We start from the raw sequence: 230,686 nt of genomic DNA, 5'->3' as shown, positions 1-230,686 counted from the left end.
CTCGATGGCATCGCGGGTCTCGCCCTTGGTGGCGGGGGTGATCTGGTCGCGCGCCTCCCAGGCGGCTTCGATGGCGGTTTCGAGTGCGGCATTGGACATGGGTGACTTCTCCTGCGGCGAAAGCGGTTCGGGGCGGCTATAGCGGGCGCGCCCTTTGCTGGCAATCATGGCGCGGTCTTGCTAGGTCAATCTAGGACCAGTGCATGAGGACATGACATGACAGAAGACAGCCGCCCCGGCCCATTCCGCCACGCCGAGCAAGATCTTGAATCCGCCCGTCATGCCCCCGACACCGCGCAGGCGAATTCCCCCGCCTACAGGCTGGCCTTTGCCGACCCCGATTTCCTTTTGCGCGATGAATTGCGCCCCGTGCGGCTGCAACTGGAACTGCTCAAACCCCAGCTCGAGCTTGACGCGCGCGGCATCCGCTCGACCGTGGTGCTGTTTGGCGGCGCGCGCATCCCCAGCCCCGAGGCGCAAGGCGATGGCCCCGCTCATCCCATGGCCCAATATTACGACGAAGCGCGCCGCTTTGCGCGGCTTATCACCGAACGCTCGGTCGAGAGTAACTGTACCGAGAATGTCATCGTCACCGGCGGCGGCCCCGGCGTGATGGAGGCAGGCAATCGCGGCGCGGCCGAGGCGGGCGGCTGTTCCATCGGCCTCAACATCGTGTTGCCCCATGAACAGGTGCCCAACGCCTATGTCACGCCGGAACTCTGCTTCAACTTCCACTATTTCGGCATCCGCAAGATGCATTTCCTGCTGCGCGCCAAGGCCATCGCGGTGTTTCCTGGCGGGTTCGGCACACTCGACGAATTGTTCGAAAGCATCACCCTGATCCAGACGGGGCGGATGGAGCAGGTTCCCGTGATCCTCTTTGGCGAAAGCTTTTGGCGCACCGTGATCAATTGGGACGCACTGCGCGAGGCAGGCACCATCGCCGCCGCCGATCTGGAGCTGTTCCGCTTCGTCGAAACCGCAGATGAGGCGCTGGATGTTATCGATAGCTGGCCACTCTCAGGCCGCCGTGGCGAGATCCCGGGCCGCTAAAGATCGCCCAAAAGCGCCGCACATTGGCGCGGCAGATCGGCCAGCGTCATCGGCGGGCGCGGCGGCGGCGGCACGTAGTTTGGGTCGGGCGGCGGCGGGTTCAGGATCAGTTCGGCCCGCGCGCGCGCTTCATCACAGCCATCGCCGGGGGGCATCTCATCTTGCGCCTCGCAGTGCGGCGAACCAGCGGGGCAATGCAGCCGCACGTGGAAATGGTAGTGATGCCCCACGGCGGGGCGGATTTTCCGCAACCAATCCCTGTCGCCCGTGGCATTGTCGCACATCCAGACCTTGGCCCCGGTAAAGACGAAAATCCGCGCCACACGCGGGTCGGTCGCGGCCAGCCGCATCACCTCCATATGCGTGGGCGTCCAGTTTTCGCCCACCCGCGCCCCGCCCGCCGACCGGGTCGAGATCGACGACAGGTTTTCGCGCTCAGCCGCCGAAAGGTCGAACCGTGTGGGCGGCAACATCCAGATATCGGCATCAAGCCCCGATTGGTGGCTCACATGCCCCGACAGCATCGGCCCGCCGCGCGGCTGGGTCAGATCGCCGACATAAAGCCCCCGCCACGAAGTCTGTTCGGCCACCCGGGCCGAGAAATCCTGCACGAAATCAACCAATTCGGGATGGCCCCAGTTGCGGTTGCGCGACAGCCGCATCGCGGCCCATGTGGGCCCCGTTTCGGGCAGGCGCGCACCGCCTGCCAGACAGCCCCGCGCATAGCCGCCGACGACAGCACTTGGTCCCGCGTCGGGGCCCTGCGCGGCACCAAACAAAAGCCGTGCTTCCTGCCCCGACAGCGTGGCGTCGAGCGGCGGCAAGCTTGGGCTTTCTTGTTCCGTGGGGCTGCAAGACATCACCGCCAAAACGCTCAAGACGGCCAAACCGGCCCGCATGGGCAAACGCGGTCTCACCCCCGCACCTCACCCTCGGCGCGGACCCAGATGATCAAGATCAGGCCCAGCACGAACAACCCGATCAAGGGGATCATCCCCAGCCGCGCACTTTCCGTAAGATAGGTCGTCACCCCGATCAGCGCCGGCCCCAAAAACGCTGTCGCCTTGCCCGACAGCGCGTATAGCCCAAAGGCTTCGGTCGGGCGGCCCGCCGTGGCATGGCGGCACATCATCGAGCGCGAGGCCGATTGCAGCACGCCGCCCGCGCCACCGATCAGCGCGCCACAAATATAAAAAGTGATATCCGGCACGGCCGATCCTTCGACCAGCGCGATACCCCAAAGGCTTTCGCGGGTCATTCCAACGACCACGCCACAGACCGCGATCAGCACAAGGATGCTACCGATGATCACGGGCTTTGGACCCAGCCTTGCGTCAAGCTTGCCACCGATCCATGTCGCCACAGCCGCCGTGATGGCCCCCACGATCCCGAAAACCCCCACCTGCGTCACAGACCAGTTCAGCACCAACACCGCATAGGTGCCGCCGAACCCGTAAAGTGCGTTCAACGCATCGCGGTAGAACATCGACGAGCCGAGATAGGCAAAAAGGCTTGTCCGCTTTGGCAGGGATTTCACCGTGCCCCATAGCTCTGACAATGCCGCGCCGAACCGCCCATGGGTGGCCGGACGCGGCACTTCGCGCATCCAGAAGAAAAACGGGATCATGAAGACGAGATACCAGATCGCCGTAAATGGCCCGACAAACCGCGTGCCTTCTCGCATCTCGGGATCAAGGCCCAGCGCGGGTGAAAGCCCGACAAAGGTCTTGCCGCTTTCGCCCTCGGCGAAAAAGATCAGCATGATGAACAGGGCCAGCACACCGCCCAAATAGCCCCAAGCGAATCCATTGCCCGAAAGCTTGCCGATGGCGCTGTCATCGCCCAGCTCGGGCAACATGGAGTTGGTGAAAATCGTCGTAAACTCCGCCCCGATCAACCCGATCCCAAAGGCCACCAGCGCCATCACCAGATAAGAGCCATCCGGCAAAAGCACCCAGATCCCCAGCGCACCTAGCACGTAGAAGGCCGAGAACAGTACAATCCACGGCATCCGCCGCCCGGTGTTATCGGCAAATGCCCCAAGGATCGGCGCACAGAGCGCGATGATCACGCCCGCTACCGTCTGGCCCAGTGACCATAGGCTTTGCGCCCGCGCATCGGCCACCTGTTCGGCCAAGCCCTGCGCCATGAAACTCTCGGTCGCGACAGCCGCGAAATAAGGGCCAAAGATAAAGGTCAGGCACAGCGTGAAATAAGGCTGGCTTGCCCAGTCAAAAGCCCACCAGCCCCAGATACGGCGGCGGGCGCTCTGGTGCGACAGGGCGGATGGCTCGGATACGGCAATGCTCATGCGCGCAGCTTCCGCTATCAACTTATGATTTGTCTATGGGCTTGATGGGCCATTTTGCATCGGTGGCCATGGGCGCGTGTGATCGGCCTCGACCCAGCCTGCCACCCAATCGGGCAAAGCGGGCGATTGACCCGCATGGCCCATGGCGCGCGCCACATCTGCGACAGGCGCAAGCCGCCCGCCTTGCGTGATCCCAGTGCGCAACAGCGCATGGTTGCAGCATGTCGCACCGCGCCACATGCCCTGCTCGATGTAAAAGAACCGCCCGTCCCAGCCCAACAGCCGCGTCTGCAATGAAAAGCGCTGCAACCCTGTGATCCGCGCCCGGTAGCGTACTGAGGCACCCGCCACCACCAGCCCCCAGCCTTCACGCCGCAGCACATCCCACAGGCCGATCCTGACCGAAAGCGCGAACCGTCCCAGATCGTAAAGCGTCAAGATGCGCCCATTGTTCATCTCGAAAAACCCGTCGAGATCATTGGGCAAGCACCGCATCGCCATTGTGTGATCGTCAAACAATCCCAAACGCGGCTTGGCACGTTCGGTCATCATCACTGAGGCAAGGCGCAGATAAGGATACATCCCCCCGCCAAACCCCAGCGCGCGCCAGCCGTCAACCCCGCCCTCGCGTCAGCACACCGTCCCTTGCTTCTTCGTTTCGAAAATATCCCGGGGGAGGCGCGCCCAAAGGGCGCGGCGGGGCAGAGCCCCCTTAACTCAAGGTTCGTCGCCTCTGGCGACGGGGGCATATGCTTGCGCCACGCGCCGCACCCGACTATTTGGCAAAGACGCATCAGCCAAGGATACCGCGCCCATGACCTCGCTTTTCCAGATCCTCATGCTTTTGATCAACGTCGCCTTCATGATCATCCTCGTGCATATCATCATGAGCTGGCTGATCAATTTCGGGGTGCTGAACCTGCGTCAGCCGGTCGTGGCGCAGATCTGGTATGGCATAAACCGCTTGGTCGAGCCGGTCTATGCCCCGATCCGCCGCCGCCTGCCTGCGATGGGCGGGCTCGATCTGGCACCGCTGATCGTGATCTTGGGGCTTTACGTGCTCGAGATCGTCTTGCGCAACAACGTGTCGCTGTTCTTGTGAAAACTGGCTGAGCGGGGCGGACTCGACTCCTCATACCCCTTGGCTTAGCTTGGAACAAAACACGAACATTTTGGACCATCCGCGCCATGATCACCCCCACACACCCGACCCGCGCCGCCCATCGGCGGATCTTGTCGCTGTGGTTTCCCCGGCTGGCAGCCGAAGATGTGCTGCGCGCTGCGCCGGGCTTGAGCGAGGCGCCGCTTGCCGTGGTGGGCGAGCTTGGCAATCTGCGCCAAATCACATCGCTGAGCCTTGCGGCCAGCGCGCGCGGCCTGTCGCGCGGCCAAGCGCTGGCCGAGGCCTTGACGCTTTGCCCCGATCTGGTCACCCGCCCCGCCGATCCTGATCGCGCGGCACAACTCTTGGCGGCGCTGCGTCGCTGGGCGGGCCGCTTTAGCCCGTGGGTGGCCGAGGAAGGGGATGATGCGCTGCTGATCGACCTGACCGGCTGCGCGCATCTTTTCGGCGGCGAGGCGGCGCTGTTTGCGCAAATCCATGACGATTGCGCCGATCTTGGCTTCAGCCTTTGCGCGGCCATCGCCGATACCCCCGGTGCGGCTTGGGCCTTGGCGCGCTATGCGGGCGGCGGCGGCACAGCGCCCCCGCAGCGGTGACGCCATCGATCAAGAGGCGCGCGCCACCCGCTCACGCGCGCAAAAGCGCCACTGGGTCAAGGGCGGCGCCGCGCCCCAGCGACACAGCGCGCCCCAAGGGGGTGTTGCGCGCATCTCGCCCCCCGGCGGCTTGCGGCAATCGCTGGCCAGCTTGCCCATCGCGGCGCTGCGCGTGCCCCCCGCCACCGCCGAGGGGTTGGCCCGGCTGGGGTTGCGCCGCATCGGCGATCTTTGGGGCATGCCGCGCGCGGGGCTGGCCCGGCGCTTTGGCCAAGATCTGGTGCGCCGTCTGGATCAAGCGCTGGGGGTCGAGCCGGAACCGATTTCCCCGGCCGGTGCGCCACTGCATTTCGCCGCAAGGCTCAGCCTGCCCGAACCCATCGGGCTTGAGGCCGATATCCTTGCCGGTCTCGACCGGCTTTTGCCGGTTCTGTGCGACAAGCTCCGCGCCCGTGGGCGCGGCGCGCGGAGGCTCCGGCTCGAGATGATCCGCGCCGAAGGCGGCGCTGAGCGTATCGAGATCGGGCTGGCCCGCCCCACCGACCGGCCCGACAGCCTGCGCGCGCTTTTCGCGCTGAAGCTGGGCGGGGTTGCGGCGGGCTTTGGCTTTGATGTGTTGCGGCTGGTGGCAACGGTCAGCGAACCCTTGCACAGCACCGAACACAAGGGTGGCTGGGCCGTCGCCGCCGAGGCGCAGCTTAAGGCACAGAGCGCCCGCGCGCCCGGCCAAGCCCTCGATGATCTGATCGCGCGTATCGGTGCGCGCGTCGGGCTGGACCGCATCACCCGCGAACACCCCGCCGACAGCCATATCCCCGAGAAGACCACGACGACACAGGCCGCGGCCTATAGCCATCCGGCGACAGATTGGCCCGCCACAGATCGGCCCCGCCCCCTGACGCTGTTTCGCCCCGAACCCGTCACCGCCGCCGACACGCCCGAACCGCCGCTGCAATTCCGCTGGCGTGGGCGCAACTTCGAGGTCAGCGCCGCCCATGGCCCCGAACGGATTGCGCCGGAATGGTGGCTCGATGATCCGCAATGGCGCTCGGGCGTGCGCGACTATTGGCGCGTGACCACTGCGCAAGGTCCGCGTATCTGGCTCTTCTACGCCCATGGGGCCAGCATGTCAGGCGGCTGGTTCGCGCAAGGCGATTTTGGCTGACACATATGTCAGGTCGCTGATTGTCCACACCGCAAAGACAATCACAGCCAAATCTGAAAATTGATGATTTTTCTGTAATTTAGCCACAATTTTGCTACTTTTCGTAAGGGCCAAAGACCTGTTAACGTTTTTCACGAATCGCGTTTGGTTTTCCGCGTCGCTTTGGGCAATCCCAACCGATGCGGAAATAGATATTGCGAGATGTTAAGTATCCCGGTTTGGGGCTGTTCCGCGTAACGAGTAAAAGGATGATGTGATGTTGGGTTGGATATTCATGCTCCTCGCCGGGCTGTCGCTGACGCCAATTTTCGATAGCAGTGACGACAAAGATGATCAGGCCGGCAACGACACCCGCAACCTGACGCCGAATGACGACCAGCTCATCTTGAACACCAGCGATCTGGGCACGATCAACGCTTTGGCAGGTGACGATACGATCGCCGCCTTTGGCCAACAGAACCTGCTCATCCGCTTGGGCGATGGCAATGATGGCGCCTTTGTCCAACATGGCCAAGCGACGATCTATGGCGACGCGGGTGATGATACCGTCGCCATGGAGAGCGGCACGCTGCTGGCCTATCTGGGCATGGGCAATGACGAACTTTCCGTCGAAACCGCCCGCGCCACGGCTTATGGCGGCGCAGGCGATGACACGATGGAAGGCGGCACCGCCAATGACAGATTCTTTGGTGGCATCGGTGCCGATAAGCTGTTCGGCGGCGGCGGCGATGACAGTCTTGATGGCGGTTTCGGTGCCGACAGCCTGTATGGTGAGGCAGGCAACGACACCTTGATCGGTGGCGGCGGGAATGACCTGCTCAACGGCGGTGATGGCGATGATCGCCTGCTTGGTGGCGCTGGCAAGGATACGCTCAACGGCGGCAATGGCGAAGACACGCTGCGCGGCGGCGACGGCGATGACCAGCTTTTTGGCCAAGCGGGCGCTGACCACCTGCGCGGCGAGGCGGGTAATGACCTACTCGTGGGCGGCGTCGGTGCCGATTTCCTCGATGGGGGAACTGGCGATGATACCTTGCTGGGCGGTGAACAGGGTGACCGCCTGCAAGGCGGCAATGGCAACGACTACCTTGATGGCGGCGACGGCAACGACACCCTGACCGGCGGGATGGATGATGACACACTTCTTGGCGGCGATGGTGCAGATCTCTTGATCGATCTTTCAGGAAGTGATCGCCTGATCGGTGGTGCCGGCGATGACACGCTGACAACTGACGGGATCGGCGACACAATCTTTGGCTTCGCAGGCGACGATCTGATCACCGCGCTTACCGCACCAGGTGCGGGCGTGACGCTGGGCTCGATCATCGATGGTGGCCTTGGCGACGACACGATCATCGGCGATCTGAACGCCACGATCACCGGCGGCGATGGGGCCGACAGTATCACCATCGCCAGCGCCTTTGGGTCCGCGGCATCGCCCGCCGTGATCACCGATTTCGATCCGGCGCTCGACAGGCTGACAATCGACACGACCATTGAGGGGCAGACGCCGACGATACCCACGCTGACCCTACAAGCGGCGGCGAATGGCACCGATGTCGAGGTGCTTGTGAACGGCACGGTGTTCGTGGTTCTGCAAGCAAACAGCCTATCCCCTGCGCTGAGCGCAAGCATCACGACCATCCCCAGCTAGAGCGTGTCGCGTTCTAAGGCGCAGCGCCTTGGGCCGATGGGCGGCCTGGCCTTTCTTGGCAAGGCGGCGGGTTACACCGCCGCCTTGCGCATTTCATCAAGATAGATCTCGCGCAGACGCGCGGTGACATTGCCCGGCTTGCCCGCACCGATGGGCTGGCCATCCATCTCGACCACCGGCATCACAAAGGCCGAGGCAGAGGTGATGAACGCCTCATCCGCCGCCTTGGCCTCAGCGACGCTAAAGGGGCGTTCCTCGACCACCATCTGCGCCTCGCGCGCGAACCGCAGCACGGCGGCGCGGGTGATCCCGTGCAAGATCTCGTTGCCAAGATGCCGGGTGACGATGGTGTTGCCCTTGACGATATAGGCGTTGTTCGATGTGCCTTCGGTCACATGGCCATCTTCGACCATCCAGGCATCATCAGCCCCCGCCGCCTTGGCCATCATCTTGCCCATCGACGGGTAAAGCAGCTGCACCGTCTTGATATCGCGCCGCCCCCAGCGCTGATCCTCAATCGAGATGACCTTCATCCCCGTGCGGGCCAAGGGGTTTTCGGCCAGCCCGGGCTTGGATTGGGTGAACAGAACGATGGTCGGCGTTGCATCCTTGGGATAGGCGAAATCGCGATCCGCGGCACCGCGCGTGATCTGCAGATAGATCAAACCTTCGTCGATTTCGTTCAGCCGCACCAATTCGCGGTGAATGGCGAGCAATTCATCCTCGGTCACGGGGTTGGCCATCGCCAACTCATCCAGCGAACGTTGCAGGCGCTTGGCGTGACCCGCGAAATCGATCAGCTTGCCGCCCAGAATGCTGGTCACCTCATAAACGCCATCGGCGAAAAGGAAACCACGGTCGAAAATCGACACCTTCGCCTCGGTTTCGGGCAGGTAATCTCCGTTCACGTAAACAATGCGCGTCATCGCGGTCTCATCCCCAAAGTTCTGGCCGCGGTGGATGCACCAAGGCGGCGTCGTATTCCAAAGGCGTTGCCCGGTCTTCTGCCAGCAAAAGCGGCCCGTCAAGATCCACGATGGTTGCACCTTGCGCCACAAGCACGGCGGGGGCCATGGCAAGCGAGCTTCCGACCATGCAACCGACCATCACGCCAAAGCCCATCGCCCGCGCCGCATCGCGCAGCGCCAGCGCCTCGGTCAGCCCGCCGGTTTTGTCGAGCTTGATGTTGACCATGTCATATTTGCCCTGAAGCGCCGGCAGGCTTTCGCGGTCATGACAGCTTTCATCGGCACAGACGGGCAAGGGCCGTGCAATCTCGGCCAGCATGTCATCGGCATCGGCGGGCAGGGGTTGCTCGACCATCTCCACCCCCAGACGCAAAAGATGCGGGGCCAGATCGGCATAGACCTCGGCCGTCCATCCTTCATTTGCATCCACGATGATCCGCGCCTTGGGCGCGCCTGCGCGCACCGCCTCGAGCCGTGGCATGTCATCGGGCGTACCAAGCTTGATCTTCAAAAGCGGGCGATGGGCATGGCGCGCGGCGGCGGCGCGCATCACCCCGGGTGCTGCAAGTGAGAGGGTAAAGGCGGTGATCATGGGGCCGGGTTCCGACAGGCCCGCCAATTGCCATACCCTGCGGCCCGCCTGTTTGGCGGCCAGATCCCACAAGGCGCAATCAACGGCGTTGCGCGCCGCACCGGGTGGCAGAAGGGCTTGAAGCTGGGTACGCGTCACCGCTTCGGGCAGGGATGCAATCTGCGCCGTGACGCTGTCATGGCTTTCGCCGTAGCGGGCATAAGGCACGCATTCACCGCGCCCGGTTCGACCATCGCGTTGCAGGGTGGCGCAAAGCACCCGTGCCTCGCGCCGCGATCCGCGGGCAATGGTGAACACCTCGGACAGCGCAAAGGTTTCGGGGATGACGGTGATCATCGCGGCCCTACCGATCCAGACCCGGACACATCGCCCGCAGCCATATGGCCAAGGCCTATCAGCGCTGCGTCAAAAGTGCCACGGGGCGATCACCGAGCGTCTCGAAATCAAGCGGTGCCGATGTGGCAGCGGCCGTGTTGCGCTTGAACTCGTAACGCATCAGATCGCCCTGCTGCTCAGAGGCGACGATGAGCGCCTGATACAGATGGCGCGCCCCGTCATAGATATCGATCAACCCCCGCAACCGGGGCGCATCGGCGCTATCGACCGAAAACCCATCCTCGGTCATCTCGAGGATCGGATAGGCCTCATCACCGACATGCACCACCCGCGTGGCGCGGCGGCGGCGGGCTGATTTCTGGGCCGCGGCCAATTCATCGCGCACCGATTGCGGCAAGAAACTCGACATCACGGTATCCTTCCGGGCTGCGTCTTGTGGATAAATTGGCGCATGACAAAATTTAGTCAATGATTTGAGTATGCTGCACTTGCAAACGTCACGCATTAGCCACATCACCCACTGGACGCGGGCGCGCCAAAGCCTCATGCTGGCCGCGCACAAGGCAAAGCTACACCATAATTCAAATAGGTGCCGCGATGACGACGACCCACCCGGGTCACCCGATCTTGCTGTTTCTCAACACCGTGGGCGATGACGGCAAACAACGGCGCGAGAATAGCTTTGCGGACCCCGGCGCGTTGCATCGCCTGCTGGTTGATGCCGGTTTGGCCATTGCCGATCATCCGGTGCCAGACCGGGGGCAAATGCAATCATTGCTGATCCTGCGCGAAGCGGCCTATGCGGTTTTGTCGGCCATCGCCGCATCCCGCACCCCCGACCGCGAAGAAGCCTTGATGCTTGAGACGACGATCAAGGCGGCGGTGCAAGATGCCAGCCTCTTGTTCAAGCCCGGTCGGCTTGGGGTTAGCGCCGGCCCACTTGGCGGCATTCATGACCGGCTCGCCCTGTCGCTGTTTGATCTTTTGCGCGCCGATGATCTGTCGCGGCTGCGCGAATGTGCGCGCTGCACGCATCTGTTCATTGACCATGGGCGCGGGCCGGGGCGGCGTTGGTGCGCGATGACGCGCTGCGGCAACCGCGCCAAGGCCGAGGCGTTTCGCCGCCGCAAGCGCGACAATCGCGCATAAATCCCTGCGCAACGCTTGCGGGGTGACGCATCCCTGTTAGGTTGTCCGCAAGGGTGTGGTGTAACCAAAGGTGTGTGGCATGTGGCGTGGTATAGTGGCGGGCTGTTTTGCGTTGGGGCTTTCGGCTGGGGGCGCTTGGGCCCAACAATGCGGCGGTAGCTTTGACCAATTCGTACAAGACCTGCGGGCCGAGGCCGCTCAGCGTGGCTATGATCGCGCCACGATCGACGGGTTCTTTCAGCATGCCGACTTTGATCAGCGCACCTTGGATGCCGACAGGCGGCAGGGCGTCTTTACCCTTCCCTTTACCGAGTTTTCACGCCGCCTGATCAGCCAAAACCGCATCGACAATGGCCGCCGCAACGCTGAACGGCACAGCGCCATCTTTGACGAGGTCGAGCGCCGCTTTGGCGTCAGCCGGGGGATCTTGTTGTCTTTCTGGGCCTTTGAGACTGACTACGGCGCGTTTCAGGGTGATTTCAACACGCTCGATTCATTGGTGACCTTGGCCCATGATTGCCGCCGCCCCGAACTGTTCCGCCCCGAGGTTTTCGCCGCGCTGGAACTTTTCGCGCGCGGCGATTTCGACCCGGTCAACACCCAAGGCGCTTGGGCGGGCGAGATCGGGATGGTCCAAATGCTGCCCGAAGATATCGTGACCCATGCCATCGATGGCGATGGCGATGGGCGCATCAGCCTCCAGACTTCGGCTGCCGATGCGCTGTTGTCGGGGGCCAATATCCTGTCCTCGCTGGGCTGGCGCGCGGGCGAGCCTTGGCTGGTCGAGATCACGATCCCCGATGATCTGGATTGGTATGAAACCGGCATCCACAGCGCCAAGCCTGTCTCGGCCTGGGAGGCGGACGGGGTACGCGCCCGCAACGGCACGCTGCCCATGCCCAATGCGGCAGCTTCCGTCATCTTGCCCGAGGGGCGTTTTGGCCCGGCCTTTTTGGCCTATCCGAATTTCAGCGTGCTGTTCGAGTGGAACCAAAGTTTCACCTATGTGCTGACCGCCGCCTATTTCGCGACACGGCTAGATGGCGCGCCTGTCTTTGATGCACGCAACCCCGAACCAGGCCTATCGCGCGACGAGATGCAGGCGTTGCAACGCAAGCTTGAGGCGCGCGGCCATGATGTGGGCGGCACCACGGGCATCCTTGGCGCGCGCACCCGCGCCGCCGTGCGCGCCGAACAACGCAAGCTTGGCCTACCCGCCGACGCATGGCCGACGCGCGCCCTTTTGAACGCGCTGTAGGGCCCGACCAGGCCTAACGGAGAGCACGATGACCCATCCCTATCACGACCTGCCCGAACGGGCCGCCTGGTCGCCTGCCGTCGGGCGGCGCGACGCGCTCGAGATCGACCAGCTTGGCAACCCAAATGGCCGGTGCGCCGCGCCACGGGATCGCGACCTTCGGCTCCCTGCTTCGCGCAGCATTTCAGGCGCGCCCTGGCCGAGCGTGGCTATCGCTGGATGCAGACCGAATGCCCACCTTGCGAACTGCCGCCGGACACCGAAAAGAGCCTGAACTATCATGTTTTCACCGCCCGCACCGGCAATATCTAGACGGTCTCGCTTCTGCGCAATGGGTGGCCTGGTCGCTGGGTGAAGCAAGCCCTCCGGATGAGGTCTGGGAAAGGAACGGCCGCTTCACGACCCATTCCGCCCCGCCATCGAACCCGACGGGTTCGCCAGCCATGACGAGGTTCTGGCCAGCCGCGACCTGACCATCGAGGCCTTTGGCGACGCGGTGCGCAAGGCCGATATCTTCGTCTTCACGCTTGGCCTGACCGAAAGCTGGTGGAACGTGCAGGGGATTACGAGTACCCGATGTGCCCGGGCACCGTGGCGGGCCGCTTTGACCCCGATCAGCATGTGTTCCGCAACCAGGACTACGGCTTTATCGAAGCGCGGCTCTTGCAGGCGCTCAAGCTGATCCGCGGCGTCAACCCGCGTGTTCGGGTCCTACTGACCGTGTCGCCCGTGCCGCTGACCGCGACGAAATCCGATGCCCATGTCCTGGTGGCGACGACATGGTCGAAGTCCGTCCTGCGCGCGGTGGCGGGTCAGACCGCCGCGCGCTTAGGGTTCGTCGATTATTTCCCCTCCTACGAGATCATCGCCAGTACTCCCTTTGGCGGAAGGTTCTACGAGGACAACAAGCGCGGCGTAAAACGCAAGGGGTCGATCACGTCATGGCGACCTTCTTTGCGGACCAGGACCGTAGCTTTCCGCAGTTTGCGCGTCGAAGGTCCAAACTGCCGCCGCCCGCGACCAGCGTGACGATCTGGTCTGCGAAGAGGAATTGCTGTCGGCCTTCGGACCCGGGAGAAGCGGTGATGCGTCCAGTGCGTGCTCAGCAATTCCCATGGCGCGGCGCTGAATTGGGCGCTGTACGTGAAACCGATATCGGCAAACATGCCGAGATCGTCTTGTTCGGTGTTCAGATCGAGGGCTCAAGGGACTTGAGCCCGGTGAAAAGCAGTCGCACCTTGCGCCCGCGAAACGAGGCGACTGCCAGTGTTCTGGCGGTCACGTCAGGTGGCCTGCGCGAGATCGTGATCGCCGATTTTGACGCCTTTCTGGTCCATGGTCTGTTTCTTTACATCCCTCGCCCTCGACCAGCGCCATTCCACGGCGGTACGATCCGCGGCGATCCGGGCCATGCTGGATCAGGCGCTGGGTCTCAACCTGGCCCGCAGCCTTGCGCGGCTGTCCAAAGCCCCCGTGATCATTAGCCCAGACCCGCTTTATGCCGATCTAGATGCACCTCTATATGCGCAGAGGGCGCTTCCACCGACCCGGCCCGTCGCTTATGCCGATGTCTGCGCCGCGGTCCAGAACATGGCAGGGCTGGGCGGTATCCGCTTTCTGCCCCAGCCTTCCGAAACCATCGGCACGCGTCTGGATACCTTGCCAGACTACTGCACCGGCAGCCGCCGTATCCTGAACGACGAGGTGCATCGCGAAGCAGACCGTCGGCATATGAACGGCAGCTATGGCGCGCTAGTCCTGCGCGATGCGCTGGCGGTGCTGGCCGCCTGAGCGTCACGCCACCATCTGCTCGGCCTTTTTCAGATCGACCGAGACCAGTTGCGACACGCCTTGTTCGACCATGGTCACACCAAACAGACGGTCCATGCGCGCCATTGTCACCGCGTGGTGCGTGATGACCAAGAACCGCGTCGCGGTCTGGCGCGTCATCTCGTCGAGTAGGTCGCAAAAACGGGTGACATTGGCATCGTCAAGCGGCGCGTCCACCTCGTCGAGCACACAGATGGGCGCGGGGTTGGCGAGGAAAACCGCAAAGATCAACGCCATGGCGGTCAGCGTCTGCTCGCCCCCTGACAAAAGCGACAAGGTCGACAGCTTTTTGCCCGGTGGTTGGCACAAGATCTCGAGCCCCGCCTCAAGCGGATCGTCGCTTTCCACCAGCACCAGCCGCGCCTCGCCACCCCCGAAAAGATGCGTAAAGAGCTTGGCGAAACTCACATTCACCTCGTCAAAGGCCTTGAGCAGGCGCTCGCGCCCTTCGCGGTTCAGGCTGGAAATGCCGGTCCGCAGCTTGGCGATGGCTTGTTCCAGATCACTCTTTTCGGCGGCGAGCGTGTCGTGTTCGACCTGCACCTCACGCGCGTCTTCTTCGGCGCGCAGGTTGACCGCACCCAAAGCGTCACGCTGACGGCGCAGCCGTTGCACCTCGGCCTCGATATGATCGGAGGGCGGCAAGGGATCAGGCAAATCGCCCAAAGACTCGCGCAGTACCTCGGGCGTGGTTTCCATTTCCTCGGCGATGCGCTGGGCCGCGCTGTCGACGGTTTCGCGGGTGGCATCGCGGCGGGCCTCGGCGGCGGCGCGACCTTCGCGGGCCTCGGATGCGGCACGCTCGGCGTCGCGCTCGGCGGCAATGGCATGGTGCAGGGCGCTTTCGGCGGTCGAAAGCGCATCGCTTGCGGCGGCTTTGCGCGCCTCTGCAGTGGTGATCTTGTCGGCCAGACCGGCGCGGGCGGCGGCCAATTCATCGGGCTTGGCGCGGGCGGCTGTTAGCTTTGCCTCGGTCTCGACCTTGCGCGCCTCAAGCTCGGCCAAGCGACCGGCGGCACTATCAAGGCGCTTGCGCCAACCGCCGATCTCTTCACCGATCTTGGCTGTCCGCGCGCTGCGGCGCTCACCCTCGCGCTTGACCTCGTCATGTGCGGTGCGCCGCGCCAACATGGTCATGCGCGCGGCCTCGACCGTGGTGCGGATATCATCAAGCCGCGACTTTGCGGCGTCGAGATCTTCCAATTCGGCCTTGGCACCCTCGGCGCGGGCAAGCTCGGTCTGGGCGGCATGGGCCTCATCGGCATGACGCAATGCCGCCGATTGCAAGGTTTCCAGCTTACCTTCCAGCACGCTGCGCTCGGCCTCGGCTTTGCTCAGCATGCGCGAGCTATCTGCCAGCCGCGTATCGGCATCGCGGCGGGCCGCACGCGCGGCACGGTCGGCTTCGGTCAATGCGCTCAGTCGCGCGGCGAGCATCTCATGGGCGGCGCGGGTACCAGCGGCCTTGGCGGCAGCCTCCAGCGCTTCGGCGCGCAATTCGGTGAGGCGATTGACCTGCTCCAACCTGCGCGCAGCCGATGACACGGCATCGGCGGCCGCAACAGCATACCCATCCCAGCGCCACAGATCGCCCTCGCGGCTGACAAGGCGTTGGCCGGGCTGCAACAAGGTCTGCAAGCGCGGGCCATCGGCGCGGTCAATGATCCCGATATGCGACAGACGTCGCGCCAAAAGGGCCGGGGCTTGCACCACTGCCGCGATGGGCCGCGCAGCGCCGGGTAAGGGCGCGGGGGTGGCATAAGCGTCAAGCGCACTCCAGCCAGAGCCACCGGCAACCTTGGTTTCCCCGGCCTTCAGATCATCCGACAGAGCGGCACCGAGTGCAGCTTCATAGCCTTTCTCAACCGTGATCCGGTCAAGGATTTGATCGCCCTGCCCCCGCTCGCGCTCCAGCAGACGGTTCAGCGCCGTGACTTCAGCCTCCAGCGTTCCAGCGCGGCCTTCGGCATCGGCACGGGCAGCGCGGGCTTCGGCCTCGGCGGTTTGGGCATCGCTGCGGGCGATCTCGGTCTCGGTCAGGGTTTCTTCGGCGCGCGCCGCGAGATCGCGGGCGGCGGCCAACGCCTCATCGGCCGTGGCGACATCGCGCGCAACGGCGGCCAAACGCAGCTCGGCCTCTTCGGCTTGACGCGCGGCGGTATCGGCCTCGGTCGCGTGACGGGCGCGGGCCTTTTGCGCATCGCTGATCCGGCGGTCGGCCGATTGGTGGCGGGCTGAAAGGCGGGCAGCCTCTTCGGTGGCCTCGGCCAAATCCTGTTCGCGGGTGCGCAACACCGCCGCTCCCTCTTCGGCGGCGGCAAGCGCTGTGGCAAGGCGATCATCATGCCCTGCACCCTCGGCTGCCAGCGTCGCGCGCTCATCTTCCAGCCGGGCGATGGTCTCACCGGCATCGGCATTGAGCGCACCCTCGCGAGCGATGTCATGTGTCAGCTGGTCAAGCCGCCCTTCCAGCATGCTGACCGCTTCGCGCGCGCGGGCAATCTCACCATCCAGACCGTCACGCTCAAGCGACAAGCGCTGCAAAATCGCGCCTGCGATAGCCTCTTCCTCGCGCAGGGGCGGGAGGGCCGCTTCGGCGGCTTCGCGCGCATTGCCCGCTTGCAGCGCGCCACCCTCGGCCCGACCAGCGGCGGCCAGTGCCTCGCGCAGCACCGCCTCGGCGCGCAAAACGGCCTGCTGCGCATCGCCCCAGCGCAGCCACAGCAACAGCCCCTCGGCCTGACGCAGCTCAGCGCCGATCTCGCGGTAGCGGCTTGCTTGGCGCGCTTGGCGGGCAAGCGTGGCAAGCTGGGCGGCAAGCTGTTCCAGCACATCATCGACACGCGTCAGATTGCCCTCGGCCCCTTTCAGCTTCAGCTCGGCCTCATGGCGGCGCTGATAGAGGCCGGAAATCCCGGCGGCCTCTTCCAGCACACGGCGGCGCGCCTTGGGGCGGGCATTGATCAGCTCGGCGATCTGGCCTTGGCGGACCAATGCGGGTGAATGCGCGCCGGTCGAGGCATCGGCAAAAAGCATCTGCACATCGCGCGCACGCACATCCTTGCCGTTGAGCTTATAGGCCGATCCCGCATCGCGGGTGATGCGCCTTGTGATGTCGAGCGTGTCTTCATCATTGAACCCCGCAGGGGCCAAGCGCTCGGTATTGTCGAGTTGCAACACCACTTCGGCAAAATTGCGCGCGCCGCGCGTCGCGGCACCGGCGAAGATCACATCCTCCATCCCGTCGCCACGCATCGCGGTTGGCCGGTTTTCACCCATGACCCAGCGCAGTGCCTCGAGCAGGTTGGATTTACCGCAGCCATTGGGGCCGACCACACCCGTCAACCCGTCCTGAATGATCAGGTCGGTGGGGTCGACGAAGCTTTTGAAGCCATTGAGGCGTAGCCGGGTGAAACGCATGGCGCGGCCCCTTTCGGGAAAAACGATTCTGAACCGAAAGCTTCCGGCCCAGCGCCGCGTGAGTCAAGCGTTGGGCCACCGCATATAGCAATCAATGGCGGGTTATCCCCAATATATATCCAAATACGCAAGGAATATTGGGCGCGCGCCCTGCAACCGCCATATTCGGCGCAATCTTACCCATGCTGTTTCATCCCACCCGGGTCATTGAGATTGAGCCGATCTGATGCTACCTTAGCCACAACCCGGCGTCGGGGAGATCAGGCGCGCAGATTGGAGGATCGGGTCCTGACCGGACACACCACCGCAGTGGCACAGGCCACATCCCACCGGACCGCAGCAGCGGTCCAGATGAACGCCCCGACCAGCGAGGAACTGCTGGCCAGCGTTCTTGCATCACTCGATGACGATAAAGCTGAAGAGGTCGTGCAGATCGAACTGCGCGGCAAATCCTCGATTGCCGATTACATGGTGGTCGCCTCTGGGCGGTCCTCGCGGCAGGTCGCGGCGATCTCGGACAATTTGGTCGAACGGCTGAAAGTCAGCTATGGGATGAATTGCAAGGTCGAGGGCAAAGGCGCCGGCGATTGGGTTTTGATCGATGCGGGCGATATCATCGTCCATATCTTCCGCCCCGAGGTGCGTGAGTTCTACCAGCTTGAGAAAATGTGGATGCCTGCGGGCGGCACAGCCTAGCGATAGGCCATCATGCGGGTGCATCTATGCGCGGTCGGGCGCCTGCGGGCTGGGCCCGAACAGGCGCTGATTGACGATTACCTGACACGGTTCGACCGGACCGGTCGCATGCTTGGCCTGACATCGGGCGGCGTGACCGAGGTCGAGGATCGCAAGGGCGGCGGCATGCAGGCCGAAGCTGAGCTGCTGCGCCGGGCCATCCCGCGCAGTGCCACGCTTTGGGTGATGGATGAGCGCGGGGTGCAAATGACCTCGCCGCAATTTGCCGATCAATTGGGCGCACTGCGCGATGCGGGTCAGGGCGATCTGGCGATCTGTATCGGTGGTGCCGATGGGTTAGCCCCCGATTTCCGGGCCGAGGCGGCGATGGCGATCTCGTTCGGTGCGATGGTATGGCCACATATGCTGGTGCGGGTCATGTTGGCCGAACAGCTTTACCGCGCGGCCTCGATCCTGTCGGGCGGGCCTTATCACCGGGCATGACCAGCTAGCGGTTCAAGATGTCTTGATAAAAGCGGCGCAACAGCAATAGCCCGAAAAACAACGAGACGAGCGACCACAACAAAACCACCGGGACCGAGATATAATCAGGCGCATAGGTCGGATAGACGCCGGTGCGCGCGATTCCGGTGAAGTGGATCCAAGGCGTGTACCACAAGATCTCTTGCACAAAGGGCGGCATGTTTTCGTAAAGAAAAATGACCCCCGCAACAAGGAACAAGGGGCGGGTCAAGATCCCCCAGATACTTCCCCATGCGGGGAACAGCCCGATCAAAAAGCAATTCAGCGTCCCCAAGCCAAGGCCCAGAAAGGCCGCAAGCAGCACCGACAAGATGATCGGCCCAAAGCTAAGCGTCGCGGTGGCTTGGGTGAACTGCAAAATCCCCACGAACACGATGATAAAGATCACCACGCCGGTCAGCAGGTTCAAGATGAACCGCGCGATGATCGCATCCAGCCAAGACACGGCCGGATACATGAGCAAAGGCTTTGAAAAGCTGATCGCGGACTGCACGCTGCCCATGATCGTGGCCGAGATGATAAAGGGCAAATAGCCCGAGGCGTAAAACAAGATAAACGAATTGCCCAAGGGCGGTGCGCGCAAAAGGATGGCGAAAACCACCGACATCACGACCAGCGCGCCCACAGGTTCGAGCACGGCCCAAACATAGCCGCCCGGCGTGCGACCGTAGCGCGTCGACATCTCGCGCAAGATCAACGCCATGATCGCGCGCAATGCAGGGAAAGAGCGCATCTTTGTGACCGTCCGACTTGCGGGAAGCGGCGGCAGATATGGCGCGGGGTTCTTCAGTGCGACGCTCCAACAGGCTGGCAAAGGCTGCGCAGACTATGTATGAGCGAAAGAGTGAATTCAAACTATTGATGCAGGGCGGCGCATTTGGCCAATACCGCGGGACCACAAGCCATGCCAGCGCAGCCCGGGGCGCAGGCGCAAGCGGCCAACGCGCCGCCCAAGGCAAAGCCCCCGGCACCACCGGGTGCTGCAAAGCCACCTGCCGCTGACAAGAAGGAACAGACCTTCAAACCAGCGGCACGCCAAGCGCGGATGCGGCGGCGCCATTACGGGCTTGTCTTGTCGTTTCTGATCATGGTCGCCGCGCCGTTTTTCGTGACGAGCTATTACCTCTACACCTATGCGCAGGATCAATACGCCGCGCGGGCGGGCTTTACCGTGCGCAGCGACGAAGGCAGCGCCGCGACCGATATCTTGGGCGGTATCGCGCAGTTTTCAGGGGCGAGCACACAGGTCGATGGCGATATCTTGTTTGAGTTCATCACCAGCGCCGAACTGGTCGGGCGGCTGAACCAGCGGGTCGATCTTCTGGCCCATTATGCAGCCCCACATGACACCGACCCGATTTTTGCACTATCGCCCGATGCCGCCTTCGAAGATCTCGTCTCCCATTGGCAAGAGGTGGTCCGCGTCTCTTATGGGCAAAGCAACGGCCTGATCGATCTCGAAGTGCTCGCCTTCGATGCGGTAACAGCCCACACCATCGCGATGGCAATCGTGGAAGAAAGCCAATCGCTGATCAATGAATTGAACGCGCAAGCACGCGCCGATGCGATGCGCTTTGCCGAAACCGATCTAGAGGCGGCGATCACGCGGCTCCGCCTTGCGCGCGAGGCGCTGACCCAGTTTCGTACCGAAACCCAGATCGTCGATCCCGAAAGCGACCTTCAGGGGCGCACAGGCGTTCTCAACAACCTGCAACAACAATTGGCCGAGGCCCTGATCGATTTCGATCTGTTGTCGGAGAACACGACAAATGACAATGATCCTCGGCTGATACAGGCCCAGCGCCGGATCGAGGTGATCCGCGACCGCATCGACCAAGAGCGCCAGAATTTCGCCAGCGGCGATGCTGGGCGCGACGGTCAGGACTATCCGACATTGATCGCCCGCTACGAGGGGCTGATCGTGGATCGCGAATTCGCCGAAGGCAGCTATCGCGCCGCGCTGACGGCACTTGATGCGGCCCGCACCAATGCCGCGCGCCAAAGCCGCTATCTTGCGGTCTATATCCGCCCAACCATTCCCGAAAGCGCGGAATTCCCCCGGCGCGACGTCATCGCGGGCATGGCGCTTTTGTTCCTGACACTGGGATGGGCCACCGCCGCGCTGATCTATTACAGCATCCGCGACCGGCAGTAACGGGGCGGCGCGATGATCCGCTTCGAGAATCTGACCAAGAGTTTCGAGGTCAATGGGCGGCGCAAGATCGTCATCGACAACCTGTCTTTCACACTGGAAACTGGCCGATCCTTGGCGCTTTTGGGGCGCAATGGCGCGGGCAAATCGACGCTCATGTCGATCATCGCGGGCAACATGCGCCCAGATCACGGGCGGGTCATCAGCGACGGCACCATGTCATGGCCCATCGGACAGGCGGGCGCTGTTCACCCGCAAATGACCGGCGCGCAAAACGTGCGCTTTATCGCGCGGGTTTACGGGATCGAAACGGCGGAATTGATCGATTTCGTGCAGGATTTCGCCCAGATCGGCGAACATTTCCACATGCCGGTGCGCACCTATTCCGCAGGCATGCGTGCAAGGCTGACCTTTGGCCTATCGCTCGGGATCAAGTTCGACACCTACCTGATCGACGAGGTCACAGGCGCGGGCGACGCGGCCTTTCGCCTGCGCAGCATGGCGCTTTTCCATGAACGGATGCGCACATCAGACGCAATCATGGTAAACCACAACCTGTCCGAGCTTAAAGAATTCTGCGACGCCGCCTTGATCTTGGAAAAGGGAAAACTGGCCTTTTTCGAAGATCTTGACGAGGCAATCGAGCTGCACAAGCGCAACCTCACCTAAAGATTGCACGCCTTGGTTGCATAGAGCGTTAGCGTGATCGCTCAAATCCATCCAGATTTTCGCAGCATAACCATAATCCATTCCTGACTACGCCCCGCGCCGCAGTGAGCTTGGGCCCGTTCACGTTTCGGGGGCATCGATGCCGCGATTGACCGTTGGGGGTCAGGTTCAGACAGGGCAAAGCATCCTTGATCACGGGATCACGGATCTCTTGGTGCATATGACCAATGCGGGTCCGGTGCTTTATTCCACATCGGGGCCAAGCGGCGGGGTCGCGGCCTTTGCGATGGGGGCAAATGGCGCGCTCAGTCTGCATGATTTCACCCATTTCGACCCCGCACTGGCCACATCGGTGATGGATCGGCTGACGATCCTCGACACGGTCAACGGGTCACGCTTGGTTGTCGCGGGCGATCCCGATGCGGGGCTGACGGCGCTCTCGCTTGACGCAACGGGGCGCATCGGCGGCCCCAGCACGCTTGGCGGGCTCGTCGGTGTCGAGACCCGTGTGCTCGACATTGATCAGATGGGGGGCAACACGCTCTATCTGGCCAATCCCGGCGCTGGGTCAATCCAAGCCTATCACATCAATGCGACCAGCGCGGGCGGGTCACTCACCCGCCAGTTCACCATTGCAGACACACCTGCGACCTATGGCGATTCGGTCTTTGCCTTGGCTGCGGTGCCAGTAGCAGGGGCCAGCTACCTGATCGGGGCGAGTGTCACAGAACAAGGGGTAACAGCCTATCGTGTCACCCCAACCGGATTGGCCGCGACGGGAAATCTGGGCGTGGCCGAGGGGATCGGCCTCATGACGCCGACCGCGCTTGCCACGGCCACGCTGGCAGGGCGCAGCTTCGTTTTGGTCGGATCGGCACCGGGCGACGGTATGGGGCGCTCGGGTGCGATCACGGTCATGCAATTGCGCAGTGACGGCAGCCTTGGCGCAACCGACCATGTGATTGACACCAAAGCGACGCGCTTTGGCATGTTGCAAAGCCTCGAGGTGATCACGGCGGGCGGCTTCACCTATGTGCTTGCAGGTGGCGGTGACGAGGGCATCACCTTGTTTCTGCTTTTGCCCAATGGTCGGCTGCACCTGATGGATGTGCTGGTTGATACCGCCCATATCGGGCTTGAGAATGTCACGGCCATCACGACGAGACAGGCAGGCAACAGGGTCGATATCTTCGTCGCCTCACAGATCAGCGGGGGCGTGACCACCCTTGCCTTCGACACCTCGGGCAATAGGCAAATGCTGATGGCAACTTCGGCGGGCGGCGATCTGATCGGTGGGGCGGGGAACGATATCTTGATTGGCGGGTCAGGCAATGATCGCATCTTCGGCGGCCATGGCGCAGACATCATCGAGGATGGTGCAGGCAGCGACACGCTGACAGGCGGGGAAGGTGCCGACCGCTTCATCCTTCGCGCCGACGGTGCAAGCGACACGATCACCGACTTCGAACCGGGGCGTGATCAGCTTGACCTGTCAGGCTGGCCCTTTCTTTATGATGCGTCCCAACTGACGATCCAACCGACCGCCACCGGGGCCGTGGTCACATGGCGCAACGAAGTTTTGATCATCCAGACAGCGCTCGGCATGCCCTTGAGCGCCGCCCAAGTGATCGCCGCCGTGATCACCGCCCCCGACCGCAGCCCAATCCAATTTGCACCTGCCGAAGATCCCACCGGCCCAACCGAAGGGCCGGATAACCTGACCGGCACGGAAGGTCATGACACGATCAACGGGCTTGGCGGCAATGACACGCTTGCGGGGGGCGGGGGTAATGACGGGCTTTTTGGCCAGGCGCATAATGACCTGCTTTTTGGCGGGGGCGGCAATGACACGCTTGATGGTGGCACGCACAACGACACACTCCACGGCGATGAGGGCAATGACCGGCTGATCGGCGCGGGCGGGTTTGACCACCTCTTTGGCGGTCACGGCAATGATCTCCTCTTCGGGGGGGATGGAAACGACCTGCTCAATGGCGGGGACGGCAATGACCGGCTTTGGGCGGGCACGGGCCATGATACCTTGTTCGGCGATGCAGGCGATGACAGGCTTATGGGTCAGGCGCACAACGACCTGCTTTTTGGCGGGGGCGGCAATGACACGCTTGATGGTGGCATGCACAACGACACGCTGCACGGTGATGAGGGCAATGACCGGCTGACCGGCGCGAGCGGGTTTGACCACCTCTTTGGCGGACATGGCGATGACCACCTCTTTGGGGGGGATGGTAACGACCGGCTCGATGGTGGCGAGGGTGATGACAGCCTTGATGGCGGCACGCGGCATGACCAACTTTTTGGCGGCCTCGGCAATGACACGCTGAATGGCGGCGCGGGCAGCGACCGGCTTTTCGGCGGGGCGGGATCGGATGTGTTCATCTTTGCCAACGGCCATGGCCGCGATACGATCAGCGACTTCGACGCAAGTGACAGCTTCGAGAAGATCGACCTCTCCGCCATAACCGGGCTTTCCAGCATCGCCGATTACGACGCGCTGTTCGGCACGGGCGCGGTCACAAGCACAGGCGGCGGCGTCATGATCAACACGGGCGGCGGCAATTCAATCCTGCTTGCGGGCGTCAATATCGCCCTTCTCGACAATACAGACTTCATCTTTTGAGGATCGCTTGCGCCTTGGGCTGACGCTGCCTAGAACCACGGGCAAGGAGGCCGCTATGCCGATTGATCGCCCATACAAACCCGTGGTGCTGTGTATCCTCGATGGTTGGGGTATTGGCCCAAGCGCAGAGGGCAACGCCCCCTTGCTGGCCAGCACGCCCCATTTCGACAGGCTGATGGCCGATTGCCCGCATGCGCGGCTGATCACCCATGGCCGCGCGGTGGGTCTACCCGAGGGTCAGATGGGAAATTCCGAAGTGGGCCATACCACCATCGGGGCGGGCCGCGTGGTGCCGATGGATCTGGTGCGCATCGACGAGGCGGTCGAGACGGGTCGCCTTGCATCCGAAGCCGCGCTGACCGACTTCATCGCGGCGTTGCGTCAAAGCGGTGGGGCTGCGCATCTGTTCGGTCTTGCATCGACCGGCGGGGTGCATTCGCAGCATCGCCATATGATGGCCGCCGCCGCCGTGATCGCGGCAGCCGGGGTCAGGGTGCATATCCACGCCATCACCGATGGGCGCGATGTCGCGCCGCGCTCGGCCTTGGACTATCTGGATGAAATGACCGCCGCGCTACCTGATGGGGCGGGTTTTGGGACGATCATCGGGCGCTATTTCGCGATGGACCGCGACAATCGTTGGGACAGGGTCGCGCGCGCGCAGTCCGCGATGATGCAGGCCAAGGGCAGCTTTACCGCCGAAACCCCGGAACAAGCGGTGCAGATGGCCTATGACCGGGGCGAGAGTGATGAATTCATCCAGCCCACGATCTTGGGCGATTTCGCGGGCATGCGCGATGGCGATGGCATCTTTTGCCTGAATTTCCGCGCCGACCGCGCGCGCGAGATCCTCTCGGCGCTGGCCGATCCCGATTTCGATGCTTTCGACACCGGCCCGCGGCCGAAACTGGCCGCTGCTTTGGGCATGGTCGATTACTCGGCCGCGCATGATCGCTACATGACGGCGGTTTATCCCAAGCAAGAGATCCGCAATACGCTGGCTGAATGGGTGGCGGCCCATGGCCTGCGCCAGTTCCATATCGCCGAGACCGAGAAATACCCCCATGTCACCTTTTTCCTGAACGGTGGCAAGGAAAGCCCCGTTCCCGGCGAGGATCGCTACATGGCGCAATCGCCCAAGGTGGCGACCTATGATCTGCAACCCGAGATGTCGGCACCCGAAGTGACCGATCACCTCGTCGCGGCGATCGGGGCGGGGTATGATCTGATTGTGGTGAATTTCGCCAATCCCGACATGGTGGGCCATACCGGCGATCTGGATGCTGCGATGGCCGCATGTGCTGCGGTTGATGCGGGCCTCGGCCGGGCGCTTGCCGCTGTGGAACAGGCGGGCGGCGCGATGATCGTGACCGCCGATCACGGCAATTGCGAAACCATGATCGACCCGGTGACAGGCGGGCCGCATACCGCCCATACAACCAATCTTGTGCCGGTTATCTTGTTCGGTGGCCCCGCAGATGCGCGGTTGACCGATGGAAGCCTTGCCGATCTGGCCCCCAGCCTATTGGCGCTGATGGGGCTTGCCCAACCACCCGAGATGACAGGGACATCATTGATCGTATGAGCTTGCGTGCCATCACCTTGGCCTTTGTGTTGTTGGCCAGCCCTGTTCGGGCAGAAGTCGATGCCGGCCAAACCGCCGCGCAGGCGGCAGAGATGCTGGAACAAGCGGGCTTTGCGCTGCTCGAGGCGCAAGGGGCGCGCGACCGGGTCGAGGCGCTGACCCAAACCGTGCGCGCCTATGAAGAGGGGCTTTTGGCGCTGCGCGAAGGGATGAGGCAGGCGGCACTGCGCGAACGCACGATCTTGATGGCCTTTGAGGCCGAACGCGACCGGCTGTCGCGCCTGCTTGGGGTGCTGCAAAGCATCGAGGCCGCGCCTGCACCGGTGGTGCTGATGCATCCCGAAGGGCCGCTTGGCACGGCGCGTGTGGGCATGATCTTGTCCGAGGTCACACCGGCCGTCGCAACCCAAGCCCGTGCGCTGCGCGCCCAACTCGAAGAATTGGCGGCCTTGCGCGCTGTCCAAGACACGGCTTTGGGTGATCTGAGCGATGCGCTGGAACGCACACAAGACGCGCGCACCCAGCTTAGCCAAGCCATCGCCGAACGCCGCATGCTGCCCGAGAATTTCCTGAGCGACGATATCGCCATGAACCAGCTGATCGACAGTGTCGATTCGCTCGACACCCTCGCGGCCTTGCTGGCGCAATCACCACCGCCTGCTTCCCCTGACTTGCCCGATTTCACCACCGCGCGCGGCGCCTTACCCCTGCCGGTGCTTGGCACCCAGCTTCGCGCCTTTGGTGAGGCGGACGCCGCAGGTGTCGCGCGCCCCGGTCTGGTCTATGCCACACGCGCAGGTGCCTTGGTCACGGCGCCATGGCCTGCTTCGGTCCGCTATGCCGGGCCGCTTTTGGATTACGGAAATGTCATTATCCTTGAACCCGAAGCGGGCTATTTGCTGATCTTGGCCGGTCTTGATACCGTTTATGTGAATACCGGGGCGTTCATCCCGGCGGTCGGTCCTTTGGGCCTGATGCCCGGTGGCGCACAGAGCGACACCAAAGATTTGATCGTTGCTACGGTGCAAGGGAGTGGCGCTGCCCTCTCGGAAACGCTTTATATGGAATTGCGCGAAAACGGTGTGCCCGTCGATCCGGCGGAATGGTTCATCGGCACAGGTCGCGACTGAGACGAAGGATGGATGTCATGAATAAGCTGATCATCGCTGCTGTGTGCGGCATCGCGGGCGGTGTGGTGCTAAGCTCACAGGTCGCAGGGCCGCTGATCGCGCAAGAAGATCGCGCCAATGCCTCGGTCTATGAACAGCTTGACCTGTTCGGCGATATCTTTGAACGCATCCGCGCCAATTACGTCGAAGAGGTGGATGAGGCCGCACTGATCGAGGCGGCGATCAACGGCATGCTCACCTCGCTCGATCCGCATTCAGGGTATCTGCCGCCCAATGACTTCAGCGATATGCAGGTGCAGACGCGCGGCGAATTCGGCGGGCTTGGCATCGAGGTCACGCAAGAAGACGGTTTCGTGCGCGTCATCACGCCCATGGATGATACCCCAGCCATGGAAGCGGGCGTCGAGGCGGGCGATTTTATCACCCATGTCAATGGCGAGGCGCTGTTGGGCCTGACGCTAGAGCAAGCCGTCGATATGATGCGCGGCCCCGTCGGCTCGGAGATCACCATCACCGTGGTGCGCGAAGGCCGCGATCAGCCCTTTGACATCACCATCGTGCGTGACCGTATCCGTCTGACCGCCGTGCGCACGCGGCTCGAAGGCAACACCGCCATCGTGCGCATCTCGACCTTTAACGATCAGACCTATCCGAACCTCGAAGAGGGTCTGCGCGGCTTGATCAGCGATGTGGGCGGGCTTGAGAATTTGAACGGCGTCGTGCTTGACCTGCGCAACAACCCCGGCGGCTTGCTCAGCCAAGCGATCCGCGTCTCGGACGCGTTCCTTGAGCAAGGCGAGATCGTCTCGACCCGTGGACGCCGCCCCGAAGATGGCGAGCGCTATAATGCAACGCCGGGCGATCTGATCACCGATTTGCCGATGGTCGTGTTGATCAATGGCGGTTCTGCCTCGGCCTCCGAGATTGTGGCGGGCGCGCTGCAAGATCACCGCCGCGCCGTGGTCGTGGGCACCAACAGCTTTGGCAAGGGATCGGTGCAGTCGATCATGCCGCTTGCGGGCAATGGCGCGATGCGGCTGACGACCTCGCTTTACTACACGCCATCGGGCCGCTCGATCCAAGCCTTGGGCATCGCGCCCGATATCTTGGTCGATCAACGCCCCGCCGTGGAAACCACCGAGGATGAGGAAGAAGCGCAAAATAGCCGCAATGAGGCAAGCCTGCGCGGCGCGATTGAAAACGCTACCCTGTCCGAGGATGAACTGCGCCAACTCGAAGAGGAACAGGCCATCGCCGAGGCAACAGCCCGTCTGCGCAACGAGGATTACCAGCTGGCCTATGCCATCGACATCCTGACCGGCCTCAATGCGCTTGGGCCACGGGGCAACTGACCCCGTGACACCTGCAGAGATCGCGCGCCTGCCCTATCGCCCTTGTGTCGGCGTGGTGCTGACCCATGCCGATGGCCGGGTGTTTGCGGGCCAACGCGCCGATATGGCGAGCCCCGCTTGGCAAATGCCACAGGGCGGCATCGATGATGGCGAAACGCCGCGCGATGCCGCCTATCGCGAATTGCGGGAGGAAACCGGCGTCGGCCACGATGCGGTGCGGCTGGTGGCCGAGACGGCCGATTGGCACCATTACGACCTACCGATTGACGTCGTGCCAACCCGCTGGAAAGGCCGCTATCGCGGTCAAGCGCAGAAATGGGTGCAGTTTGAACTGACCGCGCCCGACAGCGTGATAGACCTGACGCATCAAGACGTAGAATTCTCCAACTGGCGCTGGATGACGGGGGCCGAGCTTCTGCAGGTGATCGTGCCGTTCAAACGCCCGATCTATGCGGCGGTACTGGCGGAGTTTAGGGTGGCGTGAGCATGCAAGATTGCTTTGGTGATCAATGAGTTGACCACGCCACAAACTGAGTAATCAAAAAATCGGCCCTCTAGGGCTTACTCCGATCATATCAACTATTGACGCGCTTAGCCAAATGCTTGGCGGCATCTAGGCTAAGGCAACTTTTAGCCTTCTCCATTAGTAGGTAGTCTCTGGCGGCTATGACATTTCCATCCCGCATCAGAACTTCAATGAACGCCTTGAGAATGCGTTCAGTCCAAATGGATTCATTTTGGTTCAGATAGAATCGCAAGAGGGCCTCACAACTCGGATCGGAATTCGACTTCAATAGCACTTGTGATAATCTAAAAAATAAGGCTTCATCCAGATTTGCTGAATCCTCTTTTTCAAGGACGACTAGAACTAAATCTAGAATTTTATTCTGCACCTCTGCTTCGGCTAGAGCGCATATCAAACGTTCAACACTTGCAAGATTCCAATCACCAAGATTGGATAGATTGACCGCCGCTGAGATCTTTCGACCTGCCGCGGAATCATCCATATTCGAAATTGTTTCAGAGAAATGTTGACTATGATCATCTAAATACTTGCGCTTTTCATACAGCCCCTTCAAGGGAACAAGGCCGGCCCGCTTAGTGATGTCAAAATACTCTTTCAGCCTCTCATTATAGATATCTTGAAACTTATCGATCGAGTCTTTTGAAAAAGCTTGGCCAAGAATTTCTTTTACATCACCTGCAATTACATTCTGTAGCGATACGCTTGGGATCGAAAAGTGCTCTGTGAGTTCTTTCACACGAACATCATTATAAATGAAAAATGCAGGTCGCCCAGTTTGTAAGCTTACCACACCACCATGAAATCGGTCGCCGAAAAAGTAGTCATTCGCACTTGCGAACTGTCGCCAAGATCGCGCATCACGGAAAAACCTATAATCTCTAACCGGAACGCTATACCCAAAACTATCTAGGTAAGAGCTAATGATTCTCGGATCGCATTTGTTATCAGCGTCACTATATAAATCCGGAGTATCCTCGAGTTCTAAAAGTGTGAGTAAATCGTTCTGAAAGACATAACTCAGCTCTAAGTTAGACGCAATTCTTATAAGACTAGACATACGCTCTGGCTGATAACCAAGCAAATGTCGGCGATCCAAGTAACCTGCAGTAACACCCTTCTTATTATTTATTTCGCTGATTGGCTTTATCGACTGCACTTGTGAGGGATAAACATATAGGCTTGGGCATCCCAATGCTGTTGCGCGATCACACCCAATCGACCAAAGATATGACTGCGTCTCAGCACCTCTACATCCAAATATCTCAGCTTTATTGTTTATCTCATTCAAAAATTCAGCGAGCTCAGGTAGAATGTCCTCCTTGACCTCGAGGCGCTCTTGCATCCCAATACCAAAAACATATAACGGAACGTTAATTGCACGCACGATTTCAGATAGACGGCTGAAGTGCTGCCTTTGACTTTCTTCTTTTCCAACAATAGGCGGCGCAATTAAATTTGCAAAAGAAAAGAAAACTGCGTCGAAATTTGATGATAGCCTCTGCTGAAACTCTTGCCGCCTCGAATGACATTCTGAACGGAAAAAGCTTTCGATCCCTCCCATAACGCTTAATGCAGGGTCAAACTCAAAAGTCTTTGCGACGGCCTCGTTATGAACTACATTCCCGACATTATTCGAACTTGCTGCTATCTGCGATTTAAGCTGCCTAAGCGTGCGAGCAGATTGCAGCGGCAGGCCAGTCTTTAAATGCAAATTCGCATGGCTACTGGGATAGCCGGGATTTGCCGGATGAAATAATGCGCGCATTTAATTCCCCTATAGGAACTTTCTTATGGCAAATTTATAGAGGCGGATATCCTGCTGATTTAGCTCCTCAATTCGCGCAAGTGTGGATGAATGCACATCTTTGAAGGAATGTCTCCCGACATTTACGTCTTTCCCGATATCAACTTCCTTGCCAATCACTTTTGATAGACTTCGAACCGATATTGGAAAATACTCCTGAAATCCAACAAAATCAAACTTTTCTTCAATGTTTTCGACAGCAAGGCGAAACGGATTTACTCCCTCACCTGCACGACCATTACCGATGCCTGAGATTACCTTGACCATAAAGTTTGAGAACTCCCAATGCGATTGATTAGCAAAAAAATCGTTTATATCTAACGAAGTCCGAATACGACTACCAATTGGTCCCTGATCAACGTTTCTCAAATGATAATAGTGTGATATTGTCCGAGAGACCGGATGCCGCATGAAACACATATAACGGGATGCATCGGAAAGCCCGACGACCGTATGCAATCCATACAGCGAGTGACCATAAATCATGTCATAGTCCTGGGGAGATCCCTCTTTGAGGCGATTCACATCCTGCGGACCGTAAACGAAGAAAGTTGACAATCCCTTTGTGTTTCCCAAAGCTGATTTAAGGGTGCCCCCTGCTGTTTTGGTGAGGTGCAGGAATATTTTGGTCCCTGTCTTGTGCACCAGACCCGGATGATCGGAACGTTCGGCGTGATCGGTCATCTTGTGCTTTCCTGTATTATTAGCGCACCCCGCGCCTCATCCAGCCCCGCTTTCCAGCCGCGGTGTTTTGCTTCGATGTTGCCAAGGCGGCGCGGTTCTTCTTTGGGGCTGATGGCATAGCGATAGGCCCATCCGCGATAATCGGTCTGTTCGCGCTTGATCCGTGCGGCAAGCGCATCCTCGGTCCCATCGCCAAGCGCATAGCCGAAATGGGTAAAGAAAAACGCCGCCTCGGTGCGGGCGCGTTTGAATGTCTCATCCGGGTCGTAATCATGCGAGTGATAGACACAGGCCGTCGGCGCAAAGAGCTTGGTCAGCCCCGCTTCGATGATATCGCGCGCCCAGACTTGGTCTTCGCCATAGTCCACCTCGGGATAGGGGAAATCGGCCCAGACCGCGCGCCGCATGGCAGAGTTGTTGTCAGAATAGAAATGCAGCAATTGCCGCCAGCCCAGATCGCCCGAGGCCCATTTCTCAGGATCGGTATCGCGCGACAGGACAAGCGGGTGTTGCAACATATTGTCGAAATGCCCCTCGATCTCTTGGCGGACCCATGCGGGGTGATGCGGATAGGGGATATGCCGCCCAAACAGGCCCGCAGCCGTGGGGACATGGGCGAACATGGCACAGATATCATGCGCCCAAGTCGCTGTGGCGGGGATGGCATCTTGGGTCAGAAAGGCAATGAGCGGCGCTGTGCCCGCCGCCGCAGCCTGATTGCGGGTGCGCCCATGCTGGAAATCGGCTTGGTCAATCTCGATCAGCGCGATATCGCGCTGTGCGCGCAGCCATTGCGCTGTTCCATCGGAGGAGTTGGAATCAATGCAGTAGATCTGGATCGCCTCGGCCATGTTTTGACGCCGGATCGCGGCGATGACCGGTTCAGTCTCACCCAAGCCGTTCCACGTGGGGATGACGACATCAAGCTGGGTTTGCTTGGGCCGCGCCACAGCGGGGGCCGCGATCTTGCTGGCTTTACGCGCAACCAGCCGATCACGCATAGCCCCCTCGACAATCCGCGCGCTGTCATCCCATGAAAAGCCAGCCGCCCATGTCTGACCCTGCTTGGCCTGCTTGCGGCGCAGCGCCTTATTGTCGAGCAGCTTGGCAAGCTTGGCCGCGATATCGGCGGGCTCTGGCCCGGCAAGCGTGACAACCCCTTTGGGAAAGATCGCGCGCGTGCTTTCGCCATCCAACTCGACCACCGGCAGGCCACAGGCCATCATCTCTTGCGGCACAAGCGAGTAATTCGTGCCGGAGAAGCAGATCCCGATGTCACAAGACCGGTAAAGCGCGGCCAGCTTTTGCGCGCCCAGAACACCATGATTCACGCCGGAAAAGCCGGCCTGCACAAAGGGCAAATCGGCTTGGCCAAAGAAATGCACCTCGAAATCATCGCGCGTGGTGGCCAGTTGTTCCAGCGCGATCAGCGACAGGGCGACACAGCGCCGGGCCGTATGATTGCGCGCGTAAACGGCGATGCGCAGCGGCCCATCGGTCTGTTCTTGCGACTGGGCCGACGGATCGGTTGGGGTGTAGATTTCAGCATCATACGCCAAATGAAAACTGCGCGCCCAAAGCCCGTAGCGCTCGCGCATCATGCTTTCCAGCCAAGGGCTAGCACAGATGCAGGACAGGCCGAAGTGATAGGTTTGTAGGGCCAGAAGCCGTTCCGACCCGGTGGGGTAAAATTCCACCTCGTGATCTTGCACGAAGTAGAACTTTTCGTGAAAGCCCGTGGCAGCGCGCGCCAGATACGCCGTGGACCATCCTGTTGCGATCACCGCATCGCCGCGCGCATCGAAAAACCCGTTCTCGACGAAATCGACCTCGGCCCCGATACATTGGAAATGTTTGACGATGGTGTCCCATGCCGCCGCGGGCGTGGTGTGAAACACCGGCGCCTCGATCCAGACCTTGCAGCGATGGCCGAACATCTCTTGGAACTTGATCATCCGAAAGATCGTCATATGCCCGCCTGATCCGGGCTGAAAATCGGGGACGATCCAATGCTGGGTCAGCGCATCCATCTGGATCTTGGCAGGTGGGCGTATCTGTTTACGCCCTGTTTTCGCTGCATGCAGAACCACCTGCAGATGCAGGGGAAGTGAGGCGCTTTCAGCCCCTTTCAAAAGTCGGAACGGCGCATCTTCGCGAACGCGCCGCCCCTCGGCCTTGCCGAACAAGATATAGTGCAAAAACGGATTGATATCGCCGCTGGCGATGTCGGGATAGCGCTCGATATAGTACCTCGTCGAGAAATCGGGGCGCGGATCGCGACGCTCGCGCCAACCGATCGCCATGTAGTGGATGAGAAGGGCGTCATCGGTACTGGCGTCAACATCGGGGTTCATGGCGCGGTAAAAGGCCGGGTCAAAGGCATGCCGTACGGCATCAAGATCTCTGGGATCGACCCTCTCCCTGAGCGGGCGTGTCTTTGGCTGGGCAAAGCGAACCCCGATCTGCGCGTAATGCAGCAAGGGGTTCACCCCCGCATCGGCCAGTTCCGGGTTGGTTTGCAGGTAATAGGCGGTCTCGAAATCGGCGGCCGGGTTGCGCCCTTCGCGCCATCCATGTTTGTGATAATGCAGCGCGAGGTCATGCGCATTGCCGCGCATATCGGGGTATTGCGCGGCATAGAATTCAGCGTCGAAGAAGGCCGCAATGGATGCAACGGCCTCTTGGTCGGACAGCATGGCAAGCGATTGAGGCGATGCTGTCGCAGGAGCGCTTGGCGCTTGCGCGCCATCTTGCCAAGGGGCGAGCAGCCGCCCCTCCTTTTGGCCGTAAAGCGCGAAGTGGAGGAAGGGATTTGTCCCCGCATTGCGCACATCGGGATGCGCCTCCAGATAGGCCGCACCAGAAAAGCGCGCGCTGGGTGTCAAACCGCCTAGCCAGCCAATCACCAGATAATGCGACAACAACGTCTCAGCAGGAAGATGGGCAAGCGCGGGCACCTGCGCATGGTAATGTTCAGCATCGAACAGATTGCGCACCAAACCAATCACATTGCTGGCATGCTCGGGGCCCTTGTCGCGCCCCCAAAAGCTCAGATGCGTTGCACGCCCCTCAGATCGCCCGCGCGCCATGTAATGGGCAAATGGGTTCACATTGGCCGCCGCGACATCGGTGTTGTTGGTCAAATAGCGGCGCACCGAAAAGAATGGCGTCGGGTCAAGGCCCGCCTGCCATCCGGACTCCATGAAATGCCTCAGCAATGCCTGATCGCTCAAAGCGGCAAAATCGGCATGTAAAACCCGGTAAAATGCGGGGTCAAAGGCTTCGCTGACGTCACGCGACACCCTGTGTGATGCGGCGGGCAGGATACTGTTCAACAATTTCAGCACGGGCACCCCACATCACGCTCAAGGATATTTTGCACACTAAAGTTCGAAATAAAATGTCTAATGATGAATTTTGCTGGTCTTGGCGGTCGCCCGCGAGGCCGGATCATCGCGATATGCGCTGAGGCGTGGCATGCCATAGCCGCGTTGCGCCGCGTCAAGGATTGGGCGGCGTCCTACGGGTAATCTGCAAGCCATGCACCTGTTGCTGCTGACCGCTCCGAAAGGACATATCGTGAGAATGATCGCCACCTTGATGATATTCTCTGGCCTGATCTTGCTGTCTGGCTGCACGGGCCCTGCGCCGTGTCGCTACCCGATTTCGGGCGCAGCTTGCGCCGCCGATGATCCGGTGCATGACCTGCGGGCGGGGATAATTCCACCGATATAGCGCGATAGTTTGCACCCTCCCAATGAGAACAAAAGGTGAATATACTGCGTGTCATGGGATTCGCGGAACTGTCCATCACCTCCAACTTCACCTTCCTCACCGGCGGTTCGCACCCCGAGGAATATGCAAGGCGTGCGGCCCTGCTTGGCCTGCCCGCCATCGCCATCGCTGATGAGAACTCGGTCTCAGGGGTGGTGCGCGCGTGGACGGAACTCAAGAAAATCGCGCAAGAGATCGACGATGCCAAAACCGCGCGCGCCGATCCTATCGGCCCGCCCAAGCCCGCGCATCTGCCCGCGCCCCCGCGCGCGCCCATCGATCATCTGCCGCGCCTGATGCCCGCCGCCTGTCTGGTGCTGACGGGCGGCCTGACCCTGACCGCGTTGCCGCGCGACAGGCTGGGGTGGGGAAACCTGTGCCGTATCCTATCCGCCGGGCGGCGGCGCGCGAAAAAGGGCGCGTGCGAACTCAGCGCTGACGATGTGCTGACATTTGCCGATGGTCTGGCGCTGTTGCTGCACGCCCCCGACCGGCCCAGCGCCGAATGGCGGCGCGATGCGGCGCGGCTTGTCGCGGCGCGAAAGCACCAGATGCACCTGTTGATGGCCCCCGCTTATGATGGGCAGGATGCGGGCCGTTTCGCCGCTGCACGCACTTTGGCGCAAACGCTCGACCTGCTGCCCGTCGCCTCGGCCCGGCCGATCATGCATCACGGGGGTCGTCGGCGGCTGACCGATATTCTGACCTGCATCCGCGAGGGGCTGCGGGTCGAGGATTTAGGCACCCATGCCCTTGCCAATGCCGAACAGCGCCTACGCGGCGAGGATGAGATGCGGCGCATCTTTCGCGAGCATGCCGATGCCGTTGACCGCGCGGGCGAGATCGCGGCGGGGCTGCAATTCGACATCGGCAGTTTGCGCTACGAATACCCATCCGAGATTGCAGAGGGCGAAACCGCCGCCGACCGGCTCAAGCGGCTGGCGCAAGCGGGGCTTGCATGGCGCTACCCCCAAGGCATCCCGGAACGCGCGCTAACCCAGCTTGCCCATGAGCTACGCCTGATCGGCAAGCTGGGCTACGAGCCCTATTTCCTGACCGTCCATGATATCGTGGCCTTTGCCCGGTCGCGCGGCATCTTGTGCCAAGGGCGCGGATCGGCGGCCAATTCCATCACCTGTTACGCGCTGGGGGTGACATCCGTCAGCCCCGAGATCGGAACGATGGTCTTCGAGCGTTTCGTGTCCGAGGCGCGCGGCGAGCCGCCCGATATCGATGTCGATTTCGAACATGAGCGGCGGGAAGAGGTGATCCAGCACATCTATGAGCGCTACGGCCGCCACCGCGCGGGGCTTTGCGCGACCGTGATCCATTATCGCGGCAAACGCGCCGTGCGCGAGGTGGGCCGCGCCATGGGTCTGTCCGAAGATGTGCTGTCCGCGCTCAGTTCGCAAATCTGGGGCTCATGGTCCAAGACCGGGCCGGAACTGGCCCGCCTGCGCGAGATCGGGCTCGACCCCGACAGCCCACGCCTGCAACAGACCATGGCGCTGATCGAAGAGATCATCGGTTTTCCGCGCCACCTGTCCCAGCATGTGGGCGGTTTCATCATCACCGAAGGGCGGCTGGACGAGTTGGTGCCAATCGAAAACGCCAGCATGGAGGATCGCACCGTCATCGCATGGGACAAGGATGATATCGACAGCTTGGGCATCCTCAAGGTCGATATCCTCGCGCTGGGGATGCTGTCTTGCATCCGCAAGGCCTTTGGCCTTTTGCGCCAGCATCATCAGGTCGATTACACGCTGGCCACGCTGCCCCCCGAAGATCCGGCAGTCTATGACATGCTGTGCAAATCCGACACGCTGGGGGTGTTTCAGGTCGAAAGCCGCGCGCAGATGAATTTCCTGCCGCGCATGCGCCCGCGCTGTTTCTACGATCTGGTAATCCAGGTCGCGATCATCCGACCGGGGCCGATCCAAGGCGACATGGTCCACCCCTTCATCCGGCGGCGGAATGGGGAAGAGCCGGTCAGCTTTCCCTCCGACGATCTGGGGCGCGTCTTGGGCAAAACGCTGGGCGTGCCGCTGTTCCAAGAACAGGCGATGCAGATCGCCATCACCGGCGCGGGATTTACGCCTGAGGAGGCAGACGGGCTGCGCCGGGCGCTCGCCACCTTCAAGAAACATGGGAGCGTGACGGAATTCCGCACAAGGTTTTTGCGCGGCATGCGCGCCAATGGCTATGATGATGATTTCGCCGAGCGCTGCTTTTCCCAGATCGAAGGCTTCGGCAGCTACGGTTTCCCCGAAAGCCACGCGGCCAGCTTCGCGCTTTTGGTCTATGCATCCAGCTGGCTCAAGCGCCACCACCCCGGCATCTTTGCCTGCGCGCTTTTGAATTCCCAGCCGATGGGGTTTTACGCCCCCGCCCAGATCGTGCGCGATGCCCGCGAACATGGGGTCGAGATTAGGCCCGTCTGCATCAACCGCTCGCATTGGGACCATGTGATGGAACGGACCGAGCGTGGCGATCTGGCGCTCAGGCTCGGCTTTCGCCAGATCAAGGCAATGCGCGAGGATGAGGCCGATTGGCTGATGGCGGCGCGCGGCAATGGCTACACCACGCTCGAGGATGTCTGGCGGCGTGCCGGTCTGGCCGCGCGCAGCCTGACCATTCTGGCCGAGGCCGATGCCTTTGCATCGCTGGGGATTTCGCGGCGCGACGCGCTATGGGCCGCCCGCGCCTTGGTGCCAAAGAACGAATTGCCGCTGTTCTCGGGTGATCTGGATGGCGAGGGGATCGTGGAACCCTCGGCCCATCTGCCGCAGATGACCGAGGGCGAGGCCGTGGTGGAGGATTACGTCGCCATGCGCCTGACGCTGCGATCCCATCCCGTGGCGCTGATCCGCCACCACCTCAGCCCAGGGATTGATCGGCGGCTGTTGGCGGCGCATGTCCCTTCCAAGGGACATGAAAGCGCCTTGCAAGGCGCTTAACCCGCGGCGTTCGCCGCGATACGGGCTTTTGAAAGCCCGTCCAACTCACAGCCCAAACTTGACCCGCTTTTCGCCGACCTGGCCCATCACCCGCACCAGCTCTTGGCTGATACCGGGCTCCGACAGCGCATGGCCTGCGGCCTTGATCATGTGCAGCCGCCCCGAGGGCCAACCGCTGACCAGCCGATGCGCCGAAAGCGGTGGGCAGATCATGTCATAGCGGCCCTGCACGATCGTGCCGGGAATATGCGCGATCCGGTGCAGGTCGCGCAAAATCTGGCCATCGACCTCGAGAAAACCCTTGTTCATGAAATAGTGGTTTTCCAGCCGCGCAAAGGCGCGCGCGTAATCGGCCGGCCCTTCGCCACCGCCGCCATCGCTCTCCATCGAGGCCAGCGCGTTTTCCCATGACGCCCAAGCCCGCGCATAACGTGTCTCGACCATCAGATCGCCGGAAAACAGGCGCCGGTTATAGGCCGCGATGAGATCGCCACGCTCTTCTTCGGGGATCATGGCGACGAACCGGCCCCATTGGTCGGGCCAGAATTGCCCGGCACCACCGCCATAGAACCAATCCAACTCGCGCTGCATCGACAAGAACACACCGCGCAGCGCCAGATAGGCCACATGCCCGGGATGGGCCTGTGCGTAGATCAGGCCAAGCGTGGCACCCCAGCTTCCGCCGAAAACCGCCCAACGCTCGATGCCCAGCGTATGGCGGATGCGCTCGATATCGGCGACCAGATGCCATGTGGTGTTGGCCCGCACACTGGCATGGGGCCGTGAGCGCCCACAGCCGCGCTGATCGAACAAAATGATCCGCCACAGTGCCGGGTCGAAATAGCGCCGCATCGCGGGGCTACAGCCGCCGCCCGGCCCACCATGGAGCACCACGACCGGCGCACCATCGGGGTTGCCGCATTGCTCGACATAGATGTGATGCCCATCGCCCACATCCAGCATACGCTGATCGAAGGGGTCGATCGGCGGGTAAAGATGGGCGACTGCGCGCTTTTGGCCGGAGAATTTGTCCATGCCGCTCCTATATAGACCGATAATCAGGGTCCGCCGCGATCAAATTGACAGAATGTGAGGAAAGATTCCATGGCACAGGTCAACCAAACCGTCGATGACGCCGAAATCGCGAAATTCGAGGCGATGGCCACCGAATGGTGGGATCCGAACGGCAAGTTCAAACCGCTGCATATGCTCAACCCCACGCGGCTTGATTACATCACCCGTCAGATCGCGGCAGAATACGGGCGCGACCTGACCAAGCCCCTGCCGTTTGCGGGGTTGCGCATTCTCGATATCGGCTGTGGTGGCGGGCTTTTGGCCGAACCCATGGCAAGGTTGGGCGCCGATGTCGTGGGCGCGGACGCCGCACCGCGCAACATTCCCGTGGCGCAAATCCACGCGCAGAAATCGGGCCTGACCATCGATTATCGCCACACCACCGCCGAGGCGCTGGCAGAGGCAGGCGAGCAATTCGATGTCGTGCTGAACATGGAAGTGGTCGAGCATGTCGCCGACCCGCTGGCCTATCTGACCGCCTGTCAGCAGCTTTTGAAGCGCGACGGGCTGATGATCTGCTCGACCATCAACCGCAATCCCAAAAGCTTTCTCATGGCGATCATCGGGGCGGAATATGTCATGCGCTGGCTGCCCAAGGGCACCCATGAATGGGCCAAGTTCATCACCCCCGATGAGCTTTATGACCTGATCCGCAAAGCGGGCCTTGATCCAGTGGACCGCAAGGGCTTTGTCTTTAACAAGCTGACATGGAGTTGGTCGATCTCGGGGCGCGATTTGTCGGTGAATTACGTCACCGCCTCGCTCAAGCGGGCCTAGCCTTCGTTCTCCAGCCGCAGCCGCATCTCGCGGATCACCGGGATGGCTTGGCGCACGCGGTCAGCCCCGATCTCGCGCACTGTCTCCGACAAGATCGGCACGATGGCTGACAAGGCGGCCTCGCGGGCGCGCCGCCCTGCGGGGCTGATCGACACAAGCTTGCGGCGCGCATCATCCCAATCGGGGCGGATATGCACATAGCCCGCCCATTCCAGCCGGTTGAGCGTGTTGGTCATCGCGCCGCGCGTGACGTGAAAGACCCGCGCGATCTGGGCGGGCGTCTTTTCCTCACTGGCCGATGCCAGATGGTTCAGCACCGAAAAATGGCTAAGCTCCATCCCCTTGGGCAACGCACGGCTCAGCCGGTTCCGCGCCAATTGGTCGGCCATGAACATCTCACTGAACAGTGCGATGGAAAGGGGGTCGTCGGTGCTTGCCATAGCGCGATCTAGCCACCCCTTGCCCCGATCTGGCAAGGGGGCGAAGGGTCGCAAGTCCCTCAATTATCGGTCAAAAGCGCGTCGAGTTTCCCGGCATGGTCAAGTGCGGCCATGTCGTCGAAGCCACCGATATGGCGCGCGCCGATAAAGATCTGCGGCACCGTATGGCGGCCATTGGCGCGGCCCATCATGTCTTGGCGCAGCTTGGGGTCACGCGACACATCATATTCCACAAAGCTGGCGCCCTTGGCAGCCAACAGGCGCTTGGCGGCATGGCAATAACCGCAAAGCGGCGATGTATAGATCTCGATATTCGGCATCCGCGCATCCCCTTCGAAGGCGTGATCTCCCCCCTGATCTAGCCATCGCGCGCCACGCGCGCCAGTGCGATCACATCAACACCATCGGCACCTGCGCGCAAACAAGCCTGCGTCGCGGCGGAAAACGTCGCCCCCGATGTCATGACATCATCGACCAACAGCACCCGCCGCCCGGCAAGGCGCGCCATGTGGCGCGGATGGGCGCGGATCGCAGCATCAAGATTGGCAAAGCGCCCATCGCGGTCGCGCCCATCTTGGCTGGCGGTATAGCGCGGCCGGATCAAGGCATCGGCCAACCAATCGCGCCCCGACACGCTGGCCAAGGACTTGGCAAGCAGGGCCGCTTGGTTGAACCGCCGCTGGGCCAGCCGCCGCCAATGCAGCGGGATCGGCACGATCACCGGATCACCGGCCAAAAGATCGGCCCCCGCCCGCGCCAGCCAAGGGCCAGCAGCGCGCGCCACCTCGGCCCGGTCGGCATGTTTCAGGCCCAAGACCAGTTTGCGGCCATTGTCGGCGTAATGCATCACCGCCCGACCCCGCGCCCAAGGCCGTGCGACACCATGGCAATCTTCGCAAACCAAGACCTCGTCACCGCCTGTCTGCCCCGGCAGACCCACACCGCACAGATCGCATGCCGCCCCAAAGATGAAGGGCGTTTCACGCCAACATGGCCCGCAAACTGCGAAGTCGCTGTCCACCCGCGCCCCGCAACACAGGCATTCCGGCGGAAAGACCGCACGCAGCAGCGTTTGCAATCTCATCGTATTCCCCTAAGTAGCACCGGATCATGCGACAAGATCCGATGACATTGGCCCAGAACAGCCCACAGCCGCGCCTTGCGGACCCCGCCCGCCTTGCGCAGGCGCGGGCGCGCGCACGGCTGGACCTGGCCGGTTTCCTGCATGACGAGGCCAAGGCCGAGCTTCAGGAAAGACTCATCGACGTTAACAGAAGGTTTACGGCACCCGCGCTGGTCACCGCCTTTCCCGACTATTGGGCCGATCTTGCCCCCGGCGCGCGGATGGTCGCCCCCGATGAGGTGCTCGATCTGACGCCTGGCACGCATGATCTGGTAATACACGCCATGGCGCTGCATTGGGCCGATGACCCGGTGGGCCAGATCGTGCAATGCCGCCGCGCGCTCCGCCCCGACGGGCTGTTTCTGTCGGCGGCCTTTGGTGGTGAAACGCTTGTCGAATTGCGCACAGCCCTTGCACAGGCCGAGACCGAGGTGCTGGGCGGTCTGTCGCCGCGCGTGGCGCCGATGGCCGAAATCCGCGATATGGGCGGGCTGTTGCAGCGCGCGGGCCTTGCCCTGCCGGTGGCCGACCGCCTACCCAAGACAGTGACCTATCCCGATGCCTTTGCGCTAATGGCCGATCTGCGCGCAATGGGTGAGACCAATGCGCTGGCCGACCGCCACCGCAAACCCGCCCCCCGCGCCCTTTTCGCGCGCATGGCCGCGATCTATGCCGCTAACTTTCCCGCCGCCGATGATGAAAAACGGATCCGCGCCAGCTTTGAGATCGTATTCCTTTCTGGATGGGCGCCACACGACAGCCAACAAAAACCGCTCCGCCCCGGTGCGGCCAAGGCGCGTCTTGCCGACGCGCTTGGCACATCGGCGTTTGACGAAACCGCCCGGCCGGTCCTACACCCGTCCGACGATTGAGGTCGCTAGAAATGAATATGATGTCCGAGACACAAGCCGCTCAGCCCGCCAATGACCTGCCACATGCCCCCGCCGATCACCCGCGGGTCAGCTTTGGCAAGGTCGGCATCTTGCTTGCCAATCTCGGCACGCCCGATCACTACAGCTATTGGCCGATGCGCCGCTATCTGAACGAGTTCCTCTCGGATCGTCGGGTGATCGACTATAGCCCGTGGATCTGGCAGCCGCTTTTGCAACTCATCATCCTGACCAAGCGGCCCTTTTCGTCAGGTGCCAATTACAAATCGATCTGGAACGAAGAGCTGAATGAAAGCCCGCTGATGACCATCACCAAGGCGCAAACCGCGCTGATGGCCGAACGCATGGCTGAACGCTTTGGCGACCGAGTCGTGGTCGATTTCTGCATGCGCTATGGCAACCCCTCGACCAAGTCCAAGGTCGATGCGCTGATCGCCCAAGGCTGCACCAAGATCGTCTTTTTCCCGCTTTATCCGCAATATGCCGGTGCCACCTCGGCCACGGCCTGCGACCAGTTTTTCCGCAGCCTTGAGAATATCAAGTGGCAGCCCCTCGTGCGCACGGTCGAACCTTATTACGAGAACCCGATTTATATCGACGCGCTGGCCCAGTCGGTCGAGCGCGCCTATGCGGGCCTTGAGCAGCGCCCCGATGTGCTGGTGTGCAGCTATCACGGCGTGCCCAAGCGCTATTTGCTGGAGGGCGACCCCTATCATTGCCAATGCCAGAAAACCACGCGCCTGCTGCGCGAGCGTCTGGGCTGGGACAAGACCGAGATCGTCACCACTTTCCAAAGCCGCTTTGGCCCCGAAGAATGGCTGAAACCCTACACGGTGGAAGAGGTCGCGCGGCTGGCCGAGCAGGGCAAAAAGCGCATCGCGGTGATTGCCCCCGCGTTCAGCGCCGATTGCATCGAAACGCTGGAAGAGATCAACGAAGAGATCAAGGAAAGCTTCGAGCATGCAGGCGGTGAGGAATTCACCTATATCCCCTGCCTCAACGATGATGCGGCGCATATCGATGCGCTGGCATCGGTGGTCGAAGACAATCTGAAAGGCTGGCTGGACTAAGCGCGCTTAGGCGGCAATGTGGCTATTGGCGGGGCGGCCGGTGAAAAGCCGGTCGCCAACGCGCACCGTGACCATGCCATTATCATGGCGTCGTTCAAATGTGCCTTGGATGTAAACGCTGCTTCCCAAAACGATTGTTACAAGCACGGCGACAATCCCCAGAAATTACCCCAAGGCCATCATACCGGCAAACAGGTGAGATTTCTCTTTTAATTCATCATCTTAAGTTTATATTCTTGATATCTTTCGCGGCCTACAGCCAATCGCGCAGGATCGGGATCAGCGGGATATCGGCGGGCGGCATGGGATAGTCGCGCAAGGCCGCGCCGCGCACCCAAGCAAGGCGCTGCCCCTCGCGCGCTTGCGGGATACCTTGCCATTTGCGACAGGCAAACAGCGGCATGAGCAGGTGAAAATCCGGGTAGCTGTGGCTGGCGAATGTCAGCGGCGCAAGGCACGAGGCCCAGGTGTCGATGCCCAACTCTTCTTGCAACTCGCGCACCAAGGCCGCTTCGGGTGTTTCGCCCGGCTCGACCTTGCCGCCGGGAAACTCCCACAGCCCGGCCATGGATTTACCTTCGGGACGCTGGGCCAAAAGCACCCGGCCGTCGCTGTCGATCAGCGCGACGGCCGAGACCAATATCGTTTTCACGATCGGTAATCCGCGTTGATATCGATATAGGCATGCGTCAGATCGCAGGTCCACATCGTGGCCTTGCCCCGCCCAAGGCCCAGATCGACGTCGATCAAAAGCTCTTGACCCTGCATATAGGCGGCCAAGACTTCCTCGACATAGCTTTCCGCGCGCCAGCCTTTTTCGGCAACCAGATGCTCGCCAAAGCGGATGGTCAACAGATCGCGCTCGGCCTTGGCCCCCGATTTGCCGACCGCCATGACAATGCGGCCCCAATTGGGATCTTGGCCTGCGATGGCGGTCTTGACCAAGGGCGAATTGGCAATGGCACGCGCAACAAGGGTCGCGTCGCGGGTCGATCTTGCGCCGGTCACGCTGACCTCAACCAGCTTGGTCGCCCCTTCGCCGTCGCGCACGATCTGAAGTGCCAGATCCCGCATCACGCCACCCAAGGCGGTGGCAAAGGCGCGTGCATCGCGGCCCCGCGTGCTGGTGATGGGCGCATTGCCCGCCTTGCCCGTCGCCGCGACCAATACCGCGTCCGAGGTCGAGGTATCGCTATCGACCGTCACCGCGTTAAAGCTTTGCTTGGTCGCCGCCGACAGCATGGTCTGTAGCGTGTCTTGCGCAATCGCTGCATCGGTAAAGATATAGCCCAGCATCGTCGCCATATCCGGCGCGATCATGCCTGAGCCTTTGGCAAAGCCCGCGATCTTGACCGTTTTGTCGCCAATCATCACCTCGGCCATCGCGCCCTTGGGGAAAGTGTCGGTGGTCATGATCGCGCGGGCGGCGACCGCGACCTTGGCCGCATCCAACCCATCGGCCAAAACCGGCAAGATATCGGTGATCTTGGTGGCGGGCAGCGGCTCACCGATCACCCCGGTCGAGCAGGTAAAGACATGGCCCGCCGGGATCTTGAGCGCATTGGCCGCGGCCTCAGCGATCGTGTCCACATCGCTGGCACCGCGTTGGCCGGTGAAGGTATTGGCATTGCCCGAGTTCACGACGATGCCAAAGCCCTTTTTCGGCGCGGGGCCAAGGGCGGCAAGCTTGGCCTGACAATCCAGCACCGCCGCCGAACGGGTGGCCGAACGGGTGAAAACCCCCGCCATGACCGAACCGGCGGCGATCTGGACCAGCATCACATCAGTGCGATTGGCATAGCGCACCCCCGCCTCGCCGGCGGCGTAGCGCACACCGGCGATGACGGGCAGATCGGGAAAGGACGCAGGCGCCAGAGGCGAGATCTTAAGCGGGGCTTTCACGGCGGCTTTGGCCGGTTTGCCCTTTTTGGCGACCTTGTCCTTGGACTTGGCCTTTTTCTTTTTGTCGTCCTTTGCCATCGTCAATATCCCCTGATGACTAGCGTTATTCCGCGAGCAGATCCAAATCCCGGATTACGGCCGGGTCAATCGTTATCTCGGGGCGATTGATCACGGCTGCGGCGGTCAATTCCTGCATCGTCGCCTCGACACGCGCGCGGCGTAGACCATCCTCAAGCTCGGCGCGCACCTCATCAAGGCTGGGCGGCGCTTGATCGCGTGTCTCGTTCAGAACGATCACATGCCATCCAAACTGTGTCTCAACCGGGGCCGAGACCTCGCCCACGCCAAGCGCGAAAACCGCTTGCTCAAATGTCGGCACCATCATGCCTGCGGTGAACCAGCCCAATTCGCCGCCATTTGGCCCCGATGGTCCGGTCGAGCGTTCACGCGCCAATTCCGCGAAATCGGCCCCTTCACCCAAAGCCACGATCACGGCTTGGGCATCGGCCTCGGTCTCGAGCAAGATATGGCTGGCGTTGTATTCGGTGACAGAACCAAGATTGCCGAATTGCGCGTCATACTCGGCCTGCAACTCATCCTCTGACACGGGGGCGTTGCCCACACGGTCGATCAACGTCGCGGCCAGAAAGGCGCGCCGCTCATTCTCAAGACCCAAGCGTTCGACCAAGCCGATATCGTTCTCAGCGACGGCGGCCAACACCTCTTGCTGGACCAACTGCTCCAACAACCCGTCCAAAAGCACGTTATCAGGCAGGCCTTGATACTCGGGCGGCAACACGGTGAGCATCGCAATCACATGGCCCAAAGTGATCTCGGTCTCACCGACACTTGCCAATACTGTGCCGGCATTCACGCTGTCTTGCGCCGCCACAGGCAGGGCAAGGATAAGAGAGAGGGCGGTGCCCGCGAAAAATTTCGTCATGGAAAGGGTTCCTTTACTGTAACCCGGCGGTAGTCGCCTGCGTTGACACCTATGTAGCGGCCCCTTATGTCGCTGGTTTGATGACACTGGGGCGCAGTGTATTGGCGCCGTAGATAGACCGACGCGATGGCCCGAACAACCCGGATGCCCCACACGATCGTTTGAGTTTTACCGGCCAGCGCGAAATAACGTGCATCACGGCCACCACAAAAAGGCGCATCAGATGCTCGGATTGGGTTCGCTGGCGAAAAAGGTCTTCGGCTCTTCGAACGACCGCAAGGTCAAATCCGTCTCTCCCCTTGTGGCACAGATCAACGCGCTGGAAGCCGCGCACAGGGCGATGTCAGATGCCGACATCATCGCCAAGACACATAGCTTGCGCGCACGCGCCGAAGGTGGCGAGGATTTGAACGCGCTTTTGCCCGAAGCCTTTGCCAATTGCCGCGAGGCCGCGCGCCGCGCGCTTGGCCTGCGCGCGCATGATGTGCAGCTGGTCGGCGGCATCTTTTTGCATCAGGGCAATATCGCCGAGATGAAAACCGGCGAGGGCAAGACGCTGGTCGCGACCTTTCCGGCATATCTCAACGCGCTGTCGGGCAAGGGCGTGCATATCGTCACCGTCAACGACTATCTGGCAAAGCGCGACGCCGATTGGATGGGCAAGGTCTATGCCGCCTTGGGTCTGACCACCGGCGTGGTCTATCCGCGCCAACCCGATGATGAAAAGCGCGCGGCCTATGCCGCCGACATCACCTATGCCACCAATAACGAGCTTGGCTTTGACTATCTGCGCGACAACATGCGCGCCAGCTTGGCGGATATGGCCCAGCGCGGCCATAACTTTGCCATTGTGGACGAGGTTGACAGCATCTTGATCGACGAGGCGCGCACGCCCTTGATCATATCCGGCCCGACGCAAGACCGCTCCGAGCTTTACGTTACCATCGACAAGATCATTCCCGATGTGCAGGACGATCACTTCACCATCGACGAAAAAGCGCGCAGCGCGAGTTTTAGCGATGAGGGCAATGATTTCCTCGAGGCGCGGCTGCTGGAAACTGGCCTCTTGCCCGAGGGGCAAAGCCTTTATGACCCCGAAAGCACGACAATCGTGCATCACCTGACCAATGCGCTGCGCGCACACAAGCTGTTCCATAAGGATCAGCAATATATCGTGCGCTCGGGCGAGGTGGTCTTGGTCGATGAATTCACCGGCCGGATGATGCCCGGCCGCCGCCTGTCGGACGGTCTGCACCAAGCCATCGAGGCCAAGGAGGGCTGCGCCATTCAGCCCGAGAATGTGACCCTCGCCTCCGTCACCTTCCAGAACTACTTCCGCCTTTATAGCAAGCTGGCCGGCATGACCGGCACCGCCGCGACCGAGGCCGAGGAATTCATGGCGATCTACGGCCTTGGCGTGGTCGAGATCCCCACCAATGTGCCGGTCGCCCGCCAAGATGATGACGACGCCGTCTATCGCACCGCGCGCGAGAAATACGAGGCCATCGTCGAAGCCATCCGCGAGGCCCATGCAAAGGGCCAGCCGGTTCTCGTCGGCACCACCTCGATCGAGAAATCCGAAATGCTGGGCAAGATGTTGGAAAAGGCGGGGCTGCCGCACAACATCCTCAACGCCCGCCAGCACGAGCAAGAGGCGCAGATCGTCGCCGATGCGGGCAAGCTGGGCGCTGTGACCATCGCCACCAACATGGCCGGTCGCGGCACCGACATCAAACTGGGCGGCAATGTCGAGTTTCGCATCATGCAAGCCATCGCCGCCGATCCGACAGGCGATCACACCGCCATCCGCACCCAGATCGAAGCCGAACACAAAGGCGACGAAGAAAAGGTCAAGGCCGCAGGCGGGCTTTATGTTCTCGCCACCGAACGGCACGAATCCCGCCGCATCGACAACCAGCTGCGTGGCCGGTCGGGCCGTCAGGGCGATCCGGGGCGGTCCTCGTTCTTCCTGTCGCTCGAAGATGATCTGATGCGCATCTTCGGCTCAGAAAAGCTCGACAAGATGCTGTCGACCTTGGGCATGAAAGAGGGCGAGGCGATTGTTCACCCTTGGGTCAATAAATCCCTCGAACGCGCACAGGCCAAGGTCGAGGGGCGCAATTTCGACATTCGCAAACAGTTGTTGAAATTCGACGATGTGATGAACGATCAGCGCAAGGTCATCTTTGATCAGCGCCGCGAGGTCATGGGTGCCGAAGATATCGCCGAAGTGACCGCCGATATGCGCCATCAGGTGATCGAAGATCTGATCGATATGCATATGCCGCCCAAATCCTACGCCGATCAGTGGGAAATCGACGAGATGCGCGCCGCCCTGCGCGAAACGCTGGGCATCGACCCGCCGCTTGCCGATTGGGCCGCCGAAGATGGCGTCGATCAAGAGGTGATCCGTGAACGGCTGGAGCAGACCGCCGATCAATACATGGCCGCTAAGGCCGCGCAATTCGGCCCCGAACAGATGCGTTCGATCGAAAAGCAGGTTGTGTTGCAAACCATCGATGCGAAATGGCGCGACCACCTGCTGACGCTGGAACATCTGCGCTCGGTCGTGGGCTTTCGTGGTTACGCCCAGCGCGATCCGCTGAACGAGTACAAGACCGAGGGCTTTCAGCTTTTTGAATCGATGCTCGACGGTTTGCGCACGGATGTGACGGGTAAACTGGCCCGGATTCAACCGCTGAGCGCCGAGCAGCAAGAGCAGCTGATCCGCCAGCTTCAGGCCCAGCAAGAGGCAGCCCAACGCCAGCTTGCCGCCGCAACCACCAGCGGTGCCGCCGACCCCGCCACTGGCCCCGCACAAGCAGGCTTTGTCGAGAGCGACCCCACCACCTGGGGCAACCCCGGCCGCAACGACGCCTGCCCTTGCGGATCAGGGAGAAAATTCAAGCACTGTCATGGGCGGCTGGCCTAATCACGCAAGGCTTAGTGGTCTATCAATCACTGCGCGGGCGCAGGCGTCACTGTGTACAAGCAGTGACGCTTTTCTCCCCGATTCTGCCCTAATTCGCCGCTATCACCACAAGCATCGGATTGCGCGGGGGCAACGGCCATGGCGATAAGAATGGCGATTTTGCGGGCAAGTGCCTTGATGCTCTTGTGCGTGGCATTTGCGGTTGGATGGCCTGCCCGCGTTCAAACGCAAACGCCAAGCGCCCTATCCGCGCCCATCACCCACTCTGACGCGGTGGAAAGCCAATCGCCGGTCGATCCCGCACCGGCAGCACGACTAAGCCCCTTTGGCTTGCCCTGCGGCTTGGTGGTGACGGCCGCGGCGATGCCAGCAGCGATGGTGGCGCTTGATATCCTCGACCCCTGCCAAGCTGAGGCCGATCTTGAGATTTCGCATGCCGGGTTCAGCTTTGCCGCGCGCACCGACATGATGGGGCTGTTGACCGTCGATATTCCCGCCTTTGAGACACCAGCCTTTGTCACGGTTCGCAGCGGTGATGATGACGCGGTCATGGCCATCGCGGGTTTGCCCGATCTTGCCGATTACATGCGCGTCGCCATTGCATGGGATGGCGATCTGGGCCTCGCATTCCACGCATTCGCGGCTGGTGCCGACTTCGGCGTGCCGGGCCATATCTGGCAAGGGACACCCGGCACCGTCACAGATATGCTGGCGGGCCAAGGTGGTTTCCTGACCGTTTTGGGCGACCCGCATCTGACCCCGTCGCGCCAGATCCAGATATTTTCCATCCCCCAAGCGCAGGCGAACGATCTGCGCCTTGCGCTCGACATTCCGATCAATCCCGCCACATGCGACCGCCCGCTTGTTGCGCAAGCCATGCAACTGACCCAAAGCGGGGCGGTCGATATCTGGCCCATCACGGTGACATTGCCGGGCTGCGATGCTGTTGGTGATTTTCTCATGTTGCAAAATCTCTTCGAGGCCCCGAGACTCGCCGCGAATTAAGTTTGCGTGGCCTGTCGTATGTGTTTTTGGTGTGGGGTAGCCCGTCGGCTGGCCCTGTTGAGTATCGTTCTGGCTGCGCCCGCTGCTGCGCAGGACGTCGAATTGCGTTCGCATGACGGCGGTGTCCGGGTTGAAGGCACATTGACCGCCTTTGACGGCACCTATTACCAAATTGACACGGTCTATGGCCTGCTGACTGTTGCCGCCGAAGGGGTCGCCTGCCTTGGGCCGGGATGCCCCGATCTGATCCGCTTTACCGCCGAGGCGCGGATCGCGGGCGAGGCAAGCGTGACCGAGACCTTGCTGCCCGCCCTATTGCAGGGTTTTGCCGCCAACCGGGCAATGGCGTTGCATGGCCCAGCACCCTACAATGGCGCGCTCGCCTATGAATTGACCCGCCAAGACAACAGCATCGCCGCGCGTTTCCTTGTAACGCCCGGCAGTAGCGACACGGGCTTTCTGGCACTGTTGAACGGCGAAACCGATATGGCACTGACCTTGCGCCTGCCATCACGGGGCGAGCTACGCGCGGATCGGGCCAATGCGCCCGATGATCCGCCGCTTAGCCGCCGTGTCAGGGTGATCGCGCTTGATGCCATCGTTCCCTTGGTCGCGCCCGGCAATCCCATCGATGCGATCTCGCTTGATGATCTGACAGCGGCCTTTCGTGGCGAGATCGATAATTGGCAAGACCTGGGTGGCCCCGACGCCCCAATTGCGTTGCATCTGCTGCACCGCGACCATGGGATGACCCAGTTCTTTGCCACACTGGCGCTTGGTACATCCGAGGGGGATCTGACCCCCAAGATCACCTATCACGACAGCGCGGCCGCGCTGGCCACCGCCGTTCTGCGTGATCACTTCGCGCTGGGCGTCTCGGCCCGCGCGCATGAAGGCTTGGCGCGTATCTTGCCACTTTTGGGTGCATGTGGGCTGACCCAAATGGCCGAGGCTGACGCGATCAAGGCCGAGGATTATCCGCTGACCGTGCCGGTCCATGTCTATCTTGCGCCAAGGCGTCTGCCGCAGCTGGTGCAGGATTTTCTCGACTGGACCGAAACCGCCGCTGCCGAGGCCATCGTCGCCGCATCGGGATATGTCGATCAAAGCCTGACCCGCACACCGCTGGACCGCCAAGGTATCCGGCTAGCCAACGCCATCGCCGCCGCCGGTGACGAGGTGCCGCTTGCGCAATTGCAAAGCCTTGTACGCCGCCTGCGCGGGGCGGAGCGGCTCTCTGCAACTTTGCGCTTTTCCGATGGCTCCAGCAATCTTGATGCACAATCGCGCGCGGCTGTGGCGCGGCTGGCCGCCGCGATTGAAAGCGGCGCCTTTGATGGGCGGCGGCTGATCTTCGTCGGGTTCACAGATAGCGCAGGGGCCGCAGCGGTTAACTTGCGGATCGCTGAAAGCCGGGCCGAGGCGGTGCGCGACGCCGTGCAAGCCGCAGCCGATGCCGCGACACCGGGGCGCGTCACCTTTGAGATTGCCGCCTTTGGCGAGGCAATGCCAATGGCCTGCGAAGAGACGGACCAAGGGCGTGCCGTCAATCGCCGGGTCGAGGTTTGGCTGGATTGACCGCGCGCCTATGCGGCTACAAGTAACCCTCGGCGCGAAAGCTCAACTCGCGCGCCTTGCCGATGATCAAATGGTCATGGATCGCAAGGCCCAGCACATGGGCGGCATCGCGGATCGCATAGGTCATGTCGATATCCGCCTGACTGGGCGCAGGATCGCCCGAGGGGTGATTATGCACCAAGATCAAGGCCGAGGCGTTCAATTCCAGCGCGCGCTTGACCACCTCGCGCGGGTAGACGGGTACATGATCGACGGTGCCATCGGCCTGCGCCTCATCCGCGATCAACACATTCTTGCGGTCGAGATAAAGCACCCGGAACTGTTCCAGATCGCGATGCGCCATCGCGGTCTGGCAGTAACGCAAAAGCGCATCCCATGACGACAACAGCGGTTTGCCGATGACTTGCGCGCGCGCCATGCGATGGCCGACCGCTTCCATCAGTTTCAACTCCAAGATCACGCGCTCGCCCACCCCCTCCACCTCTTTCAGGCGGGCGGGGGCGGCGGCCATGACATGGTTCAGATCGCCAAAGCGCTTGAGCAGGCGTTTGGCCAGCGGCTTGGTATCGCCGCGCGGTAGCGCACGATAAAGCACCATCTCAAGCAACTCGTAATCCGGCACGGCATCGGCGCCACCTTGGGTAAAACGCGCGCGCAGCCGGTCGCGATGGGCATGGCGATGCATCTCTGCCCCCTTGGAGGGGCCGCGCGCCACAGCCCCCACCGCGCGGGCAACACCCCCCGGCACAAACCGGGGCGATGCTTCGTCAAAGGAAAAGGACGGCTGCTCGGACATGCGGGCAGCCTGCGCAACAAAGGTTAAGGGATCGTTAGCGCAGCCGCCCTCAGCCCCAAGTCGGGTGAAATTTCCCGGCGGGCGAAAGGGTGAAAATCTCGCACCCTGTCGCGGTCACGCCGATGGAGTGCTCAAACTGCGCCGAAAGCGATTTATCGCGCGTCACCGCTGTCCAGTCATCGGCCAGCACTTTGGTCTCGGGGCGGCCAAGGTTCACCATCGGCTCGATGGTGAAAAACATCCCCTCTTCCAGCACGGGGCCGGTACCGGGGCGACCGTAATGCAGCACATTGGGCGGCGCATGAAAGACTTGCCCCAGACCATGACCGCAGAAATCGCGCACCACTGACATGCGCGCCGCCTCGACATAGCTTTGGATGGCAAAGCCGATATCGCCGAACCGGTTGCCGGGGCGCACCGCCTCGATCCCCTTAAAGAGCGCATCATGCGTGACCTGCACCAAACGCTCGGCCTTGCGGCCAAGGGTTCCTGCCACATACATGCGGCTGGTATCGCCATACCAGCCATCGACGATCACGGTGACGTCGATATTGAGGATATCACCATCCTTAAGCGTCTTTGGTCCGGGGATGCCATGACACACCACATGGTTCACGCTGATGCAGCTTGCATGTTGATAGCCGCGATAACCGATGGTGGCCGAGGTGACGCCGGCGGCATTGACCATGCGCTCGATCTCGGCATCGATGGCTTCGGTCGTTTGGCCGGGAAAAACCAGTGGCGCCATGGCATCCAAAATGCCCGCGGCAACCTGACCGGCGCGGTGCATGCCGATGAAATCATCGGCGTCGTGAATGCGTATGCCATCCCGTGTCAGGCGGCCTTTGAAATCGTCCAAACCTTGGACCCTCCAGCTTTTCAACCCCTAGACTAGGCCCAGATTACCCGAATTTCCAGTCAGGGTGATGTCACAAAACCATCGGCAAGTCATTCTCGACACTGTGAATTGGCACAATCGCCACAAGGCGCGCCATCACAGGGCTTGGAAAGCGCCAGTGCAGGGGCCTATACCGAGGGCCAGACATAATAGCGAGGCCCGCATGCAAACCCCTACAGCCGCGATGCTGGTCATCGGCGACGAGATCCTTTCGGGACGCACCCGGGATACCAACACCAATTACTTGGCCCGCGCGCTGACCGACCACGGCATCCAGATGCGCGAGGCCCGCGTGGTCAGCGATAATCATGAGACGATCAAGCAAGCGGTCCAAAGCTTGGCGGCCAGCTATACCCATGTTTTCACCTCTGGCGGGATCGGCCCCACCCATGATGATATCACCGCCGATGCGGTGGCCGATGCGATGGGGGCAAAGATCGATGTGCGCGCCGATGCCCGCGCCATCCTACAGGCCCATTACGACGCCCGCGGCCAAGAGCTGAACGAAGCGCGGCTGCGCATGGCGCGCATCCCCGATGGGGCGACGCTGATCGACAACCCGATCTCGGCCGCGCCCGGTTTCAGCATCGGCAATGTCCATGTCATGGCCGGTGTGCCGATGATTTTCGAAGCCATGGTGGCAAGCCTGATGCCGCGCTTGATTGGTGGGCCGCCAATGCTGTCGCAATCCCTGCGCCTGCTCAAGGGCGAGGGCGATATCGCGGGGCCCTTAGGCGCGCTTGCCGCCCGCCACCCCGAGGTTTCAATCGGCTCTTACCCCTTCCACCTGAACGGGGTGCATGGCACCAATATCGTCGTGCGCAGCCAAGATGGCCCAGCGGTCGACCGCGTGATGGCCGCCTTGTCGGATATTTTCGGCCCCGGTGCCTGAGGTAATGTCATGCGGCTATCCGACCTGATGCCGGTCATCGCCGCGACGTGGCCCGCCGCAGCGCTTTACCCCGAGGGGCCTTTTACCGTGCCCGATGGGGCGGGGGGCGGCCAAAGGGTCAGCGCCGCGCGGCTGTGTGATCCCTTGGCCCAAGACGCGACCGAGGCCGAGATCGACGCCGCCATCGCCCGGCTTGCAGCACTTGGCCAGCCGCCCCTGTTCATGCTGCTCGACCATCAAGGCGCGCTGGATGCACGGCTGGCGGCGCGCGGCTTTGCGCGGCGCGATGCGACATGCGCCATGATCGCGCCAAGCGCCCAGATCGCCGCCCCACCGCCGCCAATCACCTGCTTTCCCATCTGGCCCCCCTTGGCCATCCAATCCGAGATTTGGGCCACAGCCGGGGTTGGGCCGGGGCGGCTTTCGGTCATGACACGCGCGCGCGCACCCAAGACATCTTTTCTGGGCCGCACCCAAGACCGCCCCGCAGGCACGGCCTTTGCCGCGATCCATGACGGTGTTGCAATGCTGCACGCGCTTGAGATCTTGGCACCCTATCGGCGGCGCGGCTTGGGCGCGGCGATGATGCGCGCTGTTGCCGATTGGGCCTTGGGCCAAGGGGCCACAACCTTCAGCTTACTGGTGACGCGCGAAAACGAACCGGCCTTGGGGCTTTATGCTTCCCTCGGATTCACGGCTGTGGGACAGTATCATTACCGAGCCAAAGCGGTCTGACGCGCCCATGAAAAACCCCCTCCGCGCAATGCGGATCTATCCCATCGCGATCTTCATTCTCTGCGCGCAACCCGTGGTCGCTTTGGATGTCGTCTGGCCCTCGGGCGCGACGCAGATCGTGGCGCGCAGCCAAAGCACCGCCGATTTCAACATCGCGACAGCTGCGGCCGCGCGCGGTGGCGTGCCGCCGACGCGCAGTGTGGCGGGTGCTCTGACAGAAGAGATCTGGCGCCTCCCCGCTGAGGATAGCGATCCGGCGACCATCATCGCGGCGCTGCGCGCGCAGCTCGTCGCCCAAGGCTACGTGGTCACCTTTGCCTGCGCTGATCGCGACTGCGGCGGTTTCGATTTCCGCTTTGCCCTGCCCATTGCGCAAGCGCCCGAGATGTTCGTCGATCTTGGCAATTTTCATTACCTCGCCGCCCAGCGCAGCACGCCCGGCGCGGTTGCGGATGTTGCACTCACCGTTTCGGTCGGCGGGCAGGCGGGATATGTGCATCTGGCCCGTATCGGAAGCGGCGATATTGAACCCGCCGCCGCGCGGCCCAGCTTTGCCCCACGCCAAGATGCGGATCAAAGCGATATGATCGCAGAGCTGGTTGAAACGGGGCATATGGTGCTTGCCGATCTGACCTTTGAAACCGGCGCTTCGGCACTATCGGGAAACCGCTATGACAGCCTTGTCGTCTTGGCCGCTTGGCTGGCGGGTGACCGGGCGCGGCGGATCGCACTGGTGGGCCATACCGATGCCGAAGGCGCGCTTGATCGCAATATCGCACTCAGCGAGGCACGCGCCGCAGCGGTGCGCCAATCCTTGATCAGCGATCACGGTGCGGCCGCCAATCAGATCAGCGCGGCGGGTGTGGGTTTTCTTGCGCCGCGCGCCACCAACACCACGCCCGAGGGACGCGAGGCAAATCGCCGGGTCGAAGTGGTGCTGTTGACGCCATAGCCGGGGCTTTCCCTACCAGTCGTTCGGCCCCTTATCGCGAAAGGCATCGACAAGAAAATCGATGAATGCGCGCACCTTGGGCTGGGTATAGCGGCCCGGCGGATAGATCGCATAGACCCCTTGGATATCGACCGGCAGATCAGGCATGACATCTTGAACCTGCCCATCGCGCAACGGCTGTGCATAAAGAAAACTGGGCAAAAACGCGATGCCAAGCCCACCGATGGCGGCATTAAGCAGCGATTGGCCATCATTCACGGTCAGCCACCCCCCGCTACGCACCTGACGCTGTTCGCCCGAGGGGGCCAGCAACTTCCACACATTCGCGGTGGCGCTGTTGGAGTAATGCAAAAGCTTGTGTTCGTTCAGATCGTCGATCTTTTCGGGGCGGCCGTATTTCTGAAAATATGAGGGGGCCGCAATCATCCGGCGCTGTGTCTCGCAGATCTTGCGCGCGCGCAGGCTGCTATCTTCCAACTCGCCCACGCGGATGGCCATATCGAACCCTTCCGAGATCAGTTCAACATAGCGGTTATTGAGCACCATGTTGACCGTCACATCGGGGAATCCGTGCAAGAATTGCCCCAAAATGGGCGAGATATGGTTGACCCCGAAATCAGTGGCCACCGACACACGCAGCGTGCCGGAGGGGGCCGATTGCATCGCGGTGACCAGCGCGTCAGCCTCGCCCGCGTCATTGAGAACGCGCCGCGCACGGTCGTAATAGGCAAGACCGATCTCGGTCGGGCTGACACGCCGCGTCGTGCGATTGAGCAGGCGCGCCCCAAGCCGTGCCTCTAGGCTTGAGATATGTTTGGACACGGCGGATTTCGAAATCCCCATCTTGCGTGCCGCATCCGTGAAGCCACCTTGATCAACGACCATGGCAAAGGCTTCCATTTCAGTCAGACGGTCCATTTTCAATTCCTGCTCGGGCTTTGCGCTCCCTCTCATGTGGTCCGCAAATGCGGCATGATTGCGGAACGGCACGGGCCAAAGACAGGTTTTTGCGCGGATCGTTCATGACCGCGCATCAATTTTCATCCAATCGCCAAGCGATCGCGGATGATCACACAGGGGTGCGGCGGGCCAAAACGATCAGCCGGTATTCATGCTCGCGCGCGAATTTTGCCGCGCGGCCCGTGTGGCGGCCCAGCTTGTTCAAGGCGCGCCCCAGCATCTTTTCCATCATCCACGACCGCCACGGGTATTCCCGCTTCAACTCGGCCCGAAAGCGCTGAACAAAGGGGGCAATTTTTTCGTTCTTGAGGTATTCATGAATGACAAAGGTCGGCGTGATCGCATCGGTCATATCGTCATCCGACACGATCTCGAACACGCCTTGGCGGGCGACCTCGGCGACAAAAGTCGCATGGGTGCCGCGCGTGCCATCGCCATGGGCAAAGCCGGGGCGGCGGAAATAATCAAAGATCACCAAACCCTTATCGGCCAGTTGGCCCGCCTTGGATAAGGCTGTGACCAGATCGATATAGTGAAAGCTTTCCGCAAAAAGACAAATATCGCGCCGTTGGGGATGATCGAAATCCTCAAACATCGCATCAACGACAAGCGTACCTTGCGGCAGCTTGGCGCGCGCCATCTCGTTCATCTGGTGCGAGGGCGAGACACACGCCACCTCAAAGCCGCGCGCAATCAGCGCGCGCGCGTTCGACCCGGTCCCTGATCCCACATCAAGGATCGTGTGAACCCCACCCGGCACGGTGCCAATCGCCGCGACCAGCTTTTCGAAATAGGCCATCTGCGCCGCGCCCAGCGCCGCCGCTGTCAGCGCCTCGGGGGTGCCATCAGGGAAATAACCGTAATGCGCGAAACCATGCCCGAACATAACCTCGGACATGAGAGCGGCGGCTTCGAGTTCAACAAATTTCAATTTCATGCGCCCGCCATAGCCGAGCTTGGCGTCCTCGCCAAGCACCCACACATGCCAAGAGCTGCGCAAAGCCTTGGTTTTATCATGCCAGAAAGGCTAGTCTGGTGAAAAACACCAAAACACCCGAGGCAGAATTGACCCGAAGACCCCAAAGCGACAACCCCGTGGCATCAGCCGTGACCCTGCGGCGCAAGCCCAAGAAAGGGCCAGATCGCCCAGCGTCGCGCTGGCAGCGCGGGGTTTCGCGGCTGCGCCGATGGGTGACGCGCACCTTGGGGCTGGGGCTGGCCCTCCTGATGGGGTGGATCATCGCCTATGGCTTTGTCCCCGTCCCGACCACCGCCCATATGATCGGCGAGAGCCGCCGCTTGGGTTCTGTCAGCTATGACTGGGTGGGGATGTCGGATATCTCGGTCCATCTGCAACGCGCCGCTGTTGCCGCCGAGGATGCGAATTTCTGCCTTCATTGGGGCTTTGATATGGCCGCGATCCGCGACGCTATCGCAGCGGGGGCCGCACGCGGCGGATCGACCATCAGCCAGCAAACCGTCAAGAACGCCTTCCTTTGGCACGGGCGAAGCTGGCCGCGCAAAGCGATGGAGGCCGCGATCACCCCGGTGGTTGAACTGATCTGGCCCAAACGCCGCATCTTGGAGGTCTATCTCAACATTGCCGAATTCGGGCCGGGCATCTTTGGTGCCGAAGCGGCGGCGCGCCATCATTTTAGCGTTTCCGCCGCCGATCTGACCCAGCGCCAAGCGGCCCTTTTGGCCGCCGTCTTGCCCAACCCCCGCGAACGCAACGCCAGCGCGCCCACCGATCAGCTGTCACGTCGCGCAGCATCCATCGCCGATGGGGCCGCCACCATCGCCGCAGATGGTCGCGACACCTGCTTTGCGAATTGAAATCGGACAGGTTTTCGCGCCATAGAGAGGCAACCCAAAACGGATCGAGCATTGCAATGGCGCGTCTTTATCATTTCGCCCTATCCCCCTTCTGCCGCAAGGTGCGGCTGGTGCTGGCCGAAAAGCGGATCGAAGTCGAATTGATCGACGAGAAGTATTGGGAACCCTCGACCGAGTTTCTGCGCCGCAACCCGGCGGGCAAGGTGCCAGTGCTGAAGATCGACGGGATGCTACTGACCGAGTCGAGCGCGATCTGCGAATATCTCGAGGAAACCCGCCCAGAGCCGCCGCTTTTCCCCGCCGATCCCAAAGCGCGGGCCGAGGTGCGCCGCTTGGTCAGCTGGTTTGACGACAAATTCCACCACGAGGTGACCGCCAATCTGGTCTATGAGCGGGTGAACAAAAAGATCATGCGCACGGGCTATCCCGATGGCAAAGCGGTCAAAACAGGCGCACAGCAGATCAAGTATCACCTCGACTACATGGCGTGGCTTCTCGATCACCGCCGCTGGCTGGCGGGCGATGCGATGACGATGGCCGATTTCACCGCTGCCGCGCATCTGTCCTGTCTCGACTATATCTCGGATGTGGATTGGAACCGCTCCGAAGTGGTCAAGGAGTGGTATTCCAAGGTGAAATCGCGCCCGGCCTTCCGCTCGATCCTTGCCGATCAAATCCCCGGCTTCATCCAGCCGCCCCATTACGCGAACCTCGACTTTTGAGTGATCTCAAACATGCCCTGTTGACCGAGGCCCGCACGGCGGGCTTTGCCAAGATGGGCATATGCCGCCCCGATGCGATCCCGCAAGCCGCCGCCCGTCTAGCCGAATTCGTGGCCCAAGGGCGGCACGGCCAGATGGCATGGATGGCCGAGCGCATGGCATGGCGTGGCGATCCAAGCGCACTTTGGCCCGACGCGAAATCGGTCATCATGCTGGCCGAACCCTATACCCCAGATGATGACCCGCTGGCCGCCCTTGACCGCCACGACCGCGCCACGATCAGCGTCTACGCGCGCAATCGTGACTATCATGATCTGGTGAAAAAGCGGCTCAAGCATCTGGGCCGTTGGCTTTTGGACCAAGCGCCTGACGCCGAGATCAAGGTTTTCGTCGACACCGCACCCGTGATGGAGAAACCCTTGGCCGAGGCCGCTGGCCTTGGCTGGCAGGGCAAGCATACCAACCTTTTGTCGCGTGATCTGGGCAATTGGTTCTTTCTGGGGGCGATCTTCACCACCATCGACCTACCCCCCGACGCGCCCGAGGATGGGCATTGCGGTAGCTGCACCGCCTGCCTCGATATCTGCCCGACGGGGGCGTTTCCCGCGCCCTACCAACTCGATGCGCGGCGCTGCATTTCCTATCTGACCATCGAGCATAAGGGGCCAGTGAACCGCGATCTGCGCGCGCTGATGGGCAACCGCATCTATGGCTGCGACGATTGTCTGGCGGTCTGCCCTTGGAACAAATTCGCCCAAACAGCCACCGAACTGCGCTATGCCGCGCGCCCGGAACTGGTCAGCCCGAGGCTGGCCGATCTGGCCCAACTCGACGATGCCGCATTTCGCGCGCTGTTTGCGGGCAGCCCGATCAAGCGCATCGGGCGCGACCGTTTTGTGCGCAACGTGCTATATGCGATTGGCAATTCCGGTGATGCGGGGCTGATCTATGCGGCGCAGCGCCTTGTGAATGATCCAGATGAGGCCGTGGCCGATGCCGCGCGCTGGGCGGTAGAGAGGTTGCGATGAAGCTCTTGATCTTCGGCTATGGCTATAGCGCACGCTATCTGGTGGCGGAACTTGCCGCCACGCCGGGGTCGGTGCGCGTGACCACGCGCAGCCCCGACAAGGCCGCGCAGGCGGCCGCGGAGGGGCTGACGCCCCGCATCTTTCCCGGCACCGACATGGCTGATGACATCGCTTGGGCCAGCCACATCTTGATCACCGCCGGGCCAGAGGATGGGCAAGACCCCGTGTTGGCCCATGCGCGCGAGGCAATTGCCGCCCATGCCAAGCGGCTCGACTGGGTGGGTTATCTCTCGACCACCGGGGTTTATGGCGATCACGGCGGGGCTTGGGTGGATGAGGCAACACCGCTTACCCCCTCGACCGAACGGGGCCGCGCGCGGGTGGCGGCCGAGGCCGCATGGATGGAGCTTTACCATCAGCATGGCCTGCCGCTGCACATTTTTCGGCTGGCGGGCATCTACGGGCCGGGGCGTGGACCCTTTGAAAAGGTCCGCGATGGCACGGCGCGGCGCATCATCAAGCCCGATCAAGTCTTTTCCCGTATCCATGTCGCGGATATCGCGCAGGTGTTGATCGCATCCATGGCGCGGCCCGATCCGGGTGCCGCCTATAATCTGTGCGATGACGACCCGGCCCCGCCGCAAGATGTGATCGCGTATGCCGCCACGCTGCTCGGCCTGCCCGAACCGCCTGCAATCCCGTTCGATCAGGCCAGCCTCAGCCCCATGGCTGCAAGCTTTTATGCCGAATCAAAACGTGTCGATAACCGCCGGATCAAGGCCGATCTTGGCGTGCGCCTGCGCTATCCCGATTACCGCACAGGATTGGCCGCACTTTTGAAGCAAGAGCGCGAAAGATAACCCCTCAACAGCGCTGCAAATCTGATCTAGAAGATCGAAAAAAATACTAAGAGCAGGTTTATGGGCATCCTTCAGACACGGCGGTCAACGCTTCTCCTTTTGCTTGCGGCAAGCACAACCGCTGGCTGCATGCAGCCGACATTGAGCACCTCTTCCAGCCCCGAGGTTACCCGGATCGCGGTACATAAATCCAAGCGCCGGATGTATTTGCTTCATCATGACCAGGTCGTGCGCGGCTATGACATCGATCTGGGTTTCGCCCCCGATGGTCACAAGACCCAAGAGGGCGATGGCCGCACACCCGAGGGGCGCTACTACATCGACCGGCGCAACCCCAATAGCGCCTTTTACCTCTCAATCGGCATCAGCTATCCCAACAGCGCCGACCGCGCCCAAGCGGTGACGCGCGGCGTCAGCCCGGGCGGCGATATCTTTATCCATGGCACCCCGCGCGAATTTCGCCGCAAGCGCGATTGGACGGCGGGCTGTATCGCTGTGACCGACCGCGAAATGCGCGAGATCTTTGAAATGGTTCCCATGCGCACGGTGATCGACATCTATCCCTGAAATGCCTCAGCTGGGCGGCGTTGTCACACCGTCGCCCACCACCAGCGTCCACCAGATTTTGCCCGATGGTTCTTGGAAAAAGGCCATGCCAAGATCGCGCGCCAAGGGGTCAACGATCACGGCGCGCGTGTCGGCACGGCCCATCCACGCGGCGATGGTTTCAAGCTCTGATTCGTAAGTTTCGGAAATCGCCTCCCCCAGCACGCCGCCGCGATAGCCCGCCGCCCGCGCCCGGTCGATGGGCGACGACCCGTCCGAGCCGAAATGCCAAGGTCGGTTCTGCATCGCCATATCGCGCGCATGTGTGGCCGCCGCCGCGGTTAATTCCGCGCTAAGCGCCAAGGGCGGCGCACCCGCCGTCGCGCGCAAGGCATTCACACTGTCAAGCATGCGAAACTGGATATGGGCGGTATCGGCGGGATCGATACGATAGATCACCGGCGCGGACCCGCGATCCGGCCCAAGGCCGCTTTGCGCTGGCGGCGCGCTGACGCACCCGGCGAGGGCCAAGGCCAGCGCCACAAGTGGCAATGCAAGACGGGGAAAGCGGAAAGGGGTCATCATAACGCGCATCATTTATCGAGAAATTGTTGTTAATCCGTTTAAATTCGCCGCACCCCGCGCATTGCTGCGCAAGAACCACATGCCTCGCCAAATCGACGCAACACTGCATCATATTTTGCGCAATCGTGTTATCTTTCGCGCAAGAGGCCGTATGGGCCCAATCGACATGAGGCAGAAATGAGCAATTTTCACCCGCGCGCCATGGGCCGCCGCGCTGTTTTGGGCGGCGTGGTCAGCCTCATCGCCAGCCCCGCTTTGGCGCAGGCAACACCGGGCTCGACTGAGTTTGAAACACCTATCGCACAGGGTACGCCGCGCAATATTTCAAGCTTTCGGGCGCTCGATTGGCGGCCCTATTTCACCGACACACAAAATGGCGCGATCTTGGTCGATCTGACCTCGCGCGCGCTGCATTTCTGGAGCGCGGATCGCAGCATCTATCGGCTTTACCCAACCTCTGTTCCGATGAGCGAAGATCTGACACGCCGTGGCCGAACCGAGATTACACGAAAAGTTGATGGCCCCTCGTGGAGCCCGACCCCCGCCATGCGCGCGCGCAACCCAGAGTGGCCGGAGTTCGTGCCGCCGGGCCCCGACAACCCGCTTGGAACCCATGCGCTACACTTAAGTTGGCAATATTACCGCATCCACGGCACCCATGACACGCGAAAGATCGGGCGACGATCCTCCAATGGCTGTGTGGGCCTCTACAATCACCACATCGCCGAGCTCTACACACTCACCCGGATCGGCACGCAGGTGTTGCTAATTTGACGACACCGCGTCAATCCTATGGCACGTGCGATTGCGGGCGCATTGCATTGCGATGTGGTTGCGGCTTATACAATCGCACGAGGTACAGTCTTAGGTGCTCCGACCTTGCGCATGTCGCGTAAAATGGAGCGTATCTTGGAGGATACAATGAAGAAACTCGCTCTCGCTGCTGCTCTTTCGATCGTTGCCACTGGCGCTATCGCGGGCGGCGTTGCTGGCTCGGCAGTCGCACCCGTCGTCATCGCAGAAGATACATCTTCTTCGGCCGGCGGCATCTTGGTTCCGCTTCTGGCGCTTATCTTGATCGCCGCAGCCGTTGCTGCGAACGACTGATTCGATTGCCATCGACAGTTAGGAAAGGGCGGTCCGGTTTCGGGCCGCCTTTTTCGTTTTAGCTATCTAATCCAGCCTCGGCCGCGATCTCGGCGCGCGATTTGCGTGCGCGCTCGGTCGCTGATTTCAGCTGGCCACAGGCGGCCATGATATCCTCGCCGCGCGGGGTGCGAATGGGGCTGGCATAGCCCGCCTTATAGACGATATCGGCGAATCGTTCGATCCGCTCCCAATCCGAGCGTTGATAGGGCGCGCCGGGCCATTCGTTAAAGGGGATCAGGTTGATCTTGGCGGGGATACCCGCGATCAGCTTGACCAGACGCCGCGCATCCTCGTCGCTATCGTTCACATCCTTGAGCATCACGTACTCAAAGGTGATTCGCTCGGAATTGCTGGCCTTGGGATAGGCGCGCAGCGCATCGAGCAATTCCGCGATGTTCCAGCGTTTGTTGATCGGCACAAGCTTGTCGCGCACCGCATCGGTGGTGGCGTGAAAGCTAATGGCCAGCATGCAACCGATCTCATCGGCGGTGCGCGCGATCTCGGGCACCACACCCGAGGTCGACAGCGTGATCCGCCGACGGCTCAGCGCGATGCCCTCGCCATCCATGGCGATCTTCATCGCATCGCGCACATTGTCGAAATTATAGAGCGGTTCACCCATGCCCATCAGCACGATGTTCGAGATCAGCCTTGGCCGCTCGCCCATGCCTTCGCCGGGTTCGGGCCATTCGCCAAGATCATCGCGCGCCATCATGACCTGACCGATAATCTCGCCCGCGGTCAGGTTACGCACCAGTTTTTGTGTGCCGGTATGGCAGAACGAACAGGTCAGCGTGCAACCCACTTGGCTGGAAATGCACAGCGTGCCGCGATCCACCTCGGGGATATAGACGACCTCGACCTCATGGCCGCCCGCGATCCGCACCAGATATTTCCGCGTCCCATCGGCCGAGATATCGCGGCGCACAACCTCGGGGATGTCGATCACGAAATGCTGGGCCAGTTCGGCGCGATAGCCCTTGGCCAGATTGGTCATGACGTCGAAATCACGCGCACCCCAGATATAAAGCCATTGCCAGATCTGGGTGACCCGCATCTTGGCTTGTTTCTCAGGGGTTCCCGCCGCGATCAACGCCGCGCGCATCCCATCGCGCGTCAACCCGATCAGGTTAACCGGCCCTTCGGGCAGCTTGCGCGGAATGGTCAAAACATCCTGCGTGATAGGCGCAGAGGCGGACATGGGCGTATTCCTTTGTGGACCCGCGCCAAATACAGGCATTGCCCGCCCCTGCAAAGGGGTTTGCAATCATGCGAAACGCTGCGCCGGGTTTAGCCCGAACAGCGCGTCTCGGCATCCTCGACCGCGGCGGTAAAGCCCAACAGCGAGAATGTGTCTTGCGTCTGGGTGCCCCGGCTTGAGCGCGCGGTCAAAACCGCATCCGACCCACGCTTCATCGCGGTGATGATCCGCTGATCATCCTGCGGCGAGGCGGCCCATGCCATTTCAGCATCGGTGAACAGTTCAAAGCTGGCATCGCCAATTTTCATCGTCACGGTCGAGCCATCGGCAAATGGGTAGCCGCCGGTGAACGAGACCTCACCAAGCCGATCTTGGCCGGGCCAAAAACTGACGAACATCAGGATTTCGCCGCGATTAACCGACACCACGCGCCCGTCGCGGGTATTGACCGTTTCGCGCGGCATCGACACCACCCAACATTGGGTTGGATCATCTTCGACGAAAACGGACCAATCCGTCTGCGCCCCGACGCGATTTGTAGATGTTTCTTGCGCCACAGAGGGGCCAGCCGCAATCGCCAGAACCGCCCCCGCCAAAATACCGACAAGCCAGTGTTTCATATGTTTCAGAGCCTCCGCCCCATCTGCCTCTGGTCTGCGCCCGCTTTTTGGTTCACGTAATCGAGGGGCGGCCAACCTTATCGTGCATGAACCTAAAGGAAACTGCGCCGCAGAAAAAGCCCCGGTAGCGGAAAATCGCCGGGTCGTGAAGCAAAGAGAGAGATGAAGATGAACGCAGAGCGGTTGGTCGAGGTCTGGCGGGGCGATTTTTGCGAAAGCGTTCACAACGGCCATGTCGCGGTCTGGCATGCCGATGCAGGGCTGATCTGGGGTTTGGGCGATGTCGCGGGCACGATTTTGCCGCGTTCATCGTCGAAGATGGTGCAGGCTTTGCCGCTGATCGAAAGCGGCGCGGCCGATGCCTATAGCTTGCGTGATGCGCATCTGGCGCTGGCCTGCGCCTCGCATCAGGGGGCGGCTGTCCACACCGAGATGGTCACGCGCTGGCTGGCCGATCTGGACCTGTCCGAGGCCGATCTGCGCTGCGGTGTGCAATGGCCAAATGACACGCCCGCCCGCGATGACCTCATCTGTACCCATTGCGGCCCCGATCAGCGCCACAACAACTGTTCCGGCAAACATTCAGGCTTTTTGACGCTGACCAAACACCTCAAGGCTGGGCCGGAATATATCGACCCTGACCACCCGATCCAGCGCATGATCAAATCGGCATGGGAGGATGTGACCGACGCGGCAACACCGGGCTATGGCATCGATGGCTGCTCGGCCCCCAATTTCGCCTCAAGCCTATCGGGTTTTGCCCGCGCATTGGCGATGTTCGCCGCCGCCCAAGACGGTGTTGATGCGCGCCAATCGGCGATGGTGCGCCTGCGCAACGCGATGATGGCCCATCCGCATCTTGTGGCGGGCGAGGGGCGCGCCTGCACCAAGCTGATGCGCGTGATGGGCAACCGTGCCGCGATCAAAACCGGGGCCGAGGCGGTCTTTGCCGCGATCATCCCCGAACATCGCATCGGCGTGGCCCTCAAGATCGCCGATGGCAGCACCCGCGCCTCCGAGGCGGTGATTACCCAGATCCTTGGCGCGCTGGGCGTGATCGACCCCGCCGACCCGGTCGCGCGGTCCTATACCCATGGGCCAATCCAAAATTGGCGCGCGGTCGAGACAGGCCATTACCGCCTGACCGAGGCACTTACGCGTTGGCGGCCTTGAGCCCCGCAATCACACCGCAATCGGGCGGTGCATAGCGGCGGATCATGTCATGCAACAGCGTCTTGTCGAGCGGTTTGGTCAGGCATGCGTCAATCCCCGCGGCCAGAATACGGTCGCGGTCACTCTCCATCGCATGGGCGGTCATTGCGATGATCGGCACAGGCGGCAAGCCCATTTGCACCTCATGCGCACGAATGGCACGCGCCAGCGCCATCCCATCCATCTCCGGCATCGAGATATCGGTCAAGATCAGGTCAGGCCGCCCTTCATGATAGCGCGCAAGCGCAAGCGCGCCGTTCTCGACCAGATCGAGTGACAGATCCACACCCTTGAGCATGGCGCGAAAGACAAGCTGATTGGTCTTGTTATCCTCAGCCGCCAGAACATGCAGGCCACGCTTGGCGGCAATGGGTGGTTCCTCGGGCGGCGCAGGGTCGGCTGCTACCGCCGGATCGCGCCCAAAGGGCAGCGATAGGCCAAAGGATGACCCCTGACCCAGCGCCGACGTCAGCCAGATCTCACCCCCCATCAAGGCCACAAGCTGCCGCGTGATGGCCAGACCCAACCCCGTGCCGTCAAAGCGGCGCGTCGCCTGCGCCTCGACCTGATTGAATTCGCCAAAAATATGGGCCTGCATCTCGGGGGCGATACCAATGCCCGTATCCTCGACCACGATCCTGACGGGCAAGGTCTCGGGCTGCGCGGCATCCGGCACACCGATCACGCGCACCGTGACATGACCGGCTTCGGTGAATTTCACCGCATTGCCGATGAGGTTGGTCAGGATCTGCCGCACCCGCCCCGGATCACCGACCATCCGCGCGGGCAAGAACATGTCGTAATCAAGGACCAAGCGCAGATCCTTCCCCTCTAGCCCGGGGCGCATCAGGCGAAAGATCTCATCGATCAGATGGCGCAGATCAAAGCTTTCGAGATGCAAAAGCATCTTGCCCGCATCGATCTTGGAGTAGTCGAGAATGTCGTTGATGATCGTCAACAGCGCCGTGCCCGAGTTCTGGATCGTCTCGGCATAAAGGCGCTGTTCATCGCTGAGGGCGGTATCGCGCAACAAGCCGGCCATGGCGACGACGCCGTTCATCGGCGTGCGAATCTCATGGCTCATATTGGCAAGGAAGGTGGATTTTGCCCGTGTCGCGGCCTCGGCCCGGTCGCGGGCATGTTCAAGCGCGCGCGCGCGGCGGATCGTGTCGGTGATATCGACAGCCAAGCTGACCATGTCACCTTGCGGTGTGCGCTTGTCGATCAGCCGCACATAGACGCCGTTGAATAGCCGAATATCGGTCTGGGTGATGCTTGCCCCCTCCCAGCGGGCGATCATGCGATCAACCCAATCATCGGCATCTTCGCCTTGCAGATCGATCAGCCCCTCATCGACCGCGATGCGCAAGATCGCCTCATAGCTGGCACCGGGGGCAACATCGGCAACACCGTCAAACGCCCCAAGCCATGCCGGATTGGCCACCGCCAAACGCCAGTCACGGTCGAAGATGGCAAAACCATCCTCAACCGCGCTCAGCGCATCCCACAAACGGCGCTCAGCGATCACGGCCTTTTCGGTCGCCACCTCAAGCGCGGCTTGCGTGCGTGTCGAGCGCCCGATCAGCGCGGCGTTTTCTTCACGCTGGGCAATGACGGTATGCGACAGCGCATGGGCATGTTCGGCCAGCTTTTTATTGGCGGAATACAACTCCTCCGAGCGTTGGGCGAGCAAGCGCTCGGCCTGTAGCCGGGCGCGGCGTTCGCGCGCGAAACGTTCGTCAAACCCACTGATGCCCATGCCGCTGACACGCCCCGAAACCAATGGGCCTGTTGTGGCAGTGCATGCTGAAGAAGCGGTTAACCCCGCCTATGCAAAGCGCGCCTAGACCCGCTCAATGGCCAGCGCGATGCCCTGACCGCCGCCGATGCACATGGTGATCAGCGCGCGATGGCCTTGGGTCCGCTCAAGCTCGTAAAGCGCCTTGATCGTGATGATCGCGCCTGTCGCCCCCACCGGATGGCCCAGCGCGATAGCCCCGCCGTTGGGGTTCACACGGGCGGGATCAAGGCCAAGCCCTTTGTTCACGGCCAAGGCTTGCGCAGCAAAGGCTTCGTTCGATTCGATCACATCGAAATCGGTGATCTTCAGGCCCGTGCGCGCCAACAGGTTTTCCACCGCAGGCACCGGGCCGATGCCCATCACCTCGGGGCGCACACCCGCATGGGCATAACCCAAGATCCGCGCGCGGGGTTTCAGCCCCGCCTTGGCCGCCGCATCGGCCCGCGCCAGAACAAGGGCCGCCGCCCCGTCATTGATGCCGCTGGCATTACCCGCGGTCACGCTGCCGTCTTTCTTGAACACGGTCTTCAGCCCCGCCAGCGCGTCAAGGCTGGTGGCCTTGGGGTGTTCGTCGGTGGCAAAGGGGACCATCTCGCGCTTCACCATCACCTCGACCGGCACGATCTGATCGGCAAAGCGCCCCTCGGCAATCGCGCGCGCGGCGCGGGCTTGGCTTTCAAGCGCAAAGGCATCTTGCGCTGCGCGGCTGATGTCATGCTCGGCCGCCACATTCTCGGCCGTCACCCCCATATGCCCGGTGCCAAAGGGGCAATGCAGCGCGCCGATCATCATATCAAGCGCGCGCACATCGCCCATCTTTTGCCCGAACCGCGCCGCTTGCAGGATATGCGGCCCATTCGACATGCTTTCCGCACCACCCGCTAAACCGAAGTCGGCGTCACCCATCGCCAGCGATTGAATGACCGACACAATCGCCTGCGCGCCCGAGCCGCACAGACGGTTGACATTCATCGCCGGTGTGGTGTCGGGAATGCCCGCTTCCATCGCCGCGATACGCGACAGATACATGTCGCGGGGTTCGGTGTTGATCACATGGCCAAAGACCACATGCCCGATCTGGGCACCCGCAACGCCTGCGCGCTCCAACGCCGCGCGGGCCGCAAGCGCGCCCAGCTTTGTGGGCGGCACGGCGGCCAAACTGCCGCCAAAGGTGCCGATTGCGGTGCGCGCGCCTGATAGGATGACGATCTCGTCCATGTGCCACTTCTCCCTGATGCTGGGCGGCGCGCGGAACGGCCGCCGCAAAACCTGTTGCACCTTTTGTGGCGCAGAGTGGCGGCCCGCCGCAAGTCAATGCGACGGGCCAAATGCAAATGCGCGCCTTAGACCGCGTCGAATACCAAGGGGCGCACCTGTTGGAACACACCTGTGGCGCGGAGCGCCGCCAAGGCCGCCCCATCGGGTGCCTCGTCCAGATACAACAGCGCGATAGCATCGCCATCACGGCCCGACCGGCCCAAGGTGAAGTTGGCGATATTCACCCCATGCTCGCCCAAGGTGCGGCCCAAGGTGCCGATCACGCCGGGCACATCGCGGTTGGTGGTGTACAGCATATGCGCCCCGATCTCGGCATCGATATTGATGCCCTTGATCTGGATAAAGCGCGGCTTGCCATCCGAAAACACCGTGCCCGCGATCGAACGCGTCCGCTCATCGGTCACCACGACCAGCCGGATATAGCCGTCGAACACGCCGGTCTTGTCTTGCGTGGTGGTCGAGATTTCGATCCCGCGATCCTTGGCGATGATCGGGGCCGAAACCATGTTCACATCGGGGTTCGTGGCCTTCATCACGCCGGCAATCGCGGCGCAGTTCAGCGCCTTGAGGTTCATATCCTTAGAGATACCGTTATAGACCACCTCGATCGACTGGATCGGCTCTTCGGTCAGCTGACCGGCGAAAGCACCCAGATGCTCGGCCAGTTTTAGCCATGGGCCCATGATCCGCGCCTCTTCGGCGGTGACCGATGGCATGTTCAGCGCGTTGGTCACAGCCCCCGTCAGCAGGTAATCGGCCATCTGTTCGGCCACTTGCAGGGCCACGTTTTCCTGCGCCTCGGTGGTGGCGGCACCCAGATGCGGGGTGACGACAACATTGGGCAGGTTGAACAGCGGGTTCTCCGTAGCCGGTTCCTCGGCGAAAACATCGAAGGCCGCGCCCGCGACATGGCCCGATGTGATCAGCGCGGCCAAGGCCGCCTCATCGACCAGACCGCCGCGCGCGCAGTTGATGATGCGCACGCCCTTCTTGGTCTTGGCGAGGTTCTCAGCCGAGAGGATATTGGCGGTCTTCTCGGTATAGGGCACATGCAGCGTGATGAAATCTGCGCGCGCAAGCAATTCGTCGAGTTCCAGCTTGGTCACGCCGATCTGGGTCGCGCGTTCCTCGGAGAGGAAGGGGTCATAGGCCACCACCTTCATCTTGAGGCCCAAGGCGCGGGCACAAACAATCGCGCCGATATTGCCCGCACCGATCACGCCCAGCGTCTTGCCGGTCAACTCCACACCCATAAAGCGGGATTTTTCCCACTTGCCCGCATGGGTCGAGGCATTGGCCTCGGGGATTTGGCGGGCAACCGCGAACATCATCGCGATGGCATGTTCAGCGGTCGTGATCGAATTGCCAAAGGGCGTATTCATCACGATGATGCCCTTTTTCGACGCTTCGGGGATGTCGACATTATCGACACCAATACCGGCGCGCCCGATCACCTTGAGGTTGGTGGCAGCGGCGATAATCTTTTCCGTCACCTTGCTGGCGGAACGGATTGCCAGACCGTCATATTCACCAATAACGGCCAGCAGCTTTTCTTTGTCTTTGCCGATCGAGGGGTCAAAGGTGACATCGATCCCGCGATCTTTGAAAATCTGAACGGCGGCATCCGACAGGCTGTCAGAAATGAGAACTTTGGGGGCCATGGTGGGCACTCCATTTATGGATGGATGAATGGTGGGTTGCACCCACCCTACGCGGGTGGGCGAAATCGTAGGGTGGGTGAAACCCACCATCTGTCAGGATGTCAGGCGGCCTCGGCCAGCGCGGCGATCTCGACCGCGAAGGCCCAATCAAGCCATGGCAGCATGGCCTGAATATCGGCGGTCTCGACCGTGGCACCGCACCAAATGCGCAAGCCGGGAGGCGCGTCGCGGTAGGCGCCGATATCCAGCGCCACGCCTTCCCCCTCCAACCGCTTGGCCACCGCCTTGGCAAAGGCCGCGCCATCGGTGATCCGCGGATCGGTGAATTTCAGACACACGCTGGTATTGGACCGCGTTGCCGGATCAACCGCCAGATTGTCGATCCAATCGCGGGCATCGCAGAAATCGAAAATCGCTTTCGCATTGGCATCGGCGCGCGCCATCAAGGCGGGCAGCCCACCGATGGATTGGCCCCACGCCAGCGCGACCAAGTAATCCTCGACCGCCAGCATCGAGGGGGTGTTGATCGTCTCACCGACGAAAATCCCCTCGATCAGCTTGCCGCCTTTGGTCATGCGGAAAATCTTGGGCAGGGGCCATGGTGGCGTGTAGCTTTCCAGCCGTTCCACCGCGCGGGGGCTGAGGATCAGCATCCCATGCGCCGCCTCGCCACCCATCACCTTTTGCCACGAAAAGGTGGTGACATCGAGTTTGTCCCACGCCAAATCCTGCGCGAACGCGGCACTTGTCGCATCACAGATGGTCAGCCCCGCGCGATCCGCCGGGATCGCATCGGCATTGGGCAAGCGCACGCCCGAGGTGGTGCCGTTCCATGTGAAAACGACATCCGTGTCGAAATCAACTTGGGTGAAATCGACGATATGGCCATAATCGGCCTTGAGAATGGTGGCGTCGAGCTTGAGCTGTTTGACAGCATCGCTGACCCATTCCGCGCCAAAGCTTTCCCAAGCGACCATGGTGCAGGGCCGTGCGCCCAAGAGCGACCACATCGCCATTTCGACAGCACCGGTGTCAGATGCGGGCACGATACCGATCCGGTAATCGGCAGGCACACCCAAAATGGCGCGCGTCTGTTCGATTGCGGCCTTGAGCTTGGCCTTGCCCACGGCGGCGCGGTGCGAGCGGCCAAGCGCTGCATCAGCCAGCAGATCAAGCGTGAATGTCGGGGGTTTGGCGCAAGGGCCAGAAGAGAAACGCGGGTTAGCCGGCCGCGTGGCCGGAGCAGTCATTGCCATAATGTGATACCCTCACAGATATGTGCCCCTCGTTGGGGAGGGGTGTCCCACCGCGGCGAATACGGCCAGCGCGCGGGGGATACAAGCCGGAAATTGACGGCCAAGCGTCGCTTTTTCACATTTTCTTGGAAAATTATTGCCAATCGGAAACGGCGTCTATCGATCCGCGCCAAAAGCGCCCACCGGGGCAATCGCAATAAACTGTCTAGTCAGCCTTACAATTTACTTGCCCAAATAATCGAGTCGGCATTAAACTTAAAGATGAAAGCAATTAGACAATACAACCTAGGATTGGATGGCGCGTGAGAGACCAAGCACAAACCCTTCCCTTTGATCTAACGGATTTCCTGCCGTTCCAGATGTCGGTCATCGCCGGGCGCGCCTTTCAAAAGATCATGGAAAGCGCGGGCATGCAGGTGCCGGAATGGCGCATCATGATGGCGCTGCCGCGTCACCAGCCCTGTTCCAGCCATGATCTGTGCATCTTGACCGCGATGGATGCCGCCCGTGTCAGCCGCGCCCAGCGGCGGCTCGAAGACCTCGATATGATCTTGGTCGTGCGCGACACAGCCGACCGCCGCCGCCTTGTGGTGAAACTCAGCGACAAAGGCACGGCCGAGGTTGCGCGGCTCAAGTTCGTCGCCCGCGAGATCGAGACCGCACTTCTTTACGAATTGGGGCCAGAGGATCGCTCGAACCTCAAGACCGCGATTGGCGGGCTTTACGAAAAGCTGTGATCGAGCAAGGCGCGGGTCAGCACCCCCTCGGGGTCGGCCAGCGCATCGATGACGTCGAAATGATGCTTGCCCGCAAGCTGCATGGCCCGCGTCTCGGCCCCAAGCCCCCACCAGATATTGGCCAGTAGATCGTTTTGCCTGATGAATTCAGGCCGCTCACCGCTGCCCACCGCACAGGTCAGGCGCAGCCCGGCAAGCGGGCGCTGCAAGGCCGGGCTTTCGGCCACAGCCTCGACCGGATCAAGGCGCAGTGTTGCGTTCATGCCCGTGCGCAAAAGCGGGCGCAGATCATGCACCCCCGAGACCGAGACGATATGGGCGATTCGCGCCGCCACCTCGGCTTGCAGCACACCCTCACAACCCAAGCGTGTGACAAGATGCCCCCCCGCCGAATGCCCGGTCAGCCGGATTGGCCCTTCCACAGTGGCGGCGGCCATGGTCACGGCGCGCGCAACCTCGGCGGTGATCGCGGCAATACGCGCCTCGGGGGCAAGGGTGTAGCTGACCACTGCCACGCTTTGCCCATGCGCCAAAGGCCCCGCCGCAAGAAAGCCGAACTCCTCGGGCGAGAAGCGCATCCAATAGCCGCCGTGCACGATCACTGTTAGACCCTGTGATGCGGTTTTGGGTCGATAAAGATCAACGAATTGCCGCGCACCACTGCCATAACTCAGCCGCTCTGGGGGATGGTCCGCGCGCAAGCGCTGGCTGCGGTCGGGCCAATCGCGCAGGAATATCTCGGCCCCCGGAATATGGGCGGCATTTGCATAGGCATCGTCCCAATCGCTGATCGGCATGGCGGCTCCTCTCTCTTTGGGTGACAGCAAGACCCAAGCTGATGGCGGATGCAACGGGGCGGCGATGAATTCGCAATCAGCCCATGACAGGTCGCCTGTGGGCTTGCCTTGCGCCTGCATCCACCGCTATCAAGAGGATGCTTCGGTCCGGATGTCACAACCATTCGGTGAAAAGGGAACGCGGTGTAAATCCGTGACTGCCCCCGCAACTGTAAGCGGCGAGCGAAACCGGCATATGCCACTGGGGCCACAAACCCCGGGAAGGCCCGGTTCTCGCGATGACCCGCGAGTCAGGAGACCTGCCGAAGTGATCACCCTGTCCGGGCGCGGTGGGCGCTATGGGCAACGGACCCTTCCGTTGTGGTGACGCCTCGCCGTTCGCGGGAGGGTCACGGCCGCGTGTCTCCCCCAAAGAACATCTGTGACCACAATTGGGCCAAGTTCCGGCCCGTATCGGGGGACCGATGATGAAACACCTCTCCGCCGCGCTGATCCCAGCGCTGCTACTGCCCGCCATTGCACAGGCGCAATCCGTCTTCGATCTCGATGAGATCGTGTTTTCGGCTGAGTTTGGCACCACCACATTGCAAGAAACCGGTACCAGTATTTCCGTTGTCACCGGCGAAGAACTTGCCGCGAGTGGCGAAACGCGCGTCATCGATTACATCGCGCGACTTCCCGGCGTCGATGTGCGCGCGCGCGGCCCGATGGGTTCTTTGACGTCCATCACGATCCGCGGCACGGGCCAAAACTATGTTCGGGTTCTGATCGATGGTATCGATGTGTCGGATGTGTCCGGGACCCAGCATGCCTTTGATTTCGGTAGCCTGACAACCGCCGATATCTCCCGCATTGAGTTGCTGCGCGGTGGCCAATCGGCGGTCTATGGCTCCGAGGCGATTGGTGGCGTCATCAACATCACCACGCGGCGCGCGGAGGCAGAGGGCGTCCAGCAGTTCGCCACGATCGAGGCCGGAAGCTACAACAGCTTTCGCGGCTCATATGGTGTTACGGCCGATATCGGGGCTTTGGATTACGCCTTTAGCCTGACACGCACCCAGACCGACGGCTTTTCCGCAGCGGATGAGAATAACGGCAATACCGAGGCCGATGGCTTTGAGTCCAACCGTTTAAGCTTTTCCGTGGGCCATGATCTCGCCAACGGCGGACGCGTGGGAGTGAACGGTTTTATTGAGGATGCGCGGTTAGAGTTCGATGAGTTTTCCATCAGTGACGGAACACCAAATGAAGTTTCATGGAATGATTCACTCGGTCTGCGAGCATACTTGAAACTGCCAACAGGAGTCGTCGAAAGCACCATAGACGCAACCTACTATGAAATTGAGCGTGACGTTGAACAAGAAGAGGGCTTTGGTCTCACCAGAAACCTCTACACCGGCCAGCGTACAAGTCTTGGCTACCTAGGGGCTGTCGATCTCAGCGCAGCATCCTCACTTCGCTTTGGCCTCGATACGACACGTGAGAAGTTCAGCCTTACAGGAACATGGGGCCCTGACTCTGGTGAGAACGATATTTTCGGTATGTTCTCTGAAATCAGCTGGTCACCCTCTGAGACCCTCGACCTTGCAGCAACAATTCGGCATGATGATCACTCTAGGTTCGGCGGTTTGACATCGGGACGCCTGGCAAGTTCGTGGCGACCCGCCGAAGAATGGATTATCCGCGCATCCGCGGCGCAGAGTTTCCGCGCACCTTCGCTTTACGAAATGTTCTATAGGTTCGGCGGCAATCCGCTTTTGCAACCAGAAGAAAACCGCTCACTGGATCTAGGCATTGAACGCCGGATTGGCGGCGACGCCTTCCTACGCGCAACAGCCTTTTACAATGAAACCGACAACGTGATCGACTACGTTGCCAGCAACTATACGCAAGTCCCCGGCACCGTCCGCCGCCGTGGGTTTGAAGTGGAATTCGGCACTACGATCACCGCGAACTGGCGGGTGGACGGAAACTACACCGTCACCACTGGTGAGAACCCGACGCTGACGGCAGGCAATGCTTGGAATCTCGAGTTTCCGGGCAATGACCTTTCCCTTACACTCAGCGGCGATATCACCGAGCGGTTGTCAACGACGCTCTCGATGCAATCGGTTCGCAACCGCCCCACCTTGGCCGACTACACCGTGGCGAACGCCAGCTTTACCTATGCGATCTCGGATGCCGTCGATGCCTATCTCAGGATCGAGAACCTCCAAGATACCGAGTACCAGCTGACACGCGGCTACGGCACATCCGACCGGGCCTTCTACCTCGGTTTGCGGAGCCGCTTCTGATGCGTCCCCTGCGCGCCCTTGCCTTTGGCCTTGCCCTTGTGGCGGGGCCTCTGGGCGCGCAGGAACCACCGCAAAGGGTGGTTTCCATGAACCTTTGCACCGATCAATTCGCCCTCATGCTGGCCGCACCTGACCAGCTTGTGTCGGTCAGCTATATCTCGGCCGATCCTGTCACCTCGCCCTTGGCCGATCTCGCGGCGCGCTACCCGCTCAACCATGGCAGCGCCGAGGAGATCTACCTGCTTGCCCCCGATCTGGTGCTGGCCGACCCTTGGACCGATCCCGCCGCGCTGGCGATGCTGCGGCGGCTCGGCATCGCGGTGGTGCAGGTCGAAGGGGTGCGGCAACTCTCCGACATTCCCGCGCGCTTGCGCCGCTTTGGCGAACTGCTCGGCCGCCAAGACGCGGCTGAGGCTCTGATCCGCCAGTTCGAGACTGATCTTGCCGCCCTTTCCGCACCCCAAGATGGGCCGCGCGCGGTGATCTATTTCCCCAATGGCTATAGCCTTGGCGAAGGCTCTCTCTCGCATGAAATCCTGACGCGGGCGGGGTTTCGCAACATCGCGACCGAGTTGACGCCCAGCGCCACGGGACAGATCGCGCTTGAACTGCTCGTGATGGCCGCCCCCGATCTGATCATCCGCGACCGCCCCTATCCCGGTGCCTCGCGCGCCGAAGAATTGATGCATCACCCCGCGCTGGCCGCCCTGATCGCTGCGGGTGCGGGCCATGAAAGCGGCCCTGATTGGGCCTGTGGCACACCGCGCGTGATCGCGGCACTGCGCGCCTTGGTCGAGATGCGCCAGATGATCGAGGCCGCACCATGACCCGCGTGCTGTTCCCCCTGTTGGCGCTGCTTACCATGGCACTTTTCATGGTCTCGCTGCTGACTGGCCCGGCGGGTTTTGGCCTTGGCGAAAGCCTGCGGGCGCTGGTCACAGGCCAAGGGGAGGCGGTCACGCTGGTCATGCGTGAGATCCGCTTGCCGCGCGCGATATTGGCGGTGATGGTCGGCGCCAGCCTTGGGCTATCGGGCGCGGCGCTACAGGGATATTTGCGTAATCCGCTGGCCGAACCGGGTCTGATCGGCGTGTCAGGCTCTGCCGCACTGGGCGCTGTCATCGCGATGCAGACAGGCTTTGCCGCCGCTTTCGCGCTGGCATTGCCGCTCTCGGCACTGGCGGGTGCGGTGATCGCGGTGCTTTTGATCTTGATGCTGGCCGGTCCGCGCGGCGGGTCGCTGACGCTGATCTTGGCGGGGATCGCCATTTCGGCACTGGCGGGCGCGCTGATGTCGTTGGCGCTGAACCTCTCACCCAACCCCTTTGCCACGGCGGAAACCGTGTTCTGGATGATGGGCTCACTTGCGGATCGGTCATTTTCGCACCTTTGGCTGGCCGCCCCCTTCATGGCGCTGGGCTGGGCGCTGCTTTTGACCTTGGGCCGGGGTCTTGACGCGCTGACCTTGGGCGAAGATGCGGCCGCCGCGATGGGCATCCGGCTGGCGCGGCTGCGGTTGCAACTGGTGCTGGGCGTGGCGGCTTGCGTGGGCGCGGCCACCGCCGTTGCGGGTGCGATTGGCTTTGTCGGGCTGGTGGTGCCGCACTTGCTTCGGCCCATCGTCGGCGCGCGGCCCTCGGTGCTTTTGCCCGCCTCGGCACTTGGGGGTGCGGCGATGGTGCTGTTGGCCGATATCGCCGTGCGGCTTGTCCTGCCCGAGCGCGACCTGAAACTGGGCGTTCTGATGGCCATCATCGGCGCGCCACTGTTCTTGCACCTGATCTACAAAACCCGGAGGGCGGGGGCATGACGCTATTGACCCTAAACCGCCTGACAGTGACGCGCGGCACCTGCCCTGTGGTTGACGCGGCGACGCTGACAATCGGGGCGGGCGAATTGGTCGGCCTGATCGGTCCCAATGGTGCAGGCAAGACCAGCTTGATGCGCGGCGCGCTGGGGCTTTTGCCGCATGATGGCCACTCCTCACTGACCGCGATGCCGCCGCTAAGCCGCGCACGGCATGCCGCATGGCTCCCCCAATCGCGCGAGATTGCTTGGCCTGTGGCCGTCGAAACGCTGGTGATGCTGGGCCGCATCCCGCATCTGGCCGCTGGCCAACGTCCAAGCGAGGCTGATCGCATCGCCGTTGCCGATGCGCTGGCCACCATGGATCTGACCGGGTTTGAAGCCCGCGCCGCGACCGAATTGTCAGGCGGCGAACAGGCCCGCGTCTTGATTGCCCGCGCGCTGGCGCAAGATACGCCGCTGATCTTGGCCGATGAACCGATCGCGGGGCTTGATCCCGGCCACCAGATCGCGACCATGGCGGCTTTTGCCCAGCTGGCCCAGCGGGGCAAGGCGTTGATGGTCTCGCTCCATGATCTGGGGCTGGCCGCGCGGCATTGCACGCGGCTGATCCTGATGCACAAGGGCCGCATCCATGCCGATGGCCCCCCCGCCACCGTGCTGACGCGCGAAAATCTGGCGCAGGTCTTTGGCATTTCCGCCCATATGGCGCAAACCGCCGATGGCCTTATCTTTCAGCCGCTCGAGGTGCTGACATGACCGATCTTCCCGATCTTTTGGCGCGCGGCGGCCCGGTGATCTGGGCCATTTCGGCGCTCTCGGTGCTGACGCTGGCGCTGATCTTGTGGAAACTGTACCGGCTTGCGGCATTGGGCGCATGGTCGGGCGGGCGCGTCACGGCGGCGGCGATCACACAGTGGCAACAGGGCGAGGTGGGTGCCGCATTGGCCCTACTGGCGCCGCGCCGGTCGGTGCGCGCGCGTCTGGCCCATGCCGCGATGATCGCCCATGGCGACAGCGCGCTGACCCAAGATGCCGCACGCGAAGACACCACCCGCATCGCGCGCGGGCTTTTGGCGGAATTGCGCGGCGGCCTTCGGCCCCTTGACCTGATCGTGACGATTGCACCGCTTTTGGGCTTGTTAGGCACTGTTTTGGGCATGATCGCCGCCTTTCAAGCCCTGCAAGAGGCCGGCGGCCAGACCGACCCCGCTACACTTGCCGGCGGCATATGGGAGGCGCTTTTGACCACCGCCGCTGGCATGGCCGTGGCCATCCCCGCTGCCGCCGCGCTCACGTGGTTCGACAGTATCGCAGACCGCGTGCAAGCCGAGATGGAGGATGACGCCACCCGCATCTTTACCCGGGGGGGCGCGCCGCGCCCATGAGTTTCAGCTTTGCTCAACCCCAGCCGCGCCGTAGGCCCAGCCTGACACCGATGATCGATGTGGTGTTCTTGCTCTTGGTCTTTTTCATGCTGGCCGCGCGCTTTGGGCAGGAGGGCGCGCTTGATCTGCGCATCGGGGGTGCGGCGACCAGCGAATGGCAAGGCCCACCGCGCCTTATCCGGATCGCCGCGGAGGAGCTGTTCATCAACGGCCAGCCCATCGGCGCAACAGCGCTTCAACAGGCTCTATCACGCCTAACAGAGACACGTTTGGACCCAATCTTGATCCGCGCAGATGAGGGTGTGGGCCTGCAACGCCTGCTCGATATCATGGCAGTGTTAGAGGCGGCGGGCTTTGCCAACCTTGTGCTGGTGTCGCCATGATTTTTGCGCCGCCCCGCAAACCCCGCATGGCCCAAGACCGCGCCATCGTGCCGATGATCAATGTGGTATTCTTGCTCTTGGTATTTTTCTTGATGACCGCCAGCCTGACACCGCCGCCCCCGCGCGAGATCACGGCCCCGGTTGCCCAAACGCCCCTGCGCGATCCGCAACCCGGCACGCTTTATATCGGCGCGGCTGGTCAGCTTTACTTCGGCGACAAGATGGATGAGGCCGCCTTGATCGCCCTCTCCGCAGCACCGCCCGAGGGGCCACTGCCGGTGCTCGCCGATGCGGCCTATCCGGCGGCGGAACTGGCGCGGCTTTTGCCGGAACTGGCCGCTATGGGTATCACCGATATCCGCCTGATCACGGTGCAACCATGAGGCGGATGGCCGAAATCATCGCCTTTCTGGGCCTATCGGCCGCCGTGCATGCCGGGGTAATGGCAGGCTTTGGCGACACCACCGGCGGCCCGCAGGCGCAAGGCCAAGCCGGGGCCGACCGGATCACGCTAGCCGCCGCACCCGAAAGCATGGCCGCATTGGCCAACCGCTGGGCCGAGCCGCCCCAGCACATGATCAGCACCGCTGCCCTGCCTGCCCCGCAGATGATCGCGCCCCCGCTGATGCAAAGTCTCGAACAGGCGGCACCGGCTCTTTCCATGCCGCAATTGCCAGCGCTTGCCCGCCCGGATGCGCCGCCGCTTGCCCCCAACATGACAGAAAGCGCGCCACCCCCACCCAGCCCAAACGCGCTATCAAAATCGCCGCGCCCGATGCTGCGCCCTGTTGTTGCAAGCGCCCCCGCCGCGACCCCGGAAGCGGAGCGTATCGCACAAGGGCAAGGCGGCGGTGCAACAAGCGGCAGCGCGCCCGCACCCGCCCCATCCACCCCCGCGCTCAGCCAAGCGCAGCATCAAAGCCTGATGGCCACTTGGGGCGGACAGATCATGGCCCGCATCGAACGCGCGCGCCCCCGCGTCAATGGCGCGGGTCAGGTGACGCTGTCCTTGCGGATCGCGCGCGACGGCGCATTGACCGCGCTGAGCATCGCCAACAGTTCAGGCAATCAAGCGCTGGATGAGGCGGCCTTGACCGCCGTGCGCCGCGCGGGGCGCTTTCCCGCCGCGCCCGATGCGTTGCGTGAGGCAAGCTATGCCTTCAACCTGCCGATCCGTTTTCGCTGACCCCTTTCACTGGGCCGCGCGACCGCTAGTTAAGCAGGCATGAACATGTTGTTACAGATCGACGGGCTCACCAAAGCCTATGGGCCAGTTGCCGTGCTACGGGGTGTATCGCTGACGCTTGCGCATGGGCAATCACTGGCGCTGACCGGCGAAAGCGGCTCGGGCAAAAGCACGCTGATGCATCTGGTGGGCGCGCTCGATGCGCCGGATGATGGCTCTATCATGCTCGACGGGGTCGAAATCACCGGGGGCGATGACGCCGCGCGCGCCGCATTGCGCCGCGACAAGATCGGGCTGGTGTTCCAACAGTTCAACCTGATCCCCTCGCTCAGCGTGGCGCAGAATATCGCCTTTCAGGCCCGCCTTGCCCACCGCCATGACCCCGCCCGCGATGCGATGCTGGCCCAGCGGCTTGGCCTGTCAGATCTCATGTCCCGCTATCCGGAGGAGCTTTCTGGTGGCCAACAACAGCGCGTGGCAATTGCCCGCGCGCTGGCCCATGCGCCCGCGCTGATCTTGGCCGATGAACCCACCGGCAACCTTGACGAGGCGACAGGCGACGCGGTGCTTGACCTGTTGCTTGAGCTGGTCACAAGCACGGGTGCCGCGCTGATGATGGTCACCCATTCCACCCGGCTTGCCGCGCGGCTCGACCGCCGTTTGCACCTGTCGCGCGGGCAATTGGCCCCGCTTGGGTCCGGCTAGATCATGGTCTACACCGCCCTTTCGACCCTGTTTTCGCATTGGCGTCGCCATCCCGGCCAGCTTGCGATGCTGGTTCTGGGGCTTGCCTTGGCCACGGCGCTTTGGTCCGGCGTGCAAGCGATCAATACCGAAGCGCGCGCCGCCTATGCCGATGCTGCCGCCACCTTGGGCCAAGACCGGCTTGACCGGCTGGTGCGCGCCGACGGTCGGCCCGTGCCGCTTGCCGACTACATCGCGCTGCGCCGCGCGGGCTATCTGGTCTCGCCCGTCATCTCGGGTGAATTGCGCGCGGGCGACGCGCGGCTCAGGCTTTTGGGCATCGACCCGCTCACCGCGCCGCCCGAGGCGAATACCCCAACGCTGCAAGGCGAAGATTTCAACCTCGCCGCGTTCTTCACCGCGCCGGGCCTCTTGCTGATGACGGGTGCGACCGCAGCCGGCCCTTTGCCCCCCGATCTGCCACCAATCCGCACGACCGAGAGTTTCCCACCCGGTGCGGCGCTCACCGATATCGGGACCGCCGCGCGCCTGCTTGGTCAATCCGATCCTTCCTATCTGCTGATCTGGCTGGATCAGCCCGCCCATCTGCCGCCGCTTTCGACGGCAACCAACCTTCAGCGTGTTGCACCAGAACAACGCGCGGATCCTGCACAGCTGACCGAAAGCTTTCACCTTAACCTTACCGCCTTTGGCCTTTTGGCCTTTGCCGTGGGGTTGTTCATCGTGCATGCCGCCATCGGGCTGGCCTTTGAGCAACGGCGCGCAACCATCCGCACGCTGCGCGCGCTTGGCCTTCCGCTGCGCAGTTTGTTGACGGCATTCGGTCTCGAACTGGCGGTGTTGAGTCTTTTTGCTGGGCTTGTTGGCATCATCTTGGGCTATGCCATCGCCGCCGCCCTCATGCCCGGTGTCGCGGGTACATTGCGCGGTCTCTACGGTGCCGATCTGCCCGGCACGCTGTCCTTCGACCCGATCTGGGCGCTGGCAGCCCTCGCCATGACATTGGCCGGCGCCGCTTTGGCGGGGGCACAGGCGATGGGCCGCACCGCGCGCATGCCAATCCTGGCACCCGCCCTGCCACAGGCATGGCATCAGGCCAGCACCCGCCAGATGCGCCGACAGGCAGGCGTGGCGCTTGCCCTTTTGAGCCTATCTGGCACCCTCGCCCTTTGGGGCGACAGCCTGATCTTGGGCTTTGGCGCGGTGGCTTGCTTGTTCTTGGGCGCGGCACTGTTGCTGCCCATCACGCTTTCCACCCTGCTACGGCTGGCCCAACGCGGCGCGCGCGGCCCCTTGGGCGAATGGCTTTTGGCCGATACCCGACAACAGCTTCCGGGCCTGTCGCTTGCCCTGATGGCGCTTTTGCTGGCGCTCTCGGCCAATATCGGCGTCTCGACCATGGTGGGGAGTTTCCGCGCCACTTTCGTCGGCTGGCTCGACCAACGCCTTGTGGCCGAGCTTTACGTCACCGCCCAAACCGAGGCAGAGGCCGCGCGGCTGGTGGCCTATCTCACCCCAAGAACCGAAGCCGTCTTGCCCGTGGTCTGGGCCGATACCACGCTGGCCGGGCGGCCCGGTGCCGTCTATGGCCAAGCCGATCACCCCACGTTCCGCGACCACTGGCCGCTGCTCGCAGCATTGCCCGATGCGTGGGACAGCCTGGCCACCGGCGATGGCGTCTTGATCAACGAACAGCTCGCCCGTTTCGCGGGGCTTTCCCCCGGCGACAGCCTGACGATCACGCCGGGTGTCACCTTAGAAATCCTTGGCATCTATTCCGACTACGGCAACCCCGAGGCACAGGCGATCATCACCGATGACCTGTTCGCCGCGACCTTTCCCGACATCGCGCCCACGCGCTTTGCCCTGCGCGTCGCCCCCACCGCGACCGCCGCCTTGGCCAGCGCGCTGCGCGATGACTTCGGCCTGCCCGCCGATGCGGTGATCAACCAAACCCAGATCAAGCGCTTTTCACTCGAGATTTTCGAGCAGACATTCCTAATCACGGGTGCGCTGAACCTCTTGACCCTTGGGGTGGCGGGCTTTGCGCTTTTGACCGGGCTTTTGACCTTGGCCGATATGCGCCTGCCCCAGCTTGCCCCGGTCTGGGCGCTGGGCATCACGCGCGCGCGGCTGGCGCGGTTCGAGCTGATCCGCAGCCTGATCTTGGCGGCGCTCACCTTTGTTCTGGCGTTGCCCGTCGGGCTGGCGCTGGCCTGGATGCTTTTGGCCGTGATCAATGTCCAGGCCTTTGGCTGGCGCTTGCCGATGCAGGTTTTCCCCGCCGATGCGGGGCGGCTTTTGGCGCTGGCGCTGCTCGCGGCATGCGTGGCCGCAGCCCTCCCCGCTTTGCGGCTTGCCCGTATCTCGCCCAGCCGCTTGCTCAAGGTCTTTGCCCATGAAGCTTAGTCTCTGCGCCGCCCTTTTGTGTCTGATCGCGGGCCATGCCACCGCCCAAGGCTTCGCCGGTCTGGGAAGTGATGCCGAGGGCTTTGCCATCCCGCAATCCCCCGCGATCTTCGACTTTCCCACCGATCACGGGGCGCACCCCGCCTATCGCATCGAATGGTGGTATCTGACCGCCAATCTGACCGGCCCAGATGGCACCGCCTATGGCGCGCAATGGACGCTGTTTCGCTCTGCCCTCACCCCCAATGACGCCACGGGATGGGAGGCCAGCCAGCTTTGGATGGCCCATGCCGGACTGACCACACCAGACACGCATCTGAGTGCCGAGCGTCTGGCGCGCGGCGGCATTGGTCAGGCGGGGGTGACGACCACGCCCTTCGCCGCATGGATCGATGATTGGTCCATGACCTCCACCGCGCCCGCCACCGCCGATGCGCTGGATGCACTCAGCATCGGGGCCATAGGCGATGGCTTTGCCTATGATCTGTCGCTGACCGCCAGCGGCCCGCTGATCTTTCACGGCCAAGCGGGCTATTCGGTGAAATCCGCGCAAGGTCAGGCCAGCTACTACTACTCCCAACCCTTCTACGATGTTGCGGGCAGCATCACCCTGCCGGGTGGTACGATCCCCGTCACAGGCACGGCATGGCTGGATCGAGAATGGTCTTCGCAACCCTTGTCGGAAACCCAAGACGGCTGGGATTGGGTCTCGCTGCAATTCGATGATGGCGCGCGGCTCATGGGCTTCACGCTTCGCGACAGCGCACGCGCGCCCTTTACCGCCGCCACATGGATCGACGCGGATGGCACGACCCAATCCTACCCCGATGGCGCGCTGCGCATGACCCCGCATGCAACCACCCAAGTGGCGGGGCGCGCGATCCCCACGACATGGCGCATCGCACTCCCCGATCGCGCGCTTGATATCACCGCCACCGCGCTCAACCCGCAAAGCTGGATGGATGTCTCCGTCGCCTATTGGGAGGGGCCGGTGACCATCACCGGCACCCATCAAGGGCGCGGCTATCTGGAAATGACAGGCTACGAATAGCCCATCTTTGCTTCACAAATACTCCGGGGGAGGCCGAAGGCCGGGGGCAGAGCCCCCCAAACAAGGACTCCGCGCCGCGTGCGAGGCGCGCTTACTCATAAACCGGGGTCGAACATCGGAAATGTCACGCCCAGCGCCCAGCCAAGGATCAACCCCAATCCCAATCCGACCGCCACCACCGATCCCGTGCGCTGTCCCACAAAGCGGCCCATCGTGCCAAAGCTGAGGTAAAACAGCAAAATCACCGGCAAGATGATGATCAGGAAAAACAACCGCTCGAAATCCAGCGCCACCGCCACCCCGAGTGAGATCAAGAACATCCCCCGCGCCACCACCCGCCGCCAAAGGGCCGCGCGCGTTGCCTCGGACAAAAGCGCATCGGCCAACATGGCAAGCACAGCGCCGGGCAAGATCGCCGCGATCACCGCGATGCGGCCGGGATGCGGCACGAAGCTGCCGACATAGCGGTCCATGATCCCGCCAAAGACCGCAATGCCGTAAAGCGCGAGCATCACGCCCCAGACCCAGCCGCGCAGCCTTGGCAAACCGCCCACCCATGCAGCCCCCGCCAACACCAGCGCGCCGTAAAGCGCCAGATGCAGTGCAAGGTAATCAGCCACCAGCACGGGCAAGAACCGCGTCTCGAACAGCGACAAGATCAGCGGCGTCACCAGCGCGGGTAGAATGGCCAAGGCCAAGAAAAGCCGCCTGTCCGGATGCCAAGGCGCGGGGCCAGCGGGCAATAGCCGCGCAAGCGGGCGCACCAATAGCACGACGCCGAACAGCGTCAGGATGATCCAAGGGCCAAGGTTCACTGGCCCCGATTGTGGGGTAACGCCAAGGCTTGCGCCTAGCCAATCGACCGCTTCGCCAATGCCGGCGGGCGCATAAAGAATACCGACATGCTCGACCATCGGCACGGGGGCGGCACGGCGCGCAAAGCCTGCGCCGGGGGTGCCGACGGTTTCACCCTCTCCCGCGCCGATCTCGGCCATGACGCGAACCGCTTCGGCCCTCAGCGCACCCTCCCACTCCCCATTCAGGATCAACAGGTTCTTGGGCGCATCGGGCGTGATCGCGGCACTAAAGACCGAAAGCCCCACCACCGCCGCCACCCGTGGATCGGCAAGCCCTTGCCGCACCACGATGTCAGAGGCCATGGAGTGACCAAGCAGCGCCACGCGCGGCACAGCACCCGGCAAGCCAACGGCGAAATCGGTGACGCGGCCCGTTTCTTCCATCAACAACCGCGTGGTGCCGTCGATGCTGGTCACATCACCTGACATCGGCACCGGATTGCGCCCATGTCCCTCGAAATCGAAGCTGACCGTGATGAAGCCCGCGCGTGCAAGGCTGAGCTGCCAGCCAGCCATCAACTGCCGCGATCCGGCAAAACCATGGGCAATCACCACCACCGGCCCTTCGGCCTCGGGCTGATGCATCACCGTGACGGGGGTTTGGCCCACATGCGCGTCGCGGATCACCAGATCGGCGCGCGGTTCTTCCAGCCGGGCCAGCCCGATCACCACCGCCAGCACCGCAAGTGCCGCGACAATCCCCAACCGCCAATTCATCGCATCACCCGTCACCTTTGCTACGATCCAGATAGCAGCACAACGGGCCAAGCCAAGCGCCAAAGCCTCTGGCCCTGTGCGGCGGATCATGGTCTATGGCGCGCAAAACACGGGGGTTCGCCATGTTCACCGTCACGCTGATCACCAATCCCGCCATGATCCTTGACCCCGCGCTGGTGCGCGCGCTGCGCGATGCGATGGGGGGCGGCGATGCGATCTGGCTCGACCCCAACTCCGCCGCAGAATTCGCAGTGGCCAAACTGCCCAAGGCACTGGCCGAAATCCGCGACAGCCTGAATGCCGAAGGCGTGGATATGATCGCCCAGCCCAGCGCCGGGCGGCGCAAGAAGCTCCTGCTGGCGGATATGGATTCGACCATGATCCAGCAAGAATGCATCGACGAACTGGCTGTAGCGGCGGGTATTGGCCCGCAGGTGTCCGAGATCACGGCGCGCGCGATGAATGGCGAGCTGGATTTCGAAGGCGCGCTGCGTGAACGCGTGGCGCTGCTGAAAGGGCTGGCCGAAAGCGTCATCGCGGATGTCTTGGCCAGCCGCATCACCATGATGCCGGGCGGCGCAACGCTGGTGGCCACGATGAGGGCGCATGGTGCCTATGCCGCGCTTGTTTCGGGTGGGTTCACCGCCTTTACCCAAGCGGTCGCGGCCAAGCTTGGCTTTGACGAACACCGCGCCAATACGCTGCATATCGAAAACGGTCAGCTTGCGGGCACCGTGGCCGAGCCCATCTTGGGCCGCGCGGCCAAGGTGACAGCGCTTGACGATCTCTCGGCCAAGCTGGGGATCACCGATGCCGATGTGCTGGCCATCGGCGATGGGGCCAATGATCTGGGCATGCTGACGCGCGCCCATCTGGGTGTCGCGGTCCACGCCAAACCCGTGGTGCAGGCCGAGGCACCCCATGCAATCAACCACGGCGATCTCACCGCGCTGCTTTACGCGCAAGGCTATGCACGGGCGGAATTCGTCGCTCTGTGATCTTGCAACGGTTGCAAAACTTGCAAAGTTGGCAAGCCTGCGTCTATCATTTCGCAATGGTCCGCCCGGAGTAGCGCCATGGATTACATTATTCGCCGATGCCGCACCCTCGATGATGGGCGCGTCGAGACATACACCCCCATGAAGAACGCGGATGGGTATTTTATCCTCGCAGACCGCGCTGTGGACGCACAGCACAACAAGGCGATCAATCAGTTCTACCTAAAGGATACGGCCGCGTTGGTGGCCCGGCTGCGTAGGGGTGGTGTCTCGCTGCGGATGAAAGGCGACATCACGGGTCAACCCAATCTGATCAGCGCGTCAGAGATTGAGTTGCTGGCCGTCGATTCCGATGATCCATTTGCAAGCTTCACTGAATGGGCGACCGAGGCTGATGACAAAGCGTATCGCGATCTATGATCCTACGCCCCTATGCCGTCGTCGTCGTTCCCTTCCCGTATAGCGACAGGTTGAGCGAAAAACGCAGACCGGCGTTAATCGTGTCCAATGCAGACTTGCCAGAAATGCTTGGGCGAGTCTGGTTGGCGATGATCACCTCGGTCGGCAGTTCTGAAATCGGTGATGTCGCAATCGGCGACCTTGCCAAAGCTGGGCTGCCTGTTGCGTCCATAATTCGGTGTAGCAAGATCGCGACACTGGATGCCAACAGGATTGTTCGGACTATCGGTCAACTTGCCGAACCTGATGTAAAGGCCGCGCAAGAGGCATTACGCCTCTGCGCGGCCTTCTAGGATCACTCAGCCGGGACCGCCGCCGCTTCGATGCTGATCGGATGGGCGAGCTTGCCCAGCATCTCTTTCGGGCAGATTTGGATGAAATTGCCCCGCTCGGTATCCCAATCCTGCAAGATAGCCGCGGCGCGGCGTGATCCGGTTTCGCGCAGATGCGACGCGATCAGCCCTTTGAGTTGGTTTTCCCAATGCGCAACCGTCACGGGACAGGTGACAAGCGTTTCAAGGTTCATATTCACCAGCGCCGCACCCTCGGGATCGTAAAGATAGGCCATCCCCCCGGTCATCCCGGCACCGAAATTGGCACCGATCCGGCCCAAAATCACGGCAACCCCGCCGGTCATGTATTCGCAGCCATTCGAGCCGCAGCCTTCGACCACGACCGACGCGCCCGAGTTACGCACCGCGAAACGTTCACCCGCACGGCCCGCCGCGAACAGATGGCCAGCCGTTGCACCGTAAAGCACGGTGTTGCCGATGATGACGTTCTCATGGGCGACAAGCGGGCTATCTTGCAGCGGCTTGACCACGATGATGCCACCCGACAGACCCTTGCCGACATAGTCATTGGCGTCGCCCGACACCTCGAGCTTGAGGCCCGGCGCGGCAAAAGCCCCAAGCGATTGCCCGGCCGAGCCTTGCAGCTTGACGGTCAGATGATCGGGCTGGAGGCTGTTGCGCATGCCGAAGGCCTGCACAATATGGCTGGATGTCCGCGTCCCGATGGTGCGCAGCGTGTTTTGCACCGCATAAGAAAGCTGCATCTTTTCCCCATCTTCGAGGAAGCGATGCGCATCCTTGACGATCTGGGCATCCAGCGTGTCGGGCACCACATTGCGCGGCTTAGAGCGGTCATAGACGATCCGGTCCGCACCATCGACGGTGATCAGCATCGGGTTCAGGTCCAGATCATCCAGATGCGCGGCCCCACGGCTGACCTGTGTCAACAGATCAGCACGCCCAATCACATCATCCATCGACCGCGCCCCGATGGAGGCGAGGATTTCCCGCACTTCCTGCGCATAGAAGGTGATCAGGTTCACCACCTTGTCGGCATTGCCGGTGAACTTGGCGCGCAGGCTTTCATCTTGCGTGCAGACACCGACGGGGCAGGTATTCGACTGGCACTGGCGCACCATGATGCAGCCCATGGCGATCAGCGCGGCGGTGCCGATGCCATATTCCTCGGCCCCCATCATCGCGGCCATGACGATGTCACGCCCGGTGCGCAGCCCACCATCGGTGCGCAGCGTGATCCGGTCGCGTAGGTTGTTCATGGCGAGAACCTGATGCGCCTCGGTCAGGCCCATTTCCCACGGCAGACCCGCATATTTGATCGAGGTCGCGGGGCTTGCCCCCGTGCCGCCGTTATGGCCCGAGATCAGGATCACATCAGCCTTGGCCTTGGCCACACCGGCAGCAATCGTGCCAACACCGGAGGAGGCGACGAGCTTCACCGTCACCTTGGCGCGCGGGTTGATCTGCTTCAGGTCATAGATCAGCTGCGCCAAATCCTCGATCGAATAGATATCGTGATGCGGCGGCGGGCTGATCAGCGTCACGCCCTTGGTCGAATGGCGCAGCCGCGCGATCAGGTCGGTGACCTTCATGCCGGGTAGCTGGCCACCCTCGCCGGGCTTGGCACCTTGGGCGACCTTGATCTCCAGCTCTTCGCAATGGTTCAGGTATTCCGCCGTGACGCCGAAACGGCCCGATGCCACCTGCTTGATCTTAGCGGATGGGTTGTCGCCATTGGGTTCCGGCACGAAATGCGCCGGGTCTTCGCCACCCTCACCGCTATCGGATTTCGCACCGATGCGGTTCATCGCGACGTTCAAGGTCTTGTGCGCCTCGGGCGAGAGCGCGCCCAACGACATGCCCGGCGTGACAAAGCGCTTGCGGATCGAGGTGATGCTTTCAACCTCGTCAATCGGCACAGGCGCGCCAAGCGGTTTGATATCCATCAGATCGCGTAGATGGATCGGCGGGTTGGACTGCATCTTTTGCGAATACTGCTTCCACAAGCTGTAAGAGGAGCGGTTGCACGCTTCCTGCATCATATGCATGGTGGTTGCTTCCCACGCATGCTTTTCGCCCGAGCGGCGCGCCTTGTAGAAACCGCCGATGGGCAGCACGCCTTCGCCGCGCAAAAAGCCCTTGGCATGCACTTCCTCGGCCTTTTTCTGAAGGCCGCTGACGCCGATGCCCGAGATACGGCTGACCATGCCGGGGAAATATTCCGCGACCATCGCACGGGACAGACCCACGGCCTCGAAATTCAGGCCGCCGCGATAGCTTGAGATGACCGAGATGCCCATTTTGGCCATGATCTTGAGCAGACCTTGGTCGATGGCGGCGCGATAGCGCGCCATGGCTTGGGTCAGCGTCCCCTCGATCAGGCCGCGATTGATGCGGTCCGCGATACTGTCTTGCGCCAGATAGGCGTTGACCGTGGTCGCACCACAGCCGACCAGAACCGCGAAGTAATGCGGGTCGATACATTCAGCGGCGCGCACGTTGAGCGAACAGAAGGTGCGCAAGCCCTGCCGCGTCAGCCAGCTATGCACCGCACTTGTGGCAAGGATCATGGGCATGGCCACGCGACCTTCGTCTTGGCCCTGATCGGTCAAGATCAAATGCCCCGCACCCGAACGCACGGCATCTTCGGCGGCGTGGCGGATACGCTCAAGCGCTTCGCGCAGCGCGTCTTGCTTGCCATCAGCGGGGAAGGTGCAGTCGATGATGAAATGCTCGGCATTGAAATGGCCGACCATCGCATCGAACTGGGCATTGCCGACAAAGGGGCTATCCAGAACAAAAATCTCGGTCTGACTGCTATCCTCATCGAGCACGTTCTTGAGGTTGCCGAACCGCGTCTTAAGGCTCATCACGCGGTATTCGCGCAAGCTATCGATGGGCGGGTTCGTCACCTGGCTAAAGTTCTGGCGGAAATAATGCGACAGCGGGCGATACATGCTCGACAGCACAGCGGCGGGCGTGTCGTCACCCATGGAGGCCAGCGCCTCTTTGCCATCCTCGGCCATGGGGGCAAGGATTTGCTCGAGCTCTTCGATGGAATAGCCGGCGGCCACCTGACGACGGCGCAACTCGGTCCCCTCAAACAGGGTCTTTTCCGGCGCGCCATCTGTCTCGGCGGCCAGATCGACGATCTTGCCGACCCATTCGCCAAAGGGGCGCGCGGCGGCAAGGCGATCTTTCATCTCGGTGTCGTGGAACAAGCGCCCTTCGGACATATCGACGGCGATCATCTGGCCCGGTCCAAGCGCGCCTTTCTCGACCACGCTTGCCTCGTTGATCGGGACCATCCCCGCCTCGGAGCCTGCGATCAACAGCCCCTCACCCGTCACGACATAGCGCATGGGCCGAAGGCCGTTGCGATCAAGCCCGGCGCAGACCCAGCGCCCATCGGTCATGGCAAGGGCGGCGGGGCCATCCCATGGTTCCATCACCGAGTTGCAATAGGAATACATATCCTGCCACGCCTGCGGCAGCTCGGTCGCGGTGTTCGACCATGCCTCGGGGATCAGCATGGTTTTGGCCATGGGCGCGGAACGGCCCGCGCGGACCAGAACCTCGAACACAGCATCAAGCGCGCCACTGTCGGATGCGCCTTGCGGGATGATCGGTTTGATATCCTCGGCCATATCCCCGAAATAGGTCGAGGCCATGCGGATCTCGTGGCTTTTCATCCAGTTGGTGTTGCCCTTGAGCGTGTTGATCTCGCCGTTATGGGCCAGCATGCGGAAAGGTTGCGCCAGCCACCACTGTGGAAAGGTGTTGGTCGAATAGCGCTGGTGATAGATCGCGAAAGCGCTCTCGAACCGCGCATCCATCAGGTCGGGATAGAAATTGGCCACATCTTGGGCCAGCATCATGCCCTTGTAGATGATCGAGCGGCACGAGAGCGAACAGAGATACATCTCGCGGATGCCTGCGGCCTGCGCCGCTTTCTCGATCCGGCGGCGGATGACGTAAAGCTCGCGCTCGAAGGTTTCGACATCGACGCCCTTGGAATTCGAGATGATGATTTGCTCAATCTCGGGGCGGGTGGCGTTGGCCTTGTCGCCCAGAACGCTGACATCGACGGGCACATGACGCCAGCCATAGATATAATAGCCCATCCGCAGCACTTCGGATTCCACGATCGTGCGGCAGGTTTCCTGTGCGCCGAAATTGGTGCGCGGCAAGAAGACCTGACCCACGGCCATCAGCTGATCCATGCGCGGCTCATGGCCGGTGCGGCGGACCTGATCATAAAAGAACTGCACCGGGATCTGCACATGGATACCCGCGCCATCGCCAGTGCGGCCATCAGCATCGACCGCGCCACGGTGCCAAACGGCCCGCAAGGCGTTGATGCCATTTTCAACCACCTGGCGCGAGGGCTTGCCGTCAATCGACACGACCAGACCCACACCGCAGGATGAATGCTCTTCATCCTCGGAATACAGGCCATTCTCGGCCAGCCATGCGCGCTTTGCCTCTTCGGCGGCGACCCATTCGGCATCATATTTGGTCATCGTCTCGTCCCTTTCGTTCGGGCCGGGCGGTGCATTCGTGTCACGCGCCCGGAAAAATCTGTTCAGCCGTTCTGTATCGGCCCAACTGGCCCACCGCTCATCATCTCGCCGCAATCATAGATCGGGGTCATGCTGAGAAAGCCCGCCTCGCCCGTCTGGGCGAATTCCATCGGGCTGCTGTCATACTCAAAGCGCTCATCACCATCGATGACCGTCTCGATCCCGCCAAAGAACATCCGCCAGTCGGGATGCACGAATTGGTTTCCCTGCACCCGGCGTTGCCCTGCGCCGAGGTTGTATTGATAGGCGAAGTCCGTCACCAAAAGCCGCTCGCCATCGATGATGACCGCGTCACCCGTCAGGCTGTCAAAGCCGGTATAGTCGCGCTGCACGGTTCCCGATGCACCCTCGATCAGCAGCGAGAACACCATGCTGTCACTGCCGTTCTCCAAAAGCTCGGTCAGGCTGGCTGGGTCTTGCTCGGGTTCGATCAAGATGCTGCCGCCGCCCGACCGCAGGTTCCAGCTTTGCAGCCAACGAAACTCGGCATCGGTGTAGCTGAGGTGGAAAGGGCCGTCGCTATCGAGCGAGATCCGCCAATGCGTGCCTTGCGGATCGGCGGCGCATTGCCAGTGATGGCTGACGGTGCAGCCCCGCGCCTGCACGGTCAAAAAGGCCGTGCAACCAGCGGGCACCTCGAACAATTGGGGTTGGGCCGCAAGCGGTGCGGGCAAGGCAAAGCCAATCACCGCCGCCAAAGCAGCTGAGATAAGGCCAATTTGTCCTGTCCGGTTCACGTTTCGCCGCCCTTCCGCGTTTTGCCCGTTACTCTGCCGCGACCGCGCCCGACATGGCGAGCTTTTCCAAGATCGCCTCGGCCGCTTCGCGCCCATCACGGATCGCCCAAACCACAAGGCTTGCGCCGCGCACGATATCACCCACCGCGTAAACATCGGGGATCTGGGTCTCATGCGTGCGGAAATTCGCCTTGATCGTGCCCCAACGGGTCACTTCCAACTCGGGCGCACCCCAGAGCACCGGCAAATCCTCTGGCTCAAAGCCCAGCGCCTTGATGACCATATCGGCGGGCTCATTGTAATCGGCACCTTCGATGATCTCGGGGCTTTGGCGGCCCGTCGCATCAGGTTGGCCAAGGCGCATTTTCTGGACCAGCACGCCGTCAACTTTGTCACTGGCAACAAAGCCCTTGGGCGCGGAAAGCCATACGAAATCAACGCCCTCTTCCTCGGCATTGGCGACTTCGCGCTGGCTGCCGGGCATGTTGGCCTTGTCACGACGATAAAGGCATTTGACGCTTTCGGCACCCTGACGGATCGCGGTGCGCACGCAATCCATCGCGGTATCACCGCCACCGATTACGACGATGCGCTTGCCTGCGGCGTTCAACTCACCGCTATCGAATTCCGGCACTTCGTCGCCAAAGCTTTTGCGGTTGGACGCGGTCAGATAATCGATCGCGCGCACGATGCCATCGGCACCCACGCCCGGCGCGTTCAGATCGCGGGATTTGTAAACGCCCGTGGCGATGATCACGAAATCATGCTTGCCGCGGATCGCGTCAAAGCTGATCGTTTCGCCCACATTGCAGTTGAGGACAAAGGCGATGCCCGCATCCTCAAGCTGCTGGGTACGGCGCATAACCACATCCTTCTCCAGCTTGAAGCCGGGGATGCCATAGGTCATCAGACCGCCCGCGCGGTCGTAGCGGTCATAAACCGTGACCTGAAGGCCCGCACGGCGCAGCATGTCGGCGGCAGCCAATCCACCGGGACCAGCACCGATGATGCCGACCGATTCGGTCCGCTCGACCGAGGGGATGCCCGGCTTGACCCAACCCTGATCCCATGCGGTATCGGTGATGTATTTCTCGACCGAGCCGATGGTGACCGTGCCATGGCCCGATTGCTCGATCACGCAATTGCCTTCGCACAGGCGATCTTGCGGGCAGATGCGGCCGCAAATCTCGGGGAAGGTGTTGGTCGCCTGACTGATCTCATAGGCTTCTTGCAGACGCCCTTCGGCGGTCAGCTTTAGCCAATCGGGAATATTGTTGTGCAGCGGGCAATGCGACTGACAATAAGGCACGCCGCATTGGCTGCAGCGGCCCGCCTGTTCAGCGGCCTTTTCGCGCGCATATTCACCGTATATCTCGTCGAAATCCGCCTTGCGCAGCGTCGGAGGACGCTTTTCCGGCATTTCTTTCGGCAACGAGACGAATTTCAACATGGGTTGCTTGGCCACGAAACATCTCCCATCCTAGCTGCGACGCCTATACCGAGAGCGCGAACAGATAAAAAGACAGTATTGCTGACTTAAATAAAGATTCTTTTGCCCCATCACACTAAGACACAGCCGCCATACCGACAAACTAGTAAACAAACGGACCTATCGGATTTTTAATCATGCAAAAACAATATTATAGTTCTGTTACAGCTTGGGTGGGTGTTGCACGATGACTCTCTGGCACCTGATCTTGCTGGCCTTGATCCAAGGCATCACCGAGTTCTTGCCGGTCTCAAGCTCGGGTCATCTGGTGCTTTTGCCGAATCTCACGGGGCTGGCCGATCAGGGGCAATTGCTTGATGTCGCGGTGCATGTCGGCACGCTGGCCGCCGTGATCCTGTACTTCTGGTCGGATGTGCGGATGGGGCTGTTGGGTGTGCCGCGCATGCTGACGGGCCGGATCGACACGGCTGGTGCAAAGCTCGCCTTTTTGCTGATGATCGCGACCATCCCCGTGGTGCTGGTGGGGCTGGCGCTGCATCTGACGGGGCTGGATGATGCGATGCGCTCGGTCGCCGTGATCGGGTGGAGCATGCTGATTTTCGGCATCGTGCTTTATTGGGCCGATCAACGCGGGCCACAGGTGAAACAGACCGAGGGGTGGAACACCCGCGACGCCATCATCTTGGGCCTATGGCAAGCGGTGGCGCTGATCCCCGGCACCTCGCGCTCGGGGATCACGATCACGGGCGCACGGTTCTTGGGGTATGATCGCCACAGTGCCGCGCGCATCGCGATGCTGATGTCGATCCCCACCATCGCCGCCTCGGGCGTTTTGTTGGGACTCGATGCGCTGGTCGCGGCCAACCTCGCCGCACTGCGCGAGGGCGCGATTGCAGCGGCCTTTGCCTTTGTCGCCGCGTTGGCAGCACTTTCACTGATGATGCGGCTTTTGCAATCGGTCAGCTTTACGCCCTATGTCATCTACCGCGTGGTATTGGGCGTCGTGCTGCTTTGGATTGCCTATGCTTAATCTTGCTTAAGATTGCGCGCGCTTTCCTTGATCTCGGCATATTGCCCGCCTGACCGATAGGGCCAAAGATATTCATCCAGCACTGCGCCCATCGCAGTGGGAACGATACCAAGTGTATCGAACCCCATGCGCCCTTCGCCCACGACATTGTCGCGCGCCAGATTGCGCACCTGATCGCGGGTCAAAAGGCCATTTTGGAACAGGCCAAGGCTGACCGTCTGCAACCCATCGAACACCGCACCCATGATACGCGCGATCCAGAATGGCGTGTTCACGATCAAGCGGCGACGGCGCACGACATCAAGCATGCGCTGCATCAACTGGCGGAAACTCGCGACCTCGGGGCCGCCCAATTCATAGATACCGGGCTTTGCCTGACCCAAGACACCCATCACGGCAGCTTGGGCGACATCATCGACGTAGACCGGCTGAAACCGCGTATCGGCACCCACCACCGGCAAGATCGGGCCAAGACGGCTCATCGCGGCGAAACGGTTGAAAAACTGATCCTCGGGGCCAAAGATGATCGAGGGGCGCAAGATCACCGCGCTGGGAAAGGCAGCAAGCACTTCCTCTTCGCCCATGGCCTTGGTGGCGGCATAACGGCTGTCGCTGTCAGCATCGGCACCGATGGCCGAGAGATGCACCAGATGGGTGGCCCCCTCTTCGCGGGCGATGCGCGCGACGCGGCCTGCCCCATCGGCCTGTACCGCGTCAAAGCGATTCTTGCCCGCCTCGGCCAAAATTCCAACGCAGTTGACGACAGCATCGGCACCATGAATGGCCGCGCGCACGCTGGCATCATCGCGCAAATTGGCCAAGACCGGCTCGACCTGTCCGACAACGCCGTAGGGGCGCACAAAAAGCGCCTCGTTCGGGCGGCGCACCGCGACGCGCACGCGCCAACCCTCTTTGGCCATGCGGCGCGCGATGTAACGGCCAACAAATCCCGATCCGCCGAAAATGGTGACGAGCTTCGACATGTCTGATGTCCTCCGGTCGCTATGCGCGGGTGATAGGCGGGCGGGGCGCATCCGACAAGGCGCAAATCGTCCCAATCTTTGCCGGTTTCGGGGGCGTTTTGGGATCGTGCTGGTATCCGCCATCTTGGCCGCGATAGAATTGCCGCGATGCGGTCAGTGCAACGCCAGATCAAGATCAACTTTCTCGCGGCAATTTGTGTTGCCGCCTTGGGCCTTGGGCTGCGCGCGGGCACCGCCCAAGAGGTCACGCTCAGCGCACCCAATGCGCCCGAGGCGGTGATTGATCGGCTGCGCCGCGACGCCTTGCTTTTGCGGCAAAGCGATGATGGCGATGTGCGTAGCGGGGCCGATATCACCGCCGCCGCGCGGGCCGATTACGGGCGGCTCATTGGCGTTCTTTATGAGGCGGGATTTTTCGCGCCTGTCATCTCCATCCGGCTGGATGGGCGCGAGGCATCCGAAATCTCGCCTTTGTTGCCGCCTGCGCGGGTCGCGCGGGTTGAGATCACAGTGCAAACCGGCGCGCCCTTTCGCCTTGGCCAAGCGCAGATTGCGCCGCTTGCGCCGGACACGGTTTTGCCCACGGGGTTCGCGCCGGGGCAACCGGCCAATACCGCGCTGCTGCGCGACACGACACAGGCAGCACTTTTGGGGTGGCAAAACATCGGCCATGCCAATGCCGCGCTGTCACATCAGCGGATCGTCGCGCAAAACCGCGATGCGCTGCTGGATGTCGATATCGGCCTTGCCCCCGGCCCGGTCATTCGCTTTGGCGACCTGCTGCCCTTGGGCCAAGTGCGCATGCGGCCCGCGCGGATCACCGCCATCGCCGGGCTACCCAGCGGAGAGGTCTATTCCCCCACGGCCCTGAACCGCGCCGAGGCGCGTCTGCGCGATACCGGTGCCTTTGGTGCCGTGGCGCTTTCGCTTGCCCCGGCCAAGGGCGACAACGTGGCCGATGTCACCGCCATCGTGGAGGAGGCACCGCTGCGCCGCCTTGGCTTTGGCGCGGAGCTTGCCAGCGATGCGGGAATTCAACTCAGCGCCTATTGGCTGCATCGCAATCTCTTCGGCGGGGCAGAGCGGCTTCGCTTTGACCTTGCCATTGCAGGGATCGACGACATTCAAAGCGATGATGACATCGACACCACGCTTTCCGCCCGCTTTGACCGACCCGCCACATTCGGACCTGATACCGCGCTTTCGCTCGAGGCTGAGACCTTCATCCTGCGCGAGCCGACCTATCGGATCGAGGGCGCGCGGATCGCAGGCGGATTGACCCATCGCCTATCTGACGCGATCACCCTGTCGGGCGGGCTTGGTCTGGAATTCTCGCGGATCGACGATGGCTTGGGGCGGCGCGATCTGACACGGTTGACCCTGCCCTTGGGTCTGATCGTCGATTGGCGCGATGACCTGATCGATGCGCGGCGCGGCAGCTACATCGCGGCCGAGCTTGAGGGCTTCGGGCTTTTTGATGCGAGCAGCGGCGCGCGGATCGCTCTGGATGGGCGGCGCTATTGGCCGCTTGGGGCGGGCCGCGCCACGCGATTGGCCGCGCGCGGTCAGATTGGCGGGATCATTGGGGCCGATCTGGCCGATATTCCCCCTGATGATCTGTTCTATTCGGGGGGCGCGGGCACGGTGCGCGGCCAACCCTATCGCAGCCTTGGCGCAACACAATCCGGCCTTGCCAGCGGCGGGCGCGGCTTTCTGGGCCTGTCGGCCGAGCTGCGCCATGACCTTGGCGAAAGCCGCTTTGGCTTGGTCGGTTTCGCCGATCTTGGCGGTATCAGCGCCGAGGCGTGGGATATCGACGCCACAACATGGCATTCCGGGGCGGGGATCGGCCTGCGCTATATCACACCCTTTGGGCCGATCAGGGTCGATCTTGCGACACCGACATCGGGTGCTGCGGCGGGGCGCGATCTGTTCATCTATATCGGCATTGGACAGGCCTTTTGATGCGGCTTTGGGCGATCATACCCCTGCTTTTTGCGCTGCTTTGGCCCGCAATGCTTAGCGCGCAAACTGATGATCGCTCGCGCATCGTGGCGTTTTTGGAAACGCAGCTATCGGGCAGTGCCCGACAGGTGAGCATCACGGGGTTTCGTGGCGCGCTGAGCGCCAGCGCCGCGATGGATGTGCTGACCATCGCCGATGACGATGGCGTCTGGCTACGGCTTGAGGGCGCACGGCTGGACTGGTCGCGCGCGGCCCTGTTGCGCGGCGCGCTTCAGATCGACACCCTCCACGCCACGCGGCTGGAGATTCTGCGCCGACCCAAAACCCCTGAAGGTTTGGATCTTCCGGCGGCCGAGGCGACACAATTTCGCCTGCCGCAACTGCCGGTGTCGATTGCCATTGCCGTGCTGCGCATCGACAGTGTCGTGCTGGGCACCGATATCTTGGGCCTGCCCGTGGAACTGGCGATCAGCGGCAATGCGGCTTTGGCGGATGGCCAAGGCAACGCCGAACTGGCGATCACGCGGCAAGATGGGCCGCAGGGGCGCTTTGATCTTGCCGCGTCATACGCGAATGACAGCCGCCGCCTTGCCCTATCGCTCGACCTGACGGAGGCGGCGGGCGGGATCGTCGCCACGCAGCTTGGCCTGCCGGATGCGCCCGCGATCACGCTGCGCGTTTCAGGCGACGCGCCCATCGATGATTTCCGGGCCGAGATTGCGCTGTCAAGCGATGGCGAACCGCGCCTGACCGGCCAAGTGGCGACGCAAAAGCCCAGCGAGGGCAGCACAAGAACGATCAGCGCCGATCTACGCGGCGATATCACGCCCCTGTTCTTGCCTGCATATCGGCCCTTTTTCGGACCCGATGTGGCGTTTTCGAGCCTGATCAGCCTTGGCCCTGATGGGGCGATCGCATTGGACAACCTCAGCCTGTCGGCCGCAGCACTCAGCCTTGATGGCCGTTTTGCGATGGCCCCGAATGGCCAGCCCAGCGGTTTTGATCTGCGCCTACGCATGGCCGACCCCAGCGGGCAGGGGCCAGTGCGGCTGCCCGTTTCGGGGGCCGATGTCACCGTTGGGCTGGTCGATCTGACATTGCGCCATGACGCGGCACGCGGCCCGGACTATACGGCGCAGGGTATCGTGCGCGATTTGGAAAGCGCGCGCTTCAGCGTGGCAGAGATTGGGCTAGAGGCAAGCGGGCGCTTGCAACCAACGGGCGATGATCTGGCACTCAGCGCACCGATCACGGTCGCGATGACCGGCCTTACACATCGCGACCCCGCCATGGCGCAAGCTTTAGGCAATGCCGCGCAACTGCGCGCGACGCTGGGTTGGGCCACAGGCGCGCCGATCTTGCTGAGCGATCTGGCGCTGCGGGCGGGTGATGTCGGCCTTGCCGGGCAAGCCGAAATAAAATGGACCGATGGGCAGCCCACGCTTGCCACCACCCTTGCGGCCGAGGTCGCCGATCTGGCGCGCCTTGCAGCAATTTCCGGTCAACCGCTGGCCGGGCGGCTGGCCGCAAACCTTGTCTTGCAAGCCGAACCGCTCTCGGGTGCATTCGACATGGTCTTGGATGGCGCGGGGCGTGATTTGCGCCTTGGCGCTGGTCTGCCACCACAGCTATTCGCGGGACAGACCGATCTGACCCTTTCAGCACGCCGCGATGAAACGGGCTTTGTGCTGCGCAACCTGAGCCTAAGTGGCGGCGCAGTGTCGCTGAACGGGACGGGGCGGGTCAATCGCGATGGCGCGCTGGTCGCGTTTGACGGGCGTCTGGCCGATATCGGGCTTTTCACCGATGCGCTTTCGGGGGCGGTGAGCGCCCAGCTTGACGCGACACGCGGGCCGACCAGCCAAGCGCCATGGCAAGTGCGCGCCAAAATTGACAGCGCCGCTGGCATTGATGCCACCATCCAAGGCGCAGTTTTGGCCGAGGCAGGCACCGTAGATTTGACCGCACGCGGGCAATTGCCGCTGGCATTGGCCAATCGCGCATTGGCCCCGCAGGGTGTCACAGGCCGACTTGACTTTGATCTGGCGCTGCAAGGGCGGCCCATATTCTCGGCTCTGACGGGCCGTTTCGTGACGAATAATGCGCGGCTTTCCTTGCCGGGTTTGCAAACCGCCGTGGAGAACATGGACCTGCGCGGGCAGTTGGCGGGCGGGCAGTTGCGCCTCGATCTTGCGGCCACGCAAGGTGAGACCGGTCGCATCAACGGCACAGGCAATATCGACCTGACAAGAAGCGATCTCGCGGCACAGATCGATCTGACCGGGGCGCGATTGCGGCTCATCAATCCTGCGCTTTACGACGCGCGGATCGACCGCGCGGCGATCCGGATCAGCGGCGGGCTGACCGGGTCGATGCTCATCGCAGGTGATCTGGCGTTGGCGCAAACCGATCTGCGCGTGCCGGAAAGCGGGTTGGGCGGGGCGGCCCCGATCCCGCCGATCCTGCACATGGGCGAAAGCGCGCCCGAGCGACGCACGCGGATCGCCGCAGGGCTTGGCCCAGCGATCCAAGGGCAAAGCGGCTCGCAGAACATCGCGCTGGATCTGACGCTCACCGCGCCGGGCCGTATCTTTCTGCGCGGTCGCGGATTGGACGCCGAACTGGGCGGCCGTTTGCAAATCGGCGGCACAGCGGCACAGATCATCCCCTCGGGGCGGTTTTCCTTGATCCGGGGGCGGCTATCGATCCTTGGCACACGGCTTGACCTGACCGAAGGTGCCGTGGCCCTGACGGGCAATTTCGACCCAATAATCGACCTGTTGGCCACAAACCGCAGCGGCACATATCTGATCGGGATTGGCCTATCCGGGCCGGTCAGCGCGCCCCAAATCAGGCTAAGCGCCAACCCGCCCTTGCCCGAAGATGAAATTCTGGCCCAGCTTTTGTTCGGTCGCACGGTCGCGACGCTATCGCCCCTGCAGTTGTTGCAGATGACCGATGCGGTGACCGCGCTTGCTGGTGGTTCATCTGAGGCGGGGATTTTCGCCAATCTACGCGAAGGTTTAGGGCTAGATGATCTGGACCTGCGCACCGATGCCACGGGCAATGCCGCGTTGCGCGCGGGGCGATACCTGTCGGAGAATGTCTATAGCGATGTCACCATCGGGGGCGACGGGGGGGCGGATTTATCGCTCAACATCGATCTGACGCCGAACATCACCGCGCGCGGCGGTCTATCGGCTGATGGCGAAACCCGGCTTGGCGTGTTTTTCGAGCGCGATTACTGAGCCGTCACTTACCCCACGCAAGCCCCGTTGACAGCCCCGCAGCGCAGCGATATCAGCCCGTCCACGACACCTGCCCAGGTGGCGGAATTGGTAGACGCGCTGGTTTCAGGTACCAGTGGCCGAAAGGTCGTGGAGGTTCGAGTCCTTCTCCTGGGCACCAAACGACCTTGGGTCGTTCGTCGCTTTTCGAAATCAAACACAACGTTCCCGCGGCATCGTGACCGGCGCAGGGCTGCCGACAGATGCGAAACCTGTCGCATTTGAGCGCCGGGGGGCTTATGTCACGACAAACGCGGCGTAAGGGGACCGGATCGTGACCATTCATTTTCACCATAATGATCTGCCCGATGGGCTGAACCTTGGGCCAGCCGTCGCCATCGATTGCGAGACGATGGGCCTGAACCCACATCGCGACAGGCTTTGCTTGGTGCAACTCTCGGCCGGTGATGGCGATGCGCATTTGGTGCAGATCGCGCCGGGCCAGAAAGATGCGCCGAACCTGTCGCGGCTTTTGACAGACCCCGCGGTGCTGAAACTGTTTCACTTTGGCCGCTTCGATATCGCGGTGATGTATCATGCCTTTGGCGCGCTGGCGGCACCGGTCTATTGCACCAAGATCGCCTCTAGGCTGATCCGCACTTTCACCGACCGCCACGGGCTGAAGAACCTTTTGCAAGAGCTGCTGGATACCGACATCTCCAAGTTGCAACAAACATCCGATTGGGGCGCGCCCAATCTGACCGAGGCGCAGAAAGCCTATGCCGCCTCGGATGTGCTTTATCTGCATCGCCTGAAAGACGCGCTTGACCCGCTCTTGGCGCGTGAAGGCCGGACCGAGATCGCGCAGGCCTGTTTCGATTTCCTCCCGACCCGTGCCCGACTTGACCTTGCCGGTTGGCCAGAGATCGACATTTTCAACCACTAGGTAGGGCCAATGGCTGGGCCGAACCGATATTCAACGCTAGTCGCTTGGGCCAAGGTTTTGCTGCCGCTGACGGCGCTTGGGCTATTATCGACACTGTTTTTGTTATCGCGCACGCCGAACCCGCAAGATGCTTTGCAGTTCAATGATGTCGATATCGGCCTGCTTGGCACCGAGCGGCGCCTGACCGAGCCGCGTTTCGCGGGCATATTGGGCGATGGTCAACCTGTCACACTGACGGCCGAGTACGCGGTACAGCGGATGGATGACCCTAACATGATGCAGATGGACCGGGTCGAGAGCGATGTTTTGCTCAAGGATGGTGAAAACCTCAACCTTGTAGCTGATCATGGTGCCTATGACGCCAGCGCCCAAACCGTCGATTTGATGGGTGCGGTAAACGCGCAAACCACCACTGGCTATCAGTTGATGTCTGAGCGCATTCTTGTTGCGATGGCTGCGATGCAGATGACCTCGCCCGGTGCCGTTATGCTACGCGGGCCGGGAATGATGCTAGAGGCGGGCGCGATGCAATTGACCGGGCCGGAAGGGCAGGCTTTGGTGCATTTCACGGGCGGCGTTCGCCTGCTATATGATGTGCAGAACTGAAAAGAGTGATCATGAGCCAACGCAGAACCTTGATTGTCGCCGCCCTTGCCGGTCTGGTCGCGCTGATCCAGCCGGCGGCCGCACAGGTTGCGATCGGTTTTGGCGGGGTGGCCCATGATTCCGATCAACCGGTCGAAGCGGTGTCAGATACGCTAACCATCGATCAAACCAATGGTCGCGCGCTGTTTTCGGGCAATGTCATTATCATTCAGGGCGATCTGCGCATCGCCGCCGAAGATGTCGAAGTGATTTATAGCGACCTTGATGGAGAGCGTAGCGTGGATGAGGTCATCGCCACGGGCGGTGTTTTGATCACACGCGGCGAAGACGCCGCCGAAGGTGAAGATGCGGTCTATTCGGTGGCGGCTGGGATCTTGACCATGACGGGCGATGTTTTGGTGACACAAGGCACCACAACCATCGCGGGCGATAGCATGGTGGTTGATATGACCACCGGCGATGGGGTCGTCGAGGGGCGCGTGCGCACTGTCCTGACCCCGCAGTCGGCACCATGAGCGACAAGCGCCCACCACTTAGCGTCACGCAAGGTGCGCAGGGTTTGGTCGTTGACCGGCTGCGCAAATCCTATCGCAAAAGGCCAGTGATCCGCGATGTCTCGATCACGCTGGCGCGGGGCGAGGTTGTGGCGCTGCTGGGGCCGAATGGATCAGGCAAGACCACCTCGTTTTACTGTATCGCAGGGCTGATCACACCCGATGGCGGCAGCGTCACCATCGATGGGCGTGATGTGACGCTTTTGCCGATGTATCGGCGCGCGCGCGCTGGGATCGGCTACTTGCCACAGGAGATGTCGATTTTTCGTGGGCTGAGCGTCGAAGAGAATATCCTCGCCATCCTCGAGATCGTGGAACCTGACCGCGCAAAGCGCAATGATCGGCTGGAAGAGTTGTTGGCCGATTTCTCGATTGGCCATCTGCGTCGTGCTGCGGCCCTTTCGCTATCAGGGGGAGAGCGTCGCCGGGTTGAGATAGCGCGCTGTTTGGCATCGCGCCCGCGCTATGTGCTGTTGGACGAGCCATTCGCCGGTGTCGATCCGATTGCCGTGGGTGATATCCGCAACCTTGTGCAAGACCTTAAGACGCGGGGAATCGGTGTGCTGATCACCGATCACAATGTGCGTGAGACGCTCGAGATCGTGGATCGCGCCTATATCTTGCATGATGGCGTGATCATAAAATCCGGCACGCCCGATGATGTCGTGCGCGATGAAGATGTCCGGCGCGTCTATCTTGGGCAAAGCTTCCGGATTACGTGATCAAGCGCTCTGCTTGCCGTTGACAGATGGCCAATGCCATCGCCTAATGCGTGTGATGTTCGCGTTCGCTTCATCCCTGATCCCACCGGGCAAAGCCCGGGAAAAGCCCCGCAAAAGGGGGCTCTGGATCACCCTTAATCGAATCAAACCGAGCATAGCTTGCGCGCGGCGCATGGGTCATCCCGGCCCATAACCGCCCCGCGCCAACGAATCGTGGAGACCACATGCGCTACCAAATCAGTGGAAAACAGATCGATATCGGCGAAGCCTTGCAAACGCATGTAAAGACCCGCCTTGGCGCGGCCGTCAGCAAATATGCCGAGCGACCAACAGATGCGACCGTGTTTTTCTCTCGCTCAGGCTCGGAATTCATTTGCGAGACAACGGTCCATCTTTCCACCGGTTTAACGGCATCGGCCAAAGGCCATGCCCATGAGATCTACGCCGCCTTTGAGGCGGCTTGCGAAAAGATGGAAAAGCAGCTGCGCCGCTATAAGCGGCGGCTGAAGGACCATCACCGCGACAGGCAAAGCCCCGTTGAAACCAGCGACGCGCCGATGTATGTGCTTGCGCCAGCCGGGCATGACGAAGAGGAACATGAACCGCAGGATCTTCAGCCCATTATCGTGGCTGAGATGGAGGCGAAAATCCCGTCGCTCTCGGTCGGTGAGGCCGTGATGCAGATGGAGTTGGCCGGTGCATCCGTCATGGTCTTTCGGAACGAGAAACATAGCGGTGTGAACGTGGTCTATCGGCGTGACGATGGAAATGTCGGCTGGATAGACCCGCGGCCAGAATAACCAATACGCGCATCGCGCCATAGGGCTGCGATGCGCGAAACCGATCCGGTTGCCGGATCATCACGGGGTGTGAAATGGACTTGTCGTCGCTCTTGAAGCCGCGCGCAGTCAAAGTATTGACCGACGTCACCAGTAAAAAGCGCCTGATGCAGGCGATCGCCGCCTTGGCGCATGACCTGATCGCGCTTCCCGAAGGGCAGATTTTCGACGCGCTGCAAGAGCGCGAAAGCCTTGGGCCAACGGGTGTGGGTCATGGCGTGGCGCTACCGCATGCGCGGCTTCCCGAATTGACCGAGGTGCATGGCGCGTTTCTCAAGCTTGAGAAACCGGTCGATTTCGACGCCGCCGATAAGCACCCTGTCGATCTGGTTTTCGTGTTGTTTGCCCCTGCCGATACGGGTGTCGATCACCTCAAGGCTTTGGCGCTGGTGTCGCGCACATTGCGCGATGCGGGGCTCCGCGCCAAGCTGCGCGCCAATCATGACGCCGCAACATTGCATACGCTCTTGACCGAATATACCGGCTCCAAGGCCGCCTGAGTCACCGCGCGATCACGGCATTTGCCATGGCTGAAACCCAAGGTTGAGATAGTCGCGCCGATAGGCATCATAAGCGGCTTTCTCGATCTTGGGATCATAGATCGTATCAAGCGCAATAGGCGAAGGCATCGCCTCGGCCATGGGTGGGGGTGGGTCGGTCACGCCGGCCGCGCGGGCAAGATCGGTCAAGCCTGTGTGCATCTCATCTTCGCGGATCAAGCGGTGCGGGATGGCGACACTGGCCATGCCTTGCAAGATCGCCGACTGCGTCGCCCAAGCCAAATCAACCCGAATGCTTGTTTGGCCAGCAAGATTAGGTTTGAGAAAGGCTAAAAAGCCCAAAAATGCCTGCTTTTGCATCGCTGGCGTCCAATCGGGGCCGGGCGCTTTGGCGGGCAGCGGCAGCTTATAACGCTGGCGCATCACCTTGCGCGGCTCTTCATAGCCCGGACGGTCAGTGGCCAAGATATAGCAGCAAAAGCTGTGATAGGCGCGCGCCACAGGGTGGCGTAGCACACTGAAGCTGCGGTAGCCGGGATGATCCTTCATCCATTGGCGCAGGTCTTTTTGGCTCATCTTGCGCAACAGCGCATCGCACCCAACCCCGCCTATCGCGCCCATCCATTCCAGCACGCCATCCTCGGGCGCGCCCTTGATCGGCAAGAACAAGAGCCCCGCCTTGGGGTGAGCGACAAAACCCGGCACACCCGCAGCGCGCGGCGGCTCATAATCTTGCGTCACCGAAAGGGCGAATGGATCAAGATCATGCAGGGCGGCCAGCATCTCAGCGTAATTCTCGACCTTCTGGGACAGATCGTCGGGATTTTGCTTTTTCAGCTTGCCCGATGTCGCCGCGATGCGGGTTTTTGATCCAAGGAATGCCGCAAGCCCGTTAAGGATGCTCGTATCATTGATATCCTCGTAGCGCAGGTGAAACGCTGCTTGGCCGGTGGTTTGAAGCCCATGCCGAAGGTGGTGTTGAAATGCGGTCAGCTCTGCCAACTCTGCGCGGAACTCGGCCAGATCGAAACGAATGCGTGCGGTTTTATGGTGGCGGGCATCGGTCAGCCGCCATTGGCCCGTTTCGCTTGCGATCTTGCGGCTGACATAGCTGTCAAGCGGGTTGCGCGTCAGAATGATCTTGGCAATCCGCGGATCGGGCAAAACCCGGGCAACCACCCTTGCATCATGATCGTGAAACAGCCGTAGCCCCGGCAGCCCATCGCTTTGCGCCATGATCGCATCCAAAAGGCCAATCGGATCAGCCTCGCGCCGATCCATGTCGTAGCCGAGCAGATCAAAGCGGTTGTGTTGGCCCAGAAAGACCGGGTTATACACCTCACCATAGCAGATCACATCAGGCAGGGAATTCAGGGTTTCCTCAAGATGGTTCGAGCCGGTTCGCATCTCGGCAAACATGACAAAGGCATCGAAACGGCGGGCAGCCATGGATCAATTCACCAAATACGGGCGGTTACGGTCGCCCGGCGGGCGGTGAACAAGCCCCTCTTGCGGGAAATCACCCACCGTCATCGGGTTCATCCCTTGGTTCTTGAGCGATTGCAAAAAGGCGGCAAAGCCTGACAAATCTGCCATGCGCGGCGCTTCGGTTAGGCGCAGCGCATTTGCACCCTCAGCCGCATCAAGGATACTTTGAAGGTTTTCCATCGGTTCTTCGATGAATTCCGCCAAGGTCCAAATGCGAATATCGGCGCGCGACTTCACATGGCGCAAGGTGTTGACGAAATCGATCTCGCGGCGTTGCAGCAAGGCCGCCTCGGTCCGGATTTCGGCGAAATTGCGGTTCGAAAGGTAGAGCGGCACCGCCCAAGCCCCGGTAATCACCGAAATCTGCGCATTGCTGTCAGAGGCCATGAAAGAGCCAATCCTTTGACTGTCCCGCGGCCCAAACATGAATGTCTGCAACTCGCCCCGCGTGTTCCAGATCAGATTGGTCAAGAAATGCTCTGGGTTATAGTCGCGCATGGTGGCGTTGGATGACAAACACCCCGCATAGATCGGCACATCACCAACAAAACGTGCGCGGCGCGGGTCAAAAATATTGCCATGCACCACCGTCCCGAGGCGGCGCGCCAGCCAGCTTTCAAAATCGACAAACAGGCTGTTAAAACCGTGAAACACCGAATAGGGCGCGGCGGTCTTGCCATTTTCCCAATCGGGATATGGAAAGCGGCTATGCATATAAAGGCCCGGACGCCCGCGCGTCCGCCGCTCGAGCGTGCGAGAGAACACCCGATCAATCTTGCCCGGCGCGGGTTCGGCCATGCGGTTGATCGCGGCGTCATCGGTCAAGAATGTATTATAAAGCCGGTTGGCCCTTGGCCAGATCTTGCGCGCGACAAAGCAATCTGACCTGCGCAGCAGATGCAGGTGATCATCATAGAAAACATGCGGCTTTCCCTGAAAATCGAACTTGGACAGGGTCAGCGAACGGCTTTCGATATTGCGGGCATAATTGCGCGCCAAGGTTTGGTAGTAGCTTTCATCCGGTATCCAAACGAGGCTGAAGTAGCGTTCCAGCGCGCTTCGCCGTGGGTCTTGCAAGATCGCCGTCAAAGTTTGGCGCGTCAGACACCACCATTGGCTACCAAGATGCGGCGTGATCCCCTCGGGAAGCTTGCGGCGATAGCCAAGCTTGCGTTGCAATTCGACATAGGCATCGAACAAAAAGCGGCGGCGCTTCCATGAAAAGGGAAAGCGCAGCTTAAAGCGCTCGTCATTCAGGCCACCCACCGTCCAATCCACATCACGGATGGTGACGCTTTCGATGAAATCGGTCATCGGGCGGGCGGCAAGATAGGATCGCAGCTCATCCACCGGGCGTAGCGGCAAACACGAGCCCGAGGCCAAATAGACATGCCGCACAGCAGGGAATTCACTGAGTAAAAGTTCAGCCGCGGTTTGCGAGGCCTGCACCAGCGACCAAGTTCCCCACTCACAGCGCAACCTATTGGAAAATCGTACATTATCCAGATCGGCCAGTTCACGGCGAAACGCGTCATAGCGCACGCGCGTAACCTGTCGGTCGACATGGATGACCACGGGGCAGTCACGTTCGGCCCAGTGGCGGGCGACCTGTGCCGCGCGGTGCAGCGCGGTGTGGCACAACATGACAAAGCCCAAGCTACTCATGCCCAGTTGCCCTTGGACATCAGGCCCAAAATCTCAAGCTGGCGCCAGTTGATGTATCGCTCGGACCATTTGGTCCAGAAATCGGGATTCTTGGACAGCCCATCGTGATAGGCCTTATATTCCGCCGAGGCGGCGTAATGCTGGCCGCGCTCAAGCTCTTCGGCCGCCTTGGCGCTGAAGGTGTCGAGAAACTTCGCATGCAGCAAAACGCCAGAGGTCTTTTCACCCCCCCATTCCTCATAGACGCGGTTCAGCCCGCGCGGCAGCAACATATGGGTCGAGCTGACATAGGCATAACCGCGCTGCCACTTGACCAGCGGGATCTTGTTCAACGCAGGCGCCTTGGCCGGTGTATCGGCGAAAAAGCTGCGCGCACGCGGCCCACCTTGGATCCATAGATTGCCATATTGCCAGTTGCGCGCGATCACGTAATTGCCCGGATCGAACCAACAAGCGATCTGGAAAGGGTCGGTCCCCGCCGCATAGGGTTGCGCGCTGATCGGCCCTTTGGGGTACATATCAAGCATCATCGCGCCAAAGGACCGGATCGCACTGGCCTCAAGCCAATCGGTCAGCGCCCGGATCGGACGGGTGTCGCAATAGGGAAACACGAAAAACTCATCCGGATCGACAACAAGCGTCCAGTGATTATGGGCATGCTGGCGTTGCAGATAGTTCAGCCAATCCACCCCGTATCGTGCAGCCTTGTAGCTATGTTTGGTGGTCCAGACCGACACATCGGGTTGCGCGATGGCATAGTCACCGCCGCCATCGGTGCTGTCGTTATCGACCATGATGAAATGGTCCACGCCCAGATCGCGGTAATATTGGAAAAAGTAAGGAAGGCGCACCGCCTCGTTGCGGAAGGTGCTGAAGACGAGGATATCGCCCGGTTTGATCAGCTTTGTCCGGTCTTTCGCGACGCGCAACTCACGCGATTTGCGCCATGCCCGCGCATGGCAGCGCTGCCGCTGAAAACGCAACCGAAGTGATTGCAAAATACCCAAAACCGACACCTACGACCCGGAACAGCCGGGGTTACACGACGCGCTAGCACCATTTCGATTAATATACCGCTTACTTGCAAAAGATACGGCATTTTTATCCCCAAGTGAAAGGGGGTGCAGCACGAAGAAAGCGTGATTATTGCCAGTCGCCCGCCGACATCAGGCCAAGCTGCTCAAGCTGCGTGGGGCCGTGGTAGCGCCGCGATGCAGCGTGCCAAAGCACGGGACCGGAAATCAGGCGTTGATGATAGTCCTCATAGAGGGCGCTATTTTGGAAATGCTGGCGACGCGTAAGTTCTTCGGCTGATTTCGCCGCGATCTGCGGCAAAAACTTGCTGTGCAGTAGCACACCCGTCGGCGCGCCGGTGTCAAAGACATGGTTCAGACGTCGCGGCAACATCTGGTGGGTTGAGGTGACATAGGCATAGCCCCTGCGCCAATGCACCAAGGGCGTTTTGTTCAAAGTTGGTGCGCGCGCAGGCTGATCTTGGAAGAAAACCCTTTCGCGCACGCCACCTTGCACCCAAAGATTATCAAATACCCGGTGACGCTGCGCCCTGTAGCCATCGCCATCGAACCAGCACAGATGATCAAAAGGGGTGGTGCCCGGCTGGTAATGACCCTCATTCACCGGCCCCTTGGGATAGGCATCGATCATCACTGCGCCAAAGCTGGGCCGACCCGTCGCCGCAAGATGGGTGACAAGCGCGCCAAGGCTGCGACCACCGGGCAGGATCAGCGCCTCATCCGCGTCAAGGGTCAGGCACCATTTGCCGGCCCCGAACTTGAACTTGAGGCACATCAGCCAATCCACCCCGAAGCGCGCCAGCTTGTAGGACGCATCTGTTCGCCAGACGGAGACATCGGGTTGCGCGGCAAGGTAGCTGTCGCTGCCATCGGTGCTGGCATTGTCGACGATTAAGAAATGCCCAACACCCAAGGCGCGATGGTGCGCGAGGAAGAACGGCAACCGCTCCATCTCGTTTCGGATGGTGGCAAAGGCCAGTAGAGGCGCGGCGGCGATCGCCCCCTCATCCACGCGCAGGCGGCTTAGGTCATGGCGGCGGCGCAGCGCGCGCCAGATCAAGCGCCGCCGTTTCCATCGCATGCGGTAGGCGAAAATGGGCGAACAGCGAAGCGGCGGGTTCTGCGCTGCAAGTGCGGCGAAGAGCGGTGCGGGCATCTGGTGGGGGCGCGCGCCTATTGTGCGGCGCTGCGCGCGGCCATCAGGTCGCCAAGATATGCCATGAATTCGTCGCGCAAATCATCGCGGCCCAGCGCAAACGCGACCGTTGCCTGCAAAAAGCCCGCTTTCGAGCCGCAATCATACCGCTGCCCGCGAAAGCGGAAGCCATAGACATTGTCCGAATTGACGATTTCTTGCGCGATGGCATCGGTCAACTGCACCTCGCCACCGGCACCCGTCTTGATCTTGTTGAGATTTTCCATGATCGCAGGCGTCAGGATATAACGGCCGATCACGGCAAGGTTTGATGGTGCGGTGCCCGGCTCGGGCTTTTCGACCATCCCCTTGACCGAGACGACTGCGCCCATGTCTTCCTTGATGTCGAGCACGCCATAAGCCGATGTCTTGGCGGCTGGCACCTCCATCGCGGCGACCATATTGCCGCCGATCTCGGCATGTGCCTCGACCATCTGTTGCAGACAGGGGGTTTCGGCGGCGATCACATCATCGGGCAAGATCACGGCGAAGGGCTCATTGCCCAATAGACGCCGCGCACACCACACCGCATGGCCCAGACCCATCGCGCGATGTTGGCGGATATAGGCAATCGCGCCCGATTCCATATTGGTGGTTTTCAGCGCCTCAAGCAGGTCGGTCTTGCCCTTTTTGCGCAGCTGGTTCTCAAGCTCGGGTGCGTTGTCGAAGTAATCTTCGAGCGCGGATTTGCCCCGGCTGGTGACGAAGATGAAATCCTTGATGCCGGCTGCGCGCGCCTCGTCAATCGCGTATTGGATCAGCGGCCGATCCACCAATGTCATGATCTCTTTGGGGATAGACTTGGTCGCGGGCAAGAACCTTGTGCCAAGCCCCGCAACAGGAAAGATCGCCTTTGTCACACGCTTTTTCATCTACTCATCCTTGCTCGACCTACACAGTGGCGTGCCGCCCCGTAACAGCTGTGCCTCACATTATGGCGAAAAGACGGATAAAGGGGAATTAACAAAAAACACTTTCGCGCGGATTTGCACGGAATATTTCGCGCCTCGGTCGCTAGGGCAGGCCCATCTCGGTCAACATCGCCTCGATCCGCGGCACATCTTCGGGATTGTTGAGTTCCCAGAATTTTCGACCCTGTGCCGCCACTTCGACACAAAGAAGCGGATGCCCCGCCTCAAGAAAACGAAGCTGTTCCAGCCCCTCGAGCGTCTCGAGCGGGCCGATGGGCCAATCGGGATAAGCGCGCAGCGCATCGGGCCGATAGGCATAGACACCCACGTGGTGAAACACCGGGGTCGGCGCATCGGCTGCGTAGTCTTGGACGGTAAAGGGGATCACTTCCTTGGAGAAATAGAGCCCGCGCATCGCGTGATCGACAACAGCGGTCGTGCCGCCCACCCGCCCGGCGGCACGGTCCGCCTTGAGTGCTGCCAAAGTCTCGCCGTCGCAGCGCAAGATCGGCGTGGCAATCGCGGCACCAGCATCGGCGCGCAGGCCCGCGATCAACGCCTCTAGAAACCAAGGGGGGGTCAGTGGCGCATCACCTTGCAGGTTTACGACCATCTCGACCCCATCGCCAAGCTGGGCCAGCGCCTCGGCGCAACGTTCGGTGCCGTTGCGCGCCTCGGATGAGGTCATCAAGACATCGGCCCCGAAACCCCTTGCGGCATCGGCGATCCGCGCATCATCAGTGGCGACATAGATCGCATCAAAGCCCGAGACCGCACAGGCCGCACGCCAGCTACGTTCAATCAGGCTTTGCGCCTGTCCCGTCGCGCCGCGCAGCTTTACCAGCGGCTTGCCGGGATAGCGGGTCGAGGCATAGCGGGCCGGAATAACGCAAATGACGCTCATGGTTGTTGCAACTCCACCCCCGGGGCGAATGCGATGAAGAACCCATTGGCAAACCCCGGTTTGCCATAGGTAAAGGGTTGGTGATCTTCGAACCGGACCATGCGCCCGCCCGCGCCGCGCAAAACGGCGTCACCGGCGGCGGTGTCCCATTCCATGGTGCGGCCAAGACGGGGGTAAAGATCGGCCTCACCCGTGGCGACAAGGCAGAACTTCAGCGAGGAGCCCGCGCTTTTCAGATCGGCCACGGCATATTTGTCGATATAAGCGTCCGTCGCCGCATCGCGGTGTGATTTCGACGCCACGACAAAAAGCCCGTTCTTGTCTGGCTGACCGACCCTTATCGGCGTTATCGGGCCTATCTTTTCGGGATCGAAGGGGCCGGTTTCCTCGACGCTTTGGCCGGTGGCGTCGGTGTAGAACAACCGCCCCTTGGCAGGCGCATAGACCACGCCGCGCACAGGAACGCCGTGTTCGACCAAGGCGATATTCACCGTGAAATCACCGCGCCGCTGGACGAATTCCTTGGTGCCATCAAGCGGATCAACGATCAGGAATGTCGCGGCAGTTTGGGCATGGCTATCGGCCTGTTCCTCGGTCACCAGCACCATATCAGGGAACGCCGCGCGCAGGTGGGCCGAGATCAGCGCATCGGCCGCCTCATCCGCTTGGGTCACGGGGCTATCATCGGACTTGGCGCGCACATCAAAATCATCGGCCCGATAGACCTCCATGATCTGGGCACCCGCTTCGATGGCCGCTTGGCGGAAAACCCGCAACACATGATCGTAATCCACATTCGCCTCCATTTTGCCTTGATTAGGTGATAAGGCCATCGCGTTATCGTCGGCATCACCCGGCGGGGCAAGTGCGGTGCGCAAGACAATCGATCCTGTTGCATCTTTTGGGTAATCGGGGGTTAGCCGCCTATGTACGAGGCACGGCGCACGCAATCGACGTTTAGTCTTGCGATCAACATGTTTGAATTGAGCTTTGTCACAGCGGCCCGCAAGGTCCGCCAAAGCCATCGCAACGCGGTTTGGGCAATCATGACCAACGTGCTGCAAGCCTTGTTCTTTCTGGTCGCTTTTTATTTTATGTTCAGCGTGATGGGAGCGCGTGGTGCTGCGATCCGTGGCGATTTCATGCTGTATCTTCTGACGGGCATTTTCGCCTATCTGACACATATCAAAGCTGTTCAGGGGATCATGAGTGCCGAAGGGCCGGCCTCGGCGATGATGCAACATGCGCCAATGAACACGTTGGTTGCGATACTCTCCTCAGCATTCAGTGTACTTTACACGCAGACCATCAGCCTTTTGGTTCTGCTGCTCGTGCTGCATACGCTGATCAACCCAGTCACGATCCATGATTGGCCGGGCGCTTTGATGATGTTCTTGTTGTCATGGGGCACAGGTTGCGCCGTCGGTCTGTTGCTTTTGGCCGCCAAACCTTGGGTGCCCGATGTCGTAAGCATGATCCAGATGGTCTATGTCCGGGCGAATATGGTCGCATCGGGCAAGATGTTCGTGGCTAATATGATGCCGGGCTTCATGATCGACATGTTCGATTGGAACCCGCTGTTTCATGTGATCGATCAGGCGCGGGGCTTTACCTTCGTCAATTATTTTCCGCACCATTCGAACTGGGAGTACCCGCTTTACTTCACCCTGATCGCCTTGTTGATCGGCTTCATGGGCGAGGCGTATTCGCGCAAACATGTCTCCGCCAGCTGGGAGGCCGGGCGTTAATCGACATTTCCCCGCACAAAATTGGCAAGTTGCCAGTTTTTCTGAGGTCAAGCCCCGCTTGCAGGGGCTTAACCCCCCTCCTATATACCCTCCGAACCGGTCGGGGCGTGCACCTTGGCCAATATCGAAATCTCATGCTGGGCGCATCGGGGGCCACAACGGACCCGCCACCGCCCGTTCGCTTAATAGAAGGGACCCGACCAACATGGCAAAAGTGATTGGTATCGACCTCGGCACAACCAACTCTTGCGTCGCCATCATGGATGGCAGCCAGCCGCGCGTGATCGAAAACTCCGAAGGGGCGCGTACCACGCCCTCGATCGTCGGCTATACAGATGATGAGCGCCTCGTCGGCCAAGCCGCCAAGCGGCAGGCCGTGACCAACCCCGAAAACACCATCTTTGCGGTCAAACGCCTGATCGGCCGCCGCCTTGGCGATGCCGAGGTGGAAAAGGACAAGAAGCTTGTCCCCTATAAGATCGTCGATGGCGGCAATGGCGACGCTTGGGTCGAAGTGCGCGGCGAGAGATATTCGCCCAGCCAAGTTTCGGCACAAATCCTGACCAAGATGAAGGAAACCGCCGAAAGCTATCTGGGCGAGGAAGTGACGCAAGCCGTCATCACCGTGCCTGCTTATTTCAATGACGCCCAGCGCCAAGCCACCAAAGATGCGGGCCGCATCGCGGGTCTTGAGGTGCTGCGCATCATCAACGAACCCACCGCGGCGGCATTGGCCTATGGCCTCGACAAGAAAGAGACCCGCACCATTGCGGTCTATGACCTTGGCGGCGGCACCTTCGATATCACCATCCTCGAGATCGACGATGGCCTGTTCGAGGTGAAATCCACCAATGGCGACACCTTCCTTGGTGGCGAAGATTTCGACATGCGCATCGTCCAGTATCTGGCCGATGAGTTCAAAAAAGAGAACGGCGTCGATCTGACAAGCGACAAGATGGCCCTTCAACGCCTGAAGGAAGCCGCTGAGAAAGCCAAGATCGAGCTGTCATCGTCCAGCCAGACCGAAATCAACCAGCCCTTCATCTCGATGGGCGCGAACGGTCAGCCGCTTCACCTTGTGATGAAGCTGACGCGCGCCAAGCTTGAAAGCCTTGTTGGCGATCTGATCACCAAATCGATGAAGCCTTGCGCCGCCGCGTTGAAGGATGCGGGCCTGTCCAAGGGTGACATCGATGAGGTCGTTCTGGTCGGCGGCATGACCCGCATGCCCAAGGTCGTCGAAGAGGTGACCAAGTTCTTTGGAAAAGAGCCCCATAAAGGCGTGAACCCTGATGAAGTCGTGGCCCTTGGTGCCGCCATTCAGGCGGGCGTGTTGCAGGGTGATGTGAAGGATGTCGTGCTTCTCGACGTCACGCCGCTGTCGCTTGGGATTGAAACGCTGGGTGGCGTGTTCACCCGCCTGATCGACCGCAACACCACGATCCCGACGAAAAAGGCCCAGATCTTCTCGACCGCTGACGACAACCAGAATGCGGTGACTATTCGCGTCTTCCAAGGTGAGCGCGAGATGGCCGCCGACAACAAGATGTTGGGTCAGTTCAACCTTGAGAATATCCCGCCTGCACCGCGCGGCATTCCGCAGATCGAAGTGACCTTTGACATCGACGCCAACGGCATCGTGTCGGTCGGTGCCAAGGATAAGGGCACAGGCAAAGAGCAAAAGATCACCATCCAAGCCTCGGGCGGCCTGTCGGACGAGGATATCGACCGCATGGTCAAAGAGGCCGAGGAGAACGCCGATGCCGACAAGAAGCGGCGCGAATTGGTCGAAACCCGCAATCAGGCCGAAAGCCTGATCCATTCGACCGAGAAATCGATGAACGAGCATGGCGACAAGGTCGACCCCTCGACCATCGAGGCGATCGAACTGGCCATCAAGGCGCTGAAAGAGCAGCTGGAAACCGAAGATGCCGGCAAGATCAAGGGCGGCATTCAGAACGTGACCGAAGCCGCGATGCGCTTGGGCGAAGCGATCTACAAGGCGCAGGCCGAGGATAGCGATGATGACCAAGACGGCGCGCGCCCTGTCGATGACGACATCGTCGATGCCGATTTCGAAGATCTCGACGACGACCGCAAGCGCGGCTGATCCAACGGCGTGATCCAACGGCGACCGGCTGGGCGTAAACCCGGCCGGTCGCCTGCGTTCAGGGAAGGAACGATATGGCCAAGCGCGATTATTACGAGGTTCTCGGGGTCTCGAAAGGCGCATCTGCCGACGAGATCAAGAAAGCCTTTCGCCAAAAGGCGAAAGAGCTTCACCCTGATCGCAACTCTGACAATCCCAATGCCGAGGCCCAGTTCAAAGAGGTGAACGAGGCCCATGATATCCTGAAAGACGCCGACAAACGCGCCGCCTATGACCGTTTCGGCCATAGTGCCTTTGACGGTGGCATGGCAGGCGGTGGTCGCGCGGGTGGTTATGGCGGCCGCCCCGGTCAGGGCGATTTCGCATCGGCCTTTTCCGACGTGTTCGAGGATTTGTTCGGCGATTTCATGGGCGGCCAGCGCGGCGGTCCGCGTTCGCGCGCCAGCCGTGGATCGGACCTTCGCTATAACCTCAAGATCTCGCTGGAAGAGGCTTTTGCCGGGCTGACCAAGCAGATTACCGTACCAAGCGCCGCGGCTTGCGGGGCGTGTTCTGGCACCGGCTCCGAGGGTGGATCAGAACCAGCCACCTGCCCCACTTGTTCGGGCATGGGCAAAGTGCGCGCACAACAGGGCTTTTTCACCGTCGAGCGGAGTTGCCCAACATGTTCGGGCATGGGCCAAGTGATCAAGAACCCCTGCCGAAGCTGCGGTGGCGCGGGGCGTCTGCAAAAGGATCGCGCGCTTTCGGTGAATATTCCACAAGGTGTGGAAACCGGCACGCGCATCCGCCTATCGGGCGAGGGTGAGGCCGGTCTGCGCGGTGGGCCGTCAGGCGATCTTTATATCTTTATCGAAGTGGCCGATCACACGCTGTTCCAGCGCGACGGGGTTGACCTATTTTGCCGTGTGCCCGTCTCGATGAGCAAAGCGGCCCTTGGCGGCGAGATCGAGGTGCCCACCATCGATGGCGGTCGCGCGCGGGTCAAGGTGCCCGAAGGATCGCAATCAGGCCGCCAAATGCGCCTGCGTGCCAAGGGCATGCCGCAACTGCGTGGCGCGGGTGTGGGCGATATGTATATCGAACTGGCGGTGGAAACACCGGTCAGCCTGAACGCCGAGCAAAAAGAGCTGCTGCGCAAGTTTGAAGAGATCAGCGCCAAGACCAACAACCCCAACGCCAGCGGCTTTTTCGACAAAGTCAAAAGCTTTTGGGACGGGATGAAGGGATAACCGTCAAATCCCGGTAAAGACCATGTCGACGGCGCGGCGGATCATATATTCCTCGCGCCGAAGGTCACCGATCGCAGGGCCCAGGTGCCGCGCGGATATCGCGGTCATCTCAGAAACCAACATCAGGTGAGGGTGCCCATTGAACAGGACCATCGGCTCCAATGTTGGCAAGGGCACGGGTCTTGCGGTCTTTAGCACAAGCGGCGCGACAACGCGTGTGCCAATATCGATCAGATCGGATTGAAGATCGACGACAAGAACATCACCCGCGAGGCGGTAGATATCATACTGCACGGCTAGACCGTGAGCACGCGATAGGGCGCCAAGATTGTATCGTTCGTCTGGTAATAATTGCGCCGCTCTTCCAGCGCCTTGGCGTTTTCCGCCAACCATGCCTCGCGCCGGGCGGTGCGCAGCGCTGCTTCCGCGATGGCAGAGACGTTGAGACCCATCTCGCGTGCATCCGACAAGAGCTGAGAGTCAATCGTGATATTCGTCCGTTGCTTACCCATGACACACCCTCCGTGTGGTGTGATCATACACATGATCACCCCACACGCCAAGCAACCCGGTCAGCGCCGCCCAATCTCGCAGGCGGCCATGACGGCCATGTTCAAGATGTCATTGGCTGTCGAGACGGTCGAACACACCTGAATGGGGCTTTTCAGCCCGGTCAGGATCGGGCCGATCACCGTGGCCCCCGCCATCGCCTGCATCAGCTTGACCGAGATACTGGCCGAGTGGCGCGCGGGCACGACCAGCACATTGGCCGGGCCAGACAGGCGGGTGAAGGGATATTGCGCCATCACCTCGGGGTTGAGCGCGACATCAACGGCCATCTCACCATCATACTCGAAATCAACGCCAATCTTATCAAGGACTTGCGGGGCCTGATGCATCTTTTCAGACCGCTCGCTGACCGGATAGCCAAAGGTCGAAAAGCTGACAAAGGCAACACGCGGCTCTAGCCCCAGATCGCGGGCGACCTGTGCGCCGCGCTGCGCGATTAGCGCCAGATCTTCTTTCTCGGGCCATTCATGAACCAGCGTATCCCCGATCAAGATGATCCGCCCTTTGTGAAGCAAGGCGGTAATGCCAACCGCACCATCTTGGGCGCGGGCATCGAAAACCTTGCCGATCAGATCCAGCACATGGGCCGATTTGCGCGTCGCACCCGTGACCAGCGCGTCACCATGCCCATGGGCCAGCATCAACGCCGCGAAAACATGCCGGTCACGCGCGGCGAGGCGGTGAATGTCAGATCGGTCATGCCCCTTGCGCTGCAAGCGGTCGTAAAGAAACGCCTTATAGCTATCGAGATGCTCGGTGTTCGCGGCGTTCACCACCTCGAGCTCGCGCACGGCATCACCCAAACCGGCGGCGTCCAGTTTGGTCTGAACATCCGCCTCGCGGCCAACGACCAGCGCACGGCCCAAACCTTGGCGTTGATAGGCGACAGCGGCGCGCAAGACGCGCACATCATCGCCTTCGGCAAAGATCATCCGCGCTTGCGCCGATTTGGCCCTTGCATAGATGCCTTGCAAGATCGAGCTGGTCGGATCAAGCCGCGCGCGCAGCCCTTCGGCGTAGCGATCCAGATCTTCGATCGGGCGACGCGCGACGCCTGTGTCCATGCCTGCCCGCGCCACGGCGGGGGGGATGGTGTAGATCAGGCGGGGATCAAACGGGGTGGGGATGATATAGTCGCGCCCAAAAGACAGATCGCGGCCATAGACCACCGCGACCTCGTCCGGCACATCCTCGCGCGCCAGATCAGCGAGTGCATGGGCGCAGGCAATCTTCATCTCGTCATTGATCGCGCGGGCATGAATATCAAGCGCGCCACGGAACAAGTAGGGAAAGCCCAAGACGTTATTGACCTGATTGGGGTAATCCGACCGGCCAGTCGCGACGATGGCATCGGGGCGCACCTCATGCGCTTCTTCCGGCGTGATCTCAGGATCGGGGTTGGCCATGGCGAAAATGACCGGGTTGGGGGCCATGCTGGCCACCATTTCCCGCGTGACGGCGCCCTTGGCGGACACACCAAGAAACACATCCGCGCCGCGCATCGCTTCCTCTAGGCTGCGTAGATCGGTTTTCACCGCATGGGCCGATTTCCATTGGTTCATCCCCTCGGTGCGGCCCTGATAAAGCACGCCCTTGGTGTCACAGACGATGCAGTTGTCATGCCGCGCGCCCATGGTTTTCAGCAGTTCGATGCAGGCAATTCCCGCCGCCCCCGCGCCGTTCAGCACGATGCGGCAATCCTCGATCTTCTTGCCAGAGATATGCAGCGCGTTGATCAGACCCGCCGCACAGATCACGGCGGTGCCATGCTGATCGTCGTGGAAAACCGGGATATCGCATTCTTCCTTGAGGCGCTGCTCGATGATGAAACATTCGGGCGCCTTGATATCTTCGAGATTGATACCGCCAAAGGTGGGCGACATCAGCTTAACCGCGCGGCAGAACTCATCCGGGTCTTCGGTATCAAGCTCGATATCGATTGAATTCACATCGGCAAAGCGCTTGAAGAGCACCGCCTTACCCTCCATCACGGGTTTGGAGGCAAGCGCGCCAAGATTGCCAAGCCCCAATACCGCCGTGCCGTTCGAGATGACGGCGACCAGATTGCCCTTTGTGGTATAATCATAAGCCGCCTCAGGCCGTTCCGCGATCACCTCGCAAGGGACCGCCACGCCGGGGGAATAGGCAAGGCTGAGGTCGCGCTGTGTCGCCATCGGGGTCGAGGCGTTGATGTCAATCTTTCCCGGATGCGGTTCCAGATGATAGGCCAACGCCTCTTCACGGGTAATCCTGCTCTTGTCGGCCATTTTCATCTCTCCCTCGGTCCGGTGTCTGGTGTAGCCATTGCAGGACGCGGCGGCAATAACAGGCTTTTGCCGCTTCAATCTCGCGCGGGGCTTGCTTAGGTTGCGTTACAGATAACCGGGGGGCGGAATGAGCAGCGTCACGCCAATGATGGCGCAATATCTGGAGATCAAGGCACAGCATGCCGATGCTCTGTTGTTCTACCGGATGGGCGATTTCTACGAGATGTTCTTTGATGACGCGGTGGCCGCCGCCGCCGCGCTGGATATCGCGCTGACCAAACGTGGCCAGCATTTGGGCGAAGATATCGCCATGTGCGGCGTGCCGGCCCATAGTTCTGAGAGCTACCTTTTGACCCTGATCCGCAAAGGGTTTCGCGTCGCCATCTGCGAACAGATGGAAGACCCGGCCGAGGCGAAAAAGCGCGGCGGCTCCAAGGCTGTTGTGCGGCGCGAGGTTGTGCGCCTTGTCACCCCCGGCACCCTGACCGAAGACACGCTTCTCGAGGCGCGGCGGCACAACTATCTTGCCGCCTATGCCGAGGTGCGCGGCGAAGGTGCGCTGGCGTGGTGCGATATCTCGACCGGGGATTTCCGTGTCATGGGCTGCCCGCCTGTACGGTTGGGGCCGGAACTGGCCCGGCTTTTGCCGCGTGAGGTGCTGATTTCCGACGGGATGGAGGCCGCGCGCATCGCAGCCATCGAAGAGATCGGCGCCGCCGTGGCACAGCTTGCCCCCACCAGTTTCGACAGCCGCAGCGCCGAGGCGCGGATTTCAAGGGTGTTCAATGTCGGCGCGCTGGATGGGTTCGGGCAATTCACCCGGCCCGAGTTGGGCGCGATGGGTGCGCTGATCGATTATCTGGAGCTGACGCAAAAGGGCAGCTTGCCGCTGTTGCGCCCACCGCGCCAGCAAAGCGCGGGGCGCTTGTTGCAGCTTGATGCAGCGACGCGGCGCAATCTGGAACTGACCCACGCGCTTGCGGGGGGGCGGGCCAATACCCTGTTGTCGGTTCTGGATCGCACCCTGACCGCAGGTGGCGCGCGCCTGTTGGAGCGGCGCTTGTCCGGCCCATCCACCGATCTGGGCGTGATCACGGCACGCCATGATGCGGTCGCGTTTTTCGTCACTAACGCGCGAGTTCGTGACGATCTGGAACAGCATTTGCGCCGCATCCCTGACCTTGACCGCGCCTTGTCGCGGCTGGCGCTTGACCGGGGCGGGCCACGCGATCTGGCCGCGATCCGTGACGGGCTAAGGGCCGCCGTCGCGCTGGGGGCTGTGCTGCGCGATCTGGAATTGCCGGCGCTGTTGGCGCAGGCGCGCGGTGATCTACACGGCCATGCTGATCTGGGCGCGCTTCTTGACCGCGCGCTGGTGGCCGAGCCGCCCCTGCAACTGCGCGATGGCAGCAGCATTGCGCCGGGCTATGACCCGGATCTCGACGCAGCGCGCCACCTGCGCGACGAGGGGCGCGGCGTGATTGGCGGCATGCAGGCCGATTATATCGCGCAAACCGGTGTCGGCTCGCTGAAGATCCGGCACAATAACGTGCTGGGGTATTTCATCGAAACCACCGCGACCCATGCACAAAAGATGCTGTCCCCGCCCTTGGCCGAGCAGTTTATCCATCGCCAGACCACGGCCAATGCGGTGCGCTTTACCACGCTGGATTTGTCCGAGCTTGAAACCCGCATTCTGAACGCGGGCAACCGTGTGCAAGAGATCGAGCGCAACCTGTTTGCCAACCTGCGCGATGCCGTTTTGCAGCAAGCCGATGTGATCGGACAGGTCGCACGCGCCTTGGCCGAGTTCGATTTAGCAGCTGCACTTGCCCGCCGCGCGGTCGAAGGGGATTGGACACGCCCACAGATGCGCGAAAACCGCGCCTTTGACATCACTGGCGGGCGGCACCCGGTGGTAGAGGCCGCCCTTGCCCGCGACGGTGCGCCCTTTATCGCCAATGATTGCCGCCTTTCCCCCGAAGCGGAGGGGGCTGCAATCACGCTGTTGACCGGGCCGAATATGGCGGGGAAATCAACATTCCTACGCCAGAACGCGCTGATCGCGATTTTGGCCCAGATGGGAAGTTTTGTACCCGCAACGCGCGCCGAGATTGGGCTGGTCAGCCAAGTCTTTAGCCGTGTTGGCGCAGCCGATGATCTGGCACGGGGGCGCTCGACCTTTATGGTCGAGATGGTGGAAACCGCCACGATCTTGAACCAAGCCGATCCCCGCGCGCTGGTGATCTTGGACGAGATAGGGCGCGGCACGGCGACCTATGACGGCCTGTCCATCGCCTGGGCGACGCTGGAACATCTGCATGACGTCAACCGCTGCCGTGCGCTGTTTGCGACCCATTACCACGAGATGACGGGGTTGGGTGCCCGCCTGCCCGGTCTATCCAATGCCACTGTCGCGGTCAGGGAATGGCAAGGCGATGTGGTGTTCTTGCACGAGGTGCGCCAAGGGGCGGCGGACCGCTCCTATGGGGTACAGGTGGCAAAACTGGCCGGATTGCCGCCAAGCGTGATCGCGCGCGCCCATCAGGTGTTGGATGCGCTGGAGAAGGGCGAGCGCGAGGGTGGCAACCGCAAGGCGTTCATCGACGATCTGCCACTTTTCGCGGCCGTCGCTGTCGTGCCCGCATCGCCCGCCAAAGGCCCAAGCGCGCTTGAAGCGCGCCTTGGCGCGGTCCATCCCGATGAATTGACCGCGCGCGAGGCTTTGACGCTTCTCTACGAGTTAAAGGATATGATCGGGCGGGGTTAAGCGCCGGTATTCGATGAGACGCCAACCTGTGCAGGGCGAACCAAGCGATCATGCAACAGGAAACCCTCGGCCATGACTTGCAAGATATCGCCCGCCTTGGTGCCGGGCACCGGTGCCTCGAACATGGCCTCGTGGCTTTCGGGATCGAAGCGATCACCGATTTCGGGGACAATCGGCGTGACGCCATGCTTGGTCAAGACTTTGAGCAATTCGCGCAAGGTCAACTCCACCCCTTCGAGAAGGGCGCGGTCGGCATCACCAGCGGCATCTGCTGCACTATTGAGCGCGCGGCGCAGCGCGTCATAGACCGGCAAAAGATCACGCACGATGCGGGTGCCACCAAATTTCTCAGCCTCGCGGCGATCACGTTCGGCGCGTTTGCGGACATTATCTGACTCGGCCAAGGTGCGCAGGAGTCGATCCTTGAGGGCGTCACGCTCCGCGATCAAGGTGTCGATAGGATCAAGCGCTGTGTCTTGATCGACGGCGGCTGCTGTTGGTTCTGCCGCGTTCGCGCCCTCGGGCGGTGTGGTCTCGGCGAATTGATCTTGGTTTGCGTCGGACATGCTTGCCCCCTTTGTCTTTCTTTTCAGCGCTTAGCCGCGGTCGGCAATCAACTTGCCCACCAACTGCGCCGTGTAATCCACGATCGGAACGATGCGCCCGTAGTTGAGCCGCGTGGGCCCAATCACCCCCACGGCACCGACGATCTTCCGGTCCGCGTTCATATAGGGAGAGACGACCAAAGCGGAACCCGAAAGTGAGAAAAGCTTGTTCTCAGAGCCAATGAAAATGCGCACACCTTCGCCTGTTTCGGCCAATTCAAGAAAATCGGCAATATCGCGCTTGCGTTCGAGATCATCAAAGAGCTGGCGAATACGCTCTAACTCATCCGCCTCGGCGGCGTCAGCGAGGAGATTCGCCCTGCCACGGACAATCAAACGGCCCAGATCGTCACCGTCACCATCCCACACGGCGAGGCCAGCGGCGATCAGATGGGCGGCAATCTCGTCGATCTGGGCGCGGCGGCTATCAACCTCGGTCTGGATTTCGGCACGCAAGCTGCTGAGGGTGCGATCAGCCAAATGGGCGTTAAGGTAATTCGCCGCCTCGCGCATCGCGCTGGGCGTATGACCCGATGGCGGTTGAAACAGGCGGTTTTCGACATGGCCATCGGAATGGACCAGAACGACCAAGGCGCGGTCGGCAGAGAGTGAAACAAAATCGATATGCTTGATCGGCGCCTCGCGTTTCGGGGCCAAGACGACGCTGGCGCCATGGGTGGCTTGCGACAGGGCCGAACCAATCCGGTCAAGCGTGGCCGCAACATCATTGGTGTTCGAACCCACGGTTTCATCAAGGCTTTGCTTATCGCTCAGCGCGAGTTCCCCCACCTCGAGAAAGCCATCAAGGAACATGCGCAGGCCAAGCTGTGTGGGAATGCGGCCAGCCGAGATATGGGGGCTACCCAAAAGACCAAGAAACTCAAGATCTTGCATCACGTTACGCACGGTCGCCGCCGAGATTTGCTCAGTCAAGCTGCGCGTCAAGCTGCGCGAGCCGACGGGCACACCAGTTTCCAGATAGCCCTCGACCACGCGACGGAACACTTCGCGGGAGCGGTCATTCAGATCGCTAAGAGGCATATTTTGGTGCATGGTGCGGTCTGTCATCTTCATCAGCTGTTTGGGCATTCGGGGTTGCGCGGTGGTGCGTCAGCGGATTATGCCCCGCATCACGGATCATCAGGAGAAAGATATGCGTCCTTCCGGCCGAAACCTAGACGAAATGCGCGAAATCGTGATCGAGACCGATGTGACGCGGCATGCCGAAGGCTCGTGTCTGATCCGCTGTGGTGGCACACATGTCTTATGCACCGCGACATTGGAAGAGCGCGTGCCGCCCTTCTTGAAGAATACCGGTCTTGGCTGGGTTACGGCGGAATATGGCATGCTGCCGCGCGCCACCCATACCCGCATGCGCCGAGAGGCTGCAGCAGGCAAGCAATCGGGTCGCACGCAAGAGATTCAGCGATTGATCGGGCGTGCCTTGCGCGCCGGTGTTGATCGCTCGGCGCTGGGTGAGCGTCAGATCACCATCGATTGTGATGTGATCCAAGCCGATGGCGGAACGCGCTGTGCCGCGATCACTGGTGGATGGGTTGCGCTGCGCTTGGCGGTGAACAAGCTTTTGAAGGCTGGCGATATTACCAGCGACCCAATCACTGACCATATCGCGGCGGTGTCTTGCGGGATTTATGCGGGTCAAGCGGTGCTTGATCTGGATTATCTTGAGGACAGCGAGGCAGGCACTGATTCCAATTTCGTCATGATGGGCAGTGGTGCCTTGGTCGAGATCCAAGCCAGCGCGGAAGGGGCCGCGTTTTCACGCGCGCAATTTGACGATCTGTACCGGCTTGCATCACAGGGGATCAGCACACTGGTTGCAGCCCAAAAGGCGGCCGCTCGCTGATGCGGCGATTTACGGGGAAGCATCTTTTGATCGCGACGCATAATCGCGGGAAGCTGGAAGAGATGGTGGCCCTGCTTGCACCGTTTGGGATCACTGTCAGCTCGGCCGCCGATCATGATTTGCCGGAGCCCGATGAAACCGGGACCAGCTTTATCGAGAATGCACGGATTAAAGCGCATGCCGCGGCACAGGCCACCGGCCTTCCCTCGCTATCCGATGATAGTGGCATTGCAATTGATGCGCTGGGCGGCGCGCCGGGCGTTTTCACGGCGGATTGGGCTGAGACGCCAACTGGGCGTGATTTTGTGATGGCGATGGAAAAGACGCATAATCTTCTACAAGAAGTTGACGCGCCGCATCCCCGGACGGCCCAGTTTTGCTGTACACTTGTCCTCGCTTGGCCAGATGGGCACGATGAAGTGTTTGAGGGCGTGATGCCGGGGCGGGTTGCATGGCCCATGCGCGGTGATCAAGGGCATGGATATGACCCGATCTTTGTACCGGATGGGTTCGATGTGACCTTTGGCGAGATGGATCGTTGGGAGAAGAACCAGATAAGCCATCGCGCCCGGGCTGTTGAAAAGCTGAAACAGGCCATCGGTGATTGAGGATTGGGAACATGGCGGCTTTGGGCTTTATGTCCACTGGCCATTTTGTCAGGCCAAATGTCCCTATTGCGATTTCAACAGCCATGTGGCTATGCGCATCGATCAAACCCAGTGGTTGAATTGCTATCTTTCTGAGATAGCGCGCGTTTCACGTGAAACACAGGGCCGTCTTTTGACCAGCATCTTTTTTGGTGGCGGCACACCATCCTTGATGGACCCCGAGACAACTGCGGGCATTATTGCTGCGGCTAAGGCCGCTTGGCCAAGTGCGAATGATTTAGAGATCACCTTGGAAGCAAACCCGACATCAGCCGAGGCTGGGCGATTTGCTGGGTTTCGCGATGCTGGCGTCAATCGTGTCTCTGTCGGGCTGCAAGCGCTGCGCGACGAGGATTTGAAACGTTTGGGCCGTCTGCATTCCGCGGCAGAAGGGCGTAAAGCCTATGATTTGGCACGAACAATCTTTCCGCGCGTCAGCTTTGACCTGATCTATGCCCGTCAGTTCCAAAACTTGGATGATTGGCGGCAAGAGTTGACGGAGGCCGTAGGCTTTGCAGCCGATCACCTGTCCCTTTACCAGCTGACGATTGAGCCAGGGACGGCATTTGGTGATCGACATGCGCGCGGGCGGCTAGCTGGCCTGATCGATGATGATACAGGCGCTGATATGTATGATTTGACACAAGAAATCTGCAGCATTGCTGGGCTACCCGCATATGAGGTGTCGAACCATGCCAGTGACATGGGGCAATCACGCCACAACCTGATCTATTGGCGGGGCGGTGATTATGTCGGCATCGGACCGGGTGCGCATGGTCGTGTGACCTTACGCGGCACACGCTATGCAACAGAGGCCGAAATGTTGCCGCAAGCATGGCTAAAGCGTGTGCGCGAAGCAGGGTCAGGTGAGATTTTGCGGAGTTCGCTGACGCCGCGCGAACATGCTGAGGAGTACGCGATGATGTCCCTTCGGCTAGCGGAGGGACTAGATCGGCGACGCTTTGTAGCGTTGAACGGGGCGGATTTTCATGCTGGTACAATTACTCAGCTTGAGGATCTGGGGCTGATTACAGCATCGTCCGACTGTATAACTGCAACGCCGGCGGGGCGGCGTTTGCTAAACGGGCTGCTACGCAATCTTCTGGCAGGTTGAGCGAACGCGTTTCGCGTGCAATCGCGTTCAGTGCAACACGCTCTAGTTACCGCTCAACAGGCGGATGATGTCATCCAAGGCTTCTAAATCCTTATAGCGAATTGAAACGCGCCCCTCGCCACTTGGCTGGTGATCGATGCGAACCGTCATTCCTATGGCGGCGGTAAGGTCGCGCTCAAGGGCGACCGTGTCTGCATCTTTGTCGCCGACCCGTGCTTTGGGCTTGGAGGTGCGACCCGGGCGCGTTGCCTTGGCCCTTTCCTCGACTTCGCGGACCGACCACCCATTCGCAACCGCCTGGCGCGCGAGAAGAAGCTGATCGGGAGCGGTCAATAACGCCCGCGCATGGCCGGCACTGAGCTGGCCACCCCGCACAAAGGATTGGATATCTTCCGGAAGTGCGAGCAAGCGCATCATATTGGCGATATGACTACGGCTTTTTCCAAGCGCTTGGGCAACCTTTTCTTGGGTATGGCCGAAACGGTCAATGAGCTGACGATAGCCTAAAGCCTCTTCCATCGGATTGAGGTCGGCCCGCTGCACATTCTCAATTATGGCAACTTCCAGAACTTCGGTTTCGTCAAAGTCACGAACGATCACGGGAAGCTCGTGCAGCTGTGCTTGCTGCGCGGCACGCCAGCGCCTTTCCCCGGCAACGATCTGGAAGTCTTGCGGGTTTGCAGGATCAGGACGTACGATGAGGGGTTGAATTACGCCCTTCTCGCGGATGGATGCGGCAAGCTCAGCCAAAGCTGTTTCCGCGAAATGGCGTCGGGGTTGTTCAGGATTTGGGGTAATCCGGTCTATCGCGACGCGCCGTAACCCGCGCGCCGAATAGTCAACGAATTCAGCTGCGGCTGCTCCGGAAGACGGGATGTCGATATCAGCCATAAGGGCCGAGAGGCCGCGACCAAGACCTGTTCTCTCGCGTTTTTTGACCATGGGGCCTGCTCCGTTCATTTTTGTCCACGCGCCAAAAGCTCGGCTGCAAGATCTTGATAAGCTTGGCTTCCTTTGGAGGATGGATCATAAATCAAGGCTGGAAGCCCATAGGACGGCGCCTCGCTTAAGCGTACATTTCTAGGTATCCGCGTCTGAAACACCAATTCGCCCAATGTGGCGCGGGCGTCATCCTCGACCTGTTGGCTTAAGTTGTTACGTTGGTCGAACATAGTTAGGACGATGCCTTCGATCCGCAAATTCGGATTAGCGGTTTCGCGCACATCGCGGATCGTGAGCATGAGCTGTGAGAGACCTTCGAGTGCGAAGAACTCTGCTTGAAGGGGAACCAGAACAGCATCGCTTGCGACAAGCGCGTTGACCGTTAAAAGGCTGAGCGAGGGCGGGCTATCGATCAACACGTAATCATAGGCTGCAAGCGCGTTGCCAGCCAAAGCGTCTTTCAAAAGAAAAACACGGTTCTCTTGATCGCCTAGCGCAACGTCGGTTGAACTAAGGTCGGTGGTCGCGGGCGCGAGATGTAAGCCATCTGTCGCTGTTGGCCGTATGATCGCAGCGAGCGCAACCTCTTCATGTAGAAGTTCATATGTGGTCGTGCCACGATCCTTTGCCGACACGCCAAGACCAGTTGATGCATTCCCTTGAGGATCAAGGTCGATGATCAATACCCGCTGTCCAAGCGCGGCTAGCGCTGCACCAAGATTGATCGCGGTGGTAGTCTTTCCGACACCGCCCTTCTGATTTGTAATTGCGATTATCCGGGCACTGCGTTGCTCAAACATGACGTAACTCTTTGATCCTAAGCACAACTGCTGCTTCATCAGTGACACTGGGTATCATGTCATAAATGAATTGCCATGTCTGTTTCGCAGCCTCGCACTCTACATCATAGCGTGCACCTTTTTGAAACAGGCATATACCGCTTGTAGCAAGGTGAATACACGCCATGTCTAACAGAATTTGTAACGGCGCCAAAGCACGGGCAGATATGACATCTGCCCTGTGAGGGGGCAGATCAGCGATACGGCAACCATGGACCGCGACAGAAATCCCCATCTGCCGCGCCGCCTCGCGCAGGAACGCGGCCTTGCGTTGATCGGATTCGACCAATGCTATCTGCAGTGACGGATGATGATCATGCGCAATCGCCGCACAAACAAGGCCAGGGAAACCGCCGCCACTCCCCAGATCAAGCCATCGTGATGCATTTGCAGGGATGTACTGCACCAACTGGGCTGAATCCAGCATGTGGCGCGTCCACAAGGCTGGGATTGTACTTGGCGAAACAAGGTTAATCTTTGCCTGCCACTTGATCAGGAGCTTCGCAAAAATTGTCAGCCTTTCTAGTGTTTCACGTGAAACAATCGACGCAATGGTTGCCTTTGCCTCATCCTCTGTCATGCGCTGCGTCGTTCGTCTTGACGAATACGCGAGAGAATGAGCGCCAGCGCTGCAGGCGTCATGCCGTCGATCCGAGCAGCTTGAGCCACTGTGACAGGACGCACGCGCTGGAGTTTGCCCTTTAGCTCATTCGAAAGTCCACCGATATCGCTGTAGTCGATGTGAGATGGAATTTGCTGCGCCTCATCCCGCAGCATTGCCGACACATCACGCTGTTGGCGGGCGACATAGGTCTTGTAAAGCGCTTCAGTCGCCAACTGTTCCCGTGTGGCGGGTGTGCACTGCGAAAAGGCCGGAATAAGGACATCCATGTGCGCCAGATCAACGTCCGGAAATGCGAGCAAATCCATGCCACTGCGCCGCTGCCCATCCTGACTGATCGCGATACCCGCCTCTGCCGCTTCGCGCGGCGTAAACAATGATGCTTCCAAAAACCCACGCCCCAACGCAAGATCATCCATCTTTACAGCGAACCTTTGCTGACGTTCTTGCGTGATAAGGCCCAGGGCGCCAGCCATCTCCGTCAACCGCTGATCTGCGTTATCCGCACGTAGCGACAGCCGGTACTCGGCGCGAGACGTGAACATGCGGTAAGGTTCTGCAACGCCACGCGTGACCAAATCATCAATCATCACACCGATATAGGCCTGCGCACGGGACAAGATAACACTCCGGCTGTTGCGCGCGCGTAGCGCTGCGTTCAATCCCGCCATAAGCCCTTGCGCCGCTGCCTCTTCATAGCCGGTTGTGCCATTTATCTGACCAGCAAGGAAAAGACCCGGTATCGCGCGAAGTTGTAAGCTCGGATCAAGGTTCTGTGGGTCAACGAAATCATACTCAATCGCATAGCCGGGCTGCAAAATCTCAGCTTTCTCAAGACCGACGATAGAATGCACATACGAACGCTGAACATCTTCCGGCAGCGATGTTGAGATCCCGTTTGGATAAACAGTGTCACAATCTAATCCCTCAGGCTCAAGAAAGATCTGATGCGATGCCTTATCAGCAAAGCGGACGACCTTATCTTCAATCGACGGGCAATATCGCGGCCCGATGCCCTCGATATGCCCACCATACATCGCAGAACGAGAGAGGTTGTCATTTATGATGTCGTGAGTTTGTTGGTTTGTATACGTGATGCCACAAGCAATCTGGCGCACATGCGGCCGATCCGACAGAAAAGAAAACAGCGCGGGCTCATCATCCGCCTGCTGCATTTCCAGCTTTTCCCAAGCGATGGAAGATGCACGCAACCGTGGCGGCGTTCCCGTTTTCAACCGACCCAAAGGAAGATCGAGAGCGCGCAGGCGATCCGCCAGTCGTACGGATGGTCTATCGCCCATTCGCCCACCGGCAGTCTTTTGATCCCCAATATGGATAACCCCGTTCAAGAACGTGCCGGTCGTCAAAACAACACTACCCGCAGGAATAATTGCGCCATCTGAAAGCTCAACCCCCGCAATCCGACCATCTGCCAAGACGAGATCAGCCACCTCACCCTCGATGACTGTCAGGCCTTCTTGCGCTGCGAGGAAAAACTGTATGGCAGCTTTGTATAGCGCCCGATCCGATTGCGTCCGCGGGCCGCGCACAGCAGGGCCCTTGCGGCGATTAAGCAACCGAAACTGAATGCCGGACATATCGGCGGCCAACCCCATAATGCCGCCCATCGCATCAATCTCCCGCACAAGGTGGCCTTTACCAAGCCCACCAATCGCCGGGTTACAAGACATCACGCCGATGGTATCTTTCCGCATCGTCACCAAGGCCGTTATGGCGCCAGCACGCGCCGCTGCATGGGCGGCTTCCGCGCCGGCATGCCCACCACCGATGACAACGACGTCGAATGCATCATGTTTCACGTGAAACACCCTTCACTTGCCAATGCAGAACTGCGCGAAAATTTCGCCCAGAACGGCCTCTACATCTACCCGGCCAATCAACGAGTCAAGCGCACCGACTGCATCGCGCAGATGCAGCGCCAAAATCTCTGCCCCAACGCTGCCCTCGATAAAGCAAGATCTCCCAACCATCATCAACGCATGTGCCCTCTCAAGCGCCTGTCGATGCCGTTCATGAGACGCAAGTGTCGCACCCGATACCCGATCCATCAAAATGCGCGAGACATCAGCCAAAAGCTGATCAATGCCGTCCCCATTCACTGCAGAGATGCCTGAACCCGTCACATCGGATTTCGTCATATACCGTAGATCGACGGCGATACCGGGGTCAAAATCACCTTGCGCCTGCAACCCGTCGATCAGCAAAATGCGTAAGTCCGCGCCACTTGCACGGCTCCGTGCACGCGCAACACCGATGCGCTCTATGACGTCATCAGACTCCCGCAGCCCGGCGGTATCAAGAAAGGTGACCGGTAGCCCATTAAGATCGATGCGAACCTCCAAAACATCGCGTGTCGTCCCAGCAAACTCCGATGTTATCGCAATATCTCGACCCGCTATCTTATTGATAAGTGTCGATTTTCCAGCATTTGGTGGACCAATGATCGCCACCTCAAACCCACTACGAATCCGCTCTGCCGCTTGATATCCACCTAACTGCTCGGCGATCCGACTAATCACCTTATCGATTAAAGCACCCACCTCGGGCGATACATCCACCGGCACATCTTCATCCGCGAAGTCTATCGTCGCTTCAATCAAGGCCGTCGCCCGTACCAAATCATGACGGCACATATCTGCAAAACCACGCATCGCGCCCGAGAAAAGCTCTTGTGCTTGTCTGCGCTGCGCCTCCGTCTCAGCCGCGATGAGATCAGAAAGACCCTCCACCTGAGCCAAATCAAGATTGCCATTCAACAACGCGCGGCGTGTGAACTCACCAGCTTCGGCCATGCGCGCCAAACCTGTGCCAGAGATCGCCGCCTCGATAGCGCGGATCACCGCAATACTGCCATGCAGCTGCAGCTCAACAACATCCTCGCCCGTAAAACTACGAGGTTCATCAAACCGTAAAACCAATGCTTGGTCCAGAACCGCGCCAGTAGCATTGCGCAAAACCCGCAAGCCAGCTTGACCTGCCTGCGGTAAAGACCCGGCTAGCCCACTGCCAATCTCATGCGCAGCAGGCCCAGAGATACGGATAACAGCGACGCCCGATTTTCCCCGGGCTGTCGCCAGGGCAAAGATCGTATGCATCGCCTGCCCCTTACGCGTTCATCGAGTCGAAAAACTCAGAGTTACTCTTGGTCTGCTTCAACTTCGAGATAAGGAATTCGATCGCATCCGTCGTTCCCATTGGGTTCAAGATCCGCCGCAGGACATAGGTTTTTTGCAGATCGACCTTATCAACCAACAGATCTTCCTTCCGGGTACCGGATTTCAGAATATCCATCGCCGGGAAGACACGTTTGTCGGCAACCTTACGATCCAGAACCAACTCCGAGTTGCCAGTGCCCTTGAATTCTTCAAAGATCACTTCATCCATCCGGCTACCCGTATCGATCAACGCGGTCGCGATAATGGTCAGCGATCCACCTTCCTCGATATTCCGCGCAGCACCGAAAAAGCGTTTCGGCCGCTGCAAAGCATTCGCATCGACACCGCCTGTCAACACCTTGCCCGACGACGGCACGACCGTGTTGAACGCACGGCCAAGACGCGTGATCGAGTCGAGCAAAATGACAACATCGCGCTTATGCTCGACCAGTCGCTTGGCCTTTTCGATCACCATCTCAGCGACCGCAACGTGGCGCGTCGCGGGTTCATCGAAGGTAGAAGAGATCACCTCACCCTTCACACTGCGCTGCATGTCAGTCACTTCCTCGGGGCGCTCGTCGATCAACAAAACGATCAGGTAACACTCAGGGTGATTAACCTCGATCGAATGCGCGATATTCTGCAACAGCACCGTTTTCCCTGTGCGTGGCGGTGCGACGATCAAGGCCCGTTGGCCTTTGCCAATCGGGGCCACCAAATCGATGATCCGTGCCGAACGATCCTTGATCGTCGGATCTTCGATCTCCATCTTCAGCCGCTCATCAGGGTAAAGCGGCGTCAGGTTGTCAAAAGCTACCTTGTGCCGTGCACGATCAGGATCTTCAAAGTTGATCCGCTTTACCTTGACCAAGGCGAAATAACGCTCGGTTTCGCGCGGCGCATTCATCACACCTTCAACCGTATCACCGGTGCGCAAACTGTGCTGTCTGATCATATCAGGCGAGACATAAATATCGTCAGGACCAGGCAAATAGTTCGCTTCAGGCGACCGCAAGAACCCAAACCCATCTTGCAAAACTTCCAACACGCCGTCGCCCGAGATTTCCCAACCTTCCTCCGCGCGTTCGCGAAGGATCTCGAACATCATCTCGCCCTTGCGCATGGTCGAGGCGTTCTCAATCTCGAGCTCTTCCGCCATCGACAGAAGGTCTTTGGGCGATTTGACCTTAAGATCGGCCAGTTTCAACGTCATATCGGTCATGGAAATCCTACAGATGGATTGACCTTTCACGGTCAACACGCAGTCATGTCATTTGGAAAAGCGATCCCGAACGGGAACAAATCACCTGCTATGACCCATGGCATCGTCTGTCAAGCGATCCCGGCATGGTGATTTTCTAATTAAGAAATAAGATATTTAAGAAAAGATGTGGCTGTAGTGTTCCAGTTGGTAAGCCGCAGAAGCAGCTTTTCTGTCCTTTCTTCTCACAGCCATACACATGGCATGATCTGTTCACAAATCATCCACAGAACGCGCGTAGTTAATAAAAACACTTTAAAAACAAAGCTTTAATACTTTGAACAACCAATATTCAGGTGGATAGATCAGCCCATAACGCCGACGTCGTGCTCACTAAACATCTCGTGGCTGGATGGTTTATCACCGTGGACAAGTGCAGAGCGAAAGCACCGATATGGCCCCCATCATACGCTGTCGCAACTCTGTCGCATTCACCAACAAGATTGGCAGCCAGTTCTCACCTCGGTTATGCACAGCGTCATGGACAGAATTCTTTCACCCCAACCCAGTCTGACGCTTGCCTCGGCATCGATGATCCGCGCCCAAATGCTCAGCAACGCGGGCATCGCCCATCTTCGACAGCCGGTGCGAATCGATGAAGACACTATTCGCGACGCCCTAATCAGCGAGGGGGCGGCCCCGCGCGATATCGCCGATACCTTGGCCGAATTCAAAGCGCGCAAAGCAAGCGCACCTGGGCTTACCCTGGGATGCGACCAGATCTTGGCGCTGAAATCCACGATCTATTCTAAACCCCACGACCGGGCCGAGGCGCATCGCCACCTCTCCCAACTCTCGGGACAAACGCATCACCTCTACGCCGCTGCCGTCATCTATGAGGATGCGCAGCCTGTCTGGCGTCATGTCGGCGTGGCGCGCATGACGATGCACAAGCTAAGCGATGATGAAATCACCGCCTATCTTGATCAGGCTTGGCCAGCGGTCGCCACATCCGTTGGCGCCTATCAAGCCGAAGTCCTTGGCGCGCGTCTTTTTGCCCGGATCGAGGGGGATTGGTTCTCGGTTCTGGGGCTTCCCTTGCTCGAACTATGCTCTTATCTGCGTCTGCGAGGTTGGAGGTTCACATGACCCGTCCCGAAATCCCGTTGGCGGGTGTGATCGGTGATCCCATCGCGCATTCTCTTTCTCCAAGGCTGCATGGGCATTGGCTCAAGCGTTATGGGCTGAAAGGGCATTATGTGCCCCTGCATGTCACGCATCAAAACCTCGCCGATGTGCTGCGCATCATGCCCGAAATGGGCTTTGTCGGCGTCAATATCACCATCCCGCACAAGGAATTTGTCCTTTCGCTCGCGACGCAAGTCAGCGACCGCGCAGCACTCATTGGGGCCGCCAATACACTGACCTTTCTTGGCAATGGTCAGATCCAAGCTGATAACACTGACGGAATTGGTTTCTTATCGAATATCCGCCAAAATCTACCCGGCTGGACGGCGGCCACCGGGCCAGCCCTCGTTCTCGGTGCGGGCGGTGCGGCCAAGGCCATCGTCTCGGCGCTCATCAATGATGGCGCGCCAAAGGTCACGGTGGTCAACCGTACCAGACTGCGCGCCGACGCTTTGAAGGATCAGTTCGGCGCGCGCGTCGAAACCCAAGATTGGACCCGCATCCCCGATCTGGTTGGCGACGTCGCGCTGATCGTCAACACCACCTCACTGGGCATGGAGGGGCAATCCCCCCTCACCATCGATTTGTCGCGCCTTACCCCGCCCACGGTCGTGACCGATATCGTCTATAAACCGCTCGAGACTGAGCTTTTGGCGACAGCCCGCCAGATGGGCTGTGAAACCGTCGATGGTCTGGGCATGTTGCTGCATCAGGCCGTGCCGGGTTTTGAGCGCTGGTTTGGCTATACGCCGATGGTTGATGACGATCTCCGCGCGGCGGTTTTGGCCCCATGACCATCAAGCTTGGGCTTACCGGCTCGATCGGGATGGGTAAATCGACGACAGCGGCCATGTTTCGTGCGATGGGTATCCCGGTTTGGGATGCAGATGAAACCGTGCATCGGCTTTATGCGGGGGGCGGCACGGCGGTCGCACCTGTCGCCGCTCTCATCCCCGACGCCCTGCAAGGCGGCATGATCAACCGCGACGCTTTGAAACGCGCCATAGCGGCCGACGCGACCCTTTTGGACCGTCTGGAAAAAATCGTCCATCCGCTGGTCGCGCAAGACAGGGCCGCCTTCCTCGCGCGCCATGCTGACCAACCCCTTGTCGTCCTTGATATCCCGCTGTTGTTTGAGACCGGTGCCGATGCATGGCTTGATGCTGTCTTGGTCGTGACGACCGATCCCGAAACCCAAGCGGCCCGCGTCATGGCGCGGCCCGGCATGACCGATGCAGCTTTCGCTCAGATCCTCGCGCGTCAAATGCCCGATCCTGAGAAACGCGCCCGCGCCGATCATGTCATCGCGACAAAGACGCTGGAACAAACCCGCGCCGATGTGACAAAACTTATCGCGACACTGACGGGCAAAGGGGCCGATGATGCGTGAGATTGTCCTCGATACCGAAACCACCGGCCTTGATCCCTTTGACAAGCCCGCCCACCGCATTGTCGAGATCGGCGCGGTCGAGTTGTGGAACCAAGTTCCCACCGGCCAGACCTATCACCAATATATCCACCCCGAACGCGACATGCCGCCCGAGGCTTTCGCGGTTCATGGCATCAGCGAAGCCTTTTTGGCAGATAAGCCGCGTTTTGCTGATATCGCCCAAGCATTTCTTGCCTTTATCGGGGATGCGCGGCTGATCATCCATAATGCCAGCTTTGATATGCGCTTTCTCAATGCCGAGCTTTCCTGGGTCGGCCTGCCTGCGCTGCAAGATGACCGCGCGCTTGACACGCTCTTGATCGCGCGCCGGCGTTTTCCCGGCTCTCCCGCATCGCTTGATGCGCTTTGCCGCCGGTTCGGCATCGATAATGCGAACCGTACGCTGCATGGCGCCTTGCTTGATTCCGAGATTTTGGCAGAGGTTTATCTTGAACTGACCGGCGGGCGTCAGGCCGATTTCGGCTTGGGTGCCGATCAGGCACGCAATCGATCAAAAACTGTAGATGGCGCATGGCGCGCTCAGCCGCGCAGCAACCCATTGCCCTCGCGCCTGAGCGAGACAGAGCGCGCCACCCATGCCGCGATGATCGCGGAGCTGGGCGAGGGCGCGCTCTGGTTGAAAACCCGTTAACCGATCACGCGTCGGCTTTTTGCGCCATCGCGCGCTGGGCCAATTGCTGGCGGTAAAGCGCCAGAAAGTCGATGGTATCAAGCCCAAGCGGCGGATAGCCACCATCGCGCGTCACATCCGACACGATCCGGCGCACAAAGGGAAACAGCATCCGCGGACATTCGATCAGCAAGAACGGATGCATCTGTTCGGCGCTGACATGCTCGACCTTAAAAATGCCGCCATATTCCAGCTCGAGCAAAAAGATCGACTGCGGTGTTTCTTCGCGCGTCTTGCTTTCGATCTTCAGCTTCATGATCACATCATACTGATCTTCGGCTTCGCGCTTGCGCGCATCAAGTGCGACCTGCACCTGAATATCGGGCTGCACCTGCGCGCTGACCGACCTTTGCGCCGCGATATTCTCAAACGACATATCCCGCACAAACTGGCCAAGGATCTGCAATTTCGGCATCACTGGCTGTTCGGCGGTGCCAGCTGTGGCTTGGGGGGCGGAACTGCCATTGGTTTCGGACATATCTTTCTCTCCAATTTTCACATCGGCATCAGGATTTGCCCAATCGTCTAACAGCACAAGCCGCCAGCCTCAATGCTTCGTCCACTGGGATGGGGGGCCGTTGCGATCTGGGTTCTCGTCCACCGTATATTGCGCATCGATCACATCATCGCGCGGATCGCTTGGCCGTGTCGGGCCATTGCCCATCTGCATCGTCGTAAAGGTGACCCGCTTCGCCACCTCGCGCAAAAGCCAACTCCGCACCGCAGGCACCAAAAGCAAAAAGCCGACTGTGTCGGTGAAAAACCCCGGCGTCAGCAAGAGCGCGCCGGAAAATAAGATCATCGCCCCATGGGCCAAGGGTTCGGTCGGGTCGCGCAGGGTTTGAAAGCTATCGCGCAGGCGCGATAGGACCAAGGCGCCCTGTGACTTTACCAGCATCGTGCCCGCAACAGCCGTCAACACCACAATCGCCAAGGTCGCCCATAGGCCGATCAGCCCGCCGATCTGGATAAAAAGCGCAATCTCGACCAGCGGAACCAGAAGAAAGGCAAGAAAAAGCCACATGAATTGCTCTCCCAACGGGGCAAGCGCCGATTTGGCGCGGTCGAGGGTGATGGACTTGATACCACCCCTGACCTACATATGTGCATTGTAACGCCCAAGAGAACCCCGTTTGCCCAGCAAGGAGCTTTCATGAACTCGTCCCTTCTATCTTTGCTGGTCTTGGCGGGTATCGCAGTGTTTTTGATTCTGCGTCTGCGCAGTGTGCTTGGCACGCGCGAAGGCTATGAAAAACCGCCCGAGGTGGCAGAGCCCGCGCGCAAGGATCGCCGCCGCGATTTCGAAGTGATCGAAGGTGGCCCTGATCGCGATATTACCGACCATGTCGAAGATGGCTCTGACAGCGCCAAGGCGTTGAGCGCCATGAAGCAAGCCGAGCCAAGCTTTACCGTTGCCGAGTTCTTGCAAGGCGCGCGCGGCGCTTACGAGATGATCTTGATGGCTTTTGAAAACGGCGATGTAGAAGCGCTGCGCCCGTTTCTTGCGTCCGATGTGATGGAGACCTTCGCCTCCGTGATCGACGAACGCGAGGCGCAAGGCTTGTCGATCCAAGCCTCCTTTATCGGCATCCGGGAATTGGCACTTGACCGCGCACGCTTTGACCGCGCCACCGGTGTGGGCGAGATTACCGTGCGTTTCGTGGGCGAGTTGACCTCGGTCGTGCGCAACGCCGAAGGTCAGGTGGTCGAGGGTGACCCGAACGAGATCAAGCGCCAGCGCGATGTTTGGACTTTCGCCCGCCATATGGGGGCCAGCGATCCGAACTGGGAATTGGTCGCAACCGACGGATGACAGATGCGCGGGTTGGGTGCGGTCCTTGGCCTTGTTATGGCCATCTCTGCCTGGAGCAGCCCTTCAATGTCTGAAGAGACAATTGAGCTTTTGTCTTTTGCCGATCTCGACGGCTGGGCCACCGATGACCACGCCGCTGCCTTGGCCACGTTTCGCAATACCTGTGCCGATCTTGTCGGCCCGGATTGGCAACCCCTTTGCGCCTTGTCCCAGAATGCACGCGACGCACGCCGCTTTTTCGAGATGTTCTTTCGCCCGGTTCTGATCGGCGGGGCCGCACCGGCGCTGTTCACCGGCTATTTTGAGCCGCAACTTGATGGCGCGCGCACACCCAGTATGCGCTTTCGCTATCCCGTCTATCGCACACCGCCCGAGGCCGTCGATGGCCGCTGGGTCACCCGCCGCGAGATCGAAGAGGGCCGCTTGCTGGAAGGTCGCGGGCTAGAGATCGCTTGGGTCGATGATGCGGTTGAGCTGTTTTTTCTGCAAATACAAGGCTCTGGCCGGATCAAGCTGCAAGATGGGTCAATCATCCGCGTTGGGTATGGTGGCAGGAATGGCCAGCCCTATCGCTCCATCGGGCAAGAGCTGGTGCGCCGGGGCATCTTCACCCAACATCAGGTTTCGGCGCAGGTGATCCGCAACTGGGTGCGTCGCAACCCGGCGGCGGGGCGCGAGCTACTTTATCACAACCCATCCTATATCTTTTTCCGCGAGGTCGATTTGCCCGATCCCGATCTTGGGCCTTTGGGGGCGATGAACCGCTCGATCACGCCGATGCGCTCTATCGCGGTCGATCCGGAACATACGCCCTTGGGCGCACCTGTCTGGATCGAAAAAGCAGGTGCAGACCCGATCAGGCGATTGATGGTGGCGCAAGATACAGGCGGCGCTATTCGTGGGGCGCAGCGCGCCGATATCTTCTATGGCTTTGGTGATCAGGCAGGTCTCGCCGCCGGCGAGATACGCGATCCGGGCCGGATGGTCGTTTTGCTCCCGATTGAATTGGCCCATCAACGCGCGCCGGATCGCTGAGCGATGGCGCGTCAGGGCAAGCGCGGGCTAAGCGCGGAAGAACGCCATCTGTGGGAAAAGGTCGCAAAAAGCACGACGCCGCTTGATCCGCCCGCGCGCAACCTTTCGCTGCCCGAGATCGAGGGGCCAAAACCTGCCCCCACCGTCCCGCGCGAAAGGATTTCCGCCTTTCGCATCGGCGAAAAGGCCCGCCACAAGCCCCATCCACCGCAACCCAGCACCGATCTATCCACCCGTTTGGCACAAGCGCCCGTGCGGATGGATCATGGCGCCTATCGCAAGCTGGTGCGCGGCAAGCTTAAACCCGATGCGCGGATCGATCTGCATGGCATGACCATCGCGCAGGCCCATCCCGCACTGATCCGCTTTGTCTTTTCCGCCTATGATCGGGGTGATCGTCTTGTTCTTGTGATTACCGGCAAGGGCAAAGAGCGCGATAGCGACACGCCCATCCCGATCAAGGTCGGGATTTTGCGCCACCAAGTGCCGTCTTGGCTGCATGCCCCACCGCTGGGCGCGTTGGTCCTCGATATCCGCGAAGCGCACCAGCGCCATGGCGGCGGCGGGGCTTATTACGTATATCTCAAGCGTCCGCGCTGATCACAAAACATAGCGCGACAGATCGATGTCGCGGGTCAACTCACCCAGATTTGCCTCGACAAACGCGGCATCGACAATGATCGCCTCGCCGCCGCGATCAGGGGCGGTAAAGCTCAGCTCTTCGAACACACGCTCCATCACGGTGTAAAGCCGCCGCGCGCCGATGTTCTCGATGCTCTCATTCACCTCGGCCGCGATACGGGCCAAGGCGGCGATCCCGTCTTGGGTAAAGCTGACCTCGACCGCCTCGGTCGCCATCAGCGCGGTATATTGCCGGGTGAGCGCATTGTCGGTCTCGGTCAGGATGCGGACAAAATCATCCTCGGTCAGCGGGCGAAGGTTCACCCGGATCGGCAAGCGCCCCTGCAATTCGGGCAATAGGTCCGATGGCTTGGCGATATGAAAAGCACCGCTGGCGATGAACAAGATATGGTCGGTTTTCACCGGGCCATGCTTGGTCGAAACGGTCGTGCCTTCGATCAGGGGCAAAAGATCGCGCTGCACCCCCTCGCGGCTGACATCACCGCCGCGCATATCTTGGCGGCTGGCGACCTTGTCGATCTCGTCGATGAAGACGATGCCATTTTGCTCGACCGCGCGCAGCGCCTCGCGGGTCACCATCTCGCTGTCGAGAAGCTTGTCAGCTTCTTCCTCGATCAGTGCCTCGTAGCTGGCGGCAACGGTCATGCGGCGCTTGATCTTGCGCCCGCCAAAGGCTTTGCCAAAAAGATCGCCCAAATTCATCATCCCGCCGCCCATCCCCGGCTGGCCGGGGATCTCGAAGCCGCCCATCGGGTTCGCGGTATCAGTCAATTCCAACTCGATAATAGTGCTGTCCAACTCTCCCGAGCGCAGCTTGCGCCGGAACATGTCGCGGGTTTGATCGCGCGCGCCGTCACCGGCCAGCGCCGCGATCACACGCTCTTCGGCGGCGGCATGGGCTTTGGCGCGCACCTCGTCGCGCATATGCTCGCGCACCATGATCAGGGCCGCATCGACCAGATCGCGGATGATTTGTTCCACATCGCGTCCGACATAGCCCACTTCGGTGTATTTCGTCGCCTCGACCTTGATAAAGGGCGCGCGGGCAAGTTTCGCTAGGCGGCGGCTGATCTCGGTCTTTCCGACACCGGTGGGGCCGATCATCAGGATGTTCTTTGGATAAACCTCATCGCGCAGGTCATCGCCCAACTGCTTGCGCCGCCAGCGGTTGCGCAGCGCAACGGCAACGGCGCGCTTGGCGTCTTTCTGGCCGATGATAAAGCGGTCAAGCTCGGACACGATCTCGCGTGGGGTCAGGTCGCTCATCTCGAAATCCGCTCCACCGTCAGGTTGCCATTGGTATAGACACAGATATCGGCCGCGATCGCCATGGCGCGGCGCGCGATGGTTTCGGCGTCATGCTCGCCGTCGATCAACGCCCGCGCGGCGGCCAGCGCATACATGCCGCCCGATCCGATGGCGGCAATTCCATGTTCGGGTTCCAGCACATCGCCCGCGCCGGTAATCACATAAAGCTCGCGCCCGTCCGTCACGATCAGCATCGCCTCGAGTTTCTGGAGGTGTTTATCCGTGCGCCAATCCTTGGCCAATTCGACGCTGGCGCGCTGCAATTGGCCCGGTGTTGCCTCCAGTTTCTTTTCAAGCCGTTCTAGAAGGGTAAAGGCATCGGCGGTTGATCCGGCAAAACCCGCCACCACCGCGTGGCCACCGGGTGACAGGCGGCGCACCTTGCGCGCGCTGCCCTTGATCACGGTCTGGCCAAGGCTGACCTGCCCATCGCCCGCGATCACCACCTCGTCGCCCTTGCGCACGCCGATGATCGTCGTGCCGTGCCAGCCGGGAAAATTGCTGTCTGCCATAGGGCCTCCGCTTGCTTTGCGCGTCTTTATGGCGGCTCGCGCGCCCTGCCGCAACAGCCGGTAGGCCGGGCTTCAGCCCGGCATTCCCGGCCAGCTGCGGCGGCGCGGCACCCGCACGGCCAGCATCGGCATCAGCCATGGTCCACGAAACCGGTCAAGGTCGAGCGCTTCGAACACGCCGACTGTTTCTTCACCGTTGATCTGCGTCTGCACGGCGGCACGGTTGTAAAATGGCGCATCAAGCATCGCTTTGACCTGTCGCGGCTGATATCCCGCATCGGCGCGGGTTTCACGGCGCACCATCCAGCCGGGGCGTTTGAGCTTGGCCTTGGGCGGCATGGCAATCGCGCGGGGCGTGCCATCCTCGGCAAAGCCAATCGCGGCGGCAAGTTCCGACCCGTCGCGGCGCTGGGCGTCATAGAAACAGGCCGCGCCATCGCGCAGCGGAAAACGCCCCCATGTCCAATAGCTAAAATCAGCCTCAAGCGCGCGGGTGCCGAAATTGGCGTCGAAATAGCCATGCCCCGTCCAGTTCCAGCCGGGGCGGTTCAGCCGCACCTCGATGCTGGCCTTGGGTGCAAAGGGTCGCCAGATATGCGCGCCATCGGGGGTCAGCGCCATCTCCACTTGGGTTAGCGCGGCTGGGCGGATGATCACCTCGCCCGTCACCATTTGGGCGTGCGGGGTCGACATCTCGGCAATCTCGATGCGCAGATGATCGCCCGCCCAGACCATCGCCGATGGTCCAATCTGCAGCCGGTCGCGCGATAGGCCAAGGGCCGCTTCCCCGCGGTCCGTCATTGTCCAGCGCCCGCCTTGCCCATAGGTCACGACATTCAAGCAGCAGTGATCGGCGGGGTTCTTACGGCCCGACCAGCGATACCAAGGCGAGAAAACAGACCCTATGAAGCCGATGATGGAGATCGCGCGCTGCCCGTCATCGCTGATCCCGTCGACATACCACCATGCGTAGCCGTCTTGCGGGACATCGAGATCGAAGCAAGGTCGCTCAAGATCGCCGCGGCCGCGTGCTTGCCGGAGAGGCAGGCCATCGGAATCCCCGCCCCCGGATGCGCCCCGCCCCCCGCCAGATAAAGACCCTTGATCGCCGTGCGCGCCGTCGGGCGCTGAAAGCTGGCCATCATCCCATGTGGGCTCAGCCCGTAAAGGGAACCGTCCGACGCTGGAAAGTCCCTGTCGAAATCCCCCGGCATGTGCAGCGCGCTGACCTGTGGGGTGGGCGAGAACCGCAGGCCCATCTGGGAAAGCGTCTCGAATGTGCGTGTTCGACATGTATATGCATCCTCCGGGGTCGAGGGGTGACCGGGCGGGCCGTTCAAAATGATCTCAAAGCGCTCTGCGCCTGTCGGTGCGTCGCCACCGCGATCTTGGGCGCAGACGTAAAGCGTGCCGTCGCTGGGCATACGACCGGCGGCAAGATCACGGAATTCTTGGGCTGGATTGTCACAGAAAAAGACATTGTGGTGGGCCAGCTCAACCCCCACGGGTTCGGCGGCAAAGCCCCAGACAAAGGCCGATAGGCTGCGCGCGGCCACCGCTTTACGCGGCACGGCGCGGCTGGGGCCGGTGCCAAGATGCCCATCGACTAGCGCCTTGGGATCGCCGTTGAACACCACCAGATCGGCCGCCAGTCGGGTGCCATCGTCGAGATGCACGGCGATCACGCGGCCATCTTGCTGTTCGATCCGCATCGCACGCGTGCCAAGGCGAAAGGCCGCGCCCTTGGCCGTGGCCAAATCCTGCATCGCTAGCGCCAGCTTGTGCATGCCGCCCTGAACGCGCCAGACGCCGCTTGCCTCGGATTGCCAGATTAGGCCAAGCACCGCTGGGCTGTCATAGGGTGAGCCGCCGACATAGGTGGCGTAGCGCCCGAAAAGCTGGCGCAGGCGCGGATCGCTAAATTGCCGCGCAAGGCTGGCGGCAAGGCTAAAGCCCGGCGCCATCGCGGGAATGATCGCCGGGTTTTTCAACACATGCGCCACAAGCCCCGCAAGCCGGGGGCTGGGCGCGTGCATGATTGGCCCCTCGAAAGCGGCGTAAAGCCGGGCGGCGCGGTCGCAAAAGCGTGTGAATTGCCGCGCCGCGCTTGCACCGGCAAATGCACCAATCGCGTTCGCATTGCGCGCCGGATCGCTGTGCAGATCCAGAACCGATCCATCGCGCCAAAAATGTCGCGCCAAGACCGTCTCGGGGATCAAGCTGACATGATCAGATAGCCGCGCGCCGACATCGGCAAAAAGTGTCTCGAACACGCCTTTTAGGGTCATCACGGTTGGCCCGATATCGACTGGTCCCGCGACACTGTCGCGGGTGCGCATCTTGCCGCCTACGGTGGGTGCTGCATCGATGACCGTGACCGCAAGACCCGCATGCGCAAGCCGCAGCGCCGCCGCAAGGCCACCGATACCGGCGCCAATCACGACTGCACGGTTAGGCGCGTCTTGCACGGGGCTTTCCTCCTCAACTGTCAATTCATGTTGACAGTTTGCGGGCATTTGTCCACCCTGATTTACACATGGGCTGTCAGACCGGGCAGATTCCCAATGATCAGAGAGGCCGCGCATGTCGTTGAAACCCCGGATCGAAGCCGCGATTTCCAGTGCAATTCGATTGGGCCAAGTGGGTAGCCCGCCGCCAAAACTGGCCGCTGCCCTTGATTATGCGGTAAACCCCGGTGGTGCGCGCATCAGGCCAACAATCTGTATGTCGGTATCGCTGGCCTGTGGCGATGATCAGCCTGCCATGGCCAATGCGGCGGCCACGGCGATTGAGTTGATCCATTGCGCCAGCCTTGTGCATGACGACATGCCTTGCTTCGACAATGCCGACACGCGGCGCGGCAAACCCTCGGTGCATCGCGCCTATGGCGAGCCCTTGGCGCTTTTGACAGGTGATTCGCTGATCATCATGGCGTTTGAGGTGCTGACCCGCGCGGCCGAGGCCGACCCGAAACGTGGCCTTCGGCTGTTGCGCATCTTGGGCGAGACCAGCGGCATGCCCGGCGGTATCTGCGCCGGCCAAGGTTGGGAGAGCGAGGCGAAGATCGATCTATCCGCCTATCACCGCGCCAAGACCGGCGCGCTTTTCGTAGCGGCCACCCGCATGGGTGCGGCGGCAGCAGGCGAAGACCCCGAGGCATGGACAGAACTTGGCGCGCGCATCGGTGAGGCGTTTCAGGTCGCCGATGATCTGCGCGATGCGCTGTATGACGAGGTGACGCTGGGCAAGCCCGCCCATCAAGATGAGATCAATGGCCGCCCCAATGCCGTCGCCGCCCTTGGCGTGCGCGGTGCGATCCGGCGGTTGGAGGATATCTTGTCCGGTGCCATTTCCTCGATCCCCTCCTGCGCGGGTGAGGCGGCCTTGGCGGCCTTGGTACGCAAGACCGCCGAGCGGTTGACGCCTGTGCTTCCTGCAAACCAGATGATTTAAGCCGATGTCGGTGGCTGACCCCATGCAAGATGACCGTCCGCGCCTGCGCGACCGGCTTTATGCTTGGCGCACCGCGCTGTTGCGTTCAGACCGGTTTCAGCGCTGGGCCGCACGCACACCGATTGCCGCGCGTGTCGCGCGCAAAGATGGCGAGGCCTTGTTCGATCTGGTCGCGGGGTTTTTGCATAGCCAGGTGTTGATGGCCTTTGTCGCCTTGGATTTGGCTGATCACCTGTCTGATCGTCCGCGCAGTGTTGAGGCCTTGGCCCTTCGGGTTGGTGTCGCCCCTGATCGGTTACGCGTGTTGTGCCAAGCGGCCAGCGCGCTGGGCCTGATGCAACGCACAAGCGATGGGCGCTATGGTCTGGGGCGTCTGGGTGCGGCACTTCCGGGCATTCCCGGCTTGGCGCAGATGATCCGCCACCATGATGTGCTTTATCGCGACATGGCCGACCCCGTCGCCTTTTTCCGCGATGCGCCTGCAACGGAATTGGCCGCTTTCTGGCCCTATGTCTTTGGCGCGACCGGCCAGATCGACCCCGAGACCGCCGCCACCTATTCGCAGCTCATGGCCGATAGCCAAACCCTTGTCGCGCAAGAGGCGTTAGGCGTGATCGATCTTGGCGGTGTGACGCGGCTTTTGGATGTGGGCGGGGGGACGGGTGCGTTCCTAACGGCGGTGGGGCGCGCATATCCCGATCTTGCGTTGCATCTGTTCGACCTGCCGCAAGTGATCGCGCCCGCGACAGCGCGGTTCAACGATGCAGGATTCGCCCATCGCGTCACGATCACAGGCGGCAGTTTTCGCACCGATACGCTGCCCGGTGGTGCCGATGCGATCAGCCTGATCCGGGTTCTCTACGACCATTCCGACGATACGGTGCGCATGCTTTTGGCCAAGGCGCATGCGGCACTTCCGGCCGGTGGGCGGATCATCATCAGTGAGCCGATGTCGGGCGGTGTGCATCCCAATCGGGCGGGGGATGCTTACTTTGGGCTTTATTGCCTTGCCATGGGAACAGGGCGCGCGCGCAGCGCCGCTGAGATTTCCGGGCATCTTCAGGCGGCGGGGTTTGGCGATATTTCCATGCCCAGAACGGCCCGTCCCTTCATCACCTCCGTGGTGCAAGCGCGTAAAGCGTAAAGAAAACCTGACACATGTGTCTATTTGGATTGACATAAAATAGTGTCAGGATAAACTGACAGTCAAGTTGCCGCAGGTGCAGGATTCTTTTGTGTGCTTGCGCTCATGTCAGGAAAGACACCCGTGATCTCGAACGCCGTCATACTTCAAGGCCCCAAGACCCTCGGCGTAGGTCAGCTTGACCTGACCGATCCCGGTCCTGATGATCTTGTGGTGGATGTGCGTCATTCGGGGATTTCCACAGGCACGGAAAAGCTTTTCTGGTCGGGCGAAATGCCGCCCTTCCCCGGCATGGGGTATCCGCTTGTCCCCGGCTACGAGGCCGCGGGTGAAGTTGTCAGTGCCGGACCCGGCACGGGCTTCAAGGTGGGTGATGTCGTCTTTGTTCCCGGCGCAAATTGCTACGGTGAGGTCAAAGGGCTGTTCGGCGGTGCCGCAAGCCGTTTGGTCACCGCCGCCAATCGCGTTGTGCGGATCGACCCGGCACTTGGGGCCGAAGGCGCGCTTTTGGCGCTGGCCGCGACCGCCCGCCACGCGCTTGCAGGCATGAACACCCGCCTGCCAGAGCTGATCATCGGCCATGGCGTCTTTGGCCGCCTGTTGGCCCGGCTGACGATTGCTGCAGGTGGCCCAGCCCCGACCGTTTGGGAAATCAACGAAGATCGTCAGTTGGGTGCGACGGGCTACAGCGTCATTCATCCCGATGCCGATCCGCGCCGCGATTATGGCTGCATCTATGACGCCTCCGGCGTGTCGTCGCTTTTGGACACAATGGTTGGTCGTCTGGCCAAGGGCGGCGAGATCGTCTTGGCCGGCTTTTACCCCGAGCCGCTGCAATTCGCCTTTCCGCCCGCCTTCATGCGCGAGGCGCGGTTCCGTATCGCCGCCGAATGGACGCGCGAAGATCTGATCGCCACGCGCGATCTGATCAACCATGGCGCGCTGAGCCTCTCGGGGCTGATCACGCATACCGCAACTGCAGAGCAAGCCGAGAGTGCGTATCAGACCGCGTTCGAAGACCCGGCTTGCCTGAAAATGATTCTAAGCTGGGAGAACGCCGCATGAGCCTCGATGTTCCGAACCTGCGTGATTACGACGCCAAGCTGCGCGAAGAAGCCAATGAGCCGACGCTCGAGGTGCCGCAGGGCGAGCCGACCAAGAAAACCCAGATCATCGCGATCTACGGTAAGGGCGGCATCGGCAAGAGCTTCACGCTTGCCAATCTCAGCCACATGATGGCCGAACAGGGCAAGCGCGTGCTGCTGATCGGCTGCGACCCGAAATCCGATACCACCTCGCTGCTTTTCGGCGGCAAGGCCTGCCCCACGATCATCGAGACCTCGACCCAGAAGAAACTGGCGGGTGAGGAAGTGAAGATCGGCGATGTCTGCTTCAAGCGCGGCGGTGTTTTCGCGATGGAGCTTGGCGGCCCCGAGGTCGGGCGCGGCTGTGGTGGTCGCGGGATCATCCATGGGTTCGAACTACTCGAGAAGCTCGGCTTCCATGATTGGGATTTCGACTATGTCTTGCTCGACTTTCTGGGCGATGTGGTCTGTGGCGGCTTTGGCCTGCCCATCGCGCGCGACATGGCGCAAAAGGTGATTCTGGTCGCCTCGAACGACCTGCAATCGCTGTATGTGGCCAACAACGTTTGCTCGGCGGTGGAATATTTCCGCAAGCTGGGCGGCAATGTCGGCGTCGCGGGCCTCGTCATCAACAAGGACGACGGCTCGGGCGAGGCGCAGGCATTCGCCGAGGCCGTGGGCATCCCGATCTTGGCTGCCATTCCGCAAAACGACGATCTGCGCAAGAAGTCGGCGAATTACCAAATCGTCGGCACCGCAGAAAGCGAATGGGGCAGCCTGTTTGCCGCGCTGGGCGACAATGTTGCTGTCGCGCCGCCGATGAAGCCCGTCGCGCTGAACCAAGACCAGCTGTTGCAGCTGTTCGATGGATCGGAAACAGGCGCAGGCATCACGCTGGAACCGGCAAGCGATGCCGACATGCGCGGTAAGAATGCGGTTCATAAACCGTCCCTCGAAGTCATCTACGACGAGGCGTGACGCAATGGCCGATGATTTCAGAGAGGTCCGCTACGACGATACCGCCGACGCCCCGGTGATCCGGGGCGAGGCGAATGTCGACGCGAGCGCCCCCGCTGTCGCACCGCAAGGTGGCGATGGTATGGGCTGCCATGCCGGTGCCGGTGAAATGGAAAAGGCCGCCCGCATGGCGGGCAAATCCGAGATCCTTGACCAATACGCCAAGGATTACCCCCAAGGTCCGCATGACAAACCGCAATCCATGTGCCCTGCTTTTGGCAGCTTGCGCGTGGGCCTGCGGATGCGCCGCACCGCGACCGTGCTGAGCGGTTCGGCCTGCTGCGTCTATGGGCTGACCTTTGTGAGCCATTTCTACGGCGCACGGCGGTCCGTCGGTTATGTGCCTTTCAATTCTGAGACACTCGTTACGGGCAAGCTGTTCGAGGACATCCGCGAAGCCGTGCATGAGATGGCCGACCCCGAGCGTTATGACGCGATCGTGGTGACGAACCTTTGCGTGCCGACCGCATCGGGTGTGCCGCTTCGCCTGTTGCCCAACGAGATTAACGGAGTCCGGATCGTCGGTATCGATGTACCCGGCTTTGGCATCCCCACCCATGCAGAGGCCAAAGACGTCCTTGCGGGTGCGATGCTCAACTATGCCCGACGGGAAGTGGAGGCCGGCCCAGTTCAAGCCCCCGTTTCGGGTAAATCAGACCGTCCGACAGTGACCCTGTTGGGCGAAATGTTCCCTGCAGACCCATTGGGTATTGGAGGGATGCTCGCGCCACTCGGTCTGGCGGCAGGTCCGGTCGTTCCCTGTCGTGAGTGGCGCGAGCTCTATTCTGCGTTGGATAGCCAAGTCGTGGCGGCGATTCATCCGTTCTACACCGCCGCGATCCGCGAGTTCGAAGCGGCTGGCCGCACTATCGTGGGCTCTGCCCCCGTTGGCCATGACGGCACCGCCGATTGGTTGGCGGCCATCGGGGCCGCCTATGGTGTCGGTGCCGACAAGATCGCGGCGGCGCAAAACGCGTTTTTGCCCGCGATCAAGGCGGGGCTTGCCGCGAACCCGATCAAAGGGACCATCACCTTGTCGGGCTATGAAGGGTCCGAGCTATTGGTCGCGCGCCTGCTGATCGAAAGCGGTGCAGATGTGCCTTACGTCGGGAGCGCTTGCCCCAAGACGAAATGGTCGGCGCCCGATATCGCATGGCTTGAGGCGCGCGGCGTCAAGATCAAGTTCCGCGCCAGCCTTGAGGATGATTGCGCCGCGATGGAGGCGATCAAGCCTGATCTCGCCATCGGCACGACGCCCGTGGTCCAGAAGGGCAAAGAGATGGGCATCCCGTCGCTCTATTTCACCAACCTGATTTCGGCGCGTCCCCTGATGGGGCCGGCTGGTGCAGGCTCGCTTGGTCAAGTGGTCAATGCCGCGATGGCCAACAAGGGCCGTATGGATCATATGCGCGAATTCTTTGCCGGGGTGGGCGAAGGCGACACCGCCGGGATTTGGGAGGGTGCGCCGAACCTGCGCCCCGATTTCCGCGCTGCGCATCAAAAGAAACTCGACAAGGCCGCGCGCGCCGCCCAGGCGGAGCAGATGATATGAGCGCGGTTTATCAGAGTGTTTCGGCCCTGCGGGCCGACCCGCTGGGGGGCGCTGCCCCCCAGACCCCCAGGGATATTTCTGAAACGAAGAAGACTGGAGCGGTGTCATGCTGATCCAGGATCATGACCGCGCCGGTGGCTATTGGGGGTCGGTCTATGCCTTTACCGCGGTAAAGGGGTTGCAGGTTATCATCGACGGGCCGGTGGGTTGCGAAAACCTGCCGGTGACGAGCGTGTTGCACTACACCGACGGCTTGCCGCCGCATGAATTGCCCATTGTGACCACCGGTCTGGGCGAGGAAGAGCTTGGCCGCGACGGTACCGAAGGCGCGATGAAGCGCGCTTGGGGTGTGTTGGACCCGGCTTTGCCATCGGTCGTTGTCACAGGGTCGATTGCCGAGATGATCGGCGGCGGCGTGACGCCGATGGGCACCAATATCCAGCGTTTCCTGCCGCGCACCATTGATGAGGATCAGTGGGAATCGGCCGACCGCGCGATGACCTGGATCTTTACCGAGTTTGGCATGACCAAGGGGCGCATGCCGCCCGAAAAGCCACGCGAAGAAGGTGCGGCGCCACGGGTCAATATCCTTGGGCCGATGTATGGCACCTTTAACATGCCATCGGATTTGCACGAGATCCGGCGGCTGGTCGAAGGGATCGGGGCCGAGGTCAATATGGTCATGCCCTTGGGCAGTCATCTGGCCGAGATGCGCAATCTGGTGAATGCGGATGTGAACATTTGCATGTATCGCGAATTTGGTCGCGGTTTGTGTGAAGTGCTGGGCAAGCCCTATCTGCAAGCGCCGATCGGGGTGGAAAGCACCACGAAATTCCTACGCAAGCTGGGCGAGTTGCTGGGGCTGGACCCCGAGCCCTTTATCGCACGCGAAAAGCATTCCACGATCAAGCCTGTCTGGGATCTATGGCGCTCGGTCACGCAAGATTTCTTTGCGACGGCCAGTTTCGGCATCGTCGCCAATGAGACCTATGCCCGTGGCGTTCGGCAATTCCTTGAGACCGATCTGGGCCTGCCTTGCGCCTTTGCGGTGGCGCGGGTGGCGGGGCGCAAGACCGACAATGATCAGGTCCGCGCATTGGTCAGCCAAAAGCGGCCGCTGATCTTGATGGGCTCGATCAACGAGAAGATGTATCTGGCCGAGATGGCGGCGGGGCATGGACCCAAGCCCGCATTCATCCCCGCAAGCTTTCCGGGTGCCGCGATCCGGCGCGCGACTGGCACGCCCTTCATGGGCTATGCGGGTGCCACTTACATGTTGCAAGAGGTCTGCAACGGCCTGTTCGATGCGCTGTTTCACATCCTGCCCTTGGGCAGCCAGATGGACAGCCTTGAGGCCACCCCCACAACGCTGCGCCGCGATTTCCCATGGGATGCGGATGCGCAAACGCTTCTCGACCGGATCGTCGAGGAGCACCCGATTCTGACCCGTATTTCCGCCGCAAAGACGCTGCGCGATGCCGCCGAGAAGACGGCACTCGCCAGCGGGGCTGAGCGGGTCATGAAAGATACCGTCCGTGCATTGGCGCCGGCCGGGTTCGATTTCAACGAGGGAGAGGAAAGATGACAGACTTTACCTCCGACCATCCGGTCGCACGGCACAAGACGCAGAAGGCCGAATTCATGGTCTATTTCGCAATCATTTTCTTAGCGACGCTGCCCTTGGCGACCCTGACTTGGGCGCTGGCGGCGATCCGCACGGGAAGCCTGACCGAGAAGGGCCCGATCAAACGGGCTTGGAGCCAGGCACGTATTATCACGCCGATGATCTTCTCGGCCTGATCTGGCCCAAACCTGCCCAACAAAGCCTGTCGTCAGACCACAGGTGGGTGGGGGAAGCCACAACAAGACACTCGGCGTGACGACCGGAGCCGATACGAAATTCACCCAATTCCGCGCAAGTGGGCTGGGGTGGATGGCCGACAGGGCAATGAGGCCTTGTCGGGGCCCGGCCGCGGGGTTCGCGGCATCGGTCTAACGTTCCGGAGGAAAGTTAAATGGCTGATAATTCCGACCTGTCTTTCACAGGTCTTACTGACGAGCAGGCGCAAGAGCTGCACGCGGTATACATGAGCGGGCTCTGGCTGTTTGCGGCCGTCGCCCTTGTCGCTCACCTTGCCACGTACATCTGGGCACCCTGGTTCTGAGAAGGAGCTAAATCATGGCTAAATTCTACAAGATCTGGCTCATTTTCGACCCCCGCCGCGTGTTCGTGGCACAGGGTGTCTTCCTGTTCCTTCTCGCGGCGATGATCCACCTGGTGGTTCTGTCGTCCGGCCTGAACTGGTTTGAGTCCGCTGCTGCAACCGCAGGTTTCGGCGGCTGATGCGACCCCGTGCCAACCATTGGCGCGGACACTTTTGCTGCGGGCGGGGCCGATCCGCTTTGCCCGCAGCGATCCGAACGATTTTATTGACGGCTGACCGGCACTGCCCGTTGACGCCGCCGAACGCGGAGACAGACGCATGGCTTTGCTAAGCTTCGAAAAAAAGTATCGCGTCCGCGGAGGGACGCTGATTGGCGGCGATCTGTTCGACTTCTGGGTTGGGCCCTTCTACGTGGGCTTTTTCGGGGTCACGACAGCCTTTTTCGCCTTGTTGGGGACGATTTTGATTTTCTGGGGCGCTGCCATGGATGGCAACTTCAACCCTTGGACGATCAATATCGCGCCTCCTGATCTGAGCTACGGGCTCGGCTTTGCGCCGCTCATGGAGGGCGGCCTATGGCAGATCGTCACCTTCTGCGCGATCGGGGCCTTTGTGTCCTGGGCGCTGCGCGAGGTTGAGATCAGCCGCAAACTGGGCATGGGATATCATGTTCCCATCGCTTTCGGTTTTGCGATCTTTGCCTATATGACGCTGGTGGTGTTCCGCCCGCTTCTGATGGGGGCTTGGGGGCATGCTTTCCCCTATGGCATTTTCAGCCACCTCGATTGGGTGTCGAATGTCGGCTACGCCTATCTGCATTTCCACTATAACCCGGCGCATATGATCGCGGTCTCGTTCTTCTTTGCGACGACCTTTGCGCTGGCCCTTCATGGTGGCCTGATCTTGTCTGCGGCCAACCCCGAAAAGGGTGAGCAGGCCAAGACACCGGATCACGAAGATACCTTCTTCCGGGATTTCATCGGCTATTCGATTGGCACCTTGGGTATCCACCGTGTCGGTCTGCTTTTGGCGCTGAATGCCGGTTTCTGGAGTGCGGTCTGTATCATCATCTCTGGCCCGGTCTGGACCTCTGGCTGGCCCGAATGGTGGAACTGGTGGCTGACGCTGCCGATCTGGCCAGACGCAGGCCCGGTACATACCTCCAACTTCCTTGAGACCTACGGCACCAACGCGCCCGTCGTCGCAGGAGGGACCAACTAATGGCCTACTTCGAGTATCAAAACATCTTCACCCAGGTGCAGGTGCGTGGCGAGCCCGAGATGGGCATGGCCATGGAAGACAATATCCAAGGCGGTGACCGCACCCGCACGGCGACGTTCTCGAACCTCGCCGGGTGGTTGGGCAACGCCCAGATCGGCCCGATCTATCTGGGCTGGGCTGGCGTGATCAGCATGGCGACCGGTTTGTTGTGGTTCAACATCGTTGGCCTCAACATGCTGGCGCAGGTTGATTGGTCGCTGACGCAGTTCGTTCGCCAACTGTTTTGGCTGGCGCTGGAGCCGCCCGGCCCTGAGCATGGCTTGTCGATGCCGCCGCTCAATGATGGTGGCTGGTATATCATCTCCAGCTTCTTCTTGCTGATCTCGGTGATGAGCTGGTGGCTGCGGACCTACCTGTTGGCCGCACAGCACAAGATGGGCAAACATATCGCTTGGGCCTTTTTGGCGGCGATCTGGCTGTTCCTTGTGCTGGGCCTGTTCCGCCCCATCTTGATGGGATCTTGGTCGGAGGCTGTGCCTTACGGTATCTTCCCGCACCTTGATTGGACCACGGCCTTTTCGATCCGCTACGGGAACCTTTACTATAACCCGTTCCACGCGCTTTCGATCGTGTTCCTTTATGGCTCCGTCTTGCTGTTTGCGATGCATGGCGCGACCATTCTGGCGGTCTCTCGCTACGGCGGCGACCGCGAGTTGGAACAGATCTATGACCGCGGCACGGCATCCGAGCGCGCGGGCCTGTTCTGGCGCTGGACCATGGGCTTTAACGCCACGATGGAAGGTATCCATCGCTGGGCGTGGTGGTTCGCGGTGTTGACCCCCATCACCGGCGGGATCGGCATCTTGCTGACAGGCACAGTCGTGGACAACTGGTTCATCTGGGCCATCGAACACAACTTCGCACCCGAATACCTGGGCGCTTACGGCTACGAAGCCTACGGCACCTACCAGGACTTCGGCGGCGTTCCGGCGGGAGGTAACTGAGCCATGTTCCCCAAGTGGTTTGACAACTGGAACAAGGACAACCCGACCAACATCTTCGGCCCCGCCATTGCGGTGGGTGTCGCGGGATCGGCGGTGTTCGTGGCGGCGATGATCGTTGGCTTTGGCCAACCCTTCCCGACCGAAAGCCAACAGACCGGCCCGCGCGGCACCGGCATGCATGTGCCAGAGTTCGTGTCGGATCTGGCGGTTTACCCCGATGTGGACCGTTACATCACTTCCGAGCCGGTGGTTCCGACCGCCGACTCTCAGCTTGCGATCGACGTTCTTGAAGGTGTTCCCCCCGCGTTGGCAAATGTCACCGTGGAAAACTACGAACGCCTGCTCGAAGCGATGAGGTCCTGGACCGGCATTCCCGACCTTCTGGAACCGGGCAATGACAGCTACCAGACAGCCCTCGCCTACTCGATGATCGAGATGACGCAGAACATTAACCAGAACTGGGCGGGGCACGTTCAGGCCAATGCGGAGGTGGGCGTGACTTGTTACACTTGCCACCGCGGACAGCCGGTGCCCAACAACATCTGGTTCCGCGTCGGCCCCGTCAACGACAACGTCGCAGGCTGGCCCGCGATCCAGAACCGTGTGACGATGACCTCGAACTTCACCTCGCTGCCCTCGACCTACCTGGAGCATTTCCTGCTTTTGGACGAGAACGGCCAGTATGGTGTCGCGCAAGTTCATGACCTTGTCAGCCGGGCCGAAAACCCGCCGGGCAGCCCGCTCATCCAGCACGCCGAAATGACCTACGCCTGGATGAACTACTTCTCGAATTCGCTAGGGGTGAATTGCACCTTCTGCCACAACACCCGCGCCTTCTACGATCCGGCGCAGGTGACCCCGCAATGGGCCACGGCAAGTCTGGGTATCCTGATGGTTCAGGAAACGCTGGAGCAATACATCCTGCCGCTGGAAACCGTGCTGCCGCCCGAACGTCTGGGCCCGGTCTATGCGGATGTGCCGAAGCTGGCTTGCCGCACTTGCCACCAAGGCGAACAGCAGCCGCTCAATGGGTTGAACGTGATCCGGAACTGGCCCGAATTGGCCGTGCTGGATGACCTGCCCGACTACTCGGCCTTCGAGTAGGCCATGCGGGCCGCGGCCCATATCGAATGCGACCGGGGGCGGCCAGCCTCGCCCCCGGTTTCACCTGACCCTTACGTCCCTTCGTGAGGTGCCTTTAGCCGCGGGCAGGTTCAGACCCTGCCAGCGGTTTTTTCGTCTCTCCACCGCCGGTTCGGGAGGACCAGCAAAATGACCGATAGACCCCATACCCCCGTTCTCGACCGTGTCACCTACCCCGCCGATTTGCGCCGGTTGACTGACCACGAGCTGAAACAATGCGCCGATGAGTTGCGGGCCGAGACGATCTCGGCCGTTTCCGAGACGGGCGGCCATTTGGGATCATCGCTGGGTGTGGTCGAGTTGACCGTGGCGATCCATGCGGTGTTCAACACGCCCTATGACAAGCTGGTTTGGGATGTGGGCCACCAATGCTACCCCCACAAGATCGTGACCGGCCGCCGCGACCGTATTCGCACGCTGCGCCAAAAGGATGGGCTGTCGGGCTTCACGAAGCGCGCGGAATCCGATTACGACCCCTTCGGCGCGGCGCATTCTTCTACAAGTATTTCGGCAGCCCTTGGTTTCGCCATGGCGCGCGAGATGGGGCAGGCGACAGGTGACGCGATTGCCGTGATCGGCGACGGTTCGATCAGCGCCGGCATGGCCTATGAGGCGCTGAACAATGCGGGTCATATCGGACGGCGCTTGTTCGTGATCCTGAACGACAACGACATGTCTATCGCGCCGCCGACGGGGGCGATGTCAAGCTATTTGGCGGGGCTTGCCAAGAACTCGCCCTTGGCGGCGCTCAAGGATATCGCCGATGGCGTTGCCGCCCATCTGCCCGAACCGCTGCGCCAAGGCGCGGAACGGGCGCGCGAATTGGTGACCGGCCACCAGAAATCCGCGACATTGTTCGAGCATCTGGGCTTTACCTATATCGGCCCGGTCGACGGTCATAACATGGCCGAGCTTTTGAACGTGCTGCGCGGCGCCAAGGCGCGCGCAACGGGGCCGGTGCTGATCCATGCCGTCACCGTCAAGGGCAAGGGCTATGCCCCCGCCGAGCGGTCGGATGATTGCTATCACGGTGTGAACAAGTTCGACGTCGCCACGGGTGTGCAAAAGAAATCCACCCCCAATGCGCCCGCTTATACGAATGTCTTTGGCGAATGCCTCAAGCGCCATGCCGAGGGGGATAGCCGCATTGTCGGGATCACCGCCGCCATGCCCGGCGGCACGGGGTTGAACATCTTGCAAAAGGCGATGCCGGGCCGCGTGTTCGATGTGGGAATTGCCGAGCAGCACGCCGTGACCTTTGCCGCCGGGATGGCGGCGGGGGGCATGCGGCCCTTCTGCGCGATTTACTCAAGCTTCCTTCAACGCGGCTATGATCAGGTCGTCCATGATGTGGCGCTGCAAAACCTGCCCGTGCGATTCATGATCGACCGCGCGGGGTTGGTGGGTGCCGATGGGCCGACGCATGCCGGTGCCTTTGACATCGGGTTTCTGGCAGCACTGCCCAATATGACGGTCATGGCCTGCGCCGATGAGGCCGAGATGGTGCATATGATGGCCATCGCCGCCGCCCATGACAGCGGGCCGATTGCCCTGCGCTATCCGCGCGGCGAGGGCACCGGCGTACCGATGCCCGAGGTGGGCGAGGTGTTGGAGATCGGAAAGGGCCGCATCATCCAGCAAGGCCGCGATATCGCGATCCTCAGCTTCGGTGCGCATTTGGCCGAGGCAACCGATGCCGCCCGCGCGCTTGAGGCCCGCGGTCTGAGCGTGACCATCGCCGATGCCCGTTTCGCCAAGCCGCTTGACACTGCTTTGGTCGATCAACTGGTAGCGGATCATGCGGCGCTGATCACGGTGGAACAGGGCGCGATGCTAGGGTTTGGGGCCATCGTGCTGCACCATCTGGCGGCCACGGGGCAGCTTGATCGTGGTGTCGCGATCCGCACCCTTTGCCTGCCTGATCGGTTCATCGACCAAGCAAGCCCTGCGGATATGTATGCTGATGCCGGGTTGACCGCCCAAGATATCGCCGCCGCCGCATTGGATGCGATGGGTGTTGCGACGCTGACAGGAAAAGCCCGCGCCTGAACGGTGCGGGCCAAAGCCTCAAGCTGATTGGAAAATCACGCCTGCATGGTCACGCAGATAGATCTGTAGCCATGGCGTAAAGCCAGCGGGCCTTGCCGCAACATCTTCTATAAGATTATGTAGGGGCGTCCAGATTGTATCCATCACCTCATCAGGGTTCGGCACGGGCTCATGCCCGTGTGCCAATTCACCGACAAAGATATCGACCACCTCATGCTCAATCAGCCCGCCGCCCACATCGGCGCGGTATTCGACCGTATCGCGGAAACTGAGCGCGACATCGTCTAGGCCAAGCTCTTGCCCCAAGCGCCGCGTGGCGCAATCAAGCGAGGCCTCGCCCCAATGGGGATGGGTGCAGCAGGTATTCGCCCATAGCCCCGGCGTGTGATACTTGCCCATGGCCCGGCGCTGTAGCAGCACCTTGTCGCCGCGCATCAGGAAGACAGATATCGCCTTATGCCGGATACCCTTTATATGGGCCTCCAGCTTTTCGACGGGGGTCAGTTCGCCGTTCACCCAGGCCGGGATCATCTCGGTCATACGTGTGTGGGGGAAACCAGCCCGGTCAGATGGGCAAGGTTCTTGATCCCGATCTTGATATGGGCAAGGGGGCGGGCCTTGACCAATTCCTTGTTCATATAGGCCTCGAACGTCAGGCGTTGCACATCGATATCATGGCAGAGCGAGACGAAACGCTCGCGCCGTTCATCGGATTTGTAATAGGCATCCTGCATCGCGCCCAACACCTTAAAGACCGATTTATGGTCGCGCATGAACAGCTTTCGCGCAAGCTTGAGATCCTTGATCATCCCGGTCTGAAGCTTTGTCGCCGCCGCAATCGCGGCGACGCGCCCGCCGACCATCGCGTAATAGATCCCCTCACCGCTTGAGGGGGCGACGACACCGGCGGCATCGCCCGCCAGCACCACATCATGCCCATTGTCCCATTCGTCCAATGGCTTGAGCGGGATCGGCGCGCCCTCTTTGCGGATGGTTTTGCAATCGGCCAGACCGCTTGCCTCGCGCAGATCGGCGGTGGCCTTCTTCAGATCGACCTCTTTCAGAAAGCTGCCCATGCCGATAGAGGCCGATTTGCCATGCGGGAAAACCCAGCCGTAGAAATCGGGGCTGATCCGGCCATCATAGATCACATCGCAGCGGTCGGGATGGTAATCGCCACGCGGGCCGGGGGCCTCGACGATCTCGTGATAGGCGATCACATAGGGGATCTTGTCGCCATCCTTGATCTCGGTCCGCGCCACGTTAGAGCGTGCGCCATCGGCACCGATCACCATCTTGGTGGTCAGGGCGCGATCTTCGCCCGTGGCCTTGTCGCGGTAATGGACATGGGTGCCATCCTTATCGCGCGTGATCTTGGTATAGGTGCCGGTCAGCCGCTCGGCCCCGGCATAGGCGGCGCGCGCGCGCAGGAATTCGTCGAAATGTTCGCGATCCACCATGCCGACAAAGCCGTTCTCGATCGGAATATCGACGCGCCGCCCGGTGGGGGAAATCATCCGCGCGGTCGTGATCTTGGCGACCAGCTGGTCATCGGGGATCTGGAAATCGCGGATCAAGCGCGGCGGGATCGCACCGCCACAGGGTTTGATCCGTCCCGCGCGATCCAAAAGCGCAACCTTATGGCCCGAGCGCGCCAGATCTTCGGCGGCGGTCGCACCCGAAGGGCCACCGCCCACAACGACGACATCGTATTTCATGGTCATTCTCCCGGTACGGTCGCGCCTGAATGTGGCGACATGGATATCCTGCCCTCTATCACGCGCAGCGCCATCAGCGCTGCGGCGAGATAAAGAAGCGCCTCGAATGTGAAAACGGCCCCAAAAGCCGTGGCGTCATCGGTGACAAGCCGCGCCAGATCGACAAGGCCCGCACCGGCGAGCCCGCCGAAACCGGCGGCAATCGCTTGCGCGGCACCCCATAGGCCCATCCGCGTGCCTTCACGCGCATTGCGCCCCTCGCCCGCCAGCGCCATCATCGATCCGATGGCCGCGACCGCAAACATGCCGTTGAAAAACCCAAGCGTGACGACCACGGGCAACAAGGGTGCGCCCGGCCCGATCTGGCCCAAGGCGGACACACCGATCAACGCCGCCGCCGATCCGATGCAGCCGATCACGACCCAAGCCCGCAAGCTCAACAGCTTGAGCGCGGTGCCTGCCACGCCGACGACAACCATCCCAAGGAACACACCGCCATTCTGCGCGCCCGAAAGCGTCGTGGATTGGCCGGGGGTGAAACCAAAGACAAGGCCGGAATAGGGTTCAAGGATCAACTCCTGCATGAAATAGGCGGTCATGCTGAGGAAGACGAAAAGCGTGAACATGCGCGCCTTAGGTTCGGCCCAAATCTCGCGCAGCCCAACCATGAAGGGGGCGCTTTCGGCCACGGGCTGTGCGATGACTTGCGCCTCGATCCCGCGCACGGCGATGCAGGTCAGCACGAAGGCACCCAACGTGACGACCGCCACCACCTGCATCAGCCGCAAGGGGGTGTAGGGGTCGAGGAACTGGCCCGAGATACCCGCCGTCATCGCGATGCCAAAGATCATCATCAGCCAAGTGATCGTCGCGGCCGCCGGCCTGCGGCGCGGCGCGGTCGATGTGGCCAATAGCGCCAAAAGCGAGGTGCCGGATGCGCCAACGCCAACACCGATGGCGGCATAGGCAAGGATCGAGATGATCAGGCCAAGCGCTGCCTGCGTCTCCATCACGACGACGCCGTAAGCCGCCGCCAGTCCGCCAAAGGCCAAGATCGCCATGCCACCGATGATCCAGCGCGTACGCTTGCCCCCGGTGTCGGATTTATAGCCCCATTGGGGGCGGGTGATCTGTATCCCGTAATGCAGCGCCACCAGCGCGCCGGGTAAAACGGCCGGTAGGGCAAGCTCGACCACCATCAGCCGGTTCAAGGTCGAGGTGGTCAGCACCACGATGGCCCCAAGCGCCATCTGCACAAAGCCAAGGCGGATGATCTGAAGCCAGCCGAGCGTCATGGCCATGCCTCTAACGTGCGCACGGCAAAGGCCGTGACCATCATGCCCGAGACGTAAAGCGTGACACCCACGCCGTTATACCAAGGCGCGCGGCCCTTCGGATCGCGCAGCAGAACTTGCATCGCATAGGCTTGGGCGATCAGTGACATGGCGATGGCCAGCCCGTGAAGGGGCCGGTCCCAAACAAAGAAGAGCAGGGCGAAGACGAACACCTGCGGCACGGCCATCACGATGCAGGCAAGCCTTGCCGCGCGTTCGGGGCCAAGTGTCACGGGCAGGGAATTCACGCCCATCTGGCGGTCCCCCTCCAGCGCTTTGAAGTCGTTGAGCGTCATGATCCCATGCGCGCCAATGCCGTAAAGCAGCGCCACGATGATCACCGGCCAGCTAGGCGCGCCCATCGACAAGACGGCGGCACCCGTGAACCAAGGCAGGGTTTCATAGGAAAGCCCCACCAGCCCCGGCCCCCACCAGCCTGAGCGCTTGAGCCGGACGGGTTCCGCCGAATAGGCCCAAGCCGCCGCAATGGCCAGCAGCGTCGCGCCAAAGCCCCAAGGCCCAAGCGCCAGCCCGATGATGGCGGCAGCCACCGACATGATGATCGCGATCCAAAGCCCCCAACGCCCCGGAATACGCCCCGAAGGGATCGGGCGATGCGGTTCGTTGATCGCGTCGACATGGCGGTCGCACCAATCATTTGCCGCTTGGCTCATGCCGCACACGATCGGCCCGGCAAGAATGACCCCAAGGATCACCGCCAACCAATGCCCCGATGGCGCAACCCCCGCCGAGACGGCACCGCAAAGATAGGCCCACATTGGCGGAAACCATGTGATCGGTTTCAGCAATGTCAGCACCGCCCGTGTTTCGGGCAAGCGACGATCAGCAGAGGCAGGGTTGAGGTCGGTCGTTACACTCATAAGTGTAAACATAGCCTGACAGTTTACGAGTCGGCAAGTGTAAACAGGTCTTTACGCATGCCGAAGATGCCCCAAGATCAGGGCGCGCGCATCAGCGGTCAAAAGGGGTGATCAGTTCTCGGTGCTGCGGTCGGATCGGCTGAGCAGCCCGTATTTGCGCAGCTTCACGTAAAGCGATTGCCGCGACAGGCCCAGCATCTCGGCGGCGGCGACACGGTTGTTGTCGGTCAATTCGACCGCCGTTTCGATGCACATCTTCTCGACCACATCGGTGGTTGCCGCCACGATATCCTTTAGCGGGGCAGAGCCCACCAGATCCATCACATTGCGCATCGCGTCGTCCGACACCGTTCCGGTTCCCGGCATCGCCGAGGCGCTTGGCTCGCGCACAACTTCCATCCGCGAGGTGTCGCGGATCACGAAGGCAAAACCTGTCGCACCAGCCGCGCTCAGATGGGTTGCCGACATCTCGACCGAAAGCTGCGAGCCGTAAGCCCCCTCAAGCCTTGTGGCATAGATCCGCATCTTGCCCGACCGCGCGGCATTGTCGGTCAATACCTTCAAATCGACACTGGCGCGCGCAAGGAACTCGGCCAAAGACCGCCCGCGCACATCAGCAAGCGAACCTGCATCGGTCAGGTTCAAGAACGCATCATTGGCCGAACGGATCGTGCCATGGGCATCGGTGATGACGATGGCATCCGGCCCTTCGCGGTAAAGCTGCGCCAAGGTGTTGGATAGCTCAACCGCTACGGTCTCTTGCGATTTGGCCGACTCGATTCGGCACAAAAGCGATTTGTCGCCCGCCGCGCGGAACACGATGGGGTGCAGCGAAACATCGATCTTGCCGCGCCGCGTGGTCGCCGTGACCGGGCCACCCGTCCCATCGCCCGAGGCAAGCACAAGTCCCTCGATGAACTCGCCCCGGCGGCGACCGTCGAATTCTTGGGTAAAGGCACTGCCGGTCAGCGTATCAATCTCGGCACCAAGCATCTGTGCGGCGGCCGAGTTCAGATCGACGATCCGCCCCGAGGCGACATCGACCAAGACCATCGCATCGCGCACCGCCTCCATGATCACGCGATAGCGTGTCTCGTAGTCGCGATGCGTCTCATAATCTTTCTCAAGCGCAAGCTGCGCCTTGACCAGCCGATGCTGCAATTCGGCGATAGGGCGCAGGTCGCGGCCCAGCATCAAGATGATATCGGGATTGCTGGTCTTGTGGACCGTGTAGCGGATCGGGAATTCCCAATTCGCATTGTCGAAATGGTTCACCTCGATGGCATCGACGGCCATCTTCTTGCCTTCGCGATGCGCGTCAAGCTGCGCTTCAAGCTTGGACAGGCTGTCTTCGGCCATGAACTCGCGGATATCGCGATCTTTCCAATGGTCGAGCCGCCCCAAGGTGGGGTTGAGCGGGTTCACGATTACGGATTTAACGGTGCCCTCGGTGTCAAGAACCAAGGCAAGATCGGCTGCTGTGGTGACGATCTCATTGAACTGCTCCGGCCCGATGGTCGGTGCCGACGGCTGATCCCAGAAATCTGATCCGCGCGTGTTCATACGATCCATATCCCTAGAGCCGATCCAACAGTTCGCCGGCCAAGCCTTCCAATTCTTGCAGCGGCCCCTCGGGGGATACCACCGCATTCAATCCACACCGCCGCAGTGCCGATACGGCGTCACGGGCAGTATGATCCGCACCGCTAAGCGCAAGCACATCTAACCCCTTGTCGAGGATAGCCCCCCCAATCACGATCGGGGTCACACGCGCTACAGTAAGGTGAATTATGTCCACCAATTCTTTTGCCGATGCAAGTGTTCTGCGCCCTGAAACCGTAATCCCAACCATGCGATAGGGCTTGCGCCTCAGCATCTCGTGGATCTGTCTGGGGTGACGATCAACCGCCACATCGACCCGGTAGCCGCGTCGCCGCAATTGATCGGCCAAGACAAAGGCACCAAGCGTATGATGCTCGCCGCGCGGAATGATCACAAGGATCGTTGGCGCATCGGTATGGGCCGCGCTGCGCCCGGTGTCATGCCAGCCCAAACCGCGCACTGTTTCTTGCAAGCGCGCGGCACCAATCGTGACATCGGCAAAGCTGATCGCATCGGTGCCCCAACGCTCGCCCATCTCTTGTGCCACGGCAGGTACGATATGATCGATGATCTCGGTTGCTCTTACGCCATCTTGGCGCAGCCGCATCAGCATGTCGTGGCGGCGCTCTTCCTCGGGCGCGATGAACGCATCGCAAAGCTGCATCAGCCGTAGCTTTAGCCCATCAGACCGCCCCGGCCTGTCAGCCGCAAGAACGGCGATGGCGCGCTGCGCAAGGCGCGCAATCTCGGCAGCCTCGATGGCTTGTCGGCCCGCCGCTTTGCTGTGCCGTTCGTTATGCATTTGATGTCACCGATTGCGCCACCGCCCAAATATGTCCGTCGGCATCGACGTTGGTCAGGAGCAAGTTGGCCTTAAGTAAGTGTCGCGCATTCTTCCTATTCTGTCAAAGTAAATTGACACGTGGGGTGTTTCAAGGCGCCCGCCCGCCGAAGTTTTGGAATCTTTCCTCAGAAAATCACGCATTTTCCGCTGGTTTCTCTGGGTGCCCAGCTCCCAAATACTTCGCCTCACCAGACAGTTAATGTGTAAGTTTTAATTGACACTCAACCATGCCGGAGGCTAACTTTTCCATATCGTCCAAAGGAATCGAACATCGAATGCCGACCGAAACACTCACATCGGTACCGTCACGCCAGCTTTACACCTCTGAGGAACGGGCGCGGCGCGACAGCACGGTTTGGACGACCGTGCAGGGTGTTCTGGCGCCACTGCAATTCGTGGTTTTCCTTGTTTCCTTGGGGCTTGTGCTGCGTTTCATGATGACCGGCGCAGGCTACGAGGCCGCGACGGTATCGATTATTCTCAAGACCGCTGTGCTTTTGACCATCATGGTGACAGGCGCGATCTGGGAAAAAGTGGTCTTTGGCCAATACCTGTTTGCCGATGCTTTCTTCTGGGAGGATGTGGTCAGCTTTTTGGTGATCGCGCTGCACCTTACCTATGTCTGGGCGCTGGTCGCGGGCTGGCCCCATGCTGATCAGATGTGGATCGCGCTGGCGGCCTATACCGCCTATGTCATCAACGCCGCCCAATTCATCTGGAAGCTGCGCATGGCGCGTCTGGATGCGGAGGGGCGCGCATGAACCGCCCCGCGAGTATTCCCGCCGCCACCTGCCGCGACGCGCCGATTCTGAAAGAACGCGGCCAACGCGAAGTGTTTTGCGGCCTGACCGGGATCATCTGGCTGCACCGCAAGATGCAGGATGCCTTTTTCCTTGTCGTGGGCTCGCGCACCTGCGCGCATCTGCTGCAATCGGCGGCGGGTGTGATGATCTTTGCCGAACCGCGTTTTGGCACCGCGATCTTGGAAGAGACCGATCTGGCGGGTCTGGCCGATGCCAATGACGAGCTTGACCGCGAAGTCGGTCGCCTTTTGGCGCGTCGCCCCGATATCAAGCAGCTGTTCCTCGTCGGCTCTTGCCCCTCCGAAGTCATCAAGCTGGATCTCGCGCGCGCAGCGCAGCGCCTTACACAGATCCACGCGCCCCATGTGCGGGTGCTCAACTATTCCGGCAGTGGCATCGAGACGACCTTCACCCAAGGTGAGGATGCCTGTCTTGCTTCCATGGTTCCCGTCCTCCCCGGGACGGAGGCACGCGAGCTTTTGCTTGTGGGTGCGCTGCCGGATGTTGTCGAAGATCAGGCCGTTGGCCTGTTGACCAAAATGGGCATCGCTCGGGTCCGGGTTTTGCCCGCACCGCGCACCTCTGATGCGCCGGGTGTTGGACCAAATACCGTTTTTGCCTGCCTCCAGCCCTTTCTGGGCGATACCGCCGCTGCACTGGAACGGCGCGGTGCGCGGATGATCCAAGCCCCCTTTCCCTTCGGCGAGGAGGGCACCACCCTATGGCTGCGCGCCATCGCCGATGAGTTTGGCGTGGATGATGCAACCTTTGAGGCGGTAACAGCCGCCCCCCGCGCGCGGGCGCGCACTGCGATTGCCAATGCCTCCGAGCATCTGCGCGGCAAGACGGTGTTTTTCATGCCCGACAGCCAGCTTGAAATTCCGCTGGCCCGATTCCTGACCCGTGAATGCGGGATGGAGGCGATCGAGATTGGCCAACCCTTCATCCATAAGGGCCTCGTCGGCCCCGATCTGGATCTGATGCCCGCCGGCCCCACGATTTCCGAGGGCCAAGATGTCGATAAACAACTCGACCGCGTCCGCGCCGCGCGCCCCGATCTGACCGTCTGCGGCCTTGGCCTTGCCAATCCGCTGGAGGCAGAGGGCCTGACGACCAAATGGGCCATCGAGCTGGTCTTTACGCCCGTGCATTTCTACGACCAAGCCGGTGATCTGGCAGGGCTCTTTAGCCGCCCGATCCGCCGCCGCGCGCTTTTGAAGCTGGAGGCCGCAGAATGACCGCGCCTCTTCTCTGTTTCTTAAATATCCCGGGGGTCCGGGGGCAGAGCCCCCGGATGCTGCCATGAAGCTGACCGTCTGGACATATGAAGGCCCGCCGCATGTTGGCGCGATGCGTGTCGCCACTGCGATGAAGGGCCTGCATTATGTCCTGCACGCGCCGCAGGGCGATACCTATGCCGATCTTTTGTTCACCATGATCGAGCGGCGCGGCCATCGCCCGCCTGTCAGCTACACAACCTTTGAGGGCCGCGATCTGGGCGAGGATACGGCGGGCCTGTTCAAGCGCGCATGCCAAGATGCCTATGATCGCTTTCAGCCCCAAGCGCTGATCGTTGGCGCCTCTTGCACCGCAGAGTTGATCCAAGATGATCCGGGCGGTCTGGCCGAGACGATGAACCTTCCTGTGCCGGTCATCGCGCTGGAATTGCCGAGCTATCAGCGCAAGGAAAATTTCGGCACGGATGAGACCTTTTACCAGCTGGTCAAGGCCTTGGCGCAGCCTGTCGAGAAAACGCCCGAGATTACCGCGAACCTGATCGGCCCGCTCGCGCTGGGCTTTCGCCATCGCGACGATATCGAAGAGATCAAGGGCCTGCTTTATGACATGGGCATCGGCATCAATGTCGTGGCCCCCTTTGATGCAACACCCCATGACCTGACCCGGCTGGGTGCCGCGCATATCAATATCTTGATGTATCCCGAACACGCTGAGACCGCCGCCCGCCATATGGAGCGGACACTTGGCATTCCCTACACCAAAACCGTGCCCATCGGTGTTGGTGCGACCCATGATTTCGTGGCTGAAGTGGCCCAGATCTGCGGTATCGCGCCGAAAAAAGACCTGAGCCGCCTGCGCCAGCCTTGGTGGTCGAAATCGGTCGACAGCACCTATCTGACCGGCAAGCGCGTGTTCTTGTTCGGCGACGCGACCCATGTGATGGCCGCCGCCCGCATCGCACGCGACGAGATGGGCTTCGAGGTTGTGGGCCTTGGCTGCTACAACCGCGAGTTTGCAAGGCCGATGCGCGCCTTGGCCAAGGATTTCGGCCTCGAGGCGCTGATCAGCGATGATTACCTCGAGGTGGAAAAGGCCATCGAGGATGCAGCCCCCGAGATGATCCTTGGCACCCAGATGGAGCGCCATATCGGCAAGCGCCTTGGCATCCCCTGCGCCGTGATTTCCGCCCCTGTCCATGTGCAGGATTTCCCCGCCCGCTATTCCCCCCAGATGGGCTGGGAAGGCGCCAATGTGATCTTCGACACCTGGATTCACCCGCTGGTCATGGGGCTGGAGGAGCATCTTTTGGCGATGTTCCGCGAGGATTTCGAGTTCCATGACGCGGCTGGCGCCAGCCACCATGGTGGCCACGCGCCAATGCGCGCGGCGGTGGCTGGGGGGCTAGCCCCCCAGACCCCCCAGAGTATTTTCGAAGCAAAGATGGACGAGGTTCCCGCCACAGAATCGAGCGGAACAGATGTCATGGTCTGGCTGGCGGATGCCGAGCGCGAGCTGAAAAAGATCCCCTTTTTCGTGCGGGGTAAAGCGCGGCGCAATACCGAGAAATTCGCGGCCGAGCGCGGTGTGACCCAGATCAGCATCGACACGCTCTACGAGGCAAAGGCCCATTATGCGCGGTGACGGTGATCATATCCCCGGCTACCGGGTCGTGATGGTCACGCTCGACAGCCATGCGGCGGGTCCTGCGGCACGTGTGAGTGAGCGGTTGGCGGGCGAGTTTCCGGGGCTGAACGTGAGCGTGCATGCCGCCGCCGAATGGGCCGAAAACCCCGCCGCCTTGGAAGAGGCGCGCATCGCCGTGCGCCATGGCGACATCATCGTCGCCAATCTTTTGTTCATCGAGGAACATATCAAAGCGATCCTGCCCGCGTTGCAGGCGCGCCGCGATGCTTGCGACGCGATGATCGGCGTCATATCGGCCAAGGAAGTCGTCCAACTGACCAAGATGGGCGATCTGGACATGATGAAGCCCGCGACCGGGCCGATGAAGCTGTTGAAAAAGCTGCGCGGATCAAAAGAGCCTTCGGCCAATTCCGGCGAAAAGCAGATGAAGCTTTTGCGCCGCTTGCCCAAGATCCTGAAATTCATCCCCGGCAAGGCGCAGGATTTGCGCGCATGGTTTTTGACCATGCAATATTGGCTGGGCGGGTCTGACGACAATGTCGAGCAGATGATCCGCTTCCTGATCGGCAGCTATGCCAGCGACCGCGCCTTTAAGGGCGCGCGCGCGGCGGCACCGATCGATTACCCCGAGGTGGGGCTGTATCACCCCGACCTGCCCGGTCATCGCATCACCACCAACCCTGCCGATCTGCCGCAGCCCGCCAACCCGGTTGCGACCGTGGGCCTGATGATGATGCGCAGCTATGTGCTTGCCTCTGACACCGCGCATTATGACGCTGTGATCCGCCAGATGCAGGACGCTGGCCTTGCCGTTTTGCCCGCCTTTGCCGGTGGGCTCGACGGGCGGCCCGCGATCGCGAGCTATTTTGCCGGTGGCAAGATCGACGCCTTGGTCTCGCTCACCGGGTTCAGCCTGATCGGGGGACCGGCCTATAACGACAGCGCGGCGGCGGTTGCGGTTCTGAAGGATCTGGACCTGCCCTATATCGCGGCCCATGCGCTGGAGTTTCAGACCCTTGGTCAATGGGCCTCATCGGCCGGTGGGCTTGGGCCGGTTGAGACCACGATGTTGGTTGCTTTGCCCGAGATCGACGGCGCCACCAATCCAACCGTCTTTGGTGGGCGGCATGGGCTTGATGGCTGCCAAGGCTGTGCGCTGATGTGCCAAAGCCAATCGGCGACCAAGGCGATGGCGCCATGCCCCGAGCGGATCATCAGCCTTGTCGAGAAAACAAAGCGGCTTGCGCTGCTCAGACGCAAGCGCAATGTCGACAAGAAGGTCGGGATCGTTTTGTTCGGCTTTCCGCCCAATGCAGGCGCGATTGGCACGGCGGCCTATCTGAGCGTGTTTGAAAGCCTGTTCAACACGCTGACACGGATGAAGGCAGATGGCTACGCTGTCGAAGTGCCCGCATCGGTCGATGATCTGCGCGATGCGATCCTGAAGGGCAATGCCAAGCAATACGGGCAAGAGGCGAATGTCGCCGACCATGTCGATGCTGACACGATGGTGCGCAATACACCGCCGCTGAAGGAGATCGAGGCGGTTTGGGGTCCGGCACCGGGCAAGATCCAATCCGATGGGCGCGGCGTTTTCATCCTTGGCCAACAGTTCGGCAATGTCTTTGTGGGTGTGCAGCCGACATTCGGCTACGAGGGCGACCCGATGCGCCTGTTGTTCGAGCATGGGTTCGCGCCGACCCATGCCTTTACCCAGTTCTACCTGTGGCTGCGCAACACTTACCGCGCCGATGTGCTTTTGCATTTCGGGATGCATGGGGCGCTGGAATTCATGCCCGGCAAACAGGCCGGGCTTGGCGCGCGCGATTGGCCCGACCGGCTGATCGGCGAGATGCCGAATGTCTATCTCTATGCCTCCAACAACCCGTCCGAGGCGACGCTGGCCAAGCGCCGGTCAAACGCTGTGACGATCACCCATCTGACGCCGCCCTTGGCATCGGCTGGGCTTTACAAGGGGTTGTCGGAACTCAAGGACAGCCTGACGCGGTGGCGCGGTCTGGCCCCCGATGCGCATGAGCGCGCTGATCTGGCCGCGCTGATCGAAACACAGGCCGAAGCCGTCGATCTGACCGCGCGCGACCCTGACCGGCTGTGGCTGACGCTGCTCGAGACTGAGGATGCGCTGATCACTGACGGGCTGCATGTTGTGGGCCGCCCGATGGCCGAGGCAGAGTTGCAAGAGCATCTGCGCGTGATGGCCGAAACCGACCCTGAAACGCGGGTTCGGGTCGAACATCTGCTGCGCCAAGAGACCGAGCTGGGCGGGCTGATGCGCGCGCTTTCGGCCCGCTACATCGCACCCGTGCCGGGTGGTGATTTGATCCGCTCGCCCGAGGTGCTGCCCACGGGGCGCAATATTCACGCCTTCGACCCTTTCCGCATGCCGACCGCTTTCGCGCTGCAAGATGGCGCGCAACAAGCGCAGCGCTTGATCGAGGCGGCGGGCGAGATGCCGCGCTCTGTCGCGCTGGTGCTGTGGGGGTCGGATAACATCAAATCCGACGGCGGCCCGATTGCACAGGCGCTTGCCCTGATGGGCACCAAGCCGCGCTTTGATGGCTATGGGCGGCTGTGCGGTGCCGATCTGATCCCGCTGGAAACGCTTGGTCGCCCACGCATCGATGTGGTGATGACCTTGTCGGGCATCTTCCGCGATTTGTTGCCTTTGCAGACAAGGATGCTGGCCGAGGCGGCGTTCAAGGCGGCAACCGCCGATGAGGCGCCCGAGATGAATTTCGTGCGCGCCCATGCGCTGGACTATGCCGCCAAGATGGGCGTCAGCATGGAAGAGGCCAGTTTGCGGGTCTTTTCCAATGCCGAGGGTGCCTATGGCTCCAACGTCAACCAATTGGTCGATAGCGGCGCTTGGGGCGAAGAGGATGAGCTGGCCGATGCCTATCAGGCGCGGAAATCCTTTGCCTATGGCATGGATGGCAAGGCGCATAAGAATGCGGGCCTTTTGCAGGCGGCGTTGAAAGATGTCGATCTGGCCTATCAGAACCTTGAATCAGTCGAGTTGGGCGTCACCACGGTCGATCATTATTTCGACACGCTGGGCGGCATTTCGCGTGCGGTCAAACGCGCCAAGGGTGGTCAAGAAGCGCCGGTGTTCATCGGCGATCAGACCCGTGGCGCGGGCAAGGTGCGCACGCTGAAAGATCAAGTCGCGCTCGAAACCCGTTCGCGCAGCTTGAACCCAAAGTGGTTCGAGGGGCTTTTGAAGCACGGCCATGAGGGCGTGCGCATGATCGAGGCGCAGGTGACCAATACGCTGGGCTGGTCGGCCACGACGGGTCAGGTCGATCCATGGGTCTATCAGCGCCTCTCCGAGACATTTGTACTGGACGAAGAGATGCGCCGCCGCATGGCCGCGCTGAACCCGCAGGCGTCGGTCCGTATGGCCAACCGCCTGATCGAGGCCTTCGAACGCAATTACTGGCAACCCGATGAGGCCACATTGGCCGCGCTTCAGGCTGGCGCGGATGAGCTGGAAGACACGCTTGAGGGGCTAACCCCGGGCATGGCCGCGGAATAGGAAGGACGACACCGATGTTGGACGAAAAATCACCCCCCGCTGCCCGTGCCGCAATGCGCGAGGCCGCAGGTCTGGCCAAGCGCGATCTGGGCGCACCCCCGGTGCTGCGCAAGGGCGAAGATGGCGAGGGATCGCTGCAGGTGCATCTCGACCCGTCGATGAAGATCGAGGGGGCGCAGGTTTTCGCGGTTTACGGCAAGGGCGGGATCGGGAAATCGACGACCTCCTCCAACCTTTCGGCGGCGTTCTCCAAGCTGGGCAAGAAAGTGCTCCAGATCGGCTGTGACCCCAAGCATGACAGCACCTTTACCCTGACCGGCCATTTGCAGCCGACGGTGATCGATATTCTGAAAGATGTGGATTTCCATGCCGAGGAACTCCGCCCCGAGGATTTCGTGACCATGGGCTATAATGGCGTCATGTGCATCGAGGCGGGTGGCCCGCCCGCCGGCACCGGCTGTGGCGGTTATGTCGTGGGCCAGACGGTCAAGCTTTTGAAACAACATCATTTGCTGGAAGATACCGATGTGGTGATCTTCGATGTGCTGGGCGATGTGGTCTGCGGTGGCTTTGCAGCACCCCTACAACATGCCGACCGCGCGGTGATCGTGACGGCCAATGATTTCGACAGCATCTATGCGATGAACCGCATCATCGCCGCCGTTCAGGCAAAGTCGAAGAATTACAATGTGCGGCTGGCGGGGTGCATCGCCAACCGCTCCAAGGCGACGGATGAGGTTGATCGCTACTGCGCCGAGGTTGGTTTCAACCGCATCGCGCATATGCCCGATGTGGATGCGATCCGCCGCTCGCGGTTGAAGAAAAAGACCCTGTTCGAGATGCCCGATGAAGAAGATATCGTGCAGTGCCGCGCCGAATATATCCGGCTGGCTGAGACCCTATGGGCCGGAACAGAGCCGCTTTCGCCCGAGCCGCTGGAAGATCGCCATATCTTTGAACTGCTGGGTTTTGATTGATGGTCGCCACGCCGACATATGGGCGCACACGCGACCGGGTCGAAGAGTATTTCGACCGCACCGCTACCCGGACGTGGGAGCGGCTGACCTCTGACGCGCCTGTGTCGGGCATTCGCCAGACCGTGCGCGAAGGGCGTGACCGGATGCGCGCGATCATGTTGGCGCAATTGCCCGCTGATCTGACGGGCAAGCGTGTGCTTGACGCGGGTTGCGGCACGGGTGCCATGACCGAGGAATTGGCCCGCCGTGGCGCGGATGTGGTGGCGATTGATATCTCGCCCGCGCTGGTCGAGATCGCGGCCAAGCGCCTGCCCGAAGCCCTTGCCCCGCGCGTCACCTTTACCTCGGGCGATATGCTCGCCGATGGCTTGGGCGCATTCGATCATGTCATGGCGATGGACAGCATGATTTATTACACTGCCCCCGATTTGGGCCGGGCGCTGGCCCATCTTTGCCCCCGCGTGCAGGGCAGCATCGTCTTCACCGTGGCACCGCGCACGCCCTTCCTGATGGCCTTCTGGGGCTTGGGAAAGCTGTTCCCGCGTTCTGATCGCTCGCCCGTGATGATCCCGCACAACCCGCGCAAGCTGGCGCAAGAAGCGATACGAAGCGGCGCAACAGGGTCGATCCGCGACGTCGAGCGGGTCGCCCGTGGGTTCTATATCTCGACATGTCTGGAGTACCGGGCATGAGCGTGCTCAAGCGCATATCGATCCGGTATCTGCCCTTTGCGGATGCGGCGTCGGACGATCTGCCGCTTGGGCAATTGCTGCGCCTGTCGCTGTTTCAGGTCTCGGTCGGTATGGCCACCGTCATGCTGCTTGGCACGCTGAACCGCGTCATGATCGTGGAGTTAAAGGTCGCGGCCTTTCTTGTCGCCGCCATGGTGGCGCTGCCTGTGTTGATCGCGCCCTTCCGCGCGCTGTTGGGCTTTAAATCCGACACCTATAAATCGGCCATCGGCTGGAAGCGTATTCCCTATCTCTGGTTTGGCACGCTGTGGCAGTTCGGCGGCCTTGCCATCATGCCCGCCGCCCTTTTGGTGCTGGGCGGTGATGTCACGCAGGTGCGCTACGACATCCCCTTTGCCGGTGAGGCGCTGGCAGCGCTGGCCTTTTTGATGACCGGTCTTGGCATGCATATGACCCAGACCGCCGGTCTGGCCTTGGCCGCCGACCGCGCCACGGATGAGACGCGCCCGCGTGTTGTGGCGCTGCTTTATGTCATGCTGCTGGTCGGCATGGCGGTCTCGTCGCTGGTGATCGGCTATCTGCTCAAGGAATTCACCGCGCTGGAGTTGATCGGCGTGGTGCAGGGTGCGGCACTCATGACCTTGGTCTTGAACGTCATCGCGCTGTGGAAGCAAGAGCGCGTCCGCCCGATGAACCGGGCCGAACGTGAGGCACCCACCCCCAGTTTCCGCGATGCATGGGCCGATTACGCCGCTGGCGGCACCGCCGGGCGGCTGTTGGTCGTGGTGTTTCTGGGGACTATGGCCTTCAACATGCAAGATGTGCTGCTTGAACCCTACGGCGGCGAGATCTTGGGGCTGAGTGTATCGGCCACCACGCTTTTGACCGCAAGCTGGGCGGCGGGTGCCTTGGTCGGTTTTGCGTTTGCCGCGAAATGGCTGGCCGAAGGAATGAACCCCTACCGCATGGGCGCGCGCGGTATTCTGGCCGGGCTTGCCGCCTTTTCCGCCGTGATTTTTGCCAATCCCATGGGCTCGTCCGAGATGTTCTTTATCGGGGCTTGCCTGATCGGCTTCGGCGGCGGGCTTTTCGCGGTCGCGACCCTGACCGCCGCCATGACCATGCCCGCGGGCGTTGCTGGGCGCGGTTTGGCGCTGGGCGCATGGGGGGCCGCGCAAGCGACCGCTGCGGGCCTGTCCACCGCCATCGGCGGCGGCCTGCGTGATCTGGTGAACGCGGCCGCGACCCAAGGCCATTTGGGTGTCGCGCTGAATGACCCGAGTACGGGGTATTCGGTTGTCTATCACCTCGAGATTTTTCTGCTTTTCGTCACGCTTGTGGCCCTTGGGCCGCTTGTTCGCACTGCAACGACCAACAGGAACGGGGGGACCGGGAAGTTCGGGCTCGCCGACCTTCCCACCTGAGACCGCCGAACCCGAGAGGATCTAACCATGGAAGCTACATTCTTCGGCAATTTCGATCTGGCCAGCCTGTCTATCTGGCTGTTTTGGATCTTTTTCGCCCTGCTGATCTATTATCTGCAGACCGAGAACATGCGCGAAGGCTATCCGCTGGAAAACGAGGACGGCACCGCCGCCCCGAACCAGGGCCCCTTCCCCGTTCCCGACGCCAAGACCTTTAAGCTGATGCATGGTCGCGGCGAAGTCACCGTCCCCTCGATCGAGAACGAGAATGCGCATCGCCGCACCGATCTCGCGATGGAGCGGTCGAACTTTGGCACCAGCAACGGCTACCCCTATGACCCAGTCGGCGACCCGATGTTGGCGGGCGTCGGCTCGGGCGCTTGGACGCCGCGCCGCGATGTGCCGGAACTTGACGGTCACGGCCATGCCAAGATCGTGCCGATGGGCCAGACCGAGACTTTCCGTGTCTCGGCCGGGCGCGATCCGCGCGGTATGCCGGTTGTGGCCGGTGATGGTGCGGTTGTCGGCACGATCAGCGATATGTGGGTCGATGCGCCCGAACAGCTGATCCGCTACCTCGAGATCGAGCTGGATGGCGATCATGGCGGCGGCAAGCGGCTTGTGCCGATGACCTTCTGCCGGATCTGGGGCGGCAAGGTGAAGATCAATTCGATCTACGGCAAGCATTTCGCCGCCGTGCCCGTCACCAAATCCTCCACGCAGATCACCCTGCTCGAGGAAGAAAAGATCTCCGCCTACTACGGCGGCGGTATTCTCTACGCTGCGCAGGATCGTTTGGACCCGCTCCTGTGACCTAAAACCGGCGCGCGCATCAGACCCGCGCGCCGGACCACGACCGACGAAGGAGAAACGACCGATGTCTCATGATCATGACGATTTTGCCACTGAACCTGTCCGCGGCCTTCCCGAGGAATTGCCGCCGGGCGAAGAGATATTGTGGCAGGGCCAGCCAAGCTGGTGGCAACTTGCCTGCGAAAGCCTGAATTTCTGGTGGGTGGCGGGCTATTTCACCTTTCTGTTCGCATGGCGCACCATTGGTGGTGCCGCGACCGAAAGCTGGGCCGACAGCGCCACGGCGGCGTCATTCTTCCTTGTGCTGGGGCTGATCGTTTGCACCATCTTGGTGCTGGTCGCGCTGATGCAGGCCAAGGCGACGGTTTACACCATCACCAATAAGCGGGTCGCGATGCGCATCGGCGCGGCGCTGACCATGACGCTGAACCTTCCGTTCAAGAAGATCGCGAATGCCGATCTGGGCGTGCGCAAGAACGGCACCGGCACCATCGCGCTTGAGCTGATGGAGGATGACGGCGCGCGGCTGTCTTACATCCTGACATGGCCGCATGTGCGCCCGTGGAAGATGAAACAAACCCAGCCCGCGCTGCGCTGCATCCCCGATGTGCGCAAGGTGGCCGCGATCTTGGCCGAGGCGGCGGAAACCGCTGTGTCCGAACCTGTTATTGAACGCGCACCGGCCCATCAGCCGGTCGCGGCGGAGTGAACGCCATGGCCTATACCCGTAGCTACAACAAGCATGAGCAAAAGCTGGTCGAACGCGACAAGGAAATGGTGCCAACCATCCTTGTGCGCGCGATGTTCGTGCTTTGCGTGTGTGTCCTGATCATCGTGGCATATGCAAGGCTGACCGATCGCCCGCTGGCCGCGATGCCGCCCAGCGAGGCCGAAGTGCCCGCCGTGCAAGAGCGGATGATCCGGATTTTCGGCCAAATGGACGGTTCGGCCCGTGTGCTGGACCTGAACGGTTCCTTGATCCTTGATCTGGGGCCGACCGAAGGCGGCTTTGTCGCCGGAATCTACCGCGTGCTGGAGCGCGAGCGTGGGGCCGTCGGCCGCCATGCATCGGAGCCCATCCGGTTGGTGCGTTTTTCAGACGGACGCATCGGGCTTCGTGATGACCTGACCGATTTCAGGGCCGAGCTTTTCGGCTTTGGGGCGGACAACGAGCGGGTCTTTGCCCGCATGCTGGAGGAATGACCAATGGGATGGCTCACGAAAGACTTTGAAACCGCACCCTGCGAAGTGGAGGTCAGCCACCGCTTCGACAGTTTGCATGCACATGTGAAGTTCCTGAACGGCGCCGTGATTAACCCCGGCGACGAGGTTCAGGTGCAAGGCCCGCCCGTGATGGCGCCCTATGGCGAGGTGATCCGCGAAGAACGCATCGCCCGCATCACGCGCGCCAGCAAACTCGAACAACTCTGGACCCGCATGACCGGGGATTTCGAGTTTATGGAGCTGTGCGAGTTCTCGTTTAGCGACGAGGTCATGCCTCAAGTAGCGCAAAGCGCGGTAGGCAAGAGAGGAATCCCAGCATGAAAGATATGACACATTCCGCCGACGCCACCACCGTCGAAGAGGCGCTGGCAGCCGACAACCATCAAGGCATCGTCGACAGCGAAGGTGCCACCGCGCTGGCGATGCAAAACACGCTGCTGACCCCGCGGTTTTACACCACCGATTTCGACGAGATGGACGCGATTGATGTGAGCCCGGTGCGCAAAGACTGGGATCTGTTGATCGACCAGATGAAAAGCGACCCGAACAAGGGCCATTTCAAGAAGAACGAAGATTGGGATCATGTCGATTGGGACGGGATGGAACCCAAGCTCAAGGCCGAGTTCATCGATTTCCTTGTCTCGTCCTGCACGGCCGAATTTTCGGGCTGTGTGCTCTATAAGGAAATGAAGCGGCGCGGCAATAACGAGGATATCGTGACGCTGTTCCAGCTTATGGCGCGTGACGAGGCGCGGCATGCGGGCTTTATCAACGATGCGCTGCGCGAAGCGGGGATCGCCGTGAACCTCGGGTTCCTGACCCAAAAGAAGAAATACACCTATTTCCGGCCCAAGTTCATCTACTACGCAACCTACCTGTCGGAAAAGATCGGCTACGCGCGGTACATCACCATTTACCGCCACCTCGAGGCGAACCCCGAGTTGCGGTTCCACCCGATTTTCAAGTGGTTCAAGGAATGGTGCAACGACGAGTTCAGCCATGGCGAGGCCTTTGCCCTGCTGATGAAGACCGACCCCAAGCTGACCTCGGGCGTCAATGTGCTGTGGATCAAGTTCTTCCTCACGGCGGTCTATTCCACCATGTATGTGCGCGATCACCAGCGCCCAGCGTTTCACGCAGCCCTTGGCGTGGACCCCGATTGGTATGCCCATGAGGTCTTTACCAAGACCTCGGAAATCTCCAAGCAGGTGTTCCCGATCACGCTCGATATCGACCATCCGCGCTGGCAAAAGGGGCTGGTTGCGATGCAACGCGCCAATGCCGATCTGGCCATGGCGAAAAAGTCGGGCAATTGGGTCAAGCGGATCGGTGCGACGGTCCGTGCGACCACGGCATTCGTCAGCCTGCTGACCATCCCTGCCGTCAAGCATCGCGTGCCGGCCTCCACCCGGTTGGAGCCTGCATATTGATGCTCAGCTCGCCTTGGATCGCAGCCCTCGTGGCCTTGTTCTTCTGGTGGTTCGCCACCGGGGCGATCCTTATGGCTGTGCGGCGCGCGGATCGTGAAGGGGCCAAGGCACGGCTTTGGGCCGTGCTTTGGAACCTGCCCTTTCTGCTTTTGGGCGGCTTCGGCTTTCTCGACACGCTGGGCAACACCAGCGTGGCGGGGGTTTACGTGGGCTTTTTGTCGGCGCTGGCGCTTTGGGGCTGGATTGAATTGGCGTTCCTGACCGGCGTGATCACTGGCCCGGTCCGCCAACCGCTGAAAGCGGGGGTGCGCGAATGGGAACGCTTTATCCGCGCATGGGGCACCATCGCCTATCACGAAATGCTGTTGGCCTTCACGCTTTTGGCGATGATCGTGGCAAGCCTTGGCGCAGAAAACCAGTTCGGCATGTGGACCTTTGCGGTGCTGTTCGCCGCGCGGGTTTCGGCCAAGCTCAACCTTTTTCTCGGGGTCCGCAAAATCAATGTGGAATTCCTCCCCGAGCATCTGAACCACCTGCCCAGCCATTTCCGCATCGCGCGGATGAACTGGCTTTTCCCGATCTCGATCACTGGCCTTAGCTTTGCTGTCGCCTGTTTCCTCGAGCGGATCTGGGCGGTCGAAACGCAGGCCGACATCGTCGGCTTTGCCCTATTGAGCGCGCTTACCGCGCTCGCGCTGCTGGAGCACTGGTTCATGGTGCTTCCGCTTCCTGACGAGAAACTTTGGCGCTGGATGCTTGCAGAGCGGACAGTGCCCAACCAAGCCATTAAGACAAGCGAGGATGCCCGATGAACTTTGACAAGCTGTTCCAAACCCAGCTCGATCATCTCAAGCAGGAGGGCAATTACCGCGTCTTTGCCGAACTTCAGCGGAAATGCGGGGCCTTTCCCCGTGTGAAAAACCACTCGCATGGTCAGGACGAGGTGACTGTGTGGTGTTCCAACGATTATCTGGGCATGGGCCAGCATCCCGACGTCATCAACGCGATGGTTGAGACCGTGCAAGAATGTGGCACAGGCGCGGGTGGCACGCGCAATATCTCGGGCAATGCATGGCACCATAAACAGCTCGAGGCGGAACTGGCCGATCTGCACGGCAAGGAAGCGGCGCTTTTGTTCACCTCTGGCTATGTGTCGAACTGGGCGGCGCTGTCGACCTTGGGCGCGCGCCTGCCTAATGCGGTGATCTTGTCGGATGAGCTAAACCACGCCTCGATGATCGAGGGCATCCGCCACGCGCGCTGCCAGAAAGTGATCTGGAAGCATAACGACCCCGAAGATCTGGACCGCAAGCTGGCCAGCCTGCCCGCCAATGCGACCAAGATCGTGGCCTTTGAATCCGTCTATTCGATGGATGGCGATATCGCGCCGATCAAAGAAATCCTCGATGTCTGCGACAAGCATGGCGCGATGTCCTACATCGATGAGGTCCATGCCGTTGGCATGTATGGTCCGCGCGGTGGCGGTGTGGCCGAGCGCGAAGGGCTGATGGACCGCATCACCTTGATCGAGGGGACACTGGGCAAGGCGTTTGGCGTCGTCGGCGGCTATATCACCGGAAGCCATGCTTTGGTCGACTTCATCCGCAGCTTTGCCAGCGGGTTTATTTTTACCACGGCCCTTCCGCCCGCCGTGGCGGCCGCCGCCACCGCCTCGATCCGGCATTTGAAAGAAAGCTCGTATGAGCGCGACATGCAAAAGCGGCAGGTTGCCCGCCTGCGCGCGCGTTTGGACGCCGAGGGTATCCCGCACGAGATGAACGCAAGCCACATCATCCCGGTGATGGTGAAAGACCCGGTCAAATGCCGGATGCTGTCGGACATCTTGATGGATCAGTTCGGCATCTATGTGCAGCCGATCAACTACCCCACCGTGCCCAAGGGGACCGAGCGTTTGCGCTTTACCCCCGGCCCGCTGCACAGCGATGAGGATATCGAATATCTGGTCTTGGCGCTCAAGACTTTGTGGAAACAATGCGCCATTGCCCATGCCGTCGCGTGAATTTGAAAAAAACCACTGGACCCTAGCAGGATCGACATAGTTTATCCCTATCGAGACCATTCGAGAGAGGGAGACAACCTGATGAGTCGCAAAATCGTGCTCGCTGCTGCTGCTTTGTTTTTGTCGGCACCGATGGCTATGGCTGACGCCCATGCCGCCTCCGGTGATGCGGCGGCTGGCGAACGTGTGTTCAACCAGTGCGTGGCCTGCCACGTGGTGCAGAACGAAGCGGGTGACGTTTTGGCTGGCCGCAATGCGCGGACCGGCCCCAACCTGTACGGTATCGCAGGCAAAACATGGGCCCACATCGAAGATTTCCGCTGGTCGCCCGGCATGACGGCACTGAAAGATGCCGGCATCATCGTGACCGAGGAAAGCTTTGTCGCCTATGTCCAAGATCCGACCGCCTATATCCGTGAAGCAACGGGGAATAACTCGGCACGCGGCGCGATGAGCTTCCGTGTACGCTCCGAGGCGGATGCCAAGAACGTCTACGCCTACATCGTCTCTTTGTCGGCGCAGTAAGTTAAATTTTAGGGTTTCTTGACGGCAACCCGGACAAAGGGCGCCCCACTTGGGCGCCCTTTTTCATGGCGCGGCGACAAAGCGCCTGATCTCGGTTGTGACAAGGGCCGGTGCCTCTTCATGGGCCAGATGGCCGATGCCGGGCAGTGTGATCAGTTTCGCCTGCGGCATGGCCCGCGCGGCGCGCTCGGCCACCCGTAGCGGTACGGCCCCGTCATGCGCGCCATGGATGAAGAGCGTGGGCGTGATAATGGATGGCAGCGCCGCATTCAGCGCATCAAGCGACCACTGCGCCATCATGGCCAGCGTCCCATCCACATGGGCGCGCCGCCCGATCAGATGGGCGTAGCGTGCCAGCCCCACCTCATCCAGCGTGGTGCCAGCCGAGCCCAAGATCGCGCGCACCTGTGACACCCCACGACCGCCTTGCGCGATCAACAGCCCGGTGAAGGGGTTGAGCGCCAGCATCTTGGCCATGACCGGAAAGAGCCAGCCAGCGGTGCCTTGGAAGTTCTCAAGCGCGCCATTGATGATCACCAGATGCGCGGGAGAAAGAAGACCCTGATGCGCCAGTTCGAGACTGACCGCACCCCCCGCAGAATGACCGATGATCAGGCTGGGCGACCAGCCTTCTTGGATGCAAAGCGTGGCGATATCGCGGGCGACATCGCCCAAGCGCGCGCGCCCCTTGGGGCTACGCGTCCAGCCATGGCCGGGCAGGTCCAGCGCGATGACCCGGTGATCGCGGGCCAGATCGGGGATCAGCGCGGCCCAGCTATGGCTAGATGCACCCGCGCCATGCAGCAAAAGCACATCCGGCCCGGTGCCGATGATTTGCACATGCCAGCGATGCGGCCGGGCCGCGATAATCTGGCTGGCCGCGACATTGGGCCAGTCCGGCGGGGGTAGATCAGCCGCGCTCATGCAAGGCTCAGCGATGCATCCACCGCAGCAGACAAGGCGCGCGCATCCGCGCGTGGCAGCGCCAGATAGGGCGCGCCCAGATCGCCCGCCAGCGTCGCAAGCCCCGGTGTTGGCCGCAGCCCCGTGTCGATCACAAGCGCCGGGATACCGCGCGCGCGGATCGCCTTGGCCATAGCGGTTGCATCTGTGCCTGCCTGCGCGCGATTGGCGATCCCGGCCAGATCCACATTGGCCCGCCCATCGGTCAACACCGCAAGCGAGGCTGTCATGCCCTTGCCCTGCGCCAAAAGCGCCAGTTCAAGCGCGGCCTTTAGCCCAGCGGCCAAGGGCGTGCCACCGCCACCCGGCAGCTGCGCCAAACGGCGCTTTGTCTGCACAAGCGAGCGTGTTGGCGGCAAAAGCACCTCGGCCCCATCACCGCGAAAAGCGACAAGGGCCACATGATCACGCCGGGCATAAGCCTCGCCCAGCAAAAGCTCGATCGCGCCCTTGGCCTCGCCCAATCGGGCCAAGGCGGCAGAACCCGAGGCATCGACGACAAAGATGATCGCGCGGTCCGATGTCTCCTCGAACTGCCGTAGGCGGATATCGGACATCTGGATATGCAGCCGGTCATGCGCCCCGCTGGCCTTGCGGCGCATCGGTTGCCAAGGTGCGGCTGCGCGCAGGGTCGCGACCAGATCGACGCGCGCATCGCCGCCCATACGCCCCGGCCGTGACGGCAGGGGGCGACCCCGACGGTTCCCCTTTTTCGCGGCACCCGAGCCATTGGCGGCGGGCGCTTGCCGCGCCGCGCGCCCAGCTTGCAGGCGGGCCAAAAGGTCGGGGGGCAGCATGGCTTTGGCCGCTTCGATCAGCATCTCGACCGGGGGCAGGTCGGTTTGGTTCTGGTCGTCGCCCTCATCGGCCGTTTCGGCCTTTTCGGGGTTGGGCGGATCGGGTTCGGTCTCGGGCGGTGGCTCTTGCGTATTCTGTGGAAGTTGCGTGGCGCGCGGCGCGAGGACCAATTCAACCGCAAGGGTCAAATCGGCTTGTTCGACACGATCCTCACCCATCAGCGCGGCACTTGCGCGGGCAAGTGCCAGCGCTTGCAGCGGTGCGCGCAGCGACCCGATACCCAAACGCGCCGCGACCTCGGCCATTTCGCAAATGGCGCTGTCGGGCAGCGTGACGCGGGGCAAAAGCAAGCGCGCCTCGGCCAATGCAGCAAGATCCAAGGCAAGTTCGGGCGCGTCCGATAGACCCTGTGCGGCAAGATCGAGATGGATCGCGAGGCGATCAGCCAAGGCAGGGGGGAGTGTCTCCTCCGGCTCTGCGCCCTCATCGAAGGCAATCAGAGATAGGCCCTTGCGCGCATCTATGGCGGTGGCAAGGCGCGCGGCCAATCCGGGCTTGACCCGCTCGGCCATGGGCATCAGCAAGACCGCCGTGCCATCCAATATCCCGCGGGTGCGGATGACCTGCCTTTCGGCCAAGGTCGCGGCAAGATCGATCCCGCCAAAAAGCGCATCATCCCCGATACCGGGGTGCAAGCGGCGCAAGGAAAGACCCTGCAACGCCTTTTCGAGACCATTTTGCACCCTGTCCCTGACCGGACCGACGCGGGCGCGCAGCCAGATACCGCCCAGTGCTGCCGGATCGAGCGCGAAACAGGCCAGCGCCAGATTGACCCTTTGCCAGCGCTCTTGGCTGTCGGTCACGCCAAGACCTCCTCCACCACGCGGGTCACACGGGTGGTCGATCCGGCCTCATCCAGCGGATCGCGGCGCAGGCGGTGGCGCAGCGCAGCAGGGGCCACGCGGCGGAGGTGATCGCGGGTGACGACGCGCTCACCATCGAAGGCGGCAAGCGCGCGTGCGGCGCGCAGCAGCGTCAACTCACCCCGTAGGCCGTCGGAACCCAAGGCCAAGCAAAGTGCTGCACAATCGCGCAAGATCGGCTCGCCTGCGTCGACATGGCCAAGCCCCGCGCGGGCGCTGACGATACGCGCGCGCAGCTCCATATCCGTGCCGCGCCATTCGGTCAGGAACCCGCCCGGATCGCGATCATAGCTATCGCGGCGGCGGATGACTTCGATCCGCGTGTCGATATCCTTGGGCGAGGTCACATCGACCGAAAGCCCGAACCGGTCAAGCAGCTGTGGGCGCAATTCGCCCTCTTCGGGGTTGCCGGAACCGACCAACACAAAGCGCGCGGCGTGCCGGATCGATAGCCCCTCGCGCTCGACCACGTTGAGACCCGATTGGGCCACATCGAGAAGCAGATCGACCAGATGATCCTCGAGTAGGTTCACCTCATCGATATAGAGATAACCACGGTTGGCACGCGCCAGCAGGCCCGGCTCGAACGCCTTTTCGCCGCGCGTCAGTGCCTTTTCGATATCAAGCGCGCCCACCACGCGATCCTCGGTCGCGCCAAGCGGCAGGTCGATCACCGGCGTTGGCTTCTCGATGATGGCGGTATCGCTGACCTGTGCCCATGCGGGAATGTCACCCTCATGCGCGGAATTCACCGGGCAACCCGCGACCGCGCTGATCGGGGGCAAAAGTGCCGCCAGACCCCGCACGGCGGTGGATTTTCCAGTACCACGGTCCCCAAAGACCAGAACGCCGCCGATGCCGGGGTCGATCGCGGTCAGGATCATGGCCAGCTTCATATCCTCTTGCCCGACGATGGCGGAAAAGGGGAATGGCCCTGTCAGCGTGACATCTTTCATTCAGCAGCAACTTTCATATCTGTGGCATGGTCGATGCGCGCGGCGGTCAGATCGGGGGTTTGCCCCGCCCAACGCCCCTCGATCGCATCGACGCGAAACCTTGCGTAAAGCTCTTCCTTGAACAGCCCCTCGTCGCGGACGGCGCGAATTGCCGTCGCATGGGGGCCATCGGCACGGGCAAATGCGGCCATGCTGGCGGTATCGGGCCAGATCGAAAAGGTGGCTTGGCGCACAAGGGGCAATTCACCGATGCCGATTTTGAACAGCACATTGGGGTCGCTGCCGATGGCGCGCGAGATTGCGGGTTCGTGCCGCCAAAAGCGGCGCGCGGTGCGCATACGCACGGTGGCGCGGGTCAATGCAGCGACCGGGCCATCTGTGGCAACCTTTTGCGCGGTGAAAGGGGTGGCACCATCCCATTGGCCGCGCGCGGCGGTGGGGGTCAGGAAAATCGTCATCTGCTCATCCGCCATAGCGGCGTAACGACGAAAGATGCGAGTGCCGAACATCGCGCGGCGCGCGGTGTCATGGTCGGGCCATGTGGCGAGAATGGCATAGACGGATGTGTCGGGAATGGGCGTAAAGCCCTCGCCCACGCCGGAACCGCACAGTTTGACCGTGCCAATATCGCGAATGGCGCGCAGTGCGAATCGCGCTGGCCCCATCTGAAACAGCGCCCATGCGCGCGCGCGAACTGTGCCGAAGCGAAACAGGCTTAGGGTGACGGATTGCATGGCCGGTCCTCCATGTGTCAACAAAGTCTGACATATTGTAGCTGAGAAGAAAAGGCAATTCGCCTATAGATTGTCTTGGCAAAATGGACGCCACTGCCCTATTGTAAATCTAACTAGACAGTATGAGGCCCGGATGACCGACCGCAGCACAGCCAACGCCGCCTCTAGCGCGATCGTGATCGGCGCGGGGCTTGGCGGCCTCTCGGCCGCGATGCGGCTGGGCGCCAAGGGGTATCGGGTCACGCTGCTTGACCGGCTTGATCGTGCGGGCGGGCGCGGCTCGTCCATCACGCAACATGGCCACCGCTTTGATCTTGGCCCGACCATCGTGACCGTGCCGCAGGTGTTCGAACAGCTTTGGGCCGAATGTGGGCGCGATTTCCGCAAGGATGTCGATCTGCGCCCGGTCGATCCCTATTACGAGATTCGTTGGCGCGATGGATCGGTGTTTACCGTGCGCCAAGACGAGCAAGCCATGATCGACGAGGTGGCTCGCCTAAGCCCGCGCGATGTGCCGGGTTACAAGCGTTTCCTGAAAGATAGCGAAGCGCGCTATCAATTCGGCTTTGAGGGGTTGGGCCGCCGCCCCATGAACAAACTGATGGATCTGATCCGCGAATTACCCGGTTTTGTGAAGCTACGCGCGGATCGGTCGGTCTATGGCCATGCGCAAGCGCGTGTGCGCGACCCGCGTTTGCGTATGGCACTGTCGTTTCATCCGCTCTTTATCGGGGGCGATCCGACGCATGTGACCTCGATGTATATCTTGGTGTCGCATCTCGAGAAGGAGTTCGGGGTGCATTACGCCATGGGCGGGGTGCAGGCGATGGCCGATGCGATGGTGCGCGTGATCGAGGATCAGGGCGGCACTGTCCGGCGCGGTGTCGAGGTCGATGAGATCACGGTGACAAGCGGCCAAGCCGATGGCGTGGTCACAACCGATGGTGAACGCATCCGTGCCGATATCATCGTGTCCAATGCCGATCCGGGCCATACCTATGACCGGCTGTTGCGCAAACAGGCCAAGCGGCGTTGGACGCCCGCACGGCTGAACCGCTCGCGCTGGTCCATGGGCCTGTTCGTTTGGTATTTCGGCACCAAGGGGACCAAGGGCAAATGGGCCGATGTGGGCCACCACACCGTTCTGAACGGTCCGCGCTACAAGGGGCTACTCAACGACATTTTCATGAAGCGCCATTTAGCCCATGATATGTCGATCTATCTGCACCGCCCATCGGTCACTGATCCCTCGGTCGCGCCAGAGGGTGACGATACATTCTATGCACTCAGCCCCGTACCCAATCTACATGGCAAGGGCTCGGTCGATTGGGCCGAGATGGAGGAAACCTATCGCCAGCGCATGGCAAAGGTGTTGAACGACAATTTGATGCCCGGTTTCGAAGATCATCTGTCGGCCAGCCATATCCTAACGCCCGCCGATTTCGAAAGCCGCTACCTTAGCCCGCATGGCGCGGGCTTTAGCCTAGAGCCGCGGATTTTCCAATCGGCGTGGTTCCGGCCGCACAATATCTCGGAAGAATTTGGTAACCTGTTTCTGGTCGGGGCGGGCACGCATCCCGGCGCGGGTATTCCATCGGTCGTCACCTCGTCCGAGGTTTTGCGCCAATTGGTGCCGGATGCACCGCGCCCCTATGTGCGGCTTGATACAAAGGTCGCAGCAGAATGATTCGCCCCGATGATCTGGAATGGTGCCGCAACGCGATCCGCGAGGGGTCGTATTCCTTTCACGCGGCCTCCAAGCTTTTGCCTAGCGATGTGCGTGATGCGGCCTTGGCGCTTTATGCGTTTTGCAGGGTCGCCGATGACGAGGTTGATTTCGGCACGCATAAGCCATCGGCGGTTTTGGCCCTGCGCGATAGGTTGGAGCTGGCCTATGCGGGTCGGCCCAAGGATGCGCCGGCTGATCGCGCCTTTGCCAGCCTGATCGCAGATTACGACATGCCCCGCGCCTTGCCCGAGGCGCTTTTGGAAGGTCTGGCCTGGGACGGGATGGAGCGGCGCTATGCCAGCCTATCGGATCTGCGCGCCTATTCCGCGCGGGTTGCATCGGCCGTGGGGGCGATGATGTGCGTTTTGATGCGGGTGCGCGATCCACATGCGCTGGCGCGGGCCTGTGATCTGGGCGTGGCGATGCAATTGACCAATATCGCCCGCGATGTCGGCGAAGATGCACGCGCAGGACGGTTGTACCTGCCGACCGATTGGCTGGATGAGGCAGAGATCGATGCGGCGGATTTCCTCGCCAATCCGCGCGCCATACCCGAGATTAGGGCCATGGTGCGCCGTCTCTTGGCTGAGGCGGACAGGCTTTATCACCGCTCGGAAGCGGGGGTGAAGGGGCTTCCTATCGCGGCCCGCCCCGGCATTTTTGCGGCGCGCTATTGCTATGACGCGATTGGGCGCAAGCTGTCGCGCGGCGGTTATGACAGCGTCAGCGCGCGTGCCTTTACCACGCGGGGGCATAAAATGCGCCTCTTGGGATGGTCGGTGATCCGTGCTGGCATGGTCACCGCATTTCCGCAAAGCCCGGTCATCTATGCCCGCCCCTTGGCCGAGGTTTCCTTTCTGGTCGAGGCTGCAGCCCACCCAAGCACCGCTAAAACCGGGTGGAGCGACAATGTTTTGGCGGTTCTGTCGCAGTTGGAAGCCCGTGATCGCAGTGATGGTGGCTTGGCGCGGGGTGCCTGACGCCCTATGTCAGGGTCATGGATTGGGCATTATTCGCGATATTTCTGGCCGCTTGCGGTGCGGCGGCAACGACGGGCTCGATGTTTATGCCGGGCGCGTGGTATCGCGCCTTGTCAAAACCCAGCTGGACACCGCCTGATTGGGTCTTTCCGGTCGCGTGGACGGTGCTTTACCTGTCATCTGCCGTCGCCGCCGCCCGTGTCGCGCCGATGGAAGGCGCGGCCTATGGCATGGCGTTTTGGGCGATGCAGATCGCGTTCAATACGCTTTGGACCCCGGTGTTTTTCGGCCTGCGCCGTATCAGAGCGGCGTTCTTCATCATGCTGGGTCTGTGGGTTGCGGTCGCGGGAACGATGCTTGCCTTTTTCCAGCTTGATTGGATCGCCGGCGCGCTTTTCGTGCCTTACCTGATCTGGGTCAGCATTGCGGGTGCGCTGAATGCCAGCGTGTGGATGCGTAACCGACCACTTGCCGCAGCCTAGCGCAACATCCGCATCAGCATTTGCCGCACGTGATCCTGACCGCCGTAGAAAATGGCGAGGACATGCACCACTTTGCGCGCTTCTTGGAGTTCGAAATACAAAATCGCGCGGCTTTTTGTGACATGGCGGAGGTTGGGGGAAAGGGTCGGATCGCGCACGCCTTGATGCGGGACGTTAGCAAGGCTGTCGATATCGCTTTCGATCTGGTCGATCCTTGCGGCGCATTTGGCATGAGCACGGTCGACCGGCTCACCAAACGCAAGCATTGAAGCCAGAAGGTGGTCGTAGATCGCTTCTAGATCGGCCCCAACCGTCGCAGCCCGCTCAACCGTCCAGACCAAGTGCCGCCCTCTTGCGCGCCAACATGTCAGCCGTTTGTGCCTTTGCCTGTGCATTCGAGACGAACGGCCCCTTGCGCCGCGCGTCGAGGAGCGCTTTCAGCGCGGCGACATCGGCCATTTCTGCTTCGCGTTCTTGCTGGAGGCGGTCAAGCCCGTGCTGGATCACGGCGCTGATGCTGGCATAGCGGCCTTCTTCGACCAGCTTTCGGGCAAAGTCAGCTTGCTGGTCACTGAGCGAGATGGAGGTTTTGACGGTCATGCGCGGCCCCCTTTGGTGCTACTGAGTAGTATAAGGATGTTCTGCGCAAGAAAAAAGGGCCCCGCGAAGGGGCCCCTTTTGAAAAATCTGCTGAGCATCAAGAGAGCGAGCGCTCGATCTCTTCGCGCTCGAAGATTTCGATGACATCACCCTTGCGGATATCTTCGTAATTCTCGAAGGCCATGCCGCATTCTTGGCCCGATTGCACTTCTTTGACCTCGTCCTTGAAGCGCTTGAGGGTCTTGAGCGTGCCTTCGTGGATCACGACATCGTCGCGCAACAGGCGCACACCGGCCGAGCGCCGCGCGATGCCTTCGGTGACCAGACAGCCCGCAACATTGCCGACGCCCGAGACCTTGAAGACTTCGCGGATCTGCGCATAGCCGATGAAGTTCTCGCGGATCTCGGCACCCAACAGGCCCGAGGCGGCGGCTTTCACATCATCCACAAGATCGTAGATCACCGAGTAATAGCGAATCTCGACGCCCTTTTGGTTTGCGCTGCTGCGTGCGGGTGCGTTGGCGCGAACGTTGAAGCCGATGACAGGCGCGCCCGAGGCTTCGGCAAGGCCGATATCGGATTCCGTGATCGCGCCCACACCGTAATGCAGCACGCGCACGCGCACTTCGTCGTTGCCGATCTTTTCCATCGCTTGCACGATGGCCTCGGCCGAACCTTGAACGTCGGCCTTTACCACGATGGGCAATTCGGCGACGTTCTTGTCGGCCTTGGCCTTGGCCAAAAGCTGATCCAGCGTGGTTGCGGCACCGACCGCGGCGCGCTTGTCCTTGGCGGCCTGATGACGGTATTCCGCGATTTCGCGGGCTTGCGCCTCGGTTGCGACGACGTTGAGAACATCGCCCGCCTCGGGTGTGCCGTTCAGGCCCAAAACCTCGACAGGAACCGAAGGACCGGCCTCTTTGATCCGCTCGCCGCGGTCGTTTTCCATCGCGCGGACCTTGCCCCACTGTTCGCCGACGACAAAGATGTCGCCCTGCTTGAGCGTGCCTTTTTGCACCAAGACGGTCGCGACCGGGCCACGGCCCACATCAAGCTGTGCTTCGATCACAGCACCCTCGGCGGGGCGGTCGGGGTTGGCGTTCAGTTCAAGGATTTCGGCCTGAAGCGCGATGGCCTCAAGCAGCTCGGGCAAGCCTTGGCCGGTGACGGCCGAGACTTCGACGTCTTGCACATCGCCCGACATTTTTTCCACGACAACTTCGTGCTGCAACAGATCGGTGCGCACCTTGTCGGGGTTGGCTTCGTACTTGTCGACCTTGTTGATCGCCACGATCATCGGCACCTTAGCGGCCTTGGCGTGGTTGATCGCCTCGATCGTCTGCGGCATGACCGCGTCATCGGCGGCCACCACAAGAACGACGATATCGGTCACATGCGCACCGCGCGCACGCATCGAGGTAAAGGCCGCGTGGCCGGGTGTGTCGAGGAAGGTCAAGACCGCGCCACCCTCGGTCGTTACCTGATAGGCGCCGATATGCTGGGTGATCCCGCCTGCTTCGCCCGAGACGACATTGGCTTTGCGGATACGGTCGAGAAGCGAGGTCTTGCCGTGGTCGACATGGCCCATGATCGTGATGACGGGCGGGCGCGGCTGAAGATCGCCTGCATGGTCGGTGACCGAGACAATGACATCTTCCACATCCGCGTCCGAGACGCGCTGCACGCGGTGGCCAAATTCTTCAATGATCAGTTCCGCGGTATCGGCATCGATTGCCTGATTCTGCGTGACCATCATGCCCATTTTCATGAGCGACTTGACCACATCGGCGGCGCGTTCGGCCATCCGGTTTGCGAGTTCCGAGACAAGGATGGTTTCGGGCAACTGAACGTCGCGCACCACCTTTTCGCGGTCAACCATACCGCCCATCGCCTTTTGGCGTTGGCGTTCTTGCTTGCGCTTCATCGCCGCCATGGAGCGTTGGCGACCACCTTCGCCGCCGGTCAGCGCTTGGCTGACGGTCAGCTTGCCCGAGCGACGCTCACTGTCGCGCTCGGCTGTGCGGGCGCGGCCGGCACGGTCATCATCTTCGGCCTTGCGGCGCGTGGGCGGCGGCAAGGGCTTGTTTGCCCCACGCGATCCGGGTGTCGCAGCGGCGGCCGCTTCGACGGCGGCTGGGTCGCTGACCACATCTTTGGGCGATGGCGCGGTTGCGCGCGCCGGTGCGGCGGCGGGGGCCTTGCGGCGTGCCTCATCCTCGGCACGACGGCGGGTTTCTTCTTCTTCCTTGGCGCGCAGATTTTCTTCGCGCTCGCGCTCTTCGCGTTCCTTGGCCTCGGCCTCGGCGCGGCGGCGGGCGCGTTCGTCCTCGCGGTCTTTTTCTTCTTGCTGGCGGCGCTGCTCGTCCTCGACCTCGCGGGCCTTGGCGTTTTGCAACGCCCTCAGGCGGCGTTCGAGTTCTGCATCGGGGACGGACTTCTCCCGCTTACCGCCCTCGGCATTTTGTGCCGCGGCGGATTGTGTTCCCGGCTTGGGGACAACCACACGCTTGCGCTTGGTCTCAACCACGACGCTTTTGCTGCGTCCGCGCGAGAAGCTCTGGTTGACGCGGCCTGAAAGCGCGCCGCCAGATAGGCCAAGGGGTTTCTTTCCGTCCGTGTCGCTCATGCGTTCCGTTCGTCTTTCCCGGCGGGGTGTCCGCCGTCTGCCTTGCGCAGGCCTTGTAGTTTCGCGGCACCCTCTACAACACGAGGGGCCAAACCACCAGCAGCAAGCGCGCCATGTATCACACTTTGGCGTCCAAATGCCAAACCCAATTCCTGGGCGGTAAGGACGCTGAAATAGCGGGCACCCGTGGGTGTCCAGAGTTTGGATTTGCCCCGCTCAGACCCATCCGTGGCCTGAAGCAGAACCTTGACCTGTTTGGTGGCCAACCAGTCTTTTACCTTTTCAAAGCCTGCGACAGCCTCGCCTGCTTTGCGCGAGAGCGCGATGAGATCGGTCAGCCGCCGGATCAAGCCCGTCTCGACCCGTTCGATCAGGTCGGGGGGGATCGTCACGGGTTGCTTGGCGGCCCGTGAAAAGAGGTTCTTCTTGATCGCAAGCTCAAGTGCAGCACGATCCGCAGCGACCCAGATACCCCTTCCGGGCAGCTTTTCGGCCAGATCCGGTCCCACCTGCCCGTCAGGGCCGATGACGAAACGGATCAAGCCGTGCTTGGGCTGGACCTCGGCGGTGGCGATGCACCGCCGCTCTGGCCCGTCATCCCGATCTGTTTTCTGTCCGCCCCGGCTCATCAGCGGGTCTCCGGCGGGGAGGGCCTTAGCCCTCCGCCCCCTCAGTGTTCGCGGAGGAGGCAGCGGCTTGCGCTTCCAACTCTTCGATAGTGACCCAGCCCAGTTTGACGCGGGCGGTCATGATCATGTTCTGCGCCTCTTCAAGGCTGACTTCGAAGGCTTCGAGCAAGCCTTCATCCTTGACCCGTTCGCCATTCACCGTGGTCCAGCCACCGGCCAGTTCCCAATCGGCGCAGGTCGCGAAATCATCGAGCGATTTGATACCGTCTTCGCCCAGCGCCACAAGCATCTGGGGGGTTAGGCCGTCAAATTCAACAAGCGCATCTTCGACACCCAAGGCGCGGGCTTTTTCCAGCGCCTTCTTGTTTTGCTCTTCAAGATAGTCGCGGGCGCGGGCCTGAAGCTCACCTGCGGTGCCTTCATCGACGCCTTCGATGACCAAAAGCTCGTCCAATTCGACATAAGCCACCTCTTCGAGCGAGGTGAAGCCTTCGGACACCAGAAGCTGGGCAAAGAATTCGTCGAGATCGAGCGTGTCCATGAACAGGCGCGTGCGCTCTTCGAATTCGGCCTGACGGCGCTTGGATTCTTCTTCCTCGGTCAAGATGTCGATGTCGAGGCCGGTCAACTGGCTGGCCAGACGCACGTTCTGACCGCGCCGACCGATGGCCAGCGATAGCTGTTCGTCGGGGACCACAACCTCGATCCGCTCGGCCTCTTCGTCGATCACGACCTTGGTCACTTCGGCAGGCTGAAGCGCGTTCACCAAGAATGTGGCGGCGTCCTCGTTCCACGGGATGATATCGATCTTTTCGCCCTGAAGCTCGTTGACCACGGCTTGAACGCGAGAGCCGCGCATACCGACGCAGGCGCCCACGGGGTCGATCGAGCTATCATAAGAAATCACGGCGATCTTGGCGCGCGAACCGGGGTCGCGGGCGACGGCCTTGATCTCGATGATGCCATCATAGATCTCGGGCACTTCCATCTTGAACAGCTCGGCCATGAATTCCGGCGCGGTGCGCGACAGGAAAATCTGTGGACCACGCGCTTCGCGGCGCACATCCTTGATGTAGCAGCGGATGCGGTCGCCGTTGCGGTAAGCTTCGCGGCCGATCTTTTCGTTGCGGCGCAGAACGCCCTCGCCCCGGCCCACATCGACGATGACATTGCCGTATTCTTCACGCTTGACGACACCGTTGATGATGGTGCCAGCGCGGTCGCGGAATTCTTCGTATTGGCGGTCACGCTCAGCTTCGCGGACCTTTTGCAAGATCACCTGCTTGGCCGATTGCGCGGCGATCCGGCCAAGTTCGACAGGCGGGATTTCGTCGATGATCAGATCGCCAACCTTGGGATCGTCCAAGTAGGGCTTGGCCTGTGCGACGGTCAACTCGGCCTTTTCGTTTTCGACAGCGTCATCTTCGACAACGGTGCGCACGCGGGTAAAAGACGCGCGGCCGGTCTTGCGGTCGATCTTGACGCGAATGTCGAGATCGGCCCCGTAGCGCGACTTGGCCGCGCGGGCGAGGGATTCTTCCATCGCTTCCACGACCAGCGAGGGGTCGATCATCTTTTCGCGCGCCACCGCATCGGCGGTTTGCAACAGTTCCAGCTGGTTTGCTGACGTGATGGACATTGTCGTTAATCCTCCGCCTTCGAGGTGTCTTCCTCGATCTCGTCAAATTGTGTTTCGTCGATAATTCCGGCCGCTTTGCGCGCCCGAAGCATTTCGCGGATCAGCTCGTCGGTCAGGATCAGCTTGGCATCCGACAACCAGTCGAAATGCAGGCCGACCGTGATGGTTTCGCCGCCTTCTTCGATATTCACCAAAACCTCGTCACCCTCGATCCCGGCAAGAATGCCGCGAAAGCGCCGCCGCCCGTCGATCATCTCGGTCGTCTCGACGCGCGCCTCGTAGCCTTCCCATTGCTCGAAATCCTTGAGCCGGGTGAGCGGGCGATCGATGCCGGGGCTTGAGACCTCCAGCGCGTAAGCATCCTCAAGCGGGTCTTCGACATCAAGCACCGCGCTGATGGCGGTCGAAATCTGGCCGCATTCGTCAACCTCGATCCCGCCATCGGGGCGCTGGACCATGATCTGAAGCGTTTTGGTCATGCCACCCATCAGCCGGATTCGCACGACTTCGAAACCCATATCCTCGATGACGGGGGTTATGATCTCGGCCATGCGCCGGTCGATGGCGGATTTGGCGATGAGGTCGTTCATGTCGCTCACATGCCTTTAGAAACGAAAAAACGGGCCGCGCGGCCCGTCAAACTTGTCCGGTGGTGCCATCCGGTTTGGACCCGGGGGCGCCGCTGTTGAGCCGCATATAGGGGGAATCAGCGGCGCGCGCAAGCCTATGCGCGGGGGCGGCCCATATGGGGATCGCGCGTTGCCTTGGGCGCGGGATTGGCCCAAGCTGCTCTGCAACACGCCAGATAAAGGAGATGTCCATGCGCACACGTGCCGCTGTCGCGATCGAGGCCGGAAAGCCGCTGCAAATCATGGAGGTGAACCTCGACGATCCCAAAGCCGGTGAGGTTTTGGTCGAGATCAAGGCCACGGGCATTTGCCATACGGATGAATTCACCCTGTCAGGCGCCGACCCCGAGGGCTTGTTTCCCTGCATTTTGGGCCATGAGGGCGCGGGCGTTGTCATCGCGGTGGGCGAAGGTGTCACCACGCTCAAACCCGGCGATCATGTCATCCCGCTTTATACGCCGGAATGTCGGCAGTGTTATTCCTGCCTGTCTGGCAAGACGAACCTTTGCACCGCGATCCGCAACACCCAAGGCCAAGGTCTGATGCCCGATGGCACCACGCGGTTCTCGATGCTCGATGGCACGCCGATCTATCACTATATGGGCTGTTCGACCTTTGCCAATCATACGGTGATGCCCGAGATCGCGCTGGCCAAGGTGCGCGAGGACGCGCCCTTTGACAAGATTTGCTATATCGGCTGCGGCGTGACCACGGGCATTGGCGCCGTGATCAATACCGCCGGTGTGGAGATCGGCTCAACGGCGGCTGTCTTTGGGCTTGGCGGCATCGGGCTGAACGTGATCCAAGGTCTGCGGATGGCGGGGGCCGATATGATCATCGGTGTCGATCTGAACGACGCCAAGGAAGAGATGGCGCGCAAATTCGGCATGACGCATTTCATCAACCCCGCCAAAATCGCGGGGTCCGTGGTGCAAGAGATCGTGAACCTGACCAAGCGCGGGATCGATCATATCGGCGGTGTCGATTACAGTTTTGACGCCACGGGCAATGTAAAGGTGATGCGCGACGCGCTGGAATGTTCCCATCGCGGCTGGGGCGTGTCGGTGATCATCGGCGTGGCACCCGCAGGGGCCGAGATTGCGACGCGGCCTTTCCAGCTGGTCACGGGCCGGGTCTGGAAAGGCACGGCCTTTGGCGGGGCCAAGGGGCGCACCGATGTGCCGAAATTCGTGGATTGGTACATGGATGGTAAGATCGAGATTGATCCGATGATTACTCACACCATGCCCCTTGATGAGATCAACACTGCCTTTGACCTGATGCATGCGGGCAAATCGATCCGTTCGGTCGTGGTGTATTGATCCGGTGCGCGACGCGATGGACCTTGTGATCCGCCTGGCCGCCCCGGCTGATGCCGGGGCATTGGCGGCGGTCTTGTTGCCGGTGTTTCGCGCGGGCGAGACCTATACCATTGATCCTGCCATCACGCCCGAGGCGGCGCTGGCCTATTGGTGCGCCGCCGAGAAGACGGTTTTCGTCGCCGAGGCGCTGGGCACCATTTTAGGCAGCTATTATATCCGCCCCAATCAGCACGGCGGCGGTGCGCATGTCTGCAATTGCGGCTTTGTCACCGCCGCCGCCGCCCATGGCCAAGGCGTGGCGCGCGCCATGCTTGATCACGCTTTGGCCACGGCCACGGCCATGAGCTACCGCGCGATGCAGTTCAATTTTGTCGTGGCCAACAACCATCGGGCGATCGATATCTGGCAGCGCGCCGGGTTTGAGATCGTTGGTCGCCTGCCCGGTGCGTTTCACCACCCGCGTGATGGTTACGTCGATGCCTTGGTGATGTGGAAAGATTTGCCGGGGGCGATGCGCTAAGGCGCTGGGCGCGGGTCTGGCAAGGTCGCGCCCGATGTGACAGGCTAACCGCGGAGGTATCTGCAGATGACAAGTGAAAAGACACCGCTGTTGGCGGTGCTGATCGACGCCGACAACACCAGCTCAAAACATGCCATGGCGATTTTCGACGAGATCGCCGGTTTCGGCGAGGCCAGCGTCAGGCGTATTTACGGGGATTTCTCATCGAGCCATATGAAGGGCTGGTCAGGCGTGCAGGCCGAGTTTGGGATCGTGCCCCATCATCAGCCTGCCAATACCGTGGGCAAGAACGCCAGCGACATCGCGCTGGTGATCGACGCGATGGATTTGATGCATACCGGGCGGTTCGACGGTTTCGTGCTGGTCAGTTCGGACAGCGATTTTACCCGGCTTGCCCAGCGCATCCGCGAGCAAGGGTTGGATGTCTATGGCATCGGCCAACAAAAGACGCCCGACGCCTTTCGCCGGGCCTGTAAGCGGTTCATCTTTGTCGAGAATATCTTGCCCAGCGATGGTGATGATCCCAAGGGTGAGGGTAAGCCCGTCGACAAGCGGCCCTTGATCGAGGCCCGCGACCTGATTTTTCGGGCCATGGATGGGATGGAGCAAGAAGATGATTGGTATTCGCTGGGTCAGATCGGCCAGTTCATCACCGCGGCCAATCCCGATTTCGACACCCGCACCTATGGCAAACGCAAGCTGAGCGATCTGGTGCAAAGCCTGAAGATGCTGGAAGTCAGGCGGGGTGTGAGCAACCAATTGCTGGTGCGACGGCTGGATTGATGGCGGGCTTGGGCATGGGGGCGCTGCCCCCGCCCGTTCCGGGCCCCCCGGAGTATTTATGAAGCAAAGATGGCGGCGCGCGTTAACCTTAATATTGGGTTATCCGCTCAGGCGCGACGGTAGCGGGCGAGGAAGGTTTTGACCGCCTCGGCGGCAACGCGGTCGATCTCATCCTCGGCCGGGTCTTTTTCGATGCCGAAAAGAACCTTGAGCATTAAATCGGCGCGGCAAAGCTGGGCCAGTTGATCGGCGGCCAAAAGACTGTCTTCGATGCCAAGGGTTTTGCGCGCCTTTGGGCTGTCGAGATATTGGGCGATGTTGCGCGACCATTTCTTGGGCCCGCTGTCATAAAAGACGCGGCCCAGTTCGGGGAAGCGCTGTGCCTCGGCCACGCAGACGCGGAACATGTCTTGGCCAAAGCGCGACAAGAAAAAGGTGATCAGCGTTTTGCAGATGACGTGGAGCGTTTCTTCGACGGTGAGGTTGTTCGTGTCGGAGAGAAATTCCACCTCGGCCTGTTGGGCGCATTCGGCCTCGAGCACGGCGAGGAAAAGATGCTGTTTGTCGGGAAAATAGCTGTAAAGCGTCGCTTTGGACACGCCCGCATCGCGCGCGATCACATCGACGCTGGCCCCCTCGTAACCCTCGCGCATAAAGACGGACCGCGCCCCTTCGATCACCTGATCGAATTTGCGTCCCTTCTTGATCTGCACTGGTGCGTTCATCCGCTTCCCCTTGATAGGATCAACGTAAACCATTCGGTTCAGTTTCGGCAAGGATTTCGACACGCGCCGGATTTTCGCGGGATGGATGGACTCTCTCTTTGGGGCGGATTAGCCAAGAGATATGATCGAGATCTTTCTCAAGACACTGCCGTTTTTCGCCTTGATCGGCTTGGGTTGGCAGGCCTGCCGGAGTGGGTTTTTCACCGCCGAGGCGGCGGCCTATCTGACGAAATTCGTGTTTTACTTCGCGCTGTCGGCGATGCTGTTTCGCTTTGCCGCGAACCTGTCGCTGTCTGAGATCCTCGATTGGTGGTTCGTGGCGGCCTATCTATGGGGCTGCTTCGTGGTCTATGCTATCGCCACGGCGGTGGCGTTTTTGCGCCGCCGCTCGATCGAGGAGGCGGCGGTCGAGGCGCAATGCGCGGTGATCGGCAATACCGGTTTTCTTGGCGTGCCGATGCTGATCGTGTTGATGGGCGAGGCGGCGGCGGGCCCTGTGCTGATGGTTTTGGCGCTGGATCTGATCGTGTTCTCCTCGATCATCGTGATCTTGATCACGGGCAGCCGCGATGGGCGCATGTCGCTGGGCATCGTCAAGACCGTGGGGATGGGCCTGATCAAGAACCCGATGATCGTGTCGATGGTGCTGGGGCTAAGTTGGTCCGCGACGGGCATGCCCTTGCCGGGGCCGGTGAACGAGTTTTTGGGCATTTTGGGGGCCGCTGCCACCCCCGGTGCGCTGTTTGCGATTGGGGCATCGCTGGCGGGCAAATCCGCCGAGCGGATCGAGGTTGCGGGCTGGTTGAGCTTTTGCAAGCTGGTGCTGCATCCGGCGGCGGTCGCTTTTGCGGCGCTCTTGCTGTTTCCGGTGCAGACATTTGATGCGGCGGTGATGATTGCGGCGGCATCATTGCCTGTGGCGGGCAATATCTTCATGCTGGCGCAGCATTACGGCGTGGCCCCGCAGCGGGTATCGGCGGCGATCTTGATTTCGACGGTGGTCTCGATCCTGACGGTGTCGGTGGTGATCGCTTGGGTGTCTGAGATGGCGGGGATCGTGCCGGGCGGCTGACGGAGGAGACTGGGATGGAAACGATTTCCGAGAACCGCTGTTTTGGTGGCACCCAAGGGGTGTATCGCCATGCCTCGGACGCCACGGGGACAGAGATGACCTTCGGCCTGTTCCTGCCCGCCGAGGCGGCGGACGGGCCTGTTCCCGTTTTGTGGTATCTCTCTGGGCTGACCTGCACTCATGCCAATGCGATGGAAAAGGCGGGCGCGCAAACTTGGGCCGCCGAGCAGGGGATCGCTTTGGTTTTTCCCGACACCTCCCCCCGTGGGGCGGGTGTGGCCGATGATGACGCCTATGATCTGGGGCAAGGGGCGGGGTTCTATGTGAACGCGACCCAAGACCCATGGGCGCAGCATTTCCAGATGTGGAGCTATATCACCGAGGAATTGCCCACGGCGCTGTTTAGCCGCTTTGCCTTGGATGAGGGGCGTCAAGCCATCACCGGCCATTCGATGGGCGGGCATGGCGCGCTGACGATTGCGATGAGTTTTCCGGGGCGGTTTGCCAGCGTCTCGGCCTTTGCGCCAATCTGCAACCCGATGCAAAGCGATTGGGGCCGCAAGCAGTTCACCGCCTATCTGGGCGACGATACCGCGCTCTGGGCGGCGCATGATGCAAGCGTTCTGATGCGCGAGCGCGGCTTTGCGGGGCCGATGTTGATCGACACCGGCACGGCGGATCAGTTCGCGCATCTGTTGGGGACCGAGGCCTTGGCAAGCGCCATCGCCGCGCGGCGTCAGCATGCCACGATCCGGTTTCAGCCGGGCTATGATCACAGCTATTATTTCGTTTCGACCTTTATGGAGGATCATGTGAGCTTTCACGCCGAGGCGCTTTATGGGGTGGGCGAATGACACCGCAGGCCGTGATTTTTGACATCGGCAATGTGCTGATCGGGTGGCAGCCCGAGCTATACTATGACCGTGTCTATGGGGAGGAGCGCCGCCGCGCGCTGTTTGCCGAGGTCGATCTGCACTGGATGAACGAGCGCGTGGATCGCGGCGAGCCGTTCACCCAAGTGATCTACGAGACCGCCGATGCCCATCCGAAATGGCGCGCGGAGATCCGCGATTGGCACGACAGCTGGATCGAGTTGGCCACGCCGGTGATCCATCATTCCGTCACGCTGTTGCGGCGATTGCGCGCCAAGGGGGTGCCGGTGCATTGCCTGACGAATTTCGGGGTGGACAGCTACGCCTATGCCCAGACGCAGTTTGATTTCCTCAATGAGTTTGACATCGAGTTCGTCTCGGGGCGGATGCAGGTGACCAAGCCCGATCCACGGATCTATGAGATGGTCGAGGCGGAATTGGCTTTGCCGCCCGCTGCGATCCTGTTTGCCGATGATCGGGAGGCCAATATCAAGGTGGCCGAAACCCGTGGCTGGCAGGCGCATCTGTTTGAGCATCCGCAAGGTTGGGCCGATAGGCTGGTGGCGGCGGGGCTGTTGAGCGCGGATGAGGCGCGGCCGTGAGCGTTCCCTTCATCGGACCCGAGGCAGAGGCGCGGCTGGATTGGCTGGGCCTTTGCGATGCGATCATGGCCGGGCATGCGCGCCCAAGGGCCGAGATCGCGGATAGTTTCCTGTATCGCGGGGCCGATACGCTGCTGTCTCGGGCGGCGTGGATCGATGGCTTGGGGCAGCTGGTCAAGACGGCGACGATTTTTCCGGGCAATGCCGCGCATGGCAAACCGGCGGTGAACGGGTCGGCGGCGCTTTATTCCGACACCGATGGCACCTTGGCCGCGATTGTCGATTTCCATCTGCTGACCAAGTGGAAGACGGCGGGCGACAGCCTGTGTGCCGCGCGGATGTTGGCGCGAAAGGACAGCGCGCGCATTCTGATCGTGGGGGCGGGAACGGTCGCGGCCTCGCTTTTTCAGGCTTACGGGGCGGCTTTTCCGGGCGCACGGTTCCAGATTTGGAACCGCACCCAAGTCAGCGCCGCGCGCATGGCGGCGGTGTTTCCCGGTGCGGAGGCGGTGACAGATCTGGAGGGGGCGGTGCGTAGCGCCGACATCATCACCTGCGCCACCATGGCGACCGACCCGGTGATCAAGGGCGCATGGCTGCGCCCCGGTCAGCATCTCGACCTGATTGGCGCCTATCGCCCCGACATGCGCGAGGCCGATGATACGGCCCTCACCCGCGCGCGGATTTTCGTCGACAGCCGCGCCACCACCATCGGCCATATCGGCGAGTTGAAGATCCCGCTTGCGCATGGGGTGATTGGTGTGGGGGATGTGCTGGCCGATTACTATGATCTGGAAAGCGGTGCCTTTGTGCGGCAGTCGGAGGAGGAGATCACGCTGTTCAAAAACGGCGGCGGCGCGCATCTCGACCTGATGACCGCGCGGTATGTTTTGGATCGGGTTGGGTAGGGCGCGCAAAAGGCATGCCTAAAAACCTAAATGATCATCAACATTAGAGATTTCTCAAATAATTTAGAAACCTGTCTGAAATATCCCGACGTTCAAGCCATCTCTGCTGTTCTTCACCAGTCACATCAACTGTGCACCATTGTGCTGATCCTCTTTCAGATATGGATCTTGGCAAATGATGGGTTCGTTGGCGGTCTGTGTTGTCATAGGTTGCGGATTTCTCCGCAGCACTGTTTGAACCTTTTAGGTCAAAATAGAGAGGTCCAGTAAGTTTCTTATCCTTTGCGATTTGGTATTTTGCTAGAGGTATTCGAATAATTTCAATGTCGTGGAAAAGTTTAATGTCAACTTTTTTAGGGGAGTACTCTTTTGCAGCCCTTAGAAGTTCGTAAATTCCAATAATCCAAATCTCCGAGAATGCGATATGCAAGTTAATTAAAAGATAATCAATCGAAGCAGGACTATTTTGAGCGGATAAATCTTGACAGATCTCATCTTCCAAACTTCTAATAACCATATCTAACTGTGCGTAGCTTTGGGTATTTACAATCGCATAATTAGCAGGAATAGGGAGTTTATATTGAAGCGCTGTATACTCAGTATACAAATCATCATGTTTCGACAGTGCAAGGTGATAAGTGTAAACGAGAAGATCCGAAACGCGATCAAATTTTAACTGGTTCGACAAAGCTGTTCCTTTTCGTGTTTCACAAAATTATTCCAGTGAACAATTGCACCATATAATCTATATGCAATTCTTATCTGCCATGGCGGCGCGCTCTTTACTCACCTCAATAATCCGTCATCGACAAATCGCTCCCCCTACAACCCCGCCGCCAGCCGTGCCGCCTGATCGATCGCGCGTTTGGCGTCAAGCTCGGCCGCCACATCCGCGCCGCCGATGATGTGGGGGGTGATGCCGTGGGCGGTCAGCTCGTCGGCCAATGTGCGCTCCACCTCTTGGCCGGCGCAAAGCACGATGGTGTCGACCGCGATCAGCGTGGGGTTTTCGCGGGCTTCGCCATAGCTGATCTCTAGCCCCTCGGGCGTGATCGCCTCGTAATTCACGCCCGCGATCATCTTGACCCCCTTCATCTGGAGGCTGGCGCGGTGAATCCAGCCCGTGGTCTTGCCAAGGCGTTTGCCGGGCTTCTCTGCCTTGCGTTGCAGCATCACGACTTGGCGCGCGGGGGCGCTGGGCTGTGGCCCTTCGGGGGCCAGACCGCCGCGATGAAGCGCGGGGTCTGTCACGCCCCATTCGCGCTGCCACAGATCCGGGGCAAGTGTCGGGCTTTCGCCTTGATGCGTCAGGAATTCGGCCATATCGAAACCGATGCCGCCCGCGCCGATGATCGCCACGCGCTGGCCCACGGGCGCGCGGCCCGCCAGCACATCGACATAAGACAGGACATTCGGCCCATCCTGGCCCGGAATACCGGGGTTGCGGGGGCGCACGCCGGTGGCGATGATCACCTCGTCAAAGCCGGTCAGGTCATCGACAGCGGGGGCCACGCCAAGCCGCAGATCGACACCGCTTTGCGCCAGCATGGCGGCGAACCAATCGACAAGGCCGATGAATTCCTCCTTGCCGGGGATGGTTTTCGCCATGTTGAGTTGCCCGCCGATTTGGGTAGCCTTGTCCCACAGCGTGACGGTGTGACCGCGCCCTGCGGCGACCAATGCCGCCATCATGCCAGCGGCGCCCGCGCCCACCACGGCGATGCGCTTGGGCGTGGCGGTTTTGGTATAGCTCAGCTCGGTTTCGTGACAGGCGCGGGGGTTGACCAGACAGCTGGTCAGCTTGCCCGAAAAGGTATGGTCGAGACAGGCTTGGTTGCAGGCGATGCAGGGCGCGATCTGATCCGCGCGGCCCGCCATCGCCTTGGCCACGAAATCGGGATCGGCAAGGAAGGGGCGGGCCATGGAAACCATATCGGCGCAGCCCGTGGCCAGCACATCCTCGGCCACATCGGGGGTGTTGATGCGGTTCGAGGTGATGATGGGGATCGAAACCTTGCCCATCAGCTTTTGGGTGACCCAAGCGAATGCCTTGCGCGGAACGGAGGTGGCGATGGTGGGGATGCGCGCCTCGTGCCAGCCGATGCCGGTGTTGAGGATGGTGGCCCCTGCCGCCTCGATGGCTTGGGCAAGCTGCACCACCTCGTCATGGGTGGAGCCATTGGGGATCAGGTCGATCATCGACAGGCGGAAGATGATGATGAAATCGGGGCCGACGGCGGCGCGGGTGCGGGCCACCACCGCGACCGGCAGGCGCATCCGGTTCTCGTATGTCCCGCCCCAGCGGTCGGTGCGCTTGTTGGTATGGGTGACAAGGAATTGGTTGAGGAAATACCCCTCCGATCCCATGATCTCGACCCCGTCATAACCTGCCTGCCGCGCGCGGGTGGCGGCGGTGACGATATCAGCGATTTGTTTTTCGATCCCCTCTTCGTCCAGTTCCTTGGGAGGGAAAGGCGAGATGGGCGATTTGATGGCCGAGGGCGCGACGCAATCGGGCGAATAGGCATAGCGCCCGGCATGCAGGATTTGCATCGCGATCTTGCCGCCCGCGTCATGGACGGCACTCGTGACGATGCGATGATTGGCAATGTCTTGATCGGTGAAGAGCCCCGCGGCACCCGGAAACACGCCGCCCTCGCGGTTGGGGGCCATGCCGCCCGTCACGATCAGCCCCACCTGTCCCCGCGCGCGTTCAGCATAAAAGGCCGCGACGCGGGGCCAATCCTTGGTCTCTTCCAGCCCGGTATGCATCGAGCCCATCAGCACGCGGTTTTTCAGCGTGGTAAAGCCCAGATCGAGCGGTGCCAAAAGATGCGGATAGCGTGACATGCCGATAACCTCTGCGTTGCCTGACCGACAGGTAAACCTGCGGCGCGGCCCCTGTCACGCCCAACGCGGCGTCATGCGGCGATCAACGGCCCCCGGTTTCGGCGCAATGGCGGCGAAAGGCGCGTTTGAGCATTTCCAACTCATCGCGCAAAAGGGCGATTTCCGCCCTGATATCTTCGTCCAGCGGGGAGCCGGCCATCAAGGTGATGCGATCCAGCACGCTGCCCGTGGCGACGGCGCGCAATGCGATGACTTGCACACCATCGGCAATCACTTGCGCGGGTAAATCGAGGCTGACCTGCCAATTGCCGGGCTTGCCCGCGTCCGGGGTGAGGGTGGCAATCGCGACAACCTTGCCTTCATGCACGGCCTCGATCCCCTCGGCCATAGCGGCGTTGGTGCTGGTCAAGACGGCCTGATACTGCCCTGCCTGCAACCGAACCCGAACAAGCGCGTCATCTGTCATCGGTCTAACCCCAGCTTATACATCCGCGCGTGGTGCGCGCGACATCACCATGTCCAAGATCGCGATCCGGTTCATTTCCGGACCTTCCAAGATCAGATCCAGCCAAGCCTTTTCGATCCGCCGCTCATTGACCTTGGTATAGGCCAGATCGAATTCAGCCAGCGCTATCTCGCCGCTGAAATCGAACTGACGCACGAGTTGTTCGTGGTTAGGCCCATGCTGGATGTTGAGGCGGGCGTAGATTTCAATCGGCTGTTCACGTGCCAAAGTCAGTTGGACCCGAAAGCAATGCGCGAGGCTTAATCCCTGCAGCGCCGCCCAAGGCAGATCTTGCACCAGCGACAAGAACGACCCATCAAAGCGATAGACATCGAGAAAAAGCCCGTAGGCCGCCCCCTGCCGGCCCTTGATCGGCGCTTGGCGCAGGCAAAGATCGGCGTTGTTGGCATCATGAAACAAGGTCACGCCCGTCCCCAGCGCGAGCGGCGAGGCGAAATCGAGATGCGCTTGTGGCGAAAGCCGCGACCGCCACGGCGCGGCCCGTTCGGCCCAGTCGCATTGATCACCCTGCTGTTTGACGTCAAGTCCTTCGACCCGCGCTAGCATTTCGGTGGTTGCGCGTGCGGCCAAGCGGTCGATCTCACCACGCATGCCGCACATGCGCTGCTGCAGACCAAGCAGATCGCGCATCGACATGGTATTTGGCGATTTTAGCGCCCGTTCCCAGCGCTTGAGCGGGCTAGATTGGCCGAAAAAGCCGAACAATTTTAACCTGTCCTTACCCATACACACGCAACCCTTGGGAACTAAAAACACTTCGCCTTGCGCAACGTCATGGCGTAAAAAACTCGCTCTTTCGTTAACCGAGTATCCGACGAAAGAAACCAACATTCCAGAGGGTCGGCCGTTCCAATGGCATGATGCGCGGGGAAGCTGGCGCAGGTGCAACGCTTTGAGGGCGCGGCGTGGGCTGAACGGCTGGTTGCGGTGGCGTCGTCATCGGCGCGATAGGGTCGATTGGCGTCATGGGCGCGAGTGGCACATCAAGGTTTGCCCCTTGCACCAAGCGCACGAAGCTGAGCAACAGCGACAGGCTTTCCTCGCGCGAAAGGTTGCGCTCTTCCAGCGACAGCACCGACAAGGTGGCGATGCGCGGCCCGACATCGAGATAGGCCCGCCAATATTCGCTTTGCACCCCGCCAATCGCATCATCGCTGGTATCATTGGCATGCAGCAAGAAAACCCCGCCATCCAAGGCGGTATCAAGGATCGTGACCTGTGCCGGATCGCCCGACCGGCTGAGCAGCGTCAGCCCCTCATCCGAGCGGAAGAACCCGTCGAGCTGCCCAAGGCTATCGGACAAGCGCCCATCGGTTGAGGGGGCCGACACCGTCGCCGTCAGCACCGCAGGCGTTGTCGGCTGCCGCGCGCGGCGTGAATTTGAGATCGCAGCGCAATTGCCGAGCAGGACAAAACTTGTGTCCGAGCTGTCGCGGGTCGAGGTTGGATCGACGCAAAACCCCTCGGGGCCGGTGATGACGATCCGGTCGGCGGTCACCGTCACTTGGGTCGGGGCCGGTGCAGCGGGACCATCGCCAGCACCACCGAACCTGCCCCCACAGCCGACAAGAACAAGACAGGCCGCGATGATCGCGGCCTGTCTGATGTGATCAAAGATCAGCGTAAACATGCTTTTCCTTGGTCGCGCCGGGATGGGTGACTGCACCCTTCACCGCCGGGCCGACCAACTGGGCATATTTCCACAGTGCGCCGGTTTCATAGATCGTCTCGCGCGGGCCTTGCCACAGTTTGCGGCGTGCCTCCAACTCGGCCTCGCTCAGCGCGACCGACAATTCGCCGCTGACCGCGTTGATCGTGATGATGTCGCCATCTTGCAGCAAGCCGATGGGACCGCCGATCGCCGCCTCTGGGCCGACATGGCCGACGCAGAAACCGCGCGTTGCACCCGAGAAACGGCCATCGGTGATCAGCGCCACCTTTTTGCCCATGCCTTGGCCCGAGATCGCGCTGGTGGTGGCCAGCATTTCGCGCATGCCGGGGCCGCCGCGCGGCCCTTCGTTGCGGATGACCAGAACCTCACCCTCTTGATAGGCGCGGTTTTTGACCGCCTCAAATGCGTCCTCTTCACATTCAAAGACGCGCGCAGGGCCGGAAAAGACCTGTTCCTTGGCCGACATGCCCGCGACCTTCACAATCGCGCCTTCGGGGGCGAGATTACCCTTGAGGCCGACGACACCACCGGTTTCGGTGATGGGGGTGGCCGCGGGGTGGATGACCTTGCCATCGGCCTCGCGGGTGATGAGGTCAAGCTCCTCGCCCATGGTGCGGCCGGTCACGGTCAGGCAATCTTCGTGGATCAGGCCGATCTTGCGCAATTCCTTCATCACGACGGGCACGCCGCCCACCTCGTAAAGGTCTTTGGCCACATACTGACCGCCGGGTTTCATATCGACGAAATAGGGCGTGTCCTTGAAAATCTCGCAGACATCGAACAGGTCGAAATCAATCCCCGCCTCATGCGCGATGGCGGGCAGGTGCAGACCAGCATTGGTCGAGCCCCCCGTGCAGGCCACAACGCGGGCCGCGTTTTCAAGGCTTTTGCGCGTCACGATATCACGCGGGCGCAGGCCGATTTCCAACAGCTTCATCACCGCTTCGCCCGAGGCCACACCATATTGATCGCGTGACTCGTAAGGGGCCGGTGCGCCGGACGAATTGGGCAGGGCCAGACCGATGGCCTCGGACACGCAGGCCATGGTGTTGGCGGTGAATTGGCCGCCGCAGGCACCCGCGCTGGGGCAGGCGACCCGCTCGAGGATGGCCAGCGCCTCATCGCTGAGATTGCCCGCCTGATGCTGTCCCACGGCCTCGAACACATCTTGCACGGTCACATCGCGGCCATCCAGACGACCGGGAAGGATCGAGCCGCCATAGATGAACACCGACGGCACATTCAGACGCACCATCGCCATCATCATGCCGGGCAGCGATTTATCGCAACCGGCCAGACCCACCAGCGCGTCATAGCAATGGCCGCGCATGGTCAATTCGACGGTGTCGGTGATCGCATCGCGGCTTGCCAGCGATGAGCGCATCCCCTCATGGCCCATGGCGATGCCATCGGTCACGGTGATGGTGGTGAACTCACGCGGGGTGCCAAAGGCTTTCTTGACGCCGACCTTGACCGCTTGCGCCTGACGGTTGAGCGAGATGTTGCAAGGTGCCGCTTCGTTCCAGCAGGTGGCAACGCCGACGAAGGGCTGATGAATTTCTTCGTCGGTCAGGCCCATGGCATAGAAATAGGACCGATGCGGCGCGCGCGATGCGCCCTCGGTGACATGCCGACTTGGCAGTTTTGACTTGTCGAATTTCCCTGTCGGCATTGTGCTGGCCCCCCTATGGCGTCTGTCAGCAAGCTGTTGTTGCTTGGGAAATAGACCCATGGCCTTGGGCAGACAAGCATGATTGCCGCATCATCCCATGCGGATTAGACTATCGCCAATCAAAAGCCGTCAAAGGCAGGGTCGATGCAGTATGTAGCACAAGAAGCGTTGGTGGCGGCTGCGGGCGCGAAATCGGCATTGTGGCGTTTGGGTGTCGGCCTGATCGTGGTGATCGCGATCTATGTCGCGGGTATCGCCGCATTGTTTGGTTTGTTGGTTGTGATCAGCGGGTGGGATGGCGCGCAGGTCTGGCTTGTCCGCATGGCTGATGCCGATAGCCCCACCGCGACGCTTTTGGTTTTGGCCACATTCATCGGCATGGGGATCGGTCCCTTGGTCGCGGCACGGCTGTTGCATGCGCGCCCCCTTTGGTCGCTTTTTGGTGAACAGGCGCGGCTTTTGCGGCATTTCGGGGCGGCTGCGATCATCTGCGCGCTGATCTATGCGCTGGCCGCGCTTTTGCCGGTTGGGGCGGTGCCTGCGCCGAACTTGCCCCTTGGCTTATGGGCCTCGTTTCTGCCGCTCGCCTTGGTGGCGGTGCTGATCCAGACCGGCGCTGAAGAGGTGCTTTTTCGCGGTTATATCCAAAGCCAGCTTGCCGCACGCGTTGCCGCGCCATTGGTGTGGATGATCATCCCCTCTGCGGTGTTTGCGGCGCTGCATTACCAGCCCGAAATTTTCGGCCAGAATGCGTGGATGATGGTCGGTGCCGTTTTCGTTTTTGCGCTATTGGCGGCTGATCTGACCGCCCATACCGGCACGATTGGTGCGGCTTGGGGGTTTCATTTTGCCAATAACTGCGCCGCGATCTTGGTTGTCGGGGTCGAGGGGCCGCTTTCGGGCTTGGCCCTTTATACCTTGCCGCAAGACTTTGTTCTTGCGGCTGATCTGGGCTGGATGCTGGCCAAGGATGTAGGGATGATGATCATCGTCTGGGCGGTGATCCGGCGCGTGCTTGGGCGCGGCACGCGCTAGCCGCTTAGCCTATGTCACTGCGAAACGGCTCACCCGCGAAATAGTTTTGCAGCATCCGGCTATAAATTCGTTTGAGATCATGGATATCGGCGATCCAGACGCGCTCATCCACCTCGTGCATGCGATGCCCGACAAGGCCGCATTCCACCACCGCGCAGTGATCTTTGACAAAGCGCGCATCCGATGTGCCGCCGGTTGTCGAAAGCACCGGGCTTGCGTTGGTTTCTTGCCGGATTGCTTGGCTGACCAGTGTCGAAAGCGGGCCGGGTGGCGTCAGAAACGCCTCGCCCGAGATTTGGCTGCGCATCGTGATCTGAACGCCCATCTGTGCCGCCACGGCATCGGCTTGGCTTTGCAACCAATCATGCAGCGCAGCACCGCTGTGCAGATCGTTAAAGCGGAGGTTCACCGTCATCCGCGTGCGTGCTGGAATGACGTTTGATGCGGTATTGCCCGTGTCGATCGTGGTGACCGACAGCGTGGAGGCATCGAAATGATCGGTGCCTTCGTCCAAAACATGGGTCGATAGGCGATGGGCCAAAAGCGCTATGGCGGGCATCGGGTTCAGCGCCTTGTGCAGATAGGCGGAATGGCCCTGTTTGCCGATCACTTCGAAATAGGCGGTCATCGATCCACGGCGGCCGATCTTTACCATATCGCCGATCTGGCTGACGCTTGTGGGCTCGCCCACGATGCAGATATCCATGCTTTCGCCGTTTTGATCCATCCAATCAAGGATCGCCACCGTGCCATCCTTGCCCGGCCCCTCTTCGTCGCCGGTGATCGCGATCACGACGGCACCTTTGGGCGGTGTCTGGGTCACGAAATCGACGGCGGCGGCGACAAAGGCCGCGACGCCCGATTTCATGTCGGTCGCACCGCGCCCATAAAGCCAGCCATCCGCTTGATGGGCGGAAAAGGGCGGGTAGGTCCATGCAGCCGCATCACCGATGGGCACGACATCGGTATGCCCGTTAAAGCCAAAGCTGCGCGGCGCCGCCTTGTCGCCCCAGCGCGCGAAAAGATTGGGCGTGCCGTTGCGATCCACGCGCCAGCACGCAAAACCGGCCGCGCCAAGCATCTGTTCCAAAAGCACAAGCGCGCCGCCCTCTTCCGGTGTGACCGAGGGGCAACGGACAAGGGCAGCGGTCAGATCAACGGGATCAACGGTCATCGGCGCGGCTCCGGTTGGGGCGTGAGCCATGCGTAACGCTGTGACCGCGAAGGCACAACAGGGTGTTGCCCAGCCAGTGCCGCAAAGAATGACTTCAACTTTAGAGAGTAAACTACTACTTTTGGGTATAAATAATAAGTCAAGGCCGAGGCAGGCAGCGGCGTAAGACCGCGATGTAGCAGAATGCATAAAGGTTCCGGGCCGCGTATCAAACGGCCCTTGTAATGCTCTGTGACCAGACCCGCCCAAGGCCCAAGACCGAGGCAGGCAAGGCATGGCAACGGGGCAAACGCTACCGATCAATATCAATGCGTCCGCGATGCAGATGGCGCGGACGATCTTTGGCGATGATGTCAAAGTGGTGCGCGCAAGCTATTCCGGCGACCGTGTTTCATCAGGCATCTACACCAACGGTGACACAGTTTCGCCGGAGGTCACACCGGGTGACACCGGCGTCATCTTGACCACGGGGCATGTGCGCAACTTCACCCAGCCCAATGGCGACCCCAACCGCAGCACGAGCACATCCTACAACTCGACCGGGCAGAACGGGAACCCGTTGTTCGACGCGCTTGCCGGGACCAGCACCTATGATGCGGCGATCTTGACGACGCAGTTCATTCCGACCTCGGATTTCTTGTCGATACAGTTCACCTTTTCCTCGGAAGAATACCCCGAGTTCGTCGGCACCATTTTCAACGATGTGGTGGGGGTTTGGATCAACGGGCAGCTGGTGACATCGCCTGTGATCAATGTGGCCCAGATCAACGGGATCAATCAAACCGAGAATGAAACCCTTTTCATCGATAATACGGGCGACGCGCATAACACCGAGATGGATGGCTTTACCGCGACCTTGTCGCTGCTGATCCCGGTCAATAACGGGCAAGTCAACACATTGATCATCGGCATCGCGGATGTTGGGGATGCAAGCTACGACAGCGCGCTTTTGATTGCTGCGGGTTCGGTCCAAGGTGCCTTTATCGCGCATGATGATACCATCACCTTGAACGAACTTCAGATTGGGGTTCTCGATGTGCTTGCCAATGATGGCAACGGCGTCGGCATCAGTATCGTCACACATATCAATGGCGTCGCGCTTGGCGTTGGCGACACGGTGACCTTGTCCAACGGGTATCAGGTCACCTTGCTGGCCAATGGCCAGCTCGAGATCGCGCCACCGGCCAGTATGACTGGGTTGACCGACCCTATCGTGACCAATTTCACCTACACCGCGCAGAATCAAAACGGCGTCAGCGACACGGCCTATGTGACCATCAAGACGGTGCCTTGTTTCGCTTCGGGAACCATGATCCGGACCCCACAGGGTGAGGTGCCCATCGACGCGCTTTCGGTCGGTGATCTGGTCGAGACCCGCGATCACGGCCCACAAGCCTTGCGCTGGATCGGGCGGCGCAAGGTTGCGGCCAAGGGGCGCTTTGCCCCGGTCGTCATCGAGGCTGGCACATTTGGCCATCATCGGCGGTTGATCGTGTCGCCTCAGCATCGGATCTTGCTGACGCATTGGATGGCCGAGTTGATGTTCGGCGAGCAAGAGGTGCTGGTTGCCGCAAAGGATTTGATCAACGACTGTTCGGTGCGCATCGCCGAGGGTGGCGAGATTGAATATCTTCACCTGCTGTTTGACGCGCATGAGATCATCTTTGCAGAAGGGCTCCCAACCGAGAGTTTCTTGCCCGGTCCGATGGGATTGAACGATTTCGAGGCGCCCGTGCGCGCCGAGGTTCTGACACTGTTTCCCGATATTGATCCCGTGACCCATGCTGGGTATGGGCCATCGGCGCGCATCGCCCTTAAATCCTTTGAGGCGCATGTCATGCGGGGTGCTGTCGCGTGAATCTGGCCCTCACGCATGATGATTTGCCAAGCGGCGTGCGCCTTGGGGCAGCCGATCACTGGGTCGCTGTCTGGGATATGGGCCAGATCTGCATCCCGCCACCGCGGTTTGCCAAGCGCGAACCGCACATGGCATTGTCGCTTTTGCTTGAATTCTGCATGCCGTTTGTCGCGGGTAGGCACCCGCTCAGACTATGGCAAGGCGTGGCCGAGGCGTCGCGCGCGATTGCGCTTTACGCCCAGCGCGATGGTGCCTTGCGTCTTGTTCACGGCGAGGCGGACCTCAGCACGACGGCGGGTTTTGCGCGGCCGGGTGACATGATCGGCATGCGCTATTTGACCTGCGCGCGGGGCCGGGCCGATCTGGTCGAGTTCGTCAACCATGCGCGCGGACAGCGGATAAGGGTACGGTTGGGTGTCGCGCATGCCGCCCGGCTAGACGAGGCCTTGCCGCGCGACGACAGGTTCTTGCGCGTCTGTCATGTTGCGGCAATCGCTGATTTCCATGTCTGCTCAAGCGATCTTCCGGCACTTGGGGCGGGGGTTATTCTTCCTACGACCGAGGGGCCAATCCCGGTGGAGGCACTGCGTCCTGATATGATGCTCATCTTGACCGATGGGCCGCCCAAGCCCCTGCGCTGGATCACGCGCCGCCCGCGTCTTTGCCTTGGGCGCATGGCGCCGATCCGGCTGCGCGCGCCTTATTTTGGGCTGGCGCAAGATATCGTCACCACGCCAGAGACGCGGGTTTTGCGCAGCGGTGCCGCCGTGGAATACCTGTTTGGCCATGAGCGCGTCTTGATCAGCGCCGGCGATCTGACATCAAGCCCCGGCGCGCAGCGCGACCGTCGCATGCCTGTGCGCGACATGTACCACTTAATGCTGGATGATCACGCTTGCGTGGCGATTGACCGCTGCGGTGTTGAAACCGCGCTGCTTGCTGATGTGGTTGCCGCCGAAGATGCGGGCGCGCAGCGAAATCTCAGCCAGACGGACCGCACACCTTGCCTGCCGGTACTCGACCGGGCCAGTGCGCAGGCCTTGATCGCGGCCTCGACCACGGGGCGGCGGACTTTGATCTAGCAGAATTAGTCGTAAAAAGGGGTCATCTGTGCGACGATAACCGCGTTTTCTTGCGCGGCGCGCTGCATTAGCGCGACCTCATCCTCGTCGATTTCTTCGCCCGCCTCCATGCGTTCTTCGCGCGTGCCGTGGCCGGTGACGTCAAGCGGCGCAAGATCGGCCTGTTTCAAAATCGCGACCGTCTCGCGCACGGCTTCGGCCTCATCCACGCCTGATGCATAGCACAAAAGGGCGGCCCCCGTGGCCTTGTCGGGCAAACCATCGCCCGCCTTGCGGCCAACCTCGACCACAAGGGTATACACATGCTGGGTGCGACGTGGTTTGGGATCTTCGCTCATGGCACCGATCTGCGCTGGAATGGGGCGATGGTCAATCCGGGATGTGCAAAGCTTCGCTGCGACTTGTCGCTATTGATCCATGACAAGGTGATCGGGGCGGTCGCCGGTTATGGGCTGTGTATGATCCATGATCCACAGAGAAAGGACCGATCCCATGTCTCGTAATGAGGGCAATATCGACCGCGCTTTGCGCATCATCCTTGGCCTTGGCCTTTTGGCGCTGGTCTTCGTCGGGCCACAGACGCCGTGGGGCTGGATTGGCCTTGTGCCGCTTGTCACGGGGTTGGTTGGCTTTTGCCCGCTCTACCGGCTGATTGGCATTAACACCTGCGCGATGAAATCATAACGACCGTGCTTGGCCCGTGGCCTCTTGCACCCAGCCGCGTGACATGGCGAATGGGGGTCATTGGCAAAACGGGGGCGGATCGTGAAAATCGCGATGTGGTCGGGGCCGCGGAACCTATCGACCGCGATGATGTATGCTTTTGCCGCGCGCGGCGATTGCGCGGTCTGGGATGAGCCGTTTTATGCGCCTTACTTGGCAGCAAGTGGGGCCGATCATCCGATGCGGGACGATATTCTGCGCGCCCATGAGGCCGATCCCGCCGCCGTTGCCGCGCGCTGTGCCGGTCCGGTGCCGGATGGCGCGGCGCATTGGTATATGAAGCATATGCCCCATCATATGCTGCCGGGTTTCCCGCTGGGCTGGGCGGGGGATTGCGTCAATATCCATTTGATCCGCCATCCCGCGCGGGTGATCGCAAGCTATGCCGAAAAGCGCGATGACATCACGTTGGAGGATATCGGATATCCCCAACAGGCCCAGTTATGGCAGGTCTTGGGCGGCCCGGTGATCGCGGCCGAGGATATTCGCGCCGATCCGGCCCGCGCGCTGGGCGCGCTTTGCGCCGAGATCGGGCTGCCCTATCGCGCATCCATGCTGGCATGGCCTGCGGGGGCCAAGGGTTTCGACGGCGTCTGGGCCGCGCATTGGTATCATGCGGTGCATCGCTCGACAGGTTTTGCCGGGGCAGAGGGGCCATTGCCGGAATTGCCACCCAATCGCGCGGCACTTTTGGCCGCGGCGATGCCGATCTATGAGGCGATGCGCGCGGTCGCCTTGACGCCGCGCTAGCCCGCGATGTGCCGGTCAAAGACCGCCTTTGCCCCGGCCCATACCCCTTGATCCAGCCGGTCGAGCGTCATCAGGCTGGGCAAGAGTTGGGCGGCGTAATCCTCGGAGCTTTCGCGCGGCAAGAGCGAGGGCAGATTGTCGATGGCCATCACATCAAGTGGCGGTGCGTCATGGACGCGGCGCGCAGGGCGCCACCCAATCGGTGATCTGGTCATACACCTTGATCGGTGAGAAATCGGAACCGGGATCGCAGGCGATATCGCCGATCACCCGCAAGGCGCGCGGCGTGGTCTTGGCCGTATGTGGAACAAAGACAGGCACGCCGGGCATGGCAAGGATGCAATTGAGAAAAATCTCGTGATCCAGAATTTCGGGGAAGGGGCCGCCATGGGCGGTCTCGGCCATATCCCACAGGGTCGGTGCAAGCCCCATGGTGCGGCAGAAATCGGCGGCGCCTGTGCCGACGCGGCCCTTGGCGCCGATGATGATCACCCGCGGGGGTTGCGGCAGGGCCGACAGCGCCGGTGCGATCGCGGCCCTGAGCGTGGCGGCATCTTGCATCGGCGCGATGGGCGGGCAGATCTCGCCCTTGGCCTGCGCGATCAGCGCCAGCGCTGAGACCGCCGCCCCGGCATAGCCCGCCCAATAGCCAAAGGCCGCGATCCGGCGGCCATCGGTATCGACAAGATATTCAAGATCATAAAGCGTACCAGCCACCGACGCGGAAGCGATCAAGAAGCGCGCGCCCGGCCTGTTGCCCCTTATAGGCATGGCCGAACATGATATGGCGATGGACCAAGGGGGTGCCATCCTCGGGCAGTTCCTTGAGGCCGAAGATGATCGCATCGCGGGGGGCCGTGGGCCAGCTATGTGCCGGGGCCACATCGGCACCGGCGGCGACATAATCCGCAAGCGCCAAGATGCGGCGCGGGCTGTCTTCGACGGTGAGCTTGAAGCCCTTGCCGATCAGCGCAGCCGCCCCTTGGGGTGTCAGGCCAACGCGGTCTTCATTCGGGCGGCTTTCGGCGCGGACCCAGAGATGGATCATTCAATACTCCGTCCTGGCATAGCTGCGGTCCGGCCCATCCAGATGCGGGGTGGCGTTGAAGCCCGCCAAGATTTGCACATCGGGCAGCACCATCACCCGATGGATCGAACAATTGCGGATCGGCACCAGCAGATGCGACATGCGCGCAATATCAAGATCGAGCAGATGGCGCGCCATCATGCCGATCACGCCCCCGAGGTGACGCATAGCACGCGGCGGCCCGGACGGGCGGCGAGCGTCAGCATTTCGGCCACGCGGCCCTCAAAGCTGTCGTAGGTCTCATCGCCTTGGATCTCGGCGCGCTGCCACGCTTGCATGACATCGGTGATGTGGTGGACGAAATTCTCGGGCGTGTGCTGGCTGGTGCCGTTTCGCGCGGCATGCGCCTTGGTCAGGTTGAAATAATCCAGCTCATTCAGGCGGGCATCGACCTCGGGGGTGGCACCCATTTCGCCCATGGCGGCCAGTGTCTCGCGGTGGCGGCGCAGCGATCCGGTCAGGACACGGTCGAATGGCGCGTCATGGTCGCGCAGCCATTCGCCCAGCCAGCGCGCCTGTTGATGGCCCAGATCGGACAGGCGGTCATAGCCTGCCTCGTCATCGGCCGCCGAATTCGCTTGGCCGTGGCGCACAAGAACCAGTTCACCCATGTCGCTTCCTTTCCCGGTTTGGGCAGGTGATGGGCGATCGCGGGCCGGATCGCAAGGCCCGGCTGGACGCGTGGCGTGGGGCGTGCTTCAACATGGGCATGGCTCATATTCCCGTCGATCCCGCCCGCTTCCTTGCCGATCTTCACGCGCTGCGCCGCTTTGGGGGCGATAGTGCCAGCAAGGGGGTGCGGCGGCGCGCCTTTTCCCCTGAGGATTTGGCCGCCCGTGATTGGTTGGGCGAACAAATGGCGGCAGCGGGGCTAGAGCCGCGCTTTGACCCGGTAGGCAATCTTTTTGGCCTTGCGCCGGGTCGGTCGCTTTTGCTGGGCTCACACAGCGATACCCAGCCCGAGGGGGGGTGGCTAGATGGTGCCTTGGGTGTCGTCGCCGCGCTGGAGATTGCACGCGCGGCGCGCGAATCGGGCGGCCCCCCGATTTCCGTGGTCAGTTTCCAAGACGAGGAGGGCCGCTTTGGTGCCTTGACCGGCAGTTCGGTCTGGTCAGGCAAGCTGGACTTGGAGGCCGCCGATGGGCTGGTGGCCAATGATGGGCTGTCCTTTGCGGACGCGCGCGCAGCTGGGTGCAAGAGTGGGCGATTTCGTCGATCCCACGCGGTTCAGCGCCTTTCTCGAAATGCATATCGAGCAGGGGCCGGTTTTGGATTTGGCGGGCGAAGCGATTGGCGTGGTCACGGGGATCGTGGGTTTGCGGCAATTGCAGGTCACGATCATGGGTCAGCAAAACCACGCGGGCACCACGCCGATGGCGCATCGGCGCGATGCCTTCAGTGTTGCAGCCAGCATCGCCACGGCCTTGCCCGACCGCTTTGCCAATATCGTGACGCCCCAATCGGTTTGGACCATTGGCCAAATCGCGCTGCATCCGGGGGCGGCCTCGGTCGTGCCGGGGCGGGCGACATTCTCGTTGCAATGGCGCGATATCGAGAGCGACAGGCTTGACCGGATGGAGGCGGCGATCATGGCATTGCTCGACGATATAGCCGCAAGTTCGGGCTGTGAGGTCACCGCCACGCGCTTGCGCCATGATCTATCGCCGATGCCGATGGATGTGGGGCTTCAAGCGATCTTGTCTAAAGCGGCCGACACGGTGGCACCGGGGCGCTGGCGCGCTATGCCATCGGGTGCGCTGCATGATGCATCGAACTTGGCGGTTTTAATGCCAGTGGGCATGGTCTTTGTTCCCTCCATCGGGGGGATTTCGCATGCCTTCGAAGAGGACACGCATCAGGCCGATCTGATCACGGGCCTTGCCGTCTTGGCCGATGCGGCGGCGCGGATCGGGTAAGGCATGCTCACATCGCGCAAAGAAAAAGCCGCCCCGAGGGGCGGCTTTTTTCGCTGTGAATATAACGCAGGATCAGCCCTGACGGGCTTTGAACCGGCGCTGGGTCTTGTTGATCACATAGACCCGACCCTTGCGGCGCACGACGCGACAATCGCGGTGACGCTGCTTGAGCGAGCGGAGCGAGTTCTTGACCTTCATGGCCTATCTCCTTCGTCGCGGCGCGGGCGTCGCGCCTCTCGGTTTCATTTGGTCCTTGCGGACCGGTTCATGGTGGGCGGTACTGGGATCGAACCAGTGACCCCTACGATGTCAACGTAGTGCTCTACCGCTGAGCTAACCGCCCTTTGCCCGGGACGTCAGCTAGGGTCGGCCATCGCAAGGCCCGATTCCGCGCATCCCGCCGCATGGGTGACGGGTCTATAGAAGGATTGGGGTAGGGGTTCAAGAGCTTTTGGATTATCGGCAAAATCCGCTATATGAAGGCAACAGATGTTTGAACGGAGCGTCGATGCAGCCTGCTTTTCGCCTTGCCTGTCCTGATGAGTTGCTCACGCCCGTGGTGGTGGCTTCGCCCCATTCGGGGCGGTATTATCCGGCGGCCTTCTTGGCGGCGAGCGTCTTGGACGAGGCAAGCGTCAGATCATCGGAAGATGCCTTTATGGATCTTCTCGTGGCACAGGCACCCAGCCTTGGTGCGCCGCTCTTGGCGGCGGAATATCCGCGCGCTTGGCTGGATCTTAACCGCAGCCCCGATGAGTTGGACCCTAGCGTGATCGAGGGTGTCATCCGCGTGATGCAGACGCCGCGGATATCCTCGGGGCTTGGGGTGATCCCGCGCGTCGTGGCCAATGGGCGCGCGATCTATCGCGGCAAGATCACCCGTGCCGAGGCCGAGGCGCGCATCGCGCAAGTGTGGCGGCCCTATCATGCAGCGCTTGAGGGGTTGATGCAGACAGCCCATGCCAGCTTTGGCGAGGCGGTGCTTTTGGATTTCCATTCCATGCCGCATGAAGCGCTCGACGCGGTCGTGCGGCCCGGTCGCCCCCGGCCGCAAGTGGTGTTGGGGGATCGATTCGGTGCCTCGGCTTCTGGTGAGATCCTTGATGCGCTGGAAGATGGGTTTTTAGGCGAAGGGTTGCGCGTGATCCGCAATGCGCCCTTTGCCGGGGCGTTTGTCACGCAGCATTATGGGCGTCCATCGCGTGGTTGGCACGCGGTGCAGATCGAGATTGATCGTGGCCTCTATATGGATGAGCGCAGCCTGCGCCCAAATGCCGATTTCGAGAAGCTAGGCGAGGTCATTACCCGGGTCATATCGCGCGTGATCATCGCAAGGCCGGGCCGGGTGCCACTGGCCGCGCAATAGGGGGCTCTGCCCCCGGCCTGCGGCCTCCCCCGGGATATTTATGAAACGAAGAAGCATAGACTTAGCGGAGCGCGCGGCCCTTGAGGATCGCGTCTGTTCCGAATCGCGCACGGATTGCATCGGTTGCGCGCTCGGCGGCGGCGCGGCGGGATTGGCCGGGATCAAGCAGGTCACCGGCGCGATCGGCAGCCGCCGCGGGGATCAGCTCTGACAGGCCGAGGCCGATCAGCCGATAGGGTTTGGGGTGATCGGCCTGCGTCAAGAGCGCATGCGCCACCCGGTAGATGCGGTCCGCGATCTGGGTGCCGTCATCGAGCGAGGCGCGCCGGGTCAGTAGCTTGAAATCATTGCGCTTGAGCTTGAGCGTCACAACCCGCCCGGCAAGCCCGCGTGCCTTGGCGCGGTCGGCGATTTTCTCGGCTAAGCGCCAGATATGGCCATCGAGCAGATCGGGATCAGAGATGTCGTCGGCAAAGGTCGTCTCGTTCGAGATCGATTTGATCGCGCGGTCCGGGCTGACGCGGCGGGTATCTTCGCCGCGGGCCAGATGGAAGAGGCGCTCGCCCATGGTGCCGAAACGCGCCTGAAGATCCTTGCGTTCCCAACGGCGCAGGTCGGCGAAGCTGCGGATGCCGACCTGTTCGAGCGCTGCTTGGCCGGCGGCACCGATCCCCCAGATCATGCGCACCGGCTTGTCGCGCAGGAAATCTAGTGTCTCGGCCCGGCCGATCACCGAAAAGCCGCGCGGCTTGTCGAGGTCGGAGGCGAGCTTGGCCAGAAACTTGTTATGCGACAGCCCGATGGAGCCGGTAATGCCCAATTCGGTCTGCATGCGTTTGACCAGCCCCGCCACCAGCACGGCAGGCGGCGCACCATGCAGCCGAGCGGTTCCGGAAAGATCCAAGAATGCCTCGTCAAGCGAGAGCGGCTCAATTGCGGGTGTGAGATCGGCCATCATCGCGCGGATCTGGGCCGAGACCTGTGCATAGACATCCATGCGCCCGCGCACGACCACCGCCTCGGGGCAGAGCTTGAGCGCTTGGAACATCGGCATGGCCGAGCGCACGCCCTTGATGCGCGCGATATAGCAAGCGGTCGAAACCACGCCGCGCCGCCCACCGCCGATGATCACGGGCTTGTCGCGCAGATCGGGATTGTCGCGTTTTTCAACCGACGCATAAAAGGCGTCGCAATCCATATGCGCGATGGAGAGATCCCAAAGCTCGGCATGGGTGGTGATGCGCGGGCTGGCACATGCCGGACAGCGCGGGCGCTGGTCGAAACGGGTCAGACAATCGCGGCACAAGCTGGGCATGGGGCGAGGATAGGCCCATCCATGCCCTGACGGAAGATGTCGCGCGCGCGCATTATGGCTGGAAAAATGAGGGCGAAGATCGCATAGGATGGCCCCAGTCAGCCCGTAACCCAATAGACGAGTAACCCAATGGACCAACTGCTTGCCGAGATCTTGGGCGGGAACATCGTGATCTTGTTGTTCGCGCTGTTCATCATCCTTTCCATTTTCCTTGCGATCCGCATTGTGCCGCAATCCGAGCAGCATGTGGTCGAACGCTTTGGGCGGTTGCGAGTGGTCTTGGGGCCGGGGATCAATTTCATCGTGCCGTTTCTGGATCGGGTGGCGCATCGCGTGTCGATCCTTGAGCGGCAGCTTCCAACGGCCAGCCAAGATGCGATCACCACTGACAACGTGCTTTTGGTCGTGGAAACCAGCGTGTTTTACCGCGTGCTCCATCCCGAGCGGACTGTGTACCGCATCCGCGATGTCGATGCCGCCATCGCGACAACGGTCGCGGGGATCGTGCGCGCCGAGATCGGCAAGATGGAGCTGGACGAGGTGCAATCGAACCGCGCCAGCCTGATCATGCGGATCAAGGAGGCGGTCGAGGGGGCCGTTGACGATTGGGGAATCGAGGTGACGCGGGCCGAAATCCTTGATGTGGGGCTGGATCAAGCGACGCGCGATGCGATGCTGCAACAGCTTAACGCCGAGCGTGAGCGCCGCGCCGCCGTGACGCGGGCCGAGGGGCAAAAGCGGGCCGTCGAACTGGCCGCTGACGCCGAGTTATACGCCGCGCGCCAACAGGCCGAGGCGCGCCGGGTCGAAGCCGATGCCGAAGCCTATGCCACGGGCGTGGTGGCCGAGGCGATTGCCAAGGGCGGGCTTGAGGCGGTGCAGTACAACATCGCACTTGAACAGGTGAAGGCCATCGGCCAGGTCGGCAAGGGCCAAGGCAGCCAGATGATCATCGTACCCGCCGATGCGGTCGATGCCTTTGGCAAGGCGTTCTCGATGTTGAAAGGGCGCGGCTGATGTGGGCGGCCTGGTGGGTCTGGGGGGCGGCGGCGGTCCTGCTTGCGATCGGTGAGGTCTTGCTGCCGAGTTTCGTCTTGCTGGGCTTTGCGCTGGGCGCGGCCGTTGTGGCGGCGCTTTTGCTCTTTGGCGGCCCCTTGTCGGTGTGGCTGGCCGCATCCCTGCCGCTTTTGCTGCTATTATTCGCGATTGTTTCGCTGCTGTGCTGGTTGGCACTGCGCCGTTGGGTCGGGGTCTATCGCGGGCAGGTCAAGACATTCGACCACGACATTAACGACAATTAAAGTATCGGTCTTGATCAAGACGGATACTTCAGAGCGTGTCGCGTTATAACGCATTCACCGCAACAGGCGAACGCGTTATGCCTTGCAAACGCTGCCTCGCCTGTTGCGGTGAATACTGCGGACTGATCAAACGCGACACGCTCTAGACGGTTGCCAGCTCCGCCAAGATCGCTTGTGCCGCCGCGCGCGGGTCGGGCGCTTGCCAGATCGGGCGGCCGATGACGATATGATCGGCACCGGCGGCAATCGCATGCGCCGGGGTTGCGACGCGCTTTTGATCGCCCAGATCCGCACCGCCGGGGCGCACACCGGGGGTGACGATCAGACGGCCCTTGGCTTGCGGCAAGGCGCGGATCAGCGCGGCCTCTTGCGGAGAGGCGATGACGCCATCGGCACCAGCCTCGAACGCACGCGCGGCACGGGTGGTCACGATGTCCGCGATATCGCCGGGAATGATCAGATTGGCATCGAGATCAGCGCGGTCGTTAGAGGTGAGAATTGTCACGGCGAGAATCTTTAGCGCCGTGCCCGATGCCCCCTCTTTCGCGGCGCGCACGACCTGTGGGTCGCCATGCACGGTGAGGAAGTCGAAATCGAAGCCTGCGATCCCGCGCACAGCTTTTTCGACCGTCGCGCCGATGTCGAAGAACTTCATATCAAGAAAGATGCGTTTGCCCTGTTCATGCTTGAGTTCATTGGCAAGGCCAAGCCCGCCACCGGTCAGCATGCCCAGCCCGATCTTGTAGAAATCGACCGTTGCGCCAAGGCGTTCGGCCACGTTGAGCCCTTCGATGGCATTTGCAACATCGAGCGCGACGATCAGGCGGTCATCGGACATGCTTGGCACCTTTTGGTTCGGGGGTTGCCCGTTCCTAGGTGGCGAATGCCGCCATGTCCATATCACGTGCCATTCGCACGGCATTGGCGGGATAAGCTTTGCGGGGAACAGGTCGGGGGGCGCCTATACTGAGGTCGGCACCCCCCTGTCGCGATCAAAACACACGCAATCGCGCTGAAACTTTTGACACTGCGCATATCTTTAGTCGCACGCAATGTTGATGTCGAGAGCTAGTTGCGTCTTGCAGGTCAAGATTTCGCTTCCCACATGAAGATCGAGGCCCAATGGTCACCATGCCGCGAGACGGGTGGTTGCCGAACGGGCGCTTGGAAAAGGAGAGATGAAGATGAACTTGGATAAGTTCACCGATCGTGCCCGCGGTTTCTTGCAAGCCGCCCAAACGATCGCCCAACGCGAAGACCACCAGAAACTCGGCCCTGAACATATCCTCAAGGCATTGATGGATGATGAACAAGGCATGGCCGCGGCTTTGATCAAACGTGCTGGCGGCGCGCCGGAACGGGTGCGCGAGGCGCTTGCGCTGACCTTGTCGCGTATCCCCAAGGTCACGGGCGATGCTGCATCGCTGGTATCGGACCGGCAATTGGTCAAGGTGCTGGACGAGGCGGAAAAGCTTTCGAAAAAGGCAGGCGATAGTTTCGTCGCGGTCGAACGGCTTTTGACCGCGCTGGCCATCGTGACCAGTCCCGCGCGTGACGCGCTTGAGGCCGGCGCGGTGAATGCGCAATCGCTGAACGCCGCGATCAATGATTTGCGCAAAGGGCGTACTGCCGATTCGGCTGGCGCCGAAGAGAGTTACGACGCGCTCAAGAAATATGCCCGCGACCTGACCGAGGCCGCGCGCGAGGGCAAGATCGACCCGATCATCGGGCGCGATGAAGAAATCCGGCGCGCGATGCAGGTGTTAAGCCGTCGGACAAAGAACAACCCCGTGCTGATTGGCGAGCCCGGCGTTGGCAAGACCGCGATTGCCGAGGGGCTGGCGCTACGCATCGTCAATGGCGATGTGCCGGAAAGCCTGCGAAACAAGTCGCTGATGGCGCTGGATATGGGCGCGCTGATCGCGGGTGCAAAATATCGCGGTGATTTCGAAGAGCGGCTCAAGGCCGTGCTGGGCGAAGTGACCGCCGCCGCTGGTGAGATCATCTTGTTCATCGATGAGATGCACACGCTGGTGGGTGCGGGCAAATCCGACGGTGCGATGGATGCGGCCAACCTGATCAAACCCGCCTTGGCGCGTGGTGAGTTGCATTGCATCGGCGCGACCACCTTGGATGAATATCGCAAATACGTGGAGAAAGACGCGGCCCTTGCCCGTCGCTTTCAACCCTTGATGGTCGAAGAGCCGACGGTCGAGGATACGATCAGTATCTTGCGCGGCATCAAGGAGAAGTACGAGCTGCACCATGGTGTGCGGATATCCGACGCCGCCTTGGTCGCGGCTGCCACGCTGTCGCATCGCTATATCACCGACCGATTCCTGCCCGACAAGGCCATCGACCTGATGGATGAGGCGGCAAGCCGCCTGCGGATGGAGGTCGATAGCAAGCCCGAGGAACTCGATGCGCTGGATCGGCAGATCTTGCAGATGCAGATCGAGGCGGCGGCGCTGAAAAAGGAAGATGATCAGGCTAGCCGTGACCGGCTTGAAAAGCTCGAGCGCGAATTGGGCGATCTGCAACAGCAATCGGCTGAGATGTCTGCCAAATGGCAGGCCGAGCGCGACAAGCTGGACAAGGCGCGCAGTATCAAAGAGCGGCTCGAGCAAGCGCGCGCCGAACTTGATCAAGCCAAGCGCAATGGCGATCTCGCGAAAGCGGGCGAGCTGTCTTATGGCGTGATCCCGCAGCTTGAAAAGGATCTTGTCGCCGCCGAAGCGCAAGATGACGATGTGATGGTCGAAGAGGCGGTGCGCCCCGAACAGATCGCCGCCGTGGTCGAGCGTTGGACCGGCATCCCCATGTCCAAGATGCTGGAGGGGGAGCGCGAGAAACTTCTGAAGATGGAGGCCGAACTTGGCCGCCGCGTCATCGGCCAGCATTTGGCGGTCGAGGCGGTCAGCCGTGCGGTGCGCCGTGCGCGCGCGGGCCTGCAAGATGAGAATAGGCCGCTTGGCTCGTTCCTGTTTCTTGGGCCGACCGGTGTGGGCAAGACCGAGCTGACAAAGGCACTGGCCGCTTACCTGTTCGATGATGATCAGGCGATGGTGCGTATCGACATGTCGGAATTCATGGAAAAGCATTCGGTCGCGCGGCTGATCGGTGCGCCGCCGGGCTATGTCGGCTATGATGAGGGCGGCGTGTTGACCGAAGCGGTGCGGCGCAGACCCTATCAGGTGATCTTGTTCGACGAGGTCGAAAAGGCCCATCCCGAGGTGTTCAACGTGCTGTTGCAGGTGCTTGACGACGGCATCTTGACCGATGGTCAGGGCCGGCGCGTGGATTTCAAGCAGACCTTGATCGTCCTGACCTCGAACCTCGGGAGCCAAGCGCTCAGCCAATTGCCCGAGGGCGCGGATGCGGCGGCGGCAAAGCATGATGTGATGGAAGCCGTGCGCGCCCATTTCCGGCCCGAGTTCCTGAACCGGCTTGACGATATGATCGTCTTTGATCGGCTTACGCGGGAAGATATGGGTGGCATCGTCACCATCCAGCTTGGGCTTTTGGCCAAGCGGCTTGCCGGGCGCAAGATCACCCTCGATCTGGACCGGGATGCGCGGCAATGGCTGGCCGATGAAGGCTATGATCCCGTGTTTGGGGCGCGCCCGCTCAAGCGGGTGATCCAGCGCAGTTTGCAAGATCAGCTGGCCGAGATGATCCTTGCGGGCGACATTGGCGATGGCGCGACGGTGCATGTCACGGTTGGGCCTGACGGGCTGATGGTGGGGGATCGTATCGCCCCATCCAAGCGGCCCAAGCCCGATGATGCTGTCTTGCATTGAACACGGCATGATATCGCGCGTTGCGCTCTTAAATAAAAAGGCCCCCGTGAAACAATCACGGGGGCCTTTTTCAAGGTCTATGGTGCCGGGTTCACTTCGGCAGCAGGACTTTGTCGATCACATGGATCACGCCATTGCTGGCCGTAATATCGGCCGAGACGACATTGGCGTCATTGATCATCACACCATTGCCGAGGTCGACGGTGATTTCGCCGCCCTGAACGGTTGCGGCCATCATGCCATTGGTCAGGTCGGTGGACATCACCGCGCCGGGCACAACGTGATAGGTCAGGATGGCGATCAGCTGATCGCGGTTCTCGGGCAGAAGCAGGCTTTCGACGGTGCCGGCGGGCAGTGCGGCGAATGCCTCATCGGTGGGGGCGAATACGGTGAAGGGGCCTTCGCCCGACAGCGTTTCGACCAGATCGGCGGCCGCAACGGCGGCGACCAGCGTGGTGAAGCTACCTGCTTCGATCGCGGTTTCGACAATGTTCTTTCCGCCATGTCCGCCGGCGAATGCTTGACCTGCCAAGATGGTGGTGGCTGCAAGGGCGATAAGTGTTTTGCGCATCACAAACTCTCCTATGTGCGTGATCGAGCGGGGGGGTGCACCCTCTCGTCTGTTGCTGAGGTGGCTGTGGTGGCGATGTTTTCAAGTGAAGCGGTTTTCCGCCGCGTCCCTTGACGCAGGCGCTTTCGCCCCTAAGCCAAGCGGTGTGACGAATTCTAATCAAATGGGCGTGAGATCATTTGACGGGGCGTGATTGAAACGGCCCAAATGTTTCAACCCATCACGCTGGAAAACAGTTTCGTGACCGATGCGCGCAATGCTTGGTTTTGGGCGTATATCATGGGCACAGTATCGCGACAGCAAATAGGGAGGCTTGCATGGCCCGCCGCTACACTTCGGATCTTGGCTGGGGAGATGTCACGCCAAAACAGCTTTTCTTGAACCGGCGTCAGTTGCTTACCGGTTCGGGCGCATTGATCGGCGCGGGCTTGGCCGGATCGCGCGCGCGCGCGCAGGGCGATCTTGAACCCAATAGCTGGGACGACATCACGACCTATAATAACTTCTACGAATTCGGCACCCGCAAGGAAGACCCCGCGCGCTTTGCGCATATGATGACCACACAACCCTGGTCGATCGTGATTGACGGGATGGTCGATAACCCCGGCACCTATAGTTTTGAGCAGATCGTCGAGGGCATGACCATCGAAGAGCGCATCTATCGTTTCCGCTGTGTCGAGGCGTGGTCGATGGTGATTCCTTGGAACGGGTTCGAGCTTGCCGATTTGTTGGCGCGTGTCGGTGTCCAAGAAGGTGCGCGCTACGTCGCCTTTGAAACGATGTTTCGCCCCGATCAGATGCCCGGTGTCCGCCTGCCGGTTCTGGATTGGCCCTATCGCGAGGGTTTGCGTCTGGATGAGGCGCTGCATCCGCTGACCATTATGGCAACGGGTGTCTATGGCGAAACCATGCCCAACCAGAACGGCGCACCGATCAGATTGGTGGTGCCGTGGAAATACGGCTTCAAATCGATCAAATCCATCGTGCGGATCACGCTGACCGACACAGAGCCATACGCAAGCTGGAATGCGGCCCAGCCGGATGAGTACGGCTTCTATAGTAATGTGAACCCCAATGTGGATCACCCCCGCTGGAGCCAAGCGACCGAACGCCGGATCGGTGGCGGTTTGTTTGCGGGGCGCATCCCCACCCTGATGTTCAACGGCTATGAGCAAGAGGTCGCTTCGCTCTACGACGGTATGGACCTTTCGGCCTCGTTCTAAGGTGATGGCGAACCCCATCGGTGCGACGGTCATTCAGCGCAGTAATATCGCCCTGCGCCGCGTCCCTGCATCGCTACTATATATACTAGGGGCTGGCTGGGCAGCTTGGCTGTTCTGGCTGGCCGCGACCGGTGGCCTTGGGGTTGAACCGATCGAGGCGCTGGAACACCGCTATGGCAAGCTTGCGCTACAGCTGATCGTGTTCGGTTTGCTCGTCACGCCATTGCGGCGATGGACCGGGCTAAACCTCATGCCGTTTCGGCGCGCTATTGGTGTCACCGCCTTTTTCTATGTCGTGGCGCATCTGCTGGTTTGGGCCATCTTGGATGTGCAGACGCTCGCGGCGATCTGGGCCGATATCGTGAAGCGGCCCTATGTGACGATTGGGATGGCGGGATTCGCGTTGTTGCTGCCGCTTGCGGTGACATCCAATGATCTGGCCGTCCGACGGTTGGGCGCGGCGCGCTGGCGTGTGATTCACAAGCTGGCCTATCCGGCGGCGATTCTGGGCGGGCTGCATTACATTTGGCTGTCAAAGGGGGTGCAGATCGAACCCTTGGCCTATTTCGCAGCCATCATCATGCTTTTGGCGCTTCGGATTCGCGCCCGCCGCCCGCGAGTCGCACCGGACTAGCTGGTGACTCGGCCTAGGCCTATCAACATATTGGGGGCATTCGCTGATTTGGCACAAGTGGGCCAGAATTTATGCGGGCGAGTCGCGATCAAAATTCAGCCCACAGGCCAAAAACAGCCCTGACGCAAAGAAAATGAAAACGCTAAACCGTTGTTTTATTGGGAATTTACCGACCCAATGCAAAAAATGTCATCTTTCCGTAAAAAAGACCTTGCAGCCCCCCGGCCCCATCCGTAAATACGCCTTCACCGGCGGCGCTGAGGTGCCAACGGAAAGCCAAACGAGGCGGCGCTGAGAGGCAAAGCTGCGGGCGGCAAACAAAAAAACTGAGACACACTGAGGCGGGCAGCGCTCAATAGGAAGAGCGCAGTCGGTTAATTTTTGTCTCTCGCTCTTTGAAATTGCTGGTTTCTGAAGAGATATGCGGGCGGTTTGGTCCATTCGATGGATCATCCTCTGTATATCGCGCTCTTAGGGCTTCGGTCCGATGATAGAGTGTCAGCTTCACTGTTTGTACGGCTTTCGGTTTCTGATGAAACCCGAAGCACAACAAACAGAGACTGTCCCTTCCTAGCCGGAAGGGACGATGTGCAGAGGTTCGAACGTCAAGGATAAGCTGGTAACAGCTTTTCAACTTGAGAGTTTGATC

General features: G+C 61.2%; 214 protein-coding genes, 2 tRNA genes, 2 pseudogenes and 1 riboswitch (1 of these 219 cut by a window edge). Of the genes and pseudogenes, 126 read left to right on the top strand and 92 right to left on the bottom strand.

Translation table 11 applies throughout. The annotated features are described in order from the left end of the window. Positions 1-99: the beginning of a 2,3,4,5-tetrahydropyridine-2,6-dicarboxylate N-succinyltransferase gene (dapD, locus tag KG698_RS07150; protein ID WP_213685010.1), read on the bottom strand. The gene continues 729 nt to the left of window position 1, outside the view; only the first 99 of its 828 coding nucleotides appear in the window; its start codon is at positions 97-99; its stop codon lies beyond the left edge, outside the window. 117 nt (positions 100-216) lie between these two features. Here dapD and KG698_RS07145 point away from each other — a divergent pair, with 117 nt between their 5' ends. Beyond that, the gene (locus KG698_RS07145; protein WP_213684870.1) at positions 217-1,053 is read left to right on the top strand and encodes an LOG family protein; all 837 of its coding nucleotides are present in this window, start codon (positions 217-219) and stop codon (positions 1,051-1,053) included. On the opposite strand, the gene mepA is transcribed toward KG698_RS07145, so the two are convergent. The 3 genes from mepA to KG698_RS07130 are packed head-to-tail and all read right to left on the bottom strand — an operon-like array spanning position 1,050 to position 3,913. After that, complete coding sequence (gene mepA / locus KG698_RS07140; RefSeq protein ID WP_213685009.1) at positions 1,050-1,952, bottom strand: penicillin-insensitive murein endopeptidase; 903 nt, start codon at positions 1,950-1,952, stop codon at positions 1,050-1,052. The genes KG698_RS07145 and mepA overlap by 4 nt on opposite strands. A gap of 14 nt (positions 1,953-1,966) precedes the next feature. Then, complete coding sequence (locus KG698_RS07135; protein WP_213684869.1) at positions 1,967-3,364, bottom strand: MFS transporter; 1,398 nt, start codon at positions 3,362-3,364, stop codon at positions 1,967-1,969. A gap of 33 nt (positions 3,365-3,397) precedes the next feature. Beyond that, entirely contained in the window at positions 3,398-3,913 is a 516-nt protein-coding gene (locus KG698_RS07130; protein WP_300983143.1) for an acyl-CoA thioesterase, read from the bottom strand. A 265-nt stretch (positions 3,914-4,178) separates the two neighbouring features. Here KG698_RS07130 and KG698_RS07125 point away from each other — a divergent pair, with 265 nt between their 5' ends. From KG698_RS07125 to KG698_RS07115, 4 genes are all read left to right on the top strand, one after another. After that, on the top strand, positions 4,179-4,466 hold the full coding sequence (locus KG698_RS07125) for a YggT family protein (RefSeq protein ID WP_213684867.1): 288 nt from the start codon (positions 4,179-4,181) through the stop codon (positions 4,464-4,466). A gap of 86 nt (positions 4,467-4,552) precedes the next feature. Continuing rightward, entirely contained in the window at positions 4,553-5,083 is a 531-nt protein-coding gene (locus KG698_RS15830) for a DNA polymerase Y family protein (RefSeq protein WP_367114056.1), read from the top strand. Next, positions 5,046-6,248, top strand: a complete 1,203-nt coding sequence (locus KG698_RS07120) for a DNA polymerase Y family protein (protein ID WP_367114055.1) — start codon at positions 5,046-5,048, stop codon at positions 6,246-6,248. Before KG698_RS15830 ends, KG698_RS07120 begins: the two co-directional genes overlap by 38 nt. 256 nt (positions 6,249-6,504) lie before the next feature. Beyond that, positions 6,505-7,902, top strand: a complete 1,398-nt coding sequence (locus KG698_RS07115) for a calcium-binding protein (protein WP_213684866.1) — start codon at positions 6,505-6,507, stop codon at positions 7,900-7,902. Between the two features lie 71 nt (positions 7,903-7,973). Here the strand turns inward: KG698_RS07115 and KG698_RS07110 are convergent, their stop codons facing one another. From KG698_RS07110 to KG698_RS07100, 3 genes are read right to left on the bottom strand one after another with little or no spacing between them, the layout of a single operon-like run. Then, positions 7,974-8,828 (bottom strand): D-amino-acid transaminase, encoded by an 855-nt coding sequence (locus tag KG698_RS07110; protein ID WP_213684865.1) that lies wholly within the window; start codon positions 8,826-8,828, stop codon positions 7,974-7,976. 7 nt (positions 8,829-8,835) lie between these two features. Then, complete coding sequence (dgcA, locus tag KG698_RS07105) at positions 8,836-9,798, bottom strand: N-acetyl-D-Glu racemase DgcA (protein WP_213684864.1); 963 nt, start codon at positions 9,796-9,798, stop codon at positions 8,836-8,838. A 58-nt stretch (positions 9,799-9,856) separates the two neighbouring features. After that, positions 9,857-10,207, bottom strand: a complete 351-nt coding sequence (locus KG698_RS07100) for a hypothetical protein (protein WP_213684863.1) — start codon at positions 10,205-10,207, stop codon at positions 9,857-9,859. A 188-nt stretch (positions 10,208-10,395) separates the two neighbouring features. Here KG698_RS07100 and KG698_RS07095 point away from each other — a divergent pair, with 188 nt between their 5' ends. The 4 genes from KG698_RS07095 to KG698_RS07080 all read left to right on the top strand — a co-directional run bounded on the left by KG698_RS07095 (position 10,396) and on the right by KG698_RS07080 (position 13,996). Then, positions 10,396-10,947 carry a CGNR zinc finger domain-containing protein gene (locus tag KG698_RS07095; RefSeq protein ID WP_213684862.1) on the top strand — a complete coding sequence of 184 codons (552 nt, stop codon included), beginning with the start codon at positions 10,396-10,398 and terminating at the stop codon, positions 10,945-10,947. Between the two features lie 79 nt (positions 10,948-11,026). After that, a complete protein-coding gene (locus tag KG698_RS07090; RefSeq protein WP_213684861.1) occupies positions 11,027-12,205 on the top strand; it encodes a lytic murein transglycosylase in 1,179 nt (392 codons plus the stop codon). A gap of 546 nt (positions 12,206-12,751) precedes the next feature. Then, positions 12,752-13,234 carry a GSCFA domain-containing protein gene (locus KG698_RS07085; RefSeq protein ID WP_213684860.1) on the top strand — a complete coding sequence of 161 codons (483 nt, stop codon included), beginning with the start codon at positions 12,752-12,754 and terminating at the stop codon, positions 13,232-13,234. Between the two features lie 306 nt (positions 13,235-13,540). Continuing rightward, positions 13,541-13,996 carry a hypothetical protein gene (locus KG698_RS07080; RefSeq protein WP_213684859.1) on the top strand — a complete coding sequence of 152 codons (456 nt, stop codon included), beginning with the start codon at positions 13,541-13,543 and terminating at the stop codon, positions 13,994-13,996. Positions 13,997-13,999: 3 nt separating this feature from the next. Here the strand turns inward: KG698_RS07080 and smc are convergent, their stop codons facing one another. After that, positions 14,000-17,455, bottom strand: coding sequence for a chromosome segregation protein SMC (gene smc / locus KG698_RS07075; RefSeq protein WP_213684858.1), 3,456 nt, complete (start codon positions 17,453-17,455; stop codon positions 14,000-14,002). A gap of 351 nt (positions 17,456-17,806) precedes the next feature. Here smc and rsfS point away from each other — a divergent pair, with 351 nt between their 5' ends. Together rsfS and rlmH are read left to right on the top strand one after the other, a co-directional pair. Continuing rightward, positions 17,807-18,151 (top strand): ribosome silencing factor, encoded by a 345-nt coding sequence (gene rsfS, locus KG698_RS07070; protein ID WP_213684857.1) that lies wholly within the window; start codon positions 17,807-17,809, stop codon positions 18,149-18,151. 12 nt (positions 18,152-18,163) lie between these two features. Further along, entirely contained in the window at positions 18,164-18,634 is a 471-nt protein-coding gene (gene rlmH / locus KG698_RS07065; protein WP_213684856.1) for a 23S rRNA (pseudouridine(1915)-N(3))-methyltransferase RlmH, read from the top strand. Between the two features lie 4 nt (positions 18,635-18,638). On the opposite strand, the gene KG698_RS07060 is transcribed toward rlmH, so the two are convergent. Next, positions 18,639-19,406: an ABC transporter permease gene (locus KG698_RS07060; protein WP_213684855.1), complete on the bottom strand. Its 768-nt coding sequence runs from the start codon at positions 19,404-19,406 to the stop codon at positions 18,639-18,641. A gap of 171 nt (positions 19,407-19,577) precedes the next feature. Here KG698_RS07060 and KG698_RS07055 point away from each other — a divergent pair, with 171 nt between their 5' ends. From KG698_RS07055 to KG698_RS07025, 7 genes are all read left to right on the top strand, one after another. Next, complete coding sequence (locus KG698_RS07055; RefSeq protein ID WP_213684854.1) at positions 19,578-20,828, top strand: sugar transporter; 1,251 nt, start codon at positions 19,578-19,580, stop codon at positions 20,826-20,828. Between the two features lie 12 nt (positions 20,829-20,840). Further along, complete coding sequence (locus KG698_RS07050) at positions 20,841-21,494, top strand: ABC transporter ATP-binding protein (protein ID WP_213684853.1); 654 nt, start codon at positions 20,841-20,843, stop codon at positions 21,492-21,494. A 139-nt stretch (positions 21,495-21,633) separates the two neighbouring features. Then, the gene (locus KG698_RS07045; protein ID WP_213684852.1) at positions 21,634-24,132 is read left to right on the top strand and encodes a calcium-binding protein; all 2,499 of its coding nucleotides are present in this window, start codon (positions 21,634-21,636) and stop codon (positions 24,130-24,132) included. Between the two features lie 61 nt (positions 24,133-24,193). Further along, complete coding sequence (gene gpmI / locus KG698_RS07040; RefSeq protein ID WP_213685008.1) at positions 24,194-25,717, top strand: 2,3-bisphosphoglycerate-independent phosphoglycerate mutase; 1,524 nt, start codon at positions 24,194-24,196, stop codon at positions 25,715-25,717. Beyond that, entirely contained in the window at positions 25,714-26,847 is a 1,134-nt protein-coding gene (locus KG698_RS07035) for a peptidoglycan DD-metalloendopeptidase family protein (RefSeq protein ID WP_213684851.1), read from the top strand. The genes gpmI and KG698_RS07035 overlap by 4 nt, the downstream gene beginning before the upstream one ends. 17 nt (positions 26,848-26,864) lie before the next feature. After that, positions 26,865-28,199: a S41 family peptidase gene (locus tag KG698_RS07030; protein ID WP_213684850.1), complete on the top strand. Its 1,335-nt coding sequence runs from the start codon at positions 26,865-26,867 to the stop codon at positions 28,197-28,199. Positions 28,200-28,203: 4 nt separating this feature from the next. Continuing rightward, positions 28,204-28,683, top strand: a complete 480-nt coding sequence (locus KG698_RS07025; RefSeq protein ID WP_213684849.1) for an RNA pyrophosphohydrolase — start codon at positions 28,204-28,206, stop codon at positions 28,681-28,683. Positions 28,684-28,774: 91 nt separating this feature from the next. On the opposite strand, the gene KG698_RS07020 is transcribed toward KG698_RS07025, so the two are convergent. From KG698_RS07020 to KG698_RS07010, 3 genes are read right to left on the bottom strand one after another with little or no spacing between them, the layout of a single operon-like run. Then, positions 28,775-30,490 (bottom strand): polysaccharide pyruvyl transferase family protein, encoded by a 1,716-nt coding sequence (locus KG698_RS07020; RefSeq protein ID WP_213684848.1) that lies wholly within the window; start codon positions 30,488-30,490, stop codon positions 28,775-28,777. A 9-nt stretch (positions 30,491-30,499) separates the two neighbouring features. Beyond that, positions 30,500-31,213 (bottom strand): sulfotransferase family 2 domain-containing protein, encoded by a 714-nt coding sequence (locus KG698_RS07015; protein ID WP_213684847.1) that lies wholly within the window; start codon positions 31,211-31,213, stop codon positions 30,500-30,502. Further along, positions 31,210-34,560, bottom strand: a complete 3,351-nt coding sequence (locus tag KG698_RS07010) for a glycosyltransferase (protein WP_213684846.1) — start codon at positions 34,558-34,560, stop codon at positions 31,210-31,212. Before KG698_RS07010 ends, KG698_RS07015 begins: the two co-directional genes overlap by 4 nt. Positions 34,561-35,001: 441 nt before the next feature. Between KG698_RS07010 and KG698_RS07005 the strand changes: the two genes are divergently transcribed. Then, positions 35,002-37,944, top strand: a complete 2,943-nt coding sequence (locus tag KG698_RS07005; protein WP_213684845.1) for an error-prone DNA polymerase — start codon at positions 35,002-35,004, stop codon at positions 37,942-37,944. Between the two features lie 45 nt (positions 37,945-37,989). Here KG698_RS07005 and pip read toward each other — a convergent pair whose 3' ends face one another. Next, positions 37,990-38,979, bottom strand: coding sequence for a prolyl aminopeptidase (gene pip, locus KG698_RS07000; RefSeq protein WP_213684844.1), 990 nt, complete (start codon positions 38,977-38,979; stop codon positions 37,990-37,992). Positions 38,980-39,048: 69 nt separating this feature from the next. Here pip and ubiG point away from each other — a divergent pair, with 69 nt between their 5' ends. After that, a complete protein-coding gene (gene ubiG / locus KG698_RS06995) occupies positions 39,049-39,795 on the top strand; it encodes a bifunctional 2-polyprenyl-6-hydroxyphenol methylase/3-demethylubiquinol 3-O-methyltransferase UbiG (RefSeq protein WP_213684843.1) in 747 nt (248 codons plus the stop codon). Here ubiG and KG698_RS06990 read toward each other — a convergent pair. The 3 genes from KG698_RS06990 to KG698_RS06980 are packed head-to-tail and all read right to left on the bottom strand — an operon-like array spanning position 39,792 to position 41,319. Beyond that, positions 39,792-40,235 (bottom strand): MarR family transcriptional regulator, encoded by a 444-nt coding sequence (locus KG698_RS06990; RefSeq protein WP_213684842.1) that lies wholly within the window; start codon positions 40,233-40,235, stop codon positions 39,792-39,794. The two genes, ubiG and KG698_RS06990, sit on opposite strands and share 4 nt — an antisense overlap. A gap of 59 nt (positions 40,236-40,294) precedes the next feature. Then, entirely contained in the window at positions 40,295-40,555 is a 261-nt protein-coding gene (gene grxC, locus KG698_RS06985; protein WP_213684841.1) for a glutaredoxin 3, read from the bottom strand. A 38-nt stretch (positions 40,556-40,593) separates the two neighbouring features. Continuing rightward, positions 40,594-41,319 (bottom strand): ComF family protein, encoded by a 726-nt coding sequence (locus KG698_RS06980; RefSeq protein ID WP_213684840.1) that lies wholly within the window; start codon positions 41,317-41,319, stop codon positions 40,594-40,596. Between the two features lie 41 nt (positions 41,320-41,360). Between KG698_RS06980 and KG698_RS06975 the strand changes: the two genes are divergently transcribed. Both KG698_RS06975 and hemH read left to right on the top strand, forming a co-directional pair. Next, positions 41,361-42,230, top strand: coding sequence for a methyltransferase domain-containing protein (locus KG698_RS06975; RefSeq protein ID WP_213685007.1), 870 nt, complete (start codon positions 41,361-41,363; stop codon positions 42,228-42,230). A 17-nt stretch (positions 42,231-42,247) separates the two neighbouring features. After that, positions 42,248-43,318 (top strand): ferrochelatase, encoded by a 1,071-nt coding sequence (hemH, locus tag KG698_RS06970; protein WP_213685006.1) that lies wholly within the window; start codon positions 42,248-42,250, stop codon positions 43,316-43,318. Positions 43,319-43,571: 253 nt separating this feature from the next. Here the strand turns inward: hemH and mutT are convergent, their stop codons facing one another. Genes mutT through KG698_RS06955 form a run of 3 tightly spaced genes read right to left on the bottom strand, consistent with a single transcriptional unit; the run spans position 43,572 to position 46,163 of the window. Then, a complete protein-coding gene (gene mutT, locus KG698_RS06965; protein ID WP_213684839.1) occupies positions 43,572-43,970 on the bottom strand; it encodes an 8-oxo-dGTP diphosphatase MutT in 399 nt (132 codons plus the stop codon). Beyond that, positions 43,967-45,298: a bifunctional glutamate N-acetyltransferase/amino-acid acetyltransferase ArgJ gene (gene argJ, locus KG698_RS06960; RefSeq protein ID WP_213684838.1), complete on the bottom strand. Its 1,332-nt coding sequence runs from the start codon at positions 45,296-45,298 to the stop codon at positions 43,967-43,969. Before argJ ends, mutT begins: the two co-directional genes overlap by 4 nt. A gap of 25 nt (positions 45,299-45,323) precedes the next feature. After that, positions 45,324-46,163, bottom strand: coding sequence for a peptidylprolyl isomerase (locus tag KG698_RS06955; protein WP_213684837.1), 840 nt, complete (start codon positions 46,161-46,163; stop codon positions 45,324-45,326). 223 nt (positions 46,164-46,386) lie between these two features. Here KG698_RS06955 and secA point away from each other — a divergent pair, with 223 nt between their 5' ends. The 3 genes from secA to KG698_RS06940 all read left to right on the top strand — a co-directional run bounded on the left by secA (position 46,387) and on the right by KG698_RS06940 (position 51,678). After that, positions 46,387-49,095: a preprotein translocase subunit SecA gene (gene secA, locus KG698_RS06950; protein WP_213684836.1), complete on the top strand. Its 2,709-nt coding sequence runs from the start codon at positions 46,387-46,389 to the stop codon at positions 49,093-49,095. Positions 49,096-49,368: 273 nt separating this feature from the next. After that, positions 49,369-50,100, top strand: coding sequence for a hypothetical protein (locus KG698_RS06945; protein ID WP_213684835.1), 732 nt, complete (start codon positions 49,369-49,371; stop codon positions 50,098-50,100). A gap of 57 nt (positions 50,101-50,157) precedes the next feature. Further along, positions 50,158-51,678 carry a phosphate ABC transporter substrate-binding/OmpA family protein gene (locus KG698_RS06940; RefSeq protein ID WP_213684834.1) on the top strand — a complete coding sequence of 507 codons (1,521 nt, stop codon included), beginning with the start codon at positions 50,158-50,160 and terminating at the stop codon, positions 51,676-51,678. Between the two features lie 16 nt (positions 51,679-51,694). Here KG698_RS06940 and radC read toward each other — a convergent pair whose 3' ends face one another. Next, on the bottom strand, positions 51,695-52,474 hold the full coding sequence (radC, locus tag KG698_RS06935) for a DNA repair protein RadC (RefSeq protein WP_213684833.1): 780 nt from the start codon (positions 52,472-52,474) through the stop codon (positions 51,695-51,697). A 49-nt stretch (positions 52,475-52,523) separates the two neighbouring features. Continuing rightward, complete coding sequence (gene map, locus KG698_RS06930) at positions 52,524-53,333, bottom strand: type I methionyl aminopeptidase (protein WP_213684832.1); 810 nt, start codon at positions 53,331-53,333, stop codon at positions 52,524-52,526. A gap of 202 nt (positions 53,334-53,535) precedes the next feature. Between map and KG698_RS06925 the strand changes: the two genes are divergently transcribed. The 3 genes from KG698_RS06925 to KG698_RS06915 are packed head-to-tail and all read left to right on the top strand — an operon-like array spanning position 53,536 to position 55,951. After that, the gene (locus KG698_RS06925) at positions 53,536-54,264 is read left to right on the top strand and encodes a molybdopterin-binding protein (RefSeq protein ID WP_213684831.1); all 729 of its coding nucleotides are present in this window, start codon (positions 53,536-53,538) and stop codon (positions 54,262-54,264) included. 9 nt (positions 54,265-54,273) lie between these two features. Continuing rightward, entirely contained in the window at positions 54,274-54,999 is a 726-nt protein-coding gene (locus KG698_RS06920) for a GNAT family N-acetyltransferase (protein WP_213684830.1), read from the top strand. A gap of 7 nt (positions 55,000-55,006) precedes the next feature. Further along, a complete protein-coding gene (locus KG698_RS06915; protein WP_213684829.1) occupies positions 55,007-55,951 on the top strand; it encodes an OmpA family protein in 945 nt (314 codons plus the stop codon). 12 nt (positions 55,952-55,963) lie between these two features. On the opposite strand, the gene KG698_RS06910 is transcribed toward KG698_RS06915, so the two are convergent. Then, a complete protein-coding gene (locus KG698_RS06910) occupies positions 55,964-56,869 on the bottom strand; it encodes a LysR family transcriptional regulator (RefSeq protein ID WP_213684828.1) in 906 nt (301 codons plus the stop codon). A gap of 151 nt (positions 56,870-57,020) precedes the next feature. Continuing rightward, positions 57,021-57,848, bottom strand: a complete 828-nt coding sequence (locus KG698_RS06905; RefSeq protein WP_213684827.1) for a class I SAM-dependent methyltransferase — start codon at positions 57,846-57,848, stop codon at positions 57,021-57,023. A gap of 242 nt (positions 57,849-58,090) precedes the next feature. Here KG698_RS06905 and mtgA point away from each other — a divergent pair, with 242 nt between their 5' ends. The 5 genes from mtgA to KG698_RS06880 all read left to right on the top strand — a co-directional run bounded on the left by mtgA (position 58,091) and on the right by KG698_RS06880 (position 61,924). After that, positions 58,091-58,747, top strand: coding sequence for a monofunctional biosynthetic peptidoglycan transglycosylase (gene mtgA, locus KG698_RS06900; RefSeq protein WP_300983223.1), 657 nt, complete (start codon positions 58,091-58,093; stop codon positions 58,745-58,747). A gap of 56 nt (positions 58,748-58,803) precedes the next feature. Continuing rightward, on the top strand, positions 58,804-59,469 hold the full coding sequence (locus KG698_RS06895; protein WP_213684826.1) for a glutathione S-transferase family protein: 666 nt from the start codon (positions 58,804-58,806) through the stop codon (positions 59,467-59,469). A gap of 53 nt (positions 59,470-59,522) precedes the next feature. After that, positions 59,523-60,497: a tRNA epoxyqueuosine(34) reductase QueG gene (gene queG / locus KG698_RS06890; protein ID WP_300983221.1), complete on the top strand. Its 975-nt coding sequence runs from the start codon at positions 59,523-59,525 to the stop codon at positions 60,495-60,497. Next, the gene (locus tag KG698_RS06885) at positions 60,494-61,357 is read left to right on the top strand and encodes an SDR family oxidoreductase (protein WP_213684824.1); all 864 of its coding nucleotides are present in this window, start codon (positions 60,494-60,496) and stop codon (positions 61,355-61,357) included. The genes queG and KG698_RS06885 overlap by 4 nt, the downstream gene beginning before the upstream one ends. 141 nt (positions 61,358-61,498) lie before the next feature. After that, the gene (locus KG698_RS06880) at positions 61,499-61,924 is read left to right on the top strand and encodes a murein L,D-transpeptidase family protein (RefSeq protein WP_367114054.1); all 426 of its coding nucleotides are present in this window, start codon (positions 61,499-61,501) and stop codon (positions 61,922-61,924) included. A 6-nt stretch (positions 61,925-61,930) separates the two neighbouring features. On the opposite strand, the gene KG698_RS06875 is transcribed toward KG698_RS06880, so the two are convergent. Then, positions 61,931-62,488 carry a CAP domain-containing protein gene (locus KG698_RS06875; protein ID WP_300983119.1) on the bottom strand — a complete coding sequence of 186 codons (558 nt, stop codon included), beginning with the start codon at positions 62,486-62,488 and terminating at the stop codon, positions 61,931-61,933. Positions 62,489-62,665: 177 nt separating this feature from the next. Between KG698_RS06875 and KG698_RS06870 the strand changes: the two genes are divergently transcribed. Further along, positions 62,666-63,262 carry a L,D-transpeptidase gene (locus KG698_RS06870; RefSeq protein ID WP_213684822.1) on the top strand — a complete coding sequence of 199 codons (597 nt, stop codon included), beginning with the start codon at positions 62,666-62,668 and terminating at the stop codon, positions 63,260-63,262. A gap of 147 nt (positions 63,263-63,409) precedes the next feature. Next, a complete protein-coding gene (locus KG698_RS06865; RefSeq protein ID WP_213685003.1) occupies positions 63,410-63,595 on the top strand; it encodes a hypothetical protein in 186 nt (61 codons plus the stop codon). Positions 63,596-63,653: 58 nt separating this feature from the next. Here the strand turns inward: KG698_RS06865 and rlmN are convergent, their stop codons facing one another. After that, a complete protein-coding gene (rlmN, locus tag KG698_RS06860; protein ID WP_213684821.1) occupies positions 63,654-64,838 on the bottom strand; it encodes a 23S rRNA (adenine(2503)-C(2))-methyltransferase RlmN in 1,185 nt (394 codons plus the stop codon). Positions 64,839-64,927: 89 nt separating this feature from the next. Then, positions 64,928-65,458, bottom strand: coding sequence for an invasion associated locus B family protein (locus KG698_RS06855; RefSeq protein WP_213684820.1), 531 nt, complete (start codon positions 65,456-65,458; stop codon positions 64,928-64,930). A gap of 168 nt (positions 65,459-65,626) precedes the next feature. Here KG698_RS06855 and KG698_RS06850 point away from each other — a divergent pair, with 168 nt between their 5' ends. After that, a complete protein-coding gene (locus KG698_RS06850; protein ID WP_213685002.1) occupies positions 65,627-66,631 on the top strand; it encodes an asparaginase in 1,005 nt (334 codons plus the stop codon). On the opposite strand, the gene KG698_RS06845 is transcribed toward KG698_RS06850, so the two are convergent. From KG698_RS06845 to KG698_RS06830, 4 genes are all read right to left on the bottom strand, one after another. Further along, on the bottom strand, positions 66,612-68,429 hold the full coding sequence (locus tag KG698_RS06845; RefSeq protein ID WP_213684819.1) for an ATP-binding protein: 1,818 nt from the start codon (positions 68,427-68,429) through the stop codon (positions 66,612-66,614). The genes KG698_RS06850 and KG698_RS06845 overlap by 20 nt on opposite strands. An 84-nt stretch (positions 68,430-68,513) precedes the next feature. Continuing rightward, positions 68,514-69,689: an acetyl-CoA C-acyltransferase family protein gene (locus tag KG698_RS06840; protein WP_213684818.1), complete on the bottom strand. Its 1,176-nt coding sequence runs from the start codon at positions 69,687-69,689 to the stop codon at positions 68,514-68,516. A gap of 125 nt (positions 69,690-69,814) precedes the next feature. After that, positions 69,815-71,410, bottom strand: a complete 1,596-nt coding sequence (gene serA / locus KG698_RS06835) for a phosphoglycerate dehydrogenase (RefSeq protein WP_213684817.1) — start codon at positions 71,408-71,410, stop codon at positions 69,815-69,817. A 101-nt stretch (positions 71,411-71,511) separates the two neighbouring features. Continuing rightward, positions 71,512-72,666, bottom strand: a complete 1,155-nt coding sequence (locus KG698_RS06830; RefSeq protein WP_213684816.1) for a phosphoserine transaminase — start codon at positions 72,664-72,666, stop codon at positions 71,512-71,514. A 302-nt stretch (positions 72,667-72,968) separates the two neighbouring features. Between KG698_RS06830 and KG698_RS06825 the strand changes: the two genes are divergently transcribed. Further along, positions 72,969-73,403, top strand: coding sequence for a MarR family transcriptional regulator (locus KG698_RS06825; protein WP_213684815.1), 435 nt, complete (start codon positions 72,969-72,971; stop codon positions 73,401-73,403). Here KG698_RS06825 and KG698_RS06820 read toward each other — a convergent pair. Further along, complete coding sequence (locus KG698_RS06820) at positions 73,388-74,200, bottom strand: alpha/beta hydrolase (protein WP_213684814.1); 813 nt, start codon at positions 74,198-74,200, stop codon at positions 73,388-73,390. The genes KG698_RS06825 and KG698_RS06820 overlap by 16 nt on opposite strands. 126 nt (positions 74,201-74,326) lie before the next feature. Continuing rightward, positions 74,327-74,522: riboswitch (cobalamin riboswitch) on the top strand. A gap of 142 nt (positions 74,523-74,664) precedes the next feature. Here KG698_RS06820 and KG698_RS06815 point away from each other — a divergent pair. Genes KG698_RS06815 through KG698_RS06765 form a run of 11 tightly spaced genes read left to right on the top strand, consistent with a single transcriptional unit; the run spans position 74,665 to position 85,422 of the window. Beyond that, a complete protein-coding gene (locus tag KG698_RS06815; RefSeq protein ID WP_213684813.1) occupies positions 74,665-76,494 on the top strand; it encodes a TonB-dependent siderophore receptor in 1,830 nt (609 codons plus the stop codon). Beyond that, complete coding sequence (locus tag KG698_RS06810; RefSeq protein WP_213684812.1) at positions 76,494-77,321, top strand: ABC transporter substrate-binding protein; 828 nt, start codon at positions 76,494-76,496, stop codon at positions 77,319-77,321. Before KG698_RS06815 ends, KG698_RS06810 begins: the two co-directional genes overlap by 1 nt. Next, positions 77,318-78,304, top strand: coding sequence for an iron ABC transporter permease (locus KG698_RS06805; RefSeq protein WP_213684811.1), 987 nt, complete (start codon positions 77,318-77,320; stop codon positions 78,302-78,304). Before KG698_RS06810 ends, KG698_RS06805 begins: the two co-directional genes overlap by 4 nt. Continuing rightward, positions 78,301-79,059 (top strand): ABC transporter ATP-binding protein, encoded by a 759-nt coding sequence (locus KG698_RS06800; protein ID WP_213684810.1) that lies wholly within the window; start codon positions 78,301-78,303, stop codon positions 79,057-79,059. The genes KG698_RS06805 and KG698_RS06800 overlap by 4 nt, the downstream gene beginning before the upstream one ends. Beyond that, positions 79,056-79,688, top strand: coding sequence for a MotA/TolQ/ExbB proton channel family protein (locus KG698_RS06795; protein ID WP_213684809.1), 633 nt, complete (start codon positions 79,056-79,058; stop codon positions 79,686-79,688). Before KG698_RS06800 ends, KG698_RS06795 begins: the two co-directional genes overlap by 4 nt. Then, entirely contained in the window at positions 79,685-80,071 is a 387-nt protein-coding gene (locus KG698_RS06790) for a biopolymer transporter ExbD (protein WP_213684808.1), read from the top strand. Before KG698_RS06795 ends, KG698_RS06790 begins: the two co-directional genes overlap by 4 nt. A 26-nt stretch (positions 80,072-80,097) precedes the next feature. Further along, positions 80,098-80,454 carry a biopolymer transporter ExbD gene (locus KG698_RS06785; RefSeq protein WP_213684807.1) on the top strand — a complete coding sequence of 119 codons (357 nt, stop codon included), beginning with the start codon at positions 80,098-80,100 and terminating at the stop codon, positions 80,452-80,454. Beyond that, positions 80,451-81,257, top strand: coding sequence for a TonB family protein (locus KG698_RS06780; protein WP_213684806.1), 807 nt, complete (start codon positions 80,451-80,453; stop codon positions 81,255-81,257). Before KG698_RS06785 ends, KG698_RS06780 begins: the two co-directional genes overlap by 4 nt. 45 nt (positions 81,258-81,302) lie before the next feature. Further along, positions 81,303-81,962, top strand: a complete 660-nt coding sequence (locus tag KG698_RS06775; protein ID WP_213685001.1) for an ABC transporter ATP-binding protein — start codon at positions 81,303-81,305, stop codon at positions 81,960-81,962. A gap of 3 nt (positions 81,963-81,965) precedes the next feature. Then, on the top strand, positions 81,966-84,371 hold the full coding sequence (locus tag KG698_RS06770; protein ID WP_213684805.1) for an ABC transporter permease: 2,406 nt from the start codon (positions 81,966-81,968) through the stop codon (positions 84,369-84,371). After that, positions 84,361-85,422 (top strand): lipocalin-like domain-containing protein, encoded by a 1,062-nt coding sequence (locus KG698_RS06765; protein WP_213684804.1) that lies wholly within the window; start codon positions 84,361-84,363, stop codon positions 85,420-85,422. The genes KG698_RS06770 and KG698_RS06765 overlap by 11 nt, the downstream gene beginning before the upstream one ends. A 95-nt stretch (positions 85,423-85,517) precedes the next feature. Here KG698_RS06765 and KG698_RS06760 read toward each other — a convergent pair whose 3' ends face one another. Next, entirely contained in the window at positions 85,518-87,086 is a 1,569-nt protein-coding gene (locus tag KG698_RS06760) for an alpha/beta fold hydrolase (protein ID WP_300983108.1), read from the bottom strand. Between the two features lie 32 nt (positions 87,087-87,118). Between KG698_RS06760 and serB the strand changes: the two genes are divergently transcribed. From serB to KG698_RS06745, 3 genes are all read left to right on the top strand, one after another. Beyond that, entirely contained in the window at positions 87,119-87,994 is an 876-nt protein-coding gene (gene serB, locus KG698_RS06755; RefSeq protein ID WP_213684999.1) for a phosphoserine phosphatase SerB, read from the top strand. A 78-nt stretch (positions 87,995-88,072) separates the two neighbouring features. Beyond that, the gene (locus tag KG698_RS06750; protein WP_213684803.1) at positions 88,073-88,414 is read left to right on the top strand and encodes a hypothetical protein; all 342 of its coding nucleotides are present in this window, start codon (positions 88,073-88,075) and stop codon (positions 88,412-88,414) included. Further along, positions 88,411-88,746 (top strand): type II toxin-antitoxin system PemK/MazF family toxin, encoded by a 336-nt coding sequence (locus tag KG698_RS06745; protein WP_213684802.1) that lies wholly within the window; start codon positions 88,411-88,413, stop codon positions 88,744-88,746. The genes KG698_RS06750 and KG698_RS06745 overlap by 4 nt, the downstream gene beginning before the upstream one ends. Positions 88,747-88,748: 2 nt before the next feature. Here KG698_RS06745 and gltB read toward each other — a convergent pair whose 3' ends face one another. The 3 genes from gltB to KG698_RS06730 all read right to left on the bottom strand — a co-directional run bounded on the left by gltB (position 88,749) and on the right by KG698_RS06730 (position 95,549). Next, a complete protein-coding gene (gene gltB, locus KG698_RS06740) occupies positions 88,749-93,287 on the bottom strand; it encodes a glutamate synthase large subunit (protein ID WP_213684801.1) in 4,539 nt (1,512 codons plus the stop codon). A gap of 62 nt (positions 93,288-93,349) precedes the next feature. After that, the gene (locus KG698_RS06735) at positions 93,350-94,084 is read right to left on the bottom strand and encodes a hypothetical protein (protein ID WP_213684800.1); all 735 of its coding nucleotides are present in this window, start codon (positions 94,082-94,084) and stop codon (positions 93,350-93,352) included. A 28-nt stretch (positions 94,085-94,112) separates the two neighbouring features. Next, positions 94,113-95,549 carry an FAD-dependent oxidoreductase gene (locus tag KG698_RS06730; protein WP_213684799.1) on the bottom strand — a complete coding sequence of 479 codons (1,437 nt, stop codon included), beginning with the start codon at positions 95,547-95,549 and terminating at the stop codon, positions 94,113-94,115. A 211-nt stretch (positions 95,550-95,760) separates the two neighbouring features. On the opposite strand from KG698_RS06730, the gene KG698_RS06725 reads away from it, so the two are divergent. Next, the gene (locus KG698_RS06725) at positions 95,761-96,564 is read left to right on the top strand and encodes an undecaprenyl-diphosphate phosphatase (RefSeq protein ID WP_213684798.1); all 804 of its coding nucleotides are present in this window, start codon (positions 95,761-95,763) and stop codon (positions 96,562-96,564) included. Here the strand turns inward: KG698_RS06725 and KG698_RS06720 are convergent. After that, positions 96,561-97,547: a complex I NDUFA9 subunit family protein gene (locus KG698_RS06720; protein ID WP_213684797.1), complete on the bottom strand. Its 987-nt coding sequence runs from the start codon at positions 97,545-97,547 to the stop codon at positions 96,561-96,563. The two genes, KG698_RS06725 and KG698_RS06720, sit on opposite strands and share 4 nt — an antisense overlap. 156 nt (positions 97,548-97,703) lie before the next feature. Between KG698_RS06720 and KG698_RS15825 the strand changes: the two genes are divergently transcribed. The 9 genes from KG698_RS15825 (at position 97,704) to KG698_RS06675 (ending at position 106,906) form a co-directional block, all read left to right on the top strand. Next, positions 97,704-99,512: a BamA/TamA family outer membrane protein gene (locus KG698_RS15825; protein WP_213684796.1), complete on the top strand. Its 1,809-nt coding sequence runs from the start codon at positions 97,704-97,706 to the stop codon at positions 99,510-99,512. A gap of 50 nt (positions 99,513-99,562) precedes the next feature. After that, positions 99,563-102,760 (top strand): translocation/assembly module TamB domain-containing protein, encoded by a 3,198-nt coding sequence (locus KG698_RS06710; protein WP_213684795.1) that lies wholly within the window; start codon positions 99,563-99,565, stop codon positions 102,758-102,760. A gap of 72 nt (positions 102,761-102,832) precedes the next feature. Continuing rightward, a tRNA-Leu gene (locus tag KG698_RS06705) sits at positions 102,833-102,920 on the top strand. Positions 102,921-103,073: 153 nt separating this feature from the next. Beyond that, on the top strand, positions 103,074-103,685 hold the full coding sequence (locus KG698_RS06700; RefSeq protein WP_213684794.1) for a ribonuclease D: 612 nt from the start codon (positions 103,074-103,076) through the stop codon (positions 103,683-103,685). A gap of 9 nt (positions 103,686-103,694) precedes the next feature. Further along, positions 103,695-104,291 (top strand): LPS export ABC transporter periplasmic protein LptC, encoded by a 597-nt coding sequence (gene lptC, locus KG698_RS06695; RefSeq protein ID WP_213684793.1) that lies wholly within the window; start codon positions 103,695-103,697, stop codon positions 104,289-104,291. A gap of 11 nt (positions 104,292-104,302) precedes the next feature. Then, positions 104,303-104,806 (top strand): lipopolysaccharide transport periplasmic protein LptA, encoded by a 504-nt coding sequence (lptA, locus tag KG698_RS06690; RefSeq protein ID WP_213684792.1) that lies wholly within the window; start codon positions 104,303-104,305, stop codon positions 104,804-104,806. Next, positions 104,803-105,567: an LPS export ABC transporter ATP-binding protein gene (lptB, locus tag KG698_RS06685; protein ID WP_213684791.1), complete on the top strand. Its 765-nt coding sequence runs from the start codon at positions 104,803-104,805 to the stop codon at positions 105,565-105,567. The genes lptA and lptB overlap by 4 nt, the downstream gene beginning before the upstream one ends. Positions 105,568-105,791: 224 nt before the next feature. After that, a complete protein-coding gene (gene raiA / locus KG698_RS06680; protein WP_213684790.1) occupies positions 105,792-106,367 on the top strand; it encodes a ribosome-associated translation inhibitor RaiA in 576 nt (191 codons plus the stop codon). Between the two features lie 74 nt (positions 106,368-106,441). Further along, complete coding sequence (locus KG698_RS06675; protein WP_213684789.1) at positions 106,442-106,906, top strand: PTS sugar transporter subunit IIA; 465 nt, start codon at positions 106,442-106,444, stop codon at positions 106,904-106,906. A gap of 12 nt (positions 106,907-106,918) precedes the next feature. Here KG698_RS06675 and KG698_RS06670 read toward each other — a convergent pair whose 3' ends face one another. The 7 genes from KG698_RS06670 to cysQ all read right to left on the bottom strand — a co-directional run bounded on the left by KG698_RS06670 (position 106,919) and on the right by cysQ (position 114,897). Next, on the bottom strand, positions 106,919-108,355 hold the full coding sequence (locus KG698_RS06670) for a nodulation protein NodH (protein ID WP_213684788.1): 1,437 nt from the start codon (positions 108,353-108,355) through the stop codon (positions 106,919-106,921). A 3-nt stretch (positions 108,356-108,358) separates the two neighbouring features. Continuing rightward, on the bottom strand, positions 108,359-110,059 hold the full coding sequence (locus KG698_RS06665; RefSeq protein ID WP_213684787.1) for a beta-1,6-N-acetylglucosaminyltransferase: 1,701 nt from the start codon (positions 110,057-110,059) through the stop codon (positions 108,359-108,361). After that, the gene (locus tag KG698_RS06660) at positions 110,056-111,066 is read right to left on the bottom strand and encodes a glycosyltransferase family 2 protein (RefSeq protein WP_213684786.1); all 1,011 of its coding nucleotides are present in this window, start codon (positions 111,064-111,066) and stop codon (positions 110,056-110,058) included. Before KG698_RS06660 ends, KG698_RS06665 begins: the two co-directional genes overlap by 4 nt. Before the next feature lie 136 nt (positions 111,067-111,202). Further along, entirely contained in the window at positions 111,203-112,249 is a 1,047-nt protein-coding gene (locus KG698_RS06655) for a glycosyltransferase family 2 protein (protein WP_213684785.1), read from the bottom strand. A gap of 17 nt (positions 112,250-112,266) precedes the next feature. Next, positions 112,267-113,160, bottom strand: coding sequence for a UTP--glucose-1-phosphate uridylyltransferase GalU (galU, locus tag KG698_RS06650; protein WP_213684784.1), 894 nt, complete (start codon positions 113,158-113,160; stop codon positions 112,267-112,269). A gap of 142 nt (positions 113,161-113,302) precedes the next feature. Continuing rightward, on the bottom strand, positions 113,303-114,103 hold the full coding sequence (locus KG698_RS06645) for a 3-deoxy-manno-octulosonate cytidylyltransferase (RefSeq protein ID WP_213684783.1): 801 nt from the start codon (positions 114,101-114,103) through the stop codon (positions 113,303-113,305). Then, positions 114,100-114,897 carry a 3'(2'),5'-bisphosphate nucleotidase CysQ gene (gene cysQ, locus KG698_RS06640; protein WP_213684998.1) on the bottom strand — a complete coding sequence of 266 codons (798 nt, stop codon included), beginning with the start codon at positions 114,895-114,897 and terminating at the stop codon, positions 114,100-114,102. Before cysQ ends, KG698_RS06645 begins: the two co-directional genes overlap by 4 nt. 180 nt (positions 114,898-115,077) lie before the next feature. Between cysQ and KG698_RS06635 the strand changes: the two genes are divergently transcribed. The 3 genes from KG698_RS06635 (at position 115,078) to dnaJ (ending at position 119,193) form a co-directional block, all read left to right on the top strand. Next, a complete protein-coding gene (locus tag KG698_RS06635) occupies positions 115,078-115,851 on the top strand; it encodes an ABC transporter permease (RefSeq protein ID WP_367114053.1) in 774 nt (257 codons plus the stop codon). A 205-nt stretch (positions 115,852-116,056) separates the two neighbouring features. Further along, entirely contained in the window at positions 116,057-117,961 is a 1,905-nt protein-coding gene (gene dnaK, locus KG698_RS06630; protein WP_213684781.1) for a molecular chaperone DnaK, read from the top strand. 74 nt (positions 117,962-118,035) lie between these two features. Then, complete coding sequence (dnaJ, locus tag KG698_RS06625; protein ID WP_213684780.1) at positions 118,036-119,193, top strand: molecular chaperone DnaJ; 1,158 nt, start codon at positions 118,036-118,038, stop codon at positions 119,191-119,193. 3 nt (positions 119,194-119,196) lie between these two features. Here dnaJ and KG698_RS06620 read toward each other — a convergent pair whose 3' ends face one another. From KG698_RS06620 to KG698_RS06610, 3 genes are read right to left on the bottom strand one after another with little or no spacing between them, the layout of a single operon-like run. Beyond that, positions 119,197-119,487, bottom strand: coding sequence for a CcdB family protein (locus KG698_RS06620; RefSeq protein ID WP_213684779.1), 291 nt, complete (start codon positions 119,485-119,487; stop codon positions 119,197-119,199). Positions 119,488-119,489: 2 nt separating this feature from the next. Further along, positions 119,490-119,705, bottom strand: coding sequence for a type II toxin-antitoxin system CcdA family antitoxin (locus KG698_RS06615; protein ID WP_213684778.1), 216 nt, complete (start codon positions 119,703-119,705; stop codon positions 119,490-119,492). Positions 119,706-119,765: 60 nt separating this feature from the next. Beyond that, positions 119,766-122,030 carry an NADP-dependent malic enzyme gene (locus tag KG698_RS06610; protein WP_213684777.1) on the bottom strand — a complete coding sequence of 755 codons (2,265 nt, stop codon included), beginning with the start codon at positions 122,028-122,030 and terminating at the stop codon, positions 119,766-119,768. Positions 122,031-122,157: 127 nt separating this feature from the next. On the opposite strand from KG698_RS06610, the gene mutS reads away from it, so the two are divergent. Then, positions 122,158-124,800: a DNA mismatch repair protein MutS gene (mutS, locus tag KG698_RS06605; protein WP_213684776.1), complete on the top strand. Its 2,643-nt coding sequence runs from the start codon at positions 122,158-122,160 to the stop codon at positions 124,798-124,800. On the opposite strand, the gene KG698_RS06600 is transcribed toward mutS, so the two are convergent. Further along, entirely contained in the window at positions 124,797-125,366 is a 570-nt protein-coding gene (locus tag KG698_RS06600; RefSeq protein WP_213684775.1) for a nucleotide exchange factor GrpE, read from the bottom strand. The two genes, mutS and KG698_RS06600, sit on opposite strands and share 4 nt — an antisense overlap. Before the next feature lie 30 nt (positions 125,367-125,396). Next, entirely contained in the window at positions 125,397-126,473 is a 1,077-nt protein-coding gene (gene hrcA / locus KG698_RS06595; RefSeq protein ID WP_213684774.1) for a heat-inducible transcriptional repressor HrcA, read from the bottom strand. 85 nt (positions 126,474-126,558) lie between these two features. On the opposite strand from hrcA, the gene rph reads away from it, so the two are divergent. The 3 genes from rph to hemW are packed head-to-tail and all read left to right on the top strand — an operon-like array spanning position 126,559 to position 129,033. Further along, entirely contained in the window at positions 126,559-127,272 is a 714-nt protein-coding gene (gene rph / locus KG698_RS06590; protein WP_213684773.1) for a ribonuclease PH, read from the top strand. After that, positions 127,272-127,880, top strand: coding sequence for an RdgB/HAM1 family non-canonical purine NTP pyrophosphatase (gene rdgB / locus KG698_RS06585; protein WP_213684772.1), 609 nt, complete (start codon positions 127,272-127,274; stop codon positions 127,878-127,880). Before rph ends, rdgB begins: the two co-directional genes overlap by 1 nt. Further along, positions 127,876-129,033: a radical SAM family heme chaperone HemW gene (gene hemW, locus KG698_RS06580; protein WP_213684997.1), complete on the top strand. Its 1,158-nt coding sequence runs from the start codon at positions 127,876-127,878 to the stop codon at positions 129,031-129,033. Before rdgB ends, hemW begins: the two co-directional genes overlap by 5 nt. A 42-nt stretch (positions 129,034-129,075) precedes the next feature. Here hemW and KG698_RS06575 read toward each other — a convergent pair whose 3' ends face one another. The 6 genes from KG698_RS06575 to rho are packed head-to-tail and all read right to left on the bottom strand — an operon-like array spanning position 129,076 to position 135,834. Continuing rightward, the gene (locus KG698_RS06575; RefSeq protein ID WP_213684771.1) at positions 129,076-129,975 is read right to left on the bottom strand and encodes a ParB/RepB/Spo0J family partition protein; all 900 of its coding nucleotides are present in this window, start codon (positions 129,973-129,975) and stop codon (positions 129,076-129,078) included. A 14-nt stretch (positions 129,976-129,989) separates the two neighbouring features. Then, positions 129,990-130,775 carry a ParA family protein gene (locus KG698_RS06570; RefSeq protein WP_213684770.1) on the bottom strand — a complete coding sequence of 262 codons (786 nt, stop codon included), beginning with the start codon at positions 130,773-130,775 and terminating at the stop codon, positions 129,990-129,992. Next, positions 130,768-131,394, bottom strand: coding sequence for a 16S rRNA (guanine(527)-N(7))-methyltransferase RsmG (gene rsmG / locus KG698_RS06565; RefSeq protein ID WP_213684769.1), 627 nt, complete (start codon positions 131,392-131,394; stop codon positions 130,768-130,770). The genes KG698_RS06570 and rsmG overlap by 8 nt, the downstream gene beginning before the upstream one ends. After that, positions 131,391-133,265: a tRNA uridine-5-carboxymethylaminomethyl(34) synthesis enzyme MnmG gene (mnmG, locus tag KG698_RS06560; protein WP_213684768.1), complete on the bottom strand. Its 1,875-nt coding sequence runs from the start codon at positions 133,263-133,265 to the stop codon at positions 131,391-131,393. The genes rsmG and mnmG overlap by 4 nt, the downstream gene beginning before the upstream one ends. Before the next feature lie 3 nt (positions 133,266-133,268). Beyond that, complete coding sequence (mnmE, locus tag KG698_RS06555; protein ID WP_213684767.1) at positions 133,269-134,552, bottom strand: tRNA uridine-5-carboxymethylaminomethyl(34) synthesis GTPase MnmE; 1,284 nt, start codon at positions 134,550-134,552, stop codon at positions 133,269-133,271. 10 nt (positions 134,553-134,562) lie between these two features. After that, positions 134,563-135,834, bottom strand: a complete 1,272-nt coding sequence (gene rho / locus KG698_RS06550) for a transcription termination factor Rho (protein WP_213684766.1) — start codon at positions 135,832-135,834, stop codon at positions 134,563-134,565. 519 nt (positions 135,835-136,353) lie between these two features. On the opposite strand from rho, the gene KG698_RS06545 reads away from it, so the two are divergent. The 4 genes from KG698_RS06545 to dnaQ are packed head-to-tail and all read left to right on the top strand — an operon-like array spanning position 136,354 to position 139,082. After that, positions 136,354-136,962 (top strand): nucleoside triphosphate pyrophosphatase, encoded by a 609-nt coding sequence (locus tag KG698_RS06545; RefSeq protein WP_213684765.1) that lies wholly within the window; start codon positions 136,354-136,356, stop codon positions 136,960-136,962. Beyond that, entirely contained in the window at positions 136,959-137,795 is an 837-nt protein-coding gene (locus KG698_RS06540) for a shikimate dehydrogenase (RefSeq protein WP_213684764.1), read from the top strand. The genes KG698_RS06545 and KG698_RS06540 overlap by 4 nt, the downstream gene beginning before the upstream one ends. Next, on the top strand, positions 137,792-138,391 hold the full coding sequence (gene coaE, locus KG698_RS06535; protein ID WP_213684763.1) for a dephospho-CoA kinase: 600 nt from the start codon (positions 137,792-137,794) through the stop codon (positions 138,389-138,391). Before KG698_RS06540 ends, coaE begins: the two co-directional genes overlap by 4 nt. Further along, complete coding sequence (gene dnaQ, locus KG698_RS06530) at positions 138,384-139,082, top strand: DNA polymerase III subunit epsilon (protein ID WP_213684762.1); 699 nt, start codon at positions 138,384-138,386, stop codon at positions 139,080-139,082. The genes coaE and dnaQ overlap by 8 nt, the downstream gene beginning before the upstream one ends. Positions 139,083-139,086: 4 nt before the next feature. On the opposite strand, the gene secB is transcribed toward dnaQ, so the two are convergent. Further along, the gene (gene secB, locus KG698_RS06525; RefSeq protein WP_213684761.1) at positions 139,087-139,599 is read right to left on the bottom strand and encodes a protein-export chaperone SecB; all 513 of its coding nucleotides are present in this window, start codon (positions 139,597-139,599) and stop codon (positions 139,087-139,089) included. 69 nt (positions 139,600-139,668) lie between these two features. Next, positions 139,669-140,145: an FxsA family protein gene (locus KG698_RS06520; protein WP_213684760.1), complete on the bottom strand. Its 477-nt coding sequence runs from the start codon at positions 140,143-140,145 to the stop codon at positions 139,669-139,671. Positions 140,146-140,274: 129 nt separating this feature from the next. Between KG698_RS06520 and KG698_RS06515 the strand changes: the two genes are divergently transcribed. From KG698_RS06515 to KG698_RS06505, 3 genes are all read left to right on the top strand, one after another. Continuing rightward, positions 140,275-140,934, top strand: coding sequence for a Tim44/TimA family putative adaptor protein (locus KG698_RS06515; protein ID WP_213684759.1), 660 nt, complete (start codon positions 140,275-140,277; stop codon positions 140,932-140,934). Positions 140,935-141,000: 66 nt separating this feature from the next. Continuing rightward, on the top strand, positions 141,001-141,969 hold the full coding sequence (locus KG698_RS06510) for a murein transglycosylase A (protein ID WP_300983085.1): 969 nt from the start codon (positions 141,001-141,003) through the stop codon (positions 141,967-141,969). A gap of 3 nt (positions 141,970-141,972) precedes the next feature. Further along, positions 141,973-142,569, top strand: coding sequence for a Smr/MutS family protein (locus KG698_RS06505; protein ID WP_213684757.1), 597 nt, complete (start codon positions 141,973-141,975; stop codon positions 142,567-142,569). Here KG698_RS06505 and hslU read toward each other — a convergent pair whose 3' ends face one another. From hslU to crtD, 4 genes are all read right to left on the bottom strand, one after another. Next, positions 142,570-143,877, bottom strand: a complete 1,308-nt coding sequence (hslU, locus tag KG698_RS06500; RefSeq protein WP_213684756.1) for an ATP-dependent protease ATPase subunit HslU — start codon at positions 143,875-143,877, stop codon at positions 142,570-142,572. Next, the gene (gene hslV / locus KG698_RS06495; RefSeq protein ID WP_213684755.1) at positions 143,874-144,431 is read right to left on the bottom strand and encodes an ATP-dependent protease subunit HslV; all 558 of its coding nucleotides are present in this window, start codon (positions 144,429-144,431) and stop codon (positions 143,874-143,876) included. The genes hslU and hslV overlap by 4 nt, the downstream gene beginning before the upstream one ends. A 72-nt stretch (positions 144,432-144,503) precedes the next feature. After that, positions 144,504-145,379, bottom strand: a complete 876-nt coding sequence (crtC, locus tag KG698_RS06490) for a carotenoid 1,2-hydratase (RefSeq protein ID WP_367114058.1) — start codon at positions 145,377-145,379, stop codon at positions 144,504-144,506. Continuing rightward, complete coding sequence (gene crtD / locus KG698_RS06485; RefSeq protein WP_213684754.1) at positions 145,334-146,947, bottom strand: 1-hydroxycarotenoid 3,4-desaturase CrtD; 1,614 nt, start codon at positions 146,945-146,947, stop codon at positions 145,334-145,336. The genes crtC and crtD overlap by 46 nt, the downstream gene beginning before the upstream one ends. Positions 146,948-147,014: 67 nt before the next feature. Here crtD and KG698_RS06480 point away from each other — a divergent pair, with 67 nt between their 5' ends. The 13 genes from KG698_RS06480 (at position 147,015) to dxs (ending at position 160,264) form a co-directional block, all read left to right on the top strand. Next, positions 147,015-147,884, top strand: coding sequence for a polyprenyl synthetase family protein (locus KG698_RS06480; protein WP_213684753.1), 870 nt, complete (start codon positions 147,015-147,017; stop codon positions 147,882-147,884). A 4-nt stretch (positions 147,885-147,888) separates the two neighbouring features. Continuing rightward, positions 147,889-149,028 carry a methyltransferase gene (locus tag KG698_RS06475; RefSeq protein ID WP_213684752.1) on the top strand — a complete coding sequence of 380 codons (1,140 nt, stop codon included), beginning with the start codon at positions 147,889-147,891 and terminating at the stop codon, positions 149,026-149,028. 123 nt (positions 149,029-149,151) lie between these two features. Then, positions 149,152-150,093: a chlorophyll synthesis pathway protein BchC gene (bchC, locus tag KG698_RS06470; RefSeq protein ID WP_213684995.1), complete on the top strand. Its 942-nt coding sequence runs from the start codon at positions 149,152-149,154 to the stop codon at positions 150,091-150,093. Then, a complete protein-coding gene (locus KG698_RS06465) occupies positions 150,090-151,091 on the top strand; it encodes a chlorophyllide a reductase iron protein subunit X (protein WP_213684751.1) in 1,002 nt (333 codons plus the stop codon). The genes bchC and KG698_RS06465 overlap by 4 nt, the downstream gene beginning before the upstream one ends. 4 nt (positions 151,092-151,095) lie before the next feature. Further along, a complete protein-coding gene (bchY, locus tag KG698_RS06460) occupies positions 151,096-152,682 on the top strand; it encodes a chlorophyllide a reductase subunit Y (RefSeq protein ID WP_213684750.1) in 1,587 nt (528 codons plus the stop codon). A gap of 106 nt (positions 152,683-152,788) precedes the next feature. After that, on the top strand, positions 152,789-154,267 hold the full coding sequence (gene bchZ / locus KG698_RS06455; protein WP_213684749.1) for a chlorophyllide a reductase subunit Z: 1,479 nt from the start codon (positions 152,789-152,791) through the stop codon (positions 154,265-154,267). After that, on the top strand, positions 154,264-154,482 hold the full coding sequence (gene pufQ / locus KG698_RS06450; protein ID WP_213684748.1) for a cytochrome PufQ: 219 nt from the start codon (positions 154,264-154,266) through the stop codon (positions 154,480-154,482). Before bchZ ends, pufQ begins: the two co-directional genes overlap by 4 nt. Positions 154,483-154,697: 215 nt before the next feature. After that, positions 154,698-154,847 (top strand): light-harvesting antenna LH1, beta subunit, encoded by a 150-nt coding sequence (gene pufB, locus KG698_RS06445; RefSeq protein WP_213684747.1) that lies wholly within the window; start codon positions 154,698-154,700, stop codon positions 154,845-154,847. Between the two features lie 14 nt (positions 154,848-154,861). Beyond that, a complete protein-coding gene (pufA, locus tag KG698_RS06440) occupies positions 154,862-155,026 on the top strand; it encodes a light-harvesting antenna LH1, alpha subunit (protein ID WP_109666569.1) in 165 nt (54 codons plus the stop codon). 139 nt (positions 155,027-155,165) lie between these two features. Further along, positions 155,166-156,068 (top strand): photosynthetic reaction center subunit L, encoded by a 903-nt coding sequence (pufL, locus tag KG698_RS06435; protein ID WP_213684746.1) that lies wholly within the window; start codon positions 155,166-155,168, stop codon positions 156,066-156,068. Beyond that, positions 156,068-157,072 (top strand): photosynthetic reaction center subunit M, encoded by a 1,005-nt coding sequence (gene pufM, locus KG698_RS06430; RefSeq protein WP_213684745.1) that lies wholly within the window; start codon positions 156,068-156,070, stop codon positions 157,070-157,072. Before pufL ends, pufM begins: the two co-directional genes overlap by 1 nt. Before the next feature lie 3 nt (positions 157,073-157,075). Next, a complete protein-coding gene (pufC, locus tag KG698_RS06425; RefSeq protein ID WP_213684744.1) occupies positions 157,076-158,176 on the top strand; it encodes a photosynthetic reaction center cytochrome PufC in 1,101 nt (366 codons plus the stop codon). A gap of 168 nt (positions 158,177-158,344) precedes the next feature. Continuing rightward, positions 158,345-160,264 (top strand): 1-deoxy-D-xylulose-5-phosphate synthase, encoded by a 1,920-nt coding sequence (gene dxs, locus KG698_RS06420; protein ID WP_213684743.1) that lies wholly within the window; start codon positions 158,345-158,347, stop codon positions 160,262-160,264. Positions 160,265-160,282: 18 nt separating this feature from the next. Here the strand turns inward: dxs and idi are convergent, their stop codons facing one another. The 6 genes from idi to KG698_RS06390 all read right to left on the bottom strand — a co-directional run bounded on the left by idi (position 160,283) and on the right by KG698_RS06390 (position 166,601). After that, positions 160,283-160,804 (bottom strand): isopentenyl-diphosphate Delta-isomerase, encoded by a 522-nt coding sequence (gene idi, locus KG698_RS06415; RefSeq protein ID WP_213684742.1) that lies wholly within the window; start codon positions 160,802-160,804, stop codon positions 160,283-160,285. Further along, on the bottom strand, positions 160,801-161,982 hold the full coding sequence (locus KG698_RS06410) for a geranylgeranyl diphosphate reductase (RefSeq protein ID WP_213684741.1): 1,182 nt from the start codon (positions 161,980-161,982) through the stop codon (positions 160,801-160,803). The genes idi and KG698_RS06410 overlap by 4 nt, the downstream gene beginning before the upstream one ends. Before the next feature lie 2 nt (positions 161,983-161,984). Then, complete coding sequence (locus KG698_RS06405) at positions 161,985-163,277, bottom strand: BCD family MFS transporter (protein ID WP_213684994.1); 1,293 nt, start codon at positions 163,275-163,277, stop codon at positions 161,985-161,987. After that, positions 163,274-164,197: a chlorophyll synthase ChlG gene (gene chlG, locus KG698_RS06400; RefSeq protein WP_213684740.1), complete on the bottom strand. Its 924-nt coding sequence runs from the start codon at positions 164,195-164,197 to the stop codon at positions 163,274-163,276. Before chlG ends, KG698_RS06405 begins: the two co-directional genes overlap by 4 nt. 111 nt (positions 164,198-164,308) lie before the next feature. Then, positions 164,309-165,769: a transcriptional regulator PpsR gene (ppsR, locus tag KG698_RS06395; protein ID WP_300983067.1), complete on the bottom strand. Its 1,461-nt coding sequence runs from the start codon at positions 165,767-165,769 to the stop codon at positions 164,309-164,311. 4 nt (positions 165,770-165,773) lie between these two features. Further along, entirely contained in the window at positions 165,774-166,601 is an 828-nt protein-coding gene (locus KG698_RS06390) for a B12-binding domain-containing protein (RefSeq protein WP_213684739.1), read from the bottom strand. 317 nt (positions 166,602-166,918) lie between these two features. Between KG698_RS06390 and bchF the strand changes: the two genes are divergently transcribed. The 15 genes from bchF (at position 166,919) to KG698_RS06315 (ending at position 182,990) form a co-directional block, all read left to right on the top strand. After that, positions 166,919-167,404, top strand: coding sequence for a 2-vinyl bacteriochlorophyllide hydratase (gene bchF, locus KG698_RS06385; protein ID WP_213684738.1), 486 nt, complete (start codon positions 166,919-166,921; stop codon positions 167,402-167,404). Continuing rightward, positions 167,401-168,684: a ferredoxin:protochlorophyllide reductase (ATP-dependent) subunit N gene (locus KG698_RS06380; RefSeq protein WP_213684737.1), complete on the top strand. Its 1,284-nt coding sequence runs from the start codon at positions 167,401-167,403 to the stop codon at positions 168,682-168,684. Before bchF ends, KG698_RS06380 begins: the two co-directional genes overlap by 4 nt. Positions 168,685-168,748: 64 nt before the next feature. After that, positions 168,749-170,326, top strand: a complete 1,578-nt coding sequence (gene bchB, locus KG698_RS06375; protein WP_213684736.1) for a ferredoxin:protochlorophyllide reductase (ATP-dependent) subunit B — start codon at positions 168,749-168,751, stop codon at positions 170,324-170,326. Further along, positions 170,316-173,885, top strand: a complete 3,570-nt coding sequence (locus KG698_RS06370) for a magnesium chelatase subunit H (RefSeq protein WP_213684735.1) — start codon at positions 170,316-170,318, stop codon at positions 173,883-173,885. Before bchB ends, KG698_RS06370 begins: the two co-directional genes overlap by 11 nt. A gap of 53 nt (positions 173,886-173,938) precedes the next feature. Next, positions 173,939-174,862 (top strand): ferredoxin:protochlorophyllide reductase (ATP-dependent) iron-sulfur ATP-binding protein, encoded by a 924-nt coding sequence (gene bchL, locus KG698_RS06365; protein WP_213684992.1) that lies wholly within the window; start codon positions 173,939-173,941, stop codon positions 174,860-174,862. Continuing rightward, the gene (bchM, locus tag KG698_RS06360) at positions 174,862-175,554 is read left to right on the top strand and encodes a magnesium protoporphyrin IX methyltransferase (RefSeq protein WP_213684734.1); all 693 of its coding nucleotides are present in this window, start codon (positions 174,862-174,864) and stop codon (positions 175,552-175,554) included. Before bchL ends, bchM begins: the two co-directional genes overlap by 1 nt. Next, a complete protein-coding gene (locus tag KG698_RS06355) occupies positions 175,551-176,978 on the top strand; it encodes a PucC family protein (protein ID WP_213684733.1) in 1,428 nt (475 codons plus the stop codon). Before bchM ends, KG698_RS06355 begins: the two co-directional genes overlap by 4 nt. Before the next feature lie 27 nt (positions 176,979-177,005). Continuing rightward, entirely contained in the window at positions 177,006-177,791 is a 786-nt protein-coding gene (puhA, locus tag KG698_RS06350) for a photosynthetic reaction center subunit H (RefSeq protein WP_213684732.1), read from the top strand. A 64-nt stretch (positions 177,792-177,855) separates the two neighbouring features. Beyond that, positions 177,856-178,500 carry a photosynthetic complex putative assembly protein PuhB gene (gene puhB / locus KG698_RS06345; RefSeq protein ID WP_213684731.1) on the top strand — a complete coding sequence of 215 codons (645 nt, stop codon included), beginning with the start codon at positions 177,856-177,858 and terminating at the stop codon, positions 178,498-178,500. A gap of 5 nt (positions 178,501-178,505) precedes the next feature. Continuing rightward, positions 178,506-178,994, top strand: a complete 489-nt coding sequence (puhC, locus tag KG698_RS06340; protein WP_213684730.1) for a photosynthetic complex assembly protein PuhC — start codon at positions 178,506-178,508, stop codon at positions 178,992-178,994. Positions 178,995-178,997: 3 nt separating this feature from the next. Next, entirely contained in the window at positions 178,998-179,336 is a 339-nt protein-coding gene (locus tag KG698_RS06335; RefSeq protein WP_213684729.1) for a hypothetical protein, read from the top strand. Beyond that, the gene (gene acsF, locus KG698_RS06330) at positions 179,333-180,445 is read left to right on the top strand and encodes a magnesium-protoporphyrin IX monomethyl ester (oxidative) cyclase (RefSeq protein WP_213684728.1); all 1,113 of its coding nucleotides are present in this window, start codon (positions 179,333-179,335) and stop codon (positions 180,443-180,445) included. The genes KG698_RS06335 and acsF overlap by 4 nt, the downstream gene beginning before the upstream one ends. After that, positions 180,445-181,257 (top strand): putative photosynthetic complex assembly protein PuhE, encoded by an 813-nt coding sequence (gene puhE / locus KG698_RS06325; RefSeq protein WP_213684727.1) that lies wholly within the window; start codon positions 180,445-180,447, stop codon positions 181,255-181,257. The genes acsF and puhE overlap by 1 nt, the downstream gene beginning before the upstream one ends. Further along, positions 181,254-182,465: a 5-aminolevulinate synthase gene (gene hemA, locus KG698_RS06320; protein ID WP_213684726.1), complete on the top strand. Its 1,212-nt coding sequence runs from the start codon at positions 181,254-181,256 to the stop codon at positions 182,463-182,465. Before puhE ends, hemA begins: the two co-directional genes overlap by 4 nt. 81 nt (positions 182,466-182,546) lie before the next feature. Next, positions 182,547-182,990, top strand: coding sequence for a c-type cytochrome (locus KG698_RS06315; protein ID WP_213684725.1), 444 nt, complete (start codon positions 182,547-182,549; stop codon positions 182,988-182,990). 63 nt (positions 182,991-183,053) lie between these two features. On the opposite strand, the gene bchO is transcribed toward KG698_RS06315, so the two are convergent. Genes bchO through crtA form a run of 4 tightly spaced genes read right to left on the bottom strand, consistent with a single transcriptional unit; the run spans position 183,054 to position 187,364 of the window. Then, positions 183,054-183,914, bottom strand: a complete 861-nt coding sequence (gene bchO / locus KG698_RS06310) for an alpha/beta fold hydrolase BchO (protein ID WP_213684724.1) — start codon at positions 183,912-183,914, stop codon at positions 183,054-183,056. After that, on the bottom strand, positions 183,911-185,614 hold the full coding sequence (locus KG698_RS06305; RefSeq protein ID WP_213684723.1) for a magnesium chelatase subunit D: 1,704 nt from the start codon (positions 185,612-185,614) through the stop codon (positions 183,911-183,913). Before KG698_RS06305 ends, bchO begins: the two co-directional genes overlap by 4 nt. After that, complete coding sequence (gene bchI / locus KG698_RS06300) at positions 185,611-186,615, bottom strand: magnesium chelatase ATPase subunit I (protein ID WP_213684991.1); 1,005 nt, start codon at positions 186,613-186,615, stop codon at positions 185,611-185,613. Before bchI ends, KG698_RS06305 begins: the two co-directional genes overlap by 4 nt. Positions 186,616-186,626: 11 nt before the next feature. Then, positions 186,627-187,364, bottom strand: a complete 738-nt coding sequence (gene crtA / locus KG698_RS06295) for a spheroidene monooxygenase (protein WP_213684722.1) — start codon at positions 187,362-187,364, stop codon at positions 186,627-186,629. A 133-nt stretch (positions 187,365-187,497) separates the two neighbouring features. Here crtA and KG698_RS06290 point away from each other — a divergent pair, with 133 nt between their 5' ends. From KG698_RS06290 to KG698_RS06275, 4 genes are read left to right on the top strand one after another with little or no spacing between them, the layout of a single operon-like run. Next, positions 187,498-189,051 carry a phytoene desaturase gene (locus tag KG698_RS06290; protein WP_213684721.1) on the top strand — a complete coding sequence of 518 codons (1,554 nt, stop codon included), beginning with the start codon at positions 187,498-187,500 and terminating at the stop codon, positions 189,049-189,051. Then, positions 189,048-190,073, top strand: coding sequence for a 15-cis-phytoene synthase (gene crtB, locus KG698_RS06285; RefSeq protein ID WP_213684720.1), 1,026 nt, complete (start codon positions 189,048-189,050; stop codon positions 190,071-190,073). The genes KG698_RS06290 and crtB overlap by 4 nt, the downstream gene beginning before the upstream one ends. A 17-nt stretch (positions 190,074-190,090) precedes the next feature. Beyond that, positions 190,091-190,555, top strand: coding sequence for a TspO/MBR family protein (locus KG698_RS06280; protein WP_213684719.1), 465 nt, complete (start codon positions 190,091-190,093; stop codon positions 190,553-190,555). Positions 190,556-190,575: 20 nt separating this feature from the next. Beyond that, positions 190,576-190,824: a hypothetical protein gene (locus KG698_RS06275; RefSeq protein ID WP_213684718.1), complete on the top strand. Its 249-nt coding sequence runs from the start codon at positions 190,576-190,578 to the stop codon at positions 190,822-190,824. Between the two features lie 55 nt (positions 190,825-190,879). Here the strand turns inward: KG698_RS06275 and KG698_RS06270 are convergent, their stop codons facing one another. From KG698_RS06270 to rimP, 5 genes are all read right to left on the bottom strand, one after another. Further along, positions 190,880-191,155, bottom strand: a complete 276-nt coding sequence (locus KG698_RS06270) for a type II toxin-antitoxin system ParD family antitoxin (protein ID WP_213684717.1) — start codon at positions 191,153-191,155, stop codon at positions 190,880-190,882. 97 nt (positions 191,156-191,252) lie between these two features. Then, positions 191,253-193,781, bottom strand: coding sequence for a translation initiation factor IF-2 (gene infB / locus KG698_RS06265; protein WP_213684716.1), 2,529 nt, complete (start codon positions 193,779-193,781; stop codon positions 191,253-191,255). Then, the gene (locus KG698_RS06260) at positions 193,778-194,410 is read right to left on the bottom strand and encodes an RNA-binding protein (RefSeq protein ID WP_213684715.1); all 633 of its coding nucleotides are present in this window, start codon (positions 194,408-194,410) and stop codon (positions 193,778-193,780) included. The genes infB and KG698_RS06260 overlap by 4 nt, the downstream gene beginning before the upstream one ends. 25 nt (positions 194,411-194,435) lie before the next feature. Next, the gene (gene nusA / locus KG698_RS06255) at positions 194,436-196,049 is read right to left on the bottom strand and encodes a transcription termination factor NusA (protein ID WP_213684714.1); all 1,614 of its coding nucleotides are present in this window, start codon (positions 196,047-196,049) and stop codon (positions 194,436-194,438) included. Between the two features lie 5 nt (positions 196,050-196,054). Beyond that, complete coding sequence (rimP, locus tag KG698_RS06250) at positions 196,055-196,639, bottom strand: ribosome maturation factor RimP (RefSeq protein WP_213684713.1); 585 nt, start codon at positions 196,637-196,639, stop codon at positions 196,055-196,057. 230 nt (positions 196,640-196,869) lie between these two features. Here rimP and KG698_RS06245 point away from each other — a divergent pair, with 230 nt between their 5' ends. The 3 genes from KG698_RS06245 (at position 196,870) to KG698_RS06235 (ending at position 199,303) form a co-directional block, all read left to right on the top strand. Continuing rightward, positions 196,870-198,000 (top strand): S-(hydroxymethyl)glutathione dehydrogenase/class III alcohol dehydrogenase, encoded by a 1,131-nt coding sequence (locus tag KG698_RS06245; RefSeq protein WP_213684712.1) that lies wholly within the window; start codon positions 196,870-196,872, stop codon positions 197,998-198,000. 16 nt (positions 198,001-198,016) lie between these two features. Next, positions 198,017-198,520 carry an N-acetyltransferase gene (locus KG698_RS06240; protein ID WP_213684711.1) on the top strand — a complete coding sequence of 168 codons (504 nt, stop codon included), beginning with the start codon at positions 198,017-198,019 and terminating at the stop codon, positions 198,518-198,520. A gap of 66 nt (positions 198,521-198,586) precedes the next feature. Continuing rightward, positions 198,587-199,303 carry an NYN domain-containing protein gene (locus KG698_RS06235; protein WP_213684710.1) on the top strand — a complete coding sequence of 239 codons (717 nt, stop codon included), beginning with the start codon at positions 198,587-198,589 and terminating at the stop codon, positions 199,301-199,303. A 107-nt stretch (positions 199,304-199,410) separates the two neighbouring features. Here KG698_RS06235 and KG698_RS06230 read toward each other — a convergent pair whose 3' ends face one another. Then, positions 199,411-200,028, bottom strand: a complete 618-nt coding sequence (locus KG698_RS06230; protein WP_213684709.1) for a TetR/AcrR family transcriptional regulator — start codon at positions 200,026-200,028, stop codon at positions 199,411-199,413. Positions 200,029-200,149: 121 nt separating this feature from the next. Here KG698_RS06230 and KG698_RS06225 point away from each other — a divergent pair, with 121 nt between their 5' ends. The 4 genes from KG698_RS06225 to KG698_RS06210 are packed head-to-tail and all read left to right on the top strand — an operon-like array spanning position 200,150 to position 203,482. Further along, the gene (locus KG698_RS06225; protein WP_213684708.1) at positions 200,150-201,100 is read left to right on the top strand and encodes an AEC family transporter; all 951 of its coding nucleotides are present in this window, start codon (positions 200,150-200,152) and stop codon (positions 201,098-201,100) included. 14 nt (positions 201,101-201,114) lie between these two features. After that, positions 201,115-201,954, top strand: coding sequence for an S-formylglutathione hydrolase (gene fghA, locus KG698_RS06220; protein ID WP_213684707.1), 840 nt, complete (start codon positions 201,115-201,117; stop codon positions 201,952-201,954). After that, a complete protein-coding gene (locus KG698_RS06215) occupies positions 201,951-202,574 on the top strand; it encodes an HAD-IA family hydrolase (RefSeq protein ID WP_213684706.1) in 624 nt (207 codons plus the stop codon). The genes fghA and KG698_RS06215 overlap by 4 nt, the downstream gene beginning before the upstream one ends. Beyond that, positions 202,571-203,482, top strand: a complete 912-nt coding sequence (locus KG698_RS06210) for an ornithine cyclodeaminase (protein WP_213684705.1) — start codon at positions 202,571-202,573, stop codon at positions 203,480-203,482. The genes KG698_RS06215 and KG698_RS06210 overlap by 4 nt, the downstream gene beginning before the upstream one ends. A 43-nt stretch (positions 203,483-203,525) precedes the next feature. Here the strand turns inward: KG698_RS06210 and KG698_RS06205 are convergent, their stop codons facing one another. From KG698_RS06205 to ilvD, 6 genes are all read right to left on the bottom strand, one after another. Further along, the gene (locus tag KG698_RS06205; protein WP_213684704.1) at positions 203,526-204,170 is read right to left on the bottom strand and encodes a hypothetical protein; all 645 of its coding nucleotides are present in this window, start codon (positions 204,168-204,170) and stop codon (positions 203,526-203,528) included. 134 nt (positions 204,171-204,304) lie between these two features. Continuing rightward, positions 204,305-206,332, bottom strand: a complete 2,028-nt coding sequence (locus KG698_RS06200) for an NADPH-dependent 2,4-dienoyl-CoA reductase (RefSeq protein ID WP_213684703.1) — start codon at positions 206,330-206,332, stop codon at positions 204,305-204,307. Positions 206,333-206,414: 82 nt separating this feature from the next. Continuing rightward, positions 206,415-206,798 (bottom strand): hypothetical protein, encoded by a 384-nt coding sequence (locus KG698_RS06195; RefSeq protein WP_213684702.1) that lies wholly within the window; start codon positions 206,796-206,798, stop codon positions 206,415-206,417. Between the two features lie 15 nt (positions 206,799-206,813). Continuing rightward, on the bottom strand, positions 206,814-207,563 hold the full coding sequence (locus tag KG698_RS06190; RefSeq protein WP_213684701.1) for a DUF6478 family protein: 750 nt from the start codon (positions 207,561-207,563) through the stop codon (positions 206,814-206,816). A gap of 94 nt (positions 207,564-207,657) precedes the next feature. Continuing rightward, a complete protein-coding gene (locus KG698_RS06185; RefSeq protein WP_213684700.1) occupies positions 207,658-208,488 on the bottom strand; it encodes a YppG family protein in 831 nt (276 codons plus the stop codon). Beyond that, entirely contained in the window at positions 208,469-210,202 is a 1,734-nt protein-coding gene (gene ilvD / locus KG698_RS06180; protein ID WP_213684699.1) for a dihydroxy-acid dehydratase, read from the bottom strand. Before ilvD ends, KG698_RS06185 begins: the two co-directional genes overlap by 20 nt. Positions 210,203-210,346: 144 nt before the next feature. Here ilvD and KG698_RS06175 point away from each other — a divergent pair, with 144 nt between their 5' ends. After that, positions 210,347-211,237 (top strand): CPBP family intramembrane glutamic endopeptidase, encoded by an 891-nt coding sequence (locus KG698_RS06175; RefSeq protein ID WP_213684698.1) that lies wholly within the window; start codon positions 210,347-210,349, stop codon positions 211,235-211,237. Positions 211,238-211,241: 4 nt separating this feature from the next. Here KG698_RS06175 and dapE read toward each other — a convergent pair whose 3' ends face one another. Then, positions 211,242-212,411, bottom strand: coding sequence for a succinyl-diaminopimelate desuccinylase (gene dapE / locus KG698_RS06170; protein WP_213684697.1), 1,170 nt, complete (start codon positions 212,409-212,411; stop codon positions 211,242-211,244). Positions 212,412-212,685: 274 nt separating this feature from the next. Here dapE and KG698_RS06165 point away from each other — a divergent pair, with 274 nt between their 5' ends. Together KG698_RS06165 and KG698_RS06160 are read left to right on the top strand one after the other, a co-directional pair. Next, positions 212,686-214,269 (top strand): Hint domain-containing protein, encoded by a 1,584-nt coding sequence (locus KG698_RS06165; protein ID WP_213684696.1) that lies wholly within the window; start codon positions 212,686-212,688, stop codon positions 214,267-214,269. Next, positions 214,266-215,351, top strand: a complete 1,086-nt coding sequence (locus KG698_RS06160; RefSeq protein ID WP_213684695.1) for a Hint domain-containing protein — start codon at positions 214,266-214,268, stop codon at positions 215,349-215,351. The genes KG698_RS06165 and KG698_RS06160 overlap by 4 nt, the downstream gene beginning before the upstream one ends. Positions 215,352-215,356: 5 nt before the next feature. On the opposite strand, the gene KG698_RS06155 is transcribed toward KG698_RS06160, so the two are convergent. Continuing rightward, positions 215,357-215,689 (bottom strand): hypothetical protein, encoded by a 333-nt coding sequence (locus KG698_RS06155; RefSeq protein WP_213684694.1) that lies wholly within the window; start codon positions 215,687-215,689, stop codon positions 215,357-215,359. A gap of 154 nt (positions 215,690-215,843) precedes the next feature. On the opposite strand from KG698_RS06155, the gene KG698_RS06150 reads away from it, so the two are divergent. Further along, positions 215,844-216,035, top strand: coding sequence for a DUF2892 domain-containing protein (locus KG698_RS06150; protein WP_213684693.1), 192 nt, complete (start codon positions 215,844-215,846; stop codon positions 216,033-216,035). Positions 216,036-216,116: 81 nt separating this feature from the next. Continuing rightward, complete coding sequence (locus KG698_RS06145) at positions 216,117-216,824, top strand: HAD family hydrolase (RefSeq protein WP_213684692.1); 708 nt, start codon at positions 216,117-216,119, stop codon at positions 216,822-216,824. Here the strand turns inward: KG698_RS06145 and KG698_RS06140 are convergent. The 3 genes and pseudogenes from KG698_RS06140 to KG698_RS06135 form a co-directional block, all read right to left on the bottom strand. Then, positions 216,821-217,872: pseudogene (locus KG698_RS06140) on the bottom strand (saccharopine dehydrogenase). The gene KG698_RS06145 and the pseudogene KG698_RS06140 sit on opposite strands and share 4 nt — an antisense overlap. Further along, complete coding sequence (locus KG698_RS15550; protein WP_300983042.1) at positions 217,873-218,079, bottom strand: hypothetical protein; 207 nt, start codon at positions 218,077-218,079, stop codon at positions 217,873-217,875. Next, positions 218,058-218,522 (bottom strand): phosphoglycerate mutase family protein, encoded by a 465-nt coding sequence (locus tag KG698_RS06135; protein WP_300983040.1) that lies wholly within the window; start codon positions 218,520-218,522, stop codon positions 218,058-218,060. Before KG698_RS06135 ends, KG698_RS15550 begins: the two co-directional genes overlap by 22 nt. A 107-nt stretch (positions 218,523-218,629) precedes the next feature. Here KG698_RS06135 and KG698_RS06130 point away from each other — a divergent pair. Next, positions 218,630-219,827, top strand: a pseudogene (locus KG698_RS06130) (hydantoinase/carbamoylase family amidase). 72 nt (positions 219,828-219,899) lie between these two features. Here KG698_RS06130 and ykgO read toward each other — a convergent pair. Further along, a complete protein-coding gene (ykgO, locus tag KG698_RS06125; protein ID WP_012177066.1) occupies positions 219,900-220,025 on the bottom strand; it encodes a type B 50S ribosomal protein L36 in 126 nt (41 codons plus the stop codon). 70 nt (positions 220,026-220,095) lie between these two features. Further along, positions 220,096-220,170 (bottom strand) — tRNA-Val (locus KG698_RS06120). 165 nt (positions 220,171-220,335) lie between these two features. Here KG698_RS06120 and KG698_RS06115 point away from each other — a divergent pair. Further along, entirely contained in the window at positions 220,336-221,193 is an 858-nt protein-coding gene (locus KG698_RS06115; RefSeq protein WP_213684691.1) for an N-formylglutamate amidohydrolase, read from the top strand. 61 nt (positions 221,194-221,254) lie between these two features. Here KG698_RS06115 and KG698_RS06110 read toward each other — a convergent pair whose 3' ends face one another. Beyond that, entirely contained in the window at positions 221,255-222,508 is a 1,254-nt protein-coding gene (locus KG698_RS06110; protein ID WP_213684690.1) for a DNA polymerase IV, read from the bottom strand. 129 nt (positions 222,509-222,637) lie between these two features. On the opposite strand from KG698_RS06110, the gene KG698_RS06105 reads away from it, so the two are divergent. After that, the gene (locus KG698_RS06105) at positions 222,638-223,525 is read left to right on the top strand and encodes an SPFH domain-containing protein (protein WP_213684689.1); all 888 of its coding nucleotides are present in this window, start codon (positions 222,638-222,640) and stop codon (positions 223,523-223,525) included. Then, positions 223,525-223,809 (top strand): hypothetical protein, encoded by a 285-nt coding sequence (locus KG698_RS06100; protein WP_213684688.1) that lies wholly within the window; start codon positions 223,525-223,527, stop codon positions 223,807-223,809. Before KG698_RS06105 ends, KG698_RS06100 begins: the two co-directional genes overlap by 1 nt. A 142-nt stretch (positions 223,810-223,951) precedes the next feature. Here the strand turns inward: KG698_RS06100 and pyrF are convergent, their stop codons facing one another. Continuing rightward, positions 223,952-224,647 carry an orotidine-5'-phosphate decarboxylase gene (gene pyrF / locus KG698_RS06095; RefSeq protein WP_213684687.1) on the bottom strand — a complete coding sequence of 232 codons (696 nt, stop codon included), beginning with the start codon at positions 224,645-224,647 and terminating at the stop codon, positions 223,952-223,954. Positions 224,648-224,993: 346 nt separating this feature from the next. Here pyrF and clpB point away from each other — a divergent pair, with 346 nt between their 5' ends. Then, positions 224,994-227,609, top strand: a complete 2,616-nt coding sequence (gene clpB / locus KG698_RS06090; RefSeq protein ID WP_213684686.1) for an ATP-dependent chaperone ClpB — start codon at positions 224,994-224,996, stop codon at positions 227,607-227,609. 91 nt (positions 227,610-227,700) lie between these two features. On the opposite strand, the gene KG698_RS06085 is transcribed toward clpB, so the two are convergent. Next, positions 227,701-228,183: a fasciclin domain-containing protein gene (locus KG698_RS06085; RefSeq protein ID WP_213684685.1), complete on the bottom strand. Its 483-nt coding sequence runs from the start codon at positions 228,181-228,183 to the stop codon at positions 227,701-227,703. Between the two features lie 314 nt (positions 228,184-228,497). On the opposite strand from KG698_RS06085, the gene msrP reads away from it, so the two are divergent. Together msrP and msrQ are read left to right on the top strand one after the other, a co-directional pair. Continuing rightward, on the top strand, positions 228,498-229,403 hold the full coding sequence (msrP, locus tag KG698_RS06080; protein WP_213684684.1) for a protein-methionine-sulfoxide reductase catalytic subunit MsrP: 906 nt from the start codon (positions 228,498-228,500) through the stop codon (positions 229,401-229,403). Between the two features lie 4 nt (positions 229,404-229,407). Further along, positions 229,408-230,037, top strand: a complete 630-nt coding sequence (gene msrQ, locus KG698_RS06075; RefSeq protein WP_213684683.1) for a protein-methionine-sulfoxide reductase heme-binding subunit MsrQ — start codon at positions 229,408-229,410, stop codon at positions 230,035-230,037. The last annotated feature ends 649 nt before the right edge of the window (positions 230,038-230,686 follow it).

Source organism: Roseicyclus sp. (genome assembly GCF_018402035.1).
Lineage (GTDB): Bacteria > Pseudomonadota > Alphaproteobacteria > Rhodobacterales > Rhodobacteraceae > Roseicyclus.
Note: the sequence above shows the minus strand (reverse complement) of the source record. Positions and strands in the feature narration are given on the sequence as shown.

Coding starts and splice junctions, on each gene's coding strand:
- KG698_RS07145 (WP_213684870.1), top strand. CDS start 217: ATGACAGAAGACAGCCGCCCCGGCCCATTCCGCCACGCCGAGCAAGAT.
- mepA (WP_213685009.1), bottom strand. CDS start 1,952: ATGCGGGCCGGTTTGGCCGTCTTGAGCGTTTTGGCGGTGATGTCTTGC.
- KG698_RS07135 (WP_213684869.1), bottom strand. CDS start 3,364: ATGAGCATTGCCGTATCCGAGCCATCCGCCCTGTCGCACCAGAGCGCC.
- KG698_RS07130 (WP_300983143.1), bottom strand. CDS start 3,913: ATGACCGAACGTGCCAAGCCGCGTTTGGGATTGTTTGACGATCACACA.
- KG698_RS07125 (WP_213684867.1), top strand. CDS start 4,179: ATGACCTCGCTTTTCCAGATCCTCATGCTTTTGATCAACGTCGCCTTC.
- KG698_RS15830 (WP_367114056.1), top strand. CDS start 4,553: ATGATCACCCCCACACACCCGACCCGCGCCGCCCATCGGCGGATCTTG.
- KG698_RS07120 (WP_367114055.1), top strand. CDS start 5,046: ATGCGGGCGGCGGCGGCACAGCGCCCCCGCAGCGGTGACGCCATCGAT.
- KG698_RS07115 (WP_213684866.1), top strand. CDS start 6,505: ATGTTGGGTTGGATATTCATGCTCCTCGCCGGGCTGTCGCTGACGCCA.
- KG698_RS07110 (WP_213684865.1), bottom strand. CDS start 8,828: ATGACGCGCATTGTTTACGTGAACGGAGATTACCTGCCCGAAACCGAG.
- dgcA (WP_213684864.1), bottom strand. CDS start 9,798: ATGATCACCGTCATCCCCGAAACCTTTGCGCTGTCCGAGGTGTTCACC.
- KG698_RS07100 (WP_213684863.1), bottom strand. CDS start 10,207: ATGTCGAGTTTCTTGCCGCAATCGGTGCGCGATGAATTGGCCGCGGCC.
- KG698_RS07095 (WP_213684862.1), top strand. CDS start 10,396: ATGACGACGACCCACCCGGGTCACCCGATCTTGCTGTTTCTCAACACC.
- KG698_RS07090 (WP_213684861.1), top strand. CDS start 11,027: ATGTGGCGTGGTATAGTGGCGGGCTGTTTTGCGTTGGGGCTTTCGGCT.
- KG698_RS07080 (WP_213684859.1), top strand. CDS start 13,541: ATGGTCTGTTTCTTTACATCCCTCGCCCTCGACCAGCGCCATTCCACG.
- smc (WP_213684858.1), bottom strand. CDS start 17,455: ATGCGTTTCACCCGGCTACGCCTCAATGGCTTCAAAAGCTTCGTCGAC.
- rsfS (WP_213684857.1), top strand. CDS start 17,807: ATGAACGCCCCGACCAGCGAGGAACTGCTGGCCAGCGTTCTTGCATCA.
- rlmH (WP_213684856.1), top strand. CDS start 18,164: ATGCGGGTGCATCTATGCGCGGTCGGGCGCCTGCGGGCTGGGCCCGAA.
- KG698_RS07060 (WP_213684855.1), bottom strand. CDS start 19,406: ATGCGCTCTTTCCCTGCATTGCGCGCGATCATGGCGTTGATCTTGCGC.
- KG698_RS07055 (WP_213684854.1), top strand. CDS start 19,578: ATGCCAGCGCAGCCCGGGGCGCAGGCGCAAGCGGCCAACGCGCCGCCC.
- KG698_RS07050 (WP_213684853.1), top strand. CDS start 20,841: ATGATCCGCTTCGAGAATCTGACCAAGAGTTTCGAGGTCAATGGGCGG.
- KG698_RS07045 (WP_213684852.1), top strand. CDS start 21,634: ATGCCGCGATTGACCGTTGGGGGTCAGGTTCAGACAGGGCAAAGCATC.
- KG698_RS07035 (WP_213684851.1), top strand. CDS start 25,714: ATGAGCTTGCGTGCCATCACCTTGGCCTTTGTGTTGTTGGCCAGCCCT.
- KG698_RS07030 (WP_213684850.1), top strand. CDS start 26,865: ATGAATAAGCTGATCATCGCTGCTGTGTGCGGCATCGCGGGCGGTGTG.
- KG698_RS07020 (WP_213684848.1), bottom strand. CDS start 30,490: ATGCGCGCATTATTTCATCCGGCAAATCCCGGCTATCCCAGTAGCCAT.
- KG698_RS07015 (WP_213684847.1), bottom strand. CDS start 31,213: ATGACCGATCACGCCGAACGTTCCGATCATCCGGGTCTGGTGCACAAG.
- KG698_RS07005 (WP_213684845.1), top strand. CDS start 35,002: ATGGGATTCGCGGAACTGTCCATCACCTCCAACTTCACCTTCCTCACC.
- pip (WP_213684844.1), bottom strand. CDS start 38,979: ATGGACAAATTCTCCGGCCAAAAGCGCGCAGTCGCCCATCTTTACCCG.
- ubiG (WP_213684843.1), top strand. CDS start 39,049: ATGGCACAGGTCAACCAAACCGTCGATGACGCCGAAATCGCGAAATTC.
- KG698_RS06990 (WP_213684842.1), bottom strand. CDS start 40,235: ATGGCAAGCACCGACGACCCCCTTTCCATCGCACTGTTCAGTGAGATG.
- grxC (WP_213684841.1), bottom strand. CDS start 40,555: ATGCCGAATATCGAGATCTATACATCGCCGCTTTGCGGTTATTGCCAT.
- KG698_RS06980 (WP_213684840.1), bottom strand. CDS start 41,319: ATGAGATTGCAAACGCTGCTGCGTGCGGTCTTTCCGCCGGAATGCCTG.
- KG698_RS06975 (WP_213685007.1), top strand. CDS start 41,361: ATGACATTGGCCCAGAACAGCCCACAGCCGCGCCTTGCGGACCCCGCC.
- hemH (WP_213685006.1), top strand. CDS start 42,248: ATGATGTCCGAGACACAAGCCGCTCAGCCCGCCAATGACCTGCCACAT.
- argJ (WP_213684838.1), bottom strand. CDS start 45,298: ATGGCAAAGGACGACAAAAAGAAAAAGGCCAAGTCCAAGGACAAGGTC.
- KG698_RS06955 (WP_213684837.1), bottom strand. CDS start 46,163: ATGACGAAATTTTTCGCGGGCACCGCCCTCTCTCTTATCCTTGCCCTG.
- secA (WP_213684836.1), top strand. CDS start 46,387: ATGCTCGGATTGGGTTCGCTGGCGAAAAAGGTCTTCGGCTCTTCGAAC.
- radC (WP_213684833.1), bottom strand. CDS start 52,474: ATGTCCGAGCAGCCGTCCTTTTCCTTTGACGAAGCATCGCCCCGGTTT.
- KG698_RS06925 (WP_213684831.1), top strand. CDS start 53,536: ATGCAAACCCCTACAGCCGCGATGCTGGTCATCGGCGACGAGATCCTT.
- KG698_RS06920 (WP_213684830.1), top strand. CDS start 54,274: ATGCGGCTATCCGACCTGATGCCGGTCATCGCCGCGACGTGGCCCGCC.
- KG698_RS06915 (WP_213684829.1), top strand. CDS start 55,007: ATGAAAAACCCCCTCCGCGCAATGCGGATCTATCCCATCGCGATCTTC.
- KG698_RS06910 (WP_213684828.1), bottom strand. CDS start 56,869: ATGGACCGTCTGACTGAAATGGAAGCCTTTGCCATGGTCGTTGATCAA.
- KG698_RS06905 (WP_213684827.1), bottom strand. CDS start 57,848: ATGAAATTGAAATTTGTTGAACTCGAAGCCGCCGCTCTCATGTCCGAG.
- KG698_RS06895 (WP_213684826.1), top strand. CDS start 58,804: ATGGCGCGTCTTTATCATTTCGCCCTATCCCCCTTCTGCCGCAAGGTG.
- queG (WP_300983221.1), top strand. CDS start 59,523: ATGGGCATATGCCGCCCCGATGCGATCCCGCAAGCCGCCGCCCGTCTA.
- KG698_RS06885 (WP_213684824.1), top strand. CDS start 60,494: ATGAAGCTCTTGATCTTCGGCTATGGCTATAGCGCACGCTATCTGGTG.
- KG698_RS06875 (WP_300983119.1), bottom strand. CDS start 62,488: ATGATGACCCCTTTCCGCTTTCCCCGTCTTGCATTGCCACTTGTGGCG.
- KG698_RS06870 (WP_213684822.1), top strand. CDS start 62,666: ATGAGCAATTTTCACCCGCGCGCCATGGGCCGCCGCGCTGTTTTGGGC.
- KG698_RS06865 (WP_213685003.1), top strand. CDS start 63,410: ATGAAGAAACTCGCTCTCGCTGCTGCTCTTTCGATCGTTGCCACTGGC.
- rlmN (WP_213684821.1), bottom strand. CDS start 64,838: ATGTCCGCCTCTGCGCCTATCACGCAGGATGTTTTGACCATTCCGCGC.
- KG698_RS06855 (WP_213684820.1), bottom strand. CDS start 65,458: ATGAAACACTGGCTTGTCGGTATTTTGGCGGGGGCGGTTCTGGCGATT.
- KG698_RS06850 (WP_213685002.1), top strand. CDS start 65,627: ATGAACGCAGAGCGGTTGGTCGAGGTCTGGCGGGGCGATTTTTGCGAA.
- KG698_RS06845 (WP_213684819.1), bottom strand. CDS start 68,429: ATGGGCATCAGTGGGTTTGACGAACGTTTCGCGCGCGAACGCCGCGCC.
- KG698_RS06840 (WP_213684818.1), bottom strand. CDS start 69,689: ATGGACGAGATCGTCATCCTATCAGGCGCGCGCACCGCAATCGGCACC.
- serA (WP_213684817.1), bottom strand. CDS start 71,410: ATGGCCCCCAAAGTTCTCATTTCTGACAGCCTGTCGGATGCCGCCGTT.
- KG698_RS06830 (WP_213684816.1), bottom strand. CDS start 72,666: ATGGCAATGACTGCTCCGGCCACGCGGCCGGCTAACCCGCGTTTCTCT.
- KG698_RS06820 (WP_213684814.1), bottom strand. CDS start 74,200: ATGCCGATCAGCGATTGGGACGATGCCTATGCAAATGCCGCCCATATT.
- KG698_RS06815 (WP_213684813.1), top strand. CDS start 74,665: ATGATGAAACACCTCTCCGCCGCGCTGATCCCAGCGCTGCTACTGCCC.
- KG698_RS06810 (WP_213684812.1), top strand. CDS start 76,494: ATGCGTCCCCTGCGCGCCCTTGCCTTTGGCCTTGCCCTTGTGGCGGGG.
- KG698_RS06805 (WP_213684811.1), top strand. CDS start 77,318: ATGACCCGCGTGCTGTTCCCCCTGTTGGCGCTGCTTACCATGGCACTT.
- KG698_RS06800 (WP_213684810.1), top strand. CDS start 78,301: ATGACGCTATTGACCCTAAACCGCCTGACAGTGACGCGCGGCACCTGC.
- KG698_RS06795 (WP_213684809.1), top strand. CDS start 79,056: ATGACCGATCTTCCCGATCTTTTGGCGCGCGGCGGCCCGGTGATCTGG.
- KG698_RS06790 (WP_213684808.1), top strand. CDS start 79,685: ATGAGTTTCAGCTTTGCTCAACCCCAGCCGCGCCGTAGGCCCAGCCTG.
- KG698_RS06785 (WP_213684807.1), top strand. CDS start 80,098: ATGGCCCAAGACCGCGCCATCGTGCCGATGATCAATGTGGTATTCTTG.
- KG698_RS06780 (WP_213684806.1), top strand. CDS start 80,451: ATGAGGCGGATGGCCGAAATCATCGCCTTTCTGGGCCTATCGGCCGCC.
- KG698_RS06775 (WP_213685001.1), top strand. CDS start 81,303: ATGTTGTTACAGATCGACGGGCTCACCAAAGCCTATGGGCCAGTTGCC.
- KG698_RS06770 (WP_213684805.1), top strand. CDS start 81,966: ATGGTCTACACCGCCCTTTCGACCCTGTTTTCGCATTGGCGTCGCCAT.
- KG698_RS06765 (WP_213684804.1), top strand. CDS start 84,361: ATGAAGCTTAGTCTCTGCGCCGCCCTTTTGTGTCTGATCGCGGGCCAT.
- KG698_RS06760 (WP_300983108.1), bottom strand. CDS start 87,086: ATGATCCGCCGCACAGGGCCAGAGGCTTTGGCGCTTGGCTTGGCCCGT.
- serB (WP_213684999.1), top strand. CDS start 87,119: ATGTTCACCGTCACGCTGATCACCAATCCCGCCATGATCCTTGACCCC.
- KG698_RS06750 (WP_213684803.1), top strand. CDS start 88,073: ATGGATTACATTATTCGCCGATGCCGCACCCTCGATGATGGGCGCGTC.
- KG698_RS06745 (WP_213684802.1), top strand. CDS start 88,411: ATGATCCTACGCCCCTATGCCGTCGTCGTCGTTCCCTTCCCGTATAGC.
- gltB (WP_213684801.1), bottom strand. CDS start 93,287: ATGACCAAATATGATGCCGAATGGGTCGCCGCCGAAGAGGCAAAGCGC.
- KG698_RS06725 (WP_213684798.1), top strand. CDS start 95,761: ATGACTCTCTGGCACCTGATCTTGCTGGCCTTGATCCAAGGCATCACC.
- KG698_RS06720 (WP_213684797.1), bottom strand. CDS start 97,547: ATGTCGAAGCTCGTCACCATTTTCGGCGGATCGGGATTTGTTGGCCGT.
- KG698_RS06710 (WP_213684795.1), top strand. CDS start 99,563: ATGCTTAGCGCGCAAACTGATGATCGCTCGCGCATCGTGGCGTTTTTG.
- lptC (WP_213684793.1), top strand. CDS start 103,695: ATGGCTGGGCCGAACCGATATTCAACGCTAGTCGCTTGGGCCAAGGTT.
- lptA (WP_213684792.1), top strand. CDS start 104,303: ATGAGCCAACGCAGAACCTTGATTGTCGCCGCCCTTGCCGGTCTGGTC.
- lptB (WP_213684791.1), top strand. CDS start 104,803: ATGAGCGACAAGCGCCCACCACTTAGCGTCACGCAAGGTGCGCAGGGT.
- raiA (WP_213684790.1), top strand. CDS start 105,792: ATGCGCTACCAAATCAGTGGAAAACAGATCGATATCGGCGAAGCCTTG.
- KG698_RS06675 (WP_213684789.1), top strand. CDS start 106,442: ATGGACTTGTCGTCGCTCTTGAAGCCGCGCGCAGTCAAAGTATTGACC.
- KG698_RS06670 (WP_213684788.1), bottom strand. CDS start 108,355: ATGGCTGCCCGCCGTTTCGATGCCTTTGTCATGTTTGCCGAGATGCGA.
- KG698_RS06665 (WP_213684787.1), bottom strand. CDS start 110,059: ATGAGTAGCTTGGGCTTTGTCATGTTGTGCCACACCGCGCTGCACCGC.
- KG698_RS06655 (WP_213684785.1), bottom strand. CDS start 112,249: ATGCCCGCACCGCTCTTCGCCGCACTTGCAGCGCAGAACCCGCCGCTT.
- galU (WP_213684784.1), bottom strand. CDS start 113,160: ATGAAAAAGCGTGTGACAAAGGCGATCTTTCCTGTTGCGGGGCTTGGC.
- KG698_RS06645 (WP_213684783.1), bottom strand. CDS start 114,103: ATGAGCGTCATTTGCGTTATTCCGGCCCGCTATGCCTCGACCCGCTAT.
- KG698_RS06635 (WP_367114053.1), top strand. CDS start 115,078: ATGTTTGAATTGAGCTTTGTCACAGCGGCCCGCAAGGTCCGCCAAAGC.
- dnaK (WP_213684781.1), top strand. CDS start 116,057: ATGGCAAAAGTGATTGGTATCGACCTCGGCACAACCAACTCTTGCGTC.
- dnaJ (WP_213684780.1), top strand. CDS start 118,036: ATGGCCAAGCGCGATTATTACGAGGTTCTCGGGGTCTCGAAAGGCGCA.
- KG698_RS06615 (WP_213684778.1), bottom strand. CDS start 119,705: ATGGGTAAGCAACGGACGAATATCACGATTGACTCTCAGCTCTTGTCG.
- KG698_RS06610 (WP_213684777.1), bottom strand. CDS start 122,030: ATGGCCGACAAGAGCAGGATTACCCGTGAAGAGGCGTTGGCCTATCAT.
- mutS (WP_213684776.1), top strand. CDS start 122,158: ATGAGCAGCGTCACGCCAATGATGGCGCAATATCTGGAGATCAAGGCA.
- KG698_RS06600 (WP_213684775.1), bottom strand. CDS start 125,366: ATGTCCGACGCAAACCAAGATCAATTCGCCGAGACCACACCGCCCGAG.
- hrcA (WP_213684774.1), bottom strand. CDS start 126,473: ATGACAGACCGCACCATGCACCAAAATATGCCTCTTAGCGATCTGAAT.
- rph (WP_213684773.1), top strand. CDS start 126,559: ATGCGTCCTTCCGGCCGAAACCTAGACGAAATGCGCGAAATCGTGATC.
- rdgB (WP_213684772.1), top strand. CDS start 127,272: ATGCGGCGATTTACGGGGAAGCATCTTTTGATCGCGACGCATAATCGC.
- KG698_RS06575 (WP_213684771.1), bottom strand. CDS start 129,975: ATGGTCAAAAAACGCGAGAGAACAGGTCTTGGTCGCGGCCTCTCGGCC.
- KG698_RS06570 (WP_213684770.1), bottom strand. CDS start 130,775: ATGTTTGAGCAACGCAGTGCCCGGATAATCGCAATTACAAATCAGAAG.
- rsmG (WP_213684769.1), bottom strand. CDS start 131,394: ATGACAGAGGATGAGGCAAAGGCAACCATTGCGTCGATTGTTTCACGT.
- mnmE (WP_213684767.1), bottom strand. CDS start 134,552: ATGCATACGATCTTTGCCCTGGCGACAGCCCGGGGAAAATCGGGCGTC.
- rho (WP_213684766.1), bottom strand. CDS start 135,834: ATGACCGATATGACGTTGAAACTGGCCGATCTTAAGGTCAAATCGCCC.
- KG698_RS06545 (WP_213684765.1), top strand. CDS start 136,354: ATGGACAGAATTCTTTCACCCCAACCCAGTCTGACGCTTGCCTCGGCA.
- KG698_RS06540 (WP_213684764.1), top strand. CDS start 136,959: ATGACCCGTCCCGAAATCCCGTTGGCGGGTGTGATCGGTGATCCCATC.
- coaE (WP_213684763.1), top strand. CDS start 137,792: ATGACCATCAAGCTTGGGCTTACCGGCTCGATCGGGATGGGTAAATCG.
- dnaQ (WP_213684762.1), top strand. CDS start 138,384: ATGCGTGAGATTGTCCTCGATACCGAAACCACCGGCCTTGATCCCTTT.
- secB (WP_213684761.1), bottom strand. CDS start 139,599: ATGTCCGAAACCAATGGCAGTTCCGCCCCCCAAGCCACAGCTGGCACC.
- KG698_RS06520 (WP_213684760.1), bottom strand. CDS start 140,145: ATGTGGCTTTTTCTTGCCTTTCTTCTGGTTCCGCTGGTCGAGATTGCG.
- KG698_RS06515 (WP_213684759.1), top strand. CDS start 140,275: ATGAACTCGTCCCTTCTATCTTTGCTGGTCTTGGCGGGTATCGCAGTG.
- KG698_RS06510 (WP_300983085.1), top strand. CDS start 141,001: ATGTCTGAAGAGACAATTGAGCTTTTGTCTTTTGCCGATCTCGACGGC.
- KG698_RS06505 (WP_213684757.1), top strand. CDS start 141,973: ATGGCGCGTCAGGGCAAGCGCGGGCTAAGCGCGGAAGAACGCCATCTG.
- hslU (WP_213684756.1), bottom strand. CDS start 143,877: ATGAGCGACCTGACCCCACGCGAGATCGTGTCCGAGCTTGACCGCTTT.
- hslV (WP_213684755.1), bottom strand. CDS start 144,431: ATGGCAGACAGCAATTTTCCCGGCTGGCACGGCACGACGATCATCGGC.
- crtD (WP_213684754.1), bottom strand. CDS start 146,947: ATGCCCGCAAACTGTCAACATGAATTGACAGTTGAGGAGGAAAGCCCC.
- KG698_RS06480 (WP_213684753.1), top strand. CDS start 147,015: ATGTCGTTGAAACCCCGGATCGAAGCCGCGATTTCCAGTGCAATTCGA.
- KG698_RS06475 (WP_213684752.1), top strand. CDS start 147,889: ATGTCGGTGGCTGACCCCATGCAAGATGACCGTCCGCGCCTGCGCGAC.
- KG698_RS06465 (WP_213684751.1), top strand. CDS start 150,090: ATGAGCCTCGATGTTCCGAACCTGCGTGATTACGACGCCAAGCTGCGC.
- bchY (WP_213684750.1), top strand. CDS start 151,096: ATGGCCGATGATTTCAGAGAGGTCCGCTACGACGATACCGCCGACGCC.
- bchZ (WP_213684749.1), top strand. CDS start 152,789: ATGCTGATCCAGGATCATGACCGCGCCGGTGGCTATTGGGGGTCGGTC.
- pufQ (WP_213684748.1), top strand. CDS start 154,264: ATGACAGACTTTACCTCCGACCATCCGGTCGCACGGCACAAGACGCAG.
- pufB (WP_213684747.1), top strand. CDS start 154,698: ATGGCTGATAATTCCGACCTGTCTTTCACAGGTCTTACTGACGAGCAG.
- pufA (WP_109666569.1), top strand. CDS start 154,862: ATGGCTAAATTCTACAAGATCTGGCTCATTTTCGACCCCCGCCGCGTG.
- pufL (WP_213684746.1), top strand. CDS start 155,166: ATGGCTTTGCTAAGCTTCGAAAAAAAGTATCGCGTCCGCGGAGGGACG.
- pufM (WP_213684745.1), top strand. CDS start 156,068: ATGGCCTACTTCGAGTATCAAAACATCTTCACCCAGGTGCAGGTGCGT.
- pufC (WP_213684744.1), top strand. CDS start 157,076: ATGTTCCCCAAGTGGTTTGACAACTGGAACAAGGACAACCCGACCAAC.
- dxs (WP_213684743.1), top strand. CDS start 158,345: ATGACCGATAGACCCCATACCCCCGTTCTCGACCGTGTCACCTACCCC.
- idi (WP_213684742.1), bottom strand. CDS start 160,804: ATGACCGAGATGATCCCGGCCTGGGTGAACGGCGAACTGACCCCCGTC.
- KG698_RS06410 (WP_213684741.1), bottom strand. CDS start 161,982: ATGAAATACGATGTCGTCGTTGTGGGCGGTGGCCCTTCGGGTGCGACC.
- KG698_RS06405 (WP_213684994.1), bottom strand. CDS start 163,277: ATGACGCTCGGCTGGCTTCAGATCATCCGCCTTGGCTTTGTGCAGATG.
- chlG (WP_213684740.1), bottom strand. CDS start 164,197: ATGAGTGTAACGACCGACCTCAACCCTGCCTCTGCTGATCGTCGCTTG.
- ppsR (WP_300983067.1), bottom strand. CDS start 165,769: ATGGATCGTATGAACACGCGCGGATCAGATTTCTGGGATCAGCCGTCG.
- KG698_RS06390 (WP_213684739.1), bottom strand. CDS start 166,601: ATGCATAACGAACGGCACAGCAAAGCGGCGGGCCGACAAGCCATCGAG.
- bchF (WP_213684738.1), top strand. CDS start 166,919: ATGCCGACCGAAACACTCACATCGGTACCGTCACGCCAGCTTTACACC.
- KG698_RS06380 (WP_213684737.1), top strand. CDS start 167,401: ATGAACCGCCCCGCGAGTATTCCCGCCGCCACCTGCCGCGACGCGCCG.
- bchB (WP_213684736.1), top strand. CDS start 168,749: ATGAAGCTGACCGTCTGGACATATGAAGGCCCGCCGCATGTTGGCGCG.
- KG698_RS06370 (WP_213684735.1), top strand. CDS start 170,316: ATGCGCGGTGACGGTGATCATATCCCCGGCTACCGGGTCGTGATGGTC.
- bchL (WP_213684992.1), top strand. CDS start 173,939: ATGCGCGAGGCCGCAGGTCTGGCCAAGCGCGATCTGGGCGCACCCCCG.
- bchM (WP_213684734.1), top strand. CDS start 174,862: ATGGTCGCCACGCCGACATATGGGCGCACACGCGACCGGGTCGAAGAG.
- KG698_RS06355 (WP_213684733.1), top strand. CDS start 175,551: ATGAGCGTGCTCAAGCGCATATCGATCCGGTATCTGCCCTTTGCGGAT.
- puhA (WP_213684732.1), top strand. CDS start 177,006: ATGGAAGCTACATTCTTCGGCAATTTCGATCTGGCCAGCCTGTCTATC.
- puhB (WP_213684731.1), top strand. CDS start 177,856: ATGTCTCATGATCATGACGATTTTGCCACTGAACCTGTCCGCGGCCTT.
- puhC (WP_213684730.1), top strand. CDS start 178,506: ATGGCCTATACCCGTAGCTACAACAAGCATGAGCAAAAGCTGGTCGAA.
- KG698_RS06335 (WP_213684729.1), top strand. CDS start 178,998: ATGGGATGGCTCACGAAAGACTTTGAAACCGCACCCTGCGAAGTGGAG.
- acsF (WP_213684728.1), top strand. CDS start 179,333: ATGAAAGATATGACACATTCCGCCGACGCCACCACCGTCGAAGAGGCG.
- puhE (WP_213684727.1), top strand. CDS start 180,445: ATGCTCAGCTCGCCTTGGATCGCAGCCCTCGTGGCCTTGTTCTTCTGG.
- hemA (WP_213684726.1), top strand. CDS start 181,254: ATGAACTTTGACAAGCTGTTCCAAACCCAGCTCGATCATCTCAAGCAG.
- KG698_RS06315 (WP_213684725.1), top strand. CDS start 182,547: ATGAGTCGCAAAATCGTGCTCGCTGCTGCTGCTTTGTTTTTGTCGGCA.
- bchO (WP_213684724.1), bottom strand. CDS start 183,914: ATGAGCGCGGCTGATCTACCCCCGCCGGACTGGCCCAATGTCGCGGCC.
- crtA (WP_213684722.1), bottom strand. CDS start 187,364: ATGCAATCCGTCACCCTAAGCCTGTTTCGCTTCGGCACAGTTCGCGCG.
- KG698_RS06290 (WP_213684721.1), top strand. CDS start 187,498: ATGACCGACCGCAGCACAGCCAACGCCGCCTCTAGCGCGATCGTGATC.
- crtB (WP_213684720.1), top strand. CDS start 189,048: ATGATTCGCCCCGATGATCTGGAATGGTGCCGCAACGCGATCCGCGAG.
- KG698_RS06280 (WP_213684719.1), top strand. CDS start 190,091: ATGGATTGGGCATTATTCGCGATATTTCTGGCCGCTTGCGGTGCGGCG.
- KG698_RS06270 (WP_213684717.1), bottom strand. CDS start 191,155: ATGACCGTCAAAACCTCCATCTCGCTCAGTGACCAGCAAGCTGACTTT.
- infB (WP_213684716.1), bottom strand. CDS start 193,781: ATGAGCGACACGGACGGAAAGAAACCCCTTGGCCTATCTGGCGGCGCG.
- KG698_RS06260 (WP_213684715.1), bottom strand. CDS start 194,410: ATGAGCCGGGGCGGACAGAAAACAGATCGGGATGACGGGCCAGAGCGG.
- nusA (WP_213684714.1), bottom strand. CDS start 196,049: ATGTCCATCACGTCAGCAAACCAGCTGGAACTGTTGCAAACCGCCGAT.
- rimP (WP_213684713.1), bottom strand. CDS start 196,639: ATGAACGACCTCATCGCCAAATCCGCCATCGACCGGCGCATGGCCGAG.
- KG698_RS06245 (WP_213684712.1), top strand. CDS start 196,870: ATGCGCACACGTGCCGCTGTCGCGATCGAGGCCGGAAAGCCGCTGCAA.
- KG698_RS06240 (WP_213684711.1), top strand. CDS start 198,017: ATGGACCTTGTGATCCGCCTGGCCGCCCCGGCTGATGCCGGGGCATTG.
- KG698_RS06235 (WP_213684710.1), top strand. CDS start 198,587: ATGACAAGTGAAAAGACACCGCTGTTGGCGGTGCTGATCGACGCCGAC.
- KG698_RS06230 (WP_213684709.1), bottom strand. CDS start 200,028: ATGAACGCACCAGTGCAGATCAAGAAGGGACGCAAATTCGATCAGGTG.
- KG698_RS06225 (WP_213684708.1), top strand. CDS start 200,150: ATGATCGAGATCTTTCTCAAGACACTGCCGTTTTTCGCCTTGATCGGC.
- fghA (WP_213684707.1), top strand. CDS start 201,115: ATGGAAACGATTTCCGAGAACCGCTGTTTTGGTGGCACCCAAGGGGTG.
- KG698_RS06215 (WP_213684706.1), top strand. CDS start 201,951: ATGACACCGCAGGCCGTGATTTTTGACATCGGCAATGTGCTGATCGGG.
- KG698_RS06200 (WP_213684703.1), bottom strand. CDS start 206,332: ATGTCACGCTATCCGCATCTTTTGGCACCGCTCGATCTGGGCTTTACC.
- KG698_RS06195 (WP_213684702.1), bottom strand. CDS start 206,798: ATGACAGATGACGCGCTTGTTCGGGTTCGGTTGCAGGCAGGGCAGTAT.
- KG698_RS06185 (WP_213684700.1), bottom strand. CDS start 208,488: ATGTTTACGCTGATCTTTGATCACATCAGACAGGCCGCGATCATCGCG.
- ilvD (WP_213684699.1), bottom strand. CDS start 210,202: ATGCCGACAGGGAAATTCGACAAGTCAAAACTGCCAAGTCGGCATGTC.
- KG698_RS06175 (WP_213684698.1), top strand. CDS start 210,347: ATGCAGTATGTAGCACAAGAAGCGTTGGTGGCGGCTGCGGGCGCGAAA.
- dapE (WP_213684697.1), bottom strand. CDS start 212,411: ATGACCGTTGATCCCGTTGATCTGACCGCTGCCCTTGTCCGTTGCCCC.
- KG698_RS06165 (WP_213684696.1), top strand. CDS start 212,686: ATGGCAACGGGGCAAACGCTACCGATCAATATCAATGCGTCCGCGATG.
- KG698_RS06155 (WP_213684694.1), bottom strand. CDS start 215,689: ATGAGCGAAGATCCCAAACCACGTCGCACCCAGCATGTGTATACCCTT.
- KG698_RS06150 (WP_213684693.1), top strand. CDS start 215,844: ATGTCTCGTAATGAGGGCAATATCGACCGCGCTTTGCGCATCATCCTT.
- KG698_RS15550 (WP_300983042.1), bottom strand. CDS start 218,079: ATGCGTCACCTCGGGGGCGTGATCGGCATGATGGCGCGCCATCTGCTC.
- KG698_RS06135 (WP_300983040.1), bottom strand. CDS start 218,522: ATGGGTGAACTGGTTCTTGTGCGCCACGGCCAAGCGAATTCGGCGGCC.
- ykgO (WP_012177066.1), bottom strand. CDS start 220,025: ATGAAGGTCAAGAACTCGCTCCGCTCGCTCAAGCAGCGTCACCGCGAT.
- KG698_RS06115 (WP_213684691.1), top strand. CDS start 220,336: ATGCAGCCTGCTTTTCGCCTTGCCTGTCCTGATGAGTTGCTCACGCCC.
- KG698_RS06110 (WP_213684690.1), bottom strand. CDS start 222,508: ATGCCCAGCTTGTGCCGCGATTGTCTGACCCGTTTCGACCAGCGCCCG.
- KG698_RS06105 (WP_213684689.1), top strand. CDS start 222,638: ATGGACCAACTGCTTGCCGAGATCTTGGGCGGGAACATCGTGATCTTG.
- KG698_RS06100 (WP_213684688.1), top strand. CDS start 223,525: ATGTGGGCGGCCTGGTGGGTCTGGGGGGCGGCGGCGGTCCTGCTTGCG.
- pyrF (WP_213684687.1), bottom strand. CDS start 224,647: ATGTCCGATGACCGCCTGATCGTCGCGCTCGATGTTGCAAATGCCATC.
- clpB (WP_213684686.1), top strand. CDS start 224,994: ATGAACTTGGATAAGTTCACCGATCGTGCCCGCGGTTTCTTGCAAGCC.
- msrP (WP_213684684.1), top strand. CDS start 228,498: ATGGCCCGCCGCTACACTTCGGATCTTGGCTGGGGAGATGTCACGCCA.
- msrQ (WP_213684683.1), top strand. CDS start 229,408: ATGGCGAACCCCATCGGTGCGACGGTCATTCAGCGCAGTAATATCGCC.